Source organism: Edaphobacter sp. 4G125, assembly GCF_014274685.1.
Taxonomy (GTDB): domain Bacteria; phylum Acidobacteriota; class Terriglobia; order Terriglobales; family Acidobacteriaceae; genus Edaphobacter.
Window position 1 is genome coordinate 3,290,297 of the sequence record NZ_CP060393.1, and the last position, 230,686, is coordinate 3,520,982.

Annotated in this window: 188 protein-coding genes, 5 tRNA genes and 1 pseudogene (2 of these 194 cut by a window edge); 86 read left to right on the plus strand and 108 right to left on the minus strand. The window is 54.9% G+C overall.

The genetic code is table 11. The features are described 5' to 3' along the window. Nucleotides 1–3,103, minus strand: the 5' portion of a protein-coding gene (locus H7846_RS13680; protein ID WP_186692792.1) for a carboxypeptidase-like regulatory domain-containing protein. The gene continues 416 nt to the left of window position 1, outside the view; 3,103 of the gene's 3,519 nt are visible here — the first part of the coding sequence; it begins with the start codon at nucleotides 3,101–3,103; the stop codon falls past the left edge of the window. A gap of 472 nt (nucleotides 3,104–3,575) precedes the next feature. On the opposite strand from H7846_RS13680, the gene H7846_RS13685 reads away from it, so the two are divergent. The 3 genes from H7846_RS13685 (at nucleotide 3,576) to H7846_RS13695 (ending at nucleotide 9,574) form a co-directional block, all read left to right on the plus strand. Further along, the gene (locus H7846_RS13685; protein ID WP_255460645.1) at nucleotides 3,576–6,857 is read left to right on the plus strand and encodes a tetratricopeptide repeat protein; all 3,282 of its coding nucleotides are present in this window, start codon (nucleotides 3,576–3,578) and stop codon (nucleotides 6,855–6,857) included. After that, nucleotides 6,842–8,272, plus strand: coding sequence for a sugar porter family MFS transporter (locus H7846_RS13690; protein WP_186692794.1), 1,431 nt, complete (start codon nucleotides 6,842–6,844; stop codon nucleotides 8,270–8,272). The genes H7846_RS13685 and H7846_RS13690 overlap by 16 nt, the downstream gene beginning before the upstream one ends. A gap of 204 nt (nucleotides 8,273–8,476) precedes the next feature. Continuing rightward, nucleotides 8,477–9,574 (plus strand): LacI family DNA-binding transcriptional regulator, encoded by a 1,098-nt coding sequence (locus H7846_RS13695; protein ID WP_186692795.1) that lies wholly within the window; start codon nucleotides 8,477–8,479, stop codon nucleotides 9,572–9,574. 39 nt (nucleotides 9,575–9,613) lie between these two features. On the opposite strand, the gene H7846_RS13700 is transcribed toward H7846_RS13695, so the two are convergent. Next, nucleotides 9,614–10,576 carry an aldose epimerase family protein gene (locus tag H7846_RS13700; protein WP_255460646.1) on the minus strand — a complete coding sequence of 321 codons (963 nt, stop codon included), beginning with the start codon at nucleotides 10,574–10,576 and terminating at the stop codon, nucleotides 9,614–9,616. Nucleotides 10,577–11,097: 521 nt separating this feature from the next. On the opposite strand from H7846_RS13700, the gene H7846_RS13705 reads away from it, so the two are divergent. Then, nucleotides 11,098–13,782, plus strand: a complete 2,685-nt coding sequence (locus H7846_RS13705) for a glycoside hydrolase family 38 N-terminal domain-containing protein (protein WP_222597511.1) — start codon at nucleotides 11,098–11,100, stop codon at nucleotides 13,780–13,782. Nucleotides 13,783–14,097: 315 nt separating this feature from the next. Here H7846_RS13705 and H7846_RS13710 read toward each other — a convergent pair whose 3' ends face one another. Together H7846_RS13710 and H7846_RS13715 are read right to left on the minus strand one after the other, a co-directional pair. After that, nucleotides 14,098–16,527, minus strand: coding sequence for a glycosyl hydrolase family 95 catalytic domain-containing protein (locus H7846_RS13710; RefSeq protein ID WP_186692800.1), 2,430 nt, complete (start codon nucleotides 16,525–16,527; stop codon nucleotides 14,098–14,100). 51 nt (nucleotides 16,528–16,578) lie between these two features. Continuing rightward, nucleotides 16,579–19,950 (minus strand): TonB-dependent receptor, encoded by a 3,372-nt coding sequence (locus H7846_RS13715; protein WP_186692802.1) that lies wholly within the window; start codon nucleotides 19,948–19,950, stop codon nucleotides 16,579–16,581. A gap of 286 nt (nucleotides 19,951–20,236) precedes the next feature. On the opposite strand from H7846_RS13715, the gene H7846_RS13720 reads away from it, so the two are divergent. Further along, nucleotides 20,237–21,823 carry a sodium:solute symporter family transporter gene (locus H7846_RS13720; protein ID WP_186692804.1) on the plus strand — a complete coding sequence of 529 codons (1,587 nt, stop codon included), beginning with the start codon at nucleotides 20,237–20,239 and terminating at the stop codon, nucleotides 21,821–21,823. Between the two features lie 161 nt (nucleotides 21,824–21,984). Continuing rightward, entirely contained in the window at nucleotides 21,985–23,013 is a 1,029-nt protein-coding gene (locus H7846_RS13725; RefSeq protein WP_186692806.1) for a LacI family DNA-binding transcriptional regulator, read from the plus strand. A 100-nt stretch (nucleotides 23,014–23,113) separates the two neighbouring features. Here H7846_RS13725 and H7846_RS13730 read toward each other — a convergent pair whose 3' ends face one another. The 7 genes from H7846_RS13730 to H7846_RS13760 form a co-directional block, all read right to left on the minus strand. Beyond that, entirely contained in the window at nucleotides 23,114–26,608 is a 3,495-nt protein-coding gene (locus tag H7846_RS13730) for a TonB-dependent receptor (RefSeq protein ID WP_255460647.1), read from the minus strand. Nucleotides 26,609–26,838: 230 nt separating this feature from the next. After that, nucleotides 26,839–27,543, minus strand: coding sequence for an NUDIX domain-containing protein (locus H7846_RS13735; RefSeq protein WP_186692809.1), 705 nt, complete (start codon nucleotides 27,541–27,543; stop codon nucleotides 26,839–26,841). Nucleotides 27,544–27,573: 30 nt separating this feature from the next. Beyond that, a complete protein-coding gene (locus tag H7846_RS13740; protein WP_255460648.1) occupies nucleotides 27,574–30,285 on the minus strand; it encodes a glycosyl hydrolase in 2,712 nt (903 codons plus the stop codon). A gap of 20 nt (nucleotides 30,286–30,305) precedes the next feature. Next, nucleotides 30,306–31,757: a rhamnulokinase gene (locus H7846_RS13745; RefSeq protein ID WP_186692811.1), complete on the minus strand. Its 1,452-nt coding sequence runs from the start codon at nucleotides 31,755–31,757 to the stop codon at nucleotides 30,306–30,308. After that, nucleotides 31,754–33,955 (minus strand): bifunctional rhamnulose-1-phosphate aldolase/short-chain dehydrogenase, encoded by a 2,202-nt coding sequence (locus H7846_RS13750; RefSeq protein ID WP_186692813.1) that lies wholly within the window; start codon nucleotides 33,953–33,955, stop codon nucleotides 31,754–31,756. Before H7846_RS13750 ends, H7846_RS13745 begins: the two co-directional genes overlap by 4 nt. Before the next feature lie 119 nt (nucleotides 33,956–34,074). Continuing rightward, a complete protein-coding gene (locus H7846_RS13755) occupies nucleotides 34,075–35,157 on the minus strand; it encodes a substrate-binding domain-containing protein (protein WP_186692814.1) in 1,083 nt (360 codons plus the stop codon). Nucleotides 35,158–35,215: 58 nt separating this feature from the next. Then, a complete protein-coding gene (locus tag H7846_RS13760; protein WP_186692815.1) occupies nucleotides 35,216–36,415 on the minus strand; it encodes a TIM barrel protein in 1,200 nt (399 codons plus the stop codon). A 180-nt stretch (nucleotides 36,416–36,595) separates the two neighbouring features. On the opposite strand from H7846_RS13760, the gene H7846_RS13765 reads away from it, so the two are divergent. The 5 genes from H7846_RS13765 (at nucleotide 36,596) to argG (ending at nucleotide 43,480) form a co-directional block, all read left to right on the plus strand. Next, a complete protein-coding gene (locus H7846_RS13765; protein WP_186692816.1) occupies nucleotides 36,596–38,368 on the plus strand; it encodes a trehalase family glycosidase in 1,773 nt (590 codons plus the stop codon). Between the two features lie 222 nt (nucleotides 38,369–38,590). Further along, nucleotides 38,591–38,884, plus strand: a complete 294-nt coding sequence (locus tag H7846_RS13770) for an aroma-sacti cluster domain-containing protein (protein ID WP_186692817.1) — start codon at nucleotides 38,591–38,593, stop codon at nucleotides 38,882–38,884. 89 nt (nucleotides 38,885–38,973) lie between these two features. Next, entirely contained in the window at nucleotides 38,974–39,681 is a 708-nt protein-coding gene (locus tag H7846_RS13775) for an iron-containing redox enzyme family protein (RefSeq protein ID WP_186692818.1), read from the plus strand. A gap of 20 nt (nucleotides 39,682–39,701) precedes the next feature. Then, nucleotides 39,702–42,002, plus strand: coding sequence for a protein kinase domain-containing protein (locus H7846_RS13780; RefSeq protein ID WP_186692819.1), 2,301 nt, complete (start codon nucleotides 39,702–39,704; stop codon nucleotides 42,000–42,002). Between the two features lie 137 nt (nucleotides 42,003–42,139). Beyond that, a complete protein-coding gene (gene argG, locus H7846_RS13785; RefSeq protein WP_186692820.1) occupies nucleotides 42,140–43,480 on the plus strand; it encodes an argininosuccinate synthase in 1,341 nt (446 codons plus the stop codon). A 573-nt stretch (nucleotides 43,481–44,053) separates the two neighbouring features. Here argG and H7846_RS13790 read toward each other — a convergent pair. Further along, the gene (locus H7846_RS13790; protein ID WP_370561274.1) at nucleotides 44,054–44,812 is read right to left on the minus strand and encodes an OmpA family protein; all 759 of its coding nucleotides are present in this window, start codon (nucleotides 44,810–44,812) and stop codon (nucleotides 44,054–44,056) included. Between the two features lie 275 nt (nucleotides 44,813–45,087). Between H7846_RS13790 and uvrC the strand changes: the two genes are divergently transcribed. Beyond that, nucleotides 45,088–47,019, plus strand: coding sequence for an excinuclease ABC subunit UvrC (uvrC, locus tag H7846_RS13795; RefSeq protein ID WP_186692822.1), 1,932 nt, complete (start codon nucleotides 45,088–45,090; stop codon nucleotides 47,017–47,019). On the opposite strand, the gene H7846_RS13800 is transcribed toward uvrC, so the two are convergent. Continuing rightward, nucleotides 47,003–47,845: an SGNH/GDSL hydrolase family protein gene (locus H7846_RS13800; protein ID WP_186692823.1), complete on the minus strand. Its 843-nt coding sequence runs from the start codon at nucleotides 47,843–47,845 to the stop codon at nucleotides 47,003–47,005. The genes uvrC and H7846_RS13800 overlap by 17 nt on opposite strands. A 199-nt stretch (nucleotides 47,846–48,044) precedes the next feature. After that, entirely contained in the window at nucleotides 48,045–51,137 is a 3,093-nt protein-coding gene (locus H7846_RS13805; protein ID WP_186692824.1) for a TonB-dependent receptor, read from the minus strand. Nucleotides 51,138–51,521: 384 nt separating this feature from the next. On the opposite strand from H7846_RS13805, the gene H7846_RS13810 reads away from it, so the two are divergent. Both H7846_RS13810 and H7846_RS13815 read left to right on the plus strand, forming a co-directional pair. Continuing rightward, on the plus strand, nucleotides 51,522–52,577 hold the full coding sequence (locus H7846_RS13810; protein WP_186692825.1) for a LacI family DNA-binding transcriptional regulator: 1,056 nt from the start codon (nucleotides 51,522–51,524) through the stop codon (nucleotides 52,575–52,577). Nucleotides 52,578–52,603: 26 nt separating this feature from the next. Next, nucleotides 52,604–53,761, plus strand: a complete 1,158-nt coding sequence (locus tag H7846_RS13815) for an MFS transporter (RefSeq protein WP_186692826.1) — start codon at nucleotides 52,604–52,606, stop codon at nucleotides 53,759–53,761. Between the two features lie 499 nt (nucleotides 53,762–54,260). Here H7846_RS13815 and H7846_RS13820 read toward each other — a convergent pair whose 3' ends face one another. The 6 genes from H7846_RS13820 to H7846_RS13845 all read right to left on the minus strand — a co-directional run bounded on the left by H7846_RS13820 (nucleotide 54,261) and on the right by H7846_RS13845 (nucleotide 59,660). Next, entirely contained in the window at nucleotides 54,261–56,072 is a 1,812-nt protein-coding gene (locus tag H7846_RS13820; protein ID WP_255460649.1) for an ABC transporter ATP-binding protein, read from the minus strand. A 379-nt stretch (nucleotides 56,073–56,451) separates the two neighbouring features. Then, nucleotides 56,452–57,330 (minus strand): inositol monophosphatase family protein, encoded by an 879-nt coding sequence (locus tag H7846_RS13825; RefSeq protein ID WP_186692827.1) that lies wholly within the window; start codon nucleotides 57,328–57,330, stop codon nucleotides 56,452–56,454. Nucleotides 57,331–57,488: 158 nt separating this feature from the next. Beyond that, nucleotides 57,489–58,493, minus strand: a complete 1,005-nt coding sequence (locus H7846_RS13830) for a VWA domain-containing protein (protein WP_255460650.1) — start codon at nucleotides 58,491–58,493, stop codon at nucleotides 57,489–57,491. Next, nucleotides 58,490–58,960, minus strand: a complete 471-nt coding sequence (locus tag H7846_RS13835; RefSeq protein WP_186692828.1) for a molybdenum cofactor biosynthesis protein MoaE — start codon at nucleotides 58,958–58,960, stop codon at nucleotides 58,490–58,492. The genes H7846_RS13830 and H7846_RS13835 overlap by 4 nt, the downstream gene beginning before the upstream one ends. Continuing rightward, entirely contained in the window at nucleotides 58,957–59,202 is a 246-nt protein-coding gene (moaD, locus tag H7846_RS13840; protein WP_186692829.1) for a molybdopterin converting factor subunit 1, read from the minus strand. Before moaD ends, H7846_RS13835 begins: the two co-directional genes overlap by 4 nt. Before the next feature lie 68 nt (nucleotides 59,203–59,270). Next, nucleotides 59,271–59,660 carry a DUF6321 domain-containing protein gene (locus H7846_RS13845; protein WP_186692830.1) on the minus strand — a complete coding sequence of 130 codons (390 nt, stop codon included), beginning with the start codon at nucleotides 59,658–59,660 and terminating at the stop codon, nucleotides 59,271–59,273. A gap of 46 nt (nucleotides 59,661–59,706) precedes the next feature. Here H7846_RS13845 and H7846_RS13850 point away from each other — a divergent pair, with 46 nt between their 5' ends. Further along, nucleotides 59,707–60,342 carry a hypothetical protein gene (locus H7846_RS13850; RefSeq protein WP_186692831.1) on the plus strand — a complete coding sequence of 212 codons (636 nt, stop codon included), beginning with the start codon at nucleotides 59,707–59,709 and terminating at the stop codon, nucleotides 60,340–60,342. A 3-nt stretch (nucleotides 60,343–60,345) separates the two neighbouring features. On the opposite strand, the gene H7846_RS13855 is transcribed toward H7846_RS13850, so the two are convergent. The 7 genes from H7846_RS13855 to H7846_RS13885 all read right to left on the minus strand — a co-directional run bounded on the left by H7846_RS13855 (nucleotide 60,346) and on the right by H7846_RS13885 (nucleotide 69,188). Then, the gene (locus tag H7846_RS13855; protein ID WP_186692833.1) at nucleotides 60,346–60,885 is read right to left on the minus strand and encodes a DUF488 domain-containing protein; all 540 of its coding nucleotides are present in this window, start codon (nucleotides 60,883–60,885) and stop codon (nucleotides 60,346–60,348) included. A 75-nt stretch (nucleotides 60,886–60,960) separates the two neighbouring features. Continuing rightward, a complete protein-coding gene (lon, locus tag H7846_RS13860; protein ID WP_186692834.1) occupies nucleotides 60,961–63,405 on the minus strand; it encodes an endopeptidase La in 2,445 nt (814 codons plus the stop codon). A gap of 575 nt (nucleotides 63,406–63,980) precedes the next feature. After that, nucleotides 63,981–65,138, minus strand: a complete 1,158-nt coding sequence (gene dnaJ / locus H7846_RS13865) for a molecular chaperone DnaJ (protein ID WP_186692836.1) — start codon at nucleotides 65,136–65,138, stop codon at nucleotides 63,981–63,983. A gap of 34 nt (nucleotides 65,139–65,172) precedes the next feature. Further along, complete coding sequence (locus tag H7846_RS13870; RefSeq protein ID WP_186692838.1) at nucleotides 65,173–65,739, minus strand: nucleotide exchange factor GrpE; 567 nt, start codon at nucleotides 65,737–65,739, stop codon at nucleotides 65,173–65,175. Nucleotides 65,740–65,804: 65 nt separating this feature from the next. Continuing rightward, nucleotides 65,805–66,905, minus strand: coding sequence for a heat-inducible transcriptional repressor HrcA (hrcA, locus tag H7846_RS13875; protein WP_186692840.1), 1,101 nt, complete (start codon nucleotides 66,903–66,905; stop codon nucleotides 65,805–65,807). 132 nt (nucleotides 66,906–67,037) lie between these two features. Then, nucleotides 67,038–67,277 (minus strand): exodeoxyribonuclease VII small subunit, encoded by a 240-nt coding sequence (gene xseB / locus H7846_RS13880; RefSeq protein ID WP_186692842.1) that lies wholly within the window; start codon nucleotides 67,275–67,277, stop codon nucleotides 67,038–67,040. After that, the gene (locus tag H7846_RS13885; RefSeq protein WP_186692844.1) at nucleotides 67,278–69,188 is read right to left on the minus strand and encodes a bifunctional homocysteine S-methyltransferase/methylenetetrahydrofolate reductase; all 1,911 of its coding nucleotides are present in this window, start codon (nucleotides 69,186–69,188) and stop codon (nucleotides 67,278–67,280) included. 161 nt (nucleotides 69,189–69,349) lie between these two features. Here H7846_RS13885 and H7846_RS13890 point away from each other — a divergent pair, with 161 nt between their 5' ends. Both H7846_RS13890 and bshB1 read left to right on the plus strand, forming a co-directional pair. Further along, entirely contained in the window at nucleotides 69,350–70,813 is a 1,464-nt protein-coding gene (locus tag H7846_RS13890) for a hypothetical protein (RefSeq protein ID WP_186692846.1), read from the plus strand. A gap of 15 nt (nucleotides 70,814–70,828) precedes the next feature. Beyond that, the gene (bshB1, locus tag H7846_RS13895; RefSeq protein WP_186692848.1) at nucleotides 70,829–71,545 is read left to right on the plus strand and encodes a bacillithiol biosynthesis deacetylase BshB1; all 717 of its coding nucleotides are present in this window, start codon (nucleotides 70,829–70,831) and stop codon (nucleotides 71,543–71,545) included. An 8-nt stretch (nucleotides 71,546–71,553) separates the two neighbouring features. On the opposite strand, the gene H7846_RS13900 is transcribed toward bshB1, so the two are convergent. The 7 genes from H7846_RS13900 to dcd form a co-directional block, all read right to left on the minus strand. After that, nucleotides 71,554–72,759 (minus strand): GGDEF domain-containing protein, encoded by a 1,206-nt coding sequence (locus tag H7846_RS13900; RefSeq protein ID WP_186692850.1) that lies wholly within the window; start codon nucleotides 72,757–72,759, stop codon nucleotides 71,554–71,556. A 154-nt stretch (nucleotides 72,760–72,913) separates the two neighbouring features. After that, nucleotides 72,914–73,537, minus strand: a complete 624-nt coding sequence (locus H7846_RS13905; RefSeq protein WP_186692852.1) for a hypothetical protein — start codon at nucleotides 73,535–73,537, stop codon at nucleotides 72,914–72,916. Nucleotides 73,538–73,547: 10 nt separating this feature from the next. After that, entirely contained in the window at nucleotides 73,548–74,498 is a 951-nt protein-coding gene (lpxD, locus tag H7846_RS13910) for a UDP-3-O-(3-hydroxymyristoyl)glucosamine N-acyltransferase (protein WP_186692854.1), read from the minus strand. Nucleotide 74,499: 1 nt separating this feature from the next. Continuing rightward, nucleotides 74,500–75,432, minus strand: a complete 933-nt coding sequence (locus tag H7846_RS13915) for a lysophospholipid acyltransferase family protein (protein WP_186692856.1) — start codon at nucleotides 75,430–75,432, stop codon at nucleotides 74,500–74,502. A gap of 100 nt (nucleotides 75,433–75,532) precedes the next feature. Continuing rightward, entirely contained in the window at nucleotides 75,533–76,234 is a 702-nt protein-coding gene (locus H7846_RS13920; protein ID WP_186692858.1) for a lipid-binding SYLF domain-containing protein, read from the minus strand. A gap of 276 nt (nucleotides 76,235–76,510) precedes the next feature. Further along, nucleotides 76,511–77,155: a response regulator transcription factor gene (locus tag H7846_RS13925; protein WP_186692860.1), complete on the minus strand. Its 645-nt coding sequence runs from the start codon at nucleotides 77,153–77,155 to the stop codon at nucleotides 76,511–76,513. 87 nt (nucleotides 77,156–77,242) lie between these two features. Beyond that, a complete protein-coding gene (gene dcd, locus H7846_RS13930) occupies nucleotides 77,243–77,797 on the minus strand; it encodes a dCTP deaminase (RefSeq protein WP_186692862.1) in 555 nt (184 codons plus the stop codon). Nucleotides 77,798–78,051: 254 nt separating this feature from the next. Between dcd and H7846_RS13935 the strand changes: the two genes are divergently transcribed. After that, complete coding sequence (locus H7846_RS13935) at nucleotides 78,052–78,321, plus strand: HU family DNA-binding protein (protein ID WP_022844174.1); 270 nt, start codon at nucleotides 78,052–78,054, stop codon at nucleotides 78,319–78,321. Nucleotides 78,322–78,429: 108 nt separating this feature from the next. Here the strand turns inward: H7846_RS13935 and priA are convergent, their stop codons facing one another. Together priA and H7846_RS13945 are read right to left on the minus strand one after the other, a co-directional pair. Beyond that, complete coding sequence (priA, locus tag H7846_RS13940; protein ID WP_186692864.1) at nucleotides 78,430–81,033, minus strand: replication restart helicase PriA; 2,604 nt, start codon at nucleotides 81,031–81,033, stop codon at nucleotides 78,430–78,432. A gap of 112 nt (nucleotides 81,034–81,145) precedes the next feature. Further along, complete coding sequence (locus H7846_RS13945; RefSeq protein ID WP_186692866.1) at nucleotides 81,146–81,670, minus strand: cupin domain-containing protein; 525 nt, start codon at nucleotides 81,668–81,670, stop codon at nucleotides 81,146–81,148. Nucleotides 81,671–81,850: 180 nt separating this feature from the next. Between H7846_RS13945 and H7846_RS13950 the strand changes: the two genes are divergently transcribed. After that, a complete protein-coding gene (locus H7846_RS13950) occupies nucleotides 81,851–82,552 on the plus strand; it encodes a ribonuclease T2 family protein (protein ID WP_186692868.1) in 702 nt (233 codons plus the stop codon). A gap of 23 nt (nucleotides 82,553–82,575) precedes the next feature. Here the strand turns inward: H7846_RS13950 and H7846_RS13955 are convergent, their stop codons facing one another. The 9 genes from H7846_RS13955 to H7846_RS13995 form a co-directional block, all read right to left on the minus strand. Further along, entirely contained in the window at nucleotides 82,576–87,117 is a 4,542-nt protein-coding gene (locus tag H7846_RS13955) for a choice-of-anchor D domain-containing protein (RefSeq protein ID WP_186692870.1), read from the minus strand. Nucleotides 87,118–87,784: 667 nt separating this feature from the next. Then, the gene (locus H7846_RS13960) at nucleotides 87,785–88,678 is read right to left on the minus strand and encodes a uracil-DNA glycosylase (RefSeq protein ID WP_186692872.1); all 894 of its coding nucleotides are present in this window, start codon (nucleotides 88,676–88,678) and stop codon (nucleotides 87,785–87,787) included. 31 nt (nucleotides 88,679–88,709) lie between these two features. Continuing rightward, nucleotides 88,710–88,910: a DNA-directed RNA polymerase subunit omega gene (rpoZ, locus tag H7846_RS13965; protein ID WP_186692873.1), complete on the minus strand. Its 201-nt coding sequence runs from the start codon at nucleotides 88,908–88,910 to the stop codon at nucleotides 88,710–88,712. Nucleotides 88,911–88,963: 53 nt separating this feature from the next. Further along, entirely contained in the window at nucleotides 88,964–89,653 is a 690-nt protein-coding gene (gene gmk / locus H7846_RS13970; RefSeq protein WP_186692875.1) for a guanylate kinase, read from the minus strand. Between the two features lie 47 nt (nucleotides 89,654–89,700). Then, nucleotides 89,701–90,606: a YicC/YloC family endoribonuclease gene (locus tag H7846_RS13975; protein ID WP_186692877.1), complete on the minus strand. Its 906-nt coding sequence runs from the start codon at nucleotides 90,604–90,606 to the stop codon at nucleotides 89,701–89,703. Continuing rightward, nucleotides 90,603–92,480: an ABC transporter ATP-binding protein gene (locus tag H7846_RS13980; protein WP_186692879.1), complete on the minus strand. Its 1,878-nt coding sequence runs from the start codon at nucleotides 92,478–92,480 to the stop codon at nucleotides 90,603–90,605. The genes H7846_RS13975 and H7846_RS13980 overlap by 4 nt, the downstream gene beginning before the upstream one ends. Nucleotides 92,481–92,541: 61 nt before the next feature. Further along, on the minus strand, nucleotides 92,542–93,432 hold the full coding sequence (rapZ, locus tag H7846_RS13985) for an RNase adapter RapZ (protein WP_186692881.1): 891 nt from the start codon (nucleotides 93,430–93,432) through the stop codon (nucleotides 92,542–92,544). A gap of 81 nt (nucleotides 93,433–93,513) precedes the next feature. Next, nucleotides 93,514–94,347: an Mrp/NBP35 family ATP-binding protein gene (locus H7846_RS13990; RefSeq protein WP_186692883.1), complete on the minus strand. Its 834-nt coding sequence runs from the start codon at nucleotides 94,345–94,347 to the stop codon at nucleotides 93,514–93,516. A gap of 21 nt (nucleotides 94,348–94,368) precedes the next feature. Beyond that, nucleotides 94,369–94,890: an acyl-CoA thioesterase gene (locus H7846_RS13995; RefSeq protein ID WP_186692884.1), complete on the minus strand. Its 522-nt coding sequence runs from the start codon at nucleotides 94,888–94,890 to the stop codon at nucleotides 94,369–94,371. 26 nt (nucleotides 94,891–94,916) lie between these two features. Here H7846_RS13995 and H7846_RS14000 point away from each other — a divergent pair, with 26 nt between their 5' ends. Genes H7846_RS14000 through H7846_RS14010 form a run of 3 tightly spaced genes read left to right on the plus strand, consistent with a single transcriptional unit; the run spans nucleotide 94,917 to nucleotide 97,573 of the window. Continuing rightward, nucleotides 94,917–95,264, plus strand: coding sequence for a tetratricopeptide repeat protein (locus H7846_RS14000; protein WP_370561277.1), 348 nt, complete (start codon nucleotides 94,917–94,919; stop codon nucleotides 95,262–95,264). A gap of 22 nt (nucleotides 95,265–95,286) precedes the next feature. Beyond that, entirely contained in the window at nucleotides 95,287–96,006 is a 720-nt protein-coding gene (locus H7846_RS14005) for an MgtC/SapB family protein (protein ID WP_186692886.1), read from the plus strand. 46 nt (nucleotides 96,007–96,052) lie between these two features. After that, on the plus strand, nucleotides 96,053–97,573 hold the full coding sequence (locus H7846_RS14010; RefSeq protein ID WP_186692888.1) for a sigma 54-interacting transcriptional regulator: 1,521 nt from the start codon (nucleotides 96,053–96,055) through the stop codon (nucleotides 97,571–97,573). Here the strand turns inward: H7846_RS14010 and H7846_RS14015 are convergent. After that, nucleotides 97,570–98,295 (minus strand): DUF5995 family protein, encoded by a 726-nt coding sequence (locus H7846_RS14015; RefSeq protein ID WP_186692890.1) that lies wholly within the window; start codon nucleotides 98,293–98,295, stop codon nucleotides 97,570–97,572. The genes H7846_RS14010 and H7846_RS14015 overlap by 4 nt on opposite strands. 242 nt (nucleotides 98,296–98,537) lie before the next feature. Here H7846_RS14015 and H7846_RS14020 point away from each other — a divergent pair, with 242 nt between their 5' ends. From H7846_RS14020 to H7846_RS14030, 3 genes are all read left to right on the plus strand, one after another. Beyond that, a complete protein-coding gene (locus H7846_RS14020; RefSeq protein ID WP_186692892.1) occupies nucleotides 98,538–99,209 on the plus strand; it encodes a class I SAM-dependent methyltransferase in 672 nt (223 codons plus the stop codon). A 63-nt stretch (nucleotides 99,210–99,272) separates the two neighbouring features. Beyond that, nucleotides 99,273–100,514 carry a vWA domain-containing protein gene (locus H7846_RS14025; protein ID WP_186692894.1) on the plus strand — a complete coding sequence of 414 codons (1,242 nt, stop codon included), beginning with the start codon at nucleotides 99,273–99,275 and terminating at the stop codon, nucleotides 100,512–100,514. A 227-nt stretch (nucleotides 100,515–100,741) separates the two neighbouring features. Continuing rightward, nucleotides 100,742–101,518 (plus strand): DUF2076 domain-containing protein, encoded by a 777-nt coding sequence (locus tag H7846_RS14030; RefSeq protein ID WP_186692896.1) that lies wholly within the window; start codon nucleotides 100,742–100,744, stop codon nucleotides 101,516–101,518. Here the strand turns inward: H7846_RS14030 and H7846_RS14035 are convergent. Next, entirely contained in the window at nucleotides 101,515–103,005 is a 1,491-nt protein-coding gene (locus H7846_RS14035; protein WP_222597513.1) for a hypothetical protein, read from the minus strand. The two genes, H7846_RS14030 and H7846_RS14035, sit on opposite strands and share 4 nt — an antisense overlap. Nucleotides 103,006–103,293: 288 nt before the next feature. On the opposite strand from H7846_RS14035, the gene H7846_RS14040 reads away from it, so the two are divergent. From H7846_RS14040 to H7846_RS14065, 6 genes are all read left to right on the plus strand, one after another. Continuing rightward, the gene (locus tag H7846_RS14040) at nucleotides 103,294–103,578 is read left to right on the plus strand and encodes a hypothetical protein (protein WP_186692900.1); all 285 of its coding nucleotides are present in this window, start codon (nucleotides 103,294–103,296) and stop codon (nucleotides 103,576–103,578) included. 79 nt (nucleotides 103,579–103,657) lie between these two features. Next, complete coding sequence (gene bufB, locus H7846_RS14045; RefSeq protein WP_186692902.1) at nucleotides 103,658–104,521, plus strand: MNIO family bufferin maturase; 864 nt, start codon at nucleotides 103,658–103,660, stop codon at nucleotides 104,519–104,521. Beyond that, the gene (locus H7846_RS14050) at nucleotides 104,518–105,417 is read left to right on the plus strand and encodes an HvfC/BufC N-terminal domain-containing protein (RefSeq protein ID WP_186692903.1); all 900 of its coding nucleotides are present in this window, start codon (nucleotides 104,518–104,520) and stop codon (nucleotides 105,415–105,417) included. Before bufB ends, H7846_RS14050 begins: the two co-directional genes overlap by 4 nt. Continuing rightward, on the plus strand, nucleotides 105,414–105,923 hold the full coding sequence (locus tag H7846_RS14055; protein ID WP_186692905.1) for a DoxX family protein: 510 nt from the start codon (nucleotides 105,414–105,416) through the stop codon (nucleotides 105,921–105,923). The genes H7846_RS14050 and H7846_RS14055 overlap by 4 nt, the downstream gene beginning before the upstream one ends. Nucleotides 105,924–105,942: 19 nt before the next feature. Further along, complete coding sequence (locus H7846_RS14060; RefSeq protein ID WP_186692907.1) at nucleotides 105,943–106,527, plus strand: sigma-70 family RNA polymerase sigma factor; 585 nt, start codon at nucleotides 105,943–105,945, stop codon at nucleotides 106,525–106,527. Beyond that, complete coding sequence (locus H7846_RS14065; RefSeq protein ID WP_186692909.1) at nucleotides 106,518–106,784, plus strand: anti-sigma factor family protein; 267 nt, start codon at nucleotides 106,518–106,520, stop codon at nucleotides 106,782–106,784. Before H7846_RS14060 ends, H7846_RS14065 begins: the two co-directional genes overlap by 10 nt. Before the next feature lie 36 nt (nucleotides 106,785–106,820). Here H7846_RS14065 and H7846_RS14070 read toward each other — a convergent pair whose 3' ends face one another. The 6 genes from H7846_RS14070 to H7846_RS14095 all read right to left on the minus strand — a co-directional run bounded on the left by H7846_RS14070 (nucleotide 106,821) and on the right by H7846_RS14095 (nucleotide 112,203). Continuing rightward, the gene (locus H7846_RS14070) at nucleotides 106,821–107,267 is read right to left on the minus strand and encodes a hypothetical protein (RefSeq protein WP_186692910.1); all 447 of its coding nucleotides are present in this window, start codon (nucleotides 107,265–107,267) and stop codon (nucleotides 106,821–106,823) included. After that, entirely contained in the window at nucleotides 107,264–107,830 is a 567-nt protein-coding gene (locus H7846_RS14075; protein WP_186692912.1) for an NUDIX domain-containing protein, read from the minus strand. The genes H7846_RS14070 and H7846_RS14075 overlap by 4 nt, the downstream gene beginning before the upstream one ends. Before the next feature lie 13 nt (nucleotides 107,831–107,843). Beyond that, the gene (locus H7846_RS14080) at nucleotides 107,844–110,012 is read right to left on the minus strand and encodes a CocE/NonD family hydrolase (RefSeq protein WP_370561279.1); all 2,169 of its coding nucleotides are present in this window, start codon (nucleotides 110,010–110,012) and stop codon (nucleotides 107,844–107,846) included. 124 nt (nucleotides 110,013–110,136) lie between these two features. Then, nucleotides 110,137–110,358: a CDGSH iron-sulfur domain-containing protein gene (locus H7846_RS14085; protein WP_186692914.1), complete on the minus strand. Its 222-nt coding sequence runs from the start codon at nucleotides 110,356–110,358 to the stop codon at nucleotides 110,137–110,139. A gap of 79 nt (nucleotides 110,359–110,437) precedes the next feature. After that, a complete protein-coding gene (locus H7846_RS14090; protein WP_186692916.1) occupies nucleotides 110,438–110,701 on the minus strand; it encodes a ubiquitin carboxyl-terminal hydrolase 14 in 264 nt (87 codons plus the stop codon). 56 nt (nucleotides 110,702–110,757) lie between these two features. Continuing rightward, nucleotides 110,758–112,203 carry a sigma-54-dependent transcriptional regulator gene (locus tag H7846_RS14095; RefSeq protein WP_186696400.1) on the minus strand — a complete coding sequence of 482 codons (1,446 nt, stop codon included), beginning with the start codon at nucleotides 112,201–112,203 and terminating at the stop codon, nucleotides 110,758–110,760. A 394-nt stretch (nucleotides 112,204–112,597) separates the two neighbouring features. Here H7846_RS14095 and rph point away from each other — a divergent pair, with 394 nt between their 5' ends. From rph to H7846_RS14110, 3 genes are all read left to right on the plus strand, one after another. Further along, nucleotides 112,598–113,344 (plus strand): ribonuclease PH, encoded by a 747-nt coding sequence (gene rph / locus H7846_RS14100; protein WP_186692918.1) that lies wholly within the window; start codon nucleotides 112,598–112,600, stop codon nucleotides 113,342–113,344. Nucleotides 113,345–113,357: 13 nt separating this feature from the next. Further along, nucleotides 113,358–114,125 (plus strand): signal peptidase I, encoded by a 768-nt coding sequence (gene lepB / locus H7846_RS14105; RefSeq protein WP_186692920.1) that lies wholly within the window; start codon nucleotides 113,358–113,360, stop codon nucleotides 114,123–114,125. 113 nt (nucleotides 114,126–114,238) lie between these two features. Next, nucleotides 114,239–114,667 carry a cupin domain-containing protein gene (locus H7846_RS14110; protein ID WP_186692921.1) on the plus strand — a complete coding sequence of 143 codons (429 nt, stop codon included), beginning with the start codon at nucleotides 114,239–114,241 and terminating at the stop codon, nucleotides 114,665–114,667. Between the two features lie 136 nt (nucleotides 114,668–114,803). On the opposite strand, the gene H7846_RS14115 is transcribed toward H7846_RS14110, so the two are convergent. Next, nucleotides 114,804–115,505 (minus strand): hypothetical protein, encoded by a 702-nt coding sequence (locus H7846_RS14115; protein WP_186692923.1) that lies wholly within the window; start codon nucleotides 115,503–115,505, stop codon nucleotides 114,804–114,806. 421 nt (nucleotides 115,506–115,926) lie between these two features. Here H7846_RS14115 and H7846_RS14120 point away from each other — a divergent pair, with 421 nt between their 5' ends. Next, nucleotides 115,927–116,937: a tagatose 1,6-diphosphate aldolase gene (locus H7846_RS14120; protein ID WP_186692925.1), complete on the plus strand. Its 1,011-nt coding sequence runs from the start codon at nucleotides 115,927–115,929 to the stop codon at nucleotides 116,935–116,937. Between the two features lie 240 nt (nucleotides 116,938–117,177). Here the strand turns inward: H7846_RS14120 and H7846_RS14125 are convergent, their stop codons facing one another. Next, a complete protein-coding gene (locus tag H7846_RS14125; protein ID WP_186692927.1) occupies nucleotides 117,178–118,716 on the minus strand; it encodes a SulP family inorganic anion transporter in 1,539 nt (512 codons plus the stop codon). A gap of 8 nt (nucleotides 118,717–118,724) precedes the next feature. Further along, a complete protein-coding gene (locus H7846_RS14130) occupies nucleotides 118,725–119,402 on the minus strand; it encodes a carbonic anhydrase (RefSeq protein WP_186692929.1) in 678 nt (225 codons plus the stop codon). A gap of 991 nt (nucleotides 119,403–120,393) precedes the next feature. On the opposite strand from H7846_RS14130, the gene H7846_RS14135 reads away from it, so the two are divergent. Then, nucleotides 120,394–121,566: a hypothetical protein gene (locus H7846_RS14135; protein WP_186692931.1), complete on the plus strand. Its 1,173-nt coding sequence runs from the start codon at nucleotides 120,394–120,396 to the stop codon at nucleotides 121,564–121,566. A gap of 3 nt (nucleotides 121,567–121,569) precedes the next feature. Here the strand turns inward: H7846_RS14135 and guaA are convergent, their stop codons facing one another. From guaA to leuS, 3 genes are read right to left on the minus strand one after another with little or no spacing between them, the layout of a single operon-like run. Then, nucleotides 121,570–123,129 carry a glutamine-hydrolyzing GMP synthase gene (gene guaA / locus H7846_RS14140; protein WP_186692932.1) on the minus strand — a complete coding sequence of 520 codons (1,560 nt, stop codon included), beginning with the start codon at nucleotides 123,127–123,129 and terminating at the stop codon, nucleotides 121,570–121,572. Between the two features lie 36 nt (nucleotides 123,130–123,165). Continuing rightward, the gene (locus H7846_RS14145) at nucleotides 123,166–124,122 is read right to left on the minus strand and encodes a hypothetical protein (RefSeq protein ID WP_255460651.1); all 957 of its coding nucleotides are present in this window, start codon (nucleotides 124,120–124,122) and stop codon (nucleotides 123,166–123,168) included. Continuing rightward, complete coding sequence (gene leuS, locus H7846_RS14150; RefSeq protein WP_186692934.1) at nucleotides 124,122–126,707, minus strand: leucine--tRNA ligase; 2,586 nt, start codon at nucleotides 126,705–126,707, stop codon at nucleotides 124,122–124,124. The genes H7846_RS14145 and leuS overlap by 1 nt, the downstream gene beginning before the upstream one ends. Nucleotides 126,708–126,821: 114 nt before the next feature. On the opposite strand from leuS, the gene H7846_RS14155 reads away from it, so the two are divergent. Next, nucleotides 126,822–128,165 carry a D-arabinono-1,4-lactone oxidase gene (locus H7846_RS14155; RefSeq protein WP_186692936.1) on the plus strand — a complete coding sequence of 448 codons (1,344 nt, stop codon included), beginning with the start codon at nucleotides 126,822–126,824 and terminating at the stop codon, nucleotides 128,163–128,165. Beyond that, on the plus strand, nucleotides 128,162–128,899 hold the full coding sequence (locus H7846_RS14160) for an SDR family oxidoreductase (protein WP_255460652.1): 738 nt from the start codon (nucleotides 128,162–128,164) through the stop codon (nucleotides 128,897–128,899). The genes H7846_RS14155 and H7846_RS14160 overlap by 4 nt, the downstream gene beginning before the upstream one ends. 11 nt (nucleotides 128,900–128,910) lie before the next feature. On the opposite strand, the gene H7846_RS14165 is transcribed toward H7846_RS14160, so the two are convergent. From H7846_RS14165 to H7846_RS14185, 5 genes are all read right to left on the minus strand, one after another. Then, on the minus strand, nucleotides 128,911–129,399 hold the full coding sequence (locus H7846_RS14165; protein WP_186692938.1) for a lipocalin-like domain-containing protein: 489 nt from the start codon (nucleotides 129,397–129,399) through the stop codon (nucleotides 128,911–128,913). Between the two features lie 51 nt (nucleotides 129,400–129,450). Next, complete coding sequence (locus tag H7846_RS14170; RefSeq protein ID WP_186692940.1) at nucleotides 129,451–130,383, minus strand: LysR family transcriptional regulator; 933 nt, start codon at nucleotides 130,381–130,383, stop codon at nucleotides 129,451–129,453. Nucleotides 130,384–130,436: 53 nt separating this feature from the next. Beyond that, nucleotides 130,437–131,153, minus strand: a complete 717-nt coding sequence (locus tag H7846_RS14175) for a hypothetical protein (protein WP_186692942.1) — start codon at nucleotides 131,151–131,153, stop codon at nucleotides 130,437–130,439. A gap of 4 nt (nucleotides 131,154–131,157) precedes the next feature. Further along, nucleotides 131,158–131,571 (minus strand): hypothetical protein, encoded by a 414-nt coding sequence (locus tag H7846_RS14180; protein ID WP_186692944.1) that lies wholly within the window; start codon nucleotides 131,569–131,571, stop codon nucleotides 131,158–131,160. 102 nt (nucleotides 131,572–131,673) lie between these two features. After that, a complete protein-coding gene (locus H7846_RS14185) occupies nucleotides 131,674–132,543 on the minus strand; it encodes a deoxyribonuclease IV (RefSeq protein ID WP_186692946.1) in 870 nt (289 codons plus the stop codon). A gap of 201 nt (nucleotides 132,544–132,744) precedes the next feature. On the opposite strand from H7846_RS14185, the gene H7846_RS14190 reads away from it, so the two are divergent. Both H7846_RS14190 and H7846_RS14195 read left to right on the plus strand, forming a co-directional pair. Next, on the plus strand, nucleotides 132,745–133,185 hold the full coding sequence (locus H7846_RS14190) for a DUF6526 family protein (protein ID WP_186692948.1): 441 nt from the start codon (nucleotides 132,745–132,747) through the stop codon (nucleotides 133,183–133,185). Between the two features lie 35 nt (nucleotides 133,186–133,220). Then, on the plus strand, nucleotides 133,221–133,871 hold the full coding sequence (locus H7846_RS14195; RefSeq protein ID WP_186692950.1) for a DsbA family protein: 651 nt from the start codon (nucleotides 133,221–133,223) through the stop codon (nucleotides 133,869–133,871). A gap of 62 nt (nucleotides 133,872–133,933) precedes the next feature. On the opposite strand, the gene H7846_RS14200 is transcribed toward H7846_RS14195, so the two are convergent. Continuing rightward, nucleotides 133,934–134,563, minus strand: coding sequence for an NAD(P)-dependent oxidoreductase (locus tag H7846_RS14200; RefSeq protein WP_186692952.1), 630 nt, complete (start codon nucleotides 134,561–134,563; stop codon nucleotides 133,934–133,936). Between the two features lie 88 nt (nucleotides 134,564–134,651). After that, nucleotides 134,652–136,994, minus strand: a complete 2,343-nt coding sequence (locus H7846_RS14205; RefSeq protein ID WP_186692954.1) for a WD40/YVTN/BNR-like repeat-containing protein — start codon at nucleotides 136,992–136,994, stop codon at nucleotides 134,652–134,654. A 93-nt stretch (nucleotides 136,995–137,087) separates the two neighbouring features. On the opposite strand from H7846_RS14205, the gene H7846_RS14210 reads away from it, so the two are divergent. From H7846_RS14210 to H7846_RS14255, 10 genes and pseudogenes are all read left to right on the plus strand, one after another. Continuing rightward, nucleotides 137,088–138,257 (plus strand): Gfo/Idh/MocA family protein, encoded by a 1,170-nt coding sequence (locus H7846_RS14210; RefSeq protein ID WP_186692956.1) that lies wholly within the window; start codon nucleotides 137,088–137,090, stop codon nucleotides 138,255–138,257. Further along, the gene (locus H7846_RS14215) at nucleotides 138,254–139,390 is read left to right on the plus strand and encodes a dihydrodipicolinate synthase family protein (RefSeq protein WP_186692958.1); all 1,137 of its coding nucleotides are present in this window, start codon (nucleotides 138,254–138,256) and stop codon (nucleotides 139,388–139,390) included. Before H7846_RS14210 ends, H7846_RS14215 begins: the two co-directional genes overlap by 4 nt. A 112-nt stretch (nucleotides 139,391–139,502) precedes the next feature. Then, a complete protein-coding gene (locus tag H7846_RS14220; protein WP_222597515.1) occupies nucleotides 139,503–140,312 on the plus strand; it encodes a sugar phosphate isomerase/epimerase family protein in 810 nt (269 codons plus the stop codon). Between the two features lie 103 nt (nucleotides 140,313–140,415). Next, complete coding sequence (locus tag H7846_RS14225) at nucleotides 140,416–141,384, plus strand: alpha/beta fold hydrolase (protein ID WP_186692960.1); 969 nt, start codon at nucleotides 140,416–140,418, stop codon at nucleotides 141,382–141,384. A 615-nt stretch (nucleotides 141,385–141,999) separates the two neighbouring features. Further along, on the plus strand, nucleotides 142,000–143,037 hold the full coding sequence (locus H7846_RS14230) for an AI-2E family transporter (protein WP_186692962.1): 1,038 nt from the start codon (nucleotides 142,000–142,002) through the stop codon (nucleotides 143,035–143,037). A gap of 72 nt (nucleotides 143,038–143,109) precedes the next feature. Continuing rightward, nucleotides 143,110–144,972, plus strand: coding sequence for a phosphoenolpyruvate carboxykinase (GTP) (locus H7846_RS14235; RefSeq protein WP_186692963.1), 1,863 nt, complete (start codon nucleotides 143,110–143,112; stop codon nucleotides 144,970–144,972). A gap of 676 nt (nucleotides 144,973–145,648) precedes the next feature. Next, entirely contained in the window at nucleotides 145,649–146,740 is a 1,092-nt protein-coding gene (locus tag H7846_RS14240; RefSeq protein ID WP_186692964.1) for a YeiH family protein, read from the plus strand. A gap of 158 nt (nucleotides 146,741–146,898) precedes the next feature. After that, a pseudogene (locus H7846_RS18190) lies at nucleotides 146,899–150,149 on the plus strand (carboxypeptidase regulatory-like domain-containing protein). A 323-nt stretch (nucleotides 150,150–150,472) separates the two neighbouring features. Continuing rightward, complete coding sequence (locus H7846_RS14250; RefSeq protein ID WP_186692965.1) at nucleotides 150,473–152,179, plus strand: MFS transporter; 1,707 nt, start codon at nucleotides 150,473–150,475, stop codon at nucleotides 152,177–152,179. Continuing rightward, nucleotides 152,176–153,105 carry a hypothetical protein gene (locus H7846_RS14255; protein ID WP_186692966.1) on the plus strand — a complete coding sequence of 310 codons (930 nt, stop codon included), beginning with the start codon at nucleotides 152,176–152,178 and terminating at the stop codon, nucleotides 153,103–153,105. Before H7846_RS14250 ends, H7846_RS14255 begins: the two co-directional genes overlap by 4 nt. 58 nt (nucleotides 153,106–153,163) lie before the next feature. On the opposite strand, the gene H7846_RS14260 is transcribed toward H7846_RS14255, so the two are convergent. Beyond that, complete coding sequence (locus tag H7846_RS14260) at nucleotides 153,164–154,159, minus strand: carboxypeptidase-like regulatory domain-containing protein (protein WP_186692967.1); 996 nt, start codon at nucleotides 154,157–154,159, stop codon at nucleotides 153,164–153,166. Nucleotides 154,160–154,372: 213 nt separating this feature from the next. On the opposite strand from H7846_RS14260, the gene H7846_RS14265 reads away from it, so the two are divergent. Together H7846_RS14265 and H7846_RS14270 are read left to right on the plus strand one after the other, a co-directional pair. Continuing rightward, the gene (locus tag H7846_RS14265; RefSeq protein WP_186692968.1) at nucleotides 154,373–154,744 is read left to right on the plus strand and encodes a metal-sulfur cluster assembly factor; all 372 of its coding nucleotides are present in this window, start codon (nucleotides 154,373–154,375) and stop codon (nucleotides 154,742–154,744) included. 1 nt (nucleotide 154,745) lies between these two features. Continuing rightward, a complete protein-coding gene (locus tag H7846_RS14270; RefSeq protein WP_186692969.1) occupies nucleotides 154,746–155,525 on the plus strand; it encodes a class I SAM-dependent methyltransferase in 780 nt (259 codons plus the stop codon). A 61-nt stretch (nucleotides 155,526–155,586) separates the two neighbouring features. On the opposite strand, the gene rplK is transcribed toward H7846_RS14270, so the two are convergent. The 13 genes from rplK to H7846_RS14335 form a co-directional block, all read right to left on the minus strand. Next, complete coding sequence (gene rplK, locus H7846_RS14275) at nucleotides 155,587–156,024, minus strand: 50S ribosomal protein L11 (RefSeq protein WP_186692970.1); 438 nt, start codon at nucleotides 156,022–156,024, stop codon at nucleotides 155,587–155,589. A 108-nt stretch (nucleotides 156,025–156,132) separates the two neighbouring features. After that, on the minus strand, nucleotides 156,133–156,777 hold the full coding sequence (gene nusG / locus H7846_RS14280; RefSeq protein ID WP_186692971.1) for a transcription termination/antitermination protein NusG: 645 nt from the start codon (nucleotides 156,775–156,777) through the stop codon (nucleotides 156,133–156,135). Nucleotides 156,778–156,816: 39 nt separating this feature from the next. Next, nucleotides 156,817–157,077 carry a preprotein translocase subunit SecE gene (gene secE, locus H7846_RS14285; RefSeq protein ID WP_186692972.1) on the minus strand — a complete coding sequence of 87 codons (261 nt, stop codon included), beginning with the start codon at nucleotides 157,075–157,077 and terminating at the stop codon, nucleotides 156,817–156,819. Nucleotides 157,078–157,145: 68 nt separating this feature from the next. Continuing rightward, nucleotides 157,146–157,221, minus strand: a tRNA-Trp gene (locus H7846_RS14290). A 58-nt stretch (nucleotides 157,222–157,279) separates the two neighbouring features. Next, entirely contained in the window at nucleotides 157,280–157,429 is a 150-nt protein-coding gene (gene rpmG, locus H7846_RS14295) for a 50S ribosomal protein L33 (protein WP_022844519.1), read from the minus strand. A gap of 284 nt (nucleotides 157,430–157,713) precedes the next feature. After that, nucleotides 157,714–158,901, minus strand: a complete 1,188-nt coding sequence (tuf, locus tag H7846_RS14300; protein ID WP_186692974.1) for an elongation factor Tu — start codon at nucleotides 158,899–158,901, stop codon at nucleotides 157,714–157,716. 66 nt (nucleotides 158,902–158,967) lie between these two features. Next, on the minus strand, nucleotides 158,968–159,285 hold the full coding sequence (locus tag H7846_RS14305) for a hypothetical protein (protein ID WP_186692976.1): 318 nt from the start codon (nucleotides 159,283–159,285) through the stop codon (nucleotides 158,968–158,970). A 31-nt stretch (nucleotides 159,286–159,316) separates the two neighbouring features. Next, nucleotides 159,317–159,391: transfer RNA gene (locus H7846_RS14310), tRNA-Gly, on the minus strand. 54 nt (nucleotides 159,392–159,445) lie between these two features. Next, nucleotides 159,446–159,520 (minus strand) — tRNA-Thr (locus tag H7846_RS14315). A 24-nt stretch (nucleotides 159,521–159,544) separates the two neighbouring features. Further along, nucleotides 159,545–159,718, minus strand: coding sequence for a hypothetical protein (locus H7846_RS14320; protein WP_186696482.1), 174 nt, complete (start codon nucleotides 159,716–159,718; stop codon nucleotides 159,545–159,547). Between the two features lie 35 nt (nucleotides 159,719–159,753). Beyond that, a tRNA-Tyr gene (locus tag H7846_RS14325) sits at nucleotides 159,754–159,840 on the minus strand. 167 nt (nucleotides 159,841–160,007) lie between these two features. Further along, nucleotides 160,008–160,083 (minus strand) — tRNA-Thr (locus H7846_RS14330). A 130-nt stretch (nucleotides 160,084–160,213) separates the two neighbouring features. Further along, nucleotides 160,214–160,843, minus strand: a complete 630-nt coding sequence (locus tag H7846_RS14335; protein WP_186692977.1) for an HAD family hydrolase — start codon at nucleotides 160,841–160,843, stop codon at nucleotides 160,214–160,216. A 153-nt stretch (nucleotides 160,844–160,996) separates the two neighbouring features. Here H7846_RS14335 and H7846_RS14340 point away from each other — a divergent pair, with 153 nt between their 5' ends. Together H7846_RS14340 and H7846_RS14345 are read left to right on the plus strand one after the other, a co-directional pair. Continuing rightward, on the plus strand, nucleotides 160,997–161,845 hold the full coding sequence (locus H7846_RS14340; protein ID WP_186692979.1) for a hypothetical protein: 849 nt from the start codon (nucleotides 160,997–160,999) through the stop codon (nucleotides 161,843–161,845). Between the two features lie 43 nt (nucleotides 161,846–161,888). Beyond that, complete coding sequence (locus tag H7846_RS14345; RefSeq protein WP_186692981.1) at nucleotides 161,889–162,938, plus strand: hypothetical protein; 1,050 nt, start codon at nucleotides 161,889–161,891, stop codon at nucleotides 162,936–162,938. Between the two features lie 45 nt (nucleotides 162,939–162,983). Here H7846_RS14345 and H7846_RS14350 read toward each other — a convergent pair whose 3' ends face one another. Continuing rightward, nucleotides 162,984–164,234, minus strand: a complete 1,251-nt coding sequence (locus tag H7846_RS14350; RefSeq protein WP_186692983.1) for an HD-GYP domain-containing protein — start codon at nucleotides 164,232–164,234, stop codon at nucleotides 162,984–162,986. A 170-nt stretch (nucleotides 164,235–164,404) separates the two neighbouring features. Continuing rightward, nucleotides 164,405–166,069, minus strand: a complete 1,665-nt coding sequence (locus tag H7846_RS14355; protein ID WP_186692985.1) for an alpha-L-fucosidase — start codon at nucleotides 166,067–166,069, stop codon at nucleotides 164,405–164,407. Nucleotides 166,070–166,308: 239 nt separating this feature from the next. Here H7846_RS14355 and H7846_RS14360 point away from each other — a divergent pair, with 239 nt between their 5' ends. Continuing rightward, nucleotides 166,309–166,770, plus strand: a complete 462-nt coding sequence (locus H7846_RS14360) for a hypothetical protein (RefSeq protein WP_186692987.1) — start codon at nucleotides 166,309–166,311, stop codon at nucleotides 166,768–166,770. 76 nt (nucleotides 166,771–166,846) lie between these two features. Here the strand turns inward: H7846_RS14360 and H7846_RS14365 are convergent, their stop codons facing one another. Continuing rightward, nucleotides 166,847–167,917 (minus strand): M23 family metallopeptidase, encoded by a 1,071-nt coding sequence (locus tag H7846_RS14365; protein ID WP_255460656.1) that lies wholly within the window; start codon nucleotides 167,915–167,917, stop codon nucleotides 166,847–166,849. 248 nt (nucleotides 167,918–168,165) lie between these two features. Between H7846_RS14365 and thiL the strand changes: the two genes are divergently transcribed. From thiL to H7846_RS14380, 3 genes are read left to right on the plus strand one after another with little or no spacing between them, the layout of a single operon-like run. Further along, on the plus strand, nucleotides 168,166–169,197 hold the full coding sequence (gene thiL, locus H7846_RS14370; RefSeq protein WP_186692988.1) for a thiamine-phosphate kinase: 1,032 nt from the start codon (nucleotides 168,166–168,168) through the stop codon (nucleotides 169,195–169,197). 20 nt (nucleotides 169,198–169,217) lie between these two features. Then, nucleotides 169,218–170,339 carry a cystathionine gamma-lyase gene (locus H7846_RS14375; protein WP_186692990.1) on the plus strand — a complete coding sequence of 374 codons (1,122 nt, stop codon included), beginning with the start codon at nucleotides 169,218–169,220 and terminating at the stop codon, nucleotides 170,337–170,339. 6 nt (nucleotides 170,340–170,345) lie between these two features. Continuing rightward, the gene (locus H7846_RS14380; RefSeq protein WP_186692992.1) at nucleotides 170,346–170,921 is read left to right on the plus strand and encodes a hypothetical protein; all 576 of its coding nucleotides are present in this window, start codon (nucleotides 170,346–170,348) and stop codon (nucleotides 170,919–170,921) included. 6 nt (nucleotides 170,922–170,927) lie between these two features. Here H7846_RS14380 and rsmD read toward each other — a convergent pair whose 3' ends face one another. Beyond that, the gene (rsmD, locus tag H7846_RS14385; RefSeq protein WP_186692994.1) at nucleotides 170,928–171,500 is read right to left on the minus strand and encodes a 16S rRNA (guanine(966)-N(2))-methyltransferase RsmD; all 573 of its coding nucleotides are present in this window, start codon (nucleotides 171,498–171,500) and stop codon (nucleotides 170,928–170,930) included. Between the two features lie 38 nt (nucleotides 171,501–171,538). On the opposite strand from rsmD, the gene H7846_RS14390 reads away from it, so the two are divergent. Next, on the plus strand, nucleotides 171,539–172,654 hold the full coding sequence (locus H7846_RS14390) for a CBS domain-containing protein (RefSeq protein ID WP_186692996.1): 1,116 nt from the start codon (nucleotides 171,539–171,541) through the stop codon (nucleotides 172,652–172,654). Nucleotides 172,655–172,758: 104 nt separating this feature from the next. After that, nucleotides 172,759–173,661: a 16S rRNA (cytidine(1402)-2'-O)-methyltransferase gene (rsmI, locus tag H7846_RS14395; RefSeq protein ID WP_186692998.1), complete on the plus strand. Its 903-nt coding sequence runs from the start codon at nucleotides 172,759–172,761 to the stop codon at nucleotides 173,659–173,661. Between the two features lie 102 nt (nucleotides 173,662–173,763). On the opposite strand, the gene H7846_RS14400 is transcribed toward rsmI, so the two are convergent. Continuing rightward, nucleotides 173,764–174,186, minus strand: coding sequence for a hypothetical protein (locus H7846_RS14400; protein WP_370561281.1), 423 nt, complete (start codon nucleotides 174,184–174,186; stop codon nucleotides 173,764–173,766). Between the two features lie 75 nt (nucleotides 174,187–174,261). Here H7846_RS14400 and H7846_RS14405 point away from each other — a divergent pair, with 75 nt between their 5' ends. The 4 genes from H7846_RS14405 to moeB all read left to right on the plus strand — a co-directional run bounded on the left by H7846_RS14405 (nucleotide 174,262) and on the right by moeB (nucleotide 177,405). Beyond that, on the plus strand, nucleotides 174,262–175,212 hold the full coding sequence (locus H7846_RS14405; RefSeq protein WP_186693000.1) for a PLP-dependent cysteine synthase family protein: 951 nt from the start codon (nucleotides 174,262–174,264) through the stop codon (nucleotides 175,210–175,212). A gap of 7 nt (nucleotides 175,213–175,219) precedes the next feature. Further along, nucleotides 175,220–175,684: a Mov34/MPN/PAD-1 family protein gene (locus H7846_RS14410; protein ID WP_186693002.1), complete on the plus strand. Its 465-nt coding sequence runs from the start codon at nucleotides 175,220–175,222 to the stop codon at nucleotides 175,682–175,684. Nucleotides 175,685–175,686: 2 nt separating this feature from the next. Next, nucleotides 175,687–176,004, plus strand: coding sequence for a MoaD/ThiS family protein (locus H7846_RS14415; RefSeq protein ID WP_186693004.1), 318 nt, complete (start codon nucleotides 175,687–175,689; stop codon nucleotides 176,002–176,004). Nucleotides 176,005–176,184: 180 nt separating this feature from the next. After that, entirely contained in the window at nucleotides 176,185–177,405 is a 1,221-nt protein-coding gene (gene moeB, locus H7846_RS14420; RefSeq protein WP_186693006.1) for a molybdopterin-synthase adenylyltransferase MoeB, read from the plus strand. 69 nt (nucleotides 177,406–177,474) lie between these two features. Here moeB and H7846_RS14425 read toward each other — a convergent pair whose 3' ends face one another. The 4 genes from H7846_RS14425 to H7846_RS14440 form a co-directional block, all read right to left on the minus strand. Next, a complete protein-coding gene (locus H7846_RS14425) occupies nucleotides 177,475–178,701 on the minus strand; it encodes an FAD-dependent oxidoreductase (RefSeq protein ID WP_370561282.1) in 1,227 nt (408 codons plus the stop codon). A gap of 83 nt (nucleotides 178,702–178,784) precedes the next feature. Continuing rightward, complete coding sequence (locus H7846_RS14430; RefSeq protein WP_255460657.1) at nucleotides 178,785–179,483, minus strand: class II aldolase/adducin family protein; 699 nt, start codon at nucleotides 179,481–179,483, stop codon at nucleotides 178,785–178,787. 147 nt (nucleotides 179,484–179,630) lie between these two features. Then, a complete protein-coding gene (locus H7846_RS14435; RefSeq protein ID WP_186696407.1) occupies nucleotides 179,631–180,938 on the minus strand; it encodes a homoserine dehydrogenase in 1,308 nt (435 codons plus the stop codon). A gap of 113 nt (nucleotides 180,939–181,051) precedes the next feature. Continuing rightward, nucleotides 181,052–181,582 (minus strand): nucleoside deaminase, encoded by a 531-nt coding sequence (locus H7846_RS14440; protein WP_370561283.1) that lies wholly within the window; start codon nucleotides 181,580–181,582, stop codon nucleotides 181,052–181,054. A gap of 118 nt (nucleotides 181,583–181,700) precedes the next feature. Between H7846_RS14440 and H7846_RS14445 the strand changes: the two genes are divergently transcribed. Further along, a complete protein-coding gene (locus H7846_RS14445) occupies nucleotides 181,701–183,068 on the plus strand; it encodes an NAD-dependent succinate-semialdehyde dehydrogenase (RefSeq protein WP_186693009.1) in 1,368 nt (455 codons plus the stop codon). A 19-nt stretch (nucleotides 183,069–183,087) separates the two neighbouring features. Further along, a complete protein-coding gene (locus tag H7846_RS14450; protein WP_186693011.1) occupies nucleotides 183,088–184,698 on the plus strand; it encodes an arylsulfatase in 1,611 nt (536 codons plus the stop codon). A 48-nt stretch (nucleotides 184,699–184,746) separates the two neighbouring features. Here H7846_RS14450 and H7846_RS14455 read toward each other — a convergent pair whose 3' ends face one another. Both H7846_RS14455 and H7846_RS14460 read right to left on the minus strand, forming a co-directional pair. Next, on the minus strand, nucleotides 184,747–185,568 hold the full coding sequence (locus tag H7846_RS14455; protein WP_186693013.1) for an alpha/beta fold hydrolase: 822 nt from the start codon (nucleotides 185,566–185,568) through the stop codon (nucleotides 184,747–184,749). Nucleotides 185,569–185,695: 127 nt separating this feature from the next. Beyond that, on the minus strand, nucleotides 185,696–188,338 hold the full coding sequence (locus H7846_RS14460) for a hypothetical protein (RefSeq protein ID WP_186693015.1): 2,643 nt from the start codon (nucleotides 188,336–188,338) through the stop codon (nucleotides 185,696–185,698). A gap of 647 nt (nucleotides 188,339–188,985) precedes the next feature. On the opposite strand from H7846_RS14460, the gene mnmA reads away from it, so the two are divergent. After that, a complete protein-coding gene (gene mnmA / locus H7846_RS14465; RefSeq protein ID WP_186693017.1) occupies nucleotides 188,986–190,122 on the plus strand; it encodes a tRNA 2-thiouridine(34) synthase MnmA in 1,137 nt (378 codons plus the stop codon). A gap of 48 nt (nucleotides 190,123–190,170) precedes the next feature. On the opposite strand, the gene H7846_RS14470 is transcribed toward mnmA, so the two are convergent. Beyond that, nucleotides 190,171–190,719, minus strand: coding sequence for a hypothetical protein (locus H7846_RS14470; RefSeq protein ID WP_186693019.1), 549 nt, complete (start codon nucleotides 190,717–190,719; stop codon nucleotides 190,171–190,173). 62 nt (nucleotides 190,720–190,781) lie between these two features. After that, nucleotides 190,782–191,183, minus strand: a complete 402-nt coding sequence (locus H7846_RS14475; protein ID WP_186693020.1) for a YtxH domain-containing protein — start codon at nucleotides 191,181–191,183, stop codon at nucleotides 190,782–190,784. 364 nt (nucleotides 191,184–191,547) lie between these two features. Between H7846_RS14475 and H7846_RS14480 the strand changes: the two genes are divergently transcribed. The 7 genes from H7846_RS14480 (at nucleotide 191,548) to H7846_RS14510 (ending at nucleotide 200,161) form a co-directional block, all read left to right on the plus strand. Beyond that, nucleotides 191,548–192,663, plus strand: coding sequence for a BON domain-containing protein (locus tag H7846_RS14480; protein WP_186693022.1), 1,116 nt, complete (start codon nucleotides 191,548–191,550; stop codon nucleotides 192,661–192,663). Between the two features lie 170 nt (nucleotides 192,664–192,833). Next, the gene (locus tag H7846_RS14485; protein WP_186693024.1) at nucleotides 192,834–194,645 is read left to right on the plus strand and encodes a glycoside hydrolase family 57 protein; all 1,812 of its coding nucleotides are present in this window, start codon (nucleotides 192,834–192,836) and stop codon (nucleotides 194,643–194,645) included. A 47-nt stretch (nucleotides 194,646–194,692) separates the two neighbouring features. After that, nucleotides 194,693–195,514, plus strand: coding sequence for a hypothetical protein (locus tag H7846_RS14490; protein ID WP_186693026.1), 822 nt, complete (start codon nucleotides 194,693–194,695; stop codon nucleotides 195,512–195,514). Continuing rightward, entirely contained in the window at nucleotides 195,511–196,203 is a 693-nt protein-coding gene (locus tag H7846_RS14495; RefSeq protein ID WP_186693028.1) for a class I SAM-dependent methyltransferase, read from the plus strand. Before H7846_RS14490 ends, H7846_RS14495 begins: the two co-directional genes overlap by 4 nt. Before the next feature lie 18 nt (nucleotides 196,204–196,221). After that, the gene (locus tag H7846_RS14500) at nucleotides 196,222–198,339 is read left to right on the plus strand and encodes a M1 family metallopeptidase (protein ID WP_186693030.1); all 2,118 of its coding nucleotides are present in this window, start codon (nucleotides 196,222–196,224) and stop codon (nucleotides 198,337–198,339) included. A 29-nt stretch (nucleotides 198,340–198,368) separates the two neighbouring features. Continuing rightward, on the plus strand, nucleotides 198,369–199,598 hold the full coding sequence (locus H7846_RS14505) for a hypothetical protein (RefSeq protein WP_186693032.1): 1,230 nt from the start codon (nucleotides 198,369–198,371) through the stop codon (nucleotides 199,596–199,598). Between the two features lie 26 nt (nucleotides 199,599–199,624). Further along, entirely contained in the window at nucleotides 199,625–200,161 is a 537-nt protein-coding gene (locus tag H7846_RS14510) for a SixA phosphatase family protein (protein ID WP_186693034.1), read from the plus strand. On the opposite strand, the gene H7846_RS14515 is transcribed toward H7846_RS14510, so the two are convergent. Continuing rightward, complete coding sequence (locus tag H7846_RS14515; protein ID WP_186693036.1) at nucleotides 200,113–201,684, minus strand: Ppx/GppA phosphatase family protein; 1,572 nt, start codon at nucleotides 201,682–201,684, stop codon at nucleotides 200,113–200,115. The two genes, H7846_RS14510 and H7846_RS14515, sit on opposite strands and share 49 nt — an antisense overlap. Before the next feature lie 141 nt (nucleotides 201,685–201,825). On the opposite strand from H7846_RS14515, the gene H7846_RS14520 reads away from it, so the two are divergent. Next, the gene (locus tag H7846_RS14520) at nucleotides 201,826–203,763 is read left to right on the plus strand and encodes an ArnT family glycosyltransferase (protein WP_186693038.1); all 1,938 of its coding nucleotides are present in this window, start codon (nucleotides 201,826–201,828) and stop codon (nucleotides 203,761–203,763) included. 21 nt (nucleotides 203,764–203,784) lie between these two features. Then, the gene (locus tag H7846_RS14525; protein ID WP_255460658.1) at nucleotides 203,785–205,725 is read left to right on the plus strand and encodes an ArnT family glycosyltransferase; all 1,941 of its coding nucleotides are present in this window, start codon (nucleotides 203,785–203,787) and stop codon (nucleotides 205,723–205,725) included. Nucleotides 205,726–205,743: 18 nt separating this feature from the next. On the opposite strand, the gene H7846_RS14530 is transcribed toward H7846_RS14525, so the two are convergent. Together H7846_RS14530 and H7846_RS14535 are read right to left on the minus strand one after the other, a co-directional pair. Then, a complete protein-coding gene (locus H7846_RS14530) occupies nucleotides 205,744–206,922 on the minus strand; it encodes a glycosyltransferase (protein ID WP_255460659.1) in 1,179 nt (392 codons plus the stop codon). 93 nt (nucleotides 206,923–207,015) lie between these two features. Beyond that, nucleotides 207,016–208,602, minus strand: coding sequence for a DHA2 family efflux MFS transporter permease subunit (locus tag H7846_RS14535; RefSeq protein ID WP_186693041.1), 1,587 nt, complete (start codon nucleotides 208,600–208,602; stop codon nucleotides 207,016–207,018). A gap of 458 nt (nucleotides 208,603–209,060) precedes the next feature. On the opposite strand from H7846_RS14535, the gene dnaK reads away from it, so the two are divergent. The 3 genes from dnaK to H7846_RS14550 all read left to right on the plus strand — a co-directional run bounded on the left by dnaK (nucleotide 209,061) and on the right by H7846_RS14550 (nucleotide 212,367). Further along, nucleotides 209,061–210,971: a molecular chaperone DnaK gene (gene dnaK, locus H7846_RS14540; protein WP_186693043.1), complete on the plus strand. Its 1,911-nt coding sequence runs from the start codon at nucleotides 209,061–209,063 to the stop codon at nucleotides 210,969–210,971. A 131-nt stretch (nucleotides 210,972–211,102) separates the two neighbouring features. Then, on the plus strand, nucleotides 211,103–211,363 hold the full coding sequence (locus tag H7846_RS14545) for a hypothetical protein (RefSeq protein ID WP_186696483.1): 261 nt from the start codon (nucleotides 211,103–211,105) through the stop codon (nucleotides 211,361–211,363). Between the two features lie 119 nt (nucleotides 211,364–211,482). Continuing rightward, a complete protein-coding gene (locus H7846_RS14550; RefSeq protein WP_186693045.1) occupies nucleotides 211,483–212,367 on the plus strand; it encodes an Fpg/Nei family DNA glycosylase in 885 nt (294 codons plus the stop codon). Here the strand turns inward: H7846_RS14550 and H7846_RS14555 are convergent, their stop codons facing one another. Further along, nucleotides 212,368–214,071, minus strand: coding sequence for a hypothetical protein (locus H7846_RS14555; protein ID WP_186693047.1), 1,704 nt, complete (start codon nucleotides 214,069–214,071; stop codon nucleotides 212,368–212,370). 84 nt (nucleotides 214,072–214,155) lie between these two features. On the opposite strand from H7846_RS14555, the gene H7846_RS14560 reads away from it, so the two are divergent. The 3 genes from H7846_RS14560 (at nucleotide 214,156) to H7846_RS14570 (ending at nucleotide 216,792) form a co-directional block, all read left to right on the plus strand. After that, nucleotides 214,156–215,391 carry a DnaJ C-terminal domain-containing protein gene (locus H7846_RS14560; protein WP_186693049.1) on the plus strand — a complete coding sequence of 412 codons (1,236 nt, stop codon included), beginning with the start codon at nucleotides 214,156–214,158 and terminating at the stop codon, nucleotides 215,389–215,391. 158 nt (nucleotides 215,392–215,549) lie between these two features. Continuing rightward, a complete protein-coding gene (locus H7846_RS14565) occupies nucleotides 215,550–216,320 on the plus strand; it encodes a LolA-like protein (RefSeq protein WP_186693051.1) in 771 nt (256 codons plus the stop codon). A 70-nt stretch (nucleotides 216,321–216,390) separates the two neighbouring features. Next, nucleotides 216,391–216,792: a MerR family transcriptional regulator gene (locus tag H7846_RS14570; RefSeq protein ID WP_186693053.1), complete on the plus strand. Its 402-nt coding sequence runs from the start codon at nucleotides 216,391–216,393 to the stop codon at nucleotides 216,790–216,792. Nucleotides 216,793–216,848: 56 nt separating this feature from the next. Here H7846_RS14570 and H7846_RS14575 read toward each other — a convergent pair whose 3' ends face one another. Then, nucleotides 216,849–217,424: a TetR/AcrR family transcriptional regulator gene (locus H7846_RS14575; RefSeq protein WP_186693055.1), complete on the minus strand. Its 576-nt coding sequence runs from the start codon at nucleotides 217,422–217,424 to the stop codon at nucleotides 216,849–216,851. Between the two features lie 116 nt (nucleotides 217,425–217,540). On the opposite strand from H7846_RS14575, the gene H7846_RS14580 reads away from it, so the two are divergent. Continuing rightward, nucleotides 217,541–218,053 (plus strand): hypothetical protein, encoded by a 513-nt coding sequence (locus tag H7846_RS14580; RefSeq protein ID WP_186693057.1) that lies wholly within the window; start codon nucleotides 217,541–217,543, stop codon nucleotides 218,051–218,053. A 13-nt stretch (nucleotides 218,054–218,066) separates the two neighbouring features. Here the strand turns inward: H7846_RS14580 and H7846_RS14585 are convergent, their stop codons facing one another. The 4 genes from H7846_RS14585 to H7846_RS14600 form a co-directional block, all read right to left on the minus strand. Then, nucleotides 218,067–220,763 (minus strand): ABC transporter permease, encoded by a 2,697-nt coding sequence (locus H7846_RS14585; RefSeq protein WP_186693059.1) that lies wholly within the window; start codon nucleotides 220,761–220,763, stop codon nucleotides 218,067–218,069. Nucleotides 220,764–220,773: 10 nt separating this feature from the next. Then, nucleotides 220,774–221,136, minus strand: coding sequence for a PadR family transcriptional regulator (locus H7846_RS14590; protein WP_186693061.1), 363 nt, complete (start codon nucleotides 221,134–221,136; stop codon nucleotides 220,774–220,776). Between the two features lie 406 nt (nucleotides 221,137–221,542). Continuing rightward, nucleotides 221,543–221,905 carry a hypothetical protein gene (locus tag H7846_RS14595; RefSeq protein WP_186693062.1) on the minus strand — a complete coding sequence of 121 codons (363 nt, stop codon included), beginning with the start codon at nucleotides 221,903–221,905 and terminating at the stop codon, nucleotides 221,543–221,545. Between the two features lie 133 nt (nucleotides 221,906–222,038). Continuing rightward, complete coding sequence (locus H7846_RS14600) at nucleotides 222,039–222,785, minus strand: helix-turn-helix transcriptional regulator (protein WP_186693064.1); 747 nt, start codon at nucleotides 222,783–222,785, stop codon at nucleotides 222,039–222,041. A gap of 240 nt (nucleotides 222,786–223,025) precedes the next feature. Between H7846_RS14600 and H7846_RS14605 the strand changes: the two genes are divergently transcribed. Both H7846_RS14605 and H7846_RS14610 read left to right on the plus strand, forming a co-directional pair. Beyond that, nucleotides 223,026–223,742: a hypothetical protein gene (locus H7846_RS14605; protein ID WP_186693065.1), complete on the plus strand. Its 717-nt coding sequence runs from the start codon at nucleotides 223,026–223,028 to the stop codon at nucleotides 223,740–223,742. A gap of 481 nt (nucleotides 223,743–224,223) precedes the next feature. Beyond that, on the plus strand, nucleotides 224,224–224,589 hold the full coding sequence (locus H7846_RS14610) for a VOC family protein (protein ID WP_186693067.1): 366 nt from the start codon (nucleotides 224,224–224,226) through the stop codon (nucleotides 224,587–224,589). Between the two features lie 244 nt (nucleotides 224,590–224,833). On the opposite strand, the gene H7846_RS14615 is transcribed toward H7846_RS14610, so the two are convergent. Genes H7846_RS14615 through H7846_RS14640 form a run of 6 tightly spaced genes read right to left on the minus strand, consistent with a single transcriptional unit; the run spans nucleotide 224,834 to nucleotide 230,437 of the window. After that, nucleotides 224,834–225,751 (minus strand): type II secretion system protein, encoded by a 918-nt coding sequence (locus H7846_RS14615; RefSeq protein WP_186693069.1) that lies wholly within the window; start codon nucleotides 225,749–225,751, stop codon nucleotides 224,834–224,836. Nucleotides 225,752–225,759: 8 nt separating this feature from the next. Beyond that, nucleotides 225,760–226,350 carry a hypothetical protein gene (locus H7846_RS14620; RefSeq protein ID WP_186693071.1) on the minus strand — a complete coding sequence of 197 codons (591 nt, stop codon included), beginning with the start codon at nucleotides 226,348–226,350 and terminating at the stop codon, nucleotides 225,760–225,762. Further along, on the minus strand, nucleotides 226,347–227,006 hold the full coding sequence (locus tag H7846_RS14625; protein WP_186693073.1) for a hypothetical protein: 660 nt from the start codon (nucleotides 227,004–227,006) through the stop codon (nucleotides 226,347–226,349). Before H7846_RS14625 ends, H7846_RS14620 begins: the two co-directional genes overlap by 4 nt. Beyond that, entirely contained in the window at nucleotides 227,003–227,749 is a 747-nt protein-coding gene (locus tag H7846_RS14630) for a PilN domain-containing protein (protein ID WP_186693075.1), read from the minus strand. Before H7846_RS14630 ends, H7846_RS14625 begins: the two co-directional genes overlap by 4 nt. Continuing rightward, nucleotides 227,749–228,771 carry a type IV pilus biogenesis protein PilM gene (locus H7846_RS14635; protein ID WP_186693077.1) on the minus strand — a complete coding sequence of 341 codons (1,023 nt, stop codon included), beginning with the start codon at nucleotides 228,769–228,771 and terminating at the stop codon, nucleotides 227,749–227,751. Before H7846_RS14635 ends, H7846_RS14630 begins: the two co-directional genes overlap by 1 nt. Before the next feature lie 31 nt (nucleotides 228,772–228,802). Then, nucleotides 228,803–230,437: a GspE/PulE family protein gene (locus tag H7846_RS14640; RefSeq protein ID WP_186693079.1), complete on the minus strand. Its 1,635-nt coding sequence runs from the start codon at nucleotides 230,435–230,437 to the stop codon at nucleotides 228,803–228,805. Nucleotides 230,438–230,662: 225 nt separating this feature from the next. On the opposite strand from H7846_RS14640, the gene H7846_RS14645 reads away from it, so the two are divergent. Continuing rightward, on the plus strand, nucleotides 230,663–230,686 hold the start of the coding sequence (locus tag H7846_RS14645; protein WP_186693081.1) for an HdeD family acid-resistance protein. 537 nt of this gene lie beyond the right edge of the window; 24 of the gene's 561 nt are visible here — the first part of the coding sequence; it begins with the start codon at nucleotides 230,663–230,665; the stop codon falls past the right edge of the window.

The following is a 230,686-nucleotide window of genomic DNA, read 5'->3' on the forward strand; positions in this document are numbered from 1 at the left end:
CAGCACGGAATGGATCACTAACCTTCACAGCACGTGCCGATCCGCCTGCAGCCGTTGAGCCGATTGGCGAGATACCGCCCAAAGGAATCCCCGTCTGTCCCGTGAAGGTAGCGCTGATCTGCCATCCTCCCACAGCGACGTCCATGAGACGTGACTTGTTAAGGTAGTCGCGGCCAAGACCAAATGGAAGCTGATAACTGCCATTGAATGTGAACCGGTTACGAATATCGTAGGACGAATTCGTATACTCTGACGGAATTCCAAGCAGGTAATACGAACGTACGCCAATACCGTTCGAAAGACCGCCTGCGGAGCTTGAATCATCGAGTGCGTGTGCCCAGGTATACGTCGCCAAGAACGAAAGTCCACGCGAAAATCTCTTCTCCAGTTTGGCCTGAAGAGAGTTGTAGTTGCTGACACCACTGTACTGAATCTGCCCGGTCCATCCAAGCGTAGGAAATGGGTTGAAATTATTGGTGTTGGTACCCGCGGTCGCCAGCGCGAGAGAGGAGTTCGGGGCCCAATACGTTGAAAGATGACGGCTGACATTACCGACATAGGCGATCGAGGCAACAAGATCTGGAGTCACCGCATACTGAAACGAAAGGCTGTAGTTTTGAGTATATGGGGTTTTGATTCGCGGATCGGTTGCGTGAAAACCTGGCTGTGTCGGAACAGCACTCGCGCTCAGGACGGGCAGGCCGGACTGCAACGTATAGGGAAGCGGGCTGCAGGTTGTGGCATTGCAAGTAGGCTGGTTATAGCTGGCGTTCAATGTGAAAGGATAGTTTGCTCCGAGATTTCCGTTCCCATGACTCTGAAGACCTCCATAGAACAGTCCGTAGCCGCCCCGAACCACAGATTTCGAGTTGATTTGATAAGCAAAACCAAAACGCGGCGCGAAATTGATCTTCTGCGCTTCGAGCAAACGTGCGTTGTCGACATATTGAATTGCGACGTGATTGGCCGCGAGCAATGAGACAAATGCGGGGTTGAGCGTGTAACGCTCCGCGCCCTTCGGCAATTGATAAGCTGCCGTTCCCGTACCTACTCCGTTGCTACCGAGTCCGACAGGACCGGTAAGAACAAAATTCGCTTGTTGATCACGAGATTCCGCATAAGGTTGATACCAGTCCCAGCGAAGTCCAAGATTTAGCGTCAACTTCGAACTTGCGCGCCAATCATCCTGGAAGTACACCGAGTCATACCACTGTTGGTCATGGACCGCTGGGACATTTGAAATGTATGCGCTGGACATTTGATTGGCAAGGAAGTCGGCGATACCGCTAGTCGCGCTCGAACCCGGCATGCTGGTGTAGCTACCGTTGAAGTTGTATTGTCCCCTAGGAGCCTCCGCGTAGGTGTAATAGAAGCGAACATTCTGAAAGGCAACCCCAAATTTCATCGAATGATTGCCGATGATTTTCGTCATATTATCGAGAATTTGATAGACATTCTGAGATTCATTCGAAGTTCCTACAGATCCCCAATAGCTGGCTCCCACTGTGCCCTGCAGTTGGCCTTGGGGTAGGCCACACTGAAATGGACTACACGGGACATTGCCCAAGCCGAGACTCGACGCGAGTGTAGAGTTGTTTGCATTGGGTTGCAGGAAGCGGAAGACGCCCCAGTTGTAACCAAAACGGAACTCGTTGGTTAGCGATGGACTAAATGCATGGGTTTCGCTGAACATCCCGTTCTGCGCTAGGTTAGTGTCCCGCTCACCACCATAACCGCTCCCATCCAGAATTGGGCCAAAAGGGAGACCGTTGTTGATGATTTCGTGGAAATAGCTGTAGCGCCCGTAGAGTTGATCTTTGGAGCTGATATTCCAGTCCAGACGCTGATCCCACTGAACCGTGTTATCGCGCTTACCGACGTTGGTGTTGTAGTTGTTGTAAGTTCGACCATTGTTAACGTTCGGCAATGGATACAAATTCAGAATATTCTGCGCTGTCGGATTGATATCTGAAGAGCAAAAGACATTCTGTGCACGTCCACAAGACTGACCCAGCGGAACCGTTCCACGGGAACCAGGTTGGTACAAATTGATCGGACCGCTATAGCCTGTCAGCGAAGGATTGAGCAGTTCGGTGAAATCGCCTGTACGCATCTTTGCTGTTGGAACTGTATAAACCTGCGGGCTGCCAAACGAAACACGATTCGCTTCAATGTCCCCGAAATAAAAGAGCTTGTCCTTCAGGATAGGAAATCCGAGTGTTGCACCGAATTGGTTTTGATGAAATGCGGGAACCGTCAGCGCGTTCCAATTGCGCGCATTCATCTTGTCGCTTCGGTAATACTCCCACAGACTGCCATGGATAGAATTCGTCCCTGATTTGATGCTGGCGTTCAGTACGGCACCGGCTGAATGTCCAAACTCGGCGCTATAGTTGCTGGTCTGCAGATTGAATTCAGCAAGAGCATCGGGTGGAGGTCGCATTACAAATGTCGATCCGTTCAAGAAGTCAACGAGGTTGGTGTTGTTATCGACTCCATCCAGGATGAAATTGTTTTGTTCGGCTCGCTGCCCATTCGCCACAAAGTCGCCTTTGCCAGAACCTCGTGTCTGCCCCTGCGGGGGAGCCACTCCGGCAGCAAGCTGTGCAATGAAAACCCAGTTACGACCATTAAGGGGGGTCTCATTGATCGTCTTCGAATCGACGACCTGTCCGACCGCGCCCGTTTGGGTATCAAGCAGCGGCGGCGCTGTGTTCACCGTGATGCTATCTGTTACGGACCCCGGCTTGAGATCAAAATTGACTCCAAGACGAGCTTGCACATTGAGGACGAGATTTTCCCGCTTGGAGGTCTGGAATCCATCGGCAGAGACCGTAATGGAATACCGCCCAATTTTCACCGGAGAGAACACATAGATTCCGCTGGCATTCGTCGGGCGTTCGAAGGAGAGACCGGTATCCATTGACATGAGGGTTACTTTTGCGCTTGGAATCAATGCACCACTCTGATCCGTCACCACTCCGGTAATGGTTCCCTGATCCATCTGAGCCTGCATCTGGGGAAGAACAAATAAACTCATGATGAATGCGATCACAGCAAAGAGTGCTTGGAGCTTAGGGATTCGAGACGTAAAGCTGGACATAGCGGCCTTCCTTTACTGAACACGCTTTGGGAACGAAAAACGTGTTCGTTCACGTAAACAATCTAGAAAACAAAGTGCTAGCGAAGCTAATACGGAACGGTAACGTATGTCAATAGTGTCTTTAATTTTAGATAATTTCTGCCGAAATGAGAGAAAGTGCCCCTAATAGAGCGGGCTCGGCATCGATGGCAAATGATGTACTGAAATGGCGATATCGGCTTTGACTGGAATTTAAACACAGACAAGTCAACACGACCTTATCATTGAGTGGTCACTCATGATACGGTAACGTACACGAATTCGATTGAGGGATACAGTGTGCATTCCTCAGTGAGGTATCTACATGGTTCATGATGCAACCGTCGACGGTCAAAAATCCGAACCCCGCAGTCAGCAACCATCCCCGTTGATTCTTCCCCTGGCTCCAAAATCGGAGACAGGCCCTGTGAAAGCCTGGAGCCAATGTGTCAGCATGATGACGTACGAGCCAGCTCCTCCGGATAAGAATCCAATGTTTCTCGAAAAACGTGTCTATCAGGGAAGCAGCGGCCGTGTCTACCCGCTCCCTGTCATCGATCTGATTGGAACGACGCCGAAGCCTAAAGCGTGGGAGGCCATCCATCTCGAAAATGAGTATCTGCGGCTGATGGTGATGCCAGAGATTGGCGGACGAATTCACGTTGGGATGGACAAAAGGACGGGATACGACTTCTTCTACCGTCAGAACGTCATCAAACCGGCTCTTGTAGGACTCGCGGGACCGTGGATTTCGGGAGGAGTTGAATTTAATTGGCCACAGCACCATCGACCTGCAACCTTTATGCCCGTAGAAGTGAGCATCGAGCGAGCGAGCGACGGAAGTGTAACCGTGTGGTGTTCCGATCATGATCCAATGTCCCATCTAAAAGGTATGCATGGGATCTGCCTGCGCCCCGGATCCGCTGTCGTGGAAGTCCGTGTCCGCCTATATAACCGGACACAGGATACGCAGACCTTCCTTTGGTGGGCAAACGTCGCCACACATGTTCACGAGCAATATCAGTCCTTTTTCCCAGGTGACGTCCGATATGTTGCCGATCATGCGAAGCGGGCGATTACTGAATTCCCTCTCAGTCAAGGGACCTACTATGGTGTGGACTATAAACGTCGTTCGATCGAAGGTATTCCGGCAGAGGAAATGCCCTCTTGCTTTGTCCCGGATGGCTCCTATCCGCCAAATGACCTCGGATGGTATGCCAACATCCCAGTGCCGACAAGCTACATGATTGTGGATTCGAAAGGTGATTTCTTTGGCGGTTATGATCACAAACGCGAGGTTGGAACCGTCGCGATTTCCAACCATCATGTGGCTCCCGGGAAGAAGCAATGGACCTGGGGAAATCATGAGTTCGGCTACGCTTGGGACCGCAGTTTGACCGACGGAGACGGTCCCTATGTCGAACTCATGTCCGGCGTATACACCGATAATCAACCCGATTTCTCATACCTCGCGCCGGGGGAGACGAAAACCTTTAGTCAGTTCTGGTATCCCATCGGTAATATCGGCGTTCCCAATCTAGCGACCGTCGACGGATCTCTCCGTGTCGAGGTTGGGGCTAGCGACATCGCCGTGCGCGTTCAAGTGACAACTCCTCGACGAAAGAGCACGGTCATCGTTCGAGCAGCAGGAAAGGAGGCCGGACGCTGGGTGGGTGATCTTATGCCTGAAGCAACATGGTCAGAACGATTCCGGTATGACGGCATGTCCACTGATCTAGAAGTGACCGTGCAATCTGAAGACGCGATGTTTCTTCGGTACGCTCCTGATGAAGTCACCCCGGTTGAAACACCCAATGTTGCGACCGAGCCGCCCTTGCCAAACGATATCAACAGCGTAGACGAACTCTTTCTCACCGGGATCCATCTCGAACAATACCGCCATCCTACCCGTAGCCCAGAAACCTATTGGAAAGAGGCGTTGTCTCGCGATCCCGATGACAGCCGCAGCAATCATATGTTAGGTCGCTGGCACCTCCGACGTGGTGAGTTCAAGCAGGCAGAACACTTGTTGCGCGTCGCGATTGCACGTCTGACCCGGAGAAATCCAAACCCTTACGATGGTGAACCGTACTATAACCTGGGACTAACACTACGCTATCAGGAGCGCATTGCAGAGGCATACGACGTGTTCTATAAGAGCACGTGGAATGCCGCCTGGCGTGCCGCGGGATATCATCGTCTCGCAGAGATCGATTGCCTTCGTGGTGAATGGCGAAAGGCACTCGACCATCTGGATCGTTCACTCATCTCCGACACCGACAATCTCTCTGCAAGAAATCTGAAAACTGTGGCGTTGGAACGACTGGGACGTAGAGAAGAAGCTCAGCGTTTGCTCCAGCAAACTCGATCGCTCGACCCGCTCGATCTATTCAGTCGTTTCCTGATGGAACACGAAATACCAGCGAATCCTCAAATGCGGCTCGATCTAGGGTTCGATCTGATTCGTTCTGGTCTTCTCGAAGAAGCTCTCGACGTCTTGGAAGCACACAACAAAATTCCATCCACCATGGTGCGGTACGCACGTGCTGATGTGCTACGACGTCTGAAGAGAGAAAATGAGAGCAACGAAGCATATCGTGAAGCTTCTCAGGAACATTGTGATCACCTTTTTCCCGACCGCTTAGAAGAACTTTGTGTCCTCGAAAAGGCTCTCGAAATCAATCCTAAGGATGCTCGTGCCGCCTACGCGTTCGGCAATCTTCTCTATGATCGTCGGCGACACAACGAGGCCATTGCATATTGGGAACTGAGTGTCTCCTCGGAGCCGAATTTTTCGATCGCATGGCGCAATCTAGGAATTGCTTATTTCAACATCCTCTCCGACAGTCGAAAGGCCCTCAATGCTTTTGAACATGCTCGCAGCTGTGCTCCAGCAGACGCTCGGCTCTTGTACGAGCAGGATCAGCTTCGGAAGCGCACGGGATTCACTCTTCAAGATCGCCTGGAAGCTCTAGAAAAGAATCGCCCCCTAGTCGATAGCCGCGACGATCTTTCGGTGGAACTCGCTTCCCTTCTCAACAGCCTCGGCAAGCCGGAAGAAGCTCTGCTCATTCTGCGTCAGCGACATTTTCAACCCTGGGAAGGTGGCGAAGGATTGGTACTCTCCGAGTACGTACGCGCAAATGTGCTCTTGGCACAAAGCAATCTCCCAAATCACCCTCAAAAGTCTCTCGAATTCCTGGATGCTGCCAATTCTCCACCTCGTAATCTCAACGAGGCAAAACATCTGTTGATGAATCTCAGCATGGTCGATTACTGGTACGGTGTTGCCTATACAACTACCCATCGCCATGAAGATGCCCAGCGCCATTGGTTACGGGCGGCAAGCCGCAAAGAGGATTTTCAGCAGATGCAGGTGCAACCCATTTCTGAGATGACCTATTGGAGTGCCATGGCTCTTCGCGAACTTGGTCGAGAACAAGAGGCAATTGGTCTGTTTCAACAGATTGAGTCATACGCGTTCCAGTTAGAACGTCAAACACCAAAGATTGACTACTTCGCAACGTCACTACCTGCGATGCTTCTGTTTGAAATGGACCTCAAGGAACGTCAAATGGTCACGGCGCGTTTCCTAGAGGCCCAAGCAGCACTGGGACTCGGTCAACGTGAACGGTCCATCAAATTGCTTGAACAAGTCGAGTTAATGGACCACAGTCACATAGGCATAATCGATATGCGCAGGCTGATAGCAGGTGGAACGTGCAAGGGCCAATAGGCGCGATATCGAATACCGCTTCGGTCGCGGTAGAACGCAAAGGATACGTGTGGGGGATTGCTTTAGTAGCCGCGTTGGGAGGCCTGCTCTTCGGCTACGATTGGGTGGTCATCGGTGGCGCGCGAGAGTTCTACGAGATCTACTTTCATCTGACCTCCGCTAACCTCGTAGGCTGGGCAAATAGTTGTGCTCTGGTTGGTTGCCTCGTAGGCTCCCTCATGGCAGGCTCGTTGGCCGATCGGCTTGGCAGGAAACCCGTGCTCCTGGTATCCGCGGTTTTGTTTGCCATCTCTTCCCTTCTCACAGGATGGGCCTCCGCATTTTCAAGTTTCATCCTATGGAGGATCGTTGGAGGAATCGCGATCGGGCTCAGCTCGAATGTGTCCCCCCTCTATATCGCAGAACTCAGCCCTTCATATCTTCGCGGACGGCTCGTTAGCCTGAATCAATTCGCAATCGTGGTCGGAATTCTGTTGGCTCAGATTGTGAATTGGGTTTTGGCCCGACCCGTGCCGGAGCATGCCACGCCAGAAGTTTTGCTGCAATCTTGGAATGTTCAGAACGGTTGGCGTTGGATGTTCAGCGCGCTCGTCGTTCCGGCAGTTATCTTTACATTCGCTTCTTTGTGGATCCCTGAGAGCCCTCGTTGGCTAGTGAATCGTCGACGTTTCAACGAGGCTCAGACAACACTCGAAAGAGTGGGAGGAAAAGAGTACGCCAAAGTAGAACTAGCCGGTATCGAGTGCTCGTCGGCGATGGAACAGAAGACGACCAGTCTCGCATGGCGTGAACTCATGCGCCCTCCTGTGAGACGTGTGGTCTTAGTCGGGATGGCGCTGGCCGTGTTACAGCAATGGACTGGAATCAACATTTTGTTCAATTACGCGGCCGAGGTATATCGGAACGCCGGATATGGAGCGAATGACATCTTTCTAAATATCGTCATCACCGGCACCATCAATCTGATCTTCACACTGATGTCTATGCTCATGATTGACAAAGTTGGGCGACGAAAACTGATGATTTTCGGATGTATTGGCATTGCCGCGTCTCATTTTCTCTGCGCATTTGCCTACCATGCCAGAATGGGCGGAATCGCTATACTTGCGCTCACGCTCAGCGCAATCGCTTGCTACGCATTGACGCTGGCACCCGTAACTTGGGTACTGATCGCGGAGATCTTTCCGCAGCGCGTTCGGGCACAAGGTATCTCGATCGCAATCAGCAGCTTGTGGATCGCCTCTTTCGCCCTAACTTACAGCTTTCCCATTCTGGACCGACGCTTGGGCACAGCCTCAGTATTTGCCGCTTACGGAATAATCTGTATGCTCGGATGTGCTCTTGTTGCGACTTCGGTTCGCGAAACCAAAGGCCAGAGCCTCGAAGAGATCGAGACTAGTGTATTGGGTAGATAGAAACTGAGGCGGATCTAACCATCTCTTCTCGCGGACCAATATCAGTTTCGCTTATGGCTTTTGACGATCGAAGATCGTAATTGTGCAATAAACTGGAAATCTGAAATCCGCATATCAATATCATTTGAGACAAAGCTGTAGCAGAATGCAAAAATTGGATGAGAAAAGAACTCGGGAAAATTATTTCGTTGGTCAAGGCTCTATATGAAAGACGAGTCAAATAGCGTTGGCATCAAAAATATTGCCAAAGCACTCAATATTTCGATTGGGACGGTCGATCGGGCACTCCATGGACGAAAGGGAGTGAGTGAGAAGACAAAGACTCGTGTATTACACGTGGCCGAACAGCTAGGATACAAACCCAATCTTGCGGCGCAGGCCCTAAAGCGAAATCGTCGTATTTCCATTGGCGTGGTCTTGCCACGGCATATCTCTTACTTCTTCGATCCCTTGCGGTCGGGGATTCGTGCTGCAGCAGCAGCCGCAATCGGTTCACAGGTCTCACTCGAGTTCCACGAGTATCCGCGAATCGGCATTGGAGACACGGACTCGCTGGAAGCTGCTCATGCCCGCAAATATGATGGAATAATCTTTCTTCCAGGTGATATTCAGAGATTCAGCCCTCTCATTCGAAAGATCTCGCGCAGTGGTACGGCGATGATGTGTGTCGGTAGCGATGCTCCCGATACAGGACGTGTTGGTTCCGTGTCGACTCATGCCTACGTTAGCGGTGCCATTGCGGCTGAATTATTAGCCCATAAGCTGACGCGGAGAGCCAATGTCGCCATCCTGACAGGTGAACTCTCTACCCTCGATCATGCTGAGAAATTGAGCGGATTTGCTGCAACGGTGGCCGTACAGGCACCTCATCTTACTCTCTTACCGACACTAGAAGGTCATGAGAAACCCAAAGAAGCATACCGCCAGGCATTGGCATTGATGCGCCGGAAGGATCGCCCCGAAGGACTCTACCTGAGTACCGCCAATAGTATGGCTGTACTTGAAGCGTTGGAAGAATTGGACCTCCTCGGTAAAGTACAGGTAATTGCGACCGACTTATTTCAGGATCTGACCACACTCATTAAGTCGGATAAGGTTCTAGCAACCCTTTACCAACGCCCCTTCACCCAGGGAAAACTTGCCTTTGAACATCTCATGGCTTATCTCATGAAGAGCGAACCATCTCCTCCTGTGATACGCTTGGCTCCCCATATCGTGTTGAAAAGCAATCTACAACTCTTTGCCAGTCGAGTTTCGGGAATTGATGAAGAAACCGATACTGAATTCGATACTCTCGCATAGAACATCCATCGCGAAGATTGAAGCGGCCGCAAGATTAGCCTAATGAGCTTCTCCTTCAACGAGGTTTTGGAATTTTTGCCATGAAATTCCAGCGGAAGTTGGTTGAAAAATCAGCTCCCAGTCTAGGTGATCGCCTGGCAACAGCAGACACGCCAATCGTCGATCCAATGCTTCTTTGAGCGTATTGCATGGAGCCGCGGTCGGCTCCATTGCAATCGCGTACTGCTGAGGAGATTGGCCTCCGGGCCATCCTCCGTAGCAAAGCCACAGGCCAAGATAGGGCAGGACTCTAGGCGGATAGGAGAGGATTAAACCTTGTCTGTGGCGCGTACGATATAGGCCGCAACGCCCCTTCATTGTCTGACGAGAGTAAAACATCTCCGCTTCGTCAGCATCTTTAGACAACACCGTATCAAGCTCTTCGCCCGGCCAAGAGAGGAAATCGCCCGTTTGCCCAAAGCGTCCTGTCTTTGAATATGTTAGCTGGAGAGTATCGATATCCGAGGGGAGCACAATGCGATCGCCCGCCTCAATTGCAAACAATGGGTGGCAAGCATACAGAAATGATGTATCGATCTCTGCGATATTTTGCACACTGTAGCGAATGGCGAGACCGCCCCCACGTAATATTACTGTTTTTCGAAATAAAAGCGGACGGCTGAATCCTGTCGCCGAAAGGGAGACGCGGCCTTCAGATTGTTCAGTCACTCGCCAGGAGAGTTGCCAAAAATCACCGTGATCAGGAACAGGGCCGCCTGCAGTTCGATCATCGCATGCTCCGACTGTTGGTAGACATTCCTCAATCCCAGCGCAAGGTCCGTGTTGGAATTGAGCATCGTAGCCGGGCTTGAGGTGGATGTGTTGATTGGTAGATTGGGTAAGGAATTCTATCCCCGTTGCTAAAGATTGCAAGGAGGTAATCCTACCGCCTTCTTCCGGCATAATCTGCACTATGAGATGCTCATTGGACAGCACCAAAGCTTTGTAGATAATACCGCTCACGCTATCGAGTATGAAGCATGCTGGACAGCGGAACAAGTAACAGGCTGCCTGTGGACGAATACAGCAATTGGAGAGGCTCATACGCAATGACCAGACAAATACTCATGCGCTGGTACAAACTACAACGAAGGCAAACCACGGTTCTCTCTCTGGACTGACAGAGCTCGTCCGAAATCTGCTTTATTTAATTGTTCCAACACACTGGACGACAAGTGTGATTCGCGTTGAAATTGATCTTCTAACAGGTATTCGCGGGAAACCATGGGCTAAACCCAAGTCTCCTCTATTTGTTTATGGCAGCCGAATGAGGTTAAGAGATGAAACGTAGAGATCTTTTGAAGAGCCTGTCGATGACTGCGGGAGGAGTTTTATATTCCCGTGATTTTTTGGGACAGAGCGCAAACCAGACCCAAACTACAGATAAAACAAAATTGGCAACACCGATTCGAGCACTGATACGTAGAAACGGAGTTATCAGTCAGCCAGTACAGATTCATCTCGAGAATACAGGCGCAACAAGCTTGGCGGTTACGAAGTTGGATGGAGTTGAAATCGATCGGCGCGACCTGGCCACGGGGTCAACAATCTATGAACTCTATCTCAAGCCGGTTTCTGCGGTTCAACGCTCTACGATATCCGTCGAGATCAATAGCAAAATTACCATCGAAGAGATCGAACGAAAACCAGTGCGGCAAATGTTGATTTACGTCCTGCCACATTCACATCATGATCTCGGCTATACCGATTTGCAAGCAAATGTCGAAGAGAAGCAGATTCGGAATATCACACGAGGGATCGAACTGGCGCGCAAGACGGCGAGCTATCCGGATGGCGCAAAATTTGTGTGGAATCTTGAAGTGCTGTGGGGAGCCGATCTCTACATGCGACGAGGTACCGAATCAGCGCGCCGCGATCTGATCGATGCCGTCCGAAAGGGCTGGATCGGCGTGAACGGCTCCTATGCCAACGAGCTTACCGGGCTTTGTCGCCCCGAAGAATTGTTACAGCTCTTTCGTTATTCGGGCCAATTTGGTCAGATGTGCGGTGTGGAGGTCAACTCTGCCATGATGAGTGACGTTCCGGGCTTCTCGTGGGGAATGGTAACAGCGATGTCGCAGGCCGGTATTCGATACTTTTCCGCAGCACCAAACTACTTCGATCGAATCGGTACATTCATGGTGACGTGGCAAGACAAGCCGTTCTGGTGGATTTCGCCGTCCGGAAATGAGAAGGTTCTGTTCTGGATACCATGGACTGGCTACGCGTTATCTCACGTGATGAAGCTGGGGAATGACTTGGTTTCTAAGTATCAGGATCGGATGGACGAGATCCACTACCCCTATGATATCTCCTACATCCGCTGGTCTGGCCATGGTGACAACGCCGAGCCGGATGTTGAGTTAAGCGATTGGATTCGTGATTGGAATCAGAAATATGAGTGGCCACGCTTCTCGATCGCCTCAACAACAACTGCTTTTTCCGATTTTGAGAAGCGTTATGGAACTCAACTACCACACTTCCGCGGTGATTTGACACCCTATTGGGAAGATGGAGCTGGTTCTTCAGCGCTTGAGACAGCAATAAACCGCAATGCGGCGGACCGAATCAGCGAAGCAGCAGCTTTGGCCGCGATCAAAAACTTTAATACCTACAATCCTGCCGCCTATGCGGATGCATGGCGCGATGTACTCCTTTATTCCGAACACACATGGGGAGCGTGGAATAGCGTCTCTGATTCCGAGAAGCCCTTTGTAAAGCAGCAATGGGATGTAAAACGAGCCTTTGCCATCGATGCCGAAAAACAATCAAATGCACTCCTCGAAAAAGCTGCGAGCGAATCGATCCATTCGGCGCCGTCCAACATGATCGAGATACAGAATGCAAGCTCGTGGCGCCGTACTGAGATGGTCTATCTTTCCCATAACATTTCCGAAGTCGGAGACCATGTTACAGACAGTCACGGCAACCCAATCGCATCCCAACGGATGAGCACGGGGGAACTTGCTCTTCTCACAACGGATGTACCCGCATTTGGTACATCCCATTACACACTCTCTGCTCACAAGGAACACATCCCAGCCAACCCGGTGTCGTATAAGAACTATCGCCTATCGAATGGCATCGTGGATGTATTGATCGATCCATCCAACGGCGATATTGCAGCAATGCATCTTCATAGCGAAGAACAGAACCTTGTAGATACAAAAAAACACAGGCTAAACCAGTTCTTGTTTCTTGAGGGTAGTAATAAAGATCATCTGAGATCCAGTGGACCATCAAACATCGTGGTCGAAGATCCGGGACCACTTGTTGTATCGGTTCGTATCGAATCCTCTGCACCAGGTTGTAAAAGCCTCACCCGGCGCATTCGACTGGGTGCAGGAATGGATTACGTTGAAATATCCAATACCGTCGATAAACTACAGGCTCCATTAAATCCGCATCCAGGCATAGGTGGACCTGGTGACGAATTCGCACAACGCGGCTCAAAGGAGAGCCTTCAGTTCGCCTTTCCCCTCTCCATTCCCAATGGCGAGATGACGATAGACATTGCTTTAGGCAATATGCGGCCGGAGGCCGATCAACTTCCCGGATCTTGTAAAAACTGGATTCCCATTGGGCGTTGGCTTGATATCTCCAATAAAAATATCGGCGTCACCTGGATTACGCTCGACGCGCCGCTGATAGAGATTGGCGAGATCAGTGCGACGATGCTTGGCTCTCAGAGAGATCCAACCGTGTGGCGGAAACACATTGATAAGACCCAGACCTTCTACTCCTGGGTAATGAATAATCATTGGGGAACCAATTACCGTGCCTACCAGGAAGGGGCCGTAACATTTCGCTATGCGCTGCGACCTCATCGGGGATATGACGCCGCGGCTGCAAGCCGTCTTGCGATGGGTCTTTCGGAGCCACTTCTGGTGCAAAAGTCGAGTTCGAGTCCCGCGTCCCCCCTGCTGCTGGTTGAACCCTCCGACGTGATAGTAGTTACACTCAAACCTAGCGAGGACCGCAAGGCATGGATCATTCGATTGTTCGGTGCCTCCGGTGAAGACCGAACTGTAAAACTGGTCTGGGCCTCTTCGCGCACCGGCAACTCTTGGCGAAGCAATCTTGCCGAAGAGCAGCTTGAGCCCGTAGGCAACGAGATCCACGTTTCTGGATGGGAGCTTGTAACATTACGTGTAGAAAAGAAAATGTGAAGAAACAGGTTCTTATTCCATACAAACCATAATGAGTGAGAATTCATCTATCGCTTCAGCGAAACTTTGAATCGACATTAGATGAATAGAACGCGACTTCTTACACACTTTGTCTGCAGACCAACAGTGCGGCCAAGCCCGAAACTAACGGTATTGACCATTAGCGAAGCTCAGTGACCATATGGTCTGATCTGCTCCGTCTATGGCGAGAGCTATATTGACGGTCTGGATTTGATCGACCCCACGGGGGTTATTGGATATTGTAAAACTGATCGGAATCGAGCATCATCCATGTCATGGTCTACTCTATCTGCTTCAGCGAATGAGTCCTATTGAACGCGATCCAAGCTTTTTCGGTACGACAGCAGGTTGGCCCGTGACTGGAGAAAATCCAATCAGCTCTTTCCTTTCCTGACTGGGACTAATGCGATAGGAGCCTCCCGCCTTTAACTCCATTGAGAGTATCCCCGTCGAATCCATTGGTAATCTGGCACGACTCCCATCCCTTGAAACGATATCAACGGTTTCACCTGGCCATGGGTTACGCATCTTTATTTCACTCGCTGTCTCCGCCTCGACGCCTAGGGTTACTATCTTCCCTGCCCGAATCTGTAAATGAATCCTGTTATTGTGTTGTATCTCGACAGTACCATCCGCATCCCAATTGTCAGGCCAGGCTGGTTTAACGCGAACGAGACCATCGTAATCCTGCACTAAGCCACTCTGAAGCGCATCGCTCACCACCCCGATCTGCTCTACATAAAACTCCGGAAATGCTGTAAGTTGAGCCATCCCTGAAGGATAGAACTGATAGCGTTCCGTAATTGTTTTTAAAGTAGACCTCATCTCTTCCCCTAGGCCAAGCCGCGCCGCTTGTACCGGGTCCGCGCTCCAATCGGCGCTGGCTTTGTTGGGTCGTTGCATGAATGTTCTAACCGCGAGTTCATGAAGAGGCCCGTCGTCGCCAATGAGGGAGTAAGGCCATACCGGCTCCAAACCGATATTCTCCTCATTGTGGACGATCGCATCCGGGTTATATGAACTCGCTATGATTGCCCGAGAGTTATTAAGCTCGGTTTCGGGAATCAATCCTGCCTTGTCAACAGTCCTCAACGGAAGAGCAGGAAGAGATGGGAGCGCCGCCTTCGCCGCTTGAACAACCTCGTCGTCGACTTTCAATGTTGCAGCCGCAATAATTAGCGCGGGGAACAAGGCTCGCATCGCCGCAACGTCAGTTGTAGGATTGCGAACATCCCAATTTGATTCGTGGGCGTTCGACGGATAAGTGTATAAAACCCCATTCGAATCTTTCCGTGCATATGCCAACAGAAACTCCGCCGCATTTCGCATAAGCGGATAGTGAGATTCAAGGAAGCCCAGATCGTCCGTATAGAGATACTGTTGCCAAACCCATAGCGCAACCTCGGCACCGGTCGAGATTGTACGTGCGTTGTAGTATGGACGGCCATCTTCGGTGCAGTTTATTCCAGGACTCTTTAGCCACGTCTCATTTTCATAACCAACGCCATTGAAACGCATTGTCTCGGGGATACAGATTCCCCGCCGACCCCGCATATGATTTTGGGTCCACTGCGCGATGGCGTCCATATTGTCGTTATAGAGATTGAAGTAAGGCTCATTAAAACGAGCCATTCCGGCGCCCAGGTTGGCAGAAACCTGCATCCGAAGATTCCAGTGCCAATACGCAGACGGCCCCCACCGATGATCATCGCGAAAAGAGGAGAACAGATCTCCAATTCCAGCCTGCGAACCTGGAAACCGGTCTCTGCTCTCAGCCGCAGTTGTGAATAGGTTGATCGCTCGAAGATTTTCGAAATACTCAGCTGAAAGATCGGAAGACGACAGCTTTAGCATCGCAACCGAGTTCCAGAAAGAATGCCACCACTTGCGGTGGTCGTCGCTCGTTAGTGCCATAGCTTTATCAAGAATCGACGAGCCAGTTCCTACAGCATCTCCCCCGTGCCACTCTGGAGCTGCAACTAATATTCTGAACGTCCCATCGACCTTCGGCCGAAATGTGACCTTAATACTCAAGGGGCTGTCACAAGATACCTGAGAGTCTCTACCATCAACCCGGATTGCACTCAATGAGCCGAACGTTAGGCCACTCGCACCCAACTCGTTAGTATCTCGCCAAGTCTCGAATAGAACTCCAACCCGGTTCTCCACCATTGCCTGCGGAGTCCTCCCGGGCCATAGTCTGAGTTCCACAACTTGAACAGCATCGGGAACCGCGCCTCGAACCTCAACAACCATCGCATCGACGCTCTCGTCTACGTAAGTGGTAGCCGTAAGCCCTGCGCCCTGTTCGACAAACTCTCCATCGTAGAGGTTTAGCCGGGCACTGTAATCAGAGGCCCGCGCAAGTTCTGCCAGTCCCGGGATGACCACTTGGCCAAGAGAGAGCCTAGATGGCCAGGTATCCCCGCGATTCAATTGCGCGGTGTAACCATCCTGAGACCATACACCCAGCCCAAGCCGTCCGTTGCCAAGAGGCATTGCTTCGGTTCGATCCGCATTCGCCCGTTGAAGAATAATGTCTGAGCGACCGACTATTCCAGGAACATCGATATGGAAGGTCCCGTCTTTCCATGCCGATGTCACCTCAGAAGTAACGGCGCCCTTGTGCTGAGCAACCATCGATAACGATGCAAACATAATCGTTACTGAACTGATGACCTGTAACTTACTCGAACGAGAGTGATACGCGTGTAAAGTCCTCATCTATTCGTGGTAACTCTCCTCGCATGGCATCAATGTTGCTCGTTCTCTTTATCAAAAGGCCAGCTTAATTCCCAGCCTCAGATATCGTTCATCAGTAAGCCTATTGCCTGGATTCGTCGAGGTGATCTGTCCAAATCCATTAAGGTTCACAATATTTGCATAATTGGGATTTCCATTGGCATCCGTCTGGTACTCGACGGACGAGACATTATTATTGTTTGGATTCGAGAAATGCGGAGTATTCGTAAAATTCAATGCATCCGCTCTTAGCTGCAGCGTCCATGCATCATGGAGCTGAAACGAACGAAATAGGCTCAGATCTAGATTCGCCGCTCCAGGTCCATAGATACTATTGAAATTTGCCGTTCCAAAACGCGCCTGAGAACTAGGCACAGGCTGGAATGCGGTCGGATCGAAATAAGGATTGGTTCGGTTGAATCCGAGTACCCTTACAGACTTGACTTGATCGGCTCGCTGTTGACTCCCGGGCGCATTCAAACCGGAACCGTCTGCGCTGATTGAGAATGGCGTTCCGGAATGAATAGAAAGAATGCCGTTCAATTGCCATCCACCCGCCAGAAAAGCCGCTACACCGTGAGTCAGCATGGCCTTGTTCTTGCCAAAAGGCAGCTCAGCCACACCACTCAGGTTGAAAATATGACGCATATCCTTCGGACTCGCCACTCGATTCAAGCGGAAATATTGTGGGATCGGAATTGCCGGAGTGCTGTCTCCACGTGTATCGCAGCATATTGCGATCCATTTGGACCATGTATAGCCGACATTCAGTTGGAATCCTGAGGTAAATTTATGCCCCAGATTGAGCTGCATTGAGTTATAGTTCATCGATTCAAGCGGTAGGACATTCACCTCAGAAGCGGTGATTCCATACAGCTTGTAAAACGGCTGGCTTGCCACGCCTCCACCAACCTGCCCATAGTTGAAGTTGTACCGTGTATGTTGATGGACCGTATGGGTCCCCACATAGGCTATCTGTCCCGTCCAGTTGCGAGCGAACTGTTGTTCGACGGTGAGGTTGTAAGACTCGATGTAGCCGCGGACGAAATGTTTTGGAGTCGTTGCGATCGAAACTCCCGGCACAAGCGGAATACTGCCAGCACTCAGATCCGGAGCCTGCACTACAGGGATTCCGTCACTAAGGGGTGCCACCGCAATGAAGGGATTGATAGCGTTATCCGAATATCCAATATTCGCAGGATAGTTATAGAGGCCATCGCGGAACATGTTCAACTGTTCCGGCGTTAGTGCAAATCCCGCACGAACAACGGTGTTTTCAATCGGCCGATATGCGATACCAGCCCTCGGCGCGAAGAGCGTTTTCTGAACGTTAATACCGCAATCACGCGGAGTCGACCCTTTGCCACAAATCAGATATGTGTTTGTGTCGAAGTCGTACCGTTCGATTCCCCGGTCGGCGCGTGTGGGAACAGGGAAGTACTCCCATCCCGTTCCATAGGTGATAGTAAGCTTTGGAGATATTCTCCACTGATCGCGAGCATAAAAGCTGTACTCCCAGGTCCGCAGTGTCAGAGGTACAGGGTTCTGGCTGTTGGATCGACTATTTTCAAGTCCAAGCAGGAAGTCGGCATAACTATTGAATTGATTGGTGCTTGCTCCTCCGTTGAGAGAAGTCGAGCCTCCGCTAAAGTAAAACTGCGTCGGCGTTGTCTCGCGATGGTTCATATGTTGTTGGCTAATATTCACCCCGAACTTGAGATTATGGCTCCCTCGCGTCCAAGTCAGATTTGCGGAGTATTGGAACACCGGGTCGTTGTATTCCAGATAGGGATACGAATAGCCATATCCTGAATACCCATTGAAATTGAACTGCGGGAGTCCTCCAGCTGCGGGTAGGGAGCCCAAATTCGTTCCCGGAATTCCCAACGTGTCAGAACCTGCCTTGACGTTATCTTGGATAGGGATCAACAGCTGATGTGCACGCGTGAAGCCCCACGATCCGTCAAGCAGAAGGTTCGGGGACAATAGATAAGATGCTCCCACTGTACTTGCATAGGTATTGCCATGCTGGCTGGGTGTGTTCGATCCCCCCAATTGTTCACCGAATACCGGAACCTGTGTGCTGTTATACGGATAGCTACTGTATCTGCCAATAACCCGCAACCTTGAACTTGGGTTCCAGTTGAATTTTGTATCAATCTTGTGCAGCCGGTACGTCGTAGGCGTGTTCACAAAGTAGTTGTTTGTATAAGGGCCAAACTGTGTCGTGTTTGGTTGAGGTACAAGGGCAATCAGCTTCTGAGTTATTGGGCTAAGACGCGCAGTCGGAATTCTGTTCCCCACGAACGACGTCCTACCTGCTCCATTGGCTTGATTGCCAGTCTGCGGGTCATAGATAGCCGTCGATACCCCCGAAAAGTCACCAGTTCTCATGGCCTGCGTGGGAACCGTTGTAAACGTGCTGCTTCCCTGCACCAGGAAATCCCCCTCGTAGCTTCCGAAGAAGAAAAGTTTATCTTTCAGGATTGGACCGCCAATTGTTCCACCAAAATCATTGTCGATGAGCTTCGGCAGACGAGTTCCAACAGGCTGGAAATATGGACGGGCTTTCAGCGCATTGTCCTGATGTAGTTCATAGAGCGACCCATGAAACTTATTTGTTCCACTCTTGAGCTGTACGTTTATCTGCGCTCCACCCGCAAGCCCCTGCTCCGCCTCAGGGCTGCTCGTCACAACGTTCACAGACTCTATCGCTTCTGTAGATGGAACTGCGGTTGAATAGAACTGCACCCAGGGATTTACCGCGCTCACACCATCGATACGAACATCAGTGCTGCTATCGCCAGTTCCGTTTGCTTCGATCACGAACGAGCGACCGGGATTATTCGTGCCTCCTCCTCCGGCAAAATCGGGGCTGGGAGGGGCGACGCCGGTAGCCAGGCCCACAAGCCCCTGATAAGTACGAGTAGGTTGTGGGAGGTCCTGAAGTTGCTTAGCGTCAATGTTCGTATGGACATCCGCCTGGTCGGTTTGTAACTGTGCATCACCCGCCGAAACCGTGATTGTATCGGCTATAGACCCAATCTTCAGGGTTGCGTCGACGCGCACCGCAACGTTGGAACCTACCACCACATTCTGTGTCTTGTAAGTTGAAAAGCCATCTTTCGAAATTGTGATCTCGAACTTGCCGGGCGGGACATTCCCTAGCAGATATCGCCCCGCTCCATCCGTCGTTCCTACTATCGCAGTGCCCGTATCCACGTTGCGTGCCTGAACCTTCGCATCAGGAATCACCGCCTTAGAGTCGTCCGTCACGTTTCCAACGATATTCGAGTAGAGAATCTGACTGTAAGCGGATGGCCCAAAAGTCATAACGACAAGGAAAAGCAAAATCGAAAGCCGAAGCAATTTTCCGTAAAACCCATTAGATGTTGATGTCGCCATTGTTCCTCCTAGTTGCCAGCTCGCCCTCTCTACATTGGGTGTCCCTGCGGCGGTTATCCGAAAATCCCTAGCCGGCGCGGGTTATCAGGCAGCGTGCTTGAAAGTTTGCATATGTATACCTATACATTTAATCGGCATCAGCATCTATATTGGAATTCAAAGCACATTGTCAACCAAAATTTATTGGCCAAAAAAACGTCCACCTATCGACCGCTTTCTTCGACACCGCGCAGCTCGCTTCTAATAGATCCCTGCTTGAAGCGAAAACAGGTATTGTTTCAGAGTGATGCATCTCAATCTCATCGACTACGGGATCATCGGTACGTATTTCGCGATCAGCCTTCTTGTAGGTTGGCTCGTCCGGCGGAAAGCGACCTCAGCAACCATATTTCTCCACGCATCACGATCTCTGCCCACGGCAGTGACAACGATTGCGTTTGTTGCAGCTAACTGCGGAGCACTCGAAATCGTGGGCATCGCGTCCGCCAGCGCAAAGTATGGCGCAAAGACACTCCATTTTTATTGGATCGGCGCTATACCAGCAATGCTTTTCCTCGCTTTGTTCATGATGCCGACCTACATAAGCAGTTCAGCCTTAACCGTGCCTGAATTTCTGAAACTCCGCTATAACGAAGCGACGCGACAACTTAGCGTTTTTTGCTCTGGAATCGTAATGATTCTAGTATCGGGAATCAGCTTATACGCCATGTCTGAAGTTTTGGGCTCATCCTTTGGATGGAGTTTTACCCAAACAGCTTTTCCAGTTGCTGCGGTGGTATTTCTCTACGTTATGATGGGCGGCCTTACAGCCACGATATACAACGAGTTGCTGCAGTTCTTGCTGATCCTGGTCGGCCTGTTGCCACTGACCTGTTTCATCCTCCGAGACTTTCAAGGTCTGTCCTCGTTGCTTGATCAGCTTAGTCCCACTATGCGGCACACTTGGACTGGAGTGCCATTGTTCTCTCCGGCATCACCATTAGATGTGATCGGTATCGTAATGGGATTAGGATTCGTCTTGAGCTTCGGGTATTGGTGTACCGACTTTCTTCTGATCCAGCGCGCTCTCGCCGCGCGCAGCGTATCCGGAGCTCGATCTACACCTCTATGGGCTTCTCTCGTCAAGATCTTCTTCCCTGCATTAGTGGTCTTGCCCGGATTGGCAGCCGCAGTCGTCTTTCGCGGTCAAAAGATGAATGGCTATGACCAGACATTGCCTCGAATGATGATGCATTACTATCAACATGGTCTTCTTGGACTAGGCTTCACCGCCATCTTGGCAAGCCTCATGTCAGGATTAGCTGGAAACATCAGCGCGGTAACGACGATATGGACTCACGATATTTACCGCGCCTCATTCGCGCCGAACAAAAACGACATGCACTACGTTTCCGTAGGACGGCTCTTTACATTGCTTGCGGTGCTATTGAGTATCGCAACGGCATATCTGGCGCTCACTTATGGGAACATCATGGATTATCTACAATTCCTCTTTTCTCTCTTCAACGCGCCTCTTCTCGCCACATTTCTCCTGGGCATGTTTACAACCTGGGTGACTCCGCAGGGAGGCTTCTGGGGCTTACTCATCGGCATCTTCTCTTCCATAGCGCACGGGGTTGGTGTACGCTTGCGGTGGATTGGCTATGGAAGTGACATGAGCGCAAACTTTTATGGCGCGATCATCGCGTTTGTCTGTTGCATGACCGTTACTTTGCTCGTTTCCTGCGTTACGCCAGTAAAGCCACCTGAACTATTAGCAAATCTAACAGCGGAGAATTTGACAGATCAGTCGATCCGAACGCCACGAATGATGATCGTACTGGCCATGTGCGCTGCCCTTATTTGTATCGCGATGAGTATCCTATTTCGATAATGGTGGAGACGAACCTTTAGTTGCTGAATTCGAACCTCCAATGTATACCTATACAACGACGTTGGTTATGATCCTGTTCCATTATGCTTTAGATTACCCGTGAGGCTATCTCTGTAAAAGCAACCCGACAGAACAAAAGGCAGAAGGAGGTACCTCCGAAGATGGATATGCGGGATATCGCCAAGCTCGCTGGAGTTTCCAGTGCGACGGTGTCGCGGGTCATCAATGGATCGAATCTGGTACGGCCAGAAACCGTAGAACGTGTCCGTAAGGTAATTGAGGAAGTAAAGTTTTTCCCGAATACCTCGGCGACGACACTGAAATATGGCCGTAGTGGCACCTACGGACTCATCATCCCTGACATTACCAATCCCTTCTTTCCGGAGTTTCTCAAATGTTTTGAGAGCATCGTTGTCGAAAACGACCATGAGATGCTTATGGCGACAACGGATCTTCATTCCGGCCACATGCAACAGACGATCCGTCGCATGCTCGTGCGTAGAGTAGACGGCGTCGCTCTCTTGGCCTCCGAGATCGAGACGGAACCCTTTGAAAGCCTCGTTCACAATCGGGTCCCTCTAGTGACAATGGACCGCGGTCACATTGCCAACGGCCTAAGCGATGTAGCCATTAACAACAAGAGCGGCATGGACCAGGCTATGCTTCATCTCAAGGAGTTGGGACATAAAAAGATCGGATATATCGGAGGGTCAGCCGGTCTGACTATCTCTGAACATCGGGTCGAAGCATTTGTTCGTGCCTTAAAACGCGTCGACCTGGTCCCACATCCTGAATTCATGAGACATGGAAACTATCGGGTCACCGGTGGAATGGCTGCGATGACTGAGCTGCTGTCACTGAAAGACCGCCCCACGGCTGTACTTACCGCAAACGATGTCACTGCCGTTGGAGCCATGCGGGTGATTCTTAAGATGGGATTAACCATCCCTCGCGACATCTCGATCATAGGTTTTGACGATATCGAATTGAGCGATATCGTTCACCCACCGCTCACGACGCTACGGCTAAATCGTTACGATTTGGCAAAGACCTTTTATGATGCCTTACAGCATTTCAAGGCTGACTCACGCACATATGGCAAACGACACGTAGTGAAGACAAATCTTGTCATTAGAGAATCAACTGGCCCGGCACGGAAGCGGACTGCTACGGGTTCCTCTGCGATCTAAAATCAGACCGTTAATCTTTCAAGATTGCTTGCCGAAGGATCTCTTGAGGAGACAGGATATCTTACCCTGTCTCCTCATAGAGGAATGCCCCCGCAAGCTATTAGAACAGCACCTTCACTGCAAGCTGGATGCTGCGATTATCCATCGACGTCGAGGTGATCTTGCCAACGGCCGATGGCGTTCCGAGCGCGCCTGACGGGTTGGAGAAGATGCCGTGGTTAATGATGTTGTAGGCCTCGGCTCGGAACTGCGTTGTGAAACGTTCGCGGATTTTAATGCTCTTGATCGCCGAAAGATCGAACGACGCGGTACCAGGACCACGGCCTACGTTACGCGTCACCCAACCCTGTAGGTTCGGTTGAGGACGAGCCGTCGAGGCATACGCCCCCTGCGCACCAGTAAAAGTTGCCACGGAGGGATCCTGCGAAAAGGCCGTGGGATCAAACCAATTGGAGATGGATCGATCGCTCCTGCTCTTGAAAGAGCTTGCCAATGTACGGCCGGGGGCTAAGAAGACGCGGCAGCCGTTGTAGGAAGCGAAGGTGCAGCCAGATCCCGAGATATTGAACGGATAGCCTGTACGCAACTGGACGGCCGGTTGGAAACTCCAACCACCTAGAATCGCTGTACTGACTGGACCTTGCAGAAACGCCTTACCCTTGCCGAATGGCAGCTCATATCCGCCTGAGATAACGGCGCGGTTACGAGTATCAAAGTTGGAGTAAGAACGATCGAACGCCATTGTGGTGGCGTAGGATGAGTCGTTGGCCGCTGCCTCACCGGAGAAGTTATCCAGGTTCTTCGACCACTGGTAGCTGGCCAGATAATAGAAGCCATTCTGGGCACGTTTCTCCAGCTTGACGGAGCCGCCGTTGAAGCTGGCCGATCCGAACGTGCTGCTCGTCAGCACACCGTTGCCAAACTGTGAATATGGGCGGACATATGTTGTTGGAATTTGGAATGGATACTGGATGAACATGTTCTGGTCATAGCGCTTCCAAGAGTGATGCGTATTGCTGCCCGTGTATGCGATTTCGAGAACAAGACCTTTACCAAGATCCTGCTGCAGACTCATATTCCATTCCTGAGTAATTGGGCGGCTGTTGTCCGGTCGAATCGAGAAGGGCGACGGAATCTGCGTATTGGTCGTTGGATCGGGGAAGAGCCCGTTAGTGAATACGTTGGTGAATGATTGTTGAAAGTATAGGGGGGCCGCATAACGCGTGAACTGCAACTCGTTAGTATTCAGGTTGTCGAGGTAGATGCCGTAGCCTGCTCGGATTACTGTGCCAGGATGCGCTTCGTACGCCAGTCCAATTCGCGGCATAAAGCCAAGCTTCTTTGGCTGCACAATACCGGGTTGGTAGGTACGACTGAAGTCGATGTACTTTCTGTACGCTGCTGGAATCACGCTTGGGATCTTGGTAAAGGTGATCAGTCCCGTGCCCGGGTCAAGCGTTCCTTCTAGTCCATTCTGTTCTATCCATGGAGAGTTGTACTCCCAACGCATGCCGGCATTGACGGTCAGGCCATGACCGACCTGCCAGATGTCGTTGATGAAGGCGCCATAGGTGTTGTCGCGATAATGGCCGAGCGAATTACCTGCGTTGCCGTTGCATGCGGAAGTGCACATGCCGCGGGCATAGTTCTGAAATTTATTGTAGAAGTAGTAGGTTCCATTGAGCTGGTAGCCCTTCTGGCCGATGGGGCAGTTGCCTACAGAGGTTACGTTGTTTGGATCATCCGGACTCGTCGGCTTGTAACCCGCAGCATAGGTCGCCGAAGTACAGTTGTCGAATGTAGCAGCCCCGCGAGCGTTGTTGTCAGCGATCTGCCACAGACGACGATTCTGGAATTGGAATCCACCTTTCAATGTGTGCTTGCTGAACACGTAGGAGACCGAGTCACCGACGCTGATGACGTTTTCATGGTCGCCCTGATCACCGGCGGAATTCCCGCCAAAGTCTGCCGCGCTGGTGAAGTTCTGGATCGTGAAAGCAGCGCGACCGTTCTGACTAGGACTTGTCACAGCGGAAATATTGTTCAGCCCTTCGGCCGACGCCCAGTTCTTCCCTGGAAAGGCCAGTTGACCAAGTCCGATGTTATAAAACTCGTTCCAGCCGATGCGCGCCTCATTCACAAGCCTCGAACTAAACAGGTAGGTATGACCGAGCACCGCGTTACGTCCCAGCAGAGGATTGTTTTGGACGGCGCCGCTGACCTGCGGGCTCGCCTGGAGAGAATCGAAGTTGATATAGCGACCGAAGAGCATGCTCTTTGGGCTCATTGTCCAGTCGCCACGGATGGTGTATTGATCGTAGTTGTCCTGGAATGGCTTGGTTAATATGTAATTGGACGTGCCCAACACAGTCGTTGCATCTGACGTGAGGACAGGATATGTGGGGTTCAGTGCCAGAGCGGCCTGACTGGTTACGGCGAATCCCGCGGGATTTGTTTTGCTATATCCAAATCCTCCAGGACCGCTAGGGCCAGGGAGAGCCTGGCTGCTGGTTGCATCCCAGATACCGTTCAACTCGTTTTGCGTCGGGAACAATGCCGTCAGAACCGTTCCTTTTGAGGAACGTTGCCCTTCATAGCCGCCGAACATAAACAGGCGGTCCTTGATGATAGGGAAGCCCAGCGTGCCGCCAAACTGATGACGGCGGAAGTCTGGCTTTGGATTGAAGACCTGCTGGCCGTTGATGATGCTGTAGGTTCGAGCAAAGTAGTTGCGCGCGTCGAAGATCGCATTACGCGCGAACTCGTAGCCCGTTCCATGAATCTGATTCGTGCCCGACTTGGTCACCATGGAGACAACAGCCTGGCCCTGACCGTACTCCGTCGAGTAAGTCGAACGCAGAAGATTGAACTCCTGCAAGGTGTCCGTGTTCGGCTGCAGCGACATGACATTGAAGCGCACCGAACGGACGTAGGTACCGTCGAGCACGTAGTTGGTTGAAGATCCACGTCCGCCATCGACTGTGATGTAGAGCGAGCGCGTACCGAACTGGCCGGGGGTACCCGTTTGACCACCCTGCGCTGGTGAAACGCCAGGAGCTAGTGTTGCAAGCTGAAGAACGTTGCGGCCATTCAATGGCAGATCAGTAATCTGCTTTTGGTCAATAACCTGGCCAACCGTCGCCTCGGTTGTCTGCAGTTGCGGAGGGAGCGTACTCACCTCAACCGTCTCGGTTCTCTCTCCAACGCTCAACGTAACGGAACCATTGGCAGTCTTTCCGATCTCCACGTTCAACGAGGGAATCGTGCTGGTCTTGAATCCTTCTTTCTCAATACGCAAACGGTAATTCGCCGGTGGAAGGTTTGGGATCGACCAGTCGCCGTTATCATTCGTAGTCGCTGTACGCTCGGCACCGGTCGCATTGTTGGTCAAGTGCACAATCGCTCTCGGCACAGTCGCTCCACTGGAATCTGTAACTCGACCTACCGCATCAGAGCTGGAGCTTGCCTGTCCGTACGCATGAGAGACCAACAAATTACCAGGAATGACAAAACATCCTGCCATCGCGAAGACAACAAATACGGGCCGCAGAATAGCAAACGCTGCACTGAGCGCCTCTTTTTTATTGGGAGTCAATCCCCTCTTCACTGTCAATAAATTACTTTGCACATCTCTGCTCCGAACGGTAGTGTCGAATCCCTTCATCTGGTAAAGCCTCCGAAGTTTCAGTCTCGAGGTGATCCTGGGTCCATAAAATTTGCTGATCAAATGCTTCGCAGTAAAAGTTTGAATGAGTGAATTTTGAGACGTCTCATTTCGAAACGGCATACTACTTATCGCGTTTTAGCACTGTCAAGGAAATTGTTTCACTCTTGAATATCGGCGATCGTGACCTCGCAGAGCTCGATGGCCAGCCTCTTGTCCTGCAACGCTTTAGTTAGGATTGGCCCACCTCCCGTGGAGGGTGTGACGAAAGAATCGGAGACGCCTTCCGGAACCTCAACCTCTTGAGGGGTCGACCGTTTATTGATCGCCAGCACCTCTCCTGTCTCTGCTCTTCTGGAATGCCTGAACGACCAGATCGCGATTTTTTTGTGTCGTCTCAACAAGACGACCTCTGCAATAGCTGCAATAAAACGATCAAGAAACGGCAACTGACTCTTCAGAATTTTTAGGTTCGCTTCTTCCAGAGAAAACCATCCCCCTCGATCCGCTTCCGCAATCTCCATCATCCGTTTCGATCGCGGGGGCCATTCGATCATGCATGTATTACTGTGCAGATCATCAGGATTGCAATCTCCTTCAAAGGCCCATGCTGAAACATTTTTCCCACCAGTCTGTTTCAACGTGCCCAGTTCCAGCAACGCTTTCCCCACAGAAAATCCAGTTTCCTCTTGAAATTCACGACGAGCAGCTTCCTGAGGATCTTCTCCATCTTCATACTCTCCTTTCGGAATGGACCATGCTCCCAGATCTTTCTTTGCCCAAAAAGGCCCTCCTGGGTGCACAAGAAAAACCTCAAGAGAAGGCTTCTGGCGATACATCAAAATACCCGCACTTCTTTTAGCCATTGCGTCACCCCTCCGATTGACAGCAACAGCCTAGTGGCTTTCCACCTCACGAACAACCCTGACAGGACCAAAGACCCCAGACGGGACAGGCTGCAAATTATCCATGTCCTGCATTTGAAAGCGATCGCCGTACTTCGCCTTCAAAGCCGTGTAATCGCGGGGAGTCTGTCCGGCCAGTTCATTAATCGCCGTGTTGTAGACATAAATCTCTATGCGATTCTCACCTGCTATAACAAATTGCGTAACGTCTAGTTCATAAGGCGGGTGCCACAGAGATCCGACACGCTCTCCGTTGATAAACACTATCGCCGCCTCACGAATCGGAGCGTCATACCAGGCCCGCATCCCGTTCTTTCCTCGTGTCTGCGTATTCGGCAGCGCTTGTCCATCTGCAAATCGTAGAACAATATGTTCCCCTGCTTTTGAGGAAATAAGACGAAAGCTCGTCTCATATCGAACCTCACCTGAGTAAAACTTCGTAGACGAATTCTCTGTCCATATTGTGCTGGCATTCTTTTGCGAAGGTAGAGGCGGAGAACCGGCACTCCCAGGAAATTCTTCCACCCACTGGCTTAATACAATCGGCGCGCCATCCTCTTTCAGAGAAACTGCCCTTGAAATAACGGGAGCAGCTTCTTTATGGAGAACCAATACTCTCGACCCATACGGTTCTAATGCAACTGGCTCATCCCTCGCCGCCAATGTGACTGAGCCGCTTTCCGGATTCCACCATTCTGCGGTGGAATATCCGCTGCTGGAACGTAGCGGGAATGTCTTCGTCTCTGCGGAGGTATTTGCGATGAAGTAAATCTCTGCACCTGGTAAGTGACGGCGAATAAAGCCTACGGCACCATTCGCCGAGCGAACATCCAAGTCCGGACGTATCAGACGTTCAATCGCTGCTGATAATTCTTCTTCACCTTCCACATGAACAGTGCCTGCTTGAAGCTCCGTCATCAATGCATGGATCTTTGGCGTATCGTTTGCATCTGTCAGCCCAGGAGCCATCGAAGGCACTGCTCCAATAAAAATTACCTTTCCTCCACCCCGAACGTACGCATGAATCTGCTGCAAATCCTGCAAACGAATGCGGCGTGCTGGAGGGACGATAAGAAGTGAATGGCCCGCAAGGCCTTTCAACGCTGGACCATCAACATAATCCAAATTATGCCCTGAACTGAGAATCGCATGCATCAGCGTCGGCGTGATCTTCACTTTCATCTCGTCAGTGACGGAAACATGACCAGGCCTAAAATCTGCCTGTGCATCATCCTCAGGCAACAGAACCGCTACATCATTTGCAGGTTGCCCTTGGCGCAATATCCAACTCACACGTTGAAGATAGCGTGTTACATCAGGCATCACAGGCCACCAGGGATTGTGTGCATTAAATACTGCTGCCGCATACAACGAGTATCCTGGCTCCGTCGCATAAGGAGGAGAATACGGCCACCCATGCCCGATGATCTGATTCACACCTTCCAGAAACATCCGGTCGGCTTCTGCCTTCATGTCCAGAGGCGTGGCGCGGAAGACAGGAGAATGCAGCCAAGTCCATGTCTCTGCCGATGTAACGTTATTCCCAAACAGGTGATTCGCCGAAGATGCCCATCGCGTAAACGAGAAGCTGTCCCACTGTGGGCCTTCGCCTTCTGGCAGCTGTGGAATGCGTTCATCACTGAGCGTGACTGCAGGGGTTCCATAAGTTTGCGATCGAAAACGCGTGCCATGGGCAGCAGCAAAATCCGCCATAGGCTTTAGATAATTTTCTCGAACTAAATCAGAGAGAGTTACAGCCCAATCATGACGCACAGCCTCAGCCTGTTCGGTTCCCCCTTCTGCGAGCTCGGGAAGATGCGGAATCAGATCGTACCCACGCCGCTTCTTGAACTCTTCAGGAAGATCTCGCGTCCAATCGCTGCCATAGACCTCAAGGGAATCCGAAAAGATCGCATACGGAGGCGCATCCGAGAATCCTCGAAGCAACGATTCTCCAACTGTAAGCAGATGCGTATCGATCGCCGCGCGTGACATGTGGTCCAGCACAAAGCCCTCGCCGCCCACCGCAGCGCGCTTCACCATCTGACGCGTATGACTGCTGATAAAAAATAGGGCAACTTGAGGCTCGGTCGACTTCTTTTGAGAAAGGAGCCTTCCATCCTTCGGGAAAGGAATCTGTCTCGCAGTCGCAGCATCGTAGTGCTCACGTGTGCCGTTAGCAACAAACGCAGCCACCGGGACATCCCCTTCCTGCAACTCCGGTAGTTTGTTAATCGGCAGTTCTGCGACAACAATCTTCAACTTTCCCGCAGCCTGATCAATCGAGATGTGTGGGCCGCCGAAAGGCCACCCGCTGCCTAGCGTCAAATCCGCTCGCATTCCCAGCGCCCGGCCTTGCTGCTGGGCATATTGCAGCATCTCCACCATCTCCGGTGATCCATACGGAAGATTCCGAACCCCTTTTTGCGGGTCATCTAGTGCCAACGGATACACTGACGCGAGCTCAAAACCGCCAAACCCTCCCTCATGCATCTGCTGAATCTCGCGGGCAATCTCTTCTTTCGTAACTGCAGGACCAAACCACCACCATCGAACCATCGGCTTAGCATCATTCGGAGGAGCTACAAATTCATGTCGCACTTGGTCAATCGACTGGGCACACAGAGAGCTCGCTCCCAAGGTTCCCAACGCGACAGCAAATACCATTCTTGAAAGATAGCTTCGTTGCGCAGCGCGCTTCATCGAGAACTCCCAGTTACGAATTACGAGGAAAGCCTGTTCACCCAGTCATAGATCTCTGCGGCAAAATCCTTTGACTCCGGAGAACAAGTCGTTTCGAGTGCCGCAATCTGTATTGCAAAGTTGCCCAGCGTCGAACTTTCCATCGAGCCACAACAGACCTCGAGCCCCGTAGCTTCTGCTGTCAGTCGATTCAACAGGGTATTCTGTGAACCACCACCTACGATGAACAAGCGACGCAGGTTTTTTCCTGTATGTTTCCTTACGCGTGAGAGAACCTCTGCATATCGTGCAGCCAGGCTATGCAAGATCAGTGAAACCATCTCCGGAGCCCCCGCGGGCGATTCGTCCAGTGGCTTCGCATCCTTCGCTAACAACTGGCGATTGATACGCTGCGGCATCTCTCCGAACAAAAGAAGGTCAGGATCATCCACATCCAGAAGTGTCGCAGGAGCAGCTATACCTTCACACGCACGAAGCAATTCAGCAATCCCTGGTTCAAACCCTTGTGCAGCCCAAGAGCTCTCGCATTGTTTCAGGAGCCACATGCCATTCACATTTTTATGAAAGCAGTTCGCACTACCTGCGGCTCCCAGGTTAGTAAAGTTGTCCGCCCGAACCTCAGAACTATTAATAGGCCGTGATGTAAGCGCGCCAACTAATGACCATGTGCCTGAGCTGATATAGGCCCAATCATCCCCCAGAGCAGGAATTCCAGCAATTGCCGAAGCCGTGTCATGGCACGCCGGTGCAATTAATTCCGTGTTCTGAAAGGCGGCAAGCTGCTGCAAAGGCCCACATAGCTTCCCTAACTTTGTCCCGGGAGGAACAATCCGCGAAGCCATCTTGATATTCAACCCTGCTTCGCGGAAGATCTCCTCGCTCCATTTGCGGGTCCGAAGATCAATCAGCTGCGTATGAGTGGCATTCGTAAATTCGGCGACGAGTTCAGCTCCCCATCGAGCAAGCATGTACTCCGGAAGATTGACCCAGCGCGCAGGAACATATCCGGCCTCCCGGTCTGCATAAAGCTGATAGAGCGTGTTGATAGTGAGCTGCTGAATTCCTGTGATCTCGCGCATCCGGTCCGGAGAAATCTTCTTGTGCAATTCCTCCGCAGCACGAACATTCCGTTCATCCCGATAACAAAAGGGTTCGGCAATTGGAGTGCCGTCTTCATTCAGGCGAACGTAGTCCACCGCCCAACCATCAACAGCAATCGATCGAACGCCTTCTGGGGCAAGCTCTGCGCACCGCCGCAGTCCTTCTTCAACACCTTCAACAATCTGATCCAGAGGCCAATGTAACCCATCCTCGCGGCGTACTGGGCCATTGCTGCAACGATGAACCAGTTGAACTTTCGGCCCTTCGTCCGTCCAACGCAACAGACTTACGCGGCAACTCTCCGCGCCCAGATCGACCGCAATTGAGGCTCGTCTATCTTTCGGAAAACGCAGCCCCACCGCTCTGCTCATCGCAGATAGGCCTCCACCAAGCCGCCGTCAACTGGAATGATGTGTCCCGTCGTGCAGCGGGTAAGCGGTCCAGCCAGGAACATAATGGCTTCGGCACAATCCTTTGGATCAATCGGCGTATGTGTCAGCGTACGCTCTGCATAGAACTGCGCCAGTGCATTGCGCAGTTCATCATCGCCACTCGAATCGTTAAACGGAATCTTGTACTTCGTCAGCGAAGCCTTCACACGATCGCGCGGAAACATCGTCGATCCCTTCACCACCGTAGCTGGGCTGATACCATTCACCCGCACCTTCGGAGCAAGGCTGACCGCAAGCTCCCTGACAAGATGGCTCAACGCTGCTTTGCTTACGTCGTAAGCCTCACTTCCTCGCTTTGCAACCACCGCATTGGCCGAACTCGTTAGAACGACGCTCCCATCCAGTCCCTGCGACTTCAGCACCTTCTGTGCCTCATCCGCCAGCAGATAGTTCGCCGTGACATTGACCTCGAGAGTAAGCGCCCATTGAGCATCGCTGATGATGCCATCTGGAGACGAAGGAAACATTGCAGCTGTATTGATCAGAATATCGAGGCCACCAAACTGCTGAATGGTCGCTTCAAGTGCGGCTTGAATAGCTTTGCGGTCGCGGATATCGATCGCAGTAAAACCAACTGCTTCTTTTCCGGCAATTGCTTTGCATTCCACCGCAACCTTCTCCGCTGCTGCGGCATCACGGTCGGCGACTACAACGTGTGCTCCCCGTTCAGCAGCAATCAAAGCAACCTGGTGTCCAATGCCGCTTCCTCCACCCACGATCAGCGCCACCTGACGGCTCAGCTGTTTCTCCGGCGGCTGACGGCGAATCTTTGCCTCTTCCAGAGCCCAGTATTCAATACGGAAGGCTTCACTCGGTGGCAGAGCAACATAGTTGTCATAGACCGTAAACTGATCGGCTGAGGCTGCGGGACCAGCCTGAGGAATGTCCTTGCACTCTACACCTCCACCAAGTGCCCCGGCTCCCTGCATCACGCCAATCGCGTTGATGTAGAACTCGCCTGTCAACCGAGCCTCTGTCTTGCTCTTGCCAAATGTAAACATCCCTACACCAGGCAATAGAACGACGGTCGGGCTCGCATCCCGTTGCTTTGGCGAATCAGGCAACGCATGCTTTGTGTAGTACTCCGAATATTCCGCGCGATACGTCTCAAGCGCCTTCTCAATGATCGCGGGAATCTCCTTCGGATCACCCGCTGGATCCCACTTCAAAAACATCGGGCGAATCTTGGTACGGATAAAGTGGTCCGGGCAACTCGTCCCCAGATGCGCTAGTTTCTCCGCATTCTCCGAGTTCACGAAGCCAAGCACTTGATCGGCATCCGTAAAGCTGCCAATCCAACGCTGCTTACGCGAAACCGCGCCACGAAGATAGGGCATGATCTCAGTGGCAATCTTCTTGCGATCAGAATGCGACTGCACCCTGCTGCCGCCAAAGCTCTTATATCCAGGTTTCGATGCATGACGCTCGATAAATTGGCCCAATTGATCGATGATCGTAATCGTATTTAGATATGCTTCGCGTTGAGTATCTCCCCACGTGAACAACCCATGTCCACCCAGCACCACTCCATCGCATCCCGGAGTCTCCTGAACAATCCGGCGCAACATCATGCCAAGCTCAAATCCTGGACGCTGCCAAGGAAGCCACGCCAGCCTATGCCCGAACTCCTTATTGAACTCCTCCATCTTCTGCTTACCATTGGCAGAGGCCGCCAGCGCAATTCCCCAATCGGGATGAAGGTGATCAACATGAGCAAACGGAAGGAATCCATGCAGAGGCGTATCGATCGAAGCCGCCGTCGGATTGTTATTAAAGGTAACCAGAGGATAGAGCGCCACCATCGCATCCTCTTCGGCCACGCCTTTGTATTGTTTCTCCAGCGCTAGTAGACGGTCCAGATACAACGTGGCAAACCCCGAACGCTTGATGCTACCCAGGTCCCCACCCGAACCCTTCACCCACAGTACCTGAACCTTCTCACTGGTTACAGGATCGATCTCCTCCAACTTGGAGCTGGTGTTTCCTCCACCAAAGTTCGTAATGCGAAGGTCCGATCCCAGTAGATTGCTGCGATAACGCAACAGTTCAGGCCCGTCCAGCTTCGCTGCCACCGCATCATCCCACTTGTCTTCCAGAAACTTCAACCTTCCAGCCATTCCGCTCTCCCCTTCGAAATTCCGTCACCATCATTCCATATCGATGGTCAATACAGCAAATGTTTCTCATACGGAATCAACGGATCAAACCTCTCCCCGGGAAGAAATCCCACGATTCGCTACGACAGGGATTCGCGCGTCACCAGCTTGTGCGAGACGTAGTTGTAGGGCGGCACAATCTGGCCCTTCAACAGCGCTAGTCCCAGCTGCATCAGGTTTGGCCCATAGGTGCTCGTCTCATGCGAGATCGATGCAACCAGCGGCGAAGCCGGAGACTTCATCTCCTCCAGCGCCTCCGCGATACAGTCCTGGCCCACGACGGCAATGTGCTTCTGCCGTTTCAGCCGCCGCGCCGCATCCACCGCTCCTAGCGCGCTGGTATCGGTCGCAGCCGCAATCAGAATATGGCGGTCCTTGGGATGCTTCTCCAGAAAATTCGTGACCAGCTTTGCGCTGACGTCCCGCATCCCTCGCCCATCCAGCCGCACAAAGGTCTCCGGCGACAGGTCCGGAAAGACCGACCGCACGGCCTCAAAAGCTCCCGAGATGCGTCCCTGGACCAGCAGTCCTGCCTCAGGCAGATCGAGACCGACCACCCAATCGACCTTCCCGTTCCACTCCGACTGTGCATGGCGCGCCAGAATCTCACCGGCATCCACACCCACGCGATAGTTATCCACTCCAAAATAAGTGGCATTCGGATGTGGGATATCAATCGCAATCAAGGGGATACTCGCTGACGCCACCTTATCCCCAATAATCGCTGCGACCGACTGTTCCACGTTAAACTCAATCATCAAGTCCACCCGGCTGCGGATAAACTCCTCCGCGTTCTGCACGGCTGTCGCCGCGTCGTAGCGATTATCCAGCTCAACCAGGTCGACTCCGGAAGCCGCCGCCGCCTCGCGCAAACTTCGCGTCACCTCTTCCGAGAACGGCATGTCGGCACTCTGGCCACCGAACCCAAACCGCAGCTTCTTTGGACGCATCACGTGCCGATACATGCCGTCAGGCGATTGCGCCAGATAACCCCGATGGACCAGCGTCTTCAATACGCGATAAACCGTTGTCTTCGAGATGCGCGTACGCCGATGGATCGCCTCCAGCGACATCGGCTTATTTTCCGCTTGCAACAGTTCCAGAATGTCCAGCGACTTCGAGAGAACAGGGATCAGGTAAAGACGCTTCGATGTCTTGGCCAACGCGTGCCGCTCCTTTTTGGGCTCGGATTATTATCACCCAGACTGCGGCTCCCGAAAGTCAGGCGTAGCTCGAAACCGCGCCCTTGTTCCGCTGCGCTCGACCTTTCGCAATCTGCTCGACATAGCCGCTCTTCTGTAGTTCTTGCAATGGATCCACTGGAAGCCCTCTAGCCTCACGCCAGGCACGCACAACTGGACGAACGTCGCTCCAGAAGCTATCGCGAAACAGTTCCTCGGCCTCCACCAATCGGCACTCGTCCTGCAACTTCGCCAGAGTATCCCGGTCGATCAATGCCGCCCGCGCAAACAACTCCTGCGCTGTCACCACGCTCTGGACCATCGCCTCCATCTTGCCCTTCAGGTTATGACTCTGGTCAATCATGTAGGCAATCCCATCCGTCTTTGCCGCAGGAGCACTCAGAATCTCATGGAAGATACGGAAGAGCTGATATGGATCAATCGATCCTAAAGTCAGATCGTCATCAGCATACTTCCGGTCATTAAAGTGGAATCCTCCCAGCGCATCGACATACAGGAGCCAGGCAACGATCTGCTCGATGTTGGCCCCAGGCGCATGGTGCCCCGTATCCACCAGGACCTTTGCCCGAGGCCCTGCCTTCTGCGCTAGGTGCAGCGCCATCCCCCAGTCCGCAATGTCCGTGTGATAAAAGGCCGGCTCAAACGGCTTGTACTCGATCAGCAGCCGTTGCCCTTCGCTCGTCGCCGCATGCATCGCGCCAAGCACCTCTTCCATCCAACCGATCCGCCGGCTAATCGACTGTGTCCCCGGGTAGTTCGATCCATCCGAAACCCAGATCGAAATATCTTTGCTGCCCAAACTCCGGCCAATCTCCACCGACTCCAGTAGATGATCGAGAGCTACCTTCCTGACTGCTGCATTCGGGTTCGCAATCGAGCCAAACTTATACTCCTGCGACTGAAACAGGTTCGGATTGATCGAGCCTGCTTTGACGCCATGCTCCTTCTCCAGCGCACGAATCTTCTCTACATCTGCCGTTCCATTCGGGAGATCCCAGAGAACATGCAGTGCCACCGTAGGGCTCGCTCCCGTCAGCCGGTTCACCTCTCCGGCATCGGCAAACTTCTCTTCAATCGTTGTGGCGGCTGCGTCCTGCACAAATTTGCCAAATCGCGTCCCGGTATTGGCAAAACCCCACGAAGGAACCTCAATCCGGAAGCGATCCAGTACGGACCAGACTTGCTCTTGTTTTGACTGTACCGCTTCGTTCTTTGGCATGAGGCATCATTCCCTTTCGAAAATAAGTCTCTATTGAAATGATTTAAAACGCAAGCTTGCTCGGTCTAATGATGGTTGCTCACCTTCAAGAACCATTCTTCAAAAACCTCAGGCACGAAGCGCAAAGCCTACAATAAATACAGATACGACCAAACCATTCGTATCCGGAGAGCCTTTTTGATGAAACTCCTCTTTCGCTCCCTTTTTCTGCTGCTCTTCTTCTGCCCCGTTCTGGATTCATCCGTCTCGGCGCAGGCTGCTGGCCCTTCAGCAACAGATAAGGCAAAGATCCTCTCCTATATCCATTCCAGTTGGAACACCCTCTCTCGATCCATGTCCAACTGCACTTCAGTAGTCGACCCCAAGGTTACGTCCATCCCCGTCCTTTATCTCCCTGACGGGATGGCCGTACCACCACCGGTTTCGGCCATGCAGAAAAACTGCCAGGTCGAGGTCCGCAATCTTCCGCGAAAAATCGCTCACATGGGCGATGTCAGTCCCTCCGATCTCCAGGAAGAAGGACTGCTTTATCTTCCCCATCCTTATGTAGTTCCTGGAGGCCGTTTCAACGAAATGTACGGCTGGGACAGTTACTTCATCGTCCTTGGCCTGATCGCTGATCACCGCGCTGACTTGGCGCGCAACATGATCGAAAACTTCTTCTTCGAAATCGAGAACTACGGCTCCATCCTCAACGCGAATCGAACCTATTACCTCACCCGCTCACAGCCGCCCTTCCTCACTTCCATGATTCGCGAACTCTACGAGCACCCGGGGAAACAAATCCTGGGCAAAGCATGGCTGACCCGCGCTTACGACTACGCCCAGCGCGACTACAGCGTCTGGACCACCGCACCCCACCTTGCTGGAGACACCGGCCTCGCCCGTTACTTCGACGTTGGCACTGGACCTGTTCCTGAAATGGCCGATGACAGCACCTACTATCCCGATATCATCCGTTGGCTGCTCTTCCACCCTGGCGTCTCAACGGATTATCTGATCGAAGCGCCTGACTTCCCCTCTCCCGACCAGGCCACGGAACTCGCAAAGACAAGCTGCAACGTTAGCAAATCTAAAGTCTGTGCCAACGCATATGTCGATGGACATCGCCTGTCCGCCGCCTTTTATCGCGGAGATCGCGCCATGCGGGAATCTGGCTTCGACCCCAGCTTCCGCTTTGGGCCGTTCAGTGGGTCCACCGATCACTACGCTCCCATCTGTCTCAACAGCCTGCTCTACAAGTACGAGCGCGACATGGCCCACTTCGCCACGCTTCTCAATCGCCCCGGCGAAGCCGCCGAGTGGAACCACCGCGCCGCCGCCCGCAAAGCCGCCATCAACAAATATCTGTGGAACCAGAAGACCGGCATGTTTTACGACTACGACTTCGTGACCAACCGTCTCTCCTCTTACAACTACATCACGACCTTTTATCCTCTCTGGGCCGGGCTCGCCTCTCCCGCACAAGCCGCCGCGCTCCGTCTTCATCTCCCTCTCTTTGAGCGTGCTGGCGGAATCGCCATGAGCGACTTCGACTCCGGCACACAGTGGGACCTCCCCTTCGGCTGGGCTCCCACCACCTGGCTTACCGCTAAAGGGCTGGCGCAGTATGGATTCACCAGCGACGCCCGCCGTATCTCCACCAAGTTCTCCGGAACCATCCTCGATAACTTCCTGCGCGATGGCACCATCCGCGAAAAGTACGACGTGGTCAGCGGAACCGCGAACGTCGAAGTCTCCACGGGTTATAAGAGCAACGTCGTCGGCTTCGGCTGGACCAATGGCGTCTATCTCCAGATGAACCGTCTTCTCGCCCAGTCTGCCCGTAAACAGGCCGCCTCATCGTCCTCGCGTGATCGCGACGATGATCCCGAGCCTGTCGTCTATCAGCTCAGAATCCGCGCCTTTCAAAGAAATCCGGCTCGAACCACAACCCTCCTTCGTACTCCATAGAGCTTCGTTCATCTCGTTCCGACCGAACGCGAAAGTTTCGTAGGCGGATTGTCAGGGCTGATATCTAGGCCCGTCACATACAGGCAGCAAAAGCTGTATGCTTTCATCTATTTCTGTGCAAATCCGTAATACAATTTTTCCAGCTTCAACCTAAACCTTTCGGGTTCTGAATCATACGTGTGTCTGGCGTGAGTTCTGTCTCGCGCCCAAAGGAGAACGACCGTGGCAACGAAAAAAGCAGCACCGAAGAAGGCAGCAAAGAAAGCACCTGCCAAAAAGGCAGCGGCAAAGAAACCAGTCGTCAAGGCGAAGAAGAAGTCCGCGCCCAAGTCGACCAACATTGAACGTCTCACCGCCGCTGGCGTAATTCCAACCGAGAACGTCGCGGATCACGATCACAAGGTCATCAACAAACTCAGCGCCGCAGAAGTCAACACCCTTATCAAGCTGCGGAAAAAAATGGGAGCGGCTCCTCTCGCTACCATGGCTTCAAGCCGCCCGAACTTCCCCGTCTAAACCAGCACGGTCTAGCCAGACTTCCACAAGCGGGTCTGCCGCCTTCGCAGCAGACCCGCAGCAGCTTTCCACTCTGCAGGAACCACTCTATGTCCGCATCTCACAGCGATCTCCTCTGGGCTAAAATCCGTCTCGCCGAAGCCAGAATGAACTCCGCCAGCAACCAGTTCTGGAACCATCCGGATCTTCGCGAGCTACTTCCTTCCTTCCTCATCCAGCTCCATCGCGTGATGCAGGGAGGTATTGGTCTGATGCGTATCGCTCGCGACCGCGCAGCTTCGCTCTCCGGCGACCCTGTTGCGTCAATCGTCGTTCCTTACCTGGACCAGCACATCATCGAAGAGCAGGATCACGACGCATGGCTGCTCGACGATATCGGGACTCTCGGCATCTCTCCCGCGGAAGTCGCAGCCACCACCCCACTCCCTTCCGTTGTCTCTCTCCTGGGGGCCCAGTACTTCTGGGCACTCAATATCCATCCAGTTGCCGTCTTTGGCTATCTGATCGTTCTCGAGGGCAACCCTCCTCTTACAGAGCAGCTTGAGGCCATCCGCAAGCGCACCCGCCTGCCTGCGACTGCCTTCCGTTGCCTCATCGCCCACGCCGACAACGATCCCCACCATATCGCCGATCTCAACCGAACCCTCGACGCCATGCCGCTCTCCACCGAGCACGAGAAGTACATCGCGCTCAGCGCCTTCCACACCATCGACGCGGTAGCCTCTGTCTTTGAAGAACTCCTTGCAGCTCACGTTTCATCGTCCAGGAGTACACTCAGAACCCTCAGGGCCTCCTAAACCATCTGGATGAGCTTGCAATGATCGAAGGACAGACCATCTCGCACTATAGAGTCCTCAAACACCTCGGCTCCGGAGCCATGGGAGTTGTTTGCAAAGCAGAGGACCTCTTGCTTCATCGCACCGTTGCCCTGAAGACCCTCTCCTCCTCTGTTCTCGCAGACTCTTCGCATAAGCGTGGCCTGCTCGACGAAGCCCGTGCCGCCTGCATCCTCGATCATCCCAACATCTGCCGCGTTCATCACGTCGAAGAGCTCTCCGACGGCCAGGTCATTCTTGTCATGTCCTTCTATGAAGGAGAGACTGTCGCCGAAAAGATCTCCCGTAGCGCGCTCGACCTCCCTACTGCAATCAACATCGCCCTCCAGCTTCTCTCAGGGCTCCACCACGCGCACGGCAAGGGCATCATCCATCGCGACATCAAGCCCTCCAATCTCATCGTCAATCCGGATGGCGAGGTCAAAATCGTCGACTTCGGCCTGGCCCGCCGCTCCAATATTGCCCGGGCCCTTACCGAAACCGGAGTCATCGTTGGAACCATCGCCTACATGGCGCCCGAGCAGGTCCTCTCCCGTCCCGTCGATCACCGCGCCGATCTCTGGGCCGCCGGAGTCGTTCTCTACGAGATGCTTGCCGCTACTTCTCCTTTTCCAGGCACGACCCCATACGCCGTCTTCGATTCCATCTTGCACGTCGCTCCGCGCCCTGTCACTGATTTCCGTGCCGATCTTCCCGAGACGCTCCCCTCGATCCTCGAGCGCTCTCTCGCCAAGGACCCCAACCAGCGCTTTCAGGATGCGGCTGAGTTCATCACCGCGCTCGAGCCTCTCGCTCAAGCACGCTCCAGTTCCCGCTACACCATCGCACTTCCCACGATGCTGATGGATTATCGGCGCAACTCCGATGAACCCTCGATTGTCGTTCTTCCTTTTATCACGACCCCCGAAGACAATACCGCCGATTACTTCTGCGATGGCCTCACCGACGAGATCATCACCGATCTTTCCAGTGTCCATGCTCTCCGCATCATCTGCCGCGCCTCGGCCATGCAACTCAAAGGCACCCGCGAATCTCCCCGCAAAATCGCTCGCGACCTCAACGTCCGCTATGTCCTCGAGGGTTCTGTCCGCCTCAACAAAGCAGCCCAGAATGGCATGGCCAACATTCGCGTTACCACGCAGCTCATCGATCCCGAAAGCCAGTCTCTCGTCTGGGCCGACAAATATACGGGAACGCTCGATGATGTTTTCAGCATTCAGGAGAACATCTCGCGCCAGATCGTCTCTGCGCTCAAGATCAAACTCAGCCCGGCTGAAGACCGGCAGATGCATGAGCGACCGCTTCCCGATGCAGAGGCCTACCGCTACTACCTGATGGCGAAACACGAGATCCTCAACTACTCCGAAGATGCTCTCTCCCGAGCGCTCGAGTATCTCGAAGCCGGCGAAAACATCGTCGGCCCAAACGCTCTCCTCCTTGCCACCAAGGGCCAGGTCTACTGGCAGTACATTAACGCTGGTATCTCCTCCGACACAGAGTATCTCGGCAAAGCTCGAGACTGCGCCATCCAGGCCCTGGCCCTCGATCCTCAATCCGCCGCCGCCCATCGCCTGCTTGGGCTCATTAGCGTGCAGGAAGGAGACAGCCAGCGCGCCATTCATCTGCTCAAGCGCGCCATCGAGTCCGACCCCAACGACTCCGACACCCTCAGCTGGTACTCTGCCGTCTGCGGTCTCAGCGGAAAGGCCCACGCCGCCATGCCGCTCGCCCGCCGTATCCTCGAAATCGACCCCCTCACACCGGTTTACCGTTTCATCCCCGGCCTCCTCTCGCTTATGGGAGGCGAATTTGCCGACGCGCTCCCCTCTTTCGAGGACGCTATCCGTCTGGATCCCAGCAATACGATGCTCCTCTGGTGCCGCGGCCAGATTCTCGCCTTGCTTCGCCGTGACCAGGAAGCCATCTCGCAGTTCCAGGCGATCCAACTACTGGACGCAACTCACTTCTTCTCTCAGATCGGAGCCGTCATGATCGCAGCCCTTAAAAGCGATCGCGAAGCCCTCGACCGCGCAGCCACACCCGAACTCTGCGAGATCGTCCAGTGCGATCCGCACTATGCCTGGAACTTCGCTCAGTGTTATGCACTGACCGGCGATGCCAAGGCATCGCTCCATTGGATTGAAAAAGCAATGAGCAAAGGGTTTATCAACTACCCCATGATCAGTCGCTGGGACCCTCTGCTTGCCCCCATTCGCCAAACAGCTCACTTCGACAGCCTCCTCGATCGCCTCCGTCCGCGCTGGGAGAACTTCGAGGTCTAGCGTTGTTTCAGAGTTGCTGTATCTACAAAGCGAAGCAGCGGATACCGTTTTACTCGAGAAGTAGAGAAAATTGACTCTCCCTTCATCCAGCACGGATACTTAACCTACATTCCATTTCTTTGTCTCAGGACCCAATCGTGTCGAATATCCTTCAGAATCTTCCTCTCGGCCAGAAAGTTGGCATTGCGTTTTCAGGCGGCCTGGACACCAGCGCAGCACTTCACTGGATGAAGAAAAAAGGCGCTGTCCCCTACGCCTACACCGCTAATCTTGGCCAGCCCGACGAATCCGACTACGACGCCATCCCGCGCAAGGCCCTGGAGTACGGCGCCGAAAAAGCCCGCCTCATCGATTGCCGTCCTCAGCTGGTCGCTGAAGGAATCGCCGCCCTGCAGTGCGGGGCCTTCCACATCACGACGGCCGGAGCCACCTACTTCAATACCACTCCCATCGGCCGCGCCGTCACCGGAACCATGCTCGTCGCCGCCATGAAGGAAGACGATGTCAGCATCTGGGGTGATGGCAGCACCTACAAGGGCAACGACATCGAACGGTTCTACCGTTACGGCCTCCTCGTCAATCCCGACCTCAAGATCTATAAGCCCTGGCTCGATGACGCCTTTATCAACGAGCTCGGCGGCCGTGCCGAGATGTCCGAGTTCATGCGTCAGTCCGGCTTCGAGTACAAGATGTCCGCCGAAAAAGCATACTCGACCGACTCCAACATCCTCGGTGCCACCCACGAAGCCAAGGACCTCGAGCACCTCTCGAGCAGCGTAAAAATCGTCGTCCCCATCATGGGAACCGCTTTCTGGCGCGATGATGTCGAAGTCAAGCGCGAAGAGGTTACCGTGCGCTTTGAAGAAGGTTGGCCCGTCGCCCTCAATGGCACAACGTTCCATGACTCCGTCGAACTTCTTCTCGAAGCCAATCGCATCGGCGGTCGCCACGGTCTCGGCATGAGCGACCAGATCGAGAACCGGATCATCGAAGCCAAGAGCCGCGGCATCTACGAATCCCCCGGCCTCGCCCTGCTCTACATCGCCTACGAGCGCCTCATCACCGGCATCCACAATGAGGACACCATCGAACAATACCGCGAAAATGGCCGTAAGCTGGGCCGTCTGCTCTATCAGGGCCGCTGGTTCGATCCTCAGTCCATCATGCTGCGCGAAAGCGCTCAGCGCTGGGTCGCCAAAGCCATCACCGGCGAGGTCACGCTTGAGTTGCGTCGCGGTAACGACTACTCCATTCTCAACACCGAGTCGCCTAACCTTACCTTCAAGCCCGAGCGCCTCACCATGGAGAAAGGTGACTCCGTCTTCTCTCCCCGAGATCGTATCGGCCAGCTCACCATGCGCAACCTCGATATCACTGACACTCGCGAAAAGCTCCTCACCTACGCCAGTGCCGGTCTCATCGATCTGGGTAAAGGCATTAACGTCCCCCAACTCACCAGCGAAGAAGAGAACAATTAATTTCTGAGAAGTTAGCTCATTTCAACCGAAGCAGCGGGCGTTCCATCGTCCGCTGCAAAGAAATCTATTTTGTCTCCCTTAGGCCCCAGGGTTCACGATGGCTCGCATGAAATTGCTGTCAACCCCCTTTCATCCCCAAAAGCGCCGTCATCTATAGCAAAATCAATTATTTACATACGAAAATAAAGCCTGCGAAAAGTGCAGTTTTACCCTGTCTGATCCTTCATACTGAAAATAAGTGGGAAGAGGGTGCGGAAAAGACCGTCGCTTGAGCCTAAAACCTTTATTTTCTATATTTTGATAGCTAAACCATTTAGATGGAATATTTTGCACTAATAGTACCGAGCTAAACCATTTAAATGGAATACTTTGCGTAAAAACACAGGGGGGCATCCCCAAGGCGGGTTCTTCATTAAGGGAGGACAAAATTAGAGGAAGGAGGGTGGTCGGCAGGATCTTTCTTTATGCTGTCCTGCCGCCGCTGAGAGAGGAAAGAAGACGCCGAGTCCGCAGCATATCGATCGTCGGCGTCTTGCGGTGTGCTGGTCGTGCAGATTGTGGTGCGGAATTCCCTTATCGGACGGAACCGCTGGCATTCGAAGCCTGCTGATCCATATTCGTCATCAGCTTCACTTCAACGCGGCGATTTTTGGCTCGACCGGCAGCTGTACTATCGCTGGCTACCTGCTGGTCCTTACCGATACCTATGAGATAGAACTTATGAGGTGCAATGTTGTATTTGCTGGCAAGATAATTCACCACCGCATCGGCACGACGCTGGCTCAGTCCATAGTTGTAGTTCGCATCACCGGTCGAATCCGTGCCGCCGGTAACCGCGAGAATATAGCTGCGTTTATCCGTAAGCGATGCCGCAAAATCGTCCAGAGTCTGCTTGTCCTTCGCCGTCAGAACCGATTTGTCGAAACCAAAAGTCACGGTGGTATCGGCAATCGACTTGTAGTTATCGAGGTTGGCAATGACTCCGTTCAAAGTATCGACACGGTTGTACGCTTCCTGCGCGGACTGTCCAGCAGCATCCGCGGACTGCCCTGCAGCAGTCGCATGCTGGTTGGCAGTATCCGCAGCGCCCTGCGCCTTCGCGATTCCCGCCGTGGCGCGTTCATCGGTATCGACGATAGTGCGGTGGTCATTCGCCGTCTTCGCATCCAGCTGGTTCGTCTGATTGATCACAGGAGCCGTCTGCGACCGAACATAATTCTTGCTCGAACAACCTACCGTTAGACCTACGATCAACGCGCTGGCAAATACCGCAGTTGCCACAGGAGCAATCTTCTTTTCGTTACCAAGGTGAATTCGTGTCATGGAGCTCATTTTGAGTTCATCTCCTTTATGCAGCGAGGCTGCAACGTTACACAGAGAACAACAGCAATCCCTATGCCAAATAAAAAACTCTCACAAACAACAGAAAAATAACGCTTTACCCATCATCTCCGTAGCCGCCTCAACTCACTTTGCGGAGTATCTTCTGGAACTTTTGTTGTGAATTTGCGTCAAATCTACCCGGACAACCTTTCAGACGAAACGCGACTAAACTGGAGCTAAGCCCTCCGTTCGCCTGCATTTGCGTCACGGCTCGTTTTATCGGCATGGACCTCTACCAGAAAATCCGGACTCTTCCCACCTCACCCGGCTGTTATCTCTACAAAAACGCCGAAGGAGAGGTGATCTACGTCGGAAAGGCGAAGAATCTCCGTGCGCGCGTACGGTCGTACTTCCTTGCAGCTTCGCAGGCGAATGCCAAAACCGGCACCCTGATGCGCGAAGCCGTCGACCTCGACTACATCACCGTCGCCAATGAGCATGAAGCGCTTGCGCTCGAAAATAATCTCATCAAACAACGGAAGCCGCGCTTCAACATCCTGCTCCGCGATGACAAGACCTATCCGTACATCAAGCTCACGCTCTCCGACCGCTTCCCGAAGGTCTTCGTCACCCGCCGCCTGCGCAAAGACGGAAGCGCTTACTTTGGCCCATACTTCCCCGGAAATCTCGCATATCGACTGGTGGATCTGATTCATCGCAGCTTCCTGATTCCCTCCTGCAAGGTCGATCTCTCCCGCTACCATCCGCGGGCCTGTTTGCAGTACTACATCAAGCGCTGCCTCGGCCCCTGCGTTGAGGGGCTCACCACACCCGAGGAATATAAGCAGGCCATCCACGATGTGCAGCTCTTTCTCGAAGGCAAGCCCGGTGAACTTGAGCAGCGGCTTACTGCACGTATGCAGCAGGCCGCCGAGGCTGAGCAATACGAACTCGCCGCCCGCCTGCGCGACCAGGTCTCCACCGTGCACCAGATGCTCGACAAGCAGCGCATGGCCACGACGGACAATGAAGACGCCGATGTCTTCGGCTTCCACTACGAGAACGATATGCTGGCCGTGAATCTCTTCCACATGCGTTCCGGCAAGATCGTCGATCGCCGCGACTTCTTCTGGGAAGATCTTCCGGAGTTTATGGAAGCATCAATTGGAGAAGAAGAGGAACTCAACGAAGAATCCTCCGCAGTGGCCTCCTCTACCGCTTTGGAGTCTGAATCCTTCAACCCAGGAAGCTTCTTCTCTGCTCTGCTGAAGCAGCTCTATCTCGATCAGGGATATGTCCCGCGATCGATCCTTGTGCCGATCGATTTTCCCGATCGCGCCCTACTCTCGGAGATGTTGTCGGAACGAACCGGCCATCGCATCGAGATCCTCGTGCCGCAGCGTGGCGAGAAGCGATCGCTGGTCGATCTCGTCTGTCAGAACGCGAAGCAATCGTTCGATCAGCGCTTCCGCGTCCTTCAGCCCTCTCAAAAGGCCATCGCCGAAGCTCTGCAGGATGCGTTGATGCTTGAAGATGTGCCACGCCGCATCGAGTGCTTCGACATCTCCCACATTCAAGGGGCCGAGACCGTCGCCTCCATGGTGGTCTGGGAAGACGGCACGATGAAGAAATCGGACTACCGCAAATTCCAGGTTCGCACAGTTACAGGCGTCGATGATTTTGCCTCCATGCGCGAGATTGTCCAACGCCGATATAAACGGTTGCTGGATGAAGATAAGCCATTCCCTTCGCTCATCCTCATCGACGGTGGTCTCGGCCAGCTCCATGCCGCCGCCGAGGCGCTCAACGAGATCGGCGTCACGCTTCAGCCACTGGCTTCGATTGCGAAGCGCGAGGAGATCATCTACGTCTACGGCCAGGAGAATGATCCCGTTGTTCTCGATCGTCGCTCTCCTGTGCTGCACCTCATCCAGAAAATTCGTGACGAATCACATCGCTTCGCGATCACGTACCATCGCAAACGCCGCGAGATACGTGACCGGAAATCCGAGCTACTGGAAATTCCCGGAGTGGGACCACGCACGCGACAACGCCTGCTCGAGCACTTCGGCTCAGTCCGCGCAATTCGCCAGACCGCGGAGAAAACACCAGATGCACTGACCGCAGTCGTGAACAGGGCAACAGCGGAGAAGATTCAGCGTTATTTCGCAACTGAATCAGCTTCCGACAACCCAGTTCTCAATGTGCTGCCTTAGAAGCAGGGACCTGCTCTGACAGCTTACTATCGCTTACATTCTTTACATTCTGCACCGACTTTACAATCGCGGGCTGAGCAGACTTCGCTCCGCTAATCTCGGCATACAGCATATTTCCTACAACCTTGTGGACCGCCGTCGAAGGATGTCCTTTGTGATAGTAGAAATGGCTCGCCGGGGAAGCACAGGGCGTAGCATCTTCGTCAAAAATCTCGCGTCCTGCGCATGGGTTTGTGATGTCGGTAATGCCATACTTCTCCGGATGCTCCATCACCTCATCGAAGAAGGCTCCCCAATGGCTAAGCCTTACTCCCGCATCCTTCAATTTAGGCCGCATCTCTTCAGGAATCTTTTCTATTGCAGGATTGAGACGCGTTCCAACCTCACTAAAATCAGGGATCTTTTCCGGAAGAATTGCAATGCGGAATCTTCGCGCACCAACTGCATAGAGCGCTTCCATCTCGCTCTCAAGATTGGCGACGGTCTGTTCTGTCGGAATCCGCTTGTCGTTCAATCCTCCAGCGAGAAAAAAGACCGTGGTCTGTGGATCGAACATGATGGAGCCATCCCCCACCATAGCCACAAACTTGGCCACCTGGTTCTTCATCCCGATTCCGAGCCATCCCTTATGGACAGCCCGTCCGGCACTTTCTCCGGTTGATGCCCCGCTAACCGCAAAGTTAAGGCTCTTCTCCGCTGCGTCCGGTGTATTGGATGGAACCAGCATGAGTCCGAGGTGATTGGCAAGGTAAGCCACCGCAGTCGGGCCATCGCTATCGACCCATCCGCGTCCGATGTCGGAGTAGCTGTCTCCGAACACATACATTCGCTCAATAGGAGCCTCAGCTCTTCCAATTCCACAAAGGCAAATCATTGTCAGTAAAAAAAGGACCCGTCGCATTCAGAACATCCTACCGTGTAAAACCCGTTACACCAATCTTTGTTTCCTCTGAAATGTCCCGCTTAAAATCAAAGCGCTCCGCATATCATGCGGAACGCCTTGAAAATATAGGATGATCTGCAGGTTAGAAGATAATCTTTCCCGCCAGTTGCAACTGCCGCGACGACCCAAGGTCGCTCACAGCAAATCTCGTCGCGGAGATCTGTCCAAAGCTGGCTGAAGTATCTGCCAATGTCGGCTGCCCAAAGCTGGGATGATTCAGCACGTCGAATGCGTCCGCTCGCAATTGCAGCGTAAACCGCTCTGTGAGTTTTGTGTTCTTCTCCAGCGAGACATCGACATCGGCAAAACCCGGCCCTGTTGCCGCATTACGGCGCAGGTTCCCGAAGCCGTTGACATTGGCAAACGAACATCCTGCGACTGGCCCCGAGGCTGGACATAACGTCGACGAGATCCAGCCGACATTTCCATTCGTCAGCTTTGTCTTGGAGATCGTAATCGGCGCCACCAGATTGGGTCGCACTGTGCCACCTGTTCCAGTCAGGCCATTCACGGTCGCAGCAACGGCGCTATTAATAATGTTCATCGGATTGCCCGTCTGCCACTGCGCAATTCCTGAGAGGCGAAATCCTTCAACCAGGCGATTCCCTTTGAAAGGAAGATCATAGATTGCATTCGCTGAGATTCGGTGCCGCACATCGAAGTCAGAGAGCCCGAAATTCGACTTGGGATTGTAGCTGTCCTGGAAGACATATACTCCCTGAGAACCTAACGAGTTCAAATCGGTGGACTTCGACCAGTTATAAGTCATATTGAACTGCACATCGTGCGCCAGGTTCTTCCGCGCTGTTACCCAGAGCGCGTTATACATCGATGATCCTGCGCTGGTCACCTCGTTGAAGTTCGAGGCCACGGATGCACCGGGAGCAATCGGGCTGCTGCCCGACAATTTCAGATAAGGACGTACACCGTTGATCGGCTGGTTCTGATTTACTCGTGCTCGAAGCTGTCGCCCCACAGACCCGAAGTATCCAATCTGCATCGCTACGCCACCAGAAAACTCTTGTTGCAGATTCAGGTTGTAGCTCTGCGTATAGGCGTTCTTGAAGTTGTGGTTGACGGTGTTGACGGTCAATCCCGCTGCGGCAGCCGACGTGTAGAGGCTCGACAAAGGGATGGCTGTACTGCTGTTGTAGTTCACAGGGGCTGCAAACGGCGTATTCGATGCGAGTCCGGTTACAGCATTGGTTGCAGGCTGATCGGCCATGTAGCCGTAGCCGCCACGAAGCACCGTCTTCCCCGTGCCGAAGACATCGTAGGCAAAACCAACACGCGGCTCCCAGTTGTAATTCTGCTTATAGACGCTTCCCAGGCCATTGGCGCCAACCCGGATCAGCGATGCGGTTGCTGGATCAAAGACAACAAGCCGGTTCGCTCCTTCGCTTGGAGTTCCATTCCACTCAAATCTCAAACCAAGTTCCAGGGTCAGATTCTGAGTGAGCTTATAGTTGTCCTGAATAAATCCGCCCAGGGCATTCACATAGATTCTGCTGGAGACTGTACTCGGCGTAATCGTAAAAACGTTCGCCACGCCATTGATAAAGTTTGCAGTTGTATTGAAACCCACTGTACCGGTATCGCTGGCGAAGTTCGCGTTCAGGAAACGACGATATTCACCACCGAACTTCAGCGTGTGCTTCCCGACAAGATAGGTTGCTGTATCCGAGAAGACACCCAGCGTATCAGTGCGCCCCTGGGGGAAGAGGGCGGGACCACCGAAGTTCAGTGAGATATCGGTGATCGTCATCTGCGGCAATCCCAATGCCGTATTGATCCCATCATTGATGTGGTAGTCACCGGGATTGGCCCTAAAACTCGGGTTAAAAGCAATGTAGATCCGGTTGAATCCAAGCCTCGCCTCATTCACGAGTTTGGGGTTAAAAACGTGCGTCTCATTCAGGGTCAAGACCTGCCGATGTGCCTCACGGCTATCTCCGAATCCCGGTATCGTATTCCCTTGCAAGTTCGGCTCTGTCCGCACATCCGACTGAAATGCATAGAAGCCATGGAGCGTATCTTTCGTACTGAACTGATGCAAAATGTCTGCCGTCCCCTGATGCACAGTCACCGGCCCCGGGGCTGATCCAATAAAGCGGGTTCCGGTGGAATCGTTCGGCAGAGGGATTAGCGGCAGCAGAGCGACGGCCGCAGGATTTCCAACGGACACAATCTGTGCCCGCTGTGCTGCGGTTAATACGCCACTATTCAACGTCAATGACTGGCGCTGAATCAGTCCTTCATAGCTCAAAAAGAAGAAAGTCTTATTCCGCCAGATTGGACCACCGAGGGCAGCTCCAAAGTTATTCCGCTTCAGAGAAGCCTGTTTAGCAGGGCTCCGGTTGAAGTAGTTGCGTGCATCCAGCGCCTCATTCCGAAGATAGTCGAAGACCTCGCCATGGAAATCATTCGTGCCCGAACGTGTGCTGACATTCACGATCGAACCGGAGCTGCGTCCGTACTCTGCACTATAGGTAGAGTTGTTGATCTTGAACTCAGACGTGGTGTTGATTGACGGCTGGAAGGTGATCTGGTTCTGTACCATGTCATTCAGATTGATGCCGTTGATCTGAAAGTTCACCGTGTCTTCGCGATTTCCCGCCGTAATAAAAGAATTCGCTCCCAGTCCGCGGCTTGGCGAGGTGAGGTTTCCATTCTGCGGAGCTGTAACTCCACCAGGCGTCAACACCGTCAGGTCAAGAAAATGCCGGCCATTCAAAGGGATCTCCTGCACAGTCACGCGATCGATGACCTGCCCCACGGTAATCGTGCTGGCATCAATAACCGGAGCCGCTCCAGTGACTTCAACCGTCTGGCCTGTCGAAGCAACGTTAAGCCTTACGTTGATCGTGGCCCTCTGGTCGACCTGTAACTGAACCCTGGAAACGGTGTAGGGCCCGAACCCAGAGGCGTCCACCTGCAAGCTGTAGTTCCCTGGCTGCAAGGACGGAACGACATACGTTCCCACGCTATCGGTCGTCGTATCGCGATCGGCATTCGTATCCAGCGAATGTACTTTCACCGCTGCGCCAGCAACGACAGCGCCGGAAGCATCTGTTACCGTGCCGGATAAGGTTGCGGTGGTTTGTGCAGATCCTGATGCGCACGCCACGGCCAAAACAAATACAATTCCATACTTCAACCATCTCGCAGCTTTCATAAGCCGCCTCCACAAAGAAGAAATATGCTCCCCTTTCGGGGACACTCTCTTTCAACGTTGAACTGGTGAAGCTCTAATTCGTGTGCCCGTCGCGAACTTTTGAAAGTTCCGTCTCTATCGTGAAGTGGTCCCGGTGCACACCTAAAAAGAAGAAGTAACTGTTAAGCATAATCCGAATCCGCTTTTCACGTTGTCAATGTGATCGATCCCAAATCGAAGTTCTTTCGTCGACCCACAAGACTCGATCGCCCAGGCCGATTGCGGCGACGCAACTGGTCAGGAAATCCATGCAGGTCAGTATTTCTAGGACATAAAGGCGATACCATTCGTTTGTCCTGACGGTGTAAAACTGATTGCACCCTCGAAGATGCGGACCGGAGCCTCATGGCAACCAGAAAAAAACGTATTCCCGACACCAGCAAACCCGTAACCCTGAAGATTCTTGCCGAATATCTCGATCTCTCTCCCGCCACTGTTTCCATCGTCCTGAACAACTCGCCGGTGGCGAAGTCGATCTCGCCGGAGACTCGCGAGCGTGTTCTGGATGCTGCAAAGAAATTTGAGTATCGCCCGAATCTCCATGCCCGGATGCTTCGCACGCGGCTCACCAACACGGTCGGGGTCGTCGTTCCCGAACTCAGCGAAGGTTACTTCACCCGGCTAATGCTTGGCGTGGAAGAGTATCTGATGCAGGCTGGCTATCTCTATTTCACGGTCAGCCATCTTGGGCGCCCGGATCTGATGGAAGAGTACCCGGACCTCTTGATCAGTCGCGCCGTAGATGGCTTCCTCCTCGTCAATACAGAGCTTCGCAAGAAAGTGCCTCTACCTGCCGTTGGGATCTCCTCGCACATCCAGGTCCCTGGCGTCACCAATGTTGTTCTCGATCACAAGCACGCTACATTCCTTGCTCTCCGTCATCTTTACGAACTCGGTCACCGCCGCATCGCCTTTATGAAGGGACAGCGTTTTTCGCTCGACTCCGAGGCAAGATGGCAGTCCATCCACGCTGTCGCGCAGGAGATTGGAATCACCATCCAGTCCGACCTTTGTATTTATCTTGAAGAGAACCTCTGGTCTCCAGATCTCGGCTATCTTCCTGTCCGCGAGATGCTCTCGAAGACCCGCGACTTCACTGCCCTGTTCTGCTTCAACGACACTGCGGCCATTGGGGCGATCCGCGCAATTCAGGACGCTGGCCTCTCTTGCCCCGGCGATATCTCTGTCATCGGCTTCGACGACATCATCGTCTCCGGATTCGTCAATCCTCGTCTCACGACCGTTCGTCAGCCCTTGCACAAGATGGGCGTCGCCGCAGCAGAGCTTTTGATCAAACGTATCCAGGCACCGAACCAGCCCTATCCTGAAAACCTATGGTTCGATCCTGAACTTGTCGTGCGAGAGTCCACAGCCGCTGCACCGTTGGATCGTTCATCATAGTGACCTGACGACCACCCTCTTGCCGAATGACCTCAACACAACATTTTTCCGTCCGTTTCATATGGTTGCGCTTAGCGCCTCTCTTCGCCTGCACAGCCTGCCTCGGACTGCTTACGGTGATGCTGGGTCCATTGCTTCCCGCTCTGATTCTGCATTGGCACATCCAGGATGCGCAGGCAGGGACGCTCTTCACGGCGTTTTTTCTCGGACAACTTCTCGGTGCCTGGTTCGCGACACGCAATCTGCGATTCAGTCTTCTTGGCGGCACTCTCCTCGGCGCAATCGGAACAGGGACTATGGCCTGGACCGGTTATGCGACAGCGCACCTCGCATTATTTGTCGCAGGCATCGGAATCTCCGCCGGGCTCACAGCAGGCAATGTTATTGCAGGGACAGCAACCGAACATCCAGCACGTGCCCTCGCGCTCTTCAATGCCAGCTGGGGTATTGGAGCCATTGCATGTCCTGTACTTGTCTGGCTTTGCGGAGCCTCCCGTCCGCGAATCTTTTTCCTCGCCGCGGCTGCCCTTACCCTTGGTGGAGGAATCTACTCGAATACATTACCGCGCACGCTCACGAACAATGCTTCGCCGGTGCCGAAGACCTCCGCGCAAAGCAAACTTCCTCTTTCCGCATCCGTGCTTCTGTTCTTCGGAGCCTCAATGCTGATCTACATCGGCAACGAAAACTCGCTTGGCGGCTGGCTCCCCAGCTTTGCCTTGCGTAATGGCTCGGTCATAACCGCTTCGGCGGTCTCTCTTCTATATTGGGCCTCTGAACTTGCAGGGCGCCTTCTTTTGGCCGGCCTTCGAGTTAAAGAATCTACCCTCTATCGCGCTTCTCTTTCACTGCTTCTCGTCACCTTGACGGCGCTTCTTATCACTCGCCATCCATCTCCAGGGCACGTCCTGCTGTGCATCGTCGTCGCGGGAATCTCTATGGGGCCTCTCTATCCATTGATCGTGACCTTTCTGCTGAAACGGACCGGGAATCATCCCCGCCTGGGACATATTTTCGCCTCCTGCTCCCTCGGAGGAGCTATGCTTCCCCTGCTGACCGGAATTCTATCCACCCACTTCGGTAGCCTCCGGGCAGGACTTTTCGTTCCGCTTGCAGGCGTCCTGCTGATGCTGCTTTTCTCTTCCCATATTCTTCCGCTCTGCCCTACCGAGCAGGAGGGTTAAAAAAGAATGCCAGGCCGAAGCCTGGCATCTCACAAAAACTGAACACTACGATTTCGTCGAGAACTGAAACTGGTCCCGAAGAGTAATGTAACCAATCACCACAAGAGCAACCAAGGATGGAAGAAAGAACAGATACATAAAGCCTCCTTCGGAGAAGTTCGAACAATGGCCCAATACAGACTTTTGCAACCTCGGGTTCTAAACCGAGGTCGTTCTGACTTACGCCGAAGCGCGAGAAATATCTTGCGCCGCACCGCAAACACAACGAATCTGACAAAGCAAAGTTTGTTGATGCAACCTGTTTAATGCAAACGAATTGCCATCTTGAAAATCCAGAAAATTTGGCAAAAAAAGGCGAAATCCCGCCAAAGATAGCGAGATTCGCCTGAAACCCTTCTCCGAAAGGAAAAACATTCCTCTCAGGAAGAGCAAATCATTTCACAATGCCACAAGAATCTGGCCCACTGCCATTTGCATGCTCCCAGGACTCCTACAAACCTTACACAACCGTAAGGTCTCCGGAGTAGCCGTCCGTCTCGACCAACAGTCCCAGGGCCTGCCGGTCGAACAGACGTTTGTAGGTTCCCCCTGAACGGCCAACCAGCGCGTCATGGGTTCCCTCTTCCACAATCTGCCCATGATCGAACACCAGGATGCGGTCGAGCATGCGAACCGTGGACAGCCGGTGCGCAATCACGATCGCCGTCCGCCCAACCATTAGCCGTTCTGTCGCCTCCTGAATCAATGCTTCCGACTCAGAGTCCAGACTCGAGGTCGCCTCATCCAGAATGAGAATCGGGGTATCCGCAAGGAACGCTCGCGCCAATGCGATACGCTGACGTTCGCCTCCTGAGAGCTTGACCCCGCGTTCGCCCACCAGAGTGGCATATTCCTTGGGCTGACGAAGGATGAACTCCTCCGCATGAGCCAAACGAGCGGCTTCCTCGATCTGACGCCGGCTGGCCGACGGGCGTCCATAGGCAATGTTCTCCGCAAGCGAACGATGGAAGAGGATCGGTTCCTGCGGAACCAATGCCATCTGGGCGCGCAGCGAATCCTGCGTAACCTTGGAGATATCCTGGCCGTCGACAAGGATACGACCGTCTCCGATGTCATAGAGACGATGCAGCATCTTTACAAACGTAGTCTTCCCCGAACCCGAATGCCCTACTAGGCCGACACGCTGACCTCCAGGAATATGCAGCGAAAAATCCTGGAAGAGCGGCGTCGTATGTCTGCCATATTGAAAGGTCACATGATCGAACCGAATCTCTCCCGCAGTGATGCGAATCGGCTTTGCATTCGGTCTATCCTCAATCCCCAACGGCAAGGACTCCAACGCCACCATCTCTTCCATGTCATTGACGCTGCGCTGAAGGTTCGCAACATGCTGACCGATATCGCGCAAATAGCCATGAATGATAAAGTAGCTCGTCAACACGAAGGCGATGTCTCCCGGAGTCGCGCGATGTTGCCACCACAGCAATAACGCGTAAAGAATCACAGCAGTGCGCAGCACCAGCAGCACCACAAGCTGCATGGTTCCGCTGCGCGTACCACGCGTCCAGTGCCGAAACGTTCGGCCGTTCCACTTGGAAAGAATGTGAGCCAGCCTCGCGTCCTCGCGAGATTCCGCGCCAAAGGCCTTTACCACCGGATTGCAGGTAATCGCATCGGCCATAGCTCCGCCGATGCGCGTATCCTGCGAATTCGAGAGCCGTGCAGCCGGAGCCACATAATTCAACGAAAGCGCGATCGACAGCGCAATGTACAGGATTGCTCCTGAAGCAATGATCATCCCCATCTGCGGCCAATGGAATCCGAGCAACAACGAAGATCCCACAAGAACCAACACCGCCGGCAGCAGAGCCAGCAACAAGGTGTCATTCATCAGGTCCGTCGCCCACATGCCGCGTGTTACTCGGCGAACGATAGAACCGGAAAAGTTGTTAGCATGCCAATCGGTAGAAAACCGCTGTACACGCCAGAAAGCATCGCTCGCAAACCGCGACATCAACCGCAGCGTTAGCCGAATGATTGCGGAGATCGCAATATGCCTCCCTGCAACCAGCAGTGCGCCCAGGATGACCATCAGCAGAACAGCGTGCAGCGCCGAGTGGATCGCCTGTGTCCGAACCGAAATCGTCAACGCGTCAATGAGGCGTCCGGAATAGACCGGCAGCCAAAGATCAGCGCAGGTCGCAATCGCCATAGAAATAGCGGTTAAAGCAACAACAGCCTTCTCTCGTCGCCAGTGGCGAAATAAAAATGCGAGGACATCCCGCATCACAGAATTTTTAGAACCAGTCATGGAAATCTCTCAATACAAAAAACGTCGGGAGTTGTACCTGCAAAGTCCGGCAACAGGCACCAGAACGCGCAAATGTCCCAAAGGGGCCAAAAGCACAGAAACACTTACATGCTTCGAAAAAGGAATCTGTTTGTGGAGTGAGTTACGCGGTAAACACGCCAGGAATAGGAAGATGGATCGCGGCGCGAACGAAGCGGTTACGCATATAACGCTGGATCGACATTTTGTGTTCTTCCTTTCGGCGAAATGGTTTGTCTATTGTACCAGTGTCTGCAAGTCGCAGACCCTCGTCCTTTAGGTAGATGCGACAAGTCCGTTCTGTGATTCAGAAAAAATCTAAACGCAGTCTTCTGGGAAACGGAGTTTGTCCGTGAAATGACTACGACCTGCCCTCAGCGGCTCTTCGCGCCGCGAACTCCGCTGGCGTCGGAATCGGATCCAGTTCTCTCCCTGCAAACATCTCCGTAAAGATATGGACAACCTCATCTTTGACTAATCCGTTCGTCGCAAGAACTTCGCGACTGTCGAGCGTAAACCGTCCGCCATTAAAGTGAGATAGCGTCCCTCCCGCCTCCGTCACCAGCAAAGCACCAGCCGACGTATCCCACGGATTCAGGTTGAACTCCCAGAACCCGTCCAGCCTCCCGCATGCAACATAGGCTAGGTCTAGAGCAGCCGAACCCACTCGCCGCACTCCATGCGAGCGCAACGTAATCTGGTAATAGAAATATGCATTTGGATTCAGGTGCCGCTTATGGCTGGGAAATCCTGTCGCAGTCAACGATTCCTGCAAAGTCTTCGTCTTCGATACGTGAATCTGCTTTCCGTTCAGCCACGCACCTTTACCGCGCTCGGCTACGAAGACTTCATCCCGCAGAGGATCGTAAACTACGCCCGCCTTCAGCGTGCCATCTTCGTCCTGTTTTAAACCTGCCGGCCGATGCTCCAGACCCAGCACCACTGCGAACGCAGGAAAACCATGCGCGAAATTTGTTGTTCCATCCAGTGGATCCACATACCAGCGATACTCGCTGTCCAAAGCATCGCGCGTGCCCTCTTCCCCATAGATCCCATGCGAAGGAAATGTTTCTTGTAACCTTTGACGAATCAGCTTCTCGCTGGCCTTATCGGCTTCCGTCACCAGATCCACATCGCCCTTGTACTCCGCTGTAACACCCTTCTCGTAAAAGCTCTTCAATAAGGCGCCAGCTTCGCGCGCAATTTTCTCTGCCTGGTGTACAAACTCAAATTGGCTCACGGAATCCCTCGTACCTCTACTCTAAATGCTATTGATGGTCGTCCTTCTAAGCCGCACTCACTATCTAACTTTCCGAAGTGTCATTTCGAGCGTAGCGCACAGCGCGAAGTCGAAAAATCCCTGCATTTCAATTCCCTCTATATACGAAAGGAGACTTGTCACTTCCCATCCGCGTAGTACCCGCTACGATGACGCAATTGATATTGCCCCTGTAGCGTTGCATCCTTCATCCTCACCCGCACCGTTCGGAACCCACCATCATCCTTGCGCTGTGGTGCATAGTATCCCAGCACATACTGCGTTCGCAGGTCATCCGAGACTCGTGCAAACGCGGGCTCCAGATCTCTCTTGTCTCCCACGTAGAAGTACTTCCCTCCCGTATCGTTCGACATCTGGATCAGCGCGTGCTCTCCCCCCGTATTTCTTCCTGCGTCCTCCCACACCGGTACGATGATGATCGAGTAGATCATCGCCCCTGCCCTCTGTGCCTCTTCTAATGCCTGGCCATATCGCGAGCGCTTCACCGTATCGACTCCATCGGTAATCACCACAATCACCCGCCTGCGGCCAGCCTCGTTCTTCGTCTGCATAAGCCGCTCCGAGGCCAGATAAATCGCGTCATATAACGCGGTCTCATCCCCTCGCTGCAGCTGGTTCAACCCATTCTCAATCTGCTTCTTCTGATTTGTAAACGAAACAATCTCCCGCACGGTGTCAGAGAAATCCATCAGGTTCAGCTCATCCTGATCGCGCAGCAGCGCATTCACAAAGTGCTTCGCCGCATTCTTCTCCAGCCGCTCATCTCTCAACACGCTGTCACTCGCGTCAATCGCCAGCACAATCGACAGCGGGGTCGAAGACTCTTTCTCAAAATAAGCAATCTTCTGCGGCTTTCCATCCTCCAAAATCTCGAAGTCATCCTTCCCTAACCCACCGATAGGAGCGCCATTTTTATCCACCACATTCACTGCAATATTCACCAGCCGCGACTCCACCCGAATCGTCGGGACCTGTCCCTGCGACACAGGCGCTGACTGAGACTGTTGTTGCTGATCCGCATCCGGATTGACCGGCTGCATCGGAGGCCGCCTCACGATCGGAGCCTGCGCCAGCAGCATCGTCCCCATCATCCCCCACAGCGCAAACGAGCACGCAATCCTCACTCCGGCTCTCCCGTATCCGCAATTGCTCCGCGACTCACCGCAATCTCTTCAGGAAATGGCTCGCCGTCTACCCATACAGCGCCATCGGCGAACTGTTCTTTCTTCCAGATCGGGACTGTCCGCTTCAACGTATCGATCAACCATCGACACGCATCAAAGGCTGCTCCCCGATGCGCCGAAGCGACCACCACCAGCACGCTCGTCTCGCCGACGTACAACCGTCCCAGCCGATGCACCAAAGCCACATCGCGCACGCCAAACTTCTCCACGGCTTCCTGAGCAAGTGCTCGCATCTGCCCAAGCGCCATCTCGCGATACGCTTCGTAATCCAGATACAGCGTCTTCCGTCCGCGAGTATTGTCCCGCACAATTCCATCGAAGACACACACTGCCCCATCCGCGCCAGCCTTCAGCTCCGCCACAATCTCTGTCGCCGGAATCACCTCGTCTGTAATCTCAACTCTCATCGAAGGCCCCCGCTCACTGGCGGCAGCAATGCCACCTCATCCCCCTCTCGCAAAACATCTTCGCCTTTCGCATACTCCCGATTCACGGCAATGGCGATCGATTGCATCAACTCTCTCTTCCCTCTTGCGCGCTCTTCAAAGAGCCCCCTCAGTTCTTCGACACAAGCCCCGTCACGCAGTTCCAACTTCTCGCTCTCACCGCCAAAAATCTCCTTCAGCGCTCCAAAAAACAAGACCTGCACTCGCATATTCAGAAGAATACGCGACCACAGGTCTTTGACTCTGCTTCCCTCCAAAATGGCTACTTTTGTCAGCCGCGAGCCTTTGACTTTTTCCTGGAAACCCCATACTTCCCCAGCAGTTTCCTACCCTCCGCCGCCAGCGCATAAGCCTCTTCCAGGGTCTTTGGGATCGGCTCACCCCAGGCATTCGCGCTCAAGGCCAGCCTTGTCGGCTTTCCATTCTTCACCATGGGCCCTTGCGGATTCGTAAACATCCGCACCAGAAACGACCCCTTCCGCCTCATCTTCTCAGGAGTATCCGCAGGCCCCTTCGCTCCCGGTTTCAGGTTCGCTCCATCTCGCAGCCGATAGTATTCGCGCCCCACATCTGTCAGGCCGCCCTTTGGGTCCCTTCCCTCTGTAGGCATCGAGCGCGGAATCGCCGGAACCTTCTTCTTCGCCACGATCTTCTTTGTCATCGATCCGCCCATATGTCCCTATATATTTATGGGAAAGAGAACAACTATGGATTTGCACCAGCAATTCTTCCGAGCCGCGTCCTTCATCCTCTTGCTCTTCCCCACAGTTGGCTTTAGCCAACAAGTTCTCCAGCACGGTCCCTTCGGCAAGCCTGCGCAAGTGTTTGACGAAACCCAGCAATGGACGACTCCCCTTCTCGTCGCCGCTGACGACAATATCGAGATTTACATTCCCGATGTGTCTTCTTCCGACTGGCTCAGTCGCAATTATCCCGACTTCCAGAACCACGGCACCTATACGATCTCAATCTTTTCCTCCTACAGGAAGGTAAAGGCCTGCCGCGACAACTTCGTCAGCCTGGGTCAAGGAGATGCTGCACACATGGACGCCTGCCCAAACATCGGTTACAGAGTTCGTCAGATCACCGTCGACCCTAACCAGAAATCCGTTCAGCTTCTCTACGCCGCCATGGTCGATCAGGACGGATCGGTGATTCCCGACTTCGTGCAACAATCATCCGCGTTCAGAACCTGGGATCAGCTCGACGCCACCACCCAGAAAGCTATCCTGAAGACGAATGATCTCGTCACCCAGCAGATGAGGCGCTACGACGCCAGGCTCCAGAGCAGCCACAATCCACCTCGCGCCTCTTCTCCGCGCGCGACTCCAAAACAACAATAGAAATCACACAAATAACTCCGGCGCCTTCGGATACCAAACCCTCCCATCTCGCACCTGGGCAAAATCTGTCATCTTGTGCTGCCGCAACTCGCTCTCACCATCTGCCTTTACGAAGATATCTTCAACCGCCATGCCACGAGCCAACACCGCATCTGCAATGAGTGATCGATGGCATCGCCACGGTAGCGCTTCCGCACACATTACTACCGTCTTGTCGATCTCCGGCAGACTCACCAGCCAGTCAATCTCCCGCGCAAACGCCTCCGTTTGCATGTAATCCGCATAGCCGCGAAAACTCTCGTTTCTCCAACCCGTATTCACACTGTCTGCAAGCGACCTCCTGCGACCACCCAATCCTTCACCGCGATTGATTCCGCGAATCCCCATATTCTTCAACGAAGCAAACAGCGCTCCCTGGCCGAATTGCGGATGCCGCCGCGACCCTGGAAATCTCCGTACATCCACCACCGTCTCGACACCGTTCTCCGTCAGCGCCTGCAAAAACGCCTCAATGCTCAGCGTCGAATGTCCAATCGTCATCATCGCTAAACATCCTCTCACCACAAAACAAAAGGCGGTTCGACTTTCTGCCGAACCGCCCAACGAAACACTGTTACTTTACGCCGAAGCCTGAAGCACCTCTTCCCGTACTGCCTCATCGTCGGCCTCTTCCTGCACCGTCTTCGGCAACGCGATCGCCAGTACTTCTTCGATCCGTGTCGTGTAGTGGATCTTCACGTTATCGATCTGGTCCGGCGTCAGATCTTCCTCCACCTGGGTCTTGCATTCCAGCGGAAGAATCACGTCCCGCACTCCCGCGCGTTTGGCCGCAAGGAACTTCTCCTTGATGCCTCCCACCGGCAGCACGTTGCCGCTCAGCGTGATCTCACCAGTCATCGCCGTCAGTGGATGCACCGGAGTGTTCGTCAACAGACTCACCAGTGCTGTCGCCATCGTGACGCCTGCCGAAGGTCCATCTTTCGGAATCGCTCCCGCAGGAACATGGATATGAATATCCGTGTCCTTCGTGAAATCTTCCTCCAGACCGAACTTGCCGGCATTCGAGCGCACCCAGGTCAACGCGGCCTGCATGCTCTCTTTCATTACATCGCCGATCTGACCCGTAATGGTGAAGCCGCCTTTGCCCTTCATCTTGTTCGCTTCGATAAAGAGCACGTCGCCTCCCGCCGGGGTCCATGCCAATCCAACCGCAACACCTGCACGTTTCGTCCGCTCGGCAATCTCCGTATCCACGCGCACCTTGATTCCGCCAAGGAATTCATGGATCACCTCAGGAGTAATCGTGATCTTCTCCGTTGCTCCTTCTGCAATCTTGCGAGCTACCTTGCGAACCACCGTGCCGATCTGCTGTTCCAGTCTGCGCACACCCGCCTCACGCGTATAGTGCCGTGCAACCAGCGCCACACTCGCCGTCGGGAACTCGATCATCGCTTCATCCACGCCATTCTCTTTAATCTGCCGTGGAACCAGATACCGCTCGGCGATATTGACCTTCTCCTCCTCCGTGTATCCGGTCAGCTCGATGATCTCCATGCGGTCCAGCAACGGTCCCGGAATCGTGTCCAGCTGGTTCGCTGTGCAGATAAACAGAACCTTGCTCAGGTCGAACGGCTGATCGAGGTAGTTGTCCCGGAACGTGTTGTTCTGCTCAGGATCCAGTGTCTCGAGCAACGCGCTCGCCGGATCTCCCCGGAAGTCGCGCCCCAGCTTGTCGATCTCATCCAGCATGAAGACCGGGTCGTTCACCTCCACCCTCTTCAGGTGTTGAATGATCTGTCCTGGCAACGCGCCGATATACGTGCGACGGTGACCGCGAATCTCCGCCTCGTCGTGCATGCCGCCCAGCGAGATACGCGAGAATTTCCGCCCCAGCGCTTTCGCAATCGACCGCCCCAGCGAAGTTTTACCCACGCCTGGAGGTCCGACAAAGCACAGAATCGGTCCCTTCATGTCCGGCTTCAGACGGCGAACCGAGAGGTAGTCCAGAATGCGGTCCTTTACCTTTTTCAGGCCATAGTGGTCCGTGTCCAGAATCTCTTTCGCCTTCTTGATGTCGACCTCGCCTGCCGAGCTCTTCGACCACGGCAGTACTGCCAGCCACTCCACGTAGTTCCGTGTCAGGCTGTAGTCGGCAGCCATCGCGTTCATGCGGCTCAACCGGCCAAGCTCCTTCAGAGCGTCCTTCTTCACTTCATCCGGCATCCCGGCTGCTTCAATCTTCTCCTTCAGCTCCTGAATGTCCTTCTGGGTCTCGTCGATATCGCCCAGTTCCTTCTGGATCGCCTTCAGCTGCTCGCGCAGATAATAGTCCCGCTGCGATTGCTGCACCGAGTCCTGCACCTCGTTCTGGATCTTGTTCCTTAGCTGCTGGACCTCGATCTCCTTCGCCAAGTGCTTATTGATTCGCTCCAGCCGCTTTACGACATCCGGCGTCTCCAACAACTCCTGCTTATCCGTCGTCGTCAAAAATGGCAGTGACGAAGCAATAAAGTCGGTCAGCCGTCCAGGCTCTTCGATATTGATCGCAATCGTCTGCAGATCGTCCGAAAGCGTCGGCGATGAGGTCACAATCTGCTGGAACTGGCTCACAACGTTCCGCTGCAACGCCTCCAGCTCCGGCCCCTGTTCCGGCTCTGTCTCCGGAATGACCTCAAACTCCGCTGTCATAAACGGAGTCGTCTGAGTGAATTCACCCAGATGCACACGCTCATTGCCTTCCGTAAACACGAAAAGGCTCTGGTTCGGCATCTTCACGACCTTGTGTACGGTCGCCTGCGTCCCAACCGCATAGAGATCGGCAGCCTGGGGCGTATCCTGCCTTGCATCCCGCTGGGCCACCACAAGGATCGATTTGTCCTCACCCAACGACTGGATCAGTTGGATCGAGCTCTCGCGTCCTACCGTCAATGGCAGAACTGCGTGCGGAAAGAGAACTGTGTCGCGCACAGGAAGCACCGGAACCGGTCGCTTACCATTTGCTCCCTCGCCCCCCTCAGAATTCTTAGCTGTCGGTTTGATTACACTTACAAAGTCGTTTGCCATTGAGTGTCCTTCTATCAAATTATCAGATATTCGATGCAGCAACTGTTGCATAAGTCGCAAACATCGAAATCAACTCGGAAAACCGGCCAGCTTAGCTGGCAACCAGCAAACTATACCTTTCTTCTTTTATGACGCCATCTCTATTCCCCACGTCATCGGCCCAAAACCCTATTTCTTAAACCAGTCTTGGAGAGCGCCACTCCTACACCCTTCCTGATGTGTCATTTCGAGCGCAGCGCACAGCGCGGAGTCGAGAAATCCCCGCATTTGTCTCTCACTGTATTCCCAAACAAAGCTGTTTTGACCACATCCCAAATGGGTGCCCCCCATATCTAGCGGCTTTATCGCCAGATGCGGGCTCATTCGAGCGCAGCTTGAACCCTGTCAAGCCCATTTTCCACCTAACTAAATGAATACAAACAAGATATACATTGCAGATCCCCCTCTCTTGACCCGTTACAATAGAAACAGGTTGAAAAAGCAGAAGCCCCGGAACGTTCCGGGGCTTCTGCTTTCAAAGTCCAAACCTAAGTAATGTATTTTGAATACTTTGTGCAAAATGGGGAGGGGGAGGGCTAGTTGAACATCTCCTTCACCTTGCCGAAGATTCCCCGTGAGGTCGGAGTATTTTCCACCTCCATCGTCTCCGCAAGTTGCCGCAACAGCTCCTTCTGCTGCTTGCTTAGCTTGCCCGGAGTCTGAACCCGGATCTCGACGATCAAGTCTCCCTTACCCCGTTCATTCAGGTGAGGAACACCCTTGCCCCGCAGTTTGAATTCACGACCACTCTGCGTTCCCTCCGGAACCTTGATCGTCTCGACACCTTCCAGCGTCTGGATCTCAATCTCGGTCCCAAGCGCTGCCTGCGGAAAAGAGATCGGCATAACGCAGTGCAGGTCATCGCCGTCACGCTCAAAGAACTTGTGCGATTTCACGTTCAGCACCACATACAGGTCGCCGGCCGGTCCGCCAAACTTCCCGGACTCACCCTCGCCCTGGTAACGGATGCGCGTGTCCTGCTCAACGCCTGCTGGAACCTTGACCAGAATGGTGTGTTCCGTCTGGATTCTGGTTTCTCCACGGCAGGTCGTGCACGGATCGACGATCAGCGTTCCCGTCCCTCCGCACGTGGAGCAAGTCCTCGCGACCGAGAAGAATCCTTGCTGATAGCGCTGCTGTCCACGTCCTCCACAGGCCGAGCACGTCACTGGCTCTTTGCCCCGAGCAGCACCAGTGCCGTGGCAGTCGGTGCAGGTCTCGCTGCGCCGAATCTTGATCTCGCGTTCAACACCAAAGACGGCTTCTTCGAACTCGATCGTCAGGTCGTAGCGCAGATCGCGGCCACGCTGGGCACGGGAAGCTCTTCCACCGCGCGACGAGCCGCCCATGTTGAACATCTCGCCGAACAGGTCGCCGAAGATGTCCCCCAGGTCCTGCGCTCCGCCAAAGCCGCCGCCAAACGGGCTGCTGCCGAAGCCGCTCGAACTGCCATTGAAGGCCGCATGACCGTAACGGTCATAGGCTGCACGTTTCTCAGGATCGCTCAACACCTGGTAGGCTTCGCTGCACTCCTTGAACTTCTCCTCTGCAGTCGCATCACCCGGATTGCGGTCCGGGTGATACTGCATGGCCAACTTCCGATACGCAGTCTTCAACTCCTGATCGGAGGCATCTCGAGAAACACTCAGCACTTCATAGAAATCAACTTTGGTCACGTTTGCCGTCGCACTCATCCTTCAACTAACCCTCAAATGCCTCTTTTGGCGGTTACTCGCTCACGACCGCATGATTCGAAGCAATCTTCACCAAAGCGGGACGGAGCAGTTTCTCGCGGATCTTGTATCCGCGACGAATCTCCTCCAATACCTGATGATCGGGGAATTCTTTGGTTTCAACGCTCCCCAACGCTTCATGAACCCGGGGGTCGAACTGCGTCCCTACGCTCTCCACCGGAACCACACTCAGGCCGCGAAGAGCGTCTTCCATCTGCTTTAGAATCAGCTCCACACCAGCGCGAAGCTGGTCGACAGACCCCTCGGACTTCAGGGCTAGCTGGAAGTTATCCATCACGCCCAAAAAGGGCTCCACAGTGCTCGAAACCGTATAGTCACGCGCGTCCTGCCGCTCCTTGGCCTCGCGCTTACGAAAATTATCGAACTCGGCTTGAAGCCGAGCCAGGCGATCCAGTAGTTGGTCCTTTTCGCCCTTCAACTGTTCCAGCTCCTCGGATACGGCTGGAACGGCAACCTGCGGCTCCCCTGGAGAGCTGACAGTTTCGCCCTCCTGTACAGCCTGCACAGTCGTCTCGTCCTGCATGGAATGGTGTCTCCTCATAGATCGTTTTCCTTTTCTATTATCGCCGATCATGCGCTTCTACACGAAGCGCGCAGTCTCAGCCCTCAAAGGCCGTTCGAGGCAGCTTTTTCGATTGGATGCAACGAAATTCGATCGAAAACACGCGAGAGATAACTCACTGCGTTCATCGTGTTCTCGTAATCCATTCTCGTGGTTCCGATGACGCCGATCGTTCCACGACTCTCTCCGGCCATCCGGGCCGGAGCGGCGATCAGCACCAGCCCTGCCATCTGTGGAGCCTGTTCTTCCAGATCGAAGACCACGCGCACACTCTCCTGGTGTGCATCGATGTAGGCGTTCAGTAAGTCCACCAGACGCTGTTTGGCCTCCAGCGCGGCCAGCATTTCACGCAGGCGATCTCCATCGATATTGGAGGCAACAAGATTGGCTACGCCCTCCACATAAACGGAAGAAGCCGAGGTATCGCTGGCGGGGACTGCCTTCATCCAAAGCTGCTGCACTGAATTCAGCAGTTTTTGATATTCGCTTCGTTCGCGTTCCACCAGACGCGCCAGCTCCGAGCGAACCTGCTCGACCTCCCAACCACGGAAGTTCTCATTCAGAAAATTGCTCGCGGTCGTCAGTTCGACCGAAGTCAGGTCGCGGTCCAGCGCCAGAACACGATCGCGAACCAACCCCGATTTGGTTACGACGACTGCCAGAATGCTCGCCGGTGCCAGTCTTGAAAAATGAACATGCTCCAGCAGATCGCCTTCCCTGGCCGAGGCGATCGCCACACCGACACCACTTGAAAGCGTCGCTAACACGTGAGAGGTCCGCTCCAGAACGGCCTGTGTCCCGGCCACTCCCACAAAGTTCGAATCGATCTGCTGACGTGAACGCGCAGTTAGAAGATTTGCGTCGCTCCTGGGGTGGGAGCCGCCGCTTAGCCGTTCCACATACATTCGAAACGCCTGTGCCGTGGGAACTCGCCCCGCAGAGGTGTGTGGCTGCTCCAGAAACCCGCCTTCTGCAAGCTCGGCCATCTCGTTCCGGATCGTCGCCGGACTCATTCCTGCAGCCTCGCGATTCTGCAGCCTCGCAATCGTGCTGGAGCCAACCGGCTCCCCCGTCTCAATATAGTTCTCGATGATGGCAGTCAGAATGGCCTGTTGCCGTGCCGTCATGTGCCATCCCTCTGTCATCTCAAGCCCCTCCGCTCGAAACCAGTCTAACCGTTGCGTCAAGCCATCCAGCCTTTGGAAATGCGAAGACTTGACTCTCCCAGGATTAGACGATCCTGTCGGAGTTCTGCTGTCCTGAAGCCGAAACCTGGTCTAGTCCTCTGCTTCTTCTGCGGTCGTTTCCTCTTGCAAATCGCGTGGCTTCAGTTTCCCGCCTTGTTCCATCAGGACTTGAACCTTGCCTTCTGCGGCCTCCAGTTCCTTCTTGCAACTTGCGGAGAGCTTGACCCCTTCTTCGAACAGCTTTACGGACTCTTCCAACGAGAGATCGCCCTGCTCAAGCCGCTCGACTACCTTCTCCAGCTCCGTCAGATTGCGTTCAAAGTCGGCCATCTATTCCCCGCTTTCCACCAATCCCAGGACCTGGGCCGCAGCCATGTATTTTCCGAAAGGAGCGCTAACCTGAACGCCCTGGACCATCGGCCTTGCCTCGGCTAGCATCTCCTGAGCAATTTTCACACCCTCTGCCCGTGCCGCCTCGGGAGAACCCGCATTCGCCATACGCGCCATAATCTCGTCCGGCATGCTGACGCGCAGATCGTTCTTCATAAACTCTGCGTTTCTCAGACTTGTCAAAGGCCAGATGCCTGCAATTACAGGGATACGGAAGCTTTCGATCCGTCGCAGAAACTCTTCGAGCACGCGCAGATCAAAGACCGGCTGCGTGATGGCAAACTCCGCTCCTGCTTCTACCTTGTAGGCAAAGCGGCGGACCTCCTGCTCGAGATCAGGCACACCTGGATTTGCTGCAACCGAGATCGTAAACCCAGTGGACTCTCCGATGGAGTTCTTGCCGATATCCAACCCGCAGTTCAGATTACGCACAATGTTGACCAAGCCGATTGCATCCACGTCGAAGACCGCGGTCGCATCCGGGTAGTTCCCCAGTTTAGGCGGGTCACCGGTCAAGCAGAGGATATTCTTCAGTCCGATGGAGGACGCCCCCAGTAGATCGCTTTGAATGCTCAGCACGTTGCGATCGCGGCAAGTGTAGTGCAGGATCGTCTCGATCCCAACATGCTGCTGAATCTGAACGCACAGGCTCTGCGCGCTCATGCGCGCGCTGGCCCGGGGAGAGTCCGGGACATTGATGGCATTCACCCCCAACTTGTGGAGCTGCTCGGCGCCATGAATCTCCTTGGAGCAATCAATCCCTTTGGGCGGAACAATTTCCACCATAGAGACGAACTCGCCTCGCGCCACCATCGAGCCAATCTTTGACCGATGTTCCAGGGGCGGCGGCGCAACTTTGGGTGCGGCCGGCGTCTCTGGGCCGCGCTCCATTACCTGAGCTCCAGTCTCCATCGCGTCGAGTGCGCGCAATGCGCTCCTCATGGCACGAGTGTAGCTTGGCGTGGTTCCGCAACAGCCACCAATCAGCGTTACACCAGCCTTGATCAGCTTTCGCGTGAAGCTCGCCATGTACTCCGGCGAGGTGAGATAGATCGTCCTTCCTTCCACTGCGCGAGGGATTCCTGCATTCGGCATCGCCGCCAATGGCAGGGTCGTCAGAGGACGCATTCTCTCGATCACACTGAGCACAGTGGCTGGACCAGCGCTGCAGTTACAGCCAATCGCATCGGCTCCCGTTGCGGTCAGCCGTCGAGCCGCGGCCTCTGCTGAGGTTCCATCCAGGCAATTGCCATCTTCATCCACAGTCACCATAACGATGACCGGAATCTCCGGAGCAATGGCGCGGGCCGCCGCGACAGCCTGTTCTGCCTCGGTCAACGAGGTCATGGTCTCAATCGACAGCAGATCTGCACCGACACCCGGGCCACCTTCCAGAAGAGCTTCAATCTGCTCTGTGAATGCGGCCCTGGCTTCCTCAAGGCCAATCTTTCCGAGCGGCTCCAGCCGTACGCCGAGCGGGCCGATGGCTCCCGCCACAAAAGCCTCCGTCGCCTGCTTATCGCGAATCTGGTTTACAGCCTCGCGCGACAGCCGCACCCCGGCCAGGTTGATCTCGCGGACCTTGTCCCGAAGACCGAAGTGTTCCAGCCGATATGCATTCGCACCGAAGGTATTGGTCTCAATGACCTCGGCGCCCGCCTGCAGATACTCCGTGTGGATCTCGCGCACGAGATCGGGCTGCGAAAGGTTCAGTTCGTCGTAGCAACGATTAATGAATACGCCGCGGGAGTAGAGCATTGTGCCCATAGCGCCGTCGCACAACACGGGCGATCCTGTAAAAAGTCGTTTTACTCCCGGCTCGCGGCTGCCGCGTTCTACACTCTGGCTCATTTTCCTCTCCGGCTTAGTCTGTTCTATGTTAAGGCACACTGAAGAACGTTCCAAATCCCTGACGCTCCGGGCGTTGACAGGGCGCTGCTTTGTTATACTTTGCGGTAGAGATGTGGCCGCGTCAGCACCACGCTTGCAGCGCAGTTCGGAGTCTTTCACCGTTGAAGAATAGAAGTCCTTTTACCCATTCGTTCTGCGCCCAGATTTTCTGTGGCCTTCTGATCGCCGTCGTTACCCTGGGCCTGAGCTCTTGCGGCGTCCGTTACTACAAGTTTCCGGAGTACACCTACGCCAACCGGCCGGTTCCTCCAAGCAAACTGTCAACGCGCGTCCTCGTCGGCCTGACGCTGAATGGTGCACAGGGATCTCTGCAAATCCTCGACGCGCAGCGCGATATCCGCCACAGCATTTTCGATCCGAACTCGACCTACAGCATCTCGGGGTATTCCGGCGGCTATCCGAATATGATCTTCAACTTCCCGGAGCAGGTGCTTGGATATGTTTACTCCAACTCCGATGGAAGCCTGGCCCCGGTTGATTATGGAAAAGAAGCGGTCAGCGGAACCCCCGTCAAATTGCCGTCCAAATCTGACTCCATTGCCATCCCGATCAACTTCAAACACGTCTATGCGGCCAGCTCGTCCCTCGGAATCCTCACCGTCGTTGATAACACCAACGGACAGACCTATTATTTGAACCTGCCGAATGTGTATCGCGTAGCCGTCAACCAGGGCGACTCCGTTGTGCTCGCCATGGTACGGAACTCAAACACCCTCTATCGACTGTTGAAGCTCAATCAAAATCAGCCTGCGGTGCCTGGAGCTACCGATTGCCAGCCACTGGCTGTTCCGGTCTGGTGCGTCGTCCCAGTTCCGGATAGTGCTACCAAACCCAGTCTGGATCGCCCCGTGGGAGCCTATTTCTCGCTGGATGGCACGACAGCCTATGTTCTCAACTGTGGCCAGGAGTGCGGCGGCAATACATCGAGCCTCACGATGATGCCCCAGGGTTCCCTGCGCGTCGATAACTATCCGACTTCGACGCCCTATCCTTCGCCAGTCACCGGGAGCGTCGCCGTTCCAGGAGGAGCAACTGTTGTTCTTGCCAACGGAACCACACTATATATCGCAGGACAACAACTTCAACCTGACGGTCTCTTCGCAGGCGTTCTTTCCACAATGGACTTGAGCTCGAATACCATCACCGGCACGTATTCGATCTCTGACGGCTATCACACCAAGATGCTTTTCGGGGATAACAACACGCTTTGGATTGGCTCCCAGGGTTGCGCTACCGGAGAGCGTGCCAAGCTCCAGCAAAACTACAACTGCCTAACACGCTACGACATTAGTGCCAAATCAGCCAGCGTCGTTCCAAACGTCAACCCTGCGGATCCTAACTCCAAAGTTCCCTATCCGAATGCCAATGAGAACCAGTACTACTACGGCGATCTCACGGGCCTCTGCTGGGTGCAAGGAAAGAATAAGATGTACACCGCGTACGGCGGCCAGATTCATGCCTTCAATACGGCCGACGGATCGGAGATCGATAACTCGCAGATCACCGTTCAGGGAACCGCTCTCGACGTAGCCTTTATGGACGCTCAGACGAACGACGCGAACTAGGGACTTGTCCCTTTTATGGTCGACATTCTTGCCATTGCCGCTCACCGGGATGATGTAGAGCAGACCTGTGGCGGCACGCTTCTTGCCATGCATGCGCAAGGATGGAAGACCGGCATTCTCGATCTGACGCAGGGCGAAGCGGGAACTCGTGGAACAGCGGAAGAGCGTCGGGCAGAAGCAGAGGCAGCAGCTCGTATCCTGAATGTCGCGCATCGTGAGGCGCTCGATCTTTCAGATGGCAATGTCGAGAACACCCAGCCGAACCGCATCAAGATCGCCGAAGTCATTCGGCGCCTTAAACCGCGAGTCGTGATTCTGCCTTACTGGCAAGGCCGCCACCCGGACCACTACACCACAGCTACCCTGGGTTATGAGGCATGCTTTCAGAGCGGCCTCAGCAAACTCCAGATTCCCGGAAGCACAGACGATCCGCATCGGCCCTATAAAATTCTCTATGCCTCGCTCTACGCCGATGTGCGTCCATCGTTCGTGGTCGACATCACTCTTTTTGCCGAACAGAGGTTCCAATCGCTGCTCGCCTATCGCTCCCAGTACTCCAACCAATCCGCTGGCGAAAAGCTCTTCGTCCCGGAAGAAGACATCCGCGAGCGGACCTTTGCAACGGCACGCCACTATGGGCTTCTCGCGGGAGTTCGTTATGCCGAGCCCTTCGTCCAAAAAGAGGTCGGCCTGGTGAACGACCTAATGACGCTTCCCGTTCAGTCCATCTGAAGAACTGACTAGCTGATCCTCGAGACTCGTAACCGACTTTCGTCCCATTGTCGCGGCTCTCCACCAGTAATCTCCTCAGATCTGGCCAGGACCACCCTATTCCTTCCCTCACGTTTTGCCTGGTACAAGGCAGCATCGCTATCGTCCGCCAGCCTCTGCCAATCCAACCCTGAAATCACCGAAGAGGACACTCCCAGGCTCGCGCCTGTCTGCACGTTCACGCCGCGGTAACGGATAACGAGGCCGTCAATCTCCTCCCGCAATCTCTCAGCCACCAGGACGGCCTCTTCCTGGCATGTATCAGGTAGCAGCACGCAAAACTCATCCCCACCAATTCGCGCGATCGAATCGTTGGCCCGCACGGTCTCCTGCAACACACCAGAGACTGCCTGCAGGACAACGTCTCCGCAGCTGTGCCCCTGGGCATCGTTGATGGTCTTCAATCCATCGAGATCCATCGTGATTAGAGACAGACAATGCTCCGCTCGGCGACAGCGCTGAATTTCGCGCAGGGCCATTCGCTTCAACGCCCATCGATTCAACAATCCCGTCAGATCGTCAACCTGTGCCCTCCACAAAAGCTCCAGCCGCAACTTGGTAGTGGAAAGAGAAAGAAATCCGAACGCGGTGACGACTGTCGTCACCAAGCACGCCATCAGCATCAGGGCAGCCATTGCTGCCGCACTGCGATGATCCCCGTCCGATGCCGCTTTCAGAAACAGAATCAGGCCATAGATCGCCAGGGCAAGGGCCGTAAACCATCCCACCGGGGCCGTCTCTTTCCCGGAAAAGCGGAAGACCAGCACGGCCACAAGCAGATAAAGAAGTCCCTCGACGACATGCAGCGCGGCAATTGGTACAGACGATCGCGATGGAAAAAGCGAAAAGTAGACGAGAGCTACGGTGATGGCAGCAACAAGACCGCACTGCACTCGGAGTAGGATCGCCTTGCGCTCCAGCAGCTCTGCAAAACTCTGGTGCAGCATCAGGACGCCGGTCATGACCAGCACTCCGGCAATCGGTTGGGGATAACGGACTCTTCCCAGGTTGGGCAAGTTGGCGCCGATGATCAGCATGGCGGCCCCACGGCTAAGATTAGAGCCTGCAAACCATACCGCTCCGCGAATTCCGCCCGCAGACCGGGAACTGATCAACATAAGGCCAGCGCTTAAAGCAAAGATCAGAGCATTCGCGAGAATCAGTGTCGTATCCATCGCGCCCGTCCCATCGAAGACTTAGCCCGAATTCCTGACCCGCTCTGCGTGTTTGAAAGGGCAACCGATCTTCTCGTACTGCCAGATGCAGAAGCATAAACTTGAAACGCGACAACTGTATCTTTCTTTTTAAAATATTTTTGTTCGAACTTTTTTAATATTTTTTTGTTGTAAGGTTCGATAGACGCTGTCGGATGAACTCTACAATCTCATCACTCATGTAATCGGGAAGTGACATCGGCAGTACTGGAGTTCTTTCCAGCAGTCGAAGTGAGATTCCTTTCCACTCTGGCTGTTTCAACACGCCCTCTAGAACAAGAACGGCATCCGCCCGGTCCAGATAAAGCCGCGCCGAATCCTTGAAGTCCGTAACCGTGGGAGCAAGGACACTAAGGTAAAGATCGGGACGAAGAAAACGAAGAATACTGTTCGATTCGAAGATGACATTCTCCGCCCGTTCGATCTCTTTCCTGATGCGAGGCATTGCCTCGACCAGGTCTCCCACTCTCGTTCTCACCCATAACGACCGGATGGCTCCTGCGGCTAGATACCGCGACGAGTCTGTTCCGCTCCCGGCATCTCTTTCTTCCGTAATCGCAACCGTATGTTCGGCAGTTTCGCAATCGCACGGTTCGCCATTAGCGGAACACAGGCCATGCCCAAACTGGGTCACCTTAAACGCGGTCCATCGCATCTCGGGCAGAGCCTGGATAATGCCCGCAACAACGCTCGTTTTACCGATATTTCGGGAGTGTCCACCCACCACCACAATGGCCATTTCTTCCTCCCTACGACCGCTCTCCACCACCGCGTTTTAGCCGCGCCAGGTCGCGCAGATACTCCTTCAAAGGACGCGCTGGCCTTCCCCAGAAGACCTCTCCTTTGCCATGCATCTTCTTCCCGCTCAGCACACCGGCGCCGCCACCAAGGATCACCCCTTCACCGACCGTCGCATGTTCACCGATGCCCACCTGACCGCCCAGAATCGCTCCGTCTTCCACCACACTCGATCCTGAGATTCCCGTCTGTGCCGCAATCACGACATTTCTTCCAATTACGCAGTTATGACCGATATGGACCAGATTGTCGATCTTCGTTCCGTAGCCGATCCGCGTCTCGCCCAGCGCGCCGCGATCGATCGTGGTGTTTGCCCCAATCTCTACCGTATCTTCAATTACGAGTCGCCCCTGCTGCGGGAATAACACGTACTCTCCTGTCTCCGGGCTGCGCGCATATCCAAATCCTGCGCCACCCAGTACCGCCCCCGCTTGCACCGTCACCTCATCCCCGATTACCACCCCCGGATAGATCGTCACCCGCGCATCGATCCTGCATCCTTGACCAATCCTCACCCCATCGCCCAGAACAACTCCGGGGCCAATCGATGTCTCCTGCCCAATTGCTACATCCTGTCCCACGATGGCTGTAGGATGAACCCCGGCCCCAATCCTCTTCGCTAACCTGCTCGCCACCACAGAGAAGCTATAGCGAGCATCCTCGACCCAGACGATACGTCCGTCTTCCACTTCAGCGTCTGGACTCTTCAGTTTCGTATTGGCCAGGATCAACCCGGCCTTTGAAGCGAGCGCAAACTTAAGCGCCTCCTGGTCAACCGCAAAGACAACCGCATCTCTTCCTGCATCCTCTACTCCCGACACGCGGAGAATCTCAGCATCGGTAGCAGGAAGATCGCTCTCCAAACATCCCACCCACGCCGCAACTTCGACTGCCTTTGCCATCTCAGTAGATCCCCTCTTCGCCCGCAGGCCGTGTCTTCCAGCGGCGATGCATCCACAGCCACTGCTCAGGATACCGCCGCACGTAGGACTCGATCACTGCAGTAAATGCCGCCGTGTTGGCGTCCGCGTCCGCTTCGGCATCGCCCGTGCACACAACCGGGACCTCTTCACCGAAATGCAGCACGTACCGTTGTTCTGTCTTCTCCCACAATAGAAATCCTGGAACCACTGCTGCTCCCGTTTTTGCAGCAACACGAGCCATCCCACTCGCCGTGCACGCAGGAACACCAAAGAACGGCACAAAGACTCCCTGGGGAGGAGTCATATTCGTATCCATCAGAATCCCTACCGTCTCGCCCGCGCGCATCGATGCGATCAAGCCCCGCGCAAAATCGTCCTTATGGATCACGCGGTTCCCGTGCCGACATCGGATGCGATTCACAAACTGATCAACCAACGGATTGTCGAGCCGACGGATGACCATCCCCATGGGATATCCCATCAGCGAGTGATAGAAGCTGGAGAGCTCCCACGCGCCCAGGTGGCCGGTCAGGACCAGAACGCCCTTCCCTTTCTCTCGTGCGCGAAGATAGTTCTCTAACCCTGCGTAGCGAATAAATTTACTCGCCTGTTCTGCTGTATAGCTCGGCATCAGGCAGAACTCCGCCAAAAGATAACCCAGATTGCGATAAACCTCTTTCAGCACAGCCTCACGATGGTTTCCATCCATCGCTGGGAATGCAAGTTCCAGATTTCGTATTCCCACGCGTCGGAGCCGTGAGAGTCCATGAAACGCCAACTCTCCTATCGCTCCTCCGACAGATCGAGCAAGCCCCCTTGGGAGCACTCCCAACAGGCCGACCATGGCCCGTACGGCAACGTACTCCGCTCTTTCCCTGGCAGTCACCCCGCCCGGAGCCGGCTCTCTTTCCATCGTGTCGTTCAAGCCTTCAGTCTAAACGTAGCTCTCGCTTTTTAGGGTGGCAAGGAAAAGGCGGCCCGAAGGCCGCCTTCTTTGGTTCAACAAAACGTTGTTACTTGTTTTCCTGTCTCGCTTCGACGAAATACTTCGCAACAGTGCGCACAAAAGGACGGGCCTCTTCAGGAGTCACCTGATTTCCCTTGAGGATTGTCTCGAATGGAATTGCGTTACCATACATCACCCGCGTGTCGTCCTGATTCTGAGACAACACTGTTCCATCCAGATCAATACCGGCAAACAGCCCCTTGCTGCGTGAATAGGTCAACAGCTCCGCGTTCATCTTCCAGTCCGTCCCAGCCTGAGCATTCCGCCCTACCGGTCCAGCCGAAGCCGCGGCATCCGCACCGATCTTGAATTTGTTCTTCAGCATGTCTTGCAGGCCCTGCTGATTCATCGCAACAATGATCAGGTCCGTAGCCTGCCCGCCGATCTGAAATCCAAAGCTTCCTCCTGCCAGTTGGACAAACACCGGAGCGCTCCATCCGCGTGATGTACGGCAGGTCGCAACTCCCTGACCGTACTGCGCACCCACGACAAAAGCCGCTTTCTTAAAGCTGGGAATCACCGCCAGGCAGGTCGCTCCCGACAGAATACTCGAAGGAATCCCTTTATCCGGAGTCGCCATAATCTGCGTAACCACACCCTGCGCATCCTGCAAACGCTCCACCAACTTCGCCTTATCGGAGGCTGCGGACGCCATCGTAGAACTCAGTCCCAATGCCGCTCCACACGCAACCACAGACAAGCGTTTCATCCATCCTTCCATTCTCGTCAACCTTCTTTCCTTCTTGTTGATTTGCAATACGTTGTGATGGTCCAACGCCTGAACAACGTTGTCCTGGAATTTAAATTATCTATCCCCACAACTAAAAAATGGGGGTTGTAGACAAGTGCCTGGATTTACCAGGCACGCTCTCTACAACCCCTCTCCCAGGTCTGTGTTGCTTAGAAAGAGATTGCCTGATGGCCTGGGTATCTACAAGGGTACGGAGGTCTATAGACCTCCGCGTAAACCACGTGGCTGGAACGGTTACTTTGAAACCAGGTTACGATTCACCGCCTGTACGCTAAGCGCAATACGGTTATCGACTCCCATTTTTCTCATTAATCTTCCAACATGAGCCTTTACCGTAGCCGCATCGATCCCAAGAGCATCTGCGATCTCCCGGTTCGGTCTTCCCGCAACCAGAAGCTGCAGCACCTGCGTCTCCCTCTCGGTAAACTTCGGGATCGGAGGGGAGCCCTGTCTCTCTGACGAAGAAGCCTCCAGTAAGCGCGCCAGGACCTTCCGCGGAGCCCATACCGATCCGTCCCGTACAATCTCAATCGCGAGCTGTATCTCGTTCTCGCGAGCCATATGGGTCAGGTACCCCTTCGCTCCCGCGCCAATCACCTTCTGGATGTGGTCGTGGTCCTCTCGAAGTCCGATCACCACAAGGCGCAGGTGCGGACGCGATCTGCGGAAGCCCTCCAACAACTCGAATAAATGATCCGTGCAGGCGGCATCGATCATGATCATCGAAACGCCTGATGCATCCAGCGCTCCGGGATCGGCAACCGAGATCACCTCCGCTCCGCTCCCCTCGGAGATGATCGTCTGTAACCCCAATACTCGCAGCGGATCGGTCGCAATCAGGCCAATCCGATACGGCTCCTCTTTCATCGTTTCTGTCATGGCCTCAAACGGCTTCAGGAAATCGAGTCTAGGGTGCAGGACTTTCAGTCACCCGTCGCGATATGCATCGCAGTGGCCCTGGTACAGCTATAGCTTTGGAAGAACAATCCCTTGCTGCTTCTGATACTTGCCCTTGCGGTCTGCATAGCTCACCTCGCAGAACTCATCGGACTGGAAGAACAGAATCTGACACAGCCCTTCGTTGGCATACACCCGCGCAGGAAGAGGCGTTGTGTTCGAAATCTCGAGTGTCACATATCCCTCCCATTCCGGCTCAAAGGGAGTGACATTCACAATGATGCCGCAGCGCGCATAGGTGGATTTACCCACACAGATCGTCAGGACATCCCGTGGAATCTTAAAGTACTCAATGGACCGCGCCAGAGCAAACGAGTTGGGCGGAACGATGACGCTGTCGGCGACCACTGTCACAAACGACCGCTCATCAAAGGCCTTGGGATCGATGATAGCGCTGTTTACATTCGTAAAAATCTTGAACTCGTCGGAGACGCGCAGGTCATATCCGTACGACGACAAACCGTAAGAGATGACCCCCTCACGAACCTGCTTTTCACTGAACGGCGTGATCATTCCGTTTTCCGTCGCCTGCTGGCGAATCCAACGGTCGCTTTTAATGGCCACTCGGCAATATTTCCCTTCTTTGGAGAGGTCTCAAGAATGTTTGTCTATACAATGTACGCGGCTCGACCCGTTTGCGGCAAAAACAGGCCCCATCCTGCCGCAGGTACCGATTGCGTCATTAGATTCTTCATCTTACGGTAGCAAGTTGACATTGACAACCGCCCCCTGAGTTTCTACTATCACGGTACTAACCAGGTCAGTACTTTAAGGTTTATTTTCTAAACTCTAGAGTCTAAAAGGACGGGCGGCCCAGAATGATAAAACAGGATCTAATACAACGGGTTGTTGAGCGTACCGGTCTGCCACGTACCAAGGCAGAAGCGGCAGTAGACGCTATCTTCGAGAGCATGAAGCAGACGCTGGTCGCTGGCGATCGCATCGAACTTCGTGGCTTTGGCGTGTTCACCGTCAAACCGCGAAAGACGGGCATCGGCCGCAATCCGCGAACCGGCGCCGAGGTCACCATTGCTCCCGGCAAGGCTGTGCGTTTCAAGCCCGGTAAAGAGCTACATCTGCTGAACTAGCTCTGCCTGAGACTCTGGCAATCCTGCGCACCGAAAGAGTCCAGCTTGAAAAGCGCCTCGCATTCGCAACCACGTTTGCGAGCGCGTTTGTGTGTGCCTCAAACTACCTCACATCAAGTGAAGAGCGTCCACATCCACCACCAGGTTCTTCCTGGGGATCTCTCGTGATGCAGTAAAGTCCAGCATCGCACGCAAGGTCGCTCCTAAAGCCTGCCTCTGCTCTCCCTTCATCACAAAGTGATATCGGTAAATCCTTTTTAGCCGCGAGATCGGAGCCGCTGCCGGCCCCAACACCCTCACCTTTTCTAGCTTCGTCTGCTGGAACCACCGTCCCAGCTCCGCCGACCAGCCTGTCGCCTCTTCCTGCCGCTCGCTCTGTACAACCACGTTCGCCAGGACCCCATACGGTGGATAGTGCATCCATCGCCTGTACTGCATCTCCTTGGCGACAAACCCCGGATAATCATGCTCTGCCGCGAATTTCACCGCGTAGTGGTCCGGATGATACGTCTGCACCAGCACCTTACCCGGAAGCTCACCGCGCCCAGCCCTACCCGATACCTGGGTCAGCAGTTGGAACACCCTCTCTGCCGCGCGAAAGTCGGGTAGCCCCAGAGCGAAGTCTGCGCCAACGACTCCCACCAGCGTTACACCATGAATATCGTGCCCCTTGGCAATCATCTGCGTCCCGACCAGCAGGTTGATTTCGCCCGCGTGTAGACGACTTAGTAGCCGCTCCATATCGCTGCGGCCACGAACTGTGTCACGGTCCATCCTTCCGATCCGTGCATGGGGAAAAATCTCCTGTAGACGCTCCTCCCCTTGCTGCGATCCAGCGCCCAGAAAATACAGGTGCTCGCTCTCGCACTTCGGACATTTCTTTGGGACACCGCGCCGGAATCCACAGTAGTGACACTCCAACCGTTGCCCCGGCTGTGCGATGGCGTCGTTTCCACTCACCGGCTTGTGATACGTCATCGAGATCGCGCAGTTCTCGCACTCGATCTTCTCGCCGCAGCTTCGGCACATCACCACAAACGAATAACCGCGCCGGTTCAGCAGAATGATCCCCTGCTCCCCGCGAGCCAGTGTCGCTTCCGTCTCTTCAATTAACCTGCGCGAGAAGATCTGCTCTTGGCCCGTCTCACGGAACTCATTCCGCATGTCCACAAGCTCCACCGCAGGCAGTGGACGATCCGCGACTCGCTGCCGCATCTCCACCCGCGCATACCGACCCTTCTCGGCATTGGCCCAGCTCTCCAGCGAAGGCGTCGCCGATCCCAACACCACCACGGCATCGTTCAACTTCGCTCGCATCACCGCTACATCGCGTCCGTTGTATCGCGGCGTCTCCTCCTGCTTGTAGCTGCCGTCGTGCTCCTCGTCCACAATAATCAGTCCGAGATCTTTCAACGGAGCAAAGACAGCCGACCGCGTGCCTACAACAACACGAGCCTCGCCTCGACGAATCCTGTGCCACTGCTCCGCACGTTCATCCGGCGTCAACTGCGAGTGCAGCAGCGCCACGTCATCTCCGAACGCTGCCACCAGTTGTCCAGTCATTGCCGGAGTCAGTCCAATCTCCGGAACCATCAGCAACGCGCTCTTCCCTGCATCCAACGCTCTCCGCATCGCGGCAAAGTAGACCGCCGTCTTACCCGATCCAGTCACCCCATACAGCAGATGCGGCTTGAAACCTCCCTGCGTCATCGCCGCGGCAATCGCGCTCAGAGCTTCCATTTGAGCTTCGTTCAGAGCATGTTCATGTGCATGCTTCTTGCCATGCGTCGCTACTCCACCAAAATGGAAATCTTCCTGGACCTCCTCCACCCGCACCAATCCGCGCTTCACCAGCGTAGCCAATGTCGTCTCCGGCACGCCTTTGCGTCCAACCGTCTCTTTCAAGTCGCGAACGTGCATTCGTCCGCCTACGGCAGCCAGTTCCGCCATCACCGCAAGCTGATTCTCATTCAACTTCGGCAGCCGCTTCCCTCCGGTGCTTGCAATCCGATCTGGATCGGACAAAGACGTGTCATCTTGAGCGGAGCGCGTCGGCGCGGAGTCGAAGGATCTGCGGTTTTCCTCCACAGCCTCCAGTTCATGCCCTACCAGCACCGCCACCTTCACCAGCCGTCGTGCATCCCGTTCCTCCGCCACAGTCTCGCGCACCAGCCACTTCTTCCGGACCATCCCCTCCAGCAAAGCTTTATTCGCTCCCGTCGCCGAGCGTAGCGCCGACATCTTCGCCGCCTCGCCGCTCTCTAGGTAATTCAGCACCGCATACTCGCGGTTCTGCTCCTCTGGAGACAACTTTGACCGCCGCGAAGCCCCCTTCTCCGCGCCTTCATACAGAATCTTCCGTCCCACATCCGTGATGCTGTAAACAAACTGTCGCTTCACCTCCGCTCCTAGCGGAAGCATCCCCCGCAATACCTCACCCAGCGGAGCCACATAATATTGCGCAATCCACCGCGCCAACTCCATCAACTCATTGGGTAGAAGTCCAACATCATCCAGCACCTGCTGCACCGGCTTAATCTCGAAGTCGTCCGCAGGCGTCTCACCGTAAACGCGCATCACGACGCCCATCAACCTCTGCCCGCTGAACGGGACCAGCACCCGCGCCCCGACGACCGGCACAACTCCGTTCACGGCATAAGTAAACAACCGGTCGAGTGGAACCGGCAGCGCGACATCGACGTAATAAGACACTTCATTCAGAATAATTGGAGACCCATCCGGCGATAAATACTCCCGCACCAAAACAGAAGTGGCCCACTGATTCAGTGGGCCGCTTCTCACTAAAACGCGCTACCAACATTCTCTACGCCGGAGTCTGCGAAGAGATCAGCAGCAGACTTACACTGCCTTCCGTTGTCCTCTTATGCGGAGTCATCCGCGGCACAAACAGATAATCGCCCTTCTTCAGAATCACCGCCACCGCGCCCTCGCTCTCCGGGGCCAGCCACTCGCCCGGCTTCACCTCGTGCGTTCCCTTCGGCGTTCCGCCCAACTCATACTTTGTCTCACCATCCAGCACCTGGAAGACGTGGTCGCGTGTCGCGTGCCACTCAAACTCCTTGGCTGCCTTATCCGTTTCCTCGTTGAGAATCATCAGCGTGCCCGGCGAAGTCAGCAGGTTCTTCGTGCCATGATTTGCCTGCACTGCCTTCAGCTCGCCCGCCATCTCCGCTGCGGTAAACACCTTAATCTTGCTGCCCTCGGCTGCCTGCCCCATCGCGGAGCCTCCAGTCGAAGCACGTAGCATCGTATCGGCAAAAGGAGAGGCGACCGCTGCGGCAATTGGAGCCGTCAGCAGAAAATTGCGGCGAGTCTGTTTATGAGCCATGCTCCAAAGTGAACCATATCTCACACACTTTCGGCCACTCTCATCTATCTTCCGGAGCAAAAGCTCGCGCTCCCAGAAGTGTCATTTCGAGCGAGCCGTAGACGAGGCGAGAAATCCCCGCATTTCATCTCCTCGCCACAAACACCAAAGGCATTATTGCTCCTCCTAACGTCATACGACATGCCTCTCCTGTATCCTTCTCCCACCATGAAGAAGCGATTCCTTCTCCTCGCCCTTCTTCCCACGCTCTCCGGCTGCAACCCGCGCCCTGCGCCCGTGCCTGAGCCAAGGCCCTTCGCCCACTCCTCGCAGGCCGCGGCCCAAACCACCGCGGCCTCGCCGCAGAACTTCGATTACTACCTCCTCAACCTCTCCTGGTCGCCGGAGTACTGCCACAGTCACCCTTCGGACATCCAGTGCGCCCAGCACTCCACCTTCGTCCTTCACGGACTCTGGCCGCAGAACATCGACGGCACCTACCCGCAGAACTGCGGAAATACTCCCGGCCCCGCTGATCCAACCCAATATTCCGATATCTACCCCGACGCCGGTCTCCTCCAGCACGAGTGGAAGACCCACGGCACCTGCTCTGGTCTCGCCCCCGACACCTACTTCGCGACAGCCCGCACAGCATTCCATTCCGTCGCAATTCCACCCACACTTGCGCAGCTCGATCATCAAATCTCGCTGCCGCCGGACCAGATCCTCTCCTTGGTCACTCAGACCAATCCGTCACTCACCCGTCAGAACCTCGCGCTCTCCTGCGGCAACAACTATCTCACCGCAGTCGAGGTCTGCTTGGATAAATCACTCCACCCCATCGCCTGCGGCCCTATCCGCTCCTGCCGTGCTAACACCGTCCGCATCCCTCCACCGCAATAGACCGAGGGATGCGCTTCAACTCCTTATTGCCCCGTTCCACTTAGCTGTATCCCGAACGTGGTTCCACCATTGCTAACCACGCCCAGAGTTGCACTACGAGCGCCTGTAGCATTCGGCCCGAATGTAACCGTCGCCGTACATCTCCCTCCAACAGGGATTGGCGTCCCCACACATGTCCCTGCGTTCACGCTGAAATCGGCAGGAGTAGCCGATGAACTCGACATCGTAAAGCTCGAGATAGCCAAATCGGCTTCTCCTATGTTCGTAATCGTGAACGATTGCGCAGCCGATGTTTGATACAGTGCTTCCGTTCCGAAATTGATGGATGCGGGGGAAAACGTCGGAACCGGCATCCCCCCTATTCCCAGAATCCCCCATTGAGCAGATTTTCCAGTAACAGAATCGACCACATTCACACTTGTATAAAACCTGCCAGTATTTGCTGGAGTCACCTTGAGGCTCATCTGGCATGGAGTCTGCGAAACGCAATTGCCCGGATCGAAAACATACGTCTCCCCATTAGAGGCCGTAACCGTCGCGGTTACCGGATGTCCATTCGGAGCATTCACCGTCACTATCTGAGCCGTAGTACTCGTTCCGACCGGCACATTACCAACATTGATCGTCGACTGCGAAGCCGTGGGTGCGCTCACACCAGCGCCAGCATTCCCATTCAAAGGGATGCTCTTCGAAATACCCGAAATCAAATCGACCAGCGTAAACTGCTCGTTCTTCGCACCCGTACTCTGGTCTACATCAAACGTGATCTGCAACCTACACGAACCTCCGACCGGAATGCTGTAGCCCTGATATCCAAGCGAACCTCCAATAGCAATTGGACCCCAGATCGGCGTGCTCGCGCACCCGCGCGAAGGCAACAGCTTTATCCCGTAGTTCCCCGTGTTCACTTGGCGTTGAATTAGCAGTGGGGCCGTTCCGGTATTTGCAACAGTGACCAGCCCCGCGTATCCCGGAACAATGCTGGAGAGAAAGTTGCTCTGGGTAAGAGTAAAATCCGCGCCATCACCACCGTCTCCGCCTATGCCATACATCGGCACCGCTCCAAACTCGGTCTCAAGCATAGCCGTGCGTAAACCGGTTCCTTGTGGCGCAAACGTCAACGCGACACCGCACGATCCACCCGGCGGCGTATAGCAATTCTCTATGTAAGAGAACTCACTGGCATTCGGCCCGCTAATACCCGAGATTTGAAATGGAATCGGCGGATCGTAGTAGCTTCCACCATACGAGACCACCGTGCTCGATCCGGTACTCCCAACCGCAACAGCTCCAAAGGCTACTGGGCCATATTGGAAGCTGCTGCCATCCGAGGGAGAAGATGGAACTGAGACCGGCAGCGTATACGGCGTCGAAGACGAGGTGGCATATACCATGACGTCTCCCTTGCTTCCATCCACCGAGATCGTGCAACTCGCCTGCCCTTGTAATACATCCGGGCAATTCCCTGCTTCATAATTGATCGACCGGATCGTCGCCGGAGAGCTGCCGGAGTTCGTCAGTGTCACAGTTTGCGGAATACCGATCTCTCCAATAAAGAGCCCTCCGGCAGGGGACAACACCAGCGGCCCACCTGAAGGTGCCACTCCTGTGCCAGTCAAGGGAACCGTCATCGTACGTCCCGAAGGCTGGCTTATCACCTCTAAAGCTCCTTTGTGTAAACCGACCTGTTGTGGCGAGAAGTAGACGTCGATCCGGCAACTCGCGCCGCCCTGCAACGCAAGGCATCGCTGGTTATTCTCCATCACAAAATCTCCCAGATACACAAGAGGGATGCCGTTCTCATCCAGAATTTGTATCGTGATATTTTGCGCATCCGTTCCACTGTTCGTGATAGTCAGTCCCTGAGGATCAGTGGAGAAGCCAACCACCTCGGAAAACGACATAGATGAAGACGACACCGTAAATCCGGAAGGGCTTGTCGAAGGCGTCGCAGTTCCGCTCAAGGGAACCATTAGGGTTGTGTTCCCCTGCGAAATCTGCAACGCTGCACTCGCAGTGCCTTGAACAATCGGGCGAAATTGCACAGAGAAGGTACCACTCTGCCCCGGTCTGATATTGGCAGAGGGACCGCCGCTTATCACAAACGCTGCGGCATCTGGCCCCGTAATCGATAGGGACGAGGAGGAATAGCTCGAAGCGCTTCCATTATTTTTGATTGTGACAGACTGAGCGGAAGAGGTCGTGCCAACTGCGGTTTCGGGGAACGAGAGATACGTAGGAGACGCATCCAGAATGATCTGGCCTCCCGTTCCCTGTACCCACAATGTCCCGGTTTCGTGCGTGGTCTCATCCGTAATCACAAATGAGGTTGTTCTCAGTCCTAATGCCGAGGGCGTGAACTTAACCCGGATCGCACAGCCGCTTTCTCCTGGTCCGCAGCTTTGGAAGATAGCTGAAAAATCGCCATTTGCATTTCCTCCTGTAGGTGCAGCTGCACTGAAAGTATCTTGCGACAAGTAAATGACGCTTGAACTGGAACCATTCAACTCTACGGTGCCTATATCGAGTGGATTGACGGAAAACTGCAATAATTCAAGATGAGACAGCGCTGTTTGCGTATAGCTTTTCACAGCGACTGCCCCTCGGACCGTATCCTTAGCCTGGAGCGATGCTGATTGCACACCAACCTGTGTCGGAGCAAATTTGACATACGTCTGGCAAGACCCACCAGGCTGTAACGTACTTGCGCAGGGATACTGTGAATCAATGCTGAAGACACTCGTATTCGTCGGAGGAATCAGCGACAGCGTAGGCGTTACCGGTTCCGTTCCATTATTAACAACTATTAACCCGACCTCTGCACTAGCTCCAATCCGCACCGGGTAATACGGGGTTGTAGGTGTGATGCTGATCGCAGGCCCCGCTGGCTGGCCACTTCCCGATAAAGCAATATCTCCATACTGCGTCTGTAGCGTTGCTATACGCGATCCTAGAGCCGTTGGAGTAAATATCACTTTGCACTGCCCTACCACAGAGGTGCAATCCACATTGAAGTCCTGCGGATTCGCTCCCGATAGCGTTCCAACAATTTGTATATTTTGTGGCGAACTCAACGTTACGGTCTGAGGAAGGCTCGGATAACCTCCAATCGGCCACGCCCCAAAATCAAGCGGTCTGCCATCGAACTGAACCCCGCCCGGAGTCCCTTTGGTGACCCCCACCATTTGCTCCACAACATCTGTTCCCGCATGAGCCTCGACAGTCAGAAAATCGGGAATCGGGATGGAGCCAATGTTAATGGTGTAGATCTGAACTGTAATCGTGCAGCTCGCTGCTGGAGCAATCGGAGCTTGAGTGCAGTTGTCGCTCTCAGCCCAACCGCTACTATCTGGAGATCCGGACACGGATAGATAGCCTGGCGTAATCACCAGATTGAACGCCTCACTGCCGGTATTCGTCACCGTAATCGTCTGCGGCGTTCCAATCTCCTCGAACGTCAGGGAGTCCGGCGTAAGCGTAAAGCTAAGCGCACCCGGAGTGGATACCTGACCTTGACCGCTCAGTGCAACGTGAATCAAGGCATTCGGAGCATCGCTCACAATCTGCAGGTCCGCGCTCTTCTGCCCAGCGCTGGCCGGTGAAAACGTCACTGACATCGTGCAAGTCGCTCCCACTGCCAGTGGTGTCGTAGTGCTGCAGGGCAAGCTTACCGTGTTCATCACGCTGAACTCCGTCGCATTCGATCCCGCCAGAATCGGCTCAGAGATCTGAACTGCGGACGTTCCGTTATTGGTTAAAGTCAGGACCGTTGTGTTGCTGGAATTCACATACGTAGCAGGAAAGGAGACAGCCGCAGGCGAAACCGCCAGCCCCGAGGGAAAGGTCGTTGGCAGCGTGAAGCTCGCTGGAGCCGTGGTTAAAACCGGTTGAAAGGGAGCCGAAGACTGTATTAAACCAAAGAGCTGTCCAACACTCTGCGAAGGATTGTTCGCCAACAGAAGCGCCGCGCTCAGAACGTCATTCGGAGCGATACCACCCGCAGGAGCCGTCGCCTGAAAGAGCGTACCGCACGACGAACCATCCCCGGCAATTCCTCCATTGGACTCGATACAGCTCGCAAGAATATCGGCCAACGTATTGATCTGCGCAGTCGGAAGCGTGGCGTCGCTGGGAGCAGTTGCGCCTGGTGTCGTCCCAGTTGCTGTATTGACCAACTGATTCGCCATCTTGAATGACGCCGTAAGTGCGGTGACATCATTGCTGCCGGCCCCAATGGCTGTCGCGCTCTGCATATAAGGCGCCAGCGACCACACCGCTGCCACCGTCGTTACTTCATTGATGGTCACGTTCGTTGTCGGCGTAAGGCTACCGCACGGTCCCAGCGCCACCATCATGCTGATCTGAGGATTAATCATCCCCGTTCCCGGATCTCCTCCGGTCGCCACCATGTATACCAATGCATCGGCGGTAGGACACGTATACGCTCCCGCATAGTCGAACTTGCCCGATGCATCTGTCGTCAGTGGTGTGGCAAAAAGCGGCGTAGCCGCTGATCCATCACCCGTCGTCCCTACGGCATACATCTGAATCGACGCTCCACTCACAGGCGTCGCTCCCCCTTGTACCAGCCCATACTTCACCGCAGGTGGAGGATTTGTGGGAGGCGGATTGCTCGGTGGTGGATTGGAGGGCGGAGGATTACTTGGCGGCGGGTTTGTTGGAGGTGGATTATTCGACGGCGGTTGCGTAGGCGGAGTCTGTGAAGAACTCTGTCCATTCGATCCACTGCACCCGAAACAAGTAGTCAGAACACACACTACCGCAAACAGAGCACACGCTCTCAAAAGCCCATTAGCCCAACGCATCACGAAACCCAACCTTGTGTTTTTTCTGGGAGTCTTGAATTACATACGTTCTACGTCCAGGCAGTTTTAAAAGGCATCAATGCTGCAAAAAAATTCATCTTTATCAACGAATAACTACATATCACAATCAAGATCCTGCCCGAAGATTAAAAATGGCCTTGTCAAGCCCGCCTTTTTCTTACTTTCGGCGTAAACAAAAGAAAGTAAACTAGATATGGACACATTTGAAAACGCGATCGGTGCAGTTTTCACATCTGGAATCCAGTAAAATAAAAAGAAGGATCTGGAGAGACCCAGGGACTCTAGGCATCGCATCTCCCGCAACGCGTCCTCTTACCGCGAATAGAAGTCCGAACCTAACTTACGCGGTATGAATACTTTGGGTCAAAAACATAGGGGGGAGAAGTCACCCCTTCGCAGGAGGCTTCAGCCCCAGCTCTTTCATCACCATCTGAAGGTCCTTCCATGCTTCACCCTTCTGTCGTGGATCACGGAGAAGAAACGCCGGATGGTAGGTCACTGCCAGCTTCGCTCCACGGCAGCCGTGCCATCGCCCACGGAGCCCACTGAGCGACTGTTTAGCCCCAAGTAGGTAGGTCGCCGCCGTTGATCCCAGGGCGACGATCACTTCGGGCTGCACAATATCAACCTGACGTAGCAGAAACTGAGTGCAGGTATTCGCCTCCACTGGCTCTGGAACGCGATTCCCCGGCGGTCTGCACTTCACGATGTTGGCGATATAAACCTGCTCGCGCTTCAGTCCCATCGCGTTAATCATGTTGTTCAAAAGCTGTCCGGCCTTACCGACAAACGGAAGCCCCTGTATGTCTTCGTCGGCCCCTGGCCCTTCCCCCACAAACATCAGGCGAGCATTCGGATCGCCGTCGGCAAACACAATCTTATGCCGCCCGGCATACGCCAGGGGACAACGCGTGCAATCTCCGATGTCCTCTCGAATAGCCTCCAGCGCGGCAGGCTTCTCCGCGGGCGACAGACGCACCTCAGGCAGAGGCGCAAGGTTATCAAAACTTACCAGCTTGGAAATCTCAGGCTCCGAAAACTCTCTTCTAAGAGAAATAGAAGGAGGGGTTGGTTTAGAAACAGTCTCGGCAGCAGGCGGCAGCTCAGTCTTCTGGACTACCGCACGAGATGGCTCCGCCGAAACAACTTCAGCGAGCTGCGGCGCAGCAGAGAAGACCTCTAACTCGTAAACCGGCTCACCCCGGCGATACAAGTCGTATACGCCCAGATCACGAAAATATTCGAGATAAGCGCGTAGCTGCTCTGCTTCTCCTGCCATAGTTCTATGCTATCGCGTGGATGGGCGGAAATTAGTGTAAAGAGGGATCTGTACCTGGACGCTGAGGCAGAACGTATTTGACATAGCCCTGCTTGATCTCGTCCTGCGCGACGCGACACGCCTTGGTAGATTTCGCCACAATCAGCGGAGGCGCACCGGACTGCAACTGACGGGCTCTGCGGGCTGCGCCTTTAACCAGGCTGTACTTGTTGTGCAATGTACTCTCGTTCATGAGAAAGCCTCCCTCGTTGGTCTTGAATGTACCGCAGACCGGGAAAATGTACATCACAAATTAACATTAACGGTGGAAATCTGGCCTTTATCTCCGAATGCCTCAAGAACGGCGCTTAGCTTTGGTGAAGCAGTATCGGTTCTGCATGTCTTCGCCAAGTCGTCGAATTCCTGCTCGCCACGTTCGGAAAGCACAATCGCTCGCAACTCCGCTACAGCATTTTCCAGAACGTCATTGACCAGAGCATACTTGTACTCCCACACCTTGGTCATCTCGCCTTTGGCCGCGGCTAGTCGTTTCTGGATGATCGCCTCGTCGGTGACTTTTTCGGCAGCGCTTCGATTCTTCAACCGCTGCTCCAGAATCTGAGGGCTGGGGGGCAGAATGAAGATGGAAACGGCCTTTGGCATCTTTTTCATCACCTGCAGAGCGCCCTGCACATCGATATCAAGCAGAAGGTCTTTTCCCAGATCCTTGGCATGACGAAGTGCAGAGATTGCAGTGCCATAGTAGTTGCCGAAGACCTCCGCCCACTCCAGGAAGTCGTCGGCTGCAATCATGCGCTCAAACTCTTCCCGAGTCGTGAAGTAGTACTCGCGCCCATTCTCCTCCGAACCTCGAGGAGCCCGTGTCGTGTAAGAGATCGAAAACTCCAGCCCTTCCACCAGGGTTCGAAGCTGGCTGACCAGCGTCGATTTTCCCGATCCGGAAGGCGCTGAGATAATAAACAGAATTCCTGCCATCTGCTCCCTGGTTTCAGTTCGTTGAATACTGTCAGTGTAATCGCAGCTTATTCCAGATTCTGCACCTGTTCGCGCGCCTTTTCGATCTCGGCCTTGATCTCGAGTCCCAACTCCGTCATCCGAAGGCTGTTCTCTCCCGAAGCCGCACTGGTCTTCGAAAGCATCGTATTGGCCTCCCGATTCAACTCCTGGAGAAGAAAATCCGTTCGTTTGCCCAGTTCACCGCCCTGGTCCAGCATCGCAAGAAAGCGATCAACGTGCGTCCGCAAACGGACAATCTCTTCTTCGATATCGCTCTTCTCCGCCAGGACCGCCGCTTCGGAGAGCAACCGCTCTTCACTTACAGACACGCCCTCCGTCAGCTCCGCCAATCGTATTCGCAAGCGATCGAACTGGGCCTGACGCACTCCATTCCGCAGCCCGGCCATCTCCTCGGCAAATCCCTGTAAACGCCCCATGGAGGCACGCAATTCCGAAACCAGAACTGCACCTTCCTGAGCACGGGCTTCGTTCAGCTTCTCCACGAGTGCAGGCAGAGCCGCCATCACCGCCTGGTCGAGTTCAGGAATTCCTTCTACTCCTGGAGAACTCTCTGCGCTCATCACCCCTGGAATCCGAAGCAAGGAGTTCAGATCTGGCTGACTGGGCAAACGATAGAGTTCAGCAGCTTTGCCGAAGGCGCTGACGTAGGCCCCCAGAAGATCTTCGTTCAACTGGATCTGGGCGCTGGCCTTGCGCTCGATCTGTAGAGTGACTTCAATATGACCACGCTTCAGCTTTTCCTTTAGAAATCGACGCATCTGGATCTCTAGCGCATCACAGTAAGAAGGCAGTCGCAGATGCAGATCGAGGAAGCGATGATTTACGCTCTTCATCGCAAGCGAGAAGCTAAGGTTATCGTTCACCACGCTTCGAGCACTTGCAAAACCTGTCATGGAATAGATCAGACTCAAGCAAACCCCTCCAGCTCCGCTACCTGCACCGGCATATCTCCATTGGTTACGATATGACCTTCTTCTCCAAATTGCATGTCATAGAGACGGCGATAGGTCCCCGACCGCCGGATGAGTTCATCATGGGTGCCGGTTTCGGTAATTCTTCCGTTCTCAAGAACAGCAATTTTATTCGCTCGACGAACAGTAGAGAGCCGATGAGCGATCACGAATACTGTCCTGCCCTGCATAAGGTTCGCCAACGCAGCCTGCACGAACTGCTCGCTCTCCGTATCCAGCGCGCTGGTCGCCTCATCGAGAATCAGAATAGGAGCATTCTTCAAAATGGCGCGTGCAATCGCGAGCCTTTGTCGCTCTCCTCCGCTCAGCCGCAGCCCCTTTTCTCCAATCCTGGTGTTGTAGCCTTCAGGCATCCTTATGATGAAGTCGTGCGCCAGCGCCATTCGCGCCGCCTCCTCCACCTTGCTCAGCGGAACGTCAGGCTGCCCGTAGGCGATGTTGTTTCGGACGGTATCGTTGAAGAGTACTGTCTCCTGCGTGACCTTCCCAATCTGCTGACGCAACGATGCAATCGTTACATCGCGAAGGTCGTGATCATCGATCGTAATTCTGCCTTCATTCACATCGAAGAAGCGAGGAATGAGATTCACCAGGGATGATTTTCCTGCTCCGCTCGGACCTACGAAAGCGATCACCTCACCGGGCCTCACCGCGAGATCGATGTCGTGTAGTACCTGGGCGGTCTCTCCGGCCTCATCGACATAACCGAAGCCGACATGCTCGAACTTGATCTCCTGGTGAAAGCCCTTCAGAACATAGGCACGCTTCTTTTCGCGAACATCGTCCTGGGCGTCCATAAATTTGAAGATGTCTTCGCTTGCACCCAGGGCCTGCTGGAAGCTGTTATAGAAGAGAGCGAACTTTCTGACCGGATCGTAGAGCGTAAACACCGCAACCAGGAACGCGATGAACGATCCTGCTGTCATCTCGTGATGGAGAATTCTGCCTCTGCCCAATAGAAGCAACAGGGCGATTCCGATAGAACCAATAGCATCCATCAAGGGCGAGCTGATTGCCTGCACGCTGACCGACTTCAGGTTGGCGCGGAAGAGCCTGCGCGCGGCCCTGCGGAAGCGGTTCATCTCCCACAGCTCCATGCCGAACGCCTTCACGATGCGGTTTCCGGTGATCGTCTCGTGCAGAATATTCTGAATCTCGGCCAGCTTGTCCTGACCTTTTCTTGTTGTCTGGCGAACTCTTTTTCCAATTCGCCGTGCCGACGAGATCACGACAGGAACAAACAGAAGCAGGACCCACGCCAGCTTTCCACCGACGACGACGACGACCCCCGCGGTAAATAGCAAGGTAAAAAACTGCTGCATGAAATCGCCGAGCACGCTCGACATCGCATACTGCACACGCTCAATATCATTGATCAGCGTGGAGAGAAGCGTCCCTGTCGTATGTTTCTGGAAAAACGCCACAGAACGCCGTAGCACCGCATCGTAGAGATCGTTCCGCAAGTCGGTGATCATGCCAAAGCCGGCATAGTTCACCAAATAGGTCCCAAAATAATCGCAGACTGACTTCAAAATAGCGGACACGATGAGGGCGTAGGCAATCACCGTCCACGCATTATGAAAGTGACTGGGAACCAGGAAGTGAAGATCCAACTCGCGACCGATATACGGCAACTGAAATTTCAACACGTTTTGTGTCGGCGCGTCCGGGCTCAGCACATTGTCGAAGATTGGCTTGACCAGCAGAATGCGCAAAGCAGCCATCGCCCCTACGGTTGCCATCAGGATGACAGAGCTCACCACGTGCAAGGCATAAGGCCGTACATAGAGAAGCAATCTCCAGATACGTCTCAAATCGCCACTCTCCTGGAAATCTTCATCCTGGGCATCTCTCTATTGTATTTGGCGAATGCGGCTAACGCGGCATATCCCGATGCTGGGTCTTCACCCGGTATCCCGCAGCCGAGAGCCTCTTCTTCATCTCTTCCGCAATAAAGACGGAACGGTGCTGGCCGCCTGTACATCCAAAGGCAATCGTGAGATAGCTTTTGCCTTCCTTGATGTAGTGCGGAAGAAGAAACTTCAGCATCTCCGTCGCTCTCTCTAGAAACTCTGCCGTTTGCGGAAAGTCGCGGACATACTTCGCGACCTGGGGATGCTTTCCCGTCAGCTTGCGAAACTCTGGCACGAAATGAGGATTCGGTAGAAATCGCACGTCGAAGACCAAGTCCGCCTCTGAAGGAACGCCGTTTTTAAACCCGAAGCTGTTCGAGGAGATCGTCAGGTTGCGATCGTTTGCTTCTCGCTCAAACTGTGCACCGATATGCGCCCGCAGATCATGCACCGTAAACTTCGTCGTATCCAGAACGATATCGGCCACATTCCGGATCGGATCGAGCCGCTTCCGTTCCGCTCGAATCGATTGGACAACGGTATCGCTACGCCCCATCGGATGCGGCCGACGGGTCTCAGAAAACCGCCGAATCAGGGCGTCGTCGCTGGCTTCAAGGTAGAGGACACGAGTCGGCAGAACTCGTCGAACTTTTTTGAGGATCGTTGGGAACTCATCCAGCTTCATCCCTTCCCGAACATCGACCACCAGGGCAGCGCGTTCAATCTCAGCAGATTGCCGCACCAGGTCTGCAAAGCGCGGCACTAACTCAAGAGGAAGGTTATCAACCGAATAAAAACCAAGATCTTCAAATGTTTTTAAAGCAGAAAGTTTCCCGGAACCAGAAAGTCCTGTCAGGATGACCAGTTCCTTGCTGCCCGCCCTGGATGTCTTTTGCGTTTTCTTCCCGCGCATGACTGGAATCCTAGCACCAGTCATGCAATTCGGGAGAACCCTTTAGAGACAAGCGAGAGCAATCGAGGGACAGAGGGTACACTAGCTGATCTCGAAGACATTCTCAGACTTCGAGGCAGCCTCTTTCGCCTTATCAGCCACCCGCCGAGCCACATCGTAAAACTCCTTGGCCAGCTTCGACTCCGGCCCTGCCAGAGCAACCGGTAAACCACGATCTCCACCCTCACGGATCGAAGGATTCAGGTCCAGCCCTCCCAGAAAATCCAACCCGAACTGCGCAGCGGTGCGTTCCGTTCCACCCGCACCGAAGACGTCGATCACCTCGCCGTTTGGCAGTGTCATCTGAGACATATTCTCGACAAGGCCCAGAACATCCACCTTCACCTGGTGAAACATCTCCAGCGCCTTACGAGCATCCTCCAGCGCCACGCTGGAACCCGTCGAAACCACGACTGCGCCCGTCAAAGGGACCGTCTGAACCAGCGAAATAACTACGTCGCCAGTTCCCGGAGGCAGGTCAATAATCAAAAAGTCCAGTTCCCCCCACTCCACCTGCTGCAGAAACTGACGGATGATCTGGTGCAGCATCGGTCCACGCATCACCAGCGGCTTGTCGCCGGGCGAGATCAGTCCGATTGAAATGAACTTCACCCCGTGCGCCAGAATCGGCTCGATGCGGTTCTCTTCGACAACGTTCGGCTGTCGCGTGGCTCCCATCATGGTCGGCACGTTCGGACCGTAGATATCCGCATCGATCAGCCCAACCTTGTATCCCAGCTTTGCCAGAGCAACCGAGAGATTGACTGCCACCGTAGTCTTCCCTACGCCGCCCTTGCCGCTACCGACCGCTACGACATGCGCTACTCCCGGTAGAGGCTGTGGCCCCTGCGGAACTCCTGCTCCCATATGTCCCATATTGTTTCTCCTAATTTCTCTCTAGACGTGCCAGTCATCGCCGAGTGCGGCACGTATCTCTTTCTTGCGCTGTGTCTCGCCGGCACGCATCTCGCGACGACGACCTGCATCCTCATACCGACGTTTCTGATGTTCCGTCTCCGGAATTACCTGCGGAACAACCAGTCTGCTACCGTCCTTATCGACCGCCACATACGTCAGATACGCCGAAGAGACATGTCGAAGATGGTTTTGGCGAACATCCTCCACCATCGCCTTTACACCTACTTCCATTGAAGTACGATAGGCCCGATTGACGCTTGCCTTCAGGATGAGCAGGTCTCCCACTCGAACCGGCGCGACAAAATCCAGATGATCCATGCTCGCCGTTACCGTGATCGCGCGAGCATGACGACTTGCAGCCATTGCGCCAACCAGGTCGATATATTGCATCAATCTGCCGCCAAATAAGTTGCCCAATGCATTCGCATCCGACGGAAAGATAATCTCGCTGCGTTCAGACTGCGATTCGCTCACCGTTCTTGTCACGACGACTTCGCTCATTCTCCCAGTGTAAATCGTTGAGCGACTTGCAAGTTTCCGCCCCTCGTCGCACCATCAAAGCCATGGACAGAATTGCCCTCCTTACCCAGGTGCTTGAACAAAATCCCACCGATGCCTTCGCCAGGTATGGTCTTGCCATGGCTCATCTCTCCGATGGCAACGTCGATGCAGCCCTTACTGAATTCACGTCTCTGATTGCACATAATCCTGATTATGTTCCGGGATACCAGATGTCAGCCCAGACATTAGCCAAACAAGGCCGTACGGAAGAGGCTCTTGAACGGCTTAACAGTGGCATCGCTGCTGCCAACCGTACTGGAAATCAACATGCCTTGGCTGAAATGGAGGCGCTTCAAGAAGACTTGAGCCGCTGACCTCATATTTGAAGGAGTAACAATGCCAGTTACCGTAACGTGGGAACAGATTGCTCTCAGGATCTTGCTCGCGACTGTAGCCAGTTTTCTAATCGGTTACAACCGTGATGAACGAGGCAAAAGTCTTGGCATTCGTACCACCATGCTCGTCTGCCTGGCTGCGACCTTAGCGATGGTGCAGGCCAACCTGCTGATGAGCACCACCGGCAGGGCTTCCACCTCCTTCATCACGCTTGATTTAATGCGCCTGCCTCTGGGCATCCTGTCTGGCATAGGGTTTATCGGAGCAGGCGCCATTCTCCGCAGAGAAGATGGCCTCGTCCGCGGCGTTACAACAGCAGCTACGATGTGGTACGTCACAGTGCTGGGTCTGCTGTTCGGAGGAGGTCAGTTGACGCTGGCCCTCGTTGGCACAGCACTTGCCTTCTTTATCCTTTGGACCCTGAAATGGGTGGAAATGCACATGCCCACTCACCGCACAGGCTCACTCTCCATGCAATTTGACGAGCCGCAGGCCGACGACACAAAGTCTTTCCCAACAGAAGAAGAACTACGACAACGACTTCAGGCCGCCGGCTATTCCATTGAAGAATGGACTGTCCGCTACCACGACTCCGCGCTTTCCACGCTCGAATGCAACCTGCAATGGCCCCAGGTGGGGCACGAGCATCCCAGAACCCCGGAACTGATGCGGGAGTTGGCTGCACTTCCCTGCGTCTCTTTGCTTTGCTGGCGTGGCTGAATGCCCATGAACCCCCGGGCGAGTAACGAACATCTATACTTTCACCATGGCGAACTCTCTTCCCGCAACACTTGGCGCTCTCCGCAACAGCGAATACACCCCCGAGCGGCTGGCCCGCAGCGTGAAGGATGAGCTTCGCGAAAATCTCATCTCTCGCCTTCGCACCAAAAAAAACATTTTCTCCGGCATCGTCGGTTATGAGGACACAGTTGTTCCGCAGATCGTGAATGCTATCCTCTCGCGACACAACTTCATTTTGCTCGGTCTGCGCGGTCAGGCCAAGTCGCGCATCCTGCGATCACTCACATCGCTGCTTGATCCGCATACCCCTTATGTTGCAGGCTCCGAGATTCGCGACAATCCATACGCACCAATCAGCAAGTACTCCCGCGACCTGATCTCCAAGCTTGGTGATGACACCCCCATCGCATGGCTTACTCCCGAAGACCGCTTCGTCGAAAAGCTCGCCACGCCAGATGTCACCGTAGCCGATCTCGTCGGCGATATTGATCCCATCAAGGCCGCGCGCTCCAATCAGGACCTTGGCAGCGAGCTAACCATGCATTACGGCCTCCTGCCACGCGCCAATCGCGGCATCTTTGCCATCAACGAAGTTCCCGACCTCGCAGGAAAGATTCAGGTCGCCCTCTTCAACATCATGCAGGAAGGCGATGTGCAGATTAAGGGCTACCCTGTACGCCTTCCTCTCGATGTCGCCATCGTCTTCAGTGCGAACCCCGAGGACTACACCGCTCGCGGCAAGATCGTTACCCCGCTCAAGGATCGCATCGGCTCAGAGATCCGCACCCATTATCCCGAGGACATCGAAGAGGGCATCCGGATCACTGAACAGGAGGCATGGTCGAACCGTCCAGCCGCGAAGATCGAGATCCCGCATTACATCCGCCAGATCATCGAGCAGATCGCCTTTACGGCTCGTGAAGATAAGAAAGTCGACAAGCGTAGCGGAGTCTCTCAACGTCTCCCTATCACAACGATGGAGCTTGTACTTTCGAATGCAGAGCGACGCGCTCTGATCCACAGCGAAGAGCGAGTTGTTCCGCGTGTTGGCGATATCTATGCTGCGCTTCCTGGTATCACAGGCAAGATCGAGCTCGAATACGAAGGCGAGATGCGCGGTGCTGATACTGTCGTCCGCGAGATTATTCGCGTCGCCGTCGCTCACGTCTTCGATAAATACTTCGCCGGAACCGATACCCAGCAGATCGAACAATGGTTCAATCTTGGTGGAACCGTACAGCTCAACGATGCCCAGCCAACCGCGACCTCATTGATTGAGCTGCAACAGATCCAGGGGCTCTTCGAAAAGCTCTCACCCCTCCATGTTAATGGCAAAACCGCGCCTGAAGTTGCTGTAAGCGCAGCCGAGTTCCTGCTAGAAGGCATGACCGCCCACAAACGCATTAGCCGAGCCGAGGAGCGCATCTTCTCCGCCGCCGAGAAGAAGCAGCGCGTCGACCAGGCCTCGAAGTACGCCGAGCGGATGCGCGAGCGCGAGCAGGAAGAGTACAACGCCAGAAACCGCACGCGGAGAGGATTCAACTAGGCCAACGCCAGAATTGCTCTCCCTACCACTCCCGTCATCTGGTCCTGCGTCGTCACAACGTTTGCCTGCACTATTTCCGGCAGCAACCGCAGTGAATTTGCAAACTGCCACGCCAATTCCCGCGCCTTACATATATTCCAGAACGCCAAAAGCCTTCCCACCTTGCCCGTATCCTGTGCCAGCACACCCAACTTGTCCGTTGCCAGCATCTCCAACTCCTCCGGCATCAACTTCCGCAACAGATCATTGACCGCCTCATAGTCTGCATACTGGGAGCTTCCAATCACAGGTACCACGCCGCGCTGCCGATCTGTCTCCAGCAGCGCATACGCCAGATCATGATTAATGTGCGCATTCATTCCTGCCAGCGCAAACTGGATTCGATCGATCCCTGTTCTGCGCCTCGACTCCATCACGGTCTGCCACGAGCTCGGCACTCCATCTTCTCCATTCAGAGAACCTGCGACCGCGCGAAAGTAGAAGTTTGCAAACACCACATCCAGCGTCAATAGCCAGCCTGCATCCTTCCATCCACCAGCAGGAGGCCGTGTATCTACCTCTTGCGTCACTCTCAAATAAAGCTGGTTGAACCACTTCAGTCCATCCTCATTCTCCAGGACAGCATCAATCTTCTCCATCAGAGCGATCACATCCTCCACTGTCGTCGGGACAACTCCACTCACAACCCCATACAACGCCTGGTCCTCTACAGCCACCGCCATATATAAACCTCCCACTCATTTGCAATCACGTTTTTTGATAGCGTCCAAAACAGAAACCAGCATACAGAGGTCACGAACAGAGCCAAAGCCTCATTGGGGCAGGTCCGCAGGGAGCAGAGCCAAAGAGCCTGCAATTTGTCCCGCATTTAAAAAATCAATCTGAATACCGGCATTCATGTTTGTTATATAAATAGTTACATCAATAAATATTGATTATTATCATGAAAGAGGATTCCTCTTTCATGGCGAATCTCACACAGCAGGTCTTCAACGCAACCGCTTCCACCTACGATGCCGATCGTTCTCGTCTGATTCCCGGTTGCGACCGTTTCTACGGTTGGGCCATCGATCTGATCCCTGTAAATGCGAAGAACATTCTCGAACTTGGAGCTGGCTCGGGACTCTACACTCAGCTCATTCGCGATCGATTCCCCAAAGCAAACATCCATCTCATGGACTTCTCCGGCTCCATGCTGGCTCTTGCGCAAAATCGTCTGGGAAATGATCCGCTGATTACTTACTCGCAGGCGGATTACCTCACGGAGCCTTTTCCCCACCAGCTCTGCGCCGTCGTCTCCTCCCTTTCGATTCATCATCTTGAAGATGATGGAAAGCGCGCCATCTTTCGCAAAGCCTATAGTGCGTTGCTTCCAAATGGAGTCTTTATTAATGCAGAACAGGTCGCAGGTCCCACTCCGGAATTGGAGACACGCTATAAGGACCTCTGGCTCGAACAGGTTCGCGCTGCGGGAGCGACTGAACAGCAGATCATCGATTCCCTCTATCGTCAGCAGGAAGATCGTTGCGCCACAGTAGAAAACCAGCTTCTCTGGATGCGGGAGGCGGGATTTGCCGACGCCGATTGCTGGTACAAAGAAAACCGCTTTGCCGTCTTTTCCGGCACACGTCCCTGAGCGATGAATCGCATCTTCCATCGAAACCGTCTAATCTGAAAGCAGCTCAGGGGATTCGATCTTATGAAGCGCGTTCGGTATACCAAATTCACCGGAGATCTCTCGTCCAGCTTCGATCTTGAAGACCTGATGCAGGCCCTCTCCGATTTTCTGCTCGACTCCGGCTTCAACGACCCCTACTCCAACTTCAGCGAGTTCAACGACCAAACGCTGGAGAATTTGCGTGAGGCCATTCGTCAGGCCCTTGAATCCGGTGAACTCTTCGACGAAGAAGCACAGGAAAAGTTCGAATCGCTCAGCGGAGATCAGATCGAAGAGTTAATCGACAAGATTATCCAGAAGATGCAGGAGCAAAACCTTATCAATGCCGAGATGCCTCAGCAGGGTCAGGGTGAGTTCGGACAAGCCAACGAGAATGCCCGTTTCGAGGTCACCGATAAGGGCATGGACTTTCTTGGCTACAAGGCCCTTCGCGATCTTCTTGGCCCTCTCGGAAAATCCAATCTAGGCCGTCACGATACCCGCCACGAAGCTTCCGGGGTAGAGATCAACGGTTCTTCCAAACTTTACGAATTCGGGGACTCGCTCAATCTCGACATCACTGCAACCTTTTCGAGCGTCTTTTCACGTGAAGGGATCCGCACCGCAGTCGAAGGAGAAGAACACACTCCACTCAACATTGAGTACTCCGATCTGCACGTTCATCAGTCGGACTATCAATCCTCCTGCGCAACCGTTGTCTTGCTCGACTGCTCGCATTCCATGATTCTCTACGGCGAAGACCGCTTCACCCCGGCTAAGCGCGTGGCGATGGCGCTCTCTCACCTCATTCGTACCCAATTCCCCGGCGACACTTTAAATCTTGTTCTTTTCCATGACACCGCCGAAGAGATTCCCGTTTCCCAGCTCTCGCGCGTCAAGGTTGGCCCGCACTACACCAATACCAAGGACGGCCTGCGTCTGGCGCAGCGTATTCTCGCTCGACAGAACAAAGATATGAAGCAGATCGTGATGATTACCGATGGCAAGCCCTCGGCTCTTACGCTGGCCGACGGACGAATCTATAAGAACGCCTTCGGACTCGATCCGCTGGTCATCGAAGAAACTCTGGAAGAAGTTTCGCGCTGTAAACGCTCCGGCATCATGATTAATACCTTCATGCTGGCCAACGACTTTACCTTGATGCAGTTCGTTCAACAGGTAAGCTCCATGTGCCGCGGCAAGGCCTACTTCACCACCCCTCAGACTCTCGGCAACTACCTGCTCATGGATTTCATGTCCCGCCGCATGAAGACGGTGCACTAGAGGGGTGATGTCCGCTTTGCGTCCATGAAAACAGAGCACTAGAAGGATAATTTCCGTCCGTCATTCTGAGCCATCAGCGAGGGTCCCTGTATTCTTCCCGAAGCGCCAATGCTCTCAACAATAGAGCAATATTTCACAAAAGAGCTGGAACCCTTCTTCTATCCTTTCCGTATATTTCTGCGTCATACATGCCAGCGCATCGGCTTCGTATGCGTAAAAGGAGTTCCATGACACCCCAGGAACAACAGATGCTTCAAGGTCTGATCCAACGCGTCAACCAGACCCAGCTTCAGGAAAAAGACTTTGACGCTGAAGAGATGTTGCAACAGACGCTTGGGAAAAATCCCGATGCTCTTTACATCCTCGCTCAAACCGTACTCGTGCAGCAGTATGCACTCGATCAGGCACAGAGCCAGCTTGATCAGCTTCGCCAGCAGCAGCCTCAGCGCTCGAGTAGTTTTCTCGGTAACCTTCTAGGGCGCAATGAAGAGCCTGCCCGTCCCGCTCCTCCGCCACCACCTCCACCGCCGCAATATGCTCAGCCACAGTACGTCCCTGCCCCCGGCTACGCTGTAGGTTATGGAGCGCCACAATCTGGCGGATTTCTCCGCGGAGCCATGCAGACTGCAGCTGGAGTAGCTGCAGGCGCTCTCGCCTTCGAGAGTATTGAGGGCTTGATGCACGGCTTCGGACACGCCGCAGGTTATGGACCAGGTTTCGGTAGCTTCGGCGATTCCGATCGCCCCGAGATCATCAACAACTACTACGGAGACGGTAACGAACGCGATCACGAAAACCATCTCTCGCCGGATATTGAAGACCGCAGAGGCGAGTCCGCATTTTCACACGCAGTCGACTCCAATGATCATGGAAATAATTTCATGGACAGCGGTGACGACAACTCCGGCAGCTACGACGATGACACATCGTCCTTCGACGACAGCTCCGATTTTAGTGACGATGGTGGCGGCTTCGATTCGGGCGGCGACGACAACAGCTTCTAATCGCTATCTGGCGACTTATCCTTGTGCTTCAGATCGAGGCCAAACTTAGGTGCTCCGCGGGAGCCGCTGATCTTGATCGGGATCTCCGCTCCTGCACCATGCTTCTTGAAAAACGGATCGACAGGCTTCAGCAGCCACGACTTCCACCATGTCGCCACCATGTTCGATAGTGCGGCTTTTGTCCTTACATTCCCACTAAAGTCCAAATCGCTGCCATTTAACGAATACACCCCTGCCAGATTCACATCTGCTCCAGGCAAGCTATAGGACAATTCGTGGAAACGTAAACTTCCATTTCCCATAACGAACTGTCCGTTCATCAGCGAGCTTACGTCTTCCGCCCCCGGCTTTGCCTCTTTTGGTTGGCCGCGTGCACGCAGACTCAGCATATCCACCTTGTCCTGCCACTCCGGATTTGTAAAGTGAATCGCACGTAATTGAAATGCTCCGCGAAGTCCCATCCTTTCGATCACCCGTTCATCGCCAGGTCGAATATGCAGCTTTGTCTTCATTGACAGTCTTCCAGACATCAGAACCGGATGTTGTTTCACCGCCAGCTCTAGAAAATCCTGAATCCTGCCATTCGGGACATTCGCATCGATATCGATGATGTGTCCCTTCCCTTTCACATTGATGATCGCGCCTGTACAAGTGAAATTCGACTCCCCCAACCTCGCGTTCACCGGCTGTAGGTAGGTGTCTCCGCTTGTCCCATCCACGATCGCATGAAATTTTGTGTGCAGTAGTACAGGATGATTTGCAGTATCGAGGGAAAAATCAGGAGTCTCCGTGGTCCCGTCCACCACAATGCGGTTCAATTGACCATTGAACTCTCCAACAGAAGAAAGGATGCCTCCAATTCCCTTGATCGTGCCGAGATCAGCATGGTCGAACGTATATTTTCCGGTTACGCTCGAATCCCCCGGACTCTCATTCACCCACGGTCCAAACGTCCCCACTGCATGAATATCTCCCGTTGGGATTGCATTCACAAGTGTCGCATCATATCGCCAGGGATCATTTGGCCCGACGTTATGCATCACGATATGCTGCAGATCGAATTCTTTGGGGTCCTTATCCGGTTTTGCTGTCTGAATAATTAACTTCGACCCATCACAATCAATTTCGTCCACAATAATTTTGATCTTTCCCAGGTGACGATCCTTTTTAGAAGCCTGCTGCCTCATCTCCTTAGGGGGAATGCTAATCGTCATCCCTTGGACCTGAACCGTTCCAATACGCATTGGCTTCAAAAATAGCCCCGTTACGTTTGCACGAAAGGCAAAATGCTTTAGAGCAATCAGGGGGGCACTTGCACCCGCTGCCACGACATCATCGGGTGGATAGATACGAAGCCCATCTCCGGAAACCTCTAGGCCTTTTAATACGGAGACATGAAACCCCTCCATTTCCACCCGGCTATCGAAACGTGTGCTGAGAGTCTCAACAATCCTTCCTCGTAGAATCGGCTCTGCTCGATACATCATCCATTCCACAGTGGCAGCCACAGCAATAATCAAAAGCAGTGCAGAAATTGCAATCCATCCCCAAAACCCTCGTTTTTTAGGGGGACGAGAAGCAGGTAGATTCAAATCTGTATCTCTCTTAAGATCGTTCACCATCAGTTGGATGCACACTTTCTTGGGTGCGTTCCGCGTTTCTTCAACGACAAAAACCGCGACAAATTCTCTGCAAAAAACTGTTACCCTTCTTCACGCTTCGTATCTAACGGGGCAGATGGGAAGCAGCTTGCCCATCCAATTCAAGGAGAATCTATGAAGAATTCTTTTAAAGCAATGATGTTGAGCGCAGCTGTGACTGGACTGCTTAGTGGTTCCGCCACTCCCATTCATGCTTCCAGCCTCCACAATGGCGCGCAGCTCGGGCAAGCCGCGCTCGCATCCTCCTCCATGATGGCGCAGGATACAGACAAGCACTCCTGTAAAGGCAAAAACGACTGTAAGGGCAAAGGCGGTTGCAAAACCAGCGATAACGGTTGCAAAGGCAAGAACAGCTGCAAAGGTAAAGGCGGCTGCGCTACCGACGGTTCCAAGAAGTAGCAAACGAACTAATCGCTGTATCGCCGCGAATGATCCACCTCTCGGCGATACAGCTTCTACTCCAAAAGGGCGATACAAGATGCCAGCAAACCGATTCAACGCATTCACAGACTACGGAGTTGGAATTGGTCTCCGCGTTCCACACTACCGGCACATTCTCGAGAAGAAACCCGTCGTCGATTGGTTTGAAATCATCTCTGAAAATTACATGGTCGATGCTGGCCGTCCACTCTCCGTTCTCGATAGCATTCTTGAACAGTATCGGGTCGTGCAGCATGGCGTCTCCATGTACTTCGGCTCAGCCGAGCCTCTCTCGCGCGAGCATCTACGCAGAATAAAAGCGCTCGTCCGTCGCACGAAAACTCCCTGGCTCTCCGACCATCTCTGCTGGGGCTCCGTCGACGGCACTTATACGCATGATCTGCTGCCCATGCCTTACACCTTTGAGGCCGCCCGTGTCACCGCCGAAAAAATTCGCCAGGCACAGGACTTCCTCGAAGTTCCTATCGCCGTCGAAAACGTCTCCAGTTACGCCGAGTTCCACGTCTCCGAGATGACCGAGTGGGAGTTTCTCAACGAGGTCGTCGAGCAAGCCGACTGCGGCATTCTTCTCGACGTCAACAACATCTACGTCTCCTCGCAGAACCACGGCTTCGATCCGCGCACGTACGTTGAATCCATCCCCGCCCACCGCGTTGCGCAGATTCATATCGCCGGCCACTCGAAGTTTGAGAAATACATCCTCGACACTCACGATCATCCTGTCCTTGATCCTGTATGGTCGCTCTACGCTCGCGCTATTGAACGATGCGGGCCCACCGCCACCCTGCTTGAGTGGGACGACCACATCCCCTCCTTCGACGAGGTCCACACCGAAGCCCTCAAAGCGAATCGCTATCTCAATCCGCAATCGACGCAGGAACCCCTGGCGGTGACCGCATGAACGCTCCCAGTCTTTATTCCCTCCAAAAGCGAATGGCCGCTGCCGTCATGCGCCCGCTCACGCGCAATGAGCAAATGCGTCGGCGGGACGAAAACAATCGTCCGATTGCAGACGAAGCAGATTCGTTCATCAAGCCAAATGATCGGCTCTCATCTTTCGAACGACTCGAGATCTACAACCGCCAATATTGGTTCCGGTTGTTCTCTTCCTTCGAGGAAGACTTTCCCGGCCTCAAATCTATCGTTGGAGCACGCCGCTTCGAACGTCTGATGCGCGATTACCTTAATACACATCCCTCTCGCTCGTTCACCCTGCGCAACCTCGGCTCTTCGCTCGTCCCCTGGCTTCGTGAAAATCCGCAGTACACCCAGCCCGAGACAGACACCTCTGTCGCAATGGCTGCGCTTGAATGGGCGCACATTGAAGCCTTCGACAACGAACAGCGATCGCCACTTACAGCAGAAGAGATCGCCTCGCTCACCGAAGCCTCACACCTCGCGCTTCAGCCTTATCTCCAGCTTGTAGATGCTCCCAGTGCTATCGATGATGCTTTGCTCGCCGTCCGAGACGCATCAATGGGCGCCTCCGCACAGGCATCTAACGCCGTCGGCATTCACCTCGTTCGCCGCACTCGCTCTCGCAAACCTGCTCCCGAACAGATCTACCTGGCCATTCATCGTCACGAAAACTCCGTCTACTACAAGCGTCTTCAACGCGAAGACTATCTTCTGCTCCAGGCCATTCGACGAAACGCATCACTCGGTGAGGCCATCGAGGCCGCATTCACTGAAAGTTCTATCCCTGAAGCCGACCGTCCCGCATATATCCAATCAATCTTTCAATACCTCATGCAGATGGGATGGCTCTGCATTCCACGCATAACGGAGGAACGATGAAAGCTCTCACTCGCGCTGCCTCCGTTCACGGAGCACTCTGCAATATCGCTCAAAAGCTCGTCTCTCCCTTTCTCCTTGCAGTCCGGCTCTACTGGGGATGGCAGTTCTTTCAAACCGGCCTCGGCAAGCTCCGCAACCAGGCAAGAGTGGTCGACTTCTTCACCTCGCTCAACATTCCCTTTCCTGCCATCAATGCTCATTTTGTCTCTGGCCTCGAATTCTTCGGCGGCATCCTGCTCGTACTAGGCCTCTTCTCGCGCCCCGTCTCACTTCTTCTCACCGGCTCGATGTTTATTGCCTACTGGACTGCCGACCACGACGCGCTGGTCTCTATCTTTTCCAACCCCGGAAAGTTCTACGGAGCCGATCCCTACACCTTTCTCTTTGCCGCGCTGATGATCCTTATCTTCGGTCCTGGAAGATTTTCTCTTGACGCGCTCATTGCCACGAGGTTCCACTCATATATGAACTCGCCACGTTGGGGAACGGATACCGTTGTCAGCTGAACCACGAAATGAAGCGGCTATGATCGCGAAGATTCTGACGGGACAAACCGAGATCTTCCATGAGCTGATTCGCCCCTACGAGCGCAGTGTCTACCTGATGGCGCTCTCCCTGCTGCACAACGAAGCCGAAGCAGAAGATGCCGCCCAGGATGCCTTCCTCAAGGCATATCGGAATCTGGGTAGTTTCCGCTCCGAATCCCGTCTCAGCACCTGGCTCATCGCAATTGTCCTCAATGAAGCCCGCGCCCGTCTGCGCCGTAAACAACCTACCCTTACCGATTCCATCGACGACGATTCCGAAGGCGCCATTACACCCGCACAGCTTACCGACTGGCGCGAGATCCCCTCAGACTCCCTCGCGCGTCAGGAGATTCGCAATCTTATTCGTCAGGCAGTGTCCGCACTCCCCCTGCCCTACCGCGAAGTCTTCGTCCTCCGGGAGATCGAAGAGCGCAATGTACAGGAGACTGCCGAAACCCTCGGCATCACCACAGCATCCGTTAAGATGAGGCTTCACCGCGCTCGCATGATGCTGCAGAAGCAGCTTGCGCCACAGCTCAAATCGGCCGTGCCGTCCAGCCGAAGGAGGTTCCCATGGTTCTGAACTGCCGCCATGTCTGGGACTATATCTCCGGCTATCTCGACAACACGCTCGATGCCCAGACCCGTACTGACGTCGAAAAACATCTCGAACATTGCGAGATCTGCTCCGCTGTCCTCGATTCGACACGCAATATCCTCATCCTCACCGCAGACGATCGTGTCTTCGAGCTTCCAGTCGGCTTTAGCGAGCGGTTACACGCGCGCCTCGCTCAGGCCATGCTCGAAATCCCTCCGGACGAGCCCGAGTCGTCCGCTTGAACACGGTAGGAGAATCTCGATATCTGGACACAACGTCTATAGGAAATGCCGCAGGATGGAATGCTCTCCATGAGCCATCCACTCGGCTGCGAGCAAAAACAATGTCACAATCGCCAATGTTACCTGCAAGCGCTCCGAGCGCAATTTGGCGCCCGAGACCGGCTGCACTCTCCACTGCGCCGCTGGACGCGCACGCAGCGATCGTACACGCCACACGGAGTACAGATTAAACAACGCGCCGCCCAGCGCGAAGATCATCATTGGGATACGAATGGCGTCCCCGTGAAACCACTGGGCAGATCCATAAAATCCGCTTGCCAGCGCGCCTAGACCAATCAACGTCCTGAAGCCGCTGACTGCCATGAATGCGGCACATCCGCTTTGCAGCAAAGCGAATAGAAAACTACCAGTATTCGTCCAACGCAGTTTGCCTCGCTCAGCTTCAACAGCATCAGACTGCTTCTGAAGTATTTCGTCGCTCATTCTTCCCTCGCCGGTCGGCCATGATCAAGCCATACCTTATACAGACCCCATGCCGCGATGGAGCTGTTATCGACGATCTCTCCGTCCAGCACCATGCGCTCAAACTCCTGCACGCTCACACGTTTCAAAACGAGATCATGCTCTTCCACATCAGGATCAGCCTTACCCTGCGTCAATCCCTCAGCCAGATAGACATAGTGTTTCTGATTCATCACCCCGTAAGCAATCTGGAGCGTTCCCAGCAGAGTCATCCGTTTCGCTTCGAGCCCAGTCTCCTCCCGAAGCTCTCCACGGGCCAATTGCTCAGGAATTATCTCTGCCTGCTCCCACCCGCCTTGAGGAAACTCCGCAAACCTCCCTTGTACCGTGTAACGAAACTGTTCGATCAGGTAGACAAACTCACCTTCCTGCGTTTTTTCCAGCGGAATGATGACAGATCCGGGATCCTTGTCAATCACGCCATAAATGCCTCGCTGTCCGTTAGCACGCTCAATCACATCCTCCCGCACGCGCGTCCACGGATTGCGATAAACCTCTCGGCTGCTGATCGTCTTGATGCTCAAGCTCTTCTCCTGCTTATTCCGGCATTTCAAACTTAAGATGCGAAGGATACTTCGCCGACCCATAAATTGAAATCGTCTGACCAGAATAGGAGTTCGCCGGAGCCATCATGATGTTCGGCACATAGGTTTGCGGATTCCGGTCATACAGCGGGAACCAGCTCGATTGTACCTCCACCATAATGCGGTGCCCTTTTAGGAAAGTGTGGTCCACACCGTGCAAACTCCACTTGTACTCTGTCACCTCACCCGGTTTCACGGGCTCTGGCTTCTCCAGGCTGTTCCGATAACGACCGCGTAGAATCTCATCGGCAATCATCAACTGATAACCGCCCATCCCATCCGGCGCATCTTTGGGATACACGTCAATCAGCTTCACCACCCAGTCGCCATCGGTTCCCGTTGTCGAGGCAAACAGATCGGCAACAACGTCTCCTGTCACCGTCACATCATGATCCAACACAGGAGTCGTAAAGTTCGCCAGGTCTTTACGGCCGCTCACAAACCGCTGATCTTCCACCAGCCATGTTCGCCACTTCGATCCATGCCCATACGTCGACTGAATCGGCCTGTGACGGTACGGAACTGGATTCTTTGGATCGGCGCTGTAATTTGTCGCAATCTTCCCGCCCGTCCCCTTCTCTCCTGGCGCCGTCATCGTCAGGCTGCGATCGGCATTCAAATACAACTTCGCTTCCTTGAAGCCTTCCTTCGGTGGCCACGCGCTATATCGCTCCCACCGGTTCACTCCTGTCCGAAAGCTCGCCGTATCCTTCAGATCAAATCCCTGTCGGTCCTTCAGGTACTTCTCAAAAAATGGCGCCTCAATCGTTTTGCGATAGGTATCACCCGTCGGCGCGCCAAAATTTACCACTCCCAGGTGGCGCGTCGTCTGAACCCAACCACCGTGGTTCCACGGCCCCAACACCAGAAAAACTTCATGGTTCTTATCGTGCGGCTCCAACGCCGCATATTCCGCCTGCGGACCCCACATATCCTCCTGATCCCACCAACCGCCGACCTCCAGTGTCGGAACCTCCACCTTCGTCAGATGCGGTTCCACCGCCATCGCCTGCCAGAACTTCGTATATGCAGGCTGCGTCAGAAACGCCTTCGCCGTCGGCAGATTGCTCATTCCCGCGCTCTTCGCTGCGCCTGCAAAGTTTTCATTTTTCAAAAAGAACTCAAATGTATCCTCGTTCGAATCGACACGCACATCGGTCTTCTGTCCCTCAAGCTGCTGCACATAGTCGAAGCCGTATGTCTCGCGAAATGCTCCGTTGTGAAAGAAATCATCGCCAATCCAGATATTGGTCATCGGTGCTTGCGGTGAGATTGCCTTCACCGCCGGATGTGCGTTGATGCCTGCCATCATCGCTAGAAATCCCGGATACGAGATTCCATACGCGCCCACGCGCCCATTATTATTCGGAACATTCTTCAACAGCCAATCGACCGTGTCGTTTGTGTCAGTGGTCTCATCCACATCGTTCTTCGTCTTATGTTCGACGATGGGATGGTTCATCACGAACTGGCCTTCCGATTTATATCGTCCGCGAATATCGCCAAATACAAAAATGTATCCGCTCGCCGCCAGCTCTGGCTTCGATGCATTCACGCTCGTCGACGACTCATAATCCACTCCATAGGGTGTTCTTTCCATCAGAAATGGCAGTGGCTCCCCGGAGTGCTCTGAGCCTTCCGGACGAAGAATCACCACATGAAGCTTCACGCCATCGCGCATCGGAATCATCTCCTCCGAGCGCGTGTACTCGCGAAAATGGTTCAGCTTCTCCGGCTGATCGCTGAACCGCACCATAGTCGCCGCGCCCCCGTTGCTACGGGATCCCGCCATGGTCGTCTTCAGTTCTGTCACTTTGCCAGCCGCATCGCGAATGAACTCCACGCGTACCGGAATTCCGGGAACAAAAAAATGATCTTTTGACTCTGATTTCAGTTCCCTGGTCTCCATGCGCTCCCCTTCGACGCAAAGAGCCTCCCCACAGACCGTCACTACATGGATTACGTCCGGCTCGAACGTTCCGCGATACTGCCCGACATACTCAGCTAGTTGTCCTGCCGGTAACGTCACCGCAGCTGGATCGGAGACGTTCTGTGCGCACAAAGCAACCGGAAATGCCAACGCACCACAGAAAACCAGCACGGAGAAAGCACGGGGCATCATCAAACAGACCTCCAAAATCCATCTATCGAACTATAGAAAAACGACCACCGATGAATAGGATGTCATCAACGGAATCCGATTGAAAGATCCGTTCCATCCGTATCATCAGTGGCCGTCCTGTTCTTTAGGTAAGATTCGCTGGGCTCGCCTGGCACTGGAACCCGATCCTGTTATGGGATCCATCGCAGAAGGGACGCTTCTCGCTCGCGCCACACCGGCACAACGAGATTGCTGGCTTGCCCGTTAGGTCCCAATGCCGTCCATCCGCGTCTGTCAACGAAATCGGTCCCTCCACCCGTAGTGGACCATTCGGACGAACTGTAATCTTCACTGCTTGTTCTGACATGAGTACTACTCTCTTTCGCTAAGATGAGCCCAGCATAGCAAACCCGCCTGCAATTTGGCTCCACCGCAAAATAGCCACCTCAATCAGGAAAATCCAGCTCCACCTCATCCACGTAACACCATCCCCACGTCTCACCCGGCTCAATCGACCGCATGATCGGATGCTTCGTCGTGTGAAAGTGCTTCGTCGCATGCTTGTTGGGCGATGAATCGCAGCAACCCACATGCCCGCAGATCTCGCACATTCGCAGATGGACCCACCGCCCACCAATCTTCAGGCAATCCTCACAGCCCTTGGCCGAAGGTTTAACGTCACGTATCTGGTCCAGATGTTTACACTGCATAACGCCCCTCTCCATTCATCTCAGGATGCTAACTCAAAAACATCTCAACCAGATTTCTACTCCTCTGTCATTTCCGCGATCCCATACTCCTTAAGCTTGCGATACAGAGTCGTTTTTCCAATCCCCAACAATTTAGCGGCAAGCAATTTATCCCCATTCAACTGACGAATCGTCCCCAAAATCGCCTGCTTCTCCATCTCTGCGATTGAAAGAATCTCCCCCGCCCCTTGCGTCCCCATCGATGGAGAATGAGCCTGAGCCACCATCTCTCCCGAATCTTCTGCGGCTTCGGCGCTTTGCTGCATTCTCAGATCTTGCAGCTGTGTCGGCATATCTCCCAAATGCAGCACTGGACCACTCGATAATGCGCAGGCACGCTCGATCGCGTTCTCCAACTCACGGACATTCCCTGGCCAGTCATACTCCGCCATTAGCCGCAGGGAATCATCGGAAAGCGTTCTCTCCACGCCGCTCTCCTTCTCCATCCGAGCCAGAAAGTGGATCGCCAGCAACGGAATATCATCTCTCCGCTCCCGCAGCGGAGGAATCTTCAGGTTGACCACATTCAGCCGGAAAAAGAGGTCCTTACGAAATTTGCCCTGCTCCACCATAGCCGCCAAATCACGGTTGGTCGCCGCCAGTACGCGTGCCGAGATGGGACGAGCCTGTGTCGCTCCCACCGGACGAACCTCCTTCTCCTGCAAAGCCCGCAACAGCTTCGCCTGCAAGTCCAGCGGCAGCTCACCGATCTCATCCAGAAAGACTGTTCCACCCTCTGCCGTCGCCAGCAATCCCTCCTTAGCGCGATCTGCTCCCGTAAAGGCTCCCTTCACATGCCCGAACAGCTCGCTCTCAATCAGACTCGGCACCAGAGATCCACAATCCACCGGAACAAAAGGCTTGGCCGCGTTCGGTCCATTAAAGTGAATCGCTCGCGCTACCATCTCTTTGCCCGTTCCACTCTCGCCCAGAATCAGCACCGGATGCGTCGAGAACGCCACCTTCGACAGAATCCGATAGAGCTTCTCCATCTCCGGAGACTGCCCAATCAGCCCTTCCGTGTCCTCCTGCGAACGCAGCCTCTCCCGCAACAACCGGCTCTCGCGGTCAAAGTGCGCCCGCTGCCCTGCTCGTTCCAGCACGGTCGTCAGCTCTTCCAGTGTGAACGGCTTCGTCAGGTAATCCCGCGCCCCAATCCGCATCGCCTCCACCGCCGAGGAGACTGTCGCAAACGCCGTCATCACCACCACGGCCGTATCCGGATACAGCGTTTTCACCTGCTCCAGTAGGGTCAACCCACCACCATCCGGCAGCTTCAGGTCCAGCAGCAGCACATCGATCTTCCGATGCTTCAGGATCGCCCGAGCACCCGCAACGCTCTCCGCACTTACAACGGCATAACCCGACCCTTCCGCCGCCGAGCTGCATGCCTGGAGCATCGAAGCATCATCGTCGACGATCAGAACATGCAGCATCCTCTTGCCATCGATCGATTCGGACATCTTGACATCACCTACCGCCTTCGCACTCTCTGCCCCAATCACCAGTCCGGCAGATCCCTGCCGATTCCCCGTCGCCTTCCTGTCCTGCACTACTGTTGTCATCGTCTTCACTCCAACCCTTTTCTTCTCTGCAATGGGCTGCACATCTCTAATCAACTGGAGTGCCAAACTGGAACTGGCCCGTATCTGACTGAAAGATCAGAGATAAGAACCATTCGTTTTTAACTCCCCTCCAGACAAGCACCACTTCTCCAATCCCGCAATTCCCAATTTGGGACAGAACCCGCCAGATAAGCCCAAATTGCAACACTTAGCGCTCATTCCGGATTCCCTAAACGGAACTCTCGTCCCGATTCGGGAATCTCATTGACCGCCATCTATAATCAATTTCCGAATGCTTCCTGCCTCTTCCCAAATCTTTCGTCCCGACTCCCGTCCCGCCGATTCCCTTCGTACCCTCCGCATTACTCCTGGCTTTGTCGCCATGGCCGAAGGCTCCGTCCTCATCGAAACCGGGAACACCCGCGTCCTCTGCAACGCCTCTGTCGAGCAGGGAGTCCCCGCCTGGCTCCGCAACTCCGGCCGCGGCTGGGTCACCGCCGAATACGGTATGCTCCCCCGCGCCACCCTCACCCGCACACCACGCGAAGCCGAGCGTGGAAAGATCGGTGGCCGCACCCACGAGATCCAGCGCCTCATCGGCCGCAGCCTTCGCTCCGTCGTCGACATGAAGGCCCTCGGCGAGCGCACCGTCATCCTCGACTGCGACGTCCTCCAGGCCGACGGCGGAACCCGCACCGCCGCCATCACCGGCGCCTGTGTTGCCCTCGCCATCGCTCTCCAGAAGCTCGTCGCCGCCGGAACCCTCAAGTCCTCGCCTCTGCGCCAGATGGTCGCCGCAACTTCCGTCGGTATCGTCGACAGCAACATCCTGCTCGATCTCTGCTACGAAGAGGACTCCCGCGCCACCGTCGACATGAACGTCGTCATGCTCGCCGACGGCGGTCTCGTCGAAACCCAGGCCACCGCCGAAAAAGATTCCTATTCTCGCCAGCAACTGAACGAGATGCTCGACTACGCCGAAAAAGGCATCCACGAACTCCTCGCCGCTCAGAAGGCTGCTCTTGCCGCTTCACTCTAATCGACAGGAAACCATGATGAAAAAGACCTCGAACGAGACCCGCAGCAGAACCCTTCATGAGTTCGCTTCTCTCTGCTCTACCTTTGCAGTTGGCCTCTTCATCATGACCTTTCTCTTCCAGAACTTCGCCATCCCCTCCTCTTCCATGGCGAGCACCCTTCTGGTCGGCGATCACGTCCTCGTCGAGCGCGTCTCTCTCGCACCCTCTTCCCCTCTTGCTGGATTTCTTCCCTACGGCCAGCTCCATCACGACCAGCCCATCGTCTTCTGGCGGCCCGCGCCCAACGCCAGCGGCGACCACGACATCCTCGTCAAGCGGGTCATCGGACTTCCTGGCGATCGCATCCATCTTCGCCACGGCGTGGTCTATCGCAACGGCATTGCTCTGCACGAGCCCTACGCCGCTCACCCCACCGCGGCCAACTACGATCCCTACAACGACGACTTTCCCGCCATCCCCGCCGACCAGGGCCGCGACGTCCTCGCCTCCTGGTCCGTCGATCTTCCCACCCACATTCAGGGAGAAGACCTCGTCATCCCTCCCGGCTATTACTTCATGATGGGCGACAACCGCACCAACAGCTACGACAGCCGTTACTGGGGACTCGTGCCTCGCGCCAACCTGATCGGACGCCCCCTCTTCATCTACTGGTCCTTCAAAACCCCCGAAGACCAGGAGTACAAAACCTCCCTCTCCGACCGCTCCACCTTTGCGTTCCATCAGGCCCTTCATCTCTTCGATGAAACCCGCTGGGACCGCACCTTCCGCCCTGTCCGATAAAAACATACCGCCTGAGTTCGCAAAACACACGAAGCGACATATCAAAAAAGCGGGCTTCAACCGACAAGATAAAAGTGCAAACGGGACAAGTAAAACACTCGAAAGGTAAAACTGTGAATCCGAGAAAGGCTTTCAAGGTATTTGGAGAAAACATCGAGGTCCTTGTCACCAGCGAAGAGACCCAGGGAACATTCAGCATGATCGTCCAGACCTCTCCTCCAGGAGGCGGACCACCACCCCATATGCACCGCGATGAAGACGAGATCTTCCGCGTTCTGCAAGGAGAATTTGAGCTCTTTGACGGGACGCAGTGGACGAAGCTCCAGGCTGGAGAATACGCCTATACCCTTCGCGGCAGCGTACACACCTTCCGTAACTGCGGCACAACCGAAGGAAAGATCCAGGCCATCGTTATTCCCGGTAAGCTGGACCGCTACCTTGAGGCCATCTCTCCGTTCAACATGCCTCAGGACGTCGAGCGTGTATTGGAGATATCACAGGACTTCGGGATCACTTTCGTTACACCGGACCAACAAACATAACCGATCCACCGCATGCCCCATTCATGCCGCCGTTTCATCGCGGCATGAGTGGGAAATATTCGAGCGTTAGCACAAACCTTTCCCACACTGCCATCACCAGCTATCCCTTCCACAGCGCCATTCTGAACATTCCAACTCAATGGCAGGCCTGCACATCCTGAAAACTCCCGCCTGGTACTGCCATTGAAGTCACCCCCTGTGCACAGGAAAGAATCTTCTGGTCCAGAGGATCATCGTTCAGCGAATCTGGAGAAACATACGTCACCGTGCTCCTCAACGCCAGAAAGCGATCACTCAACTGCTGGACCATCCCCATTGCGCTTTGCAACAGCGGCAGCATCTGGCGGTCCGCCTCTGTACTCGCTGTAGCCGAAGCCATCGTCATTCGGTTTTCTGCGTTGCGGCGATACCCGGTAATCCAGCTCTGCTCCACTGGGTTATTCGTGCGAACAGCATTTTCAATCGCGCTGCGCCACTCTCGAACTGCCGTCACCTGTTCCACCGCAGCGCGCAGAAACTCCCGCGTGAACCCCTTCTCTTCAGGCGGCTGCGGAGCAGCAACTGGTTGTGGAGGAGGAGGAGCAACCCTTGGCGAAGGCAACGTCAGTACAATCCTGTTTCCCTGAAAACCCAGCGTCGCACCTGTAATCCGGGCCAGCCCCTCCACCTCGACATACGCGCGACCATTGCGACGGATCACGGCTGCATATCCGTCATGGTTATTCACGACCAGTTCCGTGCTCCGCACCTCGGTTTGGGTTGCATTCTGCGCCGCTCCCGGCATGCATCCGATGACAATCGTCAGCCCCGCTATCCCAATTCTGCGCCAGCCCCTCATCGATCGCTCCTCCGCAAACAGTTCGGTCTCAGTCTATCTATTCCGAACATTGAGCCGTACCCCTCAAATCTCTGCCTTACAACAGCAATCTGCATGTCAAGCCTCCAAAGACGTCAAACATCGAAAAATCAATAACTTACAGGATGCAGGTTTACCCACCCCGACTCACTACAATAGAAAGAGATCGAAAAAAATAGAGAGCGAAAATGGCGGTACAGACCTATCCAACACAGCCGCGTTTGCATCCGCTTTCAGCCTGAAGTGGCTCACACGGGAGGTCCGAACCTAAACCAAGCGATTCGAATACTTTGCGCAAAATAGATAGGGGGGAGGGGAGATGCAGCGAACACCTCTAAGCCAGCTCTCATCTGCCCTGTGTAAAATGACCCTCTAAATACCTAACTTTAGGAGAATAAGAGCAATGTCGAAGCTGACCCCAGGCAAACTTGCAGGACTCAAAGCCGTTTCCGACCCGCGTGGCGTAATTGCCGCCGCTGCCATGGATCAGCGCGGCTCTCTCCAGAAGTCGCTGGCCAAGGAGCGCGGAGCCGCCGCCAACGCCCAGGACCTCGAAGAGTTCAAGATCGGCGTAACTGATGTCCTCACCCGCCACGCCTCGGCAATTCTGCTCGACCCTGAGTACGGCCTTCCTGCCTCGAAGGTCCGGAACGGTAAAGGCCTCCTGCTCGCCTACGAAAAGACCGGATATGATGCTGCAACCCCGGGCCGCCTCCCCGACCTGCTTGATGTCTGGAGCGTACGTCGCCTGAAGGAAGCCGGAGCCGACTGCATCAAGATCCTCCTCTACTACACCCCTTTTGAGAAAACCTCCATCAACGATCACAAGCACGCCTGGGTCGAGCGCATCGGCGACGAATGCCTTGCCCATGACATCCCCTTCTTCCTCGAAACCGTCGGTTATGACGCTGAGGGTGGCGATGAGAAGTCTCTCGCCTACGCCAAAAAGAAGCCCGAGGTCGTCTCCGGTTCGATGGCAGAATTTGGCAAGGCGCGTTACAACGTCGACGTCCTCAAAGTCGAAGTCCCTATCGAGATGTCCTTCGTGGAAGGCACAAGGTCCTTCAAGGGGGAACGCGCATACACCCGCGCCGAAGCGTTGCAGCACTTCCGTGATGCCGAGGCCATGACCCACAAGCCTTTCATCTACCTCTCCGCCGGTGTCTCCAATCCTGTCTTTATCGAAACCCTCGAACTCGCGGGTGAATCTGGAACGAAGTTCAACGGCGTTCTCTGCGGCCGCGCCACCTGGAAGGACGGTATCCCCATCTTTGCCAAGCAGGGGCCGAAGGCCTTCCGCGAATGGCTCGAAACCACAGGCGTTGAAAACATCAACAACGTCAACAACGCTCTTAAGGCCGCCACTCCCTGGTATCACAAGTTCGGAGTGAAAAGCCTGGCGGAACTTAGATAAGCACGCTAGTCACTCTAGCGCTGTCATCCTGACCGAAGTTCCTAACAAAAGCGGAATCGAAAGATCTGCGGTTACGAAATATCCAGAACAATTAAAACGGCGGACCCTAAGGTCCGCCGTTTCTCTTTTTACTTTGTTTTTTACTGCATCGCCTGTACTGCTCTCGAACAACCTCGGAAACTTGAAAAAAAAGAGCGGGGCCGACGGGATTGCAGCCCCGCTCCTGCGAAAAATCAATCTCTAAGTCAACGTCTCACTCACACGCGCGCGATACCGCAGGTGAAGTTTCTCCATCTCGATATGGATATGCTGGCCATTCTGCTCGCGCCGCTCCGTCCAGCTCTCGATTACCTCGATGCAGGCATGATCGATATAACGAAGCCCGGCACAATGCACGTGCACTGTGCCCTGCGCCTTCACCTGGTCCAGCGCCTGCGTGACCTTCGGAATGGAAATGAACGTCCCAATCCCAGAAAGATGAACATGCGTATCTCCCCCCTGGTCCTCGATGCGTGCCTCCAGCTGAGTGACTGTGTACAGCAGCCGCAGCAACGAAAGCGCCACGCCAACCACGACACCAGTGAGTAGATCGGTCGCCACAATCGTGATCATGGAAGCGAAGTAGATCAGGACCGGGACCTTGCCAAAGCGAGCAAGCTTCTTCACCTCTGAGGGTTTCACCAGCTTGATACCGACAAAGATCAGCACAGCTGCAAGACTTGCCGTCGGAATCATACGAAGGATCGACGCCAATAACAGAACCGAGATCAACATCCAGACGCCGTGCAAGATCGCCGATCGTTTCGTCTCAGCTCCTGCCTGTACGTTGGTGGAACTGCGAACGATCACGCCCGTCATTGGTAGAGCACCCACAAGCCCGCAAAGCATGTTACCGACGCCCTGGGCCGTAAGCTCGCGATCGTAATTCGTCTTCCAACGTGTCTGCATCTGCTCAACCGCAGCTGCAGAAAGCAGCGTCTCTGCGCTGGCGATAAATGCCAGAGCCAGTGCCGTTCCAACAATGGTCGAAAGAGATAACCCATGAAGCGCGTCCACGCTCGGCAGCGAGATCATCTGAACCAGATTGTCGGGGACTTTGATGCGATTGACCCCGAGGTGAAACATCTGGGCGACCGCTGTTGCCGCACCAATCCCCAGCAGAGCTCCCGGTACTAGCTTCAACTTCGCAGGACGGTACTTCTCCCACAGCAGCATGACCCCCATAGTGATGATCCCCACAAAAGCGGCTGCCTCTTCCTTACTTCCATTCAACGGAAACAGACCACCGAAGACTGCTCCCCACATCCCCACAATGTTCTCCGGGCCGCTGTGCTTTGGAGCCTGATCCAGTACGACATAAAACTGCTGAATCACAATCAGTACTCCGATCCCGGCAAGCATCCCGTGAATTACCTCTGGCGAAATAGCGCGAAACCATCGCCCCGCTTTCAGAAGACCTGCAACCAACTGAACCGCTCCTGCAATCATCAGCAGTGGCCCGAGCACTGCCACACCATGCTCCCGAACCAACTGAAAAACAATAACCGCGAGCCCCGCGGCGGGGCCGCTTACCTGTAATGGCTGTCCCGCGAAGAAACCTACAACCAAGCCACCGATAATTCCTGTAACCAACCCTGATGCAGGTGGCATTCCCGAAGCTAATGCGATTCCCATACAAAGCGGCAAAGCGACCAGAAAAACAACTACGGAAGCAGAAAGGTCTCGCACAAACGAACCGCCCTGCGTTTCGCTCCTTATGTGATTAAGTTGGTTCGACATAAAATCTCCTATGCAATCTTGCGTTGTTTACCAGGCGGCGCCATCACACTGGACCGCTCTCCTGTGACAAGAGGGAGAAAACAGCCTTGCTCTGCATCCAACTGCAGGATGTCTCCCCTCCCGATGTCGTAGACCCACCCATGCAATTGAACGGCTTTCTTTCGAATCGCTTCGTCCACCGATGGATGCATACGCAGGTTCTGCATCTGAACGATGACGTTCGCCTCAGTTACAACATCGAGGGTCTCCTCAAACGACATGGAGGTTGTGTCCTTCAGCATCCTTGTAAGCCACCGTGCCGACGGACCGGCATGCTCAAGCCATCCCCGAACAACAGGCAACGATTCAAGGGATTCGCTCTTCAGGATGCCTTTCATTGCGCCACAGTCGGAGTGTCCGCAAACCACGATATCGGGGACCTTCAACACGCGGACCGCAAACTCGATCGTTGCTGGCACGCCGCTACCGACTTCACTAGGCGGAGGAATCAGGTTGCCCGCATTTCGGCAGGAGAAAAGAACTCCCGGATCGCACTGCATCATCATCTCCGGCATCACTCGAGAGTCGGAGCAGCAAATAAACAGCGCCTGGGGTTGTTGGCCTTTGGAGAGTTTTTCAAAAAGTTTTGAATGTTGAGGATAGACCTTCGATCGGAAACGGGTATAACCATCGATCAACTGCTGCATAAATCTCCTACTCGAGCTTGTCTTTCAAAAGACGGCTCTGGGCGCCCAGAACGTGTACACCGAGGTCAGGCCGAGATCATTTAGAAAGGGATCTCGCGAAAGTTAGCCCTAGCCAAAAGCACTGGACGAACAAACCTGGCGAGGTTACGCGATGGAAGATTTATGCAACAGGAGGAGCACGGCCCAAGCCCGGGACATGCAGCATACTGGCAGGCACCAGTATGTTTTTTGGTGTTACCCATTCCTTCAACCCAGTAGGAATCGGTAACTGAAATCTGGCCGGCAGAACGGCCGTTGCCAGCAAAGAAGGAAGAGAAGAAAAGCCCGGCCGCGTGTTCTGTTTCAGATACCCTGAACGCGGCCCCGCATGGTCCAAGACGGCGTCCTTCGGAAGCACCATCTCAGCGACAAAGCGGTCACCGCGCGAACTTAGCCGACGAGGCCCATGAGACGAGATATGAGAGTAATGGACCTGCCTGAAAAAGGCGATATGGCGGCCATGCATGACTCCGAGCAGGCAGAGCAGATTCAGCGCGGCTAAAAGAACGCCGAACTTTAATCTGTGTCTGCTCGAGATAGATCCTGCTCCATCCATATATGATCCAGGGAGCAACTGCTCCTCATCTGTAGACGCCAGAAAATACTTAATGGCGCATTTATTTTTTATACCTTTTGCGTTAAAAATAGTGCGTATTTCAGACTATCTTTCGATTCATACGAGCCTATCTTTGCGGGTATTACCACATAAACAACCACCGTTGTTGTTCTTTGAAAAAATCGCCACTGCCAACATAAGCCAGCCTTGTATCTTCATCTGGATTTAAGCTGCATATTTTAACCTATGTCCTAGATGTCATACCCGCGTCCTGATCGCGCTTTATTCTCTTTTGTTTTTTGCCTTTTGTCAGCTTCAATCACATGGGGGCAAACAAAAACTATTACGCTCCCTGTGGGAACGCCTTTATCGGTACGCATCGTTCAGCATACCCCGATGCGCACAGGGGAGATTATCCGGGCAGAACTTCTCTACCCTGTCTATGTCGACAATCAAATTGGACTAAAAGAAAAAACGATCCTTCTCGGGGATGTGACTGAGCTTCATAAAGATACGGCTCGGCGGACTCATGCACGAATTAATGGTGATTTCACCCCCTTTCACACTCCTGTTGTCCACTTCAGCCAGATCGTATTAGAGAATGGCCTGGCAATCCCCCTTGATGCCGGACCGGCAATCGATGGTGCCCCTGTTCTGCGCCTCAACGCGCCAGCGCCACGGAAAGGCGGCTTTATTCGGAGGCAATGGGAGACAGGCATGCAGATCGCTCACGATCAAATCAGCGTCTTTACAGCTCCTGAAAAGGGAGACCGCCTCCTTCAATTTGTCTATCATCAGTTGCCCTATCATCCAGAACGCATCGAAGATGGCACCTCCTGGACGATAGAAACAACCGAACCCATCACCATTCCAGCTCAATCACTACAAACTCCACCGCCTGCCATATCTCCAACAGCACCCGATACGGGTCGCTCTACATGGATGATGGAAGCCTATCTCCGCCAGCCATTGAGTTCGGCTACAGCAAAGACTGGTCAACCGATCCAGGCAATGGTTGCGGAACCGATCTACAACCGTGACCACACCATCGCGATTCCGCAGGGAGCTCTCCTGATGGGAGCGGTTACACAAGCCCGGCCAGCCCGTTCCTTTGCACGCGCAGGAGTTCTCTCCTTCGATTTCAAACAGATCACGCTCCCGGGAGGAACATCGCAAAATGTTCAGTCGGCACTGACAGGAGTCGATGCCGCATCAGGAGCCAATCTCGCCATGGACTCTGAAGGGAGAGTGAAGCCCAAGCCGCAGGATAAGGTCGTCGTTCCCTTGATACTAGCGTTGCTTGCGACCCGCCCATTAGATGAGGATGGTGGATTGCAAGCGGGGAGAAATTTCGTAGGCGCCAATGGCTTCGGCCTGGCCGGAAACATTATCGCGCTCGCAACCGGCTCGGCAAAGGTTTCGGCAGGGATTGGAGCTTACGGTACAGCCGTCTCACTCTATCGTCGCTGGTTCGCCCGCGGCAATGATGTTGTCTTTGCCAAAAACACTCGCATCGTGGTTGAAGCCACACCACGCGGCTCCTCAGTACTCAAACCACAACACCGCTAAGCTTTATTCCCACTCGATCGTTCCAGGCGGCTTCGACGTGATGTCATAGACCACGCGATTGATTCCCCTGACCTCGCTTACGATACGACTGGAGATCGTTCGCAACACCTCGTACGGCAGAGGAGCCCAGTCCGCTGTCATGCCATCTTCGCTCTCCACCGCACGGATCGCGCAGGTATAAGCATAGGTTCGCTGATCCCCCATCACGCCCACGCTCTTGACCGGCAATAGCACCGCAAAGCTCTGCCATACCTTGCGATAAAGCCCTGCCGCCTTGATCTCGGTAACAACAATCTCATCGGCCTCCTGTAACAACGCGACGCGATCTGCTGTCACCTCTCCAAGAATACGAACTGCAAGCCCCGGCCCTGGGAACGGTTGCCGCTCCAGAATCTCATCCGGCATTTTCAAGTCGCGCCCAATCCGCCGGACCTCGTCTTTGAACAGATCGCGCAATGGCTCGATCAGCTTCAGCTTCATGTTCTCCGGAAGGCCGCCAACGTTGTGATGGCTCTTGATCGTATGCGAAGGACCATGCACACTCGACGACTCGATAACATCGGGGTACAGCGTTCCCTGCACCAGCCACGCGATCTCTTCTCCTGCACTCTTCTCGGCTTCGAAAATCTTCGTTGCTTCGTCATCAAAGACCGCGATGAACTCATTGCCAATGATCTTGCGCTTTTTCTCTGGGTCCGTCACGCCGGCAAGCTTCGTCAAAAAGCGCTCACCCGCATCGACCGCAACTACATTCAGTCCCAGCTGTTCGCGCATCGTGCGCTGCACTTTGGCAAACTCGTCCTTCCGTAGCACTCCGTTGTTCACGAAGATGCAGGTCAGCCGGTCTCCGATTGCACGGGCCACCAGAACAGCGGCCACCGACGAATCCACCCCACCGCTCAGGCCGCAGATCGCATGACCATCGCCCACCTGTTCTCGAATGCGCTCTACAGTCGACTGAATGAAGTGCTCCGGAGTCCAGTCCTGCTTCGCGCCACAGATATCGAGGCAAAAATTCTTCAGCAGTTCCATGCCCTGACGGGTATGCGCGACCTCGGGATGAAACTGTACTGCCCAGATCCGTCGCGACTCATCGGCAATTCCTGCAACTGCATTGGCCGTCTTGGCTGTCAGGTGAAAACCCTGCGGCAGCGCCTTCGCTTCGTCGCCATGCGACATCCAGACATCCAGCGTCTCGGGTAATCCACGAAAGAGTGGCGTCTCCGCCACCACGCTCACCTGCGCATGACCATACTCCCGTGCAGGAGCGGATTCTACCTTGCCGCCAAGATGATGCGTGATGAATTGCAATCCATAACAGATGCCCAGAACAGGTACTCCCATCGAAATCACTGCCGGGTCAGCAGCGGGAGCATCCGCATCATAGACCGAGCTTGGGCCACCGGAGAGAATGACTCCTTTAGGCTTTAGCTCGCGGATCTTGTCGAGCGAAACCGTGCAGGGGAGTACGACGGAAAATACATTGAACTCGCGAATGCGGCGCGCAATCAGCTGTGTGTATTGCGACCCAAAATCCAGGATGACGATCGTTGAGGTGTCCACATCTCTAGTGTAACTGGAGCGATTTCGACCCCTAGGTCAGATCTCCGTGGCAGCCTCCGCAGGCGATTCATAGGCCCGCCAAAATTTCAGATAGGCGACCGCGCGGGCGACATGGAAAAAGTCCGATGCGATGAAGTACAGCAACGCCACAATCGTCCACCAGACATTCAGAAAATCCTGCGTCGCAATGCTTTCAAACGGCAGTGGAGTCGCCGAAAAGACCATCGCCAGCACGAGCAGGGCGATCTTCACAATTCCCATCACGAGATTGACCTCGACGAGCTTGCTCTTCAGCGGCCCAAGCCTGAAGGACGCCGTCAGGCTCGAGCCAGCACCTAAATTGCACAACATCGCCAGTAGCGGAGCGATACTCAGGAACCAGCTGACAATTGCCCACAGCGTAAACAGACCGAGTGTCGTGAGAATGGAAAGCGCAAAATACCCTACCAGATTGGGCTCCGCGCCTCGTGTCATAGGCCCGGTCACAGTCCTTTGCGCATACCATTGCAGACACAGAAACCACAGCAGAAACGAGCCTGCAAGCGCAATCACACGAATGGCCTGCAACAGGATCATCGTGCCCACCCTCGCATGGAGCCGGTTATCCGCACGGCGCAGGACTATAGTTCTGCCAATCGATGACCAGATCACCCATGTAACCAACAACAGCGGCACCAGCCAGATCGCTACCCGACTGACCGGCGGCAGAAGTACAGCCATTGCCTCCGCCAGCGTCTCCGATGCTTGCAGAGGATCGGTGACCGTCATCGTTTTGAGCGCTGCGGTGTTCAACGAAACCGTGGAGAGAATCCCCTTCGCCACATGCCACACCAGCAGCAAGGCTGGAATGCCATAGATCCATCGCCACAGCACCTCAAGCAATGTCAGCGAAGGGCGCGACCAGCACTCCGAGAGCGTATGAACAAACGATTGTGTTCCCCGGACCGTGCCATCGCCCGAAGCAACCAAGTCATCTTCACGCAATCTGTTCATTACTTCACCACAAGATTTACGAGCTTGCCTGGGACAACAATCATCTTCACCACGTTCTTCCCTTCAATCCGTGCCTTCACCTTCTCATCGGCTAGCGCGGCCGCTTTAATAGCTCCCTCATCGCTGCCCGCAGGCAGTTTGACGACGTTGACCAGCTTGCCATTGACCTGCACGGGAATCTCGATCTCATCCTCACGCGCCAGCTCTTCGTCAGCCACAGGCCAATGCGTGCGGAAGACCACTCCCTGCTCGCCGATCTGCTCCCACAACTCAGCCGCGAAGAATGGAGCAAAAGGAGCCAGCAGCAATATCAGGTTCCGAACGATCTCCGCCACAGCCGCGGGCGAAGCCTTCCCGGCGTCAATATCGCTTTCAGCTGCGACAATCTCGTTGATCAGCGACATAATCGCCGCTATTGAAGTATTGAAGTGCCAGCGTCCGCTGAAGTCGAGCGTGATCTTTGCAATCGTCTGGTGCAGCTTGCGCAACAGCGCCTGATCGGTCTCTGTGCGGCTGGCCAGATGCGGCGACCGCCCGTCACTCACTACATCAACGTACTTTGTCACAAGGCGATAGACACGCCCCAGAAACCGGCTAATGCCCGCGACACCTTCTTCCTGCCACTCCAGATCTCGATCCGGGGGGGCTGCAAACAGCGCATACATGCGCGTCGCATCCGCTCCGTAACGCGCGATCATGTCGTCGGGAGAAACCACATTCCCCTTCGACTTCGACATCTTCGCGCCATCCTTGATCACCATACCCTGTGTAAATAGGCGCTGCGCAGGCTCGTCGTTGTGAATCAATCCAAGATCGCGCATCACCTTCGTCCAGAAGCGCGAGTAGATCAGGTGCAGAATCGCGTGCTCGACACCACCAATGTACTGATCGATGGGAAACCAGTAGTTCGCCTTGTCGCTAGCAAACGGCGCGGCGCTGTCTTTCGCATCCGTGTAGCGATAGAAATACCAGCTTGAATCCACGAAGGTATCCATTGTGTCGGTCTCGCGACGCGCAGGGCCTCCGCACACCGGGCAGGTCGTATTCAAAAACTCAGAGACCTTACCGAGCGGCGATCCACCCTCCTGCGTAATCTCGACATTTTCCGGAAGAAACACTGGCAGTGCGCTCTCCGGCAGTGCGACTACACCACCCGGCTCTACGCCCGGGTGCCCGTTCTCGCAGTACACCATTGGGATCGGCGTGCCCCAGTAGCGCTGACGGCTTACCCCCCAGTCCTTCAGGCGATAGGTCACCGTGGATTCACCAAAACTCTTCTGCTTGGCTAATGCTGCGAGCTTCTGCTGTGCTTCGGCACAGCTCAGGCCATTCCACTCGCCCGAGTTGATCAGAACAGCATCGTCTTCGGCAGTAAAAGGAAGCTCCGGCTCGCCGCCTTCCTTCGGTGCGATTACTCGCTTGATATCCAGTCCATATTTCTGCGCAAACTCGAAGTCGCGCTCGTCGTGCGCCGGAACGCTCATAATCGCGCCCGTGCCATAGTCCGCCAGGATATAGTTCCCCACCCAGATCGGGACCTTTTCCCCGTTGAACGGATTCACCGCAAAGCGGCCCGTATTCACGCCATGCTTCTCAATCGCGCCCAAAGCATCCGACTCGCGCGCCTTCTTCTGCTCCTCCAGCAGCGCCTCGATCTTCGCCGCCAGCTCAGCATCCTCGGCAGCAAATGCTTTCGCCACCGCATGCTCAGGAGCCAGCTGAACAGAAGTCGCACCGAAGATTGTGTCTACCCGAGTCGTAAATACCGTGATCACATGACAGGTGTCATCCTGAGCGAAGCGCAGATCTGCCTTTGCGTTTTTTGGAGTAGCACCGTCCACGGCAAAGTCGACCAGTGCTCCCTCGCTGCGGCCGATCCAGTTCCGCTGCATCGTGCGAACCTTCTCCGGCCAGCCTTCCAGCTTCTCCAGGCCATCCAGGAGCTCGTCCGCATACTTCGTAATCCGCAGGAACCACTGCGTCAGGTCACGCAACTCGACGATCGTATCTTCATGCCGCCAGCAGCGGCCGTTGATCACCTGCTCGTTCGCCAGCACCGTCTGGCAGTCAGGGCACCAGTTGACCTTGCTCTTCTTGCGGTAGGCCAGCCCTTTCTCGAACATCTTTACGAAGAACCACTGGTTCCAACGGTAGTAATCCGGCAGGCAGGTCGTTACCTCGGTCGACCAGTCGTAGCTCAGCCCCATGCGTCGCATCTGCGCTTTCATGGCCGCGATATTCTTCAGCGTCCATTCGCGTGGCGGAGTATTGTTCTTGAGCGCTGCATTCTCAGCAGGCAGGCCAAAGGCGTCCCAGCCCATCGGGTGCAAAACGTTGTACCCGCGCATCCACATAAAGCGCGCCAGCGCGTCGCCGATCGCATAGTTGCGCACATGCCCCATGTGAAGCTGTCCGCTGGGATACGGCAGCATCTCTAGGCAATAGAACTTCGGCTTTCCAGAGTCATGCCCCTCGGCCGCATAAAGATCTGGTGAGGCGTCCCACCGCGTCTGCCACTTCGGTTCAATCTCCGCCGGGTTGTATCTTGCCTGCCTCTCGGCCTCAGTCTTCTCGATCTCTGACATATTCTTTGATTGTAAAGAATTTCCTGGGCCTGGCAGGAATATCCTGCTCTTCCCACCCCGGTCTATCAGCCATTACTATGGCCCCGTTCTGTTATCGCCAATTCGTGAGGGATCATGGATAAACGCGAATTTCTGAAAACCTCCGGCGCATTCGCCGCAATCACCCTCTTACCCGGTTTTTCTCCTGCTGAATCCAACGATATGGCGCATAGAACCAACTGGTCAGGAAACCTTACCTACCACACCGACAAACTCTTCGAACCCTCCTCCGTTGCCGAGCTCCAGCAGGTCGTCAAGGACCATCCCAGCATCCGCCCCCTTGGCACCCGCCATGCCTTTAACGGAATCGCCGACAGCACCCAGGCCCAGGTTTCGCTCAGCAAGTTCAAAGACATCTCCATCGACGAGAAGACTCGTACCGTCACGGTCGGTGCCGGGGTCCGCTATGGCGACATCGCTCCGGTCATCGACGCCAAGGGATTTGCCCTGCATAACCTCGCCTCCCTGCCGCATATCTCTGTCCCTGGCGCGATCGCGACCGGGACCCATGGCTCCGGAATCCACAACGGCAATCTCTCCACCTCCGTCGCTGCCATCGAGTTTGTTGATGCCAACGGCGATCTCCACACCCTCTCCCGCGCCGATGGCGATAAGTTCAACGGAGCCGTCGTCAACCTCGGCCTGCTTGGCGTTATGACGAAAGTGACCCTCAACCTCGAGCCTACCTTCCAGGTTGCCCAGACCGTCTATACCGATCTACCCTTCAGCGAACTGGAGCATCACTTCGACGACATCTTCGACGCAGGTTACTCCGTCAGCATCTTCACCGACTGGCAACACGGCCGCGCCACCGAGCTCTGGCTCAAACGCCGTGTTAAGCCTGGAGAAAAGCTCGACACGCCAGCCCTCTTCTACAACGCGAAGCTCGCTACAAAGAATCTCCACCCCATCCCCGCGCTAGACCCCGTCAACTGTACCCCGCAGATGAACAAGCCCGGCCCCTGGTACGAGCGCCTGCCGCACTTCCGCATGAACTTTACCCCCTCCAGCGGCGAGGAGCTCCAGACCGAATACTTCGTTCCCCGCGCCCAGGCCTACCAGGCCATCCGCGCCGTCGAGACACTCCACGAGCGCATCACTCCCCACCTGCTTACGACCGAGCTGCGCACCATCGCCGCTGACAATCTCTGGATGAGCATGGCCTACCAGCGTGACTCCCTCGCTATCCATTTCACTTGGAAACGTCAGTGGCCCGAAGTTCAGAAGATTCTTCCGCTCATCGAAGCCAAACTTGCCCCCTTCAATCCACGCCCCCACTGGGCCAAGCTCTTTACCCTCAAAGCTGCGCAGCTTCGAGCTGTCTATCCGAAGATGGCTAATTTCAAAACACTCGTGCAGCAATACGACCCTAAAGGCAAGTTCCGCAACGAGTTCATCACAACGGAGCTTTACTCTTGAGTGGTCGCATCCAATCCACTATGACCGAAGAACTTAAAGGACAACTCGCCGTCGTCACCGGAGCCGCACGCGGCATTGGTGCAGCCATCAGCAAACGGCTCGCCTCCATGGGAGCCACCATCATCCTTGTTGCACGCGATAAATCGCGTCTGCAAAAGGTTCAGCAGGAAATCGCCGCCGCAGGTGGCACAGCCCACACCGCTGAGCTTGATCTCCTCGACGAGTCTTCTATTGTCTCTCTCGCCAGAACGGTCGAGACCCAACACCATCGATGCGACATTCTCATCAACAACGCCGGGATCGGATATGCAGGCAAATCCCTCATCGAGATGCCCTCTGCCGATTGGGACACGCTAATGGGAACCAACCTCCGTGGTCCTTACCTAATGGTTCGCGCGTTGGCTCCATTGATGATCCGCGCGCGTTCAGGCCATATCGTGAACATCTCGTCATTGGCAGGCCACAACCCTCTCCCAAATGGAGCAGCCTATGCTGCCTCTAAGTGGGGACTCAACGGACTGACCTATTCACTTGCCGAAGAGTTGCGCCCCCACAATATTCGCGTCTCCGTCATCGCTCCCGGATCGGTCAATACCGGCTTCTCCCACAGCAACAAAGATCCAAACAAGAAGCTTCAACCCGAAGACGTCGCAAATGTAGTTGCGATGCTGGTCACGCAGGCTCCGCAATCCTTTGTCAGCGAAGTCTTGATGCGCCCTACTCAGAAGCCTTGAGCAGGGCGATGCTATCGCGCGCGTCGTAGGATCGTGATCGGGATCGAACCATCCGGGCGTGCGGGAACCTTCCAGGAAAGCTCATCGCCTTTCAACTCATACGGGGTCACCCGGGTCGTATCGTCCCAATTAGGAAAAGCAGAGCGATCGGTACGAAAGGTGATGGTATGTTTGTCAGGATCGACCGTGTAGCGGCCGAAGTGAACGCTTGCACCAAGCGAGGCGTCCTTATACTCCTCCGGCGTTCCTTTGAGTTTGTTACCAGAGGAAAACTTCAACCGCTCTGACCGGTAGATCTGGACGGAATAGTATCCATCATTCGTAAAGATCACGAGCCCATGAGGATGGTCGCCGTAGTCGTGGACACGGCTTCCGTCTGGGAGCTGTTTATCGGCTGCGGTGAGAACCCACGTCCCTACAACAGACGATACCTGGGCTGGGGCCGCAAGTGGCCCTATCACCACGAAAGCAGCAAGAAGAGGAAGGCATCGAATCATCATGCGGCCAATCTAGCAATCCACCAACAGCCGCACAATTTGATTGTTCTCAACCTATTGTTGAGCCGAATTTATGCTTTTCCTGCGGCGAGTACTTATGTCGGTGACACGAGAAGCCTTGGCTCGCGATGCAAGAGCAAGCCCAAGTGCATCGACAAGAAGGGTCCTCATGCGATCTACAGCAACACCATCGGAGCGTACATTCCGATGCAATGTAACAGGCATACCTTCGAGCAGCGGTAGACCGTAGAGCGAACCAGCTGACACTAGACCATCAGGAAGGTTAAGCCCTGTGCGTGCCGTGATGCCAAGACCTCCGAGCAGCGCTGCCCATAGACCATCCAAACTGGGGCTGTTCGCAGCGATACGATACGGAATATCCGTCGCTTCCAGATGCTGGATCGCGCATTTGCGAAAAACGCATTGCGGACCAAGCACGGCAAGCGGTAATGGCTGATCCCGTGGCCGAACAAACGTGGACGAGGCAATCCAGACCACATCCAGTTTCCCAACCACGCTGGCCGCAGCACGATCTTCATGACCAATCACAACCGCAAGATCGATCTCCGTCTTCTCAATCGCATCTGCTAACGCAGCATTGCCTTCAATGCGGAGTTCGATCTGCATCAGCGGGTAAAGCGACGAAAAATGCGACAGAACAGGCGGAAGGATCGCAGCAAAATCCTGCGGGCAGCCTATACGAATATGGCCCGCCATCTTTGCTCCCTGCATCGTGTCCATCAATTCGTCGTTCAGCGAAAGGATACGGCGAGCATAGCTAAGGGCAACCTCTCCAGCTTCAGTCAGAGCCAAACCACGTCCGCGCTTACGAAACAGCGGAGCACCCAGCTCCTCCTGCAGCCGCTTCATCTGCAAACTGATAGCTGAAGGAGTACGGCCAAGACGTTCCGCCGCCTGCGCCAGACTGCCAAGGTCATGCGCGACGCAAAGCGTACGCAATGTATCCAGATCGAGATTGATTCGCATAGATCCTGACAAAAAGATACAACTCGCAGACGACACTCGCACCCTGGTCGTACTCAGGGCATCTTCGCAGTTGCCTTATCGTCTTCCGGATTTCCGCTCACATCCAACCGCTTCACTCGTTGAAAGGCCACTACGTTTCCCTTTTGATCGCAGATCATCTGCCACATCTCGCCTGTCTGCTGATTCACGAGAAAGGTATGTGCCTGCATTCCATGCGCAGTTCTATGCACAGCCGACTGCGCTAGCGTATATCGCAGCGGATCCACAAGAACCGTCTTCGCTTCGCCGCCCTTCTTCTTGTCCTTGCAATCGTCATGCTTCTGCGCCAGTGCAACCTGAACACAGAACATGATCAACCCCATAAATGAACCCAGGTAGAAAGCCCCCGTAAACACCGCAAACCAGAGATCCAGCAACCCCTGCGACTTCTTTTCTTCTTCAATCAGCTTTTCTTTGCCTTCTCGAAGCGCATTCACTCTCTCTGGATCAGGAATCACCACCGGAGCCGACTGCTCTTTTTCAATCTCTGCAATCCGTTCCTTCCTTCGCCTCACCCGATTGATCCAGAAGAGATAGACCACGCCGCCAAAGATGCTCACGCCAAACAGAAACATCACCACCGCAAGGTACACTCTTCCCCGCTGCGGCAATCCCATCAGCATCTCTGGATGTAAATACACTCCTGCCAGCACGGCTCCGGAAATTCCCACTAGCCACTTCACCGCATCCACATATCCCGTCGCCGCATCTTGAAGAGGAGCGTCTGGCATACGATCAATACCCCGGAGGCTTGCCCATAAACATGCTCGCCAGGTCTTCCGGCATCAGCAGCTTTCCCTCACGCGCTGAAACCCTCTCGATCAGATCATCAATCTGCGAAGGCCCCGCCTCCAGCCAGTGATGGAACACTGCCTCTCTCCGTTCATTCCCCACATGAGCGGCGCGCATCAGGAGTACGCCCATCGTCTCCAGCATCGTCGCCGTCACGCCAGGCGCGAAATCGATCCTTCGTTCTCTCCTGGCTCGCATCAGCACATGGACGCACGACATCATCGTCGTCAACCCAACATCGACTGCTTCCGATGTATCTTCTTCAACCGGAGCGACAGGAGCGCTGGTCTCGTCTGAAAAATCAAATTCTTGATACTTCCGGTTAAATCGAGGAGGATCGCCAAGGTCAGGGGCCATCGTCTTCTTCTCCACGTACTGGAATTCGACAAAAAGGGACCCGTATTGCTGTAGCTCGAAACCTTACCCCCTGACCCTCCCGGCAATCAAGGAAAATCGCAACTATCCTGCGGCCAGCGTCCTGAGTACTCCAACATTGCGGGCCTCATCTCCCGGAGCATCCACCGGCGTCTCTGCAATAAAAGCGCAATGGCTAAATCGGTCATCGTGCAACAGCCGCCGGAAGGCCTCTGCCCCGATCGTCCCTTCGCCAATGTGCTCATGCCGGTCCAGCTTCGAGCCCATCGCCGCCTTGGCATCGTTGCAGTGCCATACCTTCACCGCGTCAGATCCCACGGTCGAGTCCACCAGCTTCATTGTTTCGATATAGCCGTCGGTCGTCACAATATCGTATCCGGAGACATGGACATGGCATGTATCCAGACACACGGCCACCGGAAGATGCGACTTCAATTGTTCCACCAACTCGGCAACCTGCTCGAGCTTACCGCCCAGCGAAAACTCAGCACCTGCCGTGTTCTCAATCAGCAGACGAAAATCTTTCCCTGAAAAATCGATTCCATCCACCGCCTGTTCAATCGACTCTGCCGCCAGCCGCAGCCCTTCCTCGCGAGTCAGCCCCTTCCAGCTCCCTGGATGCAGCACCAGAAACTCCGCCTTCAGCGCCAGAGCTCGCTCCACCTCTCCGCGAAATGCTGCAATGGAGTTAGCCCTCACCGCATCTGTCTGGCTACACACATTGATTAAATAATTGGCATGGATCACCACTGGCCCCACATCGTGTTTTGCACGTAGCTCAGCGAGCTTCGCCGCATCGGCAGGTTTCACTGCCGGAGCCTTCCACATCCGTGGACTGGCCGAAAAAATCTGAAAAGTATTTGCCCCTGCGGCCACAGCACGATCTACAGCAGTCCAAACACCACCGGCCGTCCCTACATGCACACCAATCCGCTTCTTCGTCTTTGTCGCCATCCCTTCAGCTTAAACCAATCCGAAATCCGAGTAAGTTGAAGTGTCATTTCGAGCGGAGTGTAAGGCACGGAGTCGAGAAATCCCCGCATTTTCGCAGGATGCTTCATCCCCCACACCCTACCGGGTATCGAATGTCCGGGAACACCTTCTCCAATCCCCAACATGCTATGCTGAGGCCGGTTTGGCTCGAAAGGAACGCCTATGCCCGCACCCCAGAACTACTCCAACCATCACCGCACCGACCCTCCTATGCACTTCTTTGTCTTTCCCGTCCTCATCGCGAATGTGGGAGTTGCCATCTGGATCGCCATTCACTTCCGGCATCAATATCCCTGGCTCGGCCACTGGTCCATCGTCGTCGCGCTCGCTCTCCTCGTCCTCGCCACCAAATGCCGCATCAACGATCTCAAGCTTCAAGACCGCCTCATCCGCCTCGAAGAGCGCCTCCGTCTTTCATCTCTTCTTCCAGCCAACGAATTGACCCACCTCAGCGAACTCACAACAAAACAGCTCGTCGCGCTCCGCTTTGCCTCCGACGAAGAGATTCCAGCGCTCGTCCATAAAACCCTCACCCAGAACCTTGAGCCCAAAGCAATCAAACAGAGCATCACTCACTGGCGCGCCGATTACGAACGCGTCTAGCCCACGTCGAAACGAAACAGAGGTATACCCCTGCTATGAAGCGCATTCTGATCGCCGCCTTTTCTCTACTCTCCGCAATGCCTATGCTCGCTCAGATGGCAGTTCCACCAGCAGGAGCTACTTCCTTTAAGGACACTTCCGCCTTCAAGCCGCCTGCAGGAGTCAAACTGGCCATCATTGAGTTCGAAGATCTCGAATGCCCACTCTGTTCCCTTTCCTCGCCGATTGTCCATCAGGCAATGGAGCGCTATAACATTCCTCGGGTTCATCACGACTTCATCATTCCGAGCCATATCTGGTCGCGCACCGCAGCCATCAACGCGCGTTATCTTGAAGACCGCGTCTCGCCCAAACTTGCCGAAAATTATCGCCGCGATGTCTTTGCCAACCAGTCGCGCATCGCCAGCCGCGACGATCTCGCCGCCTTCACCCGCTCCTGGTTTCAGTCACACGGCCAAAAGATGCCCTTCGTACTCGACCCTAATGGCCGCTGTGCCGACGAGGTACAGGCAGACTGCCTGCTCGCTATACGCTCCGGTGTGGCGCATACACCCACAATCATCGTCGCCACCCAGCATCAGTGGATTGAGGTTACTGATCCTCAACAACTCGATCGCGCCGTCGAAATTGCCCAAGCTTCATTGCATGAGCCCGTCCAAGGAATTCGCAAAAAGAGTCACTCCTAGACAGCAACTCAAAACAAAGACGGCAGCGAGTTTTCGCTGCCGTCTTTATGTGAAATCGACTCTTAGTAACCTACTGAGAACAACGCCCGCTCATGCTTCGGCTTCTCGAGTTCATCCACCAGAGCAATCGCATAATCGGCATACGTAATGCGGCTCTCGCCCTTGTCATCCGTCACCAGGTTGTTCGTACCCGTCCGGTATTTCCCGGTTCGCTCTCCGACTACAAAAAATGCTGCCGGGGCAATATATGTCCAGTTGATATCGGATCCTTTGAGCACTTCCGCTGCCTTCTCATGCGAAGTAGCGATCGGAAGATATGCTTCTGGCAGGTGACCTGACTTAATCAACGTCACTCCGGGAGCCACCTCAAGCTGTCCAGCTCCTCCCACAACCAACAGGCGCGGACCGCCAGCCTTCTTCACCGCTTCGATCTCCCTCTTCGTCACATCGATGATCGCTTCGGTTTTATCGGCAGGCGGCTGGTACGCGCTCACCACCGCATCCGCGCCCTTGATGATCGAAGCGATCGCATCCACATTCGAAAGATCATCCGCCTTCGCCGTAACTCCGGGTTGCGACTTCAAAGCATCTACATTCCGTGCAACACCCGTTACTTTATGCCCCCGGCGCAAAAGCTCCTTGACGATCTCCGAGCCAGCATTTCCCGTCGCTCCATAAACCACAATGTTCATCTTGATTTCCTCCTGAAACTAAGATGTTGGGCCTTCGAACAAAGATACAGATTTTTACGACATTTGTCGTTTATCGATTAAGCCCTGATTATGGAACGATTTCTGGCGTCGCAATATCCTGTTTTCCCTCCCCGGCAACCGGAACATGCCATACCCCTCCACCAAAGGTAGAGATAAAAACCATCCCCGGATTCTCTGGATCGGCCTGCACTCGATGCCCCCACTTGAATCGGAATCCAGGGATGCGACTCCAGTGCTCTCCTCGGTCGTGTGAGATCCACGCAGAAGACTCAAACCCAGTCGCATAAAGGATCTTGGGATCACGAGGATCGATCGTCACGTCGTAGATATGGCGATCTCGCTCAAGAACCCATCGCCACGTCTGCCCCCCATCAGAGGAGACAGCAATCCCTCCGCCTCTTCCATTCAGAATCCGTGGCATCTTTCCTTGCCTCTGCTTCGAGTACTCAGCCTTACGCAGACCATCGGGAGTCGCCCGCGCCCACAACGCAAGGTAGAGTCTTTTGGGGTTCTCAGGATCAATTGCAATTCCATTCGGCGCGTTTGCTCCCTGTGGAAGCGCAACACGACTCCAGTGATCACCACGATCCGTCGAGCGGTAGAGCGCTCCATCGCCTGCATTGCCAATGCTGCCATCTTCACTGCGACGGGCAATCAGCGCATAAAGAGTTCCATCCGTCGCTCGAGCCAGGCGCCATGCCAGAGCATTCTCCTGAACGATGCCGTTATTCACCGCCTCCCACGTCTTCCCATCATCGTTCGAGCGATAGATTCCATGTCCCATCGTCGCGGCCCACAAGGTGCGATGCCCAGCAGTACTGGTCGGATCGAGAAGAACATGCGTCGCGGCAGCAGGAGGCATTCCCTGATTCGAAACCCTCCACGTTCGGCCTCCATCCGTACTGACGCAGATACCACCAACATAGGCTGAAGTCAGCGTGTGTCTCCACATCTTCGGCCGAGGAAGATCATGCGTCCCACTCATCGCCGCCCACATCTTTCCACGAATCTGTGGGTCGAAGGCAACCGCATAGGTTGTGTTCCTCCAGCTTGGCGGAATCCCTTCCACAGATCGCACCCAGGAACGCCCCGCATCTTCACTGCGAAACAACCCGATATCGGTCATCGGAATAAATCGACGTTTGGAATCGAACGGATCGACAAGATAGCCGTACGACGTTGTCACATCCAATCCAGTGCTCACCCACGAGGAGCCACCGGCCTTTTCGGAGTAGCGCGCAGTCCAGTTCTTCCCACCGTCCGTCGTGCCCATCGTCCGCCCCAGATCAGTGGCATAGGCAAGATCAGGATTACGACCATCCACTGTCAGACTCAGCGGCTCTTCGGTCCACTCCGGAGTCATCTCCCCGGCGATCCACGCATCATGAACATTCTCTGCTTCCCTGCTATGGGTCGAACGCCAGACAAGTCTCCAGTGCTGGCCGAAGTCATCGCTGCGCGCAACTCCCTGCACGGCCTCTCCTTCAAGTTGCATTCCTTTATAGGAGGCATACACCACCTCAGGATGATGCAGACTCGCCGCAACAGCACGCACCTGAGCTGCCGCTCCCGGCAATTGAGATCGTGTCCAATTCTCTCCTCCATCCATCGAGATCCACAAATCTGACGGCCCCTTCCCCTGACTCCCGACCGCATAGAAGGCGGGCCCACTTTGGCCCTCGCGAAATCCAGCAGAGACATCATTGAACTCAACTCCGGCAGGCGCAGCCTTGTGACGCCACGCGCCGTCGATTCGAGCCTCAATGCCATGCGGCATGGCTGTATAAAGATTGCGGCCTCCCTTCGGAGAAGCCACATCAATCCAAAGGTGCAGAGGGACCTCGACCAACGGATGAAGCATTTTCCACGTCAGGCCGGAATCCCGCGAGACCACTATCGCAGCCCGACCATCCTTAGTCGCTGCTGCATAGAGAATGCGCGAATCTTCCGGATCGATCGCCAATACCACGATCTGCCCAATAGAGTTCGGGCTCGCCACCATCGTCTCATCCGCATGGTCCGAGTCCATCTCGATAGCCCGCACCGCTGAAGGACTCGGCCAAACTAAATGCCAGGTTGTCCCGTCATCCTTACTGCGCCAGAGGGCATCCGTACCCGCATAGATCGTATGCGGAACAACAGGATCAAAAGCGAAGAATCGAACGCTGCCCCGCAGATTAAACATCCGCCAGTGATGGCCGCCATCGTGGCTGATATACGCTCCCGTCATATCGCAGGAGAGCAAAACCTCATCTGCATTGTGCGGATTGATCGTGACGTGAAACATCGCGCCACCGCCACCCGGTCCCACAATCTGTTGCCCCCATAATCCCCGAGGCAGAAAGCAAGCAACGCTCAGGAAAAGGACCCATCGCCATCGCCCCAAATATCTTCTGAAGCTCGCGCTCAATTGCCACCCTCTCCTGTCCTTCATTAATATCTCGTAGACACTTTTTCTTGTGGAACTTTGTTTTCAATCCATCTCTTTCTACGGACTTTCTGAATGCGAACAATTGGCATCATCATGAACGGCGTCACCGGACGCATGGGAACCAATCAGCACCTTGGCCGTTCCATTGCTGCAATCCGAAAGCAAGGAGGCCTTCGACTTCGAGACCAATCCATTGTCATGCCCGAACCTGTCCTGCTCGGACGGAACGAGCCGAAGCTTAAAGAACTTGCTCAGGCGTGGAACATCAACCATTGGTCCACCGATCTCGATGCCTGCCTTTCTGACCCCGCAAACACTATCTACTTTGATGCTCAATTGACCCAGGTTCGCGCTGAAAGCGTCCGCGCTGCTCTGAAGGCAGGCAAACACATCTACTGCGAGAAACCTCTCGCTGGAACCCTCGAAGAGAGCCTCGAGCTTGCCCGCGAAGCCACCCGCGCCGGAGTCAAAAACGGAGTCGTTCAGGACAAATTATTTCTCCCCGGCCTCCTCAAGCTGAAACACGTCATCGCAACCGGCATGTTGGGAAAGATCCTCTCCATCCGCGGCGAATTCGGCTACTGGGTCTTCGAAGGTCCCGTCCCCGCAGCGCAACGGCCTTCGTGGAACTACCGCAAAGAAGATGGTGGCGGAATCATCCTCGATATGTTCCCACACTGGCAATATGTTCTTGCTAACCTCTTCGGAGAGATCAAGTCCGTAAGCTGTATCGCTCGCACCTCAGTCCCGCAACGTGTCGATGAGTCCGGCAAACCCTATGCCTGCACCGCAGACGACGCTGCCTACGCGACCTTCGAACTTGCCAACGGAGTCGTCGCCCACATCAACTCCTCCTGGGCAACCCGCGTCAATCGCGACGAGCTTCTCGAACTTCACGTCGACGGCACCGAAGGCAGCGCCGTCGCTGGACTGCGCGAGTGCAAAGTACAGCCCCGTGCTGTAACGCCAAAAGCTGTATGGAATCCCGATATCCCCAATCCCATTCGTTTTGCAGATAGCTGGCAATCCATCCCGGCACCAGCTCCCGAAGAGAACGCATTCAAAGTTCAGTGGGAGATGTTCCTTCGCCACGTGCTCGAAGATGCTCCCTTCCCCCATACCTTTCTCGAAGCAGCCAAAGGGGTGCAGCTTGCCGAAGCAGGCTTACGTTCCTGGCAAGAACGTCGCTGGATCGACCTGCCCGAACTCACTCTCAGCTCCGGCAAGGAAGGAACTAGATGAGCAAGATTCGCCTTCCGCTCGATGGCCAACCCACAGAGTACACATTAAACCCCGCTGGCCCCTTGCAAGCAGATCCTTGCCTGCCGCCTACATCACGCAAAGTCTACGCCGCAGCGCACGTCGTCATCGATCCCCTCAAGCCGGAAACACTCGACATCGAAGCTACTCTCGCCTTTCGACGACACCTCTGGTCACTCGGCTTCGGCGTAGCCGAGGCGATGGACACCGCACAACGCGGCATGGGCCTCGATTGGGCCACAGCGAAAGAACTCATCCGCATCTCAGCCTCGGAGCGCACCGGCGAGATCGCCTGCGGTGCCAATACCGATCAGCTTCATCCCGAAACACTCCCCTCAATCGACCGCATCCTCGCTGCCTACGAAGAACAGTGCGAAGCCATTGAAGCTGCAGGCGGACGAGTCATCCTCATGGCAAGCCGCGCCCTGGCAAAGCGCGCTACCAGCCCAGAGGACTACGCCCGGGTCTACGGTCACCTGCTGCGCAATCTCAAGCAACCGGCAATTCTGCATTGGCTCGGAGATGCATTCGATCCACAGCTCAAAGGCTACTGGGGATCTGCTTCCATCGATCAGGCCATGGAAACCTGTCTTTCCATCATCCGCGAGAACAGCTCCCATATCGATGGCATCAAAATCTCCCTCCTCGACAAGCAGCAGGAGATCAAGATGCGCCGTCTGCTCCCGCAAGGTGTGCGGATGTACACCGGCGACGACTTCGACTACGCCGAACTCATTCGTGGAGACGAACAAGGCCACAGCGACGCTCTTCTCGGAATCTTCGATGGAATTGCTTCCGCCGCCTCGCTTGCATTACGAGCACTTGATCAGGGAGACCTGACAACCTACGAAGCTCTCCTTGCTCCCACCGTTCCCCTTTCTCGACACATCTTTCAAGCACCCACCTACTTCTACAAAACCGGCTTGGTCTTTCTGGCATATCTCAACGGCCACCAGAAACACTTCCGCATGTTGGGCGGGCAGGAGAGCGCTCGCTCCATCACGCATCTTGCAAAACTCTTCGTTCTCGCCGATCAGGCCCGGCTGCTTCGCAATCCCGATCTCGCGCTCCACAGAATGAAGCTCCTGCTCGAACTCGCAGGCGTGGAGGCATAGAGCATTTCTCCTGATGCTGTAATGTCAGATAGATTTGCAAATACCGTTTTCTTCGCAGGAAAACGGCGCAAACACTTCCGGATTTGCTGTACACCTTCAGGAGAATGCTCTAGTGGCCGATCTCGCAAGACTGAGCTTCAACCAGATGACCGCCGGAAAGGCCTCCCTGAAGGAGGTGGCCGAATCCTGTGTCCGTAATGGCATCCAGTGGATCGGTCCCTGGCGCCATGCCATCGGCGACAATCCAGCCGAAGCCGGAAAAATGCTGCAAGACTACGGTCTTAAAGTCTCCAGCCTCTGCCGGGGAGGCATGTTTCCCGCTGCCACTATCGCAGAACGTCAGAAACGAATCGACGACAACCTGCGTGCGATCGATGAGGCCGCTGCTCTCAATACCGACCTGCTGGTCCTCGTCAATGGTCCTGCACCCGACAAGGACATCGACGGCGCTCGTCAGATGGTCGTCGACGGAATCGGCGCTATCGTCAACCACGCCGCCAGCCGTGGCGTTCGTCTAGGCATAGAACCGCTGCACCCCATGTTCGCCGCGGACCGAAGCGTCATCGTCACCATGGGCCATGCGAACGAAATTGCAGCACAGTTTAGCCCGCATCAGGTCGGCTTGGTTGTCGATGTCTATCACATCTGGTGGGACCCTCAGGTCTATCGAGAAATCGCCCGCACTGGAGAAAGAATCTTCGCTTTCCATGTCTCTGACTGGATCGTTCCTCTGCCGGATACCCTTATGGGCCGCGGCATGATGGGAGATGGTGTCATCCAAATCCGCCGCCTGCGCGAGGCAGTAGAAGCCGCCGGTTATCAGGGTCCGATTGAGGTCGAAATCTTCAATCAACAGCTATGGGATCGCCACACAGACGAGATAATCCGGCAGGTTGCTGAACGCTTCATAAAGCTGGTTTAGTTGCGCTCTCAGCATCTCGACATCGCGCTTCTCCATCCATACGTGCTCTGGACCATCCAAATGTGCGCGCAATCTGCTCGCCCGCCTAGCGATACTCCATTGCATGACCCGCCGAGACTTTCTCAAAACCTCCGCCAACACCCTTCCCGCGATCGTAGCCGCTCCACATCTGTTGACCGGAACGTCCGCGTCCTTCAACGCTGCCTGGTATAGCCACAACCGGCGTTTCGCCGAACTCCCACAGGCACGTGTGGCCTATGTCGAAGCCGGTCATGGCCCGGCCGCACTCTTCCTGCATGGCTATCCGCTCAACAGCTACCAATGGCGCGGAGCCATCGAGCGCCTTCACCACCATTGCCGCTGTATCGCACCCGACCTCATGAGCCTCGGCTTCACCGAACCTCGCGAAGATCAGGTCATCTCTCCCCATACTCAGGTGGAGATGCTCGCCGCTCTCCTGGATCACCTTCACATCGAGTCCGTCGACCTTGTGGCCAACGATAGTGGTGGACTCACCGCACAGCTCTTTCTCGCAACTCACCCGCATCGCGTCCGCTCGCTTCTCATCACCAACTGCGATGTCGACACCAACAACCCTCCAACCGGCTTTCTTCCTCTGGCCGATCTCGCCCGGAAAGGTGTCCTTGTCGATCACTTCTTCGTTCCGCAGCTGAACGATAAAAATCTCGCTCGCTCTCCCAAAGGTCTCGGCGGACTCGCCTTCACATATCCCGATCGCCTGACCGACGAGACTCTCGAGATCTATCTGCGTCCCTTTGCGCAGTCACCTCTCCGCAAGAAGCAGCTCGACCAGTTCACACTCGCTCTTGCCGTCAACGACCTCGTCGCCATTCGCGAGAACCTGCGCCAATGGAAAGGTCCGGTCCGTATCGTTTGGGGACTCAAAGATTCACTCTTCGGAGTCGAATGGGCCGAATGGCTCGATCGTACCTTTCCCAATTCGCAGGGAATCCGCCGCATCCCCGAAGCCAACCTCTTCTTCCCTGAAGAGATGCCCGACCTCATCGCCGAAGAAGCGCTCGGCCTCTGGACGAAAAATCCTCGCCGATGAACTCTTCAATTCGTCATTCTGCCCCTGAGCAAAATCGAAGGAGAAGAATCCCGGTATTTGGCTCCCCTTTGAAATTCGAAATAAGTCAAAAGTGTCATCCTGAGCGAAGCCTCTCGCAGCTCTATCGCGAAAGGCGTAGTCGAAGGATCTGCGGTCATCCTCACCCATTCGTTGTCCCAACCGAAAAACGAGCGTAGCTCGAACCATCCAGGAACCACAGCGACTCCTGTCAACCCCTCAAATCACCTAACTCACACATTCCCCGAGACATCCAGACTGCAGATTCACCCCACTCGATGGATTAAAATGGAAATTAGCTAGAAACATCAGAACGAGGCTCTGCCCCCGCAGAGCCTGTCCTATTTAACCCACTTGTTAAACCCACTTACTGAAAACCGCAAAGAGAAGAGTACACGCACCGAAGTACGCACCTAAAGTATTTGTTTCGAATACTTTGTCACCAAACCAGGGGAGGGGGTATCGCCATGGAAATGACATCTAAGGTTCCAATCCTGGCAAAGCCGGCCGTCGGCTGCATCCATCCATGTAGCCTTACGGCATACTCTTCAGCGAGGGGGTCCTAGTCAGCTTGCTGGCTGGGCAAAACGAGGTCCTATGCCAGCAAACAATGAAACGACGAACTGGAGACAGATCACGCTCTTTCTGGTCACCCTCGGCATCCTGATCGTCTGCGGACTTCTCCTTAAGCCGTTTCTGGTTGCCATCGTTGGCGCCATCGTCATCGCAATCGTTACTGAGCGACCATACCTCTGGCTTACGTCGAAGATCGGCCACCCGAACCTCTGTGCCACGCTCGCTCTCATCGCCGTCATCCTCAGCATCATCGTGCCCATCTTTTTTCTGGCACAAGACGTCAGTGGACAGATCGCGAACATCATCGCCAACCTCCGAAATCCGTCCACCCAACAAAAGATCGCCGATTACTTCAGCCGCCATCCCACTCTGGAGATGCGCATTGAGACGATCACCGACACCCTCAACCTTGAGGACACGATCAAATCAATCGGAGGATTTGTCGGCAAACAATTTGCCTCCCTGATAGGAAGCTCCATCGGCGCAATCACACAGATCGTCGCCATGCTCTTCATCCTCTTCTTCCTCTATCGCGATCGTGAGCTGGCAGGAAGATTTGCCCGCTCTCTGGTTCCCCTCAATAACCAGGAAGCTAACAAGTTCCTCTCCAACCTGCGCGGAACTATCTATGCCACAGCGCTTGGGCGCCTTGCCATTGCGGCGCTGCAGGGCGCGCTTGCCGGGCTGGCCTATTGGCTCCTCGGTGTTCCGAACGTCTTCCTCTGGGGAATCCTCACTGCCGTCATGGCAATGGTTCCAGCCTTTGGAGCATTTCTGGTCTGGGTTCCCATCGCACTGTACTTAGGCTTCTCCGGTCACTGGATCAAAGCAGCGATCCTGGCCGTCTGGGGTGGAGGAGTTGTCAGCCTGATTGACAACTTCCTTTACCCCATCCTCGTCGGGCCACACCTGAGGCAGCACTCGGTCGCTGTTCTGCTCTCGATCCTTGGCGGAATTGCACTGTTTGGCATCACCGGCATCATCCTTGGACCACTCGCTTTTACCGCTGCGTCAACGCTTCTCGATATATGGAGAGAGCGAGGTACAGAATTGGCCTGACCAGAAGATGGCTAGGTCAGGGTTTGACAGCTCCTCTTCAGAAGAGAATCCTGATTCTGGAAGCAAAAAACTATGAAGACAGAAAAAAACCAGACTGCAGTACTTCCTTCCGCGCCTCCCACGACCAATAAACACCTGATTCGCTGGGTAGAAAAAATGGCTGACCTTACTCAGCCGGACGCAATCCATTGGGTTGACGGTTCTCAAGAGGAGTATGACTTGCTGTGCAAACAGCTCGTCGACGCCGGTACGTTTACCAAACTCAATCAGGACTTGTGGCCTGGTTGTTTTCTTGCTCGCTCGACACCAAACGATGTTGCTCGTGTTGAGGACCGGACTTTCATCTGCTCGCTCTCGAAAGACAACGCCGGTCCAACCAACAATTGGGAAGACCCCTTCGTCATGCGCCGCAAACTAAAGCAGCTCTTCCGCGGCAGCATGCGCGGACGCACGATGTACGTGATGCCCTTCTCGATGGGGCCAGTCGGTTCTCCCATGTCGCAGATCGGAGTCCAGCTCACCGATTCCGCCTATGCCGTCGTGAATATGCGGATCATGGCTCGCATCGGCGCTCCCGTCTTTGCCGAGATCGACAAGGACACCAAGCGCGTCGTCCCCTGTATGCACTCCGTCGGTGCACCGCTGGAGCCAGGCCAACAGGACGTTCCCTGGCCCTGCAACGATGAGAAATACATCGTCCACTTCCCTGAAACTCGCGAGATCTGGAGCTATGGCTCGGGATACGGCGGAAATGCTCTCTTGGGCAAGAAGTGCTTTGCCCTTCGCATCGCCTCCAACATCGCCCGCGATGAGGGCTGGATGGCTGAACACATGCTCATCCTCGGCGTAGAGTCGCCCGCGCATGAGAAGACCTACATCGCAGCAGCCTTTCCCTCTGCCTGCGGCAAGACCAACTTCGCCATGATGATTCCTCCAGCCGGATTTGAGGGTTGGAAAATCTGGACAGTCGGCGACGATATCGCCTGGATCAAGCCTGACGCCACCGGCAAACTGCGCGCCATCAATCCCGAGGCAGGTTTCTTCGGCGTCGCTCCCGGAACCTCAGCGAAAACCAATCCCAATGCGATGGCTGCTCTGGCAAAAAACACCATCTTCACCAACGTTGCGCTGACTCCCGAGGGCGGCGTGTGGTGGGAAGGCATGACCGACAATCCGCCAAAGGAGTGCATCGACTGGCGCGGCAATCTCTGGACACCCCAGTTTGATAAACAGACCGGCAAACAGACCGGCCCTCCCGCGGCGCATCCAAACGGGCGCTTTACCGCTCCCGCCAAACAGTGCCCCACCATCGATCCCGATTGGGAGGCCCCGGAGGGAGTGCCCATCTCAGCGATCATCTTCGGAGGACGGCGCGCGACCACCATGCCGCTCGTCTATCAAGCCTTCAACTGGTCTGGAGGAGTTTACGCCGGAGCCACCATGGGATCGGAGACCACCGCAGCAGCTGGCGGCACATTGGGTAAGGTCCGACGCGACCCAATGGCGATGCTGCCCTTCTGCGGATATCACATGGGTGATTACTTCCGGCACTGGATCAAGATGCAGCGCGCACTCTCTTCAACGCCTCGCATCTTTCATGTGAACTGGTTCCGCAGAGATACCGAAGGACGGTTCCTCTGGCCGGGCTATTCGGAGAACATGCGCGTGTTGAAGTGGATTGTCGACCGTGTGCGCGGGCGCGCACAGGGCAAAGAGACACCCATCGGCTGGACACCCCACTACGAGGACATCCGATGGGAAGGTTTGCAGATGTCGGAGGAGAAGCGACGGGCGGTTTTCGACGAGTTGCAGACCGTTGATCGTGCTGCATGGAAACGTGAGGTAATGGATCACGAAGAGCTCTTCCTGGCCCTGCACGATCATCTTCCGCCCGAGATGATCTATGAGCGTGAACTGTTGATCTGCAGACTGTGAGAAACAGGGCTCGATCGTGCAAAAACCGCCGGTCGAGCCTTAAACTTCAACTTCTCACAGGAAACATAAGATTTTTATTTTGAATATCTTAGATAAGCTACTTGGCCATAAAAGCTCTGCCGCCCAAGTGGGTCTTGTTGCTTGACTGGTCGACAAATTATCGGTATCTTAACGGAGTGACAAGACTCCCTTCGGGTTGAGTCGGTCATAACGAAGTCCACCCACTTCGTTGTTTTAAACGGAACACCCACGCAACAGCCCCCACCGCGCTGCGTGGGTTTCCTTTTTAACTCGTTTTTGGTTCGGTCAGCCTTGACGCATCCGCCCGAACCTTCTACCCTTATTGCATGGGATCGATGTACATCGCAGCCTGTAGCTGTTGTCCGTGTTGTATGGGCAACTGTTGTTGCTGCGTCGGACTCTCCCTGAGCTAAGCCCCTTTCAAAGATACGGCTTACAGAATCTCAGAACCCACGTAGCAGCATTCAGCGCACGTGGGCTTTTTCATTTGCGTGCGCACTTCTCCACAAAAGCTTATTTCGAGGCATTTATGGCAGCTCCTCACGTATCGAACAGCCGCATCAACATCGACATGATCGCCGTTGCGATTGCACTGACCCTTGCAGCGTTGATCCGCTTCAATATTCTTCCTCCCGTCTGGTTCTAACGCACTTCCGTGGCCGTCCAAACGATTCCGATCACCGCTCCAGCGCCAACGCTCAGCGCACAGTTCTTCCGTGTGCTGCCCGGCGTTGCATTGCTGTTCGGCATCGGCTTGTTTGGGAAATTGCTGGAGCACACCTTTGCGCACCTGCGTACTGTATATCCATCAATTCCCTTCCCGCATATTGAATATGTTCTCTGGGCCATTCTGCTTGGACTGGCCGTAAGCAACACAATCGGCGTCGCATCGTTTTTTCGAGCCGGAGTCGCAACCTATGAGCTCTGGCTGAAGCTAGGCATTGTTCTCGTTGGAGCGCGCTTTCTCCTCCAGGACATCCTTCATATCGGCGGACTCTCGCTGGCCTTAGTTGCTGTCGAGCTCATTCTGTCGCTTTCGACAATGCACCTGTTAGGCCGCATCTTTCGCCTTCCGCCGAAACTTACCTCGTTGCTGGCGATCGGCTCCAGTGTCTGCGGCGTAACCGCCATCATGGCAGCTCGCGGAGCGATCGAGCCTGAGGAAGAAGACACCTCAACCGCCATCGCCGCCATTCTTACCCTCGGTGCCATTGCCCTATTTACCTTTCCGGCGATCGGCCATGCACTCCATATGAGCCAACAGGGATACGGTATGTGGGCTGGGCTTGCGGTCGACAACACCGCCGAATCCCTCGTAACCGGTGCGCTCTATGGAGAAGAAGCCGGTCGTTGGACCGTGCTGGCCAAAACAGCGCGTTCGGGATTTCTTGGCTTCGTTGTTCTGGCATACGCAGTCTATTGGTCATCGCGTGGGCTGGCTCCCGATGTGGAACACAAGGGTGTCTTTCTTTGGCGCAAGTTCCCAAAGTTCATTCTTGGCTTTATCGCACTATCGATTCTTGCGACCGCAGGATTCTTCACCCACGCACAGCTCACCAGTCTTGCGAACCTTTCGAAGTGGGCCTTCCTCCCGGCCTTCGCCGGCGTGGGTTTGCGAACAAACCTGCGAGATCTGACACGTCAGGGATGGCGCCCTTTGATCGTCGGTATTCTCGGTGAGATTGCTATCGCGCTTATCACGCTTGGCCTCGTTTACGTTAGCTATAGCTACGGAGTCGCGCGATGACCCAGACTACAATCTCTCTTCTTCTCCTGCCTTCCTCGCACCGCTGTTGTTGTCGCTTGTAACGCGAGAACCAGCCTCCTTCTTTTCAAAATCGGATCAACTCACGAGACTCGTCGCTCGTAGGCGAGCACCTCTCTACACAATTTGCGGAGACCGTTATGTATACCTCTACCCGCAGGCTCACGCTTGCTTCCCTTCTGCTTCCAGCTCTGTATACCTTATTTGCACTCGCACCGTTGCAAGCACAGGTGGTCGGAGGAACTCTCTCCGGCATCATCACAGACCCAACCGGTGCAGCACTCTCTGAAGCACATGTCACAATCCACAACGACGAGACCGGCAATGAGCGGAATTTGGCCACGGGGACTGATGGTCGCTTTTCGGCGCCATCTATCCCAATCGGGACCTATACGATTACAGCGCAACACGACGGCTTTTCCGTACAACACCGTACCGATATCTCATTGACTGTCGGCCAAAGCAAGCAGATCGACATTCAGCTTACCGTCGACGCGGTGCAGCAGCAGGTCAGCGTAGAAGATACGCCCGCTGTCGTCAATCTTTCGACACAACAGATATCAGGACTCGTCGACGAACGCCAGATTAAGCAGCTTCCGCTGAATGGACGCAGCTACGATCAGTTGATTACGTTGAATCCCGGCGTCGTGAACTACACAAACCAACGCTCGGGCAGCATCGGGACCTCGAACTCTTCCGTTGGGAATATGTTCGCGATCTCCGGCCGTCGTCCACAAGACAATCTCTTCCTGTTGAACGGTATTGAATACACTGGAGCATCGCTGATCAACGTGACGCCAGGCGGTACCAGCGGACAATTGCTGGGTGTAGATGCTGTGCGTGAGTTTAACGTCGTGACTGACACCTACTCCGCGAGCTATGGCAAGCGACAGGGAGCACAGATCTCCATCGTGACTGCCTCCGGAACCAATAACCTTCACGGCTCAGCCTATGAATTCCTGCGCAACTCTGCGCTAGATGCCCGCAACTACTTCGACCAGGCGCATATTCCGCAGTTCCAGCGAAACAACTTTGGTGGTTCGCTGGGGGGTCCGATTCGCCGAGACAAGCTTTTTCTCTTTGCCAACTATGAGGGTTATCGCCAGAACCTGGGCCTCTCGGATGTAACCTTCGTTCCGGACACACTGGCTCGACAGGGATACCTGCCCGATCCGAATAATCCTTCTGGCTCGCGCAAGAACTACGGCGTTGCGCCCGGAGTCGCTCCTTTATTCAACCTATGGCCCGAGCAAAACGGACCGGCGCTACTGGATGCCAAAGGCAATCAGACCGGAATCGCGTTGGCTTACTCCAACCCTATTCAGCGTATCCGAGAAGACTTCGGAACAGCACGTTTTGACTACAACGTCAGCCCTCGCGATCTCTTCTTCGCGGTCTACACCGTGGATGACTCAACCGCCGACACGCCTACCCAGAACCCTCTGGCGGCAATCAACGAAGATCTTCGCGAACAGGTTGCCAGCCTTCAGAACAACATGTCTTTTCCCCTCGACTGTTGAACACAGCTCGCTTCGGTTTCTCGCGCGCATCGTTCTTCTTTTTGGGCACCTCCTCTCCTCTTGGAGGAGCCGACGTTCCTGGATGGGTTGCAGGCAAGCCTGTAGGGGCCATCGTAATCGCGGGGTCGACTGCCTCCAACGGCTCGTCGCAGATCACCGGAGCAGGAGCAAACGTAGGCTCGAACAATGCCACCACGCGTAATCTCTTCACCTTCGACGACCATATCTTCTGGACACATGGCCGCCATCAGATCGAGGCCGGAGGATGGCTGCAGCGTCTACAGTCGAACGACAACCTTGCACAGAATCAGTTTGGTCAGGCATCCTTCGCTTCCCTTACAACTTTCCTGCAAGGAAACGTAAAGACCTTCACCGTTGTTCCTTCTCCTACGCGTCTTGGCTGGAGATCATGGATGGGGGCAGGGTATCTCGAAGATACGATCCGGCTCACACCGCGACTCGAGTTACGCGCTGGCTTGCGCATTGAATCCACCAACGGCTTCAATGAATCACAGGGCCGTGCCTCGAACTACGGCTTTACTAATGGAGTAATCAACTCGAATCCGTTCACCGGCTCCTCGCCTCTTACTGACAACCGAGCGAAGTTCCTTCCAGCTCCTCGCCTTGGGCTGGCCTGGGATGTGCATGGCGATGGGAAAACCAGCATTCGTGCAGGCTTCGGGATGCACTATTCATTGCTCGACAACCTGAACTACCGCCTCGATCAGACAGCGCCGTACAACACAACTCTGTCACTTGCTAACGTTGCGGTCTCGAGTCTCAATATCACCTCTTCAACCAAACCCTCACCTGGAACACTCGTCTCCCCCTCGAATGTACAGACCGATCTCGCAACTCCTACCGTCATTTCGTGGAGTCTCCAGATCGAGCAACAGATCGCTCCCAACACTTCCCTTACCGTGGGCTACAACGGTTCGCACGGCTATCATCAAATTCTCTCGGCTGATCTCAACGAACCTGAAGCAACGATTGTGAATGGGCGTATCTACTATCCCACGACGAACAAAGTAAATCCTGCTGTTGCGAATACGACTTCGTGGATCTCGCAAGGCATCAGCAACTACAACGGGCTAGTGGTGGATGTGCGCCGTAGCCTCACCCGCGGCCTGCAAGTTCGTGGCAACTATACCTTTTCGAAGAACCTGGATAACGGTTCTGCGTGGAACACCAGCGTCAGCGCGAACACGCCGGCGTTCGTCTCCTATCCAGCCAACCCCAATATTGACTATGGTCCGGGAGCAACCGATATCCGCCACCTTGCAGCAATCAACGGCACTTATGATCTTCCGTTAGGACAAGGTCATCTGGTGGGATCGAATCTCACCGGGCTTGCCAATCGTGCTGCGAGTGGATGGACCCTGAGCACGATCGTTGCCCTGCAATCTGGATTTCCGTTCTCACCGCAGCTTGGCTATAACCCGACTGGCTCAGGAGATACCCGCAATCCGGTGCGTCCTGACATCAACCCTAACTTCCGCGGGAATCTTTACCCGCGTACTCCTCAACAGTACTTTGACCCTACCGCATTTCTTGCGCCGGCCTATGGCACAGTCGGGAACCTTGGCCGCGATACTCTCACTGGGCCTCGACTGACGAATGTCGATCTTTCGCTCCTGAAAGCCACGCAGATTACCGAGCACGTTCGCGCCCAGTTCCGCGCGGAGTTCTTCAACGTCCTAAACCATACGAACTTCGCGACTCCAAATCCGGTGGTCTTTACCTCAGGACCAACCCAGGGGAGTGCCTCGAACCAAACTGCGGCTGTCGTCGCCAGTCCTACTGCAGGCGTTATTACTGCAACAGCAACAACATCACGACAGATTCAGTTTGGGTTGAAACTCCTTTTCTAAAATGAACAAGGTGTGTCGCTTCTGAATCAGGCGGCACACCTTTTTTATTTAAGGAATGACTGTCGTCAAGAAGATGCGTGGATCTGCCGGGCGACTGTACTAAGTTCTTTGATCTTGCGAAGGTGTAGTTGCTTTGCAGCATCTTTTATTTTGAAGTCGACACGGTGTTTAAGATACGCAATCCCGCGCGCATCCCAACAAGCAAGAGTCGCCCAAGCAGCGTCTACTGTCCCACGTCAGTCAGCTCATAGATCGTGCGCTCTGGCCTGTTCTCTCCATGGCTCTCACCCCTCTTCCAATATCCCGTAAACTAGAAAAGCGCGATGCCTTTTGAGACACCCAATACTGGTCCTGTCGTCGCTGCCGCCAGCCCTACTCCCAGCGGCTTTGCTCCACTTCGCATCCGTTTGTTTCGTGATCGCTGGATAGCTTCGACTGTCTCGTCAGTCGGCACCTGGATGCAGGACACAGCCGGCACCTGGCTGATGACCTCGCTCACAGCCTCACCTTTGTTGATCGCGCTTATGCAAACAGCGGCGTCTCTGCCAGTTCTTATGCTGGGTCTGCTTGCCGGAGCAACAGCCGATATTTTTGATCGCCGTAAGCTGCTCATCTTCTGGCAGGCATGGATGCTCGTCTCGGTTGCTATCCTTGCACTGCTCACCTTTATCGGCTATATCTCCCCCTGGACACTGCTTGCATTCACCTTCCTGCTGAATATCGGCTCGGCCATGAACAACCCGGCGTGGCAGGCCATTGTTCCGGAGCTAGTCCCACGCGAGCTTATCCCCGATACCGTCGCACTCAATGCGGCCTCGAACAATCTCGCTCGCGCTGTTGGGCCCGCGCTTGGTGGATTGATGGTCGCAGGCTTCGTCAGTGTACATACTGGAGCGGGCTGGGTCTTCTTCCTGAACGCGGCATCGTTCGCCGGGGTGATCTGGGTTCTCTTCAACTGGAAGCGCACACCGCTGTTCAAGTCTGCCCTGCCGTCAGAGCGCATTGCAGGCTCTATCATGACGGGACTGCGCTACGTCCGCTATGCGCCAGAGCTACAGTCTTCGCTAATCCGCGCTTTTACATTTACCTTCTTCGTCTCGGCTATCTGGGCATTGCTCGCCGTCGTGGCCAAACGAGATCTCAGCGAAGGGGCTCTCGGTTACGGCATTCTGAATGGCTCGCTTGGTCTGGGAGCCGTCATTGCAGCGACACAGCTTCCTCGCATCCGCCGTCGTATCTCTGCCGATACCATCATTGCAGTCTCCACTTTTTACGATGTGATTACGTTGCTTGTTCTAGCCTATGCACACTACCCCGCCGTAATCATTCCCACTCTGATTCTCTCCGGCTTTGCATGGACCAGTACCATGTCCACACTGAACACCTCAGTGCAGCTTTCAGTGCCAGCATGGGTACAAGCACGCGCGCTGGGAACATATTTGATGACCTTCCAGGGAGGTATGGCGCTCGGTTCTATTCTCTGGGGTTTTGTCGCTGAACATACCTCCACGCCAATTGCGCTGGCAGCATCAGCCTGCGGACTTGCCATCAGCTATCCTGCGATTCGCCGGTTCCATATTTTGCAGGGCCCGCTACCGGACCATACGCCTTTTCGTTCTGCTCGCTCAACTGTGCAACCCAGCCAGTTCCAACTGGCAGACTCAGTCGCACAAGCCGATGACCTGGTTCATGAAGGACCTGTCCGCATCTCCATTGATTACCGCATTCCAGTAGAGCGCTACTCAGAGTTCACTCATGCGATCCATCAGCTTCGTGGCGTACGTTTGCGAGATGGAGCGATCCGCTGGGGAATCTATCGTGATGTCGTCGATCCCGAACACCTCAACGAAACCTTCCTGATGGAGTCCTGGCTCGATTACCTTCGTTCACGCGAACGCATCACGGCAGCTGATGAAGCTATCCGCGCTCGCGTGCGTGCTCTTCACACAAGTGAAGAGCCACCTAAGATTTCCTACCAAATTTATGCGCGGGAGATCACACCGCACGAGCCACCTGAAGAGTTTAAATGAAGCTGACCTTCTTCAGGTTATCGATCCTCGTCGCCGCGCTGACTGCGACCACTTTTTCGGGACAAACTCTCTCTCCAGTTGCTGAACCAGATCGCCCACTTCCGGACATTTCAGAGCTTATGCACGAAGTAGAGAAGCATCAGCGCGCATCTGAACATATCCAGAAGGACTACATCTATCACGAAGTCGTACAGCAGCAACGAAGCGATGGGAAAAAAGCCGTGACCCATGAATACGACGTCTTCTGGCTCAACGGAGTAGAAGTTCAGAAGCTCACGCGTAAAGATGGCAAAGATCTAACTGCAGAGGAACAACGAAAAGAAGGCGAACGGATCGACAAAGAGGTTGCGAAAGCAAAGGAGCGAAAGACCAAAGCCAAAACTAAAGGTGTCGAAACTGACTCACATGGCAACGAGGAAATAACGGTCTCCCGCTTCCTGGAACTTGGCAATTTCACGAATCCTCGAAGAGTTAAGCAAAATGGACGCGAAACGATCGCAATCGACTACGCTGGTAACCCCAAAGCAAAGACACGCAACCGCATGGAAGACGTGATCCGCGATCTCTCTGGAACTCTCTGGATCGATGAGCAGGACCGCACGATCACTCATCTGGAAGGTCAATTCGCCAATTCATTCAAGGTCGGTGCAGGGATCGTAATGTCTATTAAGAAAGGGACAAGCTTCTCCATGGACCAGATCAAGATCAACGATGAGGTCTGGCTTCCTTCACGCATTGAAGGTCATGGAAGCGCACGGGTAATGCTCTTTGTCAGCTTCAACGGAAGCATCTTGGTCACAAACTCCGATTACCGCAAGTTCAAAGCGACCTCAACCATCCTGCCCGGAATGAGCACGGTCAAAGATTCCTCTTCAGGGGAAACGAATCCTTCGATGAACCCCGGAACCACCGTCCCTCAGCACTGATTTCTGCGTCGCGCCTCTTCTTCATCAGGAGAAATATATCGGTGGATTCCGACCCCCTTTAATCCTGCCCTTTGGCGTGTTTGGTAAATCGAGGAAGAACGAACTCCTGTGCCAGCGCATTGGCAATGCGTCCACCGGTGATGATCCCGACATTGCCGATGGCCAGTCCCACGCCACGATCTTGCTTCGGATAGTAGAGGTTGGAGAGCGCCGAGGAGGCAAAATCCCCGCCGATACTCGAATAATTAAATCCCCATTTTTCATTGTCGTTCTTACACCAGAAAGGGGCCGAGACAGCGTGAAGAAAACGCGATTTTGTAGTGCCTGTTCCTTGGTAGAAATAGCGCGGGTCCTGGTGCAGAAGCGAAGGGAGAATCGCCCCACCGATCATAATATTAGTGATCCCATCCGCGTATACAGCGCCAAATCGCTGACCGTATCCTTTCGCTCCTTGTTGATACGCTGGCGTATCTGCTGCCTGATCGATGCCGGCAAGAAACGCCGCTCCGCCGATACTGACCGCGTCGGTAGCCGCCCGCAGAGCAAGCTTGAACTTCAACGTGGAGGTGAGCGGAACCGTCCGCGGATCGTACGCTACATAAAAATTAGGAATCACCCCCAGGACGCGTTGCTTCTCTGCATCTTTCACCTGCTCTGCTGCGAGTTCTTCCTGAGAGATTGCGCTGACAGTGGTTTCTACGACCGCAATGGTCAATTTGATCTGGGCAAGATCCAAATCCTGGCCAGGTTTGAGGGTTATCTCTGGCGATGCCCAGTCCGAAAAGCCTTTCGCGCTTACTTTTACGCGATAAGGAGCAGCTGAAGGGACATTGACCAACTGGAAAAATCCATCACCATTCGTAATAACATCAGGTCGAGGCTGAGAAGCCAGCCCTTCAAGCACGACCGTTGCGCCTGGCACTGCATCATCATTCGTATCGGTTACCGTACCGATAATTCTTCCAGCCTGCGGCTCTGGCGCGGAGAGCTGCTGTCCCAGCGCGCGGATCGAAAAGAGAAAAAGGACAAAGAAAAACGCTCGTAAAATACGCATCGTAAAAACTAATCTCTATTCAGACGTTTCAGTACGCTTGAGCGATTCAGGACTTGACACCCTTATCTGAAGAAATATGTGAATTTATCTCGACCCTACAGAAAACGAATGGCTTATTCGTTCAAAGTTCTTAGCGAAATATGCGCGTCGTCAGCCCAAATACGACTTGGGCGACTTAAATCAACGTTCCGTGCGACTATCATCGAAACAGGAATGCTTACGGAACCCGATATCCTCATCGCGCTGCGCAACTGTTATGATCCAACCCTGCCATGTAATATCGTCGATCTCGGACTCATCCGCCGCATTCGCGTCGCACCTGATCCTGGAGCTCCCGGCGCCGGGATTCCAGGAGTCCCACAAAAACATCGTATCCAGATTGAGCTGGTTCTGAGTCATCCCAGCGAGCAGACTGAAGCGCAGATTACAGAACAGATTCGTAATCGACTGGCAGGCATGGAAGAGGCCGGTGAAGTAACCACTCTCATCATTCCTCAACCTGTCTGGACACCTCAGCAAATCACTCCGGAGGGCCGTCGCATCCTCGGCCTCGATGGCAATCCCAACCTGGTTCAGATTCGCTGATATGTCCTCAAGCTCCAAAACCAAAGCCGCGCCCATCCGCTCCCGCGACCTTCTCAAAGCCGCCTCGATGCCCATCCACCCCTTCGATCAGGTTCACGAAACCGACACCAGCGGACTCGTTCCTGCGCGTGATCTCGTAACCGGCCATCCGAACGACGAGCACGTTACTGCCTACTACGCCGTTGCGCCTTCGATTCTCCGCTCACTGATTGACCGCTGGCGCAAAACGAATCCGCCGTACCACATCACCGACTACACCTTCCTGGATATTGGATCAGGCAAAGGGCGAGCCGTCCTGCTCGCCAGCGAGCTCCCCTTCCGGCAAGTTGTCGGGGTCGAACTGAATCCTGCGATGGTTACGATTGCGGAAGCCAATGTAGCACTCTGGAGCAAGGCGCATAGAGATGACCCTACAGCTGACGCAATAGCTCCCATTCAGATCGTGCACGATGACGCACTCAATCTGCCGCTTCCTGTCAACCCAACAGTAGTCTTTCTCTTTCACCCATTCGAAGAGCCTGTTCTCAAGCCTTTACTTCGTCGAATCGAAACTGCATTCTCAAACCGTAGAGGCTCTCTGGATCTTCTCTACGTCAACGCCGAACACGGCGCTCTCCTTGATCGTCATCCGGCATTCCATCTGCTTTGGCAAGGAACAGTCCCCATGAGTACGGAAGATCATACAGCCGACCTGGAGGCCATCGCGCAGCAGACCGAATACGGCTCAACCGGCGATGAACTGTGCGCCATTTATCGATATGTGGGCCGAGGGGAAAAGTAATTAAAAATAAAAGAGCACCTGGTTGTCAGGCGCTCTCTCGTGTTCAGAACAGAAAATTTGCTTATGCGACGACATCGATGCCCATCGAGCGGGCGGTACCGCGAATCGTCTTCGCCGCGGCCTCGACGGAGGCAGCATTCATGTCGGGCATCTTCTGCTTGGCGATCTCGAGAATCTGCTTCTCGGTAACCTTGCCCTTCTTCTCTTTGTTCGGAGTGCCCGAACCCTTTTCGATGCCGGCTGCCTTCAATAGAAGCACAGGCGCTGGAGGCGTCTTGGTGACAAAGCTGAAGGTGCGGTCAGCGTAGACCGAAATCACTACCGGAACCGTGAGGCCAGCCAGAGCCGGATCTTTGCTAGTGCGGTCGTTGAACTGCTTGCAGAACTCCATGATGTTGACCTGGGCCTGACCAAGCGCGGGGCCTACGGGCGGTGCAGGTGTTGCCTTGCCGGCGACGATCTGCAGTTTGACGTATCCAGTTACCTTCTTCGGTGCCATCGATGAATCCTCTTATGCTTCCAGCGGCGGCCTCACGGCCATCACGCTTAATTTGAAATTCAAAACTCACTTCCAGATCGCGCTCGTTCCTTGCGCGATCCTAAATCCTTATTCGACGACCTTGTCGACCTTCGAAAACTCGATCTCGACCGGGGTCGAGCGGCCGAAGATGCTGACCATTACCTTGAGCGTCTGCTTGTCTTCGTTGATCTCATCGACTGCTCCGGTAAAGTTTGCAAACGGGCCTTCGTTGATGCGAACCTGCTCGCCCTTATCAAACTTGATCTTGAGCGTCGGCTTCTCCTTGGAGACATCCGAACGGAAGAGAATCGAACTGACTTCCTGCTCTGACAAGGCAACGGGATTATCCCCGGTTCCCAAAAAACCCGTGACCCGCGGCGTGTTCTTGATCACATGCCAGAGATCATTGTCGAGATCCATCTCGATCAGAACATAGCCAGGAAGGAAGACGCGCTCGATGGTGTACTTCTTACCATTACGAATCTCGGTGACAGGCTCGGTCGGAATCATGATCCGGCCAATCTTGTTCTGCAGGCCGAAAGCAGCGATACGACTCTCCAGGGACTCGCGCACCTTGCGCTCAAAGCCCGAATAGGCATGAATAATGTACCATTTGAAGCTCTCGTTCACTGGCGGGGCCAGCTGGTCGGCTGGCTGTTCCGAGGATGAATCGCTCCCCGCATTCAACGCTTCAGGGTTCTGCTCTTCCGGATTCTGTTGCTCTTCAGCCATGCTTATGCCTTCTTCACGCATCGGTTTATATCTCTGAATCTATTTCGTAGCCGCCCCGAGCACAGCCTCAACAGCGCGTCCAATCACGTTATCCACCAACCAGAAGTACGCTGCAAAGACAAACACTGTGACGATGACCACAACCGTCATCGACTGCACATCCGCGCGGTTCGGCCAGACTACCTTGCGCATCTCGCTACGCACGTCTCTCAGAAAGCTGCTGATCCGCTCCGGCAGCGATTTGATCTGCTGGACTCCGGTGTTGGTCTGCTGTTCAGCTACCGCTACTGTCTTGGCCATAATGCCGCCTCAAATCTTCTATGACCGAAGTTTCTTTTCTTCGCCCTGCATGATCGGCCTCAGGCAGGTGGCGGGGGAGCTCGGATTCGAACCGAGAAGTCCGGTTTTGGAGACCGGCAGTTTAACCGTTGAGCTTACTCCCCCAAAGTACGGAATCGTCCGAAAGTTCCCGCGCGAAGCGCTTCCCCCTGGACGGCCAGTCCTACTTCGTCTCTTTGTGCGCCGTGTGCTTCCGGCAGGTGTTGCAGAACTTTGAGAATTCCAGACGACCTGTCGTCGTCTTCTTGTTCTTCGTCGTGGAGTAGTTCCGGTTCTTGCACTCGGGGCACTGCAAAGTGATGATCTCGCGCATTTGTTAAATCTCCTTCTAACGTGGCCAGTCGCTTTGGCTGGCAAGCAACTTGTCGTTTGGGAAGGTTTCATCTTCCCACCTGACACGCCGCGACGCAGGGCTTATTGGCCCCTGCTGCCAAGTCCTGAATTGTGTACGGAGAGAGGAGCGGTCAGGCCACGCTCTTCCGTCTTTTATTATCCCACGAAGTCCCAGATTAGGGAACAAACCACGGAAAATAAAAAGCCTTTAGTCAAAGGCGGCGAGCCGAAGCTCGCCGCCAGTTCTTATTAGTTCGAGAGGTCTTACTTGATGATTTCGGAGATGGTACCGGCGCCGACGGTTCTTCCGCCTTCGCGGATCGCGAAGCGCAGGCCCTTCTCCATCGCCACCGGAGTCAGCAGTGTGATCTCCAGCTGGATGTTGTCGCCCGGCATCACCATCTCGGTGCCTTCCGGAAGCTTCGCCGTACCCGTCACGTCCGTCGTACGGAAGTAGAACTGGGGACGATAGCCATTGAAGAACGGGGTGTGACGTCCGCCTTCTTCCTTCGACAACACGTAAACCTCACCCTTGAACTGCGTGTGCGGAGTGATCGAACCCGGCTTGGCCAACACCATGCCGCGCTCCACATCTTCCTTCGCCGTTCCGCGCAGAAGGAGACCCGCGTTGTCGCCCGCCAGACCTTCGTCCAGCTGCTTCTTGAACATCTCAACACCGGTCACGGTCGTGTTCTGCGTGTCCCGGAAGCCCACGATCTGGACCGCCTCGCCCACCTTCACCTTGCCGCGCTCGATACGGCCCGTCACCACAGTACCGCGGCCCGAGATCGAGAAGATGTCTTCGATCGGCATCAGGAACGGCAGGTCCACCATGCGGTCCGGCTGGGGAACGTTGTCGTCCACCGCCTGCATCAGTTCGTCGATCTTCTGCTCCCACTGTGCCTCGCCGTTCAACGCACCAAGCGCCGAACCGCGGATCACAGGAACATCGTCGCCCGGGAAGTCGTACTTCGACAGAAGCTCGCGGACTTCCATCTCCACCAGGTCTACCAGCTCCGCATCTTCCACCGCATCGCACTTGTTCAGGAACACCACGATGTACGGTACACCGACCTGACGGGCCAGCAGAACGTGCTCCTTGGTCTGCGGCATCGGACCGTCCGTCGCCGCCACCACCAGGATCGCGCCGTCCATCTGCGCCGCTCCCGTAATCATGTTCTTGATGTAGTCGGCGTGGCCAGGGCAGTCCACGTGAGCATAGTGACGGTTCGCCGTCTCATACTCCACGTGCGACGTCGCAATCGTGATACCTCGCTCACGCTCCTCAGGAGCGTTGTCAATCGTATCGAACGAACGGAACGCGTTCTTCGGGTTGTGCTTCGACAACACCTTCGTGATCGCCGCCGTCAACGTCGTCTTGCCGTGATCAATGTGTCCAATCGTCCCAATATTCACATGCGGTTTGGAACGATCAAATTTCTCCTTCGCCATTGCTCTCTCCGTCTATAGTGTTGGCCGGCAATAACCGGCAAGTTCACATCCAACCTTCAAACTGTCTCAGTAATACGCGTACAGCCGAAAGAACTTCTGCCGAAGCTCCGGAGCAACACGCTCCAGGCTGGCCAGATAAAACTCACGAAGCTGCCCCTGGTCTCCCGCGGAAAGAGCAGCATAATCGCCAGCCGTCTTCTTTCCGAGCAGGCCCCTGCGGAGCACGTCTTCAAACTCGCGGATACGAACTCCCTGGCGATCCAGCGACCGCAAAAACTCCGCCACTTTACCCGTCGAAAACGACGACTCGATTGCCGTCTTCACGGAACCGAACGCCACGGGATCGGCGATAGGAAGTACCGGCTGTTCCTTCAACGCGTTCAACGGATTCTCCTGCAACATACCTTCAACTCTCTGGAGCGGGAGACGGGAATCGAACCCGCGACCAACAGCTTGGAAGGCTGTGACTCTACCACTGAGTTACTCCCGCACTACTGCCTGATATATGTTTGCCTATTTGGCAAACATATATCAGGCCAAACCCTGGAGCTGATGATGGGGCTTGAACCCATGACCTCTCCCTTACCAAGGGAGTGCTCTACCACTGAGCTACATCAGCCTGTTTACAACTAACCCTACAATCCTACCGCGAGCGCAACCAGCCAAGCGTTACACGGAAGGCAAAAAAACCTAACAAGAGCCACGTCAGCGAACGATATCTCCCTGGCTCCATCGTCTGCCAGGTCAGAATCGCCAGAACTCCAAGCACCACCAGCGCAATCATCATTCTTCCGCTGCCGGCAGGGCTGAAGTCCACGAACGCTCCCCTGTCTTTCAACTACCTAAAACCTATGGTGCACAGGGGAGGATTCGAACCTCCGTACGTCATTGACGGGCAGATTTACAGTCTGCTGCCATTAACCACTCGGCCACCTGTGCACATCTCTGCCTGACTTTCTGAATACGGCTACCTTCACTCATCAAGCCTCACCCCTCGATCCACGGATCGAACAGGTTTACACTTGAAGAAGTCTCCGGAGGTCCGTATAGCCAGAACGGCCAGACAGTACAACCAAATCCAAGCTCTTCCACGGCCGTGTGAAATCTGGAGCTGGCGAAGGGACTTGAACCCCCGACCCTCTGATTACAAATCAGATGCTCTACCAGCTGAGCTACGCCAGCCCAAACAGCCTTCTCTTGCCCCCTGTAAGCACCATCTGGCTGACGCGCAGTCGTGCCTGCGCAGAGTGCGCCGCAGAGCTAACTTTAGCACAGTGAACAACGCAGCTGCAACGGGCGTAGAACCGCGAGTTTAACCGTTTCCCACAGTCGCAGTTGCCAACTCGTTCGATGCACGCTCCCACGGAGCAGGAACCCGCACGGATGCCATCCCTGCGGCAGTCGCTGCATCGATCCCCATCTGCGTATCCTCAAACACCAGACATTGCTCAGGTGCAACTCCCAGCCGCTCCGCTGCCATTAGAAACGGCTCAGGATGCGGCTTGCTGCGAGCATAGTCCCCAGCGCAGACCAACGTCTGAAAGCGATCCAGCAGATGAAGAGCCCGCAACGAAGCCTGCACAGAATCCCGCGTGCTACCGGACACAACTGCAAAAGGAAGATCGCCATGCCGGGCTTCGATATGTTCCAGCACCTCAGGAACCGCCTTCAGCAAGGGCAGGTTGGCGTAAAACAGCTCTTCTTTTCTTTTTTGAATATCGCGGACCGGCATCGACAGGCCGTGGCGCTGATTCAAGGTCGAGATGATCTCCACGACAGGCATTCCGCCCCATTGATAAAACAGCTCCTCGGCAAACTCACAGTTCCACTCCGAAAGTACGCTCTTCCAGGCAATGTAGTGGAGCGGCATCGAATCGGCAATCGTGCCATCGCAATCAAACAGATATGCCTTGAAATCCCCTTCAGGCAACTTCAACTTCATCAAAATCAATCTCCTGCCTTACGTCTCTGTATAAGGCCCATACTTCTATGATGACAGATCGCCCGATGCGATTCGGACGAATTGATCGGATTGCGTGATACGCTTTCGATCGTCCAACTCTCAAGACTGCTCTTCTGGAGGCAGAGATTCCGCATGATGTTGACGCGCCTCGGACTTATTTCCAGCTTTTCTCTTCTGCTGATTGCCGGAGCCTCGTGCCCCGCCCAGACGGCCGAGCCGCCACAGCAGACGGAAGGCCCCACCACCTCCGCGCCCGCGCCTCTCAAGACTCTCACCAATAGCTCAATCATTCGCATGGCCAGCGCAGGACTAAGCGACGATCTCATTCTTCAGGCGATCTCTGCACAACCGGGGCAATACACCACCGATGCCGATGCCCTGGTAGACCTCAAAGATTCCGGCGTCTCCGAGCGCGTGATCACGGCCATGATCAACAAGGGGAGAAAGCGTATCGCCCCTGAAGGAACATCCACCACCAGCGATCCACCGCCTGCTCCTGTCTCCGAAGTCAACGACATTGGAGCCTATTACAAAGACCGCAATGGTACTTGGCAGCCACTACAAACTGAGGTCGTTCACATCAAGTCTGGAGGATGGCTCAAATCCACCGCGACCCACGGAATCATCAAGCAGGACCGCAATGGTCACCTCAACGGACGCGAATCGAAACTGGCCTTGCAAGCTCCCGTCGAAATTCTGGTCTACGCCGCGCCGAGCGTCGATATAGCGGAATACGATTTCATCCGTTTTCGCATTAACTCCGATAATCGTGAATTCCGCGCACTCACTGGCGGTGTCTTTCACTCCACTGGCGGAGCGCAGCGCGATGAGGTTCCGTTTCATCCAGAAAGAGTAGCTCCTCGCACCTGGAGATTCACCGTCGATCACTCCGTTGGCGGAGGTGAGTTTGGCATCCTTCCTCCAGGAACCGGCAATGTCACCAACGGCGGAAAGATTTACACCTTCGCAATCACTGAATAGAACCTATTTGCCGTTCCGCGATATACAGAGTAGAAACAGACAGGTGGCGATCGCTATTTCACCCAATCTCAGCATGCGTAAATCTGTACGATACTCTCTGTTCGCGTTTGCAGCGTTGATCTTTGTGTCAGCCATCGTCCTTGCTTTACGCAAGTCGATTCCTCCGAAGGCCGCGCGTCTGCTTCCTGAAGCCGACGCGATCGTTTACGTTAATCTCAAGCCTCTTCGCCTTGCAACAAACTTCGACAAGACTCCGGTCAACCGCGCTCCCGAATACCAACAATTCATCGATGCCACGGGGATCGTGCCAGAGCGTGATCTGGATGACGCAGCCTTCGCACTGCATCGCATGAGCAATCCCAATGGCCCAAATGGTCCTGTGGGGTACTCCGAAATCTTCGAAGGGCGTTTCGATAGTGACCGGCTTGCCCGCTATCTCGAATCCATCGCTATCTCTCGTGAGAACTATGCAGATCACACGATCTACACGATAACGATCCACGATGGCGAGATCACCCGCCCTCTTCGTATTACACAACTCAGCAGCAACTCTCTTGCTGCATCCAATATGCCCACCGCAGAGCAGATCCATTCCATCCTGGATCACAGTCGCTCTGTGTCACTCTTCTCCGGTCCAACGATGCTCTCGGCGCTCTATCGCGATGTCCCCATGTTCGCCAGCGCCTGGGGAGTTGGACGGCTTGGACTTCCCTTCTCCGAAGCAGGCTCCATCAGTGTCCTCGGTTTGCAGCTTCCACTCTCGGCGGATAATCTCTTTGTCGCCAGCCTCCGTTATGCAGCAGCGGTACAACTTCGTATCGAAGACATCGCTTCCAGCGAAGCCGAAGCCGCGCAAACTGCGCAGAAGCTTTCGACACTGCTCGGCCTTTTTCAATCACTTCAACAGATGCAGACACATAACCAGGAAGACACTGTTCTCGCCCAGATGGTCGGCTCCATTAAAGTGGAGCCGCATAAAGAGCGTGCCGTCCTGACAGCGACGATCCCGCTGGACCTGTTGCAGACATTCACCCGTTCTGCTACTGCCTCTCAACAGGACACCACGCCGGCTACGCAACCAGATCTGAAGTAAAGCGCGAACAAAAACGATGAAGTTGGGTTAGCTCTCGATAGAGCATTATGCGCAGTAACGCGAAAGCTGCCCGTCTGCATCCACTTCAGGATCGATATCCTGTGGGCGATAATCTCGCAGGTAAACAAGCAGTGCCTGGATGCACTCCCGATCCAGCTTCGGTCCGGAAAGCGAATTCAGGATCGGCAGAATCTCTCCATAACTCAGACCTTCGCGATAGGGCCTGTCCTCAGAGAGCGCTCCATAAACATCTGCGACGGCAATGATTCGCGATTCAATGGAAAGATCGCAAGCCGTAAGATGATTCGGGTAACCGCTCCCGTCCAGCTTCTCGTGATGTTCTCCTGCAACGATCGCAATCTCGCGAAATGGCCCAATCTGCTCAAGAATCTTTCTTGTCAATCCTGGATGTCTCCGTATGACCTTCCATTCGGCCACCGTCAGCTTCGTCCGTTTGTCCAGAATCTTGTTCGAGATACTCAGTTTCCCCAGATCATGCAGCAAAGCCGCGCGCCACACTAGCCGAACTCTGTCCGGAGCCAGTCCAAGATTTTGAGCAATCCCTCGTGCAAGCTCTGCTACTCCCATCGAATGACGAAACGTGAAATTTGACTTGGCATCCACAACCTCGGCAAAAGCTTCGCACACCCGGTCGATCTGTTCCTCGTCCAATGGCTGGCTCCTGCGGGGATCAAGATCAAGAACCGCCTGCCGGGTCTGCTCGTGACTGTCCGTCGCGCGACAGTTCGTCCACAGCTTGTCCTCACGATCCAGAGAAAGCGCTACCTTCACCAGATCAGGATCAAACCAGCTCCCGCTCCACTCACCCAACGTTTCGATCGCGATCTCCGGATTCCGTCCGATGGAAAACATATCTAGGTGCTGAGCAATAGCGGCAATCCTGGCAAGTCGAGGGATAGCCGCTCCTCGGATATGGTTCGGATACCCTGAACCATCCCAGTGCTCTTCAAGGTTGCGCACCGCCTCGGCCGCATGATCCCCCATCCCCAGTTTGCTGACGATGTTGCCTCCACGATCGCAGCGAAGGCCGACCATTTCCTCGTTACCGATGTCCTTGAGCAGCAGGGCATAGTACAGACTGCTTCTCTCTTCTGCGCTGATCCCGGCTTCTTCGGCGATCCGCATTCCCAACAGACAACTGCGAAGAGCGTGTCCGCTCACTGTGCCATCCGTCAGCTCCACGGCAAACGAGAGCGCCGAGATCACCTCGGATAAAGAGATCGAACCCTCTCTCTCCTTCTCATCCCATCGAAAAGTGGCCGACGTTGCAGCCATAACCTTGTTCCGCATCTTTTTTTACCAGAGAGCCCAAAAACCGGGGGAGGGGGCCGCACTGACGGCACAGGGCGTAAACCTCAGAATACCCGCACTAAACTATAGTGGCCCCGCCCGAACATCGCAAACTACACAAAAGATGCATGGTCATTTCTTCCCTATATGGAGATCTACTGTGACTTCCGCAGGGTCTTTTCAACTCCGTACAGGGTCAGCAAGGGATGCCGAACCACCGCTCGAAACTCGTAATGTCCCGATACCGGCAGACCTTCTAGCTCCGCTGAAAACTTGCCCGTTTGAGTCACAGTTTGGCTTGGGACTGCAATCCATGCGGCGGTACGGGCATGAATATCTTCTCCATCGATCGGGCGATACTCAAACCCCACCTGGACTGATTTCTCGCCTCCCATATCCAACAGGTCACCCTCCAGACGATAGCTGCCCGAACTTGCATCCCATCGATAAGCCCCGGTCTGGACTCGTGGCGGAACCAGAGCAGGCTCCACATTGGTCATCTTCACCACCATAGGATTCGGCCACTTTTTGTTGTCCTGCAACCGTTGCGATCGCATCGTGCGGATATGCAATCCATCGTTCTCCATGTGGAAAGTTGTCTTCGGCGTAACTCCCGGTGCATACTCCAGCACTTCGCCATTGGCTCCCAAGACACTAATTTCGGTCTTGGCAGTCGCCTTTACCGAATGCAGCACCAGCTCCTGCCACTGGCCCAGCTTCCAGGGCGTCGCTGGATCGACAATCGCATACAACGCACTCGAATCCTTCTTCTTCGTAAACCAGACATCGCCTTCATTCGTCAGGATCCAGGGCCGCACTCCATAGATCGCCTCCGAATTCACGAACATCCATAAAGCAAACTCGCGCAAACGCTCTTCTTGCTCAATCGCTAATTCACCGTTCGGCTTCGGCCCCACATTCAACAACAGGTTGCCCCCCTTGGCGCGTGTCTCGACCAACAGGCGGATCAGTTCATGTCCCGATTTCAGATGATCATTCTGCGGCTGATACTGCCATGCATCTCCCATCGTGATGCACGATTCCCACGGTTCGTCGAATGCCTGCCCAGGAATCGTCTGCTCAGGCGTTCTCATCGCTCCACGCGTCACCACAATCTCTGGTTGCAGCTTCCACGCCAACTGTCGCAGACTTGTTGCTTCTCCATCAAAAAAGATCACGTCCACAGGGCCATACTGCGTCAACAGCTCGCGAAGCTGCGCACTGTCGTACTGCAGCAGGCCGGGATTATGGCTCGGCTGGACATCTTCCACTCCACGCTGAATTACCTTGCCGTTCTTATGCAGCCAATAAAAATCATCCGGCGAAAAATACAGTCCCGGCGCAATCCCTTGCTCACGAAATGCCTTTAGAACCTCTGCCGTAATATCGCGATGGAAAGGTGTATTCATCACGTTGAACGGGGTCGTAGCCGTTGCATACATTCCAAAGCCGGAGTGATGCTTCGCTGTAAAGACGACGTATTTCACTCCCGCCAGACGGGCCAGCCGTGCCCATTCCTGCGGATCGAACCCTATCGGATCAAATGTCTTTGGCAGATCATTGAAAAATCGTTCTGTGTAATCCGGAGAGGCCCCGACCAACGAATGGCTGATCGTAACCCCAAGCTGGCTGTCGACACTCCAGTGAATAAAAAGACCGAATCCCTGGTCACGGAACCACTCCACGCGGTCCGCCTTGTTCAAGGAGCTGGTGTAGTCGGTGTTCTCTCCAACAATCGGTTTCCCTTGAGCATCTCCGCTCAATGTCGCCGCCCCAACCAATCCCACAACCAGCAAACTACGCAGCCAATGCCGAAACATACATTTCTATCCTCTCGTGCAAAGATGCCCGCCTTCGATCGGACAAATCGCGATTCCAAAATGAATTGCCAAGTTTCTCCCGAGCTTTCACTCTAATCGGTTTTTACCCATAAGCTCATGCTGTTACGAACAAAATCATTACGGACAACCTTTAGGCAACCTTAATCGCTTCTTCAGTCGTTATTAAGCCTTCCCTGTCATTCTTCTTCCGCCTCATAAAAGGCGAAAAGGAGATCCATATGACAACTCGCTGTTACCCCATCGCAGCATTGATTCTCGCCCTGACTCTTCCCACCTTCGCGCAGGAGAAAAAAATCGGACGCTCTGCGCTGCCGCCTGTGGTTGAAAAAGCCGTCCAAACAGAAACAAAAGATGCCACGGTCAAGGGCTTTGCAGAAGAACGTGAACACGGCAAAATTTTCTATGAGGTCGAGACCGTAACCAACGGCCACACGCGTGACATTCTCTTCACTTCAGACGGCAAGATTGCCGAGATTGAAGAAGAGGAAGCCTTTGACTCGCTTCCCACAAATGTACAAACAGGGCTCAGAAAGAAAGCATCCGGAGCGACCATCGAGAAGGTTGAATCGCTTTCTAAAAAGGGACAGCTTGTCGCTTACGAAGGAACAATCCGACGTAATGGGAAATCTGCCGAGATCCAGGTAGGCCCTCAAGGTCAGAACCTTGCCCATGAAGAGTAGTCCCGACGCTTCTGTCCACAAAAGAAAAGAAGAGAGGGATCTCCCTCTCTTCTTTTGTCATCTCATAATTTTCATTTTAGCGGTCGAGTCCTGCCGCCTTTGCAGGAGCAGTCGAAACCGATCCCCCGGTTGCCGCTGGAGTCTCATTTCCGAGCTCCGCCAATGTCACTCGGAGATACTTATGCGGATTCACCGGAGTATTGCGAATCCGGACCTCGTAGTGGAGATGCGATCCGGTAACGCGACCACTATGCCCGACATAGCCGATCACCTCGCCGCGAGTCACCGTCTGGCCAGGCATCACCGCAAAACCCGACATATGCCCATACAGTGTCTCCACGCCATGACCGTGATCGATCACCACGGCGCGGCCATATCCGTTTTCCATCTGGGCGGTCTTCACGACACCGTCGCCCGTCACACGAATCGGCGTTCCGTTCGGTGCTGAGATATCAAGCCCCTTATGAAACTCCCCTTCACCGTTACCCAGGATTGGATCTTCACGCTGCCCAAAGCTGCTCGTAATAGGCCCCATCACCGGCCACAACGTTGGTACAAACGCAGCGGCATTCGCATCCAGAGCAGAAAAACTGCCAAACGTTCCCATCCCATAACCCGGACGAGTCATCCCGAGGGCTCGCATCGCAGAGCCGCTCATCGCCTGGTTGCGAAGCGAATAAAACGCATCCAGAGATTTGTAATAGCCCTCGTTCGTCAGACTGGCCGTCTCAGTCAAAGGAGTATTAGCAACGGTCTCCGCGACCGCTGCGGCATTTCCTTTCCCGGATTTGCCTGTCATCCGCCCCATTGGAATCGCCAGCTTGCTCGCCGTCAGGCCATAGAGCGCAGAGATCTCATTCGCCAGCGAGCCCAACGAAGCCGCCTGAATGTCCTTCTGACGCGCCTCTTCTTCAAGATGGACATAGTCTTTCTGCAGAGTATTGTGGTCCTGGCGCAACTGGTTGAAGCGCGCTGTCTTGATCAACATTCGCGAATAGGAGCCTGCCAGACCGGTAATCGTAAATAACCCGATCACCGCCGCCGCTACAAACAAGTAGGCATAGTGCAGAGGCACTGGAACCTTATTCAGGCTCCCATCCTCATCACGGCTCACGAACATGATGTAGTGACGTTTTTTAAGCTTCAACCCAAAACTCAAGCCCACAATTTAGCCGTCTTTCACGGCGCGGAGAGTTGGTAAACACAAATCCCTGATGGGAAATGAAATTCGGCAATCGCCATTTCGAAACGGCAAGACTCTCTTGAGCTTTTTCGAGGGTAACAAACGGTCAGACCCCATGCAACCAAATACCCATATAGCCACCGCTACTTGCAATATTTTGCGCTTTCACCATATATTCGCTCTTCATGGCGGCGAGGTATTCTCATTCAGAGATGGTCCGCCAAAAATTTTCGATACGTGGAGAGCTCGACCTGATCGAGCAGATTCGCCGTACCTTTTCTCATAAAGATTCTCGACATAAAAATCTCGCCCTTGGCATAGGAGATGACTGTGCCATCCTTCGTCCCCCCACTGGACATGAGATTCTCGTCACTACAGACTTCACCATCGAAAACCGGCACTTTCGTCGCAATCTCCATCCACCGTTCTCCGTAGGCCACCGCTGTCTGGCTCGTGGCCTCAGCGATCTCGCCGCTATGGGAGCCACGCCTCTGGCTGCCTTTCTCTCCCTGGCCCTTCCTGCCCTCTTGCTCCGAACCCGTAAAGGCCAGCATTGGATCAAGGAATTCTTCTCCGGACTCCATGCCCTTGCGCAGGAACACCATACTCCTCTCGCTGGAGGAGACACCTCGGAATCTCCCGCAGACCTCATCCTTGCCGACATCATCCTCGTCGGCTCTGCGCCTCGCGGCCGTGCCCTTCGCCGCTCTGGTGCGCATACAGGAGATGTTCTCTACGTCACCGGCGCACTTGGGGGTGCCCATGCTGAGCTTACTGCACTGCTGAAAAAGAATCGTCGTTCCCGCATCAACACGGCGACGCAGGATCATCCACATCTCTTCCCTCAGCCACGACTCGCAGTAGGTGCGGCACTTCTTCAGCGAAATCTTGCATCGGCAGCCATTGATCTCAGCGATGGGCTCTCGACCGACCTTACCCATCTCTGCGAGTCCTCAAAACTCCGCGCAGAAATCGAAGTCTCTTCCATCCCTCTGCACCCTCTCACGCAAAAACTCTCACATGAGGACGCCCTCCATGCCGCGCTTAACGGCGGTGAAGACTACGAGCTCCTGTTCGCCGCCCCTGCCAATAAGCGCGTCCCACGGCGGATTGCCGGAGTCCCCATCACACAGATCGGGACACTTCATCCTTCTCGTCCTGGAAGACCTCGGATCACCCTTAACTTTCCCGATGGAACCACATCCGGGCTTAAGCCTGCCGGCTGGCAACACTTCTCGCGCTGACAACTTCGTACAATCAATCCATGCACGAAGCAACAAAGATCATCCGTTCGACTCTCACCCGTTCCGTCGCCGGTGAGCCGCTTCACTCCGGCCCGGTCTTTGCCGCTCCTTATCACGCTCCGGGCGACCCCTCATCTATCCCGTACACCTACGCCCGTTCTCACAATCCCACCTGGACGCACCTGGAAAAAGCCATCGGCCAGATGGAATCCAGCGAGGATTATCGCGCCTCTGCTCTCGTCTTCGCCTCCGGCATGGCCGCCTGCACCGCCGTCTTTGGAGCTATCCTTCGCCCCGGCGACATCGTCGTACTTCCCTCCAACGCTTACTACGCCGCCCGCGTCCTTGCGCAGCAGTACTTCGCCGAAATGGGGATCCAGATCCGCCTTGCTCCCACTGCGAACAACGCGCAAGGCGAGCATCTCCAAGGAGCAAAGCTGCTCTGGATCGAGACTCCCAGCAATCCCACCATGGAGATCTGTGACATCGCCGCGCTCTGCGAAGCTGCGCACCGCGCCGGAGTCCTCGTTGCTGTCGACAACACCACTCCGACACCACTTGGACAACGTCCTCTCGCTCTCGGCGCGGACTTCTCTGTCGCCTCCGATACCAAGGCAATGACTGGCCACAGCGACATCCTCCTCGGGCACGTTGCCGTTCGCGATCTCGAGCTGCGCCAGAAGATCGACCAGTGGCGCACCCTCACGGGAGGCATTCTCGGCCCCATGGAGGCCTGGCTCGCGCTACGGTCGATCGCGACGCTTCCGCTGCGACTCGAACGCGCCTGTCAGAACGCACAGCGCATTGCCGAGTTCCTTTCAACACGCTCCGAGGTTGAACAGGTCCTTTATCCCGGCCTTCCCTCTCACCCCGGCCATGCTATTGCCAAAAAGCAGATGAGCTACTTTGGACCGGTCCTCAGCTTCATCCTGCATGACAAGGCCGCCGCCGAATCTTTCCTGGCGCATTCGAAGCTCTTAACCGATGCCACCAGCTTTGGTGGCATCACCTCATCGGCCGAGCGCCGTGCACGTTGGGGGGGCGACCAGATCGCCGAAGGCTTCATCCGTCTCAGCGCAGGCTGCGAAGACATCGACGATCTCCTTGAAGACATCGCGCAGGCTCTCGCCGCAACCCGATAAATCGAAATGAAAAACATCTTTCCGCACTCCTGGACTGCTGAGGTTCTCACCTCTTCGCCTCTCATTGCGCCGGCACGCCAATACACCTACCCCCGCCAGATTGCCGGAGAAGAGGACGCGCTGGCCCGCGGCGCACTTCAGCTCATGATTCAGCCAGCTACAGGAGGCCAGTTCCTCGCGACCTGTGCTCTCGGCTTCACCGATCGTTCGATGCCCACTGGCCTCTTCTCTTGCCCAAATCCCAACGAGCTATGTGCCGTCGCAGGAGGCTATGCCTACATCATCGATACGCTCCACCCGGAACGCTCCACACACATTCCATTAAAGCCAGTCGTCGAAGCCCTTCCCCTTCCCTCACAGAACCTACTCATCTTTACTGGCTTCCACACAATCTATGCCTGGGGAACGAACGGTGAAGCATGGCACACCTCACGCTTGAGCTGGGAAGGCATACGGCTCTTAGGAGTCGAAGGAAATACCCTCCGCGGGACCGGATGGAATATGCTCACCGACAGGGATGTTCCCTTCACCATCGATCTCCTCACCGGAAGACATGAAGGCGGCAGCTTCCCCCCGAGCTAAAAATATTCAGGGAATCTCCCGTCGTACCGCATAAAAACTGAGAGCAGCATCTCCCTGTTTCAGTACCCGCACGCGCTCCAGTGCGCCATAGCCCTCCGCCAGGTCCACCTTACTTCGGTGCTCCGCAATCACCCTTGCATCCTCGGCCAATAATCCCAAGCCTCGTGAGCCCAAAAACGCAAGCGTGCGCTCATACTCCTCCTCAGCTTCATAAGGAGGATCAAGAAATACCAGGTCGGCCTTCTCGCTACGCCGTACAAGCCCTTCCAATGCTGCTTTCGCTCCACCCTCTTCCACACGAAATCCGCTACTGATCTTTAGATCGGCTACATTCTCGCGAATCGCTCGCAGCGCTGCTGGCGTACTTTCAGCAAACCAGCAGAACTCTGCTCCACGGCTGATTGCCTCGATTCCCACCGCACCTGAGCCTGCATATAGATCGACAAACCGCGCTCCCTCGATGCGCGGAGCAAGCACATTGAACAGCGTCTCCCGTAACCGGTCGCTGGTGGGCCTGGTCTTCATCCCCTTCGGCGCATTCAGTGTCCGCGACCGAAATTTACCTGCAATAACGCGCATTCCCCTCCTTGCACAAGCGCACGCATACAATGATAAGCATGCGCTCATGGTCCTTTTCGATCGGCAGAATCTTCGGTGTGGAGATCCGTATTCACACGTTCTTCCTTCTGCTGCTCGGTCTCTCCATAAGCTACTCCTCTGTCTCTGGATCAACCGGCGTTCGTGGCTTTGCACTCTGGCTCCTGCTGCTGCTTGCCATCATTGTTCGTGAGATCGCTCGCGCCCTCGCCGCTGCCTGGTACAACCTCGAGCTTCGAAGCATCCTTCTGCTGCCCACTGGAGGTCTCCAGCACTATGCCACTCCGGAAGCAACAGATCTTGCTGCCACCCCAGAGATCGGAAAACGGCTCGGTCTCGTTGGCCCGCTCACCAATCTGTTCTTCGGACTCTTTCTCGGCGCTGTCATCTTGACCGTCTCTCCTGAGATCAATCTCATGGAAAAACCTTGGTTGACCCCAGCTCATCTCCTTCGGGGCTCGGTCTGGCTCAACATTCTGCTCGCAGTCGTCAATCTTCTTCCAGCTGCGCCACTCGATGGAGGAAGGATCTTCCGTGGCGAGTTTACCCGCACTCACGGCGTTCTCAAGGGAACCCGCGCTGCAGCCGGTCTTGGTCAGATCATTGGAATTCTCCTCGCCATTGCCGGCTGCATTCTGCCGAATATGTGGCTCATCATGATCGGCGGCTTCGTCTTCATCGGCGCACACATGGACGACTCCAACCTTCTTCTCGCCTCCGAAACCGATCCCGTTCTTATGCGCGACATCATGCTTACGGACTTCAGCATGCTCTCGGCGTCCGACACGCTGGAAGAAGCATTACAACGCTCCGTACATACCCTGCAGGATGTCTTCCCCGTCGTACGCGGCAGCAATCTCGTCGGCGCTGTCTCGCGCCAGAGCATCGTCGAAGCATTGCAAGCCGAAGGGAATGGCTACATTCAGGGAGTGATGACCCGCTCCTTCCAGACCGCCCAGCCCGATGATTCCCTTGTGAAAACCCTGCGCCGCATCATGACAGGCCAGGGCGCCCAACTGGTTCCCGTTCTTGATGGCAACCGCATCGTCGGAATCATTACGCCCCAGAATCTGGCACATTCCATCGGCCTCCTCAATGCCCGGCGACGGCTTCGTCAACAAGGCCAGCAGGAATAAAACACGGGGGCCATAATTTTCAGCTGCCATACGAACAAACAGTGTCATCCTGAGCGAAGCGGTGAAACCGCGAGTCGAAGGATCTGCGGTTACAAAGCAGTGCGATGAAATCTATTTCCGATCAGAACCCGCCTCTCGCCCCCGGCCTCTACCTGGTCGCAACTCCTATCGGCAATCTCGAGGACATCACCCTTCGCGCGTTGCGTATCCTTCGCTCCGTCGATCGCATCGCCTGTGAAGACACCCGCCAAACCCAAAAACTCCTCAACCACTTCGCGATCACAACTCCGACCGTCAGCTATCACCTGCACAACGAAGGTCAACGTTCTGTGGAACTGGTAGAGCAGCTCAAAGACGGAGCCAGCATCGCCGTCGTGTCCGACGCTGGAACTCCAGGCATCGCCGATCCTGGCCACGAGCTCGTCACCGCAGCCATCTCCGCTGGAATCCCCATCTTCCCGATCCCCGGAGCCAACGCCGCCATCAATGCTCTTATCGCTAGCGGATTAGCAACCGAACACTTCACTTTTCATGGCTTTCTTCCGGCCAAAGAAGGCCAACGCCGGACCGCACTTGAAGCTTTCAGAAAGCAGGCCAGCGAGTCGGCACTTCAGCAAGCCGGCACCCACATCTTCTACGAAGCTCCTCATCGCATCCTAGACACGCTTGCCGATATTGAATCCACCTTCGGACCCGCTCAACCTGTCGTTATCGCGCGTGAAGTCACCAAGCTTCACGAAGAATTCCTCCGCGGCACCGTCGCAGATCTGCGCTCCCAGCTTGGATCGCGAGCCTCGGTCCGTGGAGAAATCGTCCTTCTCCTCTCTCCCATTGCCGCCCAATCAACTGGACTCCTAACCCGCAGCATCGCTGAAGAGGTTGCGGCCCTGATGCAATCGGAATCTCTGTCGGAAAAAGACGCGCTCAAACGAATTGCTCGCGAACGCGGCATCGGCAAAAGCGAAGCTTACCGGGAGCTTCAACGCGAGCAAAACCGCCTGCGCTGACTTCTCCCAGAGGTATCATTACGACCGAAGACCCGCGGGCCGAAGCGGAGAATTCCCGCATTTCGCCCATATTGGCAAGGATTAAAGAGCAACCTTACCGCCCTACTCCCGCCCCTTCACCCTGTCGTACATATACACGTCACTGGTTGTTCCCAGCGATTCGTTATAGAGGTTCGGAGAACCGATCGCCTCTTTCAGCTCTTCGCTGAACTCGTGCAATGAACGCAGGTGGTCCGCCGTCGCAGGAACCTCCAGCTTGCTCGTCTTGAAGAACTTCTGGTATCCACGATCCAACAACCGCGCAATCTCGCCATTCAGCAGGATTCCGGGCCGTGAAAGGATCTCTGGCGTGCCATCCGGAGCCGCCGCAATCTCTGCGGCGCACCCATACTTCCTTACTTGGATAGCGTTCGGCGCCCTCTTTGCACCGTCTTGCGCCGGTGCCACATCAAATCGTTGACTACCAAGTAGAGGAAGAACATCGTTGAAGCTGCGCTTCTGGGACTTTTTCGCGATTAGTGCCATACGTTAGACTCAACTTAACTGTCGCATATCCGTTGGCGCGCTTCAATCCGTCCAACCGCAACAAACCGGGAGAACATGATTACCACCGTCAAAATGCTCGGCTCGACCATCCTCGAACGCATCGGCAATACGCCGCTGATCCGTCTCGATGGCCTCACCGCGCATCTCGGGGAATCTGCCTCCGGAATCCAGATCCTTGGGAAGGCCGAGTGGGCCAACCCCGGCGGCTCCGTCAAAGACCGCGCAGCTTCTGCCATCGTCACGGATGCTCTGCAGCGCAGTCTGATCGGAAATGGCAAGGGCCTGCTCGACGCCACCAGCGGAAACACCGGAATCGCCTATGCCATGCTCGGCGCGGCCCTCGGCTTCCCGGTCACGCTCTGCATGCCCTCCAATGTCTCGCCTGAGCGCAAAAAGTATCTCTCCGCTTATGGCGCAAACGTCGTCTGGACCAATCCCGCCGACGGCTCCGATGGAGCCATCCGCAAGGCCCGTGAGCTGGCCGCCGCAGACCCCGGCCGCTATTACTACGCCGACCAATACTCCAACGACGAGAACTGGCGCGCCCACTATCGCACCACCGCCAATGAGATCTGGCAGCAAACCGATGGTCAGATTACGCATTTTGTCGCAGGCCTTGGCACCTCCGGCACCTTTATGGGCACCACTCGCCGCCTCAAGGAGCTGAATCCATCCATCCGCTGCATCTCCATGCAGCCCGATTCAGCCTTCAATGGCCTTGAAGGGCTCAAGCACATGGCTACCGCCATCGTGCCGCCCATCTATGATTCACACCTCGCCGATTTCAACATCGACATGGACACCGAGATCGCCTATCGCATGTGCCGTACCCTCGGCCGCAGTCACGGCCTGCTCGTCGGTATCTCCGCCGGGGCTGCCGTTGCCGCCGCCGTCCAGGTCGCCGAGCAGGAAGCTCAGGCCGGACGCGAGGCCGTTATCGTCACCATTCTCCCCGACAGCTCCGAGAAGTACATGAGCGACCGATTCTGGCAGGAACAGGATTAGAACGACTATGTTGCAGATTACCTATACCGACTACGAAGCCCTGCGCGCCCACGGCGAAGAGACCTACCCGCACGAGTGCTGCGGTGTCATGCTCGGCAAATCGACTCCTGAGGGAAATACCGTCAGCCAGATTGTGCGTGCTGGAAACACTCGCACCGACTCCGCTCATAATCGCTACAACATCGCCCCACAGGAGCTCGTCAAAATCCAGCGTCAGGCCCGCAATCTCGGTCTCGACATCGTCGGCTTCTACCACTCGCACCCCGACCATCCTGCTCAGTGGTCTCCGACAGACTTCGCAGAAGCTCACTGGATCGGCTGTTCTTATGTCATTACCGCCGTCGAAAAAGGCAAGGCGGCCATTACTAATTCCTTCCTCCTTACCGGAACCAGCGAGGAAGACAAAAAGTTTCTTGATCAAGCGATTGAGATCGATGTTGCAGCATCGCAATCCAATTCACAGAAAGGTTAGGCATGAACATTCACATCCCAACCCCGCTCAGGACATACACCGGCGGAGCTGAGACAGTCGCAGTCCCCGGCACCACCGTCGCCGAGGTCTTCACCAATCTCACCAGCCAATATCCTGATCTCAAGCAGCAACTCTTCAGCAATGAGGGCAAGCTCCGCTCCTTCGTTAACGTCTACCTCAACGACGAAGATCTCCGTTATCTTCCTGAAAAAGAATCCACTTCCGTTGCCTCGACCGACGAACTTACCATCATCCCCTCCATCGCTGGCGGAACTGACCGCAAAAACTCCCTTTGTTGTAGCTGTTGTCCCCTCCTCTAGTTCCATCCCGAACAACTAAGTCGTCATTCTGAGCCGTAGGCGAAGAATCCCTGTGTTTTTACAGGATGCAGACTTGTCTTTATCGCTCCGAACGACAATAACTTTGGCATCCGCGAAGGCCTTGCGCCCTTCCATCGCGAAAAGCATCTAGAATTAAGCAACACCCTGAAGGAAACCAGAATGCCAACAGCCATCGAAGAAACCGTAGAGCTCCCGAAGCTCACCAATGAAGAGATCGCCCGCTACTCCCGCCACCTCATCCTGCCCGAGGTCGGCATGGACGGCCAGCGTAAGCTCAAGGCCGCGAAGGTCCTCTGCGTGGGAACCGGTGGTCTCGGCGCACCAATGGCCCTCTATCTCGCCGCGGCAGGCGTCGGCACCATTGGACTCATCGACTTCGACGTCGTCGACGAGAGTAACCTGCAACGTCAAATCATTCACTCCCAGTCCACCGTCGGAATGCTCAAGGTCGACTCTGCCGAGCAGATGCTCAAGGGGCTGAATAAGAACGTCAACATCGTCAAGCACAATACGATGCTCACCTCGGCGAACGCTCTTGAGATCTTCAAAGACTACGACGTCATTGCCGATGGAACCGACAATTTCCAGACGCGTTATCTCGTCAACGACGCCTGCGTCCTCACCGGCAAGCCCAACGCCTACGCTTCCATCTATCGCTTCGAAGGCCAGGCCTCGGTCTTCGCTACGGAAGAAGGGCCGTGCTACCGCTGCCTCTATCCGGAACCGCCACCTCCTGGCCTTGTTCCCTCCTGCGCTGAGGGCGGCGTGCTTGGAATCCTTCCCGGTCTGCTCGGTGTCATCCAGGCTACCGAGGCCATCAAGCTGATCCTCGGTCTCGGTGACCCACTGGTTGGCCGTCTGTTGCTGGTCGATGCCCTGGGCATGAACTTCCGCACCCTCAAGCTGCGCAAGAACCCTAATTGCCCCGCCTGCGGCACACATGAGATCAAAGAACTGATTGACTACGATCAGTTCTGCGGCATCGAGAAGCCCACCTCCGTCGGCCCGCTCGAAGTGGCCCGCGATAAGGCGGTTGCCGATGCTGCCGTTGTCGATGGCATCCCACAGGTCTCCGTCGAAACTCTCAAGAAGAAGCTCGATGCCAAAGAGAACATCTTCGTCCTCGACGTCCGTGAGCCGCACGAGTACCAGATTGCTAACCTTGGGGCTCCGCTCATTCCGCTCGGCACGATTGAGTCGCGTCTGGGTGAGCTCGCTGCACATAAAAACGATGAGGTCATCGTTCACTGCCGCTCGGGCGCCCGCAGCCAGAAGGCAGCGCTCGCTCTCAAGGCTGCTGGCTTCACCAATGTCTCCAACCTTACCGGAGGCATCCTCGCCTGGGCCGAGAAGATCGACCCTAGCTTGCCGAAGTACTAAGTCTCAACCGCTTCAAAGTGAGAGACCGGACCTTGAGTCCGGTCTTTTATCGTTCCCGGCAAGAATCTCTCAACACGCCTTCATCGAGTTGAACAACTCAGCGTGCTTGGCCAGCTTCGCCTTCACCGTAGCCTGATCCACCTCCAGCGACCAGTTCCCTTCTTCATGCGTTCCACCCAGCAGGATGCCGTCGTGACGCGAGAACATATACGCATCCTCGAACATCGCGGCATAGGTCACCTCCGGCTGCGGCAGCAAAAACGTCAGCTGACCTCGAATTGGAGTCAACTCCTGATCATCGAACAATGCCTTCGCTCCCAACCCCGTGCAGTTGAAGACCAGCTTCTCCGGCAATGTCTGCACCTCAGCCGGTGACTTCAGCTCGCGCCCCAACACCTTGCCGCCCGCAATCCTGAAATCCGTGATTAGCGCATTCAACAACATCGGCGGTTCCATAATCATCCCGTCGTACTGCGAAGCATATCCAATCCGAAACGGATTCTCTTCCTGCCTCAGTAGCCGTCGCTCCGGCAGCAAAGAATCGAGTCCGCTCACAATCCTCGGCCTACCTTCGGTTCGCCTGTCGGCAATCGGGGTCCGAGAGATCGAATAATTTCTCATCCACCGCACCCCATACCGCGGGTCTGTCGTAATTTGATACCGCTCATACGCGTACTTTGCCGCCGTCAGAAACTGATCGGTGAAACTCGCGCTCACCTTGTCTGAATCCTCATAAACGGTTGCGGGATACCACTGCCCTCCCGCAATGTTTGAAGTCGTGTCCGGCGGCATCGCCTTCGTGTAGATCGTTACCGAAAATCCGGCATCCTGCACCATCCTCGCCGTCGTCAGCCCCACTACGCCGCAACCAAGCACCGCAACTGGCCCGGTATGCCCTTTCAGTCCAAGATCTGTCGCCAGCTTCGCCGTTCCCCAACTCAGCGTAATGCCTCCTCCGCCATGCCCATAGTTATGCACGACGACGGTGTCGCCTACCTGCTCCCGCTCTACACGAAATCCGGAAGGTCTATATGGCCGCAACCCCACCACGGTACGAATCACACGATCTTCTGCAACCCGCACCGGAGGAATATGACACGCACTCTCCGGCAGATTCACTGGAGCCAAAGCAGCCTGGTTCAGCGCTGGATTAAAAACCGTAGAGGTCTTCCTCGCACATCCAGAAACAGCGGCAGAGATTGCGGCAAGGTTTGCAGTACGAAGAAAATGTCGTCGATCCATGAAACTCCTGAAATAAAAACAGAAATCCTGAGATGCAATCGATGTCGATTCCATCTCAGCGATCTCGAAAATCGTTGAAAAATGAGCTGTCGCAGCCCCTCTCACCTCAGGGCTGAGACTTCAGAATGACATAAAACCTATCCCGCAACCATCTGCCGGACCATTCTTCCACCCTGATGTGCGCCGGCCAGATATCTCGCTCTCGCCTCGTGCAATTGGTCGATCGCATGTCCCTCGAGCAGACGCACAGAACCAAGCTGATGTGCGACCAGACAGATATGCGCAAAGTGCTCCACCGTCTCCATCTTCAAAAATGCATCCAGCAAATCGTTCCCACACGTTACGGCCCCATGATTCGCCAGCAGAATTGCAGAGTGATGTGGAATCAGTGGCTCCAGGCTCTCCACAAGTCCATGGGTTCCCGTCGTGGCATAAGGAGCCAATGGCACCACACCCAGCGTCATAATCGCCTCAGAACACAGCGGCTCATCCAGCGGGCGCCCCGAGCACGCGAATCCCGTCGCAATCGGAGGATGCGAGTGGATTACCGCATCTGCATCCGGTCGCAGCCTGTAAATCGCAAGGTGCATCCCAATCTCGCTTGTCACCTTTCTTGTGCCCGCAAGCTGTCGTCCGTCTAGATCGACGATCACCATGTCTTCTGAGCGAAGAAGAAACTTACTTCTCCCGGTCGGCGTCGCAAGAATCCGTTCCTCATCCAACCTTACCGAAAGATTGCCCGAGGTTCCCGGCATAAAGCCGAGCCGATAAAGCATCCGTCCAAACCGAACCAGACTGCGCCGAAGCTCCCACTCCATCTCTTCTCCGCTCGCCAAGGCTCTTCCTCCGTACCGGGATATCGCAAAAATATACTAAGTCCGGAATTCTACCGACATCTGCCCTATCTGGATACCTCAGGAACAGAACGCCCCGGGTCGATGGAGATTTAACATCCTCCATCGACTCAATCACCAGGCTGTCTTCTACTCCGATTTGTCCTCTGGCACCAGGATTTGAAGCGTCAGCGGCTTCTCCAACATGCAATCCAGCTTCGAGATCGCTCCCATTGCTTTCTCGATCACGCTCGTTAGACAAGGCTCTGTCGTCACTACGAACGGAAGCCTGTGCTTCGGAAAGCCCGGCTTCTGCAGCAACGAATCAATGTTCGCTCCCACCTTCGCCAGTGCCCCGGCAATCGACGACACAATCCCCGGTTTGTCATCCACCACGAATCGCAGGTAATGCGGAGCCAGAAACTCGCCCGTCACCTGCCGCTTACGCACCGGAAGCTCGACAGCCTTCGCCCCCTGCGCAACCGCCAGCAGGTCCGAGACCACTGCGACAGCCGTCGGCTCACCACCCGCACCGTGTCCGGAGAACACAACATCGCCACCATAGCTCCCGCTCGTCACCACCATGTTCTGCGTACCATGCGACCACGCCATCGGCGAACTCAGCGGAATCAGCATCGGGGCGACCCGCGCATGAACCACCGTGCCATCCACCTGCGCACGAGAGACCTGCCGGATCGTGCAGTTCAGCTCCTTCGCATACACAAAATCGATCGCCTCGACCGTCGAGATCGTCTGCGTCGCCACCTCATCCGGATTCAGCTCCGCATGGAGCGCGATCCTCGACAGAATGCACAGCTTTGCCCGCGCATCATAACCATCCACATCGGCCGAAGGATTTGCCTCGGCATATCCAAGCTGCTGGGCGTCCTTCAACACCGTCGCATACTCAGCACCTGTCTCCATCCGGCTCAGGATGTAGTTGCAGGTCCCATTCACAATTCCGCTCAGCCGCGCCACACGGTCGCCGCTCAAACCCTGCAAAATCCCTGGAATCACCGGGACACCACCGGCCACGGCTGCACCATAGACCAGCTGCACTCCATGTTGAGCTGCGATCTTCTGCAAGGCTACTCCGCGATACGCGATTAGTTGCTTGTTGGCCGTCACAACATGCTTCCCTGCGGAAAGTGCCTTTTTCAGCCATCCCTCCACCGGATTCAAGCCGCCCATCAATTCAACCACAACATCCACATCCGACTTCAGAACGTCGTCGATGTTCTCCGTCCACTTTGCTGTCACGGGAACATACTTCGCCGCCGCGGATTCCCGCTTGCGCGCCACGCTGCGGTTATACACATGGGTCAGCACAATTCCCGGAAACTTCGACTCGGCCAGAACCTTCGCCACGGAGCTGCCCACCGTACCAAAACCCAACAGAGCAACCTTCACTACACCGCTGTTTTTCTTCCCTGTCGCCTGCTTCTTCTTTGTCGCCATCATCCTCCCGCTTTCCTCAACCCACTCATAACCATTGTCATTTCTACCGGAGCGGCACACAGCCGCGGAGTGGAGAAATCTGCTTCTCTAACAATCAAATACCGCGTGGCAACTCAATACTCCACGCGCGGAGTAAACCTTCGCCATGCATCGAAGCTTTCATTCCCACGCTCCGCAAGCATCTGTTCTTCTGGTACGGTTCGCTCCCCAATGCTCTTCTTCATCTCTGCATACAAAAACGCATCATCGAACCCGGCTGACGCTGCATCCGCCGCAGTTCCGCTGTAATAGACTCTCTCCATTCGCGCCCAGTAGATCGCTGCCAGGCACATCGGACACGGCTCACAGCTTGTATAAATGACGCATCCCTGAAGCGAAAAACCCTTCAACTCCCGACACGCATTGCGAATCGCAACCACCTCGGCATGCGCCGTAGGATCGTTGACAGCCGTAACCTGGTTCACACCCGTCGCAATCACCTGGCCGTCGCGCACAATCACCGCGCCAAACGGCCCTCCGCGTCCTGAGGTCACATTCTCCGTCGCAAGCTCAATCGCCTGCTTCATAAAATCTGGATTGCCCTGCATCCGGCTCCATGCTTTCGCCGCAACCGCCATCGTATCGACGGGCACAACAAGTCTCAATCAGAAGTACCTCGATTATATTCACTCGCCCTGCCCCTGCGTAGCCGACTAAACCATTCCGCCAGACTCCTTCAGCCCCTTCAAGGAACGACCTTTGCTAATCTGCTTCCTAAGCAGAATGGCTATCGAATCCATCAATCCCGCCAACGGAAAGCTCCTCCGCAGCTTCGATCCACTCACCGAAGCTGCGCTCTCCGAAAAGATCGCTCTTGCCGCCGAGACCTCCCGGACTTATCACGCCGTGCCACTCGACCACCGAGCTCTCTGGATGAACAAGCTCGCCTCTCTCCTCGAGCAGGAGGCCGACGAGATCGCTCCCACTCTCACCCTTGAAATGGGCAAGCCCATCCATGCTGCCCGGCAGGAGGTTGCAAAATGCGCTACGGCCTGCCGCTACTATGCAGAGAATGCCGCCCGCATCCTCGCTCCTGAGGCCATCGCCACCGAAAACTCCAGCTACATCCGCTGGGACCCTCTCGGCGTCATCCTCGCCATCATGCCCTGGAACTTTCCCTTCTGGCAGGTCTTTCGCTTCCTCGCACCTGCGCTTATGGCTGGAAATGTCGGCCTTCTCAAACACGCTCCTAACGTCCCGCAGTGCGCTCTTCTGATCGAATCCCTCGTACGCCGCGCCGGATTTCCCCGAGGTAGCTTTCAAACTCTTCTGATCGAAACCAGTCAGGTCGAAGGCATCCTTGCCGATCCACGCATCGCCGCTGTCACCCTCACCGGCTCGGTCACCGCGGGGCGCGCCATCGGAGCGCAAGCAGGTTGGCTCATCAAAAAATCCGTCCTCGAACTCGGCGGCTCCGATCCCTTCATCGTTCTTCCGTCTGCTGACCTTGACGCCGCGATCCACACCGCCGTCCGTGCCCGCCTCATCAACAACGGCCAGTCCTGCATCGCGGCCAAGCGATTCATCGTCCACGAGTCCATCTACAACACTTTCGAGCAGCGATTCGTAACGGAAATGGAAGCCATGAAGATCGGCGATCCCATGAAAGAGGACACCGACATCGGACCTCTCGCTGCCGCAAGATTTGCCGAAACCCTTGAGTCTCAGGTCAACTCCGCCGTCAAAGCCGGAGCCCGTATTCTTACCGGCGGGCAACGCATGATCGGCGACGGTTTCTACTTCGAGCCCACCGCCCTCGTCGACGTCCCGCGTTCCAGTGACGTCTACCGCGAAGAGCTCTTCGGCCCCGTCGCCATGCTCTTCAAGGTCTCTTCTCTCGACGAAGCTATCGAGATCGCCAACGACACTCCCTTCGGTCTCGGAGCCTCCGCCTGGACTCGCGACCCCGCCGAGCAACAGCGCCTCGTCTCCGAACTCCAGGCCGGATCTGTCTTCATCAACGCGATGGTCGCCAGCGATCCTCGCCTTCCCTTCGGAGGCATCAAACACTCCGGCTACGGCCGCGAGCTCTCCGCCATGGGAATGCGCGAATTCCTCAACGCCAAAACCGTTGTCCTCGCCACTGCCTGACAAGAGAAGGAATGGACCCATGAATCGTCGAAAATTTCTTGGACTCGGCAGCGCAGCGATGCTGCAACCCACCAACCGTCTATCGGAGGCTCAGGCAAAACCATCTGCGCCAATTGGCCCCGCACGCCGTAGCGGAACGCAGACTCGGCCAAACATTCTTATGCTGATGGCCGACCAGCTTCGTGTCGATTGCGTCGCCGCCTATGGGAATAAAGCCATCCGAACACCTCATCTGGATCGCATCGCGCGAGAAGGAATTCGTTTCCAGAATGCATACACCTCAGTGCCAAGCTGCACCCCTGCCCGAACTGCTCTCATGACAGGTCTCAGCCCATGGGGACACGGCATGCTCGGCATGATCAACATGGCAACGAAACCCTACCCGGTCGAGAAGGCCAGCGCGATGGCCAAAGCTGGTTATTACGCCACCACCATTGGCAAGAACCACTACTTCCCCATCACCAATCCGCATGGTTATCACCACATGATCACCGATGAGCACTGTTCCTATTGGTTTCACAATCGCAAACAAGGACAGCCGCAGTCCTACGAACCTCGATGCGATTACGAAAGCTGGTTCTGGTCTCAGATGCCCGATGCCGATCCTCATGCCACAGGTCTGGGCTGGAACGATCAGCCAGCAAAGCCATTCGTCTATCCAGAAGAAATGCATGCGACGCACTGGACCGGCACAACAGCCGTCAAGTTCCTCGAGCAATATCAGCGCGAAGACCCTTTCTTTCTGAAAGTATCTTTCATTCGCCCTCACAGCCCTTACGATCCTCCCCAGCGCCTCTTCGACAGCTACGCAAACAAGGATCTCCCAGAAGCGCAGATAGGAGCGTGGGCCACAAAGTACGCTCCGCGATCCAGCGACCGCGACGATCTCTGGCACGGGAAACTCTCTCCGGAAGAAATCCATCGTTCGCGCGCCGGATACTATGCCAACGTCACCTTCCTCGACGAGCAGATTGGCAAAATTATCGATGTATTGGAACAGCGGAACATGCTCGACGACACCATGATCGTCTTCTTCTCCGATCATGGAGACATGCTGGGAGATCACAATCTCTGGCGAAAGACTTATGCCTACGAGCAGTCTGCGCACATCCCCATGCTGTTGCGGCCTGCCAGGGTGCAGCAGCTCGGACCTGCCGGACAGACCTTCGATCAGCCAGTGGAGATTCGTGATCTGCTTCCGACCTTCCTCGATGCAGCCGGGGCTGAAACCCCTTCATCGATCGAAGGCAAGAGCCTTTTGCATCTCATCAAAACCAAGGGACAGGGCTGGCGCGAATGGATCGATCTTGAACACAACGTCTGTTACGGCGTCACCAATCACTGGAACGCCCTTACCGATGGCAGATGGAAATACATCTTCCACGCCTACAACGGCGAAGAGCAGCTCTTCGATAGAAAAGAAGATCCCCATGAATTGATCGACCTCGCCAGCGATTCGAAATACGCCGCAGAACTCCAGACATGGCGTCAACGGATGGTCGATCACCTCTCCATTCGCGGCCCACTCTGGGTAGAGAACGGAAAGCTCAAGATTCGTCAGGAGAGCCAATTCACAGGCCCCAATTTTCCCGGCTATGTCCCTGAGAAAGAGATCAGCGGCTGGATCTAATACTTCAGGCCGGCAATGCCACATGGTTCGCCGGCCTGAAAATTTCTGTTAGCTACGAATGAACTCCAGCAGATCCGGATTGATCACATCGGCATGGATCGTCAGCATTCCATGCGGATACCCCGGATATACCTTTAGCTTGGCACCCTTAATAATCTTGGCCGACAACAGTCCCGCGTCGGCAATCGGAACAATCTGGTCGTCGTCGCCATGCATCACCAGAGTCGGAACCGTAATAGCTTCGAGATCCGAATTGAAGTCCGTCTCCGAAAACGCCTTGATGCATTCGTAGTGGGCAACTGCGGAACCGATCATGCCCTGTCGCCACCAGTTACCCACCACGCCTTCCATCACCTTCACACCCGGACGATTAAATCCATAGAACGGAATCGGAACCTGCCGATAAAACTCCGCACGATTCGCCGCAAGCTGCTTGCGAAAATCGTCGAAGACCTCGATTGGAAGTCCCCCCGGATTCTTCTCGCTCTTCACCATGATCGGCGGCACAGCGCTCACCAGAACTGCCTTCGCAACGCGCCCTTTTCCATGACGAGCAACATACCGCGCCACCTCGCCGCCGCCCGTGGAATGCCCGATATGCACCGCATCTTTCAAATCCAGAGCAGCCGCCAATTCCGCCACATCGGCTGCATAGGTATCCATGTCATGACCATTCGCAGTTGGCGTTGAACGCCCATGCCCACGCCGGTCATGAGCAATCACGCGATAACCCTTCGCCAGGAAGTACAGCATCTGGTTATCCCAATCATCCGAGCTCAAAGGCCAGCCATGATGAAAGACGATCGGCTGCCCCTTGCCCCAGTCTTTATAGAAGATATCGGTTCCGTCTTTGGTCTTAACAAACGGCATAGTCGTTCTCCTCGTCTTGAATAGTGATTAACGCGTTTTGAAGGGGCCGGTTGTGAAGTTCTTCTGACTATGCATCATAGTCCCCTCCACAAACACCGGCCCCCTCAATCACCACGTTCTAATTTCACTAATTCTGCGGAGGCGTCGTTTGCCCACCCTGCGGGTTCGGCGTCGTAGTCGTATTCTCTCCACTCGGCGGCGGCACCGTAGGCGCAGGTTGCGGTGTTCTCGTTCCATCAGAAGCCGGTGCAGGCGCTGCAACAGGAGCAGTCGCAGGAGGTGGTGGTGGCGCAGGTGCGACAGGCTTCGGTAACACCACCGTCGCCGCATTCGCCGGATCATCCCGCAGCTTCACATAAAGCGTCCTCCCATCTGCCGGAGTCGGTACTGCAAATGTGCCATCCGCAAACCCGATCGGTACCTCCGCTGTCTTTGCAAAGTCTTTGTCCGCGCCAAACGTCTGCGCCAGGAACAGGCTGTTTCCTTCCAGCGTGCACGTCGGAGCATCTTCTGTCGTGCATTGAATCGCCGTTACATCCGGAGTCCGCACCAGCGTTCCTAATGGAGTCCAGTCTCCCGTCGTTCCATCAGCAGCTACAGGACGCATTTGCAACTTTCCAAAGCCGGATTGCCCGAAGGCCTTCGCTGGTACCAGCATTCCAATCGCGGTACGTGCATCCTGTAGCACCAGGTTGTTCTCTTTCAGCGAAAGTGTTGTCTTCAATGCGCCATCAGCCGTCGCGACTTCAATCGTCTGGTTCCGTGGAAATGCATCCTTCGTCTGCACCACAAAGGTCAAGCGGCCATTCAACGGAATATCACTCTTGGCACCTAGCGTCACCGGCAATGCACCATCCTGTGGCGTCGCCGTTGCATTCACCGAGATCAGTGTCAGACCAGGACGTGCCGCCTGCGCTGCAACCTTTACCTTCATCGTGCGGCCATCCTTCAGCTTCGCCGTGGCCTCCGTCCCCTCTTTCGGAGAAACTCCTGTCTTTGCCTCAAGCTGTACCGTTTTTTCGTCGTTGCTCGGCCCGCTCGGCATAAACGTCTGCCCCGCAATCTCCACCGAAACCACGTTCTCCAGTCCCTCACCCGAAAGCACCGCCACATTGTCGCCTCGGTGCAGCTTCACTGCATCCAGACGAATGTCGCTCGTGTATGCCGTCAAAGGAACCTTGCTTACATCTCCACTGCCATACTGCTTGATCGCCAGCGAGTAATCTCCCGGCTGCACCGTCTTCAACGACACCGCAAGCTCCAGAGGATTCTTCGCGTCCTCCGCACCCTTGCTGGTGCCCTCCGCCGGCTTGAAGCTCACATCCACATCTTTGCCGTTCTTGTTCGTCAGGGCAATCTGCTGAACACAGGCTGTCCCCTCACCCCGCAATGTCAGGTGATTGTCCTTGCCCGTCATCAGTTGCGAATTTCCCACGACCTTCCACCCATCGCCCGCAACCTGCTGCAGCGTCAAGGTCGGCCCATCGAATGCATCAAAGCCCCAGTACCCCTTCACGGTTCCTGTCACCGTCAGGTCTGTACTCGAAGCCAGCTTCGTGCCGTCCTTCGCCGCACTCTCTTCCTTCGCTGCCTCCTCCAGCGATCTCCGCTGCTCTTCCTTCGTAACCACCAATCCGCCCTCAAACGCATCCGGCTTCAGAGGAAGATCCGTTTGGGCCCCCGTACGATTCAAGTGCAATGTCATGTCATGAGCAAAACTCGTTGAAAACACCAACGGAGCCCCCTCCAGCAACAGCGCCATCTTCGGCTGAAGCAAACACGACACCTGGTTCTCATTCTGCGGACGCAGCGGCGGCAGCTTCGCCTCCTGGATCGCCGGCAGGCCAATCACAATCACCGACTTCGGATTAATAAAAGATGGCGGAGTGTTCAACTTCAGGTTCAACGTCTCGCTATTCGGGAACGCAATCGCGGGAATGTACTGAAACTGCGCTGTACGCATCGTGCTCACCAGATGCACTAGATCGACCACCGCTCCCACATAAGCCGAATACACACCCGCACCCGCCACCGGAGTCGCCGAAGCGGCATTGATAAAGTCCGAAGAAGGTCCTGTCGAAATCGCTGACGCAATCGTCTGTCCATGTCCATCATCCAGCAGCACCGGGGCGCTCGATTGCGTCAAACACGTTACCTGTTGCTCAACCGGCTGCTTGAAGCAGTCTGCATTCGGCCGTAATGCCAGCGTCGTTGCCAGCTTCCCCGACCGATCCTGGATTGCCTTCTTGTCATTTGCCGGAACCGTCTTCATCGCTGCCAGGTAACGCTCGATCCTTTGCTGTTCAAACGAGGCTTCGTTTAAATCCGCATTGGCTCGGATAAACAGGCCAGGCTTCCCCTTCACCGCTGACCGCAGAGTCTTGAAATCCCCACCCGTCTCCGGAGCGACAAACATCACTGCCTGCTCGGCTCCCTCAGGAACCGTAATCGTCGTCCCCTCCCGGGTCCTCTTCTTGTCCCAGGTATCGATCTCGGTAAACCAATCGTCTGGTGGTTCGTTCGTTGTCCCACGCAAAAAAGCAACGATCAAAAGAAGATGGTTCTTCTGGCTCGCCGGCAGGTCTGCTTTCACCCACAGCTTGTCTCCCGCTCGCAGATTCGGGACCTCCGCAATCGGTAGCGTCGTTCCTGCCCGGGTCACCCGAACACTGATCTTGGGGCCCACCAGGTCGAAACGCGCATTATCCGCGCGAGCTATACACGCAAACGAAACAGCCAGAAGAAAGACAGAGAGCCTGATAATTTTCATCTCAAAACAGCTTAGACGCATGCCCTGTGGAGCCAGTTGCGGTCCCCATCGCCCATAACTTCATCTGCACGTCGTCATCGCGATATAACTAGTTGAAAATAAACAAAATTTACTCTAATAATCCGAACAGTCAGATGCCCCAGCCTCTGGCTTGGAGCGACGCAAGTCGCACGAGACTAGGGTAGGTATTAGTGCACAACGCGAATGCAGGGTGCCCCATTCATGGAGCATCGCGACATGAGTGGGCGATTCGTGTCAGTATGGATCCTCCGCTGCTCACTTGAAGTGTCATTTCGAGCGAAGTCCCGCAGGGGCGAAGTCGAGAAATCTCCGAATTTCATGGTGACCATTCGCAACAGACTACCCCTGTCAAGCCCGCATCCACCTCAACCAACACAAACAAAACGACTTACCCGTTGCGGATTCACCCCACCTCCTCCGCTATACTTGAAATAGAAGATTGGACCAGATCCGCATCGCCGGAGTGCGGAGATTCCAGCGTCGAATGATCGAAGACCGAGTCTAATCTGGAAGTAGTCGGTTCGAACGCCTCCCGTAAAGCAATGGAATGAGGTACGGACTTAAGCCTATTATTTATAATACTTTGCACGAAATAGACGGGGGGAGGGTCTCCAGGAAGAATCGCGATGCAGCCTGATCTCAACAATCCGAACCAGGAGACGATCGCTGTCGCCATGTCTGGAGGAGTCGACTCCTCCACGGTCGCGGCCATTCTGCGATCTCAGGGGCACCCTCTTGTCGGCCTTACCCTCCAGCTCTGGAACCAGCGCCGCCTCGCTGGAAAGGAAGGCATGCCCGAGGCCGTCAAGGGACGTTGTTGCTCCCTCGACGATGTCTACGACGCTCGCGCCGTAGCCGAGCAACTCGACATCCCCTACTATGTCGTCAACCAGCAGGACCGCTTCGAGGCCGATGTCGTCCGTCCCTTCGTTAACGAGTATCTACACGGGCGCACGCCAATCCCCTGCACCCTTTGCAACAACCATCTCAAGTTCGACCAACTCCTACTCACCGCGCGCCAGATCGGCGCCGACCGCATCGCCACCGGCCACTACGCCCGCAATCACTACGATGAAGCTCGTGGCCGTTGGATCCTCTCGCGCCCGGCAGACTATACGAAGGACCAGACTTATTTCCTGTTTGGTCTGACACAAGAACAGCTCTCCCGCACTCTCTTCCCTCTGGGAGAGATGCAGAAGCCCGCTGTTCGCCAGATCGCCGAAGACCAGGGCCTCTATGTCGCCCAGAAGCCCGACTCGCAGGAGATCTGCTTCATCCCCAATGGGGATTACAGCACCTTCCTCAAGGCTTACCTCGACGAACAGAATGAGGAGATGCCTGACCTCTCTGGCGAGCTCGTGTCCACCTCCGGCGAGGTGCTCGGCCACCACCAGGGAATCCACAGCTTCACTGTCGGCCAGCGCAAGGGCCTCGGCGTCTCATCGCCGAACCCGCTCTACGTCCTCGCCATCCACCCGGACTCGCACCAGGTCACAGTCGGTCCCGATGAGGGTCTGCTCACTCGCAACCTCACCGCCAACCGCCTCAACTGGATCTCGGTCCCGGGCCTCGCCGAAGGCGAAGAACTCCGCGTCACTGCCAAGATTCGCCATCGCCACACACCCGCCCCCGCCACCCTCATCGGAGCAGGCGACGATCTCGTACGCGCCGTCTTCGACGAGCCGCAGCGAGCGATCACCCCCGGCCAGGCCGCCGTCTTCTACCAGGAAGACGAGGTCGTTGGAGGCGGCTGGATCATCTAGTTTTCAGTTTGCTATTCCGAAACGTACCCGGGGAAGAATCTGCTTTTTTTACAGACCATCTTCACCGTAATGCGATGAAGATCGGTGATTTCTGCCACCGAACAGCACATCGAGCCCGGCCTTGAGCCCGTTCATCAGGCCGTGGAACTCGCGCACCGGAGCCTGAACACCCCGCTGAATACCGGTCGCAATTCCGGCCGTCGTATCCAGAACCGTGGTCACCATATCGTCGACGCGGGCCGTCTGCGCACGTGCACGCTGATTAACCTCTGAGATCGTCGAATCGAAATCAGCAGCCTTGGCGCGAACGACATGACTTGTCTCCACGAGATTCTCAGTGAGGATTTGGAGCTTGGGCCGCAGCTCGCGCACCATACCCTGCGCCTCATCGATCACGGGCAAGGTCTTCGCACGGACTTCTTCGGCGATCGCGAGAAGCTGCTTTCTTGCCTTGTAAGCGCCGTATGCGGCTCCGATAACCACTGCCGCCTGAGCGACCATCGCGATTGCAACCATGGCAACAAAGAACATCAAAAGCCGCGAGTTTCCGGATGAGAGCGAACCCGGATCCTCGAGCCACATTCCCAAGATCGTCATTAGCTTCTCCTCAAGACAGAACAAGGCAATCCGGCTCTCATGGCCGGATCGCCTTCAAAAAGCTACGAAGCGGAGGATTCCTGCTCCGTCCGGGTCGAGTTGGTATAAGCCTGCTTCCCGGCATCGACTGCGGCAGCAACTTTATTCTGCTGCTCCTGCACGAGGCCCTTGCCCTTCTCGACGTACTGCGACCACTGCGTGCGGCCGCGCTCATAGTACTCTTTGCCGCGGTCCACGTAATCGTTGAACTGCTGCTTACCCTGTTCCGCATACTCCGATGCACGTTCGCGTCCCTGCTGGGCATACTCCGCGGCTCGCTCCCTGGCATCCATCGCAGATGCCATCAGATCCTCGCGCGTCTCCTTGCCCGATTTTGGCGCATACAGAACGCCCACCAAGGCGCCAATGCCCAGCCCCGCAAGAAACCAACCCAATCCGCTTGCGCCGTTGTCGTTATCTGACATTGCCTGTCTCCTTCTCTCTCGTAATCCCTGGGTACAAAACCCATACCTCGCCAGTTATAACGGGATATCCCATCCAGATTGAGAAACTTAATCGACCAGGACCGAAATAAACCGGCTTCGAAGATTGTACGCCTGCCTAAGCAGGCATCCTAGGGTGGATGCCCGTTATGATCCTTTGGGTTGCGTCTCCATCTTTCCTCAGAACTTTCCGCTCTCTAAAGCGTCATATTTGTACGAGGAGCCCCTCCGGTCCCGAGTCAGAGTTTCGGTTCTCCCTCTAATATCTTCTGACCAACGGTTCGCTCCTTGATTTAGAGTCTTTGACAGCAGCCGGGCTTTTTCGCTGCACGAAAGAGATCGTCAGATGAGCATTTACGCACTTCGTATTTCGACACGCACCTTCGCCGCCGTAACCGCTCTTTCGCTAGGCCTCGCATTGGCCGGCTGCAAGAGCACAACACCTGCGGCACCGGCCGTAGACGATGCCAGTCTGACGAACGCCGTGCAGGGCCGACTCTCCGGAGATTCGGCCCTGGCGAGCGAACCCATCCAGGCAGGCGTACAGAATGGCATCGTTACCCTGAATGGAACCGTCAGCAGCGAGGCAGCGCGGTCGCTTGCCGCTGCCGATGCAGCGCAGGTTAGCGGGATCAAGACCGTCGTCAACAACCTTTCGGTCCAGGCGCCCGCTCCTGTCGCCGAAACTCCTGCACCCCCGCCGGTCATGGAACCAAGATCAAGAAGGCCCGCGCCAAAGCCCGTTGAGAGGCAGCGATCCGCTCCGGCACCGATTGAGCGTCCACAGGTAGCGCAGACTGCTCCGCCTCCCACGCCGGCTCCAGCGCCCGCACCGGTTCCTGCTCCTCCGCCACCTCCAGCCTTCAAAAATGTGACGGTCCCTTCTGGAACTACCATTCCGGTCCGGATTACCCAGACGCTTAGCAGCGCAAATGCTCAGGTTGGCCAGACCTTTTCGGGGACAGTAGCAACCGACATCATGGCAGATGGTCTGGTCGCAATTCGCCAGGGTACCGGAGTCAGTGGTCGCGTCTCAGCAGTCCAGGAGGCGGCGCACTATAAAGGAAACTCCCTGCTCAGCATCGAGCTAGTCAGCCTCGACCGCCGCGGCGACTCACTTGCTGTCTCAACCCAGCCCTACAGCGTTGAGGGCAAGGGACGTGGCAAGAACACCGCAGCCAAGGTTGGCGGCGGCGCAGCGATCGGTGCAATCATCGGCGCAATCGCCGGAGGCGGCAAGGGCGCAGCGATCGGGTCAGCAGCCGGTGCCGGCATCGGAGCTGGAGCTAACACGGTCACTCGTGGTGAGCAGGTGCAGATCCCCTCCGAAAGCCTGGTCAACTTCTCTCTGACCAATACCATCTCGATCCGGGTTCCAACATCGGACACACTCAGCACACATGGCAGCGGACAGCGACGGCGTCCAATGAACCCACCCTCGGACGATCAACAGCCACAGTAACCGAAATAGTTTTTCCAGCATCCTAGCATTTAAATACGAGCGGGCTTATGGAAGGCCCGCTCTTTTATTCCTCGTCGCTGTCTTTGGTGTAGACTCGAACTCTCGAGTCGGCAAAACCCGAGAAAAACGAGGCAACTTCACCATCGCTTACCGAGCGCGAGGTATCTGTCTTGACCCAGGCATCGACCAACTCTGCCTCCACGAAGCAGCCAAAAGGTTATCTCACGTTCACGCTGCATGCTCATCTTCCCTATGTAGTCCATCATGGAACCTGGCCGCATGGCATGGAGTGGCTCCACGAAGCTGCCGCCGAGACTTATCTTCCTCTGCTCCGCGTTTTGCGCAATCTGGAACGAGACAGAATCCGGTTTCAATGCAATCTGAATCTTTCCCCCATTCTCCTCGAACAACTTTCACACCCAACGTTTATCGCGGAGTTCCCCAAATATCTTGAGCGAAAGATCGTCGCCGCACGCGAAGATGAAGCCTTCTTCATCCAGTCCGGCGAATCTCATCTTGCGGAGACTGCACGCTTCTGGCATCGCTTTTTTGCTCAGGCGCTGGAAGATTTTCGCGCTCTCAATGGAGATATCGTCTCCGGCTTCCGACACTTCAACGATATTGGCCTGATCGAAGTGATCACCTGCGGCGCAACCCACGGCTTCATGCCGTTGCTGGGAACAGACGAGAGTGTACGCGCCCAGATCCGCACTGCGGTCAAAACTCATAAGCGTCACATGGGCCGTCATCCTCGCGGCATATGGGCTCCGGAGTGCGGCTACCGTCCCGCAGGATTCTGGAACTATCCCGTTGGCTTTGCCGATGGCTCATCAGCTCCTGCCGGTTTCGATCGCATTGGAGTGGAGCAAGCCCTCTCCGAGAGCGATATTGAATTTTTCTTTGTCGACACGCACCTGGTCGAAGAAGGACACCGTGTACCTTCGCCCTACGAGTTGCTCAATGGCGCAGTGCCCGTCGATGGGCCGACCATCGCTATGACTCATGGGGGCCATCGCTCTCTCTATCAACCGTACTATGTCGATGGCCCCTACGATAAGCGTTACGCCGCGACGATCTTTCCACGCGACCCGCGCACCGGAATCCAGGTATGGTCAGGCGACTCCGGTTATCCCGGTGATGGAGTCTATCTCGACTTCCACAAGAAGCGCTGGCCCGGAGGCCATCGCTACTGGCGCGTCACCGGCCCCAAGGTCGACATGGGAGACAAACAGCCCTACTATCCACAAGAAGCGGCTGAGCGGGTGAAATCGCATGCGTCTCACTTTGTCCATCTGGTCTACGAAGCGTTGAGGTCTGGCTTCAACGATTCGATTCCTCCTATCCTCTGCGCACCTTTCGATGCTGAGCTCTTCGGCCATTGGTGGTTCGAAGGGCCAATGTGGCTGGAGGCTATTGCACGAACTCTGCACGACTACGACACGGGAATCCAGATGATCTCCTGTGCGGAGTATCTCGACCTGTATCCCCGCGCAGGATTTATCTCTATGCCGGAAGGTTCCTGGGGAGCTGGTGGCCACAATGAAGTGTGGATGAATCCAGAGACCAGCTGGACCTATACCCATATCTACCCGGCAGAGTTATTCACCCGCGAGGTCGCCAGTGGAAACCTCTGGCGAGATTCCGAGCTTGGCGGACGTATCGCCCGTCAGCTCTGCCGCGAGCTTCTTCTGCTCGAATCCTCAGACTGGCAATTCCTTATCACCACAGGAGCTGCCCGCGACTACGCAGAAGCGCGCTTTGTGACGCACAACGATCAGTTCAATGAGGTGAAATTGTTCTGGCAGGCCTTTGAGTCCTCGGGACAGTTATCCTCAGATCAAGAAGAGCGCCTAACGGAGATCGAGCGCCGCGATGATGTCTTCCCGGACATCGATCCTAGCCTGTGGGCCACCAGCGCAAAGCAGGAAAGACATCAGCCAGAGGCTACTCCAGTGGTGACCAACAGCAGGCCCATGGCATAATTCTTTCTTCATCGCTGCCTTCTGCAGTTGGGTCATAGAATGAGAGCGTGACTGCGAAGGCGAAATCTCCTCTGGCGCTCTGGCATCTTCTCTCGCTCGACGCTCCAACAGTCGCCGTATTGTGGACGTGGTTCATCGCACGCGTGAATCATGTTCCCCTGCGCCTCCCTTCCCTCTTCGCTATGGCGGCAGCGGTATGGACGCTCTACGCTGCAGATCGCCTGCTGGATGCACAGTCGTCAGAGATTGGCCTACTGGAAGCACGGCATCACTTCCACCGGGAACATCGCAGCACCTTCATGGTTGGGATCGCCTGCGCTTCCATCCTTCTTGCGATTTTGTTGCCTCGTATTCCAGAACAGGCAATCCGTCTTTATCTCATTCTCGGCGGGCTGGTCTTCGGCTATTTCGTCATCATTCATGCCACTCACAGCGCACATCGTCTTCCGAAGGAGATCGCCGTCGGCATATGCTTCGCCGCTGCAACCTTCATCCCAACAGTCGCTCGCGTTCCGTCGCTTCGACTGACGCTTCTGCCGCCGGCACTTTTATTGGCAGCGCTCTGCAGCCTAAATTGCCTGTTCATCTATGCGTGGGAACATACGCTTCCTTCCGGGCAAACTCCTCACCCTATTACGGCGGTCGCGCTTCGCCATCTGAAGCAACTTACCCTTACTGTAATTGCCGTCAGTGCAGCCCTGATTGGCATACACCATGAGGCTCCGTGGCCGCTTTATGCCTCCATTCTCATCTCAGCAATAACCCTGTTCCTTCTGCATCGACGACATAGCAGGATGCCGGCAACCGAGCTGCGGGCGGCCGCAGATCTAGCATTGCTTACTCCACTTTTAATGGTGCCCTTCCTGTGAGCACACCCTCCGGATTCGACCGTATCGCCAGACCTTATCGTCTGTTGGAATATCTCACGCTGGGTCAGCTGCTCGAGCGAACACGCCTCCACTTTCTTCCATACCTCCTCACGGCCCGAAATGCTCTAGTCATTGGAGATGGAGACGGACGTTTTCTTACCCGGCTGTTTGCCGCAAACCCGAGCATTCGCGCCACCGCGATTGACGTCAGCGCTGAGATGCTGCGACTGTTGAGCAAAAGATGCACGGCCTATACAGATCGTCTATCGACCTGCCAAATTGACGCCCTGAAATTCATGCCTCCTGAAGACCAAAGCTATGATCTTGTCGTAACGCACTTCTTTCTCGATTGCCTTACGCAAACTGAGATTGAGGCATTGGTTACGCGCCTCACTCCTGCTCTTGCACCCGGTACGCTCTGGGTGGTTTCTGACTTTCGTGTTCCACCTGGCCTTCTCCGCTGGCCAGCGCAACTCTTCGTTCGCGGTCTCTATATCGCCTTCCGCATCCTTACAGGATTGCAGGCCACTCAGCTTCCTCATCACGCCTCAGCGCTTCAGTCCGCTGGATTTCGCCGCATTGAAAAACAGCTTTTTATGGCGGGGATTCTGACGACTGAATTGTGGCAGATCACAGACAACTCTGCGCAGCGCCACGCCACCTCTTGGAGGATTCCTGCATCCTATTGAAAGGATTAGACCCCTGCTATGTTGCGATCCAGTCTCGCTGCCGCCGTTGGTCTATGGCTTATCTCTCCCTGGCTTCCTGCACAGGTGGGAATCGCTATCAACTCGCCAAACGGCGAGCCTCTCTCAGAACGCGTCGTCGCTTATACGATCGATGCCCGCCTCGATACCGATCGAAAGACCCTGGACGCTACCGAGACTCTGACCTACCGGAACCTCACCGGTCAGCCTCTCAACACATTTCCATTTCATCTTTATCTCAACGCATTTCGACCAGAGTCCACCTTCACGGCAGAGACTCGTGCAGGCGGAGGTATTCGCGATTCGCTAGGCGATCACTACCCCGCTGAAAAGATCGGGAGCATCATGATTTCGCATATCGAGGCCGATGGATATGGCGATCTCACTCCAACACTTCACTTCACCGCTCCGGATGATGGCAATCTACTGGACCACACTGTTGCGGAGGTGATTCTTCCGCGCCCGCTCGCTCCAAACGATTCCATCACCTTTCATGTTGCCTTCCATGATAAGTTTCCGCTCTCGGTCGCGAGAAATGGCTATAAGCGTGACTTCATCATGGGAGGCCAGTGGTTTCCCAAAGTAGGAGTGTTCTGGCACGGCGCGTGGAACTGCCATCAATATCACGCGACGACTGAATTTTTCTCTGACTTCGGCACCTATAACGTGCGCCTTACCGTCCCGCGACGTTATGTTGTCGGAGCCAGCGGCGTTTCCACCGGGAACCAACCCAACTCCGACGGCACGAAGACGCTCAGCTTTTACGGAGAAGACATCCACGACTTCGCCTTCGCAGCCAGCCCACACTTCATTCCAACAGACGCGATCTATCTCTCTTCGCTTGGCCCTGTGCAGATCCACATCCTTGCGCTTGCAGCTCATCCACACATCGGGCAGAGATATCTCGACATCATGCGTGGCTCCCTCAGGGAGTTCGAACGCCGCTATGGTCCATACCCTTACAAGGTCATTACCGTCATCGATCCCGAACCCGGGTCTGAAATGGAAGGCATGGAATACCCCACGCTGGTTACGGGTGATGGCTCCTGGACAAGCATCTTTAAAGTTCCCGAAATCACGGTGGAACACGAGTTCGGCCATCAGTACTGGTACGGCATGGTCGCGACCAATGAATTTGAAGAAGCCTGGCTCGATGAAGGGATCAACTCCTATACAGAAGTCAAAGTCCTGGCCGCATTGCTGGGAGACCGCACCTCGGTCGTCCAGCAACGTTATGCCAACTTTGGCGACGGATCGCTCCAACGCATCACGTATCTCTCTGCTCCCGACTTCGATCCTGTGACGCGCTTCGCCTGGAAGTTCCGAGATGAGCACTCATATGGAGCCATTACCTACGGCAAGACTGCAACCTTGCTCACAACGCTGGAAGGCATTCTCGGAACTAACACAATGGATGAGGCTCTGCGAACCTACTTCCAGCGTTATCGTTTCAAACATCCCACAGGAGAAGACTTCCTCCGCACCATTGAAGAAGTTGCGGTCGCTCGCGGTAAGGCTTCCCCACTCTCCGGTGAACATCCAGAACCTGCTCCTGTCGTCACCACGTGCGCACCTCTTAGCCCTCTAGGTCCAACAACAACATTCAGACAGCTTAGCCAGCCAACTCCCACATGCATTGCCGAGCCCGCTCCTGCACCGGCAAACGCCTATACACCGACGACGTTACGACCATTCATTCAACAGGCCGTCTATGGAACTCAGCTCCTGGATTATTCCGTCGATGGTTTCTCTTCAGAGCCTGTGCAGTGGTGGCAATCCCCTCCACGCGATCCGCGGACGACGCAGTACTCGTCTGTGGTTTATCTGCGACGGCAAGGAGATTTCATTCTGCCCGTAACCGCTGAGATCGTCTTCGACGACGGCAGTCGCGTGCGCGAACACTGGGATGGCACAGATCGCTGGACCCGGTTCACATATACGCGCAACGCGAAGGTTGTCTCCGTTGAACTTGATCCAGACCATCTGATTCCACTCGATCGAAATCTCTTCAACAACAGCTATACGAATCGCATCGATAAAGTCCCAGCGCACAAGTTGGCTTCCATCTGGACCGTTCTCCAGCAGATGGCAGCCCAATTGGCAGCCTGGATTGTGTGAAAAGGAACGGAGATATCGAAAGGCTCCCTATGGCTCGAACCCGTAGCATTCTCTTCCACGGCCTCAGCATTACCCTTCGCCGGCTTCCGGCGTTCCTGTGGACGTACCTTTTTAATCTCGGACTCGCCCTGGCCTTTTGCTTCCCGCTGTACAAGCAACTTTCAAAATTGCTCGATCACTCCCTGGCCGCTCAGAGAATCTCTTCCGGCTTCGATCTCTCTGTCGCCCTCTCAAGCATCATGCAGCTTCAACACGGCTCCGCGGGACAGGCCATCACCACGACTAGTTACGGGTCGCTTCCCACGTATCTGTTGATCTATCTCCTCCTCGTACCGGGAACTCTCTTCTGCTATATCACCCGCGCCCACTCCACCTTGAGCAGCCTCCTTCGCCAGGGCATATTGCACTTCTGGCGATTTATACGCATCATCCTCCTCACCCTGATTGCCGCGTTTTTCATCCTCGGCCCTCTTACATTACTGCAACGGCACTGGGCTCGTTTCGTTGACGAACACTTCGTTGGACGGCCCGCCCTGCTCCTCACCTTGGCAGGTGCAGGAGTTGTTCTCCTGATCGCCTCCCTCCTGCGCCTCTATTTCGACCTCGTCGAGGTCTATACCGTTCAGCTTGGGACTCATACACGATCTTCAGGACGTCCTGATCGCCGTGTCAGGCGAACGCTGGGTCCGGCATTCCGTTTACTTCGCACTCATCTGACTCGTGCATGGATAGCTTTTTTGTTCCTCGCCATCCTGGGTTCCGCAGCCGCCTTCATCGCGACGAGAACAGCGATGCACATGATGGCGCAGTCTCGCGTCTGGCCAATGTTTCTCGTAGCGCAAGCAGGGCTCTTCATCATGCTCTTCATGCGGTTCTGGCAGCGGGGAGCTGAGGCTTCCCTTGTACTGCAATATCCCATTGCCCCGGAAGAATCTACCTCAATCGTTCCGCGAGCGACCTTCTCCTCCCATGTGCATCCGGCTCCGCCGTCGCCACCTACATCAGACGTTGTCTCCTCAGAGCATCCGCACCATGTCGAGATGATCTATAACCCCGATCCTCTCACGCCGCTTTATCCTGCGCCCTTCTCACCGGATGCCCCTCTGGTCGAACCAACGCCTCCGATAACGACCACGATTCCTCCCGATCCCATTCCGAATCCGGAACCTGCTCCGCCCTCACTCGATCAGCCCGACCCTGGTATCTTTCACCGCGATTCTCAGACTTCCCATCTGCCTGACAATCCCGATAAAAAATGATCGCTGCACTAAAATCGAGATTGACTATGAATCTCTTTATCCTTCGACATGCCTCCGCAGGAGAACGACGTCAGAACCCGGTTCTGGACCGCAAGCGCCCGTTAGATAAGGATGGCAAACGCCACTGTATGCAATTGGCGCATATCCTCAACGGCTTGAAGATTCAGTTCGACCTCATCATCTCCAGTCCGCTTAAACGGAGCCTTCAGACCGCCTCATTGGTTGGAACCGAGACGGGCTATGAATCTCAGATTCTGCTCTCGAATGCGCTCGCTCCCGAAGCGACACTCCGCGACTTTCAACGACTACTCTCCGAGTGCCGGGACTACGAGAATGTGCTGGTCGTCGGCCACAACCCCAACATCACGCAGTTCCTGGCTGCTCTGCTGGTTCCACATAACGCGACCACCACACCTTCAATCCGTTTGCGCAAAGGGTCTCTTGCCCGTCTGTCACTGACACGCGCACCGGCTACACTGCAATGGCTGCTTGATCCCCGTCCCGTGCGTGCGCTCTATACGACTTCGACAAAAAGTTCGCGCCGGAAGACCTCGCGGAAGTAAGTGGCCTCTTTCTTTACTGACCACGCCTCCAGCTCTGCCCCGCCGCGGCTCGGAGCAAGTTCGAGCAGCACTCGCTTCGGGTACACGTAGATACGGATGCGTAGCGTGGCCGATGCTCGATCCTGATTCAATGCGGCCGCGAGTCGCAGTAGAGCAATAGCGCGAATCACATTCGTGTGCTCTTCGATCGGCAGTGTGCGCATCACGCGGTCCATCGCATCGGGCCGCGTTTTTCCCAGATATCTCGCCAGCGCGCTCACAATGACTCTCTGCTCCGGTGAAAACCCGAAGATCTCAGAGTTCGCGATGATGTACTGCGCATGTCGATGATGGCCCTGATGGTTCATAAACTTGCCTACGTCCTGCATCATCGCGGCAGACTCAAGCCAAAGCCTATATTCCTCAGGTAGCTCATGGACGCGCACCAGCGCATGGAACAGCTCCACCACATGCTGTCGTACCGGCTCAACCTGCCGCTGCTCGATGCCATATCGACGACAGACCTCCAGCACGCCCGCCCATCGCTCGCTTTCGATCTTCTGGTGCACCGAGGTCCGCAGGTCCGCGTCGCCAAGCATCTGCGCCAGCATTCCATCCCGCAATCCAAGGGATGAATAACGAAACGACTTCAACCCGAATCGTTCCATCAAGCTTGCATAGACGAACGCACCGCCTACAATAATCTCCGACCGCCTTGGCCCAATACCGGGAATCGCCGCCCTCTGCTCATCGCGCATCTTCGCCAGTCGGTCCACTAGTGCGCGAACCTCCGTCGAGTGGGCAGTGAGGGTGCCTACATGCTCCACACGCTTTTTGACCAAAGACTTTTTCTTGTCCTTGATAGCTGCCTTTTTGCGCGCGTCACTACTGGCTTCGGCCAGTGCCGAGGCCGTTCCCGAGGTGGCGATGACCAATGCTGCACGCGGCATCCCAATCTTCTTTTCCGCCTTCTTCAGCTCGCGATCGATATACTGCTTCAGCCGCGCAACGTCTTCCCTGGCCGGAGGATCTGTCATAAGAAACTCCTGCTGCAGGCGCACCGCTCCCAGGGGCAGACTCACCATCGACTTGATCCGCCCGCCGTCGGAGACCGTGACTTCGCAGCTTCCGCCTCCAAGGTCGATCAGGACACAACGACCACGCGCTCCCACCTCATGGGTTACCACTCCAAGATGGATCAGACGACCCTCTTCTAAACCGGAGATCACTTCGACATTCCATCCGGTCGCCGAACGTACCCATTCGATAAACGCATCGGAGTTGCGAGCGTCTCGCATGGCACTGGTTGCAACTACACGCACCTTGTCGGCCACATGAAGCTGCACTGCCTTGTGGAAGCGCTTGAGCGCACGGATCGTCGCTGCCATCGCCTCCGGCGAGATCACACCCGTCTGAAAGACGCTCTCGCCCAGCCGAGTCACCTCGCGGTCTTCATGCAGCGTCTTCAGCCGGTGCATCTGCACCTCGGCAATCTTCAACCGGCAGGAGTTCGATCCAATATCCACTGCAGCAAACGTCGGCATCACACCTCATTTCAAATCCATGAATCAACTACACAAGCCAAGATACATCCATCGACCGCCGAAAGGATTTATCTCCTGGTGTCATCAATAAAGTCCGCTTTGCCTATAAGAGGGATTTATCCTAGTAAGAGCTGATCCGTCATGACCACGCCCACTCTTTCTACGCCTCTGGCTTCTCCAAAAACTGCACAGTCCGAGCCCTACCCGGCATCTCGACGACGACCCGCTGCCCTTCTTGTCCTCTTTTCCCTCTGGTTGGTCATCTTCTTTGCCTCTCTCTTTGCTCCACCATTACTGGACGACGCCGACGCCACCCACGCCAACGCAGCGCGTCACATGGTTCTCACCGGCGACCTCGTCACCCTCAAAGTCAATGGCATCCGCTATCTGGAAAAAGCAGCCCTACCCTACTGGCTCGACGCCATCAGTTTCCGGGTCTTCGGGTTCAACGCCTTTGCCGCTCATATTCCCGAAGCGGTCGGAGTTCTTTTGCTTGCCCTGCTCGGCTATCACTGGAGTCGCCGAGCCTATGATGAGCGAACCGGCTTCTACACCGGCATCTTCATCCTCACCGCCGCCGGAGTCTTCCTCTTCACCCGCATCTATATCCCTGAAGTCCTGCTCTCGTTGTTTCTTTGTACTGCGCTCTATTGCTTCCTTAAAACACTCTCCCTGACCAAAACTCCTGTCACAGAATCGACCTTTCCTCCCATCGTCTATCCCTATGCGATGTGGACAGCTCTTGCGCTCGCCGTCCTGACCAAAGGGCTCGTCGCCCTGGTCTTCTTCTTCGGAGCCGCGATCGTCTACCTCGCTCTCACGAGGGAATGGCATCTCTGGCGCACGCTCAAACCTTTGAGCGGCATAATTCTTTTTCTTGCCATCGCGGCCCCTTGGCATATCCTCGCCGGGCTGCGAAATACCGGCGGAATGAACGGCCACGGCTTCTTCTGGTTCTACTTCGTCAACGAGCACTTCCTGCGCTTCCTGGGCAAGCGCTACCCTAAGGACTACAACAAACTTCCCGGCTATCTCTTCTGGAGCCTGCATCTCGTCTGGCTCTTTCCCTGGAGCCTCTTCGCTCCCGCCGTCTTAATTCAAGGCTGGCGCCAGCGACGGCAAATGTTGAATACCAACACCTTTTCTGCACGTACGACACTGTTGCATGCGATCTATGCGGCCCTGGTCCTGGTCTTCTTTTCCATCTCGACCAACCAGGAGTACTACACCTTCCCGGCTTACCTCGCGCTGCTGACCCTGATTGCTGTTGCACTCGCGAAGTCCGAAGCCATTTATCAGCAAGACAGTCTCTCTCGCCACTGGATCACTTTTGCTCATGCGACCTATACGGTGATCGGCCTGGCCGCCGCCACAGCGCTGGCTTATGGACTCTGGAGTTCCAGAAAGCTGCCTTTCGTACCCGATATTGGAGAGCTTCTCGCCCATCGCGCAGTCGGCGATTACACCCTCTCGATGTCGCACTTCTTCGACCTTACGGGCCCGAGCTTTGCTGCGCTGCGGCTTCCGGCAGCGCTTGCTGCCCTGGCCTTCGCGATTGGGCCCGCGATCGCGTGGTGGCTAAGGAAAAAGCAACGCCACCTCGCATCCACAACGACCATCGCTCTCACCAGCACGATCTTTCTTATCGCGGCACACATTGCCTTTATCCGCTTCGGCCCCATGCTCTCTTCACAGAATCTCGCCCAAAAGATTCAACAACTGGAAGACAACGGCTCAGTCTCTCGTGACAGTCAAATTCTCCTCTTTGGCGACCAATCTTATGGCTCCTCGATCCCCTTTTACCTTGGGAAAATCGTCTATTTAGTCGATGGTCGTTCGACTTCTATGCTCTTCGGATCAACCTTTCCGGACGCTCCTCCCATCTTTCTTTCTCATGAAGATCTCGTGAAGGAATGGGGAACCGGACAACGCAAAATCCTCTTCGTTCCGCTCGAAAGAAGAGATGTGGTTGACCGGCTCTTGGGAAACAACAAGATCCTTCTCGCAGAGACCTCAGGAAAAGCGCTCTTCACCGACCGCCCGCTCGACCACCCCGTGGGCACTGATCATCAACAGTAAGTTTTCTGAAGAATTCAACGCGTGAACGCAGGGATGACCCAATTCGTTGCCTCCCCGGCCAACCCGGACACCGAGGTTCTAACTGGCTCTGTGTCGCTCGAATCCCTGGCACCGTCACGGAGTTGGAGTCCTCGCTCAATTGCAATCATCTTTTTCGCCTGGCTCATTCTTCAGATTGGCTGTTTGTTTACGCCTGGTCTGCTCGATGATGTCGATTCCATCTACACCGAAATCGCGCGCGAGATGCTTGTACGCAATGACTACGTCACTCCGTATGTAAATGGCATTCGCTTCTTCGACAAGCCACCCTTGATGTATTGGATGGCTGCGGCTTCCATGCGCATCTTTGGCCCGCATGATTGGGCGGCGCGCCTTCCTCTAGCTATCGGCGTCCTCGCTCTGTTGCTAGCGGTCTATACGCTCGGTATTCGTCTCTTCCGTGAGACATCTCCCCCCGATGCTCCCGATCGTGGGGGCTTCTATGCCGCGCTCGCATTGGCCACCAGCATCGGACCGTTCCTTTACACCCGCTTCTATATCCCGGATATCCTCCTCGCCCTTTGGATGACGCTTGGCGTCCATCTCTTCCTGATCGCACTGGATCGCATCCATCAAGGCCGCTCTTCGCTGCTGCCCTGCCTGAGCTTCGCTGCCGTAATGGCTCTCAATGTTCTTACCAAAGGACTCATCGGCCTGATCTTTCCCATCGGCTTTGCTTTGCTATATCTCGCAATCACGCATCAGCTTTCGAAACTGAAATACCTGCACCTTGTCTCAAGTCTGGCCCTCTTTCTCGGGATCGCTGCCCCCTGGCATATTCTCGCGGCCATTCGGACACCCTCCATCCCTCTCCCTTCAGGACTCGGGCTTCCCGAGCGCGGAGGTTGGGCCTGGTTCTATCTCTACAATGAACACATCGCTCGTTTCCTTGGCCAACGCATTCCTCACGACTATGGCCAGGTTCCAATCACTCTCTTCTGGCTTCTGAGTATCGTCTGGGTTCTGCCCTGGTCAGCTTTCCTTATACCTGCCATCTCCGATCACGTCCGTGATCTCCGCAACCGCACGCTAATCTCTCCTCGAAGATATGAAGCAGCGCTCTCGCTTCTTCTCTGGACCGCTCTCGTGCTCGGCTTCTTTACCCTCTCCAGCCGGCAGGAATACTACAACCTTCCCGCGCTTCCCGCGCTCGCGCTGATGTCCGCCGGCCTCCTCGCTCGTGCCGATTCACGGGATGCATCTTCCCGGACTGGCGCACTTCGCTGGACAATTTGCTTCCTTCTTCCTCTCTCCACACTGGTCGCTCTCGTCTGCGGATATTTCTCGATCGTTGCGCCGCATCCAGCTGATGGAACCGACATCGCATCTCTCCTCGCGGCCAATCCAGAGTTCTACAATCTCTCCCTCGGCCACATCTTCGATCTCACCGGAGCAGCAATGGGCCTCTTTCGAGGACCTCTCATCGCAGTCGCTCTCGGAATGATCTGCATGGGGTTTGGAAGTCTCATACTCCGTCAACACAAACACCAGTATGCTGCCAACCTTATTCTCGCCACAGCGACGGTCATCACTTTACTCGCCGCGCACGAGGGACTGACCCGCTTCTATCCCATTCTCGGCTCTAAAGATCTTGCTCTTGCTATCGATCGCGACGGTCTGCAACCAAACGATCAGATCATCCTTGACGGAGAGCTCACATCCGGCTCTTCGCTGATCTTCTACACCCATCACCAGCTTCACCTGATCAATGGCAACGTCAATGGCCTTTGGTACGGGGCCTTCTGGCCCGATGCTCCGCGCATCTTTGAAACAGAAGACTCTCTCCGGCACCTCTGGTCAGGACCGGATCGCGTCTTCTTGTTGACCTACCATCCGAAAGCACGAGTTGACGATTTGGCCCCCTACGGAACGGTTCATATCCTCGCTGCCGCCGGAGGCAAAACCATCCTTACCAATCGTTGAGCGCGTCGGACATAAAATCTACGGCGCCTCGACTCTACCGCCTTCTCGCATCCGATAGATTTGCCCCCGATAATAGAATCGATCGCCACCATAGCTGCCTAACCAAAGGATGCTTCCCAATAGATCGCGCATCGGATAGATCAACATTCCGCGCAACCAGTTCTGGTCCCCCATCACGCGAAGCACGGCTCCCGCCTGTACCCAACGGTTCACGATCATGGCCCCGAACCACGCCACCCCGAATAAAGCATGACCGCTGAGCAGCCCCCATAAAAGTCCAAGTAATCCAAAGGGCATGGCAAAGGTCAGTCCGGTGCCCAGATGCCCCCATGGCCGCGAACGGCGCGTGCTTTGCATCCATCGCAGTTGATTCTTAAACGAAACCTTGAATGGCGTGTCCTCGACCAGCAACCGGATCACATGCGTCGCCAGACGTACCCCTACTCCACGAGTGGCGAGACGGTTTCCCAACACAAAGTCATCAGCGTAAAACTGGCCAAGCTCTTCAAAGCCCCCGGCGACGACAAAGGATTCTTTTCGAACGGCCATCGTCACGCCCAATGCAAACTTCGTGCCTTCGAGCATATCGGCGACCATCACTCCGGAACTCATCTCGACGCTCTTGCCCACCGCGTCCAGCTGCGACGAGAACCGCGCCTCCGTTCCGTGATGTACCGTCCCAAGGTAGATACTCGACGCCAGTCCCACGTGCGGATCCTTCAGATTTTGCACCATCTTTCGCAGGTAATCCGGAGCCACCCGCGCATCCGCATCGCTGGTAATGAATAACGGATACTTCGCAACGGAATCCAGCTTCGCCAGCGAGAATACCTTCGCATTATGAAACTGCGGCGTTGGCTCACCACAGGTGACATACTTCGCATCGACATGCGGATAGCGTTTGCCAACCTCTCGCGCCAATTGCAGCCCCGCATCACTTTCGTGACGGGCACAAAACAATAGCTCGAACTCCGGATATGCCTGCTCAAAAAACGTCTCGAGATTTCGATCCATTCCTTCTTCGGTTCCATGCAGTGGTTTCAACACACTGACCGGAGGAAGAAAGTCCGTAGTCTCAGCAGCGCGGTCCTCGCGACGCTTTCGCAGCCCAAACCGAATCGCTGCCGCAATCACCATCAGGCAGTAGATCGTCGACGTCACAGAACCCGCCATCGCGATCCAAAAAAATACCTGCACCAACAAACTCATCCCGTACCTATCAATCTGCCATTGACTCGCAAACTTTGAGTTTATCGCAGCCGGTTGGGGAGAGTTCCGGCATTCCGTGTTTCAGTGAGCTCCTACCGGGCCCTTACCCGGTTTTACCTTTTTCAGCAGCCAGACTGCAATCACACATGCAAAACTAAGTAACGAAAGCCATCGGAAAACATCTACAAATGCCCAGCTTGAGGCCTGACGGAGAAGCTCTCGATAAAGAGTCGCTTGGGTCGGAACCGCTGCGTTCGCAGGACCATACGGTCCCACCAGAAAGCCTGTGGTATTCCGAATCGAATCCTGGAACTGCTGTCCTGTCATCGGAACAGAATTGATAATCAAGTTCTGGTGTACCGCCGCGCGCCGGATCAGCAACGTCTGCGCCACCGAGATTCCAATCGATCCCCCAACATTCCTCATCAGGTTGAACAGTCCGCTCGCGTTGCCCATCTGCTCGTTCGGCAGGGTACCGTAAGCCGCCGTCGTAATCGGCACAAAGACAAAGCTCAACCCGAAACCTGTGATCAAAATCGGGACCAACAGAGTGTTCGGGGAGATCTGCAAAGTGATGCTTCCAAAGTACAACGTCGTAAACCCAAAGACGACAAACCCAAAGGTGAGTAGGTAGCGCGGATCAACCTTATTCGAAAGGTAGCCAATCACCGGCATCCCACAAATCGCACCCAGTCCGCGTGGAGCAACAACAATTCCCGCTGTAAATGCCGTATATCCTAGCAGTTCCTGGTAGAAGAGCGGGAGCACCGTCACCGTTGAATAGATCGCAATTCCAAACAGGAAGATCAACAGACACCCGATGGCAAAGTTCCTGTTTTTTAGAACCTTAAGATCGACCAGAGGATTTTTGCGATGCCACGAGATCCGCACCCACCACAGGAAGGCTGCCAGCATGATCGGAAACGCAATGCGGATCCAGGTCGCTCCAAACCAGTCGTCCTCCTGCCCTTTATCCAGGATCACCTGGAGTAGCCCCGTCCAGACCACCAGCATCCCAAAACCAAGATTGTCGAACGCCGGCACCTTGGCGTTCTTGATATAGGGCGGGTCATGAACAAACCGGCTGATCATAAAGACCGCCAGTATCCCAACCGGAATATTGATATAGAAGGCATAACGCCACGAATACGTGTCTGTCAGCCACCCGCCGAGCGTTGGACCAAGTACCGGAGCGACAACGACACCGAACGCAAAGACCGCAGCAGCCGCTCCCCGCTTCGCCGGGGGAAACGACTCGAACAGAATTGCCTGCGAGAGCGGCTGAAGCGCGCCCCCACCTGCTCCCTGGACAATTCGGGCCAATAGGATCATTCCCAGCGTCGGTGCCGCTCCACACCCAAAGCTTGCAACCGTAAAAATAATCACGCAGATGATCAGGAAGTTCTTTCGTCCAAAGCGCAGCGAGCACCAATTACTCGCGGGCAGCACAATGGCATTCGCCACCAGATAGCTGGTGAGCACCCAGGTCGCCTCATCGTTCGAGGCCGATAATGATCCCGCTATATACGGCAGCGCCACTGAAGCAATGGCGGTGTCCAGCACCTCCATAAACGTCGCCAGCATCACCGAAGCCGCAATCAACCAAGGGTTGACCCCTTGGGTCACTTCGGCAGAATGGTCGGCTGGCATAGTTGCAGCGCTTGACATCGAAAAGAGCCTTCCCCGTTCGCGAAAACTAACAGATGTTGGTGATCTTATTCAAACTTTCCTGGAAGAAGTCATGTCTCAAAACGGATAAGACGCGAATTTCATCTTCCGGGGGTGGATAAACGCTGCACAATCTCGCCACTAGCTCATTCACAGGTCAGACGATTCCAGCATCCAACTTTTCGTGTTCCTTTTACGCGCTATTCCGTAAATCGGCTCCAGGTTCCACCAGTCGGCCTAAAGGCGCCTTCAGAGCGCGATCAAATTGCAGATAATAAACAGCTTATTTTCTGGATGGCCATAAGCTGTACATATGAAGCATTTTTTGTAAAACCAGATGCATCTTCATGCTTATATAGACATCATATATATTGACAATAACTGACTCAAGGATGCATGATACGTAGAGTCAATGAGTTCTGTAAGGGCGATAGCCCTGTGATGGGGAGAGACTAGCAATGGGAAAGATTATTGGTATTGACCTCGGAACCACCAATTCGTGCGTGGCCGTTATGGAAGGCGGCGAGCCGAAGGTGATTCCCAACGAAGAGGGTGGCCGCACGACGCCATCGATCGTCGCCTTTACGAAGAGCGGCGAGCGCCTCGTTGGCCAGGTGGCCAAGCGCCAGGCGATCACGAATCCGGAAAACACGATTTACTCGATCAAGCGCTTCATGGGACGCCGCTATGACGAGGTCAACGATGAGATGAAGATGGTGCCCTACAAGGTGGTCAAGCAGGGTGATCATATCGCCGTCCTGGCGCAGGGCAAGGAGTACACTCCGCCCGAGATCTCGGCCATGATCCTTCAGAAGCTGAAGAAGGCCGCCGAGGACTATCTCGGCACCACGGTGACAGAAGCCGTCATTACCGTCCCAGCCTACTTCAATGACGCTCAGCGTCAGGCCACGAAGGATGCAGGCAAGATCGCCGGACTCGACGTCAAGCGTATCGTCAACGAACCAACCGCCGCTGCCCTGGCCTATGGCCTCGACAAGAAGAAGGACGAAACCATCGCCGTGTACGACTTCGGCGGCGGTACCTTCGATATCTCAATCCTCGAAGTTGGAGAAGGCGTCATTGAGGTCAAGTCGACCAACGGTGACACCCACCTCGGTGGCGACAACCTCGACCAGCGCATCGTCGACTGGCTCATTAAGGAGTTCAAAGACGAAACCGGCCTCGACCTGACCTCCAAGGGCAACGAGATGGCCCTGCAGCGTCTGAAGGATGCCGCAGAGCGCGCCAAGATCGAGCTCTCGACCGCGCAGGAGACTGAGATCAATCTGCCCTTCATCACCGCGGACGCAAGCGGACCGAAGCACTTGGTTCGCAAGCTGACCCGCGCTAAGCTCGAGAGCCTGGTCGATGACCTCTTGCAGAAGTCGGTTGGCCCTTGCAAGCAGGCCCTCAAGGATGCAGGCGTCGACACCAGCAAGATCGATGAGGTCGTACTGGTCGGCGGACAGACCCGCATGCCTGCGATCCAGGAGCTGGTCAAGAAACTCTTCGGCAAAGAGCCTCACAGGGGTGTCAATCCGGATGAGGTCGTCGCGATCGGTGCAGCGGTTCAGGCCGGCGTGCTCGCAGGCGATGTGAAGGACCTGCTCTTGCTCGATGTTACCCCGCTGACTCTCTCGATTGAGACGATGGGCGGAGTTGCGACCCCGATGATCGCTCGCAACACCACCATTCCGACCAAGAAGACAGAGACCTTCTCCACGGCTGCCGATAACCAGACCGAGGTTGAGGTTCACGTCATGCAGGGCGAGCGCCCGATGGCGAACGGCAATCGTACGCTGGGCAAGTTCAAGCTGGGTGGCATTCCACCTGCTCCGCGTGGTGTGCCCCAGATCGAAGTGACCTTCGACATCGACGCCAACGGCATCCTGAACGTCAACGCCAAGGACAATGCCACGGGTAAGGATGCGAAAATCACCATCACCTCCAGCTCAGGTCTCAGCAAGGAAGAGGTCGAGCGGATGGCGAAGGATGCCGAGTCGCACGCTGCCGAGGACAAGGAGAAGCGCGACGAGATCGAAGCGCGCAACGGACTCGACTCGATGGTCTACAACGTCGAAAAGATGCTCAAGGACTCCGGGGACAAGGTCTCCGGATCGGACAAGAGCGATGTCGAATCTGCCCTCGAGGATGCAAAGAAAACACTTGCAGGAACCCCGAGTGCAAGTGAGCTGAATGCGGCTCGCGAGCGTCTAACAACTGCAAGTCACAAGCTTGCAGAAGCGATGTACAAGGCGAATGCTGCTCAGCCCACCGAACAGGCCGCCCAGGCTGGATCCGCCGAAGAGCCGAAGAAGGACGAAGGCGTGATCGATGCCGAATATGTAGATGTCGATGAAAAGAAGTAACCGGCGTTTGCTGTAGTCATTGGCAAAACGCAGGAAAAAGAGAGGCAATCTTTCAGCAGGTTGCCTCTCTTTTTATAAGGCCCGATGGACTTGTAGGTTTGTACGACTTACTTCCAGGAAAGGTGTTCAACGTGAACAGTAGTAAAAACCGTAGTGAAGAAGTCTCCGATCTGATGTGGTTAGAAAACCTGGAACTCAATCGATACACAGGAGGAAAGGCAATGACCGAGACGATGTGGAGATGCGATCAGGTTCGTGCGGGACAACTTTATAACCGCATGATGTTTGATACGCGCGAGGAGGCCGAGAACTTCATGCGCAAGATGCAACAGATGGAGCCGGACCAGATGTTTTCGATCGAGGCTGTCGAAGCGAGACAGGTCTGGAATTAGTCGCCATTCTGATTCAAAGTTCGACAGGAAGTTGATTTGTAGTCTCGGATTCAAAACGATGTAGTTTCAGGGCGACGGTAAAAAGCCGTCGCCATCGTTTGTCTGGAGGCAAGAGAACAATGCCGGAAGGAAATGAGATTCATCGATGGGCTACGCGACATCAGGCTGCCTTTGCAGGTAAGCCCGTCCGCGTTGATGGTCCTCAGGGGCGTTTCACCGACGTCGATGTGATCGACGGCCGTAAGCTGGAACGCGTACTCGCCGTCGGCAAACATCTTGGTTACGACTTCGGCAAAGATCGCATTCTGCACGTCCATCTGGGTCTGCAGGGCGACTTCACCGAAGGGTCCGGCCCCCTGCCTCCCGTCAAAGGCGCATTGCGCCTGCGTATGTGGAACGCCACCGCGATCAAAAAGCCCGCGATTCCGGGTGAGAGCAAGCGGCATGCATGGTACTCCGAAGACGACGGCACCGGCCATCTCGACCCCGAACAGATCGCATGGGTTGAACTACGCGGCCCAATGGATTGCTCCCTTTACACACAGGAGAAGTGGGATGAACTGACCAACCGTCTCGGCCCTGATCCTCTGAACAACGACAGTCCGGAGAAGATGATTGCGAAAGTGCATAAAAGCCGCAAATCCATCGGAGAACTCTTGATGGACCAGACGCTCTTTGCAGGGGTGGGAAACATCTTCCGGGCAGAGCTACTATACCGCGCACGACTCAGCCCTTTTCGACCGGGCAAAGACGTTTCCGAAGAGACATTGCGTTCCATCTGGAACGACGCGGTCGCCCTGATGCCTGAAGCGATGATCGATCGCAGAATTATCACGACAAAACCTGCGGACCGGCCCCACCCGCGAGGTCAGGCGCTCAAGGAAGAAGCGCACTATGTTTATCGGCGCAATGGTTTTCCCTGCTTCGTCTGCGAAACCATTGTGAAGAAACAGGAGGTTGCAGGACGCAACCTCTTCTGGTGTCCGACGTGTCAGGAAGACTGATTATTGCAAGACGAGATAAGTATGAAAGCTTTGGTTGAGTGTGTTATCCAGCGAAATATAGGGGTAAGGAGCATTAGATCTCCGGAACGCTTCTATCTCCGCGCTTTGAGGAGAACCGTCCGGAAGAAACTCGCGCTCAACCAGTCTCGATACGGGAAGCTTAGAGAGAAGTCTGCGATTAACGAAAAAGCGAATTCCCTGGATGTAGACGGGGCGATACTGCTCAATAAACTCAGGATAGCTTCCCAGCTTTGTGGTCTGGGTGAAGATCTCGTGCACCTCGATTACATCCGGCTGCCTCTGTTGAAGCACATACGGCCTGACAGCAGCGAAGCCTTTATGCGCCAGAACACGATCGCACAGAAGCCCGAGGTCGATTACTCGAACGTTTTTGCTGTAAAGCATCACAGCGCCCATGTCCGGTGCGGCATAGGTCAGAGTCATTTGGCCGCTGACCCTTTGCAGCTCAGTAAGAATAGGCACAGCAGTACCCACATGCGCGACGGTAATCTTCGGCATATAAATCGGAGCCTTCTCCGATCGCAGCGGCTGAATCCGAGCCTCCATGCGGAGAACAGTGAACAGGCACAATGCAACCGTCACCCACCCCATCACTTTGGGTGTGAGATTTGGCAGTACCGGAAGGAGCAACAAGCCAATCAGGAATGGCCATGCCGGATAAAAGGAGCGAAACTCAGGTCCCCAGTTCGGACCAATTGCCGTACTCAGCACGAAACAGAAGAGGAGAAATAACACTGTAAATCGAAGCTGCCATGACTCACGAAAAGCCTGCTTCAGCCGATCGAACGAGAAAATCGGTACTTTGGCAACAAAGACGCTATACACGACATATGCTGCCAATAGCGCCAACAAGACCTTGGCATCGTAGAGAATGCTTACCGGCTCCAGCAGACGATTAGTAACAGCAATCCGCAAGCTCGGCGCCGAATATGGAAAATGCCGTTTGGCCAGAATCGTATTCGGCAACAGATCTCCAAAGTAGAGCCAGCGTGCAAGATTGGAGATCAGAAAAAGGAGGGTCCAGCACGATGCTGGAAGCACGGCACGACGAAAACTCCGCTCAGCCAGAACGAACGGAACCAGCAACCAAGCGGCCTCCCAACGCAACAGTAAAAGCAGACAACCCGCGACGATGTACCAGAAACGTCGGGTACCGGGAATAGAAGGAAAGAGGAGAAGCATCACTAGAACGAGCGCGAGAATCAGCGGAGTCTCCATGCCATTGATGGTCTCGTAGAACATCAACGTGCAGCCGACAATTCCGGCAACAAGATTAGCGAGTACCTCTGGCGTCCAGGTCAGGAACCAACGCCGGATAAGAACAATATTGATGAGGTTCAAAACAAGAGTGGAGATCTTGGCAAATGCGAGCAGTGCAGCAGGACTCACGATCACCTTGGCCGCTGCAGCCATCAGCAGCATCCACAGCGTCGTCGAGTATCCCTCGACGATACCCGAACCAGGAGTCGGCTCGATACGTCCTGTGTGCGCAAAAGTACGGGCAAACCCAAGGGTGATCGCCGAATCGTCCCAGGTAATCGCCCAGAAACGCCACGCCACAAAGATTTGGACCAGCAGTGCCAAAATCACCAACGCGCGCGAGGCCCAGAGCGCAGATGCTGAGGAATAATTTAGATTCTCGGATCGTTCGGCAACGGAAATACCGGTGTCGGCGAAGAACATGACCGCTTCTCCTGTAAATTAGCGGAGATGCACGGATTTGGTGTTTGGGATACCTGACGAAGTCAGATAATTAAAGAAAAGATTATGGCGACCAAGACAAAGGACTATTACGGAATACTCGGGGTAAAGAAGACCGCGACCGCAGATGAGATTCGCAAAGCGTTCCGCAAGCTCGCGCGCAAGTATCACCCTGATGTGAATCCCGGCGACAAAAAGGCCGAGGAGAAGTTCAAAGAGATCTCAGAAGCGAACGACATCCTCAGCGACGACAAGAAGCGCAAGATCTACGATCAGTTCGGTTTCTACTCCGACTCCATCGATCCCGCGGCCGCTGAAGCTGCAGCTCGCGGTGGCTACAGTGGCCCGGGAGGCTTCGGTGGAGGAGCGCACACCGGCCGAGGGGGTGCTCAGGAAGTCCCCTTCGACTTCGGCGGCTTCGACTTCTCCGATTTCGCCGCGAGCGGCGGTGCTCGCCAGGAATCCGGAAAATCTGGTGGAGGCTTCCGCGACATCTTCAGCCAGATGTTCTCCGGCGGCCGAAACGCCGCCCCGCGCGGCCCCCAGCCCGGAACCGATCTTGAATATCAGGTCGACGTTGATTTCTGGACTGCGATCCGCGGCGGCATCGCTCGACTCGAGATCCAGCGTCAAGAGATCTGCCCCACTTGCAAAGGCAGGTCCACCACCGGCGGCAGCATGGAATGCCCAGAGTGCCACGGCTCCGGACAGGTTACCCAGATGGGCGGCCGCATGAAGTTCAATATTCAGTGCCCACGCTGCGGCGGAAGCGGCAAGGTTCAAAACACCTGCCCCACATGTGATGGTGAAGGTGTCGTCATCCGTAACGAACCGCTGGAGTTCCGTATCAAACCTGGCACCCGCGACGGCCAGCGCATCCGTTTGGCGGGCAAGGGCAACGCCGGGCTCAACGGCGGACCTGCAGGCGATCTTTACCTCATCATCAAGACTGGCACCAATCCCGTCTTCACGCGGACCGGCGACGACATTTATGTAACCGTTCCTGTGACGATCTCCGAGGCAGCCCTCGGAGCGAAAATCGATGTTCCCACCATCGATACCCACGAGGGTGGCGGCAGAACTCAGCTCAAGATTCCACCCGGAACCCAGACGGGCCAGAAGCTGCGCCTGCGCGAGAAGGGCGTTCCCTCTGCTGTTCACGAAGGCAAACGCGGCGACCAGATCGTCGAGGTCAAAATTCTCGTCCCCAAGATCCAGGACGAACGCTCGAAGGAGATTCTGCGCGAATTCGCCAAGCTGAATCCCGAAGATCCCCGCGAAGGACTCTTCACCGGAATCTAATATCATCTTGTACAGCGGGCGGTGAGAAATCTCACCGCTCTATTTTTATGTCGCTCTCACACCTGAAGATTCATCGTTAAGTCGTCATTTAGACATCTGGCGTTTGCACAGAGAATGGTGCACCTATGCTGCAATCACCTTAGTACGGAGGTGGTTCCATGCGATATCCGGCAACTGGATGGGTGCTCGTGAGTATGTGCCTGCTCTCCGGTCTGCCTGTGTGGGCTCAGGATACGCCCACGGCAGATCAGATCGTCTCTCGACTCATGGAGAAAAACAAGCAACGGCAGAAGGATCTGGAGAGTTACACCTCAGAGCGAACGTACCGTGTGGAATACCACGGCACCGGGGGAGAACATCACGGTGAAATCACGGTGCATGCCGAATACGGCCAACAAGGCGAAAAGCACCTGACAGTCGTCTCTCAATCCGGCTCGAAGATGATCTGCGATCGCGTCCTACGCAAGATGGTCGAAACCGAGCAAGAGGCCTCCGAAAAGTCCAACCGCGTGCAGATGATGTTGTCCCCGCAGAACTATCAATTCGAGCTGCTCGGACAAGAATCGCTCGATGGCATCGAGACCTGGGTCCTTCATGTCTCCCCGAAGATGGACAACAAGCTGACCTACCGAGGCCGTATCTGGGTCAGCGAAGACGACTTCGCCGTCGTTCGTGTCCAAGGCGAGCCAGCAAAAAATCCTTCATGGTGGATCAACCGCGCAAGCTTCGACTGGAGATACGGAAAACACGGAAGGTTCTGGCTGCCGGATCGCAGCATTGGGCTCAGCCATGTAAGAATCGGCGGCGAAGCAAAACTAACCATCGAATACGGCGCCTATCATATCCTCACCACCCAGGATGCTCAGGCACTCGAGACAAACGGAGTGCAAACATCGGCGCAGTTCATAGAACCTCATTCCGCCAGATAACGGAAGATATTCTTTCCTTTGGCATTTCCCTTACGCCTCGAGCTAGACTGCTAACAAAGGAACTCGCATCATGGCTACGAAGCGTAAGAGCAAAGGGGCGTATATGATCTCGGCGGTCGCCGAGATGTATCAGATCCATCCGCAAACCTTGCGCCTCTACGAGCGCGAAGGCCTTCTCCTCCCCTCGCGCAGTGAAGGCAATACCCGCCTTTATACCGACGAAGATCTCGAACGCCTGGAGTTCATCCTCAACCTCGCGCGAGATCTCGGAGTCAACATTGCGGGCATCGCCGTCATTCTGCAGATGCGCGAACGTATGGAAGAGATGAACCGGCAAATGCAGGGCTTTGTCGATTACGTCAGGACAGAGATGCTCTCCCGCATGCAGCAGCAACAGAACCCAACCGCCGGACTCGTTCCCATGCGTCGCCCCGTCGTCGTCCCCTCTCCCTCTTCTGGAAAGAAAAAGTAGCTGTCGACAAGATTCACTGAAGCGAGCGATCAGTAAACGCTACTCAAAAAAGAAATTCAATAGCTTTTTAAGAGAAAGTCTCTTGCATTTGCCAGCACAGATTCCCTCAACGCAGGTTCCGGCAGCATCCGAGCAATTGCAACCGCTCCGATCATTGTTGAAAAGATCGCAAAGAAAGCCCGCTCTTTGTCCACGGTTCTCCGACCCGGCATATACGATTGCATTCGATCTTTATAGTGCACGAGCTCCGCAAAGATTTCCCCCTTCATTCCCTTCTCCGCACGCGCCAACTCCGGAGCAAGTGCCGTCAAAGGACATCCCTGCTCAGGATGATCGCAGCGGTCTGGACTGAGGTAGGTCTTTACGATTGCCTTCCACGCCAACTCAGGACGCGATCGTTCCGCGGCATGAACCAGAGTGTCGGCCATCTCCTGAAAAGACTCGCGGAGCGATTCCATCAACAGGTCATCTTTGCTTCCAAAGTGCTTGTAAAACCCCCCGTGGGTCAGCCCCGTATCCCGCATCACCGATGCGACTGCCGTGCCATTGAGCCCTTCCATGCGAACTCGTCGCGAGGCGTCCTTCACGATCTTCTGATGGGTCTCTGCTTTGTGTTCCGGTCGATAACGCATGGTTTTACTATAGGATGCTCCGGATCATCCCACGCTTCAAAATGACTCAGCATCGTCTTAAAGAAAAATCGAATCCATAGGATTATTTTAATAATCCTATGGAGCACGAGGTGAATATGTCACCAGAAACTCTCTTCCGCATTCAACTTATCCTGGGCTACGTCGCATGTTTGCTTTGCTTCAGAACGTACATCCTGCCCAAACTCAAATCGATGGAGCGGTTCGAAGCGCAGCGCATCATCGCTACAGTGCACAGTTTCCGCTTCTTCGGGCTAGTCTTTATCCTTCCGGGAGTCACAGGTCCTCACCTGCCCACCAGCTTTGCAACGTTTGCCGCTTACGGTGATTTTGCAACTGGAGTGCTGGCTCTTCTTGCGCTTCTTACCGCAAGAAGTCGCCCTCTCTTTTGGTCTTTCGTCGTTGCCTTCAACCTTGTAGGTGTAGCCGATCTCCTGGCCGACTACTACCACGCCACACAGACCAATCTCCCCGCACTGGCAGGACAATTGGGCGCCACATACGGAATCCCAATCCTCTACGTTCCGATGCTGATGATTACGCACATCGTCGCATTCTATTGGCTGCTGCGTCCTCGGCCTGCAAAACTCACTTCTTTACAGGCAGCGTAGATCGCCACCAAATTTATTCGGCTCTTAGCGCGTCCACAGGATTCACAGTGGTCACACGAGAAGCCGGCAGAAAGCTTGCAAAAGCAGCCGCCAGAACAAGAATGACCGGCACGACGACAAAGCTTAGCGGGTCGAGAGGACTGACACCAAACAGCAGTGTTCTTATCAGTTGTGCAACCGCGACTGCCGCTCCAAGGCCCACAAAAACACCGACCCCGGTTAGGACTAAAGCCGAACGAACAAACATCCAGCGAAGTTCGCGCTTTTGAGCGCCAAGTGCGAGACGAATACCGATCTCGCGCGTGCGCTGTGATACCGCATAAGAGATCACTCCGTAAATACCAATAATGCCGAGCGCCAGCGCCATGGCAGCGGCGATCCCAAGCATGACGAGCGTGAAGGAGGTGCGCGCGAGGGACTTGCTGTAGATCTCCTGCATCGTCTGCACCGAGGCCAACGGAAGGTTTGCGTTGACGGACGATACCGCTTGCTGCATTTCGCTAAGGAGACTGGCAGTTCCGGCGCGATCGCTGCGAACCGCAAAGGTAATGAAGCGTGAAGCCGTAATCGGCGCCTTCGGCTCGTACGGACTCCTCAGCATCGTGGGCCAGTAGATCGTTGCAGGGGCCTCTTCATCCACTCCGCGAACATGCACATCTTCAACAACCCCGATAACGTCTTGCCACGGCGTATCGGAAGACTGACGGACCTGCTTACCGATGGCAGCAGAGGCCGAACCCCACGTCTCCCGGGCAAAATTTTCTGAAACGATGACCGCATGATTCAGGTTGTAGATGTCGGTCCAGGTGAAGTCGCGTCCAGCAACGAAGCGTGTCCCCATGGCATTGAAGTAGCTGGGAGATACATAGTTGAAGAACCGCAACGGAGGATTATTTCCTTCGTAGTTCTTTCCTTGAACGAAAAGGTTGTCCCAATTAGGCTCGTTGCCATCCATCGGGACAGCGCGAGCGAACCCAGCAGACGTAACTCCTGGAATCGCAGAAAACTTATCAATGATGTTGTTCTCGATGCGTGTGACCGTCTGTTCATCGGTGATGAGTTGGTCGGGAATCCATGTGCTTACTGTCTGGATGTGCGGAGCATCGGCGAAACCGGGATCGACGTTGTGCAGCGCGGCGAAAGTGCGGACCATGAGGAGAGCGCAGACAAGGAGCACAAGCGCCATCGCCACCTGGATAACGACCAGGATGTTACGTGCTCGATGGCGTTCGCGGCTCTGGCTGGCCGTGCGCCCAGAGCCGGACAGGCGCGCCGATCCTCGAAGAAAGACGTACTTCCACACAGGAAGTGAACCAAACAATAGTCCGGACAGGAGAGAAATGACAAAGGTGAACGCGATAGAACGGGCGTCGAGAGAGACCTCGCTGAGGCGCGGGAGATTTGCAGGGCCGATGGAGACAAGAAGACGCAGGCCGGCAGCAGCGACACCAACGCCAAGCGCCCCGCCGATCAAACCAAGCACAACGCTTTCCACCAGCAGCTCGCGCGCGATGCGGGCGCGACCGGCGCCGAGTGCGGCGCGAATGGAGAGTTCCTGATGGCGAGACTCGGCACGTACAAGCAGCAGATTAGCGACGTTCATGCATACGATCAGCAGAACGATGCCGATTGTCGCCATAACAACCCAAAGCACATTCCCTATATCGCCGATCACTTGGCTCTTCAGAAGGCGGAAGTTAGGCGCGATCTTCCAGTGCTCGTACCAGTGGGGATCGGTACCCGGGCCATTGGACCATGAATCCATCCACAGGGGAATGAGGCGTGCGATGTCTGCGTTGGCCTGGGCGATGGAGACTCCGGGTTTGAGGCGGCCGATACCGTTGCAGCAGAAGGGAGCGAGTTTGAGCTTGCTGCGGTCAATCGCCATCGGGATGAGGAGATCGAAGTCGTTATCGACCATACGAAAGCCGCGCGGCATAACTCCGACGATGGTTCGGGTTTGCGCGTCGACCTGAATGGCACGACCGATGACGGAGCGGTCTCCTCCGAAGCGCCGTTGCCAGTAGCCGTAACTCAGCATCGCCGTTTTGGAGCCGTGTGGGTCTTGGTCTGCGGGTGTAAACCAGCGGCCCAGCAGAGGCGGAACCTCAAGCGTCTGGAGCACGCCGTCGCTAACCTGATCAGCCTGCACCCACTCCGGTTGTTCAATGCCGGTCACATTGGCGGTACTGGGAGACCATAAACCAATCGATTGAAAGGAACGGTTGTGTTCAGCGAAGGTCAGGTACATCGACGGGGAAACCGCCAGCCCGTTGGAGATGCTGGCGAGGCCTCCTGCGCCCGGTGCGTCGAGCCGTAGCCCGAGGAGTTGGTTGGAGCCGGGATAGGGCAGCGGCTTCAGAAGCACGCTGTTGATGACACTGAAGACCGCCGTGTTCGCACCGATGCCGATGGCAAGTGTGAGAAGGACGATCACAGCAAAACCCGGAGCTCTTCGCAACCGACGCAAGGTGAGCTTGAGATCGGCAAAGATCGATTCGAGCGTGGACCATTGCCAGACAACACGGCTCTTCTCTTCGAGAAGCGTGAGATTTCCGAAAGCTCGAAGGGCTGCTTGTCGCGCCTCGGACCGGGAGAGACCTTCGATCCGCATAAGTTGCTCGGTCTTCTCCTCGATGTGCTCGCGCAACTCTTCGGACAATTCGTCGTAGAGTCGCTGACGACGGAACATTCGATCGAACCAGCTCATCGCAGTCCTCCTAGGAATTTGCGTTGCGCTTCTGGGGGCCAAGAACCATCTGGATACCTTCCAGCATGCGATCGAAGCTGGAGATCTCGCGCTCCAGGTGGAGCAAACCGTTTTTGGTGATCTGGTAGACGCGTACACGACGATTGGTCGCAGGCGATACCGTCCACTCCGCCTTTACAAGCTTTGCTTTGAGCAACCGCTGCAGAGCCGGATAGAGCGAGCCCTCTTCAACCTGAAGCAGATTGTTCGAACGCTGCTGAATGTGTTGGACCAGAGCATATCCATGCGCTGGCTGGCGACGGAGAGATTCGAGAATCATCATCTCCAACGCACCGGGAAACAGATCGCGAGATGTAGTTTGGCTGTTTTCCATAAGGCATTACCGAAACATGCCTAGACTAAAATAGTAATAAAATAAAGTCAATGAAATACTGAATGCGGGGAAGCTGCGCTAGCCGGCACGGCGATTGCGTAGAGGCTCTCTCGCATAAGGTCTGGCAAAAAGCCATGACTTCCCACAAGCCGACTCACAGGACCGACAACGCTACCCTATGCTGGTTTAGCCGTACCCCTTTGCTTATTTGCGATGGTGGAAGTACTCACAATCTAGAGCGTCTGGCTTCTCCGCGACCAGGCGCGGCACACGGCCGCGAGCTCCTGGTGCGTAAAGGAAGATTGGGCCGTTAAACGTGACGACCAGACTGCCTGAGGGATTGGTGATGCAAGTGTAGATTCGTGCAAATCGCCAATCTAGAAGGTCAGCGTTCGATGAACGAGAATTAACAGCCCCCTAGGCCAAAGCCTTCGTCTTCGCGGTAATGCACGCAGATCATTCCAGCGCTTATGGCGACACATAGCATGACACATATCGGGGGGCGGCCCCGAGCAGGCGCGATGCCACCGCCTTGCCTTGTAGCAGCTTGACCGCCGGAAACGGTTAACTTTGCTCCTACTGGTAATTTGACTCCATGCTTCTGAAAGACAGAATGAGCGTTCTCTTCAGTGACATGCTGCTGCTCAGCAGAAATTAAAAGTTCTTCCAGAGCCGCTTTTGCATTAGGACCTTCTAGAACGGTGAGTAACTCGCTGGTTTTTTGTTGCAGTTCTTTCAACTGCTGCTCATGCTTTGCGGGAATCGGCATAATTCACCTCGAAAGCTAAAATCGCAGGACCGCGTTCGTTAGCGTGGTGAATAGACAGGCTGCACGCTGATCAAGCATGCTCAGGCTACAAATGATCTTGGCGTGGAGAAATACGTAAATATACGTAGCCGACTCAGTCGGTTTTCATTTCAGCCGTAAGCGCTCTAACAACAGCTGCAGTTCGGCATTCCACGCCGAGTTTCCGGTATAGGTTTTCGCAGTGTTTTTGTACTGTTCGCTTACTCATCTTACAAATGATTGAAATTTGCTCGTCGCTTTTTCCGTGGGCCAGCCACCTCAAAACCTCTGCCTCCCGCTCTGTAACGCCTAAATTGATCTTTGGGGTCAACTGCCCCGAACGGGGCATCGCTCGTCTTTCCATTTCGATATGAGGAACAAATGCTTTAAGACGTTCTCGCTCGGACCCGCTAAAATCTTTACTCCAGCGTCCCAAGACAAGTACTCCCGATAGCCCATCATCCAGCCTGAGGGTAACAGCGATCTGACGCTCAATACCTAGTGGTTTCAGAAATTCAGAATAGATTTGCGATCCACGCAATTTTGACAGGCTTTGAATATCAGAAATGCGTACGGGGTCTCTCAGCTTGCCGCTGGCAAATAGCGGAAATAGCGGATGGCTCAGTTTTTCTTGTAGAAAAATGTGGAAGAGGCGCGCAACCTGCTGTTCGGGATCAGCGAACATACGGCCGGTCCAGGATAATCGAGAATCGAAGCATTCTAATGCCGTAACGTCTGAAGCAATAAGCGGGGCGAGAGCCGCCTGCAATTTCGTGGTAAAGGTTTCGTGTAATCCGCGGTCATGCAGGATTAGAGTGCTTGCATTTAATGCCCGGAAGTCCTGTGTTCGCAGTTCGGCCATGATGTTCCTCTTTGTGCGATCACTCTCTCGGAACCCCTTCACTGCCTCTTGTATAACAGGAGCGGCTTGTATAACAATAGCGGCGATTTGTCCTATGTCCCGCTCTTATAGGAAGTTTCGCGCTCATTTGACGACAAATCGCCAACGCATGATTGGTCTTCACAAGCCGACTTGTCGTTACTGATGTTGAGAACGAGTGCCTAGCCAAGCCAGTTTGGTGCCAAGAAGTAGAATGCCGTGATGGCAGGATTCGCAGTTGTAATGACATTCCTAATGTGGGGATTCATTCTCACGATCGTTAGCATCGTTCTTTCGATCAGTCTATTTTGGTTTGCAAAGCGCTCTTTCCCGGATCCAACCTATGCTGCCAAACGCTATCGCACATTTAATGCCGCCGCGCCATTTCTAGCTCTAGGATGGCTGGTCGCGACACTGATCCTACACACGTTCATCTCGAATCACCTCGCTCATCAAAGCGTTGGCTACAGCCCTGACCCCTACGTCACTCTACCGAACGGCTATGTGGTAGGGAGTCTGAACACTTACTCTGGCTATGTTCATGCGCCGGGTGTGACCACGGATATTCCATGGATCGGGCGTGGCTATGTTCGTGGAATCATTGACCTAGAGTTTCGCGATGGGCGGTTCATCGGCACTTATTTGGACAGCAAGTCACAGTTCCAGCCACAAGGCACTGATCACGTTAAAAACTTCGTGTTTGATACACGGGATCAGTCTATCCAGACCTCGGACACAAACACTACGGGTGACTTCACAAGTCAACAGAACAGCGTTCACCAAGATCAGAACTCATACTGGAATCTGTACGCTCGAAATCGTCATGGCTGGCCCGCGGTGGTCTTCTGGGTTATTTTGCTCGGAGGCTGGAGTGCTCTTGTCGCTGTTGTTCAGCAACTGAAGCCAGCGGGTTCTCTCTCGGATCAAGGCAGCATCTAGGCTAGTGCAGTTTCCCTACTCAAGTGCATCGCGGATTCGAACGTTTTGTACCGATAAACGCCGTTATGGTCAGAAACGGAGTTTCTCGAAATCAGTGCGGCAGGTAAGCCTTGGAGATGCCGAGGAGTGAGACATTCGTGCGAAACACGAATCCTGTCTCTCCATCTTGCGTCGATCCAGGCAAACGTCCACGTACCCGGCATTCTGATTCTGAACGACTCCGAGCACAATCGAGGAGGAGTCGAAGAGGAAGAATCCCTGTAGTTTCGGGTGCCGATTTCGCATAGAGATGACGATTGTCGATATACCCCGGATAGCTCGATGTTATGGACCGGTGAGGCCATCGGCTGTCTCATTGCAACAGCTTTTCTCCTCGTCACAAATCTTCAGAAATTCATGGCGAGGGCTCAGACACGTCTCTTGCCGTCGGAGTAGCATGAGAGGAATTTCGCACTTGTTTTGCGATAAAGGAGAATCTTCTATGGCTCAACCCTTCGTTCATCTTGAGCTCAATACCCCCGATCTTGCCAAAGCCAAAGACTTTTATGGCCAGCTCTGCGGCTGGACCTTTGAGGACTTCCCGATGGGGCCGCCTGCCGGAACCTACTCAATCTTCAAACCATCGGAAGGCCCCGGTGGTGGCATCTTCAGCATGCCCGGAGCTCCAACCGCATGGCTCCCCTACATTGGCGTCGAGAACCTGAAGGCCTCCACCGATAAAGCTGCTTCTCTCGGAGCACAGGTCATCATGCGCCAGCAGGAAGTGCCCGGCATGGGCTGGTTCTCCATCCTGGTGGATCCCACCGGAGCCTCAATCGCCCTCTGGGAAGCCGCTAAAAAATCCTGAATTCGATTCTGTCAAGTGCCAAATCGATCTAACTCACACAAAGCAAAGAGAATGTACTTTGCAAAACATCTATAGGCCAATCGCTATACTGTATAGAAAGTAAGAAAAATGAAATGGAGCCCTGACGCCACAGTGTGGTCAGGGCTCATTTCGTTGCATATTGTTTCTGTAATAGGTTACACGCCAAGTCCAAAGCTAAGCACATATAAAATGAATACTTTACACGATATATGGCAGGGGGAGGCTAGTGAGAGCTGGAGGGATTGGAACTTCCCATAGAGGAACCCGGTGATGAATTCAGTCCCGGGAGACTAGAACCAGAACCAAACCCTGAACTGGAACCGGAAGACCCCGAACCAAACCCTGAGCTGGAACCACCACCCAACAAAGCTGCCTTGGCCTTCAGCTGCTCAATCCGAGGATCGTAGATAAACTCCCACGTCTGGTAAGTCGTCTGTTCATTCAGGACCGAAATTGAGTCCCCCGACCTCGAGCTTCCAACGCCGACGATAGGCGCACCACCACCAGTAAAGCTTGTCGCCGATTGGCTGCTGATCCCACCCGAAGAGCTGGACGAACCGGAGTTAACCGTCGCTCCCGAACCAGGACCGGTGCCAGAACCCGGGCTAAGACCAGCCCCCCCCAGGCTAAAGCCAGGCGAGGAGCTCCCAAGACTCGACGTTCCTCCCAAGGACGATCCCGTGGGAGAACTGCCATTGACCGTCGATCCAGGCTGCGAGGAGGCCATCGAAGCGGCACTTCCTAATCCTCCACCGCTCCCGGGCAATCCTGTCAGCGGCTGGCCAAAGAAGCCCTTGACGGTCGTCTTCGCCTCGCCAATGTGGATCAGGCGCCAGTCCGCCTTGCCCGTCATCGGGTCTTCATATTTTCGGCGCAGGAAACGAATATTGCTCGTCTTCTCAAGCTGGTCCATCGTTCCGGGGTATCGCCCGAACTTGAGGTAGTAACGCCGGATGGCGCCGACATACTCATTGCCGCGATGAATCGCCTCTACCTCGCGCTCGCGCCGAAGCTCACGCGCGACCTTCGGAGCAGCGATACTCAGCGCAAGCATTACTAGAAAGACCAGTACGATTACGCCAACGAGCATAAAGCCCTGCTCGCCCTCGCGTGTCGTGTGATTCTCTCTGGTTTGTTGCATCCTCCACCTCAATGCGCAATCAGCGGAAGCGTCTGCCGGTTGTTGTTCGTCATGTCTTCAACCTGCACGGAGTTCGCAGACACCGACAGGATGCGATAACGCCTCTGTACGATGTCTCCATCAGCAGCCAGAAAGACATCGTCTCCATGCAGCAGAAACGCGCGCCGTTTACCCTGGGAGTTCATCTCCGTCCCGAAGAACTTCAGATCAATCGGAGGTGGGGGCGGGGGTCCAGAGGGAGGAGTAAAAACTGGCCCCGTCGGCTTGGGCCGCGCTGAAGCGACCGGCTTGGGAATCTCAATCGGTGCTGAAGCCAGAGAGAAGATGTTTCGTCCTGTACCGGAGTAGACCAGTTGCTCGGTCACCAGCATCGGTCCCATCTTCAGCGTCGGATCGAGCTGTGCAGCGGTGGTTCCCAGACTCTTTGCAGTGCCGCTGGTTAAACCTCTGTTCGTTGCAGGCGTAGTCGTGATCACCGGCTGTGCCGGACGAGAGGCAGAACCATTGTCTGAAAGCTGGTAATAGAGAATCCCCACCGCGACCAACACAAATACGCCAACAGCTACGGCTTTCTTCTGAGTATCTGGGGTCAGCTTCATCGCGCCATACTCCTCTCAGCATCAGTACCCACGGAATCGCCCGCCTTCTGCGGTACAGCCGCACCTTTCGCGGGCCGCAGATACGTCGTGAGGCGCAGACGTAGACCAACCATGCCACTCTGCTGGCCAGTCAGTGTTACCCCCGTGATCAGGAAGAACATCTTGTCTCGCTCCAGCGAGTTGATAAATAGAACCAGCGGACGGTAGTCGCCATTAAGGCTCGCGTCCATGCGGACCTCGGTCAGCGCACCGCTCGTACCTTCAAGGACTGGCGAGTCAGCATACTGCACCCGCGTCAGCTTGACTCCCTGCTTCTTCGTCAACACGCCGAGCTCGGCTAAAACCTCGGAGTATGCAACTGGCAAACGCTTGGCATAGAACTGATCAGCATCCGCCGTCGCAGCAGTAACTTTGTCATCCAAGCCTTCTAACGGCTTCTTGGCAATCTCGGCGGCTTTCATCGCGACAGTCTGGCGCTCCAGTGCGGCGTCGTCCTGGCTATGAGCCGTTCTCCAGGTGAAGGCCATCTGGGCCAGGAGGTAAAGGTTCACCAGCACGAGCAGCGCAACCGCAGCGTAGTACAGATTCAGCCGCGTCATCAGCGTACGCGCTCGCTCCACGAACCCCTGAGTACGTTCCATGACGGCAGAGCTCATCGCGGCACCCCCATCAATGGACGTTGTGCAGGAGGAGCAGACTTAGCTCCCCTGGCCCGTCTCGAAACCTTGGATGGAGTGGGCAGCTCCGACTGCTGTTCTTTTGGAGCTTCCTCTATGGAAGCCTTCTGCGCCTTCTTCTCTGCAGGCTCTGGAAGTGGATTGTAGCCACTAAAGATTTCAAACTCCACGGACCCGGGGGTCAGAGATGGAGCGCCAGAGCCACGGCCCTCCTGCATTTGCGCGGCCTCTCCGGCAAGGCGTGGAGTTATAAAACGCTGCGATTTTTCGAGATTTCGGACCAGCTCAACCGCGCGATCACGCTCTCCGCTCACGCGTAGTCGAATATTAACCTCGCCTGATTTATTCGTTGTCGGCTCGATACTGGTGACCTGGACTCCGGCAGGAAGCACACGCTCCAGGTCCATCATTACGGCCGTCCAACTAAAGCTTTTTTGGGCGAATAATGCATTGAGAAACTGGCTGCGCTCGAGCACAGCCATGTTCTGCGGCTGCCGCATCCGAGCCTCGTTGCGCTGCCGCTCCTGCTGATACTGTAGCGTTCTGGATTGAAGCGCATTCATCTGCGCTTCGTTGGCGCGGGCCTTCGCGCTCAACGAGTGCAGCGCGATCCCCAACACCAACGCCAACAACACAAGCGCTACGATGGCGATGCGTAGCTTCGCATAAAGCGGACGCAGTTCAACGAATGGACGGGTTGCCAGATTAACGGAGATACGCATCAGTCTTTCAACGCTCCCCTTACACCAGCCAGCCAGCTAAGCTGGACACGTGCTGTTGCGGCGGACACAGCAATCGACTCCGCCTTCACAAGCTCTCTAACTTCGGGTCTCTCAAAGCCATTCTCCTCCAGAATGGCCTTCAGCCCTTCGGCTCCGAGTGGCCCTGCGGAGAAGATCACTTCCGGGGCATGGCCAAGATTGTCTTCAAAGTAGGCCGTGGCTACGCTCACTGTCTGCGCGATCTCGCGGCCGGTCATTGCAGCCTCCACAGAAGCCAGCACTCTGGCCTGCATGGTGGATTCATATCCAACACCGCTTCGCAGCTCCTGCCCGCCTGCCTCGCCACTAGCGGCAACTTCATTCTCCAGCTCAAGCGAACGATGTAACAGAAGTACTCCGGCACGCACAATCGCAGTCGTGATTCCTCCCTGCCCTGCATTGACGACCAGAACCGCCGGCTGCTCCTCATCGAGTCCAGCCAGTGCAGCCAGCGTACTGGGCAGGACAGCTCCTACCTTGTATCCGGCCTCATCTACGATGCTTTCGTACTCCTCAAGAACCTCATGAGACATCGCCACGACAAGCACCCGCATGGAGTTCTTCTCGGTCGACATCACCTGATAACTGACAGCCGCATGATCGCTGTCAAACGGAAGCAACTTCTTTAGACGGAATCGGACCACCGCCAGCGCCTCAACGGGTTTTGTGGGCAGGGTGTCGAATTCCAGCAGCAGAACTCGAACCGCCGCATCAGGAACAACAATCGTCACATTACGATTTCTATCGCTGGCCCGACCAGCCACGGCATCGAGAACTTCGCGGAATCCGGTGACCACACTGGAACGATCAATAAAGTTTCCTGCCTTCAGGCCAATCGCAAGAGCGCCATTCGGCAACGAAACATGCGCAACCGCGCTGAGCACTGCTCTGGCATCTTCGGCTCTTGCGGCAACGACACCTTCAGGCCTCAGTTCCACTGCCAGCCGGGGCCGTGAGCCCAGTGTTTTAGGAAAAATCTCCATCCCGTCTCAGCTTATCCTGTTCCGTCTGAGACTAACGTCCCGACTCAATGAAGGTGACCTTGTTGATCTCCTTGAGCGTCGTAATTCCCGCGCGAACCCGCTCCAGAGCCGAGTCACGCAGAAACGACATCCCCTTCTCGCGGGCCTTCTTGCGAATCTCGCTTCCTGGCTTCTTCGCCAGAAGCATCTCACGAATCTCATCGTCGAGTTCCAGCAGCTCGTGAATGGCCGAGCGGCCGCGATAGCCTGTTCCACCGCATTCGATACACCCTGCACCCTCACGGAAGGAGAAATCTCGCCATTCGTAGACATCCAGACCGCTGGCAATCAGCGTGGCATCATCGTATTGCACATCTCGAACGCAGAAATCGCAGATCTGCCGAACGAGCCGCTGCGCCAAAATGCAATTCAAAGCAGAGACAAAGTTGTAGGGTTCGACTCCCATGTTCAGAAAGCGTCCAAGGACGTCGACGACATTATTCGCGTGAACAGTGGTGAAGACGAGATGTCCGGTCAACGCTGAGTTGATCGCAATCTGCGCTGTTTCAGCATCACGGATCTCACCCACGAGGATCTTGTCCGGATCGTGACGAAGGATCGAACGCAGCCCACGAGCGAAGGTCAAGCCCTTCTTCTCGTTCACAGGGATCTGCGTAATCCCGCGAATCTGGTACTCCACCGGATCTTCAATCGTGATGATCTTGTCTTCCTCGCTCTTAATCTCATTCAGAGCAGCGTAGAGGGTAGTGGTCTTACCGGAGCCAGTCGGCCCGGTCACCAGCACCATGCCATATGGCTCTTTGATATAGCGGCGGAAGCGCTCGAGATCGCGCTCAGCAAAACCCACAACATCGAGCGAGAGCTTTTTGAACTTCTCGCTCATCGACTCCTTATCGAGCACACGAAGTACGGCATTTTCACCATGCACCGTCGGCATGATGGATACGCGAAAGTCGATCAGTCTTCCCTTGTAGCGCACACGAAAGCGGCCGTCCTGCGGGACGCGGCGCTCGGCGATGTCAAGCTCGCTCATAACCTTGATTCGGGAAAGGATCGTCTGGTGGTGCTCGCGTGCAATGGGAGCCATCGCCTGTTGCAACACCCCGTCAATACGATATTTGACCAGCAGCGAATCATCGTAGGTTTCGAGGTGAATATCTGATGCGCGGCGTTCAAGAGCGGTAAAGATCGTCGTGTCCACCAGGCGGATGATCGGTGAAATATCATCTTCGCTTGTCAGCCGCTCGATGGAGATATTTTCATCGGGGTTCTCCTCGCTCGACAGGACATCGAAGGCGAGTCCCTCACTGGCCTCATCCAACACGCGCTGCGACTGTTCGGTCTTCTTCAGAAGCTCGTTGATCTGCGAGAGCGTGGCCACTCGCGTAATCAGGCGCATTCCCAGCAAGCCCGAAATCTCGTCGAGTACCATCAGCTTCGATGGATCGGAGACAGCAATGGCCAAGCGCGTTCCTATCTGCTCCAGGGGAACAAAGTTGTAGCGAAACATCATGTCCACGGGGACGCGCTTGAAGAGATCGTGCTGGATTTTGAAGTTTTTCAGATCGACGAACTCGGAATGGTATCGCCGCGCCAGCAATTGTGCTCGCTCAAACTCGTCCATTCCCGGACTACTCACCGGGATTGCCAGCGGAAGATTTCCCATACCCGTAAGACTCCTATGCTACCCAACCGTTACCTTTTGCAAAATCCAGGCAGCCTGGAGACAACCTCAAACCTAACGATCGCAACAAATTATCGAATCAAGATCCCATCTTTGCGTCAAGGGCCTGCTTTTAGACAGATCCAGACAGATTTCATCGTACTATTTGACACCTGCAGTTTTGGGAAATTCGGGTCCTGAAAATTTATATCTCTGGAGGGCTTCACGATGAGCGACGCCGCGACTCCTCTT

Coding starts and splice junctions, on each gene's coding strand:
- H7846_RS13685 (WP_255460645.1), top strand. CDS start 3,576: ATGATGACGTACGAGCCAGCTCCTCCGGATAAGAATCCAATGTTTCTC.
- H7846_RS13695 (WP_186692795.1), top strand. CDS start 8,477: ATGAAAGACGAGTCAAATAGCGTTGGCATCAAAAATATTGCCAAAGCA.
- H7846_RS13710 (WP_186692800.1), bottom strand. CDS start 16,527: ATGAGGACTTTACACGCGTATCACTCTCGTTCGAGTAAGTTACAGGTC.
- H7846_RS13715 (WP_186692802.1), bottom strand. CDS start 19,950: ATGGCGACATCAACATCTAATGGGTTTTACGGAAAATTGCTTCGGCTT.
- H7846_RS13720 (WP_186692804.1), top strand. CDS start 20,237: ATGCATCTCAATCTCATCGACTACGGGATCATCGGTACGTATTTCGCG.
- H7846_RS13725 (WP_186692806.1), top strand. CDS start 21,985: ATGGATATGCGGGATATCGCCAAGCTCGCTGGAGTTTCCAGTGCGACG.
- H7846_RS13735 (WP_186692809.1), bottom strand. CDS start 27,543: ATGGCTAAAAGAAGTGCGGGTATTTTGATGTATCGCCAGAAGCCTTCT.
- H7846_RS13740 (WP_255460648.1), bottom strand. CDS start 30,285: ATGAAGCGCGCTGCGCAACGAAGCTATCTTTCAAGAATGGTATTTGCT.
- H7846_RS13745 (WP_186692811.1), bottom strand. CDS start 31,757: ATGAGCAGAGCGGTGGGGCTGCGTTTTCCGAAAGATAGACGAGCCTCA.
- H7846_RS13750 (WP_186692813.1), bottom strand. CDS start 33,955: ATGGCTGGAAGGTTGAAGTTTCTGGAAGACAAGTGGGATGATGCGGTG.
- H7846_RS13760 (WP_186692815.1), bottom strand. CDS start 36,415: ATGCCAAAGAACGAAGCGGTACAGTCAAAACAAGAGCAAGTCTGGTCC.
- H7846_RS13765 (WP_186692816.1), top strand. CDS start 36,596: ATGAAACTCCTCTTTCGCTCCCTTTTTCTGCTGCTCTTCTTCTGCCCC.
- H7846_RS13775 (WP_186692818.1), top strand. CDS start 38,974: ATGTCCGCATCTCACAGCGATCTCCTCTGGGCTAAAATCCGTCTCGCC.
- H7846_RS13780 (WP_186692819.1), top strand. CDS start 39,702: ATGATCGAAGGACAGACCATCTCGCACTATAGAGTCCTCAAACACCTC.
- H7846_RS13790 (WP_370561274.1), bottom strand. CDS start 44,812: ATGAGCTCCATGACACGAATTCACCTTGGTAACGAAAAGAAGATTGCT.
- uvrC (WP_186692822.1), top strand. CDS start 45,088: ATGGACCTCTACCAGAAAATCCGGACTCTTCCCACCTCACCCGGCTGT.
- H7846_RS13800 (WP_186692823.1), bottom strand. CDS start 47,845: ATGTATGTGTTCGGAGACAGCTACTCCGACATCGGACGCGGATGGGTC.
- H7846_RS13805 (WP_186692824.1), bottom strand. CDS start 51,137: ATGAAAGCTGCGAGATGGTTGAAGTATGGAATTGTATTTGTTTTGGCC.
- H7846_RS13810 (WP_186692825.1), top strand. CDS start 51,522: ATGGCAACCAGAAAAAAACGTATTCCCGACACCAGCAAACCCGTAACC.
- H7846_RS13815 (WP_186692826.1), top strand. CDS start 52,604: ATGACCTCAACACAACATTTTTCCGTCCGTTTCATATGGTTGCGCTTA.
- H7846_RS13820 (WP_255460649.1), bottom strand. CDS start 56,072: ATGACTGGTTCTAAAAATTCTGTGATGCGGGATGTCCTCGCATTTTTA.
- H7846_RS13835 (WP_186692828.1), bottom strand. CDS start 58,960: ATGAGAGTTGAGATTACAGACGAGGTGATTCCGGCGACAGAGATTGTG.
- H7846_RS13845 (WP_186692830.1), bottom strand. CDS start 59,660: ATGACAAAGAAGATCGTGGCGAAGAAGAAGGTTCCGGCGATTCCGCGC.
- H7846_RS13850 (WP_186692831.1), top strand. CDS start 59,707: ATGGATTTGCACCAGCAATTCTTCCGAGCCGCGTCCTTCATCCTCTTG.
- H7846_RS13855 (WP_186692833.1), bottom strand. CDS start 60,885: ATGATGACGATTGGACATTCGACGCTGAGCATTGAGGCGTTTTTGCAG.
- lon (WP_186692834.1), bottom strand. CDS start 63,405: ATGGCAAACGACTTTGTAAGTGTAATCAAACCGACAGCTAAGAATTCT.
- dnaJ (WP_186692836.1), bottom strand. CDS start 65,138: ATGAGTGCGACGGCAAACGTGACCAAAGTTGATTTCTATGAAGTGCTG.
- H7846_RS13870 (WP_186692838.1), bottom strand. CDS start 65,739: ATGAGGAGACACCATTCCATGCAGGACGAGACGACTGTGCAGGCTGTA.
- hrcA (WP_186692840.1), bottom strand. CDS start 66,905: ATGACAGAGGGATGGCACATGACGGCACGGCAACAGGCCATTCTGACT.
- xseB (WP_186692842.1), bottom strand. CDS start 67,277: ATGGCCGACTTTGAACGCAATCTGACGGAGCTGGAGAAGGTAGTCGAG.
- H7846_RS13885 (WP_186692844.1), bottom strand. CDS start 69,188: ATGAGCCAGAGTGTAGAACGCGGCAGCCGCGAGCCGGGAGTAAAACGA.
- bshB1 (WP_186692848.1), top strand. CDS start 70,829: ATGGTCGACATTCTTGCCATTGCCGCTCACCGGGATGATGTAGAGCAG.
- H7846_RS13900 (WP_186692850.1), bottom strand. CDS start 72,759: ATGGATACGACACTGATTCTCGCGAATGCTCTGATCTTTGCTTTAAGC.
- H7846_RS13905 (WP_186692852.1), bottom strand. CDS start 73,537: ATGGCCATTGTGGTGGTGGGTGGACACTCCCGAAATATCGGTAAAACG.
- lpxD (WP_186692854.1), bottom strand. CDS start 74,498: ATGGCAAAGGCAGTCGAAGTTGCGGCGTGGGTGGGATGTTTGGAGAGC.
- H7846_RS13915 (WP_186692856.1), bottom strand. CDS start 75,432: ATGGAAAGAGAGCCGGCTCCGGGCGGGGTGACTGCCAGGGAAAGAGCG.
- H7846_RS13920 (WP_186692858.1), bottom strand. CDS start 76,234: ATGAAACGCTTGTCTGTGGTTGCGTGTGGAGCGGCATTGGGACTGAGT.
- H7846_RS13925 (WP_186692860.1), bottom strand. CDS start 77,155: ATGACAGAAACGATGAAAGAGGAGCCGTATCGGATTGGCCTGATTGCG.
- H7846_RS13935 (WP_022844174.1), top strand. CDS start 78,052: ATGATAAAACAGGATCTAATACAACGGGTTGTTGAGCGTACCGGTCTG.
- H7846_RS13945 (WP_186692866.1), bottom strand. CDS start 81,670: ATGGCTCATAAACAGACTCGCCGCAATTTTCTGCTGACGGCTCCAATT.
- H7846_RS13950 (WP_186692868.1), top strand. CDS start 81,851: ATGCCTCTCCTGTATCCTTCTCCCACCATGAAGAAGCGATTCCTTCTC.
- H7846_RS13960 (WP_186692872.1), bottom strand. CDS start 88,678: ATGGCAGGAGAAGCAGAGCAGCTACGCGCTTATCTCGAATATTTTCGT.
- rpoZ (WP_186692873.1), bottom strand. CDS start 88,910: ATGAACGAGAGTACATTGCACAACAAGTACAGCCTGGTTAAAGGCGCA.
- gmk (WP_186692875.1), bottom strand. CDS start 89,653: ATGGCAGGAATTCTGTTTATTATCTCAGCGCCTTCCGGATCGGGAAAA.
- rapZ (WP_186692881.1), bottom strand. CDS start 93,432: ATGCGCGGGAAGAAAACGCAAAAGACATCCAGGGCGGGCAGCAAGGAA.
- H7846_RS13990 (WP_186692883.1), bottom strand. CDS start 94,347: ATGGGACATATGGGAGCAGGAGTTCCGCAGGGGCCACAGCCTCTACCG.
- H7846_RS13995 (WP_186692884.1), bottom strand. CDS start 94,890: ATGAGCGAAGTCGTCGTGACAAGAACGGTGAGCGAATCGCAGTCTGAA.
- H7846_RS14005 (WP_186692886.1), top strand. CDS start 95,287: ATGCCAGTTACCGTAACGTGGGAACAGATTGCTCTCAGGATCTTGCTC.
- H7846_RS14010 (WP_186692888.1), top strand. CDS start 96,053: ATGGCGAACTCTCTTCCCGCAACACTTGGCGCTCTCCGCAACAGCGAA.
- H7846_RS14015 (WP_186692890.1), bottom strand. CDS start 98,295: ATGGCGGTGGCTGTAGAGGACCAGGCGTTGTATGGGGTTGTGAGTGGA.
- H7846_RS14020 (WP_186692892.1), top strand. CDS start 98,538: ATGGCGAATCTCACACAGCAGGTCTTCAACGCAACCGCTTCCACCTAC.
- H7846_RS14025 (WP_186692894.1), top strand. CDS start 99,273: ATGAAGCGCGTTCGGTATACCAAATTCACCGGAGATCTCTCGTCCAGC.
- H7846_RS14030 (WP_186692896.1), top strand. CDS start 100,742: ATGACACCCCAGGAACAACAGATGCTTCAAGGTCTGATCCAACGCGTC.
- H7846_RS14035 (WP_222597513.1), bottom strand. CDS start 103,005: ATGATGTATCGAGCAGAGCCGATTCTACGAGGAAGGATTGTTGAGACT.
- H7846_RS14040 (WP_186692900.1), top strand. CDS start 103,294: ATGAAGAATTCTTTTAAAGCAATGATGTTGAGCGCAGCTGTGACTGGA.
- bufB (WP_186692902.1), top strand. CDS start 103,658: ATGCCAGCAAACCGATTCAACGCATTCACAGACTACGGAGTTGGAATT.
- H7846_RS14050 (WP_186692903.1), top strand. CDS start 104,518: ATGAACGCTCCCAGTCTTTATTCCCTCCAAAAGCGAATGGCCGCTGCC.
- H7846_RS14055 (WP_186692905.1), top strand. CDS start 105,414: ATGAAAGCTCTCACTCGCGCTGCCTCCGTTCACGGAGCACTCTGCAAT.
- H7846_RS14060 (WP_186692907.1), top strand. CDS start 105,943: ATGATCGCGAAGATTCTGACGGGACAAACCGAGATCTTCCATGAGCTG.
- H7846_RS14065 (WP_186692909.1), top strand. CDS start 106,518: ATGGTTCTGAACTGCCGCCATGTCTGGGACTATATCTCCGGCTATCTC.
- H7846_RS14070 (WP_186692910.1), bottom strand. CDS start 107,267: ATGAGCGACGAAATACTTCAGAAGCAGTCTGATGCTGTTGAAGCTGAG.
- H7846_RS14080 (WP_370561279.1), bottom strand. CDS start 110,012: ATGATGCCCCGTGCTTTCTCCGTGCTGGTTTTCTGTGGTGCGTTGGCA.
- H7846_RS14085 (WP_186692914.1), bottom strand. CDS start 110,358: ATGTCAGAACAAGCAGTGAAGATTACAGTTCGTCCGAATGGTCCACTA.
- H7846_RS14090 (WP_186692916.1), bottom strand. CDS start 110,701: ATGCAGTGTAAACATCTGGACCAGATACGTGACGTTAAACCTTCGGCC.
- H7846_RS14095 (WP_186696400.1), bottom strand. CDS start 112,203: ATGTCCGAATCGATCGATGGCAAGAGGATGCTGCATGTTCTGATCGTC.
- rph (WP_186692918.1), top strand. CDS start 112,598: ATGCTTCCTGCCTCTTCCCAAATCTTTCGTCCCGACTCCCGTCCCGCC.
- lepB (WP_186692920.1), top strand. CDS start 113,358: ATGATGAAAAAGACCTCGAACGAGACCCGCAGCAGAACCCTTCATGAG.
- H7846_RS14115 (WP_186692923.1), bottom strand. CDS start 115,505: ATGAGGGGCTGGCGCAGAATTGGGATAGCGGGGCTGACGATTGTCATC.
- H7846_RS14120 (WP_186692925.1), top strand. CDS start 115,927: ATGTCGAAGCTGACCCCAGGCAAACTTGCAGGACTCAAAGCCGTTTCC.
- H7846_RS14125 (WP_186692927.1), bottom strand. CDS start 118,716: ATGTCGAACCAACTTAATCACATAAGGAGCGAAACGCAGGGCGGTTCG.
- H7846_RS14130 (WP_186692929.1), bottom strand. CDS start 119,402: ATGCAGCAGTTGATCGATGGTTATACCCGTTTCCGATCGAAGGTCTAT.
- H7846_RS14135 (WP_186692931.1), top strand. CDS start 120,394: ATGCGCACAGGGGAGATTATCCGGGCAGAACTTCTCTACCCTGTCTAT.
- H7846_RS14145 (WP_255460651.1), bottom strand. CDS start 124,122: ATGAACAGATTGCGTGAAGATGACTTGGTTGCTTCGGGCGATGGCACG.
- leuS (WP_186692934.1), bottom strand. CDS start 126,707: ATGTCAGAGATCGAGAAGACTGAGGCCGAGAGGCAGGCAAGATACAAC.
- H7846_RS14155 (WP_186692936.1), top strand. CDS start 126,822: ATGGATAAACGCGAATTTCTGAAAACCTCCGGCGCATTCGCCGCAATC.
- H7846_RS14165 (WP_186692938.1), bottom strand. CDS start 129,399: ATGATGATTCGATGCCTTCCTCTTCTTGCTGCTTTCGTGGTGATAGGG.
- H7846_RS14170 (WP_186692940.1), bottom strand. CDS start 130,383: ATGCGAATCAATCTCGATCTGGATACATTGCGTACGCTTTGCGTCGCG.
- H7846_RS14175 (WP_186692942.1), bottom strand. CDS start 131,153: ATGCCAGACGCTCCTCTTCAAGATGCGGCGACGGGATATGTGGATGCG.
- H7846_RS14180 (WP_186692944.1), bottom strand. CDS start 131,571: ATGGCCCCTGACCTTGGCGATCCTCCTCGATTTAACCGGAAGTATCAA.
- H7846_RS14185 (WP_186692946.1), bottom strand. CDS start 132,543: ATGGCGACAAAGACGAAGAAGCGGATTGGTGTGCATGTAGGGACGGCC.
- H7846_RS14190 (WP_186692948.1), top strand. CDS start 132,745: ATGCCCGCACCCCAGAACTACTCCAACCATCACCGCACCGACCCTCCT.
- H7846_RS14195 (WP_186692950.1), top strand. CDS start 133,221: ATGAAGCGCATTCTGATCGCCGCCTTTTCTCTACTCTCCGCAATGCCT.
- H7846_RS14200 (WP_186692952.1), bottom strand. CDS start 134,563: ATGAACATTGTGGTTTATGGAGCGACGGGAAATGCTGGCTCGGAGATC.
- H7846_RS14210 (WP_186692956.1), top strand. CDS start 137,088: ATGCGAACAATTGGCATCATCATGAACGGCGTCACCGGACGCATGGGA.
- H7846_RS14215 (WP_186692958.1), top strand. CDS start 138,254: ATGAGCAAGATTCGCCTTCCGCTCGATGGCCAACCCACAGAGTACACA.
- H7846_RS14225 (WP_186692960.1), top strand. CDS start 140,416: ATGACCCGCCGAGACTTTCTCAAAACCTCCGCCAACACCCTTCCCGCG.
- H7846_RS14230 (WP_186692962.1), top strand. CDS start 142,000: ATGCCAGCAAACAATGAAACGACGAACTGGAGACAGATCACGCTCTTT.
- H7846_RS14235 (WP_186692963.1), top strand. CDS start 143,110: ATGAAGACAGAAAAAAACCAGACTGCAGTACTTCCTTCCGCGCCTCCC.
- H7846_RS14250 (WP_186692965.1), top strand. CDS start 150,473: ATGCCTTTTGAGACACCCAATACTGGTCCTGTCGTCGCTGCCGCCAGC.
- H7846_RS14255 (WP_186692966.1), top strand. CDS start 152,176: ATGAAGCTGACCTTCTTCAGGTTATCGATCCTCGTCGCCGCGCTGACT.
- H7846_RS14260 (WP_186692967.1), bottom strand. CDS start 154,159: ATGCGTATTTTACGAGCGTTTTTCTTTGTCCTTTTTCTCTTTTCGATC.
- H7846_RS14265 (WP_186692968.1), top strand. CDS start 154,373: ATGCTTACGGAACCCGATATCCTCATCGCGCTGCGCAACTGTTATGAT.
- H7846_RS14270 (WP_186692969.1), top strand. CDS start 154,746: ATGTCCTCAAGCTCCAAAACCAAAGCCGCGCCCATCCGCTCCCGCGAC.
- rplK (WP_186692970.1), bottom strand. CDS start 156,024: ATGGCACCGAAGAAGGTAACTGGATACGTCAAACTGCAGATCGTCGCC.
- nusG (WP_186692971.1), bottom strand. CDS start 156,777: ATGGCTGAAGAGCAACAGAATCCGGAAGAGCAGAACCCTGAAGCGTTG.
- secE (WP_186692972.1), bottom strand. CDS start 157,077: ATGGCCAAGACAGTAGCGGTAGCTGAACAGCAGACCAACACCGGAGTC.
- rpmG (WP_022844519.1), bottom strand. CDS start 157,429: ATGCGCGAGATCATCACTTTGCAGTGCCCCGAGTGCAAGAACCGGAAC.
- tuf (WP_186692974.1), bottom strand. CDS start 158,901: ATGGCGAAGGAGAAATTTGATCGTTCCAAACCGCATGTGAATATTGGG.
- H7846_RS14335 (WP_186692977.1), bottom strand. CDS start 160,843: ATGAAGTTGAAGTTGCCTGAAGGGGATTTCAAGGCATATCTGTTTGAT.
- H7846_RS14340 (WP_186692979.1), top strand. CDS start 160,997: ATGATGTTGACGCGCCTCGGACTTATTTCCAGCTTTTCTCTTCTGCTG.
- H7846_RS14350 (WP_186692983.1), bottom strand. CDS start 164,234: ATGGCTGCAACGTCGGCCACTTTTCGATGGGATGAGAAGGAGAGAGAG.
- H7846_RS14355 (WP_186692985.1), bottom strand. CDS start 166,069: ATGTTTCGGCATTGGCTGCGTAGTTTGCTGGTTGTGGGATTGGTTGGG.
- H7846_RS14360 (WP_186692987.1), top strand. CDS start 166,309: ATGACAACTCGCTGTTACCCCATCGCAGCATTGATTCTCGCCCTGACT.
- thiL (WP_186692988.1), top strand. CDS start 168,166: ATGGTCCGCCAAAAATTTTCGATACGTGGAGAGCTCGACCTGATCGAG.
- H7846_RS14375 (WP_186692990.1), top strand. CDS start 169,218: ATGCACGAAGCAACAAAGATCATCCGTTCGACTCTCACCCGTTCCGTC.
- H7846_RS14380 (WP_186692992.1), top strand. CDS start 170,346: ATGAAAAACATCTTTCCGCACTCCTGGACTGCTGAGGTTCTCACCTCT.
- rsmD (WP_186692994.1), bottom strand. CDS start 171,500: ATGCGCGTTATTGCAGGTAAATTTCGGTCGCGGACACTGAATGCGCCG.
- H7846_RS14390 (WP_186692996.1), top strand. CDS start 171,539: ATGCGCTCATGGTCCTTTTCGATCGGCAGAATCTTCGGTGTGGAGATC.
- rsmI (WP_186692998.1), top strand. CDS start 172,759: ATGAAATCTATTTCCGATCAGAACCCGCCTCTCGCCCCCGGCCTCTAC.
- H7846_RS14400 (WP_370561281.1), bottom strand. CDS start 174,186: ATGGCACTAATCGCGAAAAAGTCCCAGAAGCGCAGCTTCAACGATGTT.
- H7846_RS14405 (WP_186693000.1), top strand. CDS start 174,262: ATGATTACCACCGTCAAAATGCTCGGCTCGACCATCCTCGAACGCATC.
- H7846_RS14410 (WP_186693002.1), top strand. CDS start 175,220: ATGTTGCAGATTACCTATACCGACTACGAAGCCCTGCGCGCCCACGGC.
- H7846_RS14415 (WP_186693004.1), top strand. CDS start 175,687: ATGAACATTCACATCCCAACCCCGCTCAGGACATACACCGGCGGAGCT.
- moeB (WP_186693006.1), top strand. CDS start 176,185: ATGCCAACAGCCATCGAAGAAACCGTAGAGCTCCCGAAGCTCACCAAT.
- H7846_RS14425 (WP_370561282.1), bottom strand. CDS start 178,701: ATGGAATCGACATCGATTGCATCTCAGGATTTCTGTTTTTATTTCAGG.
- H7846_RS14435 (WP_186696407.1), bottom strand. CDS start 180,938: ATGGCGACAAAGAAGAAGCAGGCGACAGGGAAGAAAAACAGCGGTGTA.
- H7846_RS14445 (WP_186693009.1), top strand. CDS start 181,701: ATGGCTATCGAATCCATCAATCCCGCCAACGGAAAGCTCCTCCGCAGC.
- H7846_RS14450 (WP_186693011.1), top strand. CDS start 183,088: ATGAATCGTCGAAAATTTCTTGGACTCGGCAGCGCAGCGATGCTGCAA.
- H7846_RS14455 (WP_186693013.1), bottom strand. CDS start 185,568: ATGCCGTTTGTTAAGACCAAAGACGGAACCGATATCTTCTATAAAGAC.
- H7846_RS14460 (WP_186693015.1), bottom strand. CDS start 188,338: ATGAAAATTATCAGGCTCTCTGTCTTTCTTCTGGCTGTTTCGTTTGCG.
- mnmA (WP_186693017.1), top strand. CDS start 188,986: ATGCAGCCTGATCTCAACAATCCGAACCAGGAGACGATCGCTGTCGCC.
- H7846_RS14470 (WP_186693019.1), bottom strand. CDS start 190,719: ATGACGATCTTGGGAATGTGGCTCGAGGATCCGGGTTCGCTCTCATCC.
- H7846_RS14475 (WP_186693020.1), bottom strand. CDS start 191,183: ATGTCAGATAACGACAACGGCGCAAGCGGATTGGGTTGGTTTCTTGCG.
- H7846_RS14480 (WP_186693022.1), top strand. CDS start 191,548: ATGAGCATTTACGCACTTCGTATTTCGACACGCACCTTCGCCGCCGTA.
- H7846_RS14500 (WP_186693030.1), top strand. CDS start 196,222: ATGTTGCGATCCAGTCTCGCTGCCGCCGTTGGTCTATGGCTTATCTCT.
- H7846_RS14505 (WP_186693032.1), top strand. CDS start 198,369: ATGGCTCGAACCCGTAGCATTCTCTTCCACGGCCTCAGCATTACCCTT.
- H7846_RS14510 (WP_186693034.1), top strand. CDS start 199,625: ATGAATCTCTTTATCCTTCGACATGCCTCCGCAGGAGAACGACGTCAG.
- H7846_RS14515 (WP_186693036.1), bottom strand. CDS start 201,684: ATGCCGACGTTTGCTGCAGTGGATATTGGATCGAACTCCTGCCGGTTG.
- H7846_RS14520 (WP_186693038.1), top strand. CDS start 201,826: ATGACCACGCCCACTCTTTCTACGCCTCTGGCTTCTCCAAAAACTGCA.
- H7846_RS14535 (WP_186693041.1), bottom strand. CDS start 208,602: ATGTCAAGCGCTGCAACTATGCCAGCCGACCATTCTGCCGAAGTGACC.
- dnaK (WP_186693043.1), top strand. CDS start 209,061: ATGGGAAAGATTATTGGTATTGACCTCGGAACCACCAATTCGTGCGTG.
- H7846_RS14550 (WP_186693045.1), top strand. CDS start 211,483: ATGCCGGAAGGAAATGAGATTCATCGATGGGCTACGCGACATCAGGCT.
- H7846_RS14555 (WP_186693047.1), bottom strand. CDS start 214,071: ATGTTCTTCGCCGACACCGGTATTTCCGTTGCCGAACGATCCGAGAAT.
- H7846_RS14560 (WP_186693049.1), top strand. CDS start 214,156: ATGGCGACCAAGACAAAGGACTATTACGGAATACTCGGGGTAAAGAAG.
- H7846_RS14565 (WP_186693051.1), top strand. CDS start 215,550: ATGCGATATCCGGCAACTGGATGGGTGCTCGTGAGTATGTGCCTGCTC.
- H7846_RS14570 (WP_186693053.1), top strand. CDS start 216,391: ATGGCTACGAAGCGTAAGAGCAAAGGGGCGTATATGATCTCGGCGGTC.
- H7846_RS14575 (WP_186693055.1), bottom strand. CDS start 217,424: ATGCGTTATCGACCGGAACACAAAGCAGAGACCCATCAGAAGATCGTG.
- H7846_RS14580 (WP_186693057.1), top strand. CDS start 217,541: ATGTCACCAGAAACTCTCTTCCGCATTCAACTTATCCTGGGCTACGTC.
- H7846_RS14585 (WP_186693059.1), bottom strand. CDS start 220,763: ATGAGCTGGTTCGATCGAATGTTCCGTCGTCAGCGACTCTACGACGAA.
- H7846_RS14590 (WP_186693061.1), bottom strand. CDS start 221,136: ATGGAAAACAGCCAAACTACATCTCGCGATCTGTTTCCCGGTGCGTTG.
- H7846_RS14595 (WP_186693062.1), bottom strand. CDS start 221,905: ATGCCGATTCCCGCAAAGCATGAGCAGCAGTTGAAAGAACTGCAACAA.
- H7846_RS14600 (WP_186693064.1), bottom strand. CDS start 222,785: ATGGCCGAACTGCGAACACAGGACTTCCGGGCATTAAATGCAAGCACT.
- H7846_RS14605 (WP_186693065.1), top strand. CDS start 223,026: ATGGCAGGATTCGCAGTTGTAATGACATTCCTAATGTGGGGATTCATT.
- H7846_RS14610 (WP_186693067.1), top strand. CDS start 224,224: ATGGCTCAACCCTTCGTTCATCTTGAGCTCAATACCCCCGATCTTGCC.
- H7846_RS14615 (WP_186693069.1), bottom strand. CDS start 225,751: ATGCAACAAACCAGAGAGAATCACACGACACGCGAGGGCGAGCAGGGC.
- H7846_RS14620 (WP_186693071.1), bottom strand. CDS start 226,350: ATGAAGCTGACCCCAGATACTCAGAAGAAAGCCGTAGCTGTTGGCGTA.
- H7846_RS14625 (WP_186693073.1), bottom strand. CDS start 227,006: ATGAGCTCTGCCGTCATGGAACGTACTCAGGGGTTCGTGGAGCGAGCG.
- H7846_RS14630 (WP_186693075.1), bottom strand. CDS start 227,749: ATGCGTATCTCCGTTAATCTGGCAACCCGTCCATTCGTTGAACTGCGT.
- H7846_RS14635 (WP_186693077.1), bottom strand. CDS start 228,771: ATGGAGATTTTTCCTAAAACACTGGGCTCACGGCCCCGGCTGGCAGTG.
- H7846_RS14640 (WP_186693079.1), bottom strand. CDS start 230,437: ATGGGAAATCTTCCGCTGGCAATCCCGGTGAGTAGTCCGGGAATGGAC.